The organism is Metasolibacillus sp. FSL H7-0170 (genome assembly GCF_038593115.1).
GTDB lineage: Bacteria > Bacillota > Bacilli > Bacillales_A > Planococcaceae > Metasolibacillus > Metasolibacillus fluoroglycofenilyticus.
Genome location: NZ_CP151964.1, coordinates 1,095,758 through 1,326,443 on the forward strand (window position 1 = coordinate 1,095,758; position 230,686 = coordinate 1,326,443).

220 protein-coding genes, 2 pseudogenes and 1 riboswitch (2 of these 223 cut by a window edge) are annotated in these 230,686 nt (G+C 39.2%); of the genes and pseudogenes, 28 read left to right on the forward strand and 194 right to left on the reverse strand.

The annotated features are described in order from the left end of the window. The 7 genes from MHH70_RS05205 to MHH70_RS05235 all read right to left on the reverse strand — a co-directional run. Positions 1-1,085, reverse strand: the beginning of a protein-coding gene (locus tag MHH70_RS05205; protein WP_342472729.1) for an S-layer homology domain-containing protein. It extends 2,128 nt beyond the left edge of the window; only the first 1,085 of its 3,213 coding nucleotides appear in the window; it begins with the start codon at positions 1,083-1,085; its stop codon lies off the left edge, out of view. 151 nt (positions 1,086-1,236) lie between these two features. Further along, positions 1,237-2,307, reverse strand: coding sequence for an ABC transporter permease (locus MHH70_RS05210; RefSeq protein ID WP_342472730.1), 1,071 nt, complete (start codon positions 2,305-2,307; stop codon positions 1,237-1,239). Positions 2,308-2,422: 115 nt separating this feature from the next. Next, positions 2,423-3,649 (reverse strand): ABC transporter permease, encoded by a 1,227-nt coding sequence (locus MHH70_RS05215; protein ID WP_342472731.1) that lies wholly within the window; start codon positions 3,647-3,649, stop codon positions 2,423-2,425. Positions 3,650-3,659: 10 nt separating this feature from the next. Next, complete coding sequence (locus MHH70_RS05220) at positions 3,660-4,592, reverse strand: ABC transporter ATP-binding protein (RefSeq protein WP_342472732.1); 933 nt, start codon at positions 4,590-4,592, stop codon at positions 3,660-3,662. An 89-nt stretch (positions 4,593-4,681) separates the two neighbouring features. Then, positions 4,682-5,320 carry a response regulator transcription factor gene (locus tag MHH70_RS05225; RefSeq protein ID WP_342472733.1) on the reverse strand — a complete coding sequence of 213 codons (639 nt, stop codon included), beginning with the start codon at positions 5,318-5,320 and terminating at the stop codon, positions 4,682-4,684. Beyond that, complete coding sequence (locus MHH70_RS05230; protein ID WP_342472734.1) at positions 5,320-6,390, reverse strand: histidine kinase; 1,071 nt, start codon at positions 6,388-6,390, stop codon at positions 5,320-5,322. The genes MHH70_RS05225 and MHH70_RS05230 overlap by 1 nt, the downstream gene beginning before the upstream one ends. A 308-nt stretch (positions 6,391-6,698) precedes the next feature. Further along, positions 6,699-7,235, reverse strand: a complete 537-nt coding sequence (locus MHH70_RS05235) for a DUF2179 domain-containing protein (protein ID WP_066171543.1) — start codon at positions 7,233-7,235, stop codon at positions 6,699-6,701. 154 nt (positions 7,236-7,389) lie between these two features. On the opposite strand from MHH70_RS05235, the gene MHH70_RS05240 reads away from it, so the two are divergent. Together MHH70_RS05240 and MHH70_RS05245 are read left to right on the forward strand one after the other, a co-directional pair. Continuing rightward, complete coding sequence (locus tag MHH70_RS05240) at positions 7,390-8,808, forward strand: SulP family inorganic anion transporter (RefSeq protein WP_342472735.1); 1,419 nt, start codon at positions 7,390-7,392, stop codon at positions 8,806-8,808. A 13-nt stretch (positions 8,809-8,821) separates the two neighbouring features. Next, entirely contained in the window at positions 8,822-9,241 is a 420-nt protein-coding gene (locus MHH70_RS05245) for a universal stress protein (protein ID WP_066171552.1), read from the forward strand. 32 nt (positions 9,242-9,273) lie between these two features. Here the strand turns inward: MHH70_RS05245 and MHH70_RS05250 are convergent, their stop codons facing one another. Both MHH70_RS05250 and MHH70_RS05255 read right to left on the reverse strand, forming a co-directional pair. Then, complete coding sequence (locus tag MHH70_RS05250; protein WP_066171555.1) at positions 9,274-9,627, reverse strand: DUF4260 domain-containing protein; 354 nt, start codon at positions 9,625-9,627, stop codon at positions 9,274-9,276. After that, positions 9,614-10,054: a MerR family transcriptional regulator gene (locus MHH70_RS05255; protein ID WP_107942421.1), complete on the reverse strand. Its 441-nt coding sequence runs from the start codon at positions 10,052-10,054 to the stop codon at positions 9,614-9,616. Before MHH70_RS05255 ends, MHH70_RS05250 begins: the two co-directional genes overlap by 14 nt. Before the next feature lie 126 nt (positions 10,055-10,180). On the opposite strand from MHH70_RS05255, the gene MHH70_RS05260 reads away from it, so the two are divergent. Both MHH70_RS05260 and MHH70_RS05265 read left to right on the forward strand, forming a co-directional pair. Further along, positions 10,181-10,837, forward strand: coding sequence for a hypothetical protein (locus MHH70_RS05260; RefSeq protein WP_342472736.1), 657 nt, complete (start codon positions 10,181-10,183; stop codon positions 10,835-10,837). Between the two features lie 78 nt (positions 10,838-10,915). Continuing rightward, positions 10,916-11,608, forward strand: a complete 693-nt coding sequence (locus MHH70_RS05265; RefSeq protein WP_342472737.1) for an AIM24 family protein — start codon at positions 10,916-10,918, stop codon at positions 11,606-11,608. 194 nt (positions 11,609-11,802) lie between these two features. Here the strand turns inward: MHH70_RS05265 and MHH70_RS05270 are convergent, their stop codons facing one another. From MHH70_RS05270 to prsW, 50 genes are all read right to left on the reverse strand, one after another. Beyond that, positions 11,803-12,258: an NUDIX hydrolase gene (locus tag MHH70_RS05270; RefSeq protein WP_107942419.1), complete on the reverse strand. Its 456-nt coding sequence runs from the start codon at positions 12,256-12,258 to the stop codon at positions 11,803-11,805. A 296-nt stretch (positions 12,259-12,554) separates the two neighbouring features. Next, entirely contained in the window at positions 12,555-14,009 is a 1,455-nt protein-coding gene (abc-f, locus tag MHH70_RS05275) for an ABC-F type ribosomal protection protein (protein ID WP_107942418.1), read from the reverse strand. Positions 14,010-14,121: 112 nt separating this feature from the next. Next, positions 14,122-15,909, reverse strand: coding sequence for an ABC-F type ribosomal protection protein (gene abc-f / locus MHH70_RS05280; protein ID WP_235616010.1), 1,788 nt, complete (start codon positions 15,907-15,909; stop codon positions 14,122-14,124). Positions 15,910-16,005: 96 nt separating this feature from the next. Continuing rightward, a complete protein-coding gene (locus MHH70_RS05285; protein WP_201261889.1) occupies positions 16,006-16,146 on the reverse strand; it encodes an RAxF-45 family protein in 141 nt (46 codons plus the stop codon). Positions 16,147-16,262: 116 nt separating this feature from the next. Further along, a complete protein-coding gene (gene panD, locus MHH70_RS05290; RefSeq protein WP_042478024.1) occupies positions 16,263-16,646 on the reverse strand; it encodes an aspartate 1-decarboxylase in 384 nt (127 codons plus the stop codon). A gap of 3 nt (positions 16,647-16,649) precedes the next feature. Continuing rightward, a complete protein-coding gene (panC, locus tag MHH70_RS05295; RefSeq protein ID WP_342472738.1) occupies positions 16,650-17,501 on the reverse strand; it encodes a pantoate--beta-alanine ligase in 852 nt (283 codons plus the stop codon). Beyond that, positions 17,502-18,338 (reverse strand): 3-methyl-2-oxobutanoate hydroxymethyltransferase, encoded by an 837-nt coding sequence (gene panB, locus MHH70_RS05300; RefSeq protein ID WP_342472739.1) that lies wholly within the window; start codon positions 18,336-18,338, stop codon positions 17,502-17,504. Between the two features lie 629 nt (positions 18,339-18,967). Beyond that, positions 18,968-19,948, reverse strand: a complete 981-nt coding sequence (locus MHH70_RS05305; RefSeq protein ID WP_342472740.1) for a biotin--[acetyl-CoA-carboxylase] ligase — start codon at positions 19,946-19,948, stop codon at positions 18,968-18,970. Beyond that, on the reverse strand, positions 19,929-21,083 hold the full coding sequence (locus MHH70_RS05310; protein WP_342472741.1) for a CCA tRNA nucleotidyltransferase: 1,155 nt from the start codon (positions 21,081-21,083) through the stop codon (positions 19,929-19,931). Before MHH70_RS05310 ends, MHH70_RS05305 begins: the two co-directional genes overlap by 20 nt. Further along, the gene (gene bshA / locus MHH70_RS05315; RefSeq protein WP_342472742.1) at positions 21,080-22,216 is read right to left on the reverse strand and encodes an N-acetyl-alpha-D-glucosaminyl L-malate synthase BshA; all 1,137 of its coding nucleotides are present in this window, start codon (positions 22,214-22,216) and stop codon (positions 21,080-21,082) included. Before bshA ends, MHH70_RS05310 begins: the two co-directional genes overlap by 4 nt. 20 nt (positions 22,217-22,236) lie before the next feature. Further along, the gene (gene mgsA / locus MHH70_RS05320; RefSeq protein WP_342472743.1) at positions 22,237-22,641 is read right to left on the reverse strand and encodes a methylglyoxal synthase; all 405 of its coding nucleotides are present in this window, start codon (positions 22,639-22,641) and stop codon (positions 22,237-22,239) included. A gap of 16 nt (positions 22,642-22,657) precedes the next feature. After that, positions 22,658-23,452: a 4-hydroxy-tetrahydrodipicolinate reductase gene (dapB, locus tag MHH70_RS05325; protein ID WP_107942411.1), complete on the reverse strand. Its 795-nt coding sequence runs from the start codon at positions 23,450-23,452 to the stop codon at positions 22,658-22,660. Continuing rightward, on the reverse strand, positions 23,449-23,787 hold the full coding sequence (locus MHH70_RS05330) for a nucleotide pyrophosphohydrolase (protein WP_066171598.1): 339 nt from the start codon (positions 23,785-23,787) through the stop codon (positions 23,449-23,451). Before MHH70_RS05330 ends, dapB begins: the two co-directional genes overlap by 4 nt. 123 nt (positions 23,788-23,910) lie before the next feature. After that, positions 23,911-24,591: a zinc metallopeptidase gene (locus MHH70_RS05335; RefSeq protein ID WP_066171601.1), complete on the reverse strand. Its 681-nt coding sequence runs from the start codon at positions 24,589-24,591 to the stop codon at positions 23,911-23,913. 55 nt (positions 24,592-24,646) lie between these two features. Further along, positions 24,647-25,246 carry a DUF1405 domain-containing protein gene (locus tag MHH70_RS05340; RefSeq protein WP_342472744.1) on the reverse strand — a complete coding sequence of 200 codons (600 nt, stop codon included), beginning with the start codon at positions 25,244-25,246 and terminating at the stop codon, positions 24,647-24,649. Positions 25,247-25,696: 450 nt separating this feature from the next. Next, positions 25,697-26,494, reverse strand: coding sequence for a menaquinol-cytochrome c reductase cytochrome b/c subunit (locus tag MHH70_RS05345; RefSeq protein WP_066171607.1), 798 nt, complete (start codon positions 26,492-26,494; stop codon positions 25,697-25,699). A gap of 39 nt (positions 26,495-26,533) precedes the next feature. Then, positions 26,534-27,208, reverse strand: coding sequence for a cytochrome b6 (locus MHH70_RS05350; protein WP_066171610.1), 675 nt, complete (start codon positions 27,206-27,208; stop codon positions 26,534-26,536). Positions 27,209-27,230: 22 nt separating this feature from the next. After that, positions 27,231-27,734: a ubiquinol-cytochrome c reductase iron-sulfur subunit gene (locus tag MHH70_RS05355; protein ID WP_066171613.1), complete on the reverse strand. Its 504-nt coding sequence runs from the start codon at positions 27,732-27,734 to the stop codon at positions 27,231-27,233. 269 nt (positions 27,735-28,003) lie between these two features. Continuing rightward, positions 28,004-28,453, reverse strand: a complete 450-nt coding sequence (locus tag MHH70_RS05360; protein WP_342472745.1) for a DUF2487 family protein — start codon at positions 28,451-28,453, stop codon at positions 28,004-28,006. Positions 28,454-28,612: 159 nt separating this feature from the next. Further along, positions 28,613-29,164 (reverse strand): ReoY family proteolytic degradation factor, encoded by a 552-nt coding sequence (locus MHH70_RS05365; protein ID WP_066171618.1) that lies wholly within the window; start codon positions 29,162-29,164, stop codon positions 28,613-28,615. A gap of 15 nt (positions 29,165-29,179) precedes the next feature. Beyond that, positions 29,180-30,433, reverse strand: coding sequence for a tetratricopeptide repeat protein (locus tag MHH70_RS05370; protein WP_066171621.1), 1,254 nt, complete (start codon positions 30,431-30,433; stop codon positions 29,180-29,182). A gap of 325 nt (positions 30,434-30,758) precedes the next feature. Further along, on the reverse strand, positions 30,759-32,051 hold the full coding sequence (gene aroA, locus MHH70_RS05375; RefSeq protein WP_342472746.1) for a 3-phosphoshikimate 1-carboxyvinyltransferase: 1,293 nt from the start codon (positions 32,049-32,051) through the stop codon (positions 30,759-30,761). A gap of 11 nt (positions 32,052-32,062) precedes the next feature. Then, positions 32,063-32,740 carry an HAD family hydrolase gene (locus MHH70_RS05380; protein WP_066171628.1) on the reverse strand — a complete coding sequence of 226 codons (678 nt, stop codon included), beginning with the start codon at positions 32,738-32,740 and terminating at the stop codon, positions 32,063-32,065. A 348-nt stretch (positions 32,741-33,088) separates the two neighbouring features. Further along, the gene (locus MHH70_RS05385) at positions 33,089-34,186 is read right to left on the reverse strand and encodes a prephenate dehydrogenase (RefSeq protein ID WP_342472748.1); all 1,098 of its coding nucleotides are present in this window, start codon (positions 34,184-34,186) and stop codon (positions 33,089-33,091) included. Next, entirely contained in the window at positions 34,183-35,283 is a 1,101-nt protein-coding gene (gene hisC / locus MHH70_RS05390) for a histidinol-phosphate transaminase (RefSeq protein WP_342473166.1), read from the reverse strand. The genes MHH70_RS05385 and hisC overlap by 4 nt, the downstream gene beginning before the upstream one ends. A 19-nt stretch (positions 35,284-35,302) precedes the next feature. Beyond that, the gene (gene aroH / locus MHH70_RS05395) at positions 35,303-35,665 is read right to left on the reverse strand and encodes a chorismate mutase (RefSeq protein ID WP_066171634.1); all 363 of its coding nucleotides are present in this window, start codon (positions 35,663-35,665) and stop codon (positions 35,303-35,305) included. Beyond that, the gene (aroB, locus tag MHH70_RS05400; RefSeq protein ID WP_342472750.1) at positions 35,662-36,750 is read right to left on the reverse strand and encodes a 3-dehydroquinate synthase; all 1,089 of its coding nucleotides are present in this window, start codon (positions 36,748-36,750) and stop codon (positions 35,662-35,664) included. Before aroB ends, aroH begins: the two co-directional genes overlap by 4 nt. Position 36,751: 1 nt before the next feature. After that, a complete protein-coding gene (gene aroC, locus MHH70_RS05405; protein ID WP_342472752.1) occupies positions 36,752-37,933 on the reverse strand; it encodes a chorismate synthase in 1,182 nt (393 codons plus the stop codon). A 365-nt stretch (positions 37,934-38,298) separates the two neighbouring features. Continuing rightward, positions 38,299-39,069 (reverse strand): protein-glutamate O-methyltransferase CheR, encoded by a 771-nt coding sequence (locus MHH70_RS05410; protein WP_107942404.1) that lies wholly within the window; start codon positions 39,067-39,069, stop codon positions 38,299-38,301. Between the two features lie 77 nt (positions 39,070-39,146). Continuing rightward, a complete protein-coding gene (locus tag MHH70_RS05415; protein ID WP_066171644.1) occupies positions 39,147-39,404 on the reverse strand; it encodes a hypothetical protein in 258 nt (85 codons plus the stop codon). Positions 39,405-39,414: 10 nt separating this feature from the next. Beyond that, on the reverse strand, positions 39,415-39,660 hold the full coding sequence (locus MHH70_RS05420) for a hypothetical protein (protein ID WP_342472755.1): 246 nt from the start codon (positions 39,658-39,660) through the stop codon (positions 39,415-39,417). Positions 39,661-39,672: 12 nt separating this feature from the next. Next, the gene (locus tag MHH70_RS05425; protein ID WP_066171647.1) at positions 39,673-39,879 is read right to left on the reverse strand and encodes a hypothetical protein; all 207 of its coding nucleotides are present in this window, start codon (positions 39,877-39,879) and stop codon (positions 39,673-39,675) included. Positions 39,880-40,427: 548 nt separating this feature from the next. Then, on the reverse strand, positions 40,428-40,844 hold the full coding sequence (ndk, locus tag MHH70_RS05430; protein WP_066171651.1) for a nucleoside-diphosphate kinase: 417 nt from the start codon (positions 40,842-40,844) through the stop codon (positions 40,428-40,430). An 85-nt stretch (positions 40,845-40,929) separates the two neighbouring features. Next, complete coding sequence (gene hepT / locus MHH70_RS05435; RefSeq protein ID WP_342472757.1) at positions 40,930-41,904, reverse strand: heptaprenyl diphosphate synthase component II; 975 nt, start codon at positions 41,902-41,904, stop codon at positions 40,930-40,932. A 19-nt stretch (positions 41,905-41,923) separates the two neighbouring features. After that, the gene (locus MHH70_RS05440; RefSeq protein WP_066171656.1) at positions 41,924-42,628 is read right to left on the reverse strand and encodes a demethylmenaquinone methyltransferase; all 705 of its coding nucleotides are present in this window, start codon (positions 42,626-42,628) and stop codon (positions 41,924-41,926) included. 15 nt (positions 42,629-42,643) lie between these two features. After that, the gene (locus MHH70_RS05445) at positions 42,644-43,390 is read right to left on the reverse strand and encodes a heptaprenyl diphosphate synthase component 1 (RefSeq protein WP_066171659.1); all 747 of its coding nucleotides are present in this window, start codon (positions 43,388-43,390) and stop codon (positions 42,644-42,646) included. 51 nt (positions 43,391-43,441) lie between these two features. Next, entirely contained in the window at positions 43,442-43,666 is a 225-nt protein-coding gene (gene mtrB / locus MHH70_RS05450) for a trp RNA-binding attenuation protein MtrB (protein WP_066171662.1), read from the reverse strand. 56 nt (positions 43,667-43,722) lie between these two features. Then, complete coding sequence (folE, locus tag MHH70_RS05455; protein WP_066171665.1) at positions 43,723-44,292, reverse strand: GTP cyclohydrolase I FolE; 570 nt, start codon at positions 44,290-44,292, stop codon at positions 43,723-43,725. 559 nt (positions 44,293-44,851) lie between these two features. Next, on the reverse strand, positions 44,852-45,124 hold the full coding sequence (locus MHH70_RS05460) for an HU family DNA-binding protein (RefSeq protein WP_042477970.1): 273 nt from the start codon (positions 45,122-45,124) through the stop codon (positions 44,852-44,854). Positions 45,125-45,314: 190 nt separating this feature from the next. After that, a complete protein-coding gene (gene spoIVA / locus MHH70_RS05465) occupies positions 45,315-46,793 on the reverse strand; it encodes a stage IV sporulation protein A (protein WP_342473168.1) in 1,479 nt (492 codons plus the stop codon). 282 nt (positions 46,794-47,075) lie between these two features. Next, entirely contained in the window at positions 47,076-47,792 is a 717-nt protein-coding gene (locus MHH70_RS05470) for a hypothetical protein (RefSeq protein ID WP_107942401.1), read from the reverse strand. A 25-nt stretch (positions 47,793-47,817) separates the two neighbouring features. Beyond that, positions 47,818-48,078 (reverse strand): DUF2768 domain-containing protein, encoded by a 261-nt coding sequence (locus MHH70_RS05475; protein WP_235616008.1) that lies wholly within the window; start codon positions 48,076-48,078, stop codon positions 47,818-47,820. Positions 48,079-48,389: 311 nt separating this feature from the next. Further along, entirely contained in the window at positions 48,390-49,403 is a 1,014-nt protein-coding gene (locus MHH70_RS05480) for an NAD(P)H-dependent glycerol-3-phosphate dehydrogenase (protein WP_342472765.1), read from the reverse strand. A 16-nt stretch (positions 49,404-49,419) separates the two neighbouring features. Then, positions 49,420-50,730, reverse strand: coding sequence for a ribosome biogenesis GTPase Der (gene der / locus MHH70_RS05485; RefSeq protein WP_066171679.1), 1,311 nt, complete (start codon positions 50,728-50,730; stop codon positions 49,420-49,422). Positions 50,731-51,120: 390 nt separating this feature from the next. Continuing rightward, positions 51,121-52,266 carry a 30S ribosomal protein S1 gene (gene rpsA / locus MHH70_RS05490; protein WP_066171682.1) on the reverse strand — a complete coding sequence of 382 codons (1,146 nt, stop codon included), beginning with the start codon at positions 52,264-52,266 and terminating at the stop codon, positions 51,121-51,123. A 99-nt stretch (positions 52,267-52,365) separates the two neighbouring features. Further along, positions 52,366-53,037 carry a (d)CMP kinase gene (gene cmk / locus MHH70_RS05495; RefSeq protein ID WP_066171685.1) on the reverse strand — a complete coding sequence of 224 codons (672 nt, stop codon included), beginning with the start codon at positions 53,035-53,037 and terminating at the stop codon, positions 52,366-52,368. A 260-nt stretch (positions 53,038-53,297) separates the two neighbouring features. Next, positions 53,298-53,948: a flagellar brake domain-containing protein gene (locus MHH70_RS05500; RefSeq protein ID WP_107942397.1), complete on the reverse strand. Its 651-nt coding sequence runs from the start codon at positions 53,946-53,948 to the stop codon at positions 53,298-53,300. Positions 53,949-54,035: 87 nt separating this feature from the next. Continuing rightward, complete coding sequence (locus MHH70_RS05505) at positions 54,036-55,313, reverse strand: PepSY1/2 domain-containing protein (protein WP_066171690.1); 1,278 nt, start codon at positions 55,311-55,313, stop codon at positions 54,036-54,038. A gap of 9 nt (positions 55,314-55,322) precedes the next feature. Beyond that, positions 55,323-56,120, reverse strand: coding sequence for a spore cortex-lytic enzyme (gene sleB, locus MHH70_RS05510; RefSeq protein ID WP_066171693.1), 798 nt, complete (start codon positions 56,118-56,120; stop codon positions 55,323-55,325). Positions 56,121-56,266: 146 nt separating this feature from the next. Further along, the gene (gene prsW / locus MHH70_RS05515; protein WP_066171696.1) at positions 56,267-56,941 is read right to left on the reverse strand and encodes a glutamic-type intramembrane protease PrsW; all 675 of its coding nucleotides are present in this window, start codon (positions 56,939-56,941) and stop codon (positions 56,267-56,269) included. 245 nt (positions 56,942-57,186) lie between these two features. Between prsW and MHH70_RS05520 the strand changes: the two genes are divergently transcribed. Beyond that, positions 57,187-58,158 (forward strand): asparaginase, encoded by a 972-nt coding sequence (locus MHH70_RS05520; RefSeq protein ID WP_066171699.1) that lies wholly within the window; start codon positions 57,187-57,189, stop codon positions 58,156-58,158. A 285-nt stretch (positions 58,159-58,443) separates the two neighbouring features. Here the strand turns inward: MHH70_RS05520 and MHH70_RS05525 are convergent, their stop codons facing one another. From MHH70_RS05525 to MHH70_RS05560, 8 genes are all read right to left on the reverse strand, one after another. Beyond that, the gene (locus MHH70_RS05525; protein WP_066171701.1) at positions 58,444-59,424 is read right to left on the reverse strand and encodes a YpdA family putative bacillithiol disulfide reductase; all 981 of its coding nucleotides are present in this window, start codon (positions 59,422-59,424) and stop codon (positions 58,444-58,446) included. Positions 59,425-59,436: 12 nt separating this feature from the next. Beyond that, positions 59,437-60,192: a metallophosphoesterase gene (locus MHH70_RS05530; protein ID WP_235616007.1), complete on the reverse strand. Its 756-nt coding sequence runs from the start codon at positions 60,190-60,192 to the stop codon at positions 59,437-59,439. A gap of 136 nt (positions 60,193-60,328) precedes the next feature. Next, positions 60,329-60,994 (reverse strand): LysM peptidoglycan-binding domain-containing protein, encoded by a 666-nt coding sequence (locus MHH70_RS05535; protein WP_066171705.1) that lies wholly within the window; start codon positions 60,992-60,994, stop codon positions 60,329-60,331. Positions 60,995-61,066: 72 nt separating this feature from the next. Next, complete coding sequence (locus MHH70_RS05540; RefSeq protein ID WP_342472769.1) at positions 61,067-62,503, reverse strand: ATP-dependent DNA helicase RecQ; 1,437 nt, start codon at positions 62,501-62,503, stop codon at positions 61,067-61,069. Continuing rightward, a complete protein-coding gene (locus MHH70_RS05545) occupies positions 62,504-63,526 on the reverse strand; it encodes a helix-turn-helix domain-containing protein (protein WP_107942393.1) in 1,023 nt (340 codons plus the stop codon). Between the two features lie 256 nt (positions 63,527-63,782). Next, positions 63,783-64,817 carry an HD domain-containing phosphohydrolase gene (locus tag MHH70_RS05550; protein ID WP_107942392.1) on the reverse strand — a complete coding sequence of 345 codons (1,035 nt, stop codon included), beginning with the start codon at positions 64,815-64,817 and terminating at the stop codon, positions 63,783-63,785. A gap of 14 nt (positions 64,818-64,831) precedes the next feature. Next, a complete protein-coding gene (locus MHH70_RS05555) occupies positions 64,832-65,200 on the reverse strand; it encodes a response regulator (RefSeq protein WP_342472770.1) in 369 nt (122 codons plus the stop codon). Positions 65,201-65,214: 14 nt separating this feature from the next. Then, positions 65,215-67,572 carry a response regulator gene (locus MHH70_RS05560; protein ID WP_342472771.1) on the reverse strand — a complete coding sequence of 786 codons (2,358 nt, stop codon included), beginning with the start codon at positions 67,570-67,572 and terminating at the stop codon, positions 65,215-65,217. A 340-nt stretch (positions 67,573-67,912) separates the two neighbouring features. Between MHH70_RS05560 and MHH70_RS05565 the strand changes: the two genes are divergently transcribed. Further along, a complete protein-coding gene (locus MHH70_RS05565) occupies positions 67,913-68,161 on the forward strand; it encodes a ferredoxin (protein WP_066171718.1) in 249 nt (82 codons plus the stop codon). A 171-nt stretch (positions 68,162-68,332) separates the two neighbouring features. Next, complete coding sequence (locus MHH70_RS05570) at positions 68,333-69,112, forward strand: SDR family oxidoreductase (protein ID WP_283234858.1); 780 nt, start codon at positions 68,333-68,335, stop codon at positions 69,110-69,112. Positions 69,113-69,467: 355 nt separating this feature from the next. On the opposite strand, the gene MHH70_RS05575 is transcribed toward MHH70_RS05570, so the two are convergent. Further along, entirely contained in the window at positions 69,468-70,085 is a 618-nt protein-coding gene (locus MHH70_RS05575) for a nitroreductase family protein (protein ID WP_342472772.1), read from the reverse strand. 13 nt (positions 70,086-70,098) lie between these two features. After that, a complete protein-coding gene (locus tag MHH70_RS05580; protein WP_107942387.1) occupies positions 70,099-71,082 on the reverse strand; it encodes a ring-cleaving dioxygenase in 984 nt (327 codons plus the stop codon). Positions 71,083-71,334: 252 nt separating this feature from the next. Between MHH70_RS05580 and MHH70_RS05585 the strand changes: the two genes are divergently transcribed. Together MHH70_RS05585 and MHH70_RS05590 are read left to right on the forward strand one after the other, a co-directional pair. Then, positions 71,335-72,279: a ring-cleaving dioxygenase gene (locus MHH70_RS05585; RefSeq protein ID WP_107942386.1), complete on the forward strand. Its 945-nt coding sequence runs from the start codon at positions 71,335-71,337 to the stop codon at positions 72,277-72,279. Between the two features lie 2 nt (positions 72,280-72,281). Further along, positions 72,282-73,337: an LLM class flavin-dependent oxidoreductase gene (locus MHH70_RS05590; protein WP_107942385.1), complete on the forward strand. Its 1,056-nt coding sequence runs from the start codon at positions 72,282-72,284 to the stop codon at positions 73,335-73,337. A 339-nt stretch (positions 73,338-73,676) separates the two neighbouring features. Here MHH70_RS05590 and MHH70_RS05595 read toward each other — a convergent pair whose 3' ends face one another. After that, the gene (locus MHH70_RS05595; RefSeq protein ID WP_107942384.1) at positions 73,677-74,537 is read right to left on the reverse strand and encodes a YitT family protein; all 861 of its coding nucleotides are present in this window, start codon (positions 74,535-74,537) and stop codon (positions 73,677-73,679) included. A 115-nt stretch (positions 74,538-74,652) separates the two neighbouring features. Further along, a complete protein-coding gene (locus MHH70_RS05600) occupies positions 74,653-75,387 on the reverse strand; it encodes a polysaccharide deacetylase family protein (protein WP_107942383.1) in 735 nt (244 codons plus the stop codon). Positions 75,388-75,902: 515 nt separating this feature from the next. Between MHH70_RS05600 and MHH70_RS05605 the strand changes: the two genes are divergently transcribed. Then, positions 75,903-76,676 carry a glucosaminidase domain-containing protein gene (locus MHH70_RS05605; protein ID WP_342472773.1) on the forward strand — a complete coding sequence of 258 codons (774 nt, stop codon included), beginning with the start codon at positions 75,903-75,905 and terminating at the stop codon, positions 76,674-76,676. A 264-nt stretch (positions 76,677-76,940) separates the two neighbouring features. On the opposite strand, the gene MHH70_RS05610 is transcribed toward MHH70_RS05605, so the two are convergent. The 8 genes from MHH70_RS05610 to MHH70_RS05645 form a co-directional block, all read right to left on the reverse strand. Further along, positions 76,941-77,723 (reverse strand): ABC transporter permease subunit, encoded by a 783-nt coding sequence (locus tag MHH70_RS05610; protein WP_342472774.1) that lies wholly within the window; start codon positions 77,721-77,723, stop codon positions 76,941-76,943. 262 nt (positions 77,724-77,985) lie between these two features. Next, on the reverse strand, positions 77,986-78,879 hold the full coding sequence (locus MHH70_RS05615) for an ABC transporter ATP-binding protein (RefSeq protein WP_342472775.1): 894 nt from the start codon (positions 78,877-78,879) through the stop codon (positions 77,986-77,988). Next, positions 78,876-79,076 (reverse strand): PLDc N-terminal domain-containing protein, encoded by a 201-nt coding sequence (locus tag MHH70_RS05620; protein WP_066170990.1) that lies wholly within the window; start codon positions 79,074-79,076, stop codon positions 78,876-78,878. Before MHH70_RS05620 ends, MHH70_RS05615 begins: the two co-directional genes overlap by 4 nt. Further along, positions 79,073-80,194 carry a helix-turn-helix transcriptional regulator gene (locus tag MHH70_RS05625; protein ID WP_066170993.1) on the reverse strand — a complete coding sequence of 374 codons (1,122 nt, stop codon included), beginning with the start codon at positions 80,192-80,194 and terminating at the stop codon, positions 79,073-79,075. Before MHH70_RS05625 ends, MHH70_RS05620 begins: the two co-directional genes overlap by 4 nt. Positions 80,195-80,285: 91 nt before the next feature. Next, positions 80,286-80,633, reverse strand: coding sequence for an aconitate hydratase (locus tag MHH70_RS05630; RefSeq protein ID WP_342472776.1), 348 nt, complete (start codon positions 80,631-80,633; stop codon positions 80,286-80,288). Continuing rightward, positions 80,608-80,958 (reverse strand): YolD-like family protein, encoded by a 351-nt coding sequence (locus MHH70_RS05635; protein ID WP_342472777.1) that lies wholly within the window; start codon positions 80,956-80,958, stop codon positions 80,608-80,610. Before MHH70_RS05635 ends, MHH70_RS05630 begins: the two co-directional genes overlap by 26 nt. A 74-nt stretch (positions 80,959-81,032) precedes the next feature. After that, the gene (locus tag MHH70_RS05640) at positions 81,033-82,286 is read right to left on the reverse strand and encodes a UV damage repair protein UvrX (RefSeq protein WP_342472778.1); all 1,254 of its coding nucleotides are present in this window, start codon (positions 82,284-82,286) and stop codon (positions 81,033-81,035) included. A gap of 114 nt (positions 82,287-82,400) precedes the next feature. Then, positions 82,401-83,591: an MFS transporter gene (locus tag MHH70_RS05645; RefSeq protein ID WP_107942377.1), complete on the reverse strand. Its 1,191-nt coding sequence runs from the start codon at positions 83,589-83,591 to the stop codon at positions 82,401-82,403. Positions 83,592-83,683: 92 nt separating this feature from the next. Between MHH70_RS05645 and MHH70_RS05650 the strand changes: the two genes are divergently transcribed. After that, entirely contained in the window at positions 83,684-85,351 is a 1,668-nt protein-coding gene (locus tag MHH70_RS05650; protein WP_066171006.1) for an ABC transporter substrate-binding protein, read from the forward strand. Positions 85,352-85,578: 227 nt separating this feature from the next. On the opposite strand, the gene MHH70_RS05655 is transcribed toward MHH70_RS05650, so the two are convergent. The 17 genes from MHH70_RS05655 to MHH70_RS05735 all read right to left on the reverse strand — a co-directional run bounded on the left by MHH70_RS05655 (position 85,579) and on the right by MHH70_RS05735 (position 103,695). Continuing rightward, entirely contained in the window at positions 85,579-86,028 is a 450-nt protein-coding gene (locus MHH70_RS05655; RefSeq protein ID WP_107942376.1) for a GNAT family N-acetyltransferase, read from the reverse strand. Positions 86,029-86,081: 53 nt separating this feature from the next. Then, the gene (locus MHH70_RS05660; protein WP_066171012.1) at positions 86,082-86,666 is read right to left on the reverse strand and encodes an ECF transporter S component; all 585 of its coding nucleotides are present in this window, start codon (positions 86,664-86,666) and stop codon (positions 86,082-86,084) included. Positions 86,667-86,924: 258 nt separating this feature from the next. Then, a riboswitch (FMN riboswitch) is annotated at positions 86,925-87,101 on the reverse strand. A 764-nt stretch (positions 87,102-87,865) separates the two neighbouring features. Beyond that, positions 87,866-89,083, reverse strand: a complete 1,218-nt coding sequence (locus tag MHH70_RS05665) for a hypothetical protein (protein ID WP_342472779.1) — start codon at positions 89,081-89,083, stop codon at positions 87,866-87,868. Then, positions 89,083-89,610 (reverse strand): RNA polymerase sigma factor SigX, encoded by a 528-nt coding sequence (locus MHH70_RS05670; protein ID WP_342472780.1) that lies wholly within the window; start codon positions 89,608-89,610, stop codon positions 89,083-89,085. The genes MHH70_RS05665 and MHH70_RS05670 overlap by 1 nt, the downstream gene beginning before the upstream one ends. Positions 89,611-89,775: 165 nt before the next feature. Next, a complete protein-coding gene (locus tag MHH70_RS05675) occupies positions 89,776-91,548 on the reverse strand; it encodes an ATP-binding protein (protein WP_342472781.1) in 1,773 nt (590 codons plus the stop codon). Then, a complete protein-coding gene (locus MHH70_RS05680; protein WP_066171025.1) occupies positions 91,541-92,257 on the reverse strand; it encodes a response regulator transcription factor in 717 nt (238 codons plus the stop codon). Before MHH70_RS05680 ends, MHH70_RS05675 begins: the two co-directional genes overlap by 8 nt. Before the next feature lie 681 nt (positions 92,258-92,938). Then, complete coding sequence (ccsB, locus tag MHH70_RS05685) at positions 92,939-94,171, reverse strand: c-type cytochrome biogenesis protein CcsB (protein ID WP_107942374.1); 1,233 nt, start codon at positions 94,169-94,171, stop codon at positions 92,939-92,941. Continuing rightward, positions 94,168-95,820, reverse strand: coding sequence for a cytochrome c biogenesis protein ResB (locus MHH70_RS05690; protein ID WP_342472782.1), 1,653 nt, complete (start codon positions 95,818-95,820; stop codon positions 94,168-94,170). The genes ccsB and MHH70_RS05690 overlap by 4 nt, the downstream gene beginning before the upstream one ends. Positions 95,821-95,831: 11 nt before the next feature. Continuing rightward, entirely contained in the window at positions 95,832-96,368 is a 537-nt protein-coding gene (resA, locus tag MHH70_RS05695; protein ID WP_066171039.1) for a thiol-disulfide oxidoreductase ResA, read from the reverse strand. 96 nt (positions 96,369-96,464) lie between these two features. Further along, the gene (locus MHH70_RS05700; RefSeq protein WP_342472783.1) at positions 96,465-97,199 is read right to left on the reverse strand and encodes a pseudouridine synthase; all 735 of its coding nucleotides are present in this window, start codon (positions 97,197-97,199) and stop codon (positions 96,465-96,467) included. Positions 97,200-97,483: 284 nt separating this feature from the next. Further along, the gene (locus MHH70_RS05705; protein ID WP_107942372.1) at positions 97,484-98,215 is read right to left on the reverse strand and encodes a sulfite exporter TauE/SafE family protein; all 732 of its coding nucleotides are present in this window, start codon (positions 98,213-98,215) and stop codon (positions 97,484-97,486) included. Between the two features lie 17 nt (positions 98,216-98,232). Beyond that, complete coding sequence (locus MHH70_RS05710; protein ID WP_342472784.1) at positions 98,233-98,757, reverse strand: CueP family metal-binding protein; 525 nt, start codon at positions 98,755-98,757, stop codon at positions 98,233-98,235. Positions 98,758-98,782: 25 nt separating this feature from the next. Beyond that, positions 98,783-99,463, reverse strand: a complete 681-nt coding sequence (locus MHH70_RS05715; protein ID WP_107942370.1) for a response regulator transcription factor — start codon at positions 99,461-99,463, stop codon at positions 98,783-98,785. 18 nt (positions 99,464-99,481) lie between these two features. Next, the gene (locus tag MHH70_RS05720) at positions 99,482-100,843 is read right to left on the reverse strand and encodes a HAMP domain-containing sensor histidine kinase (protein ID WP_342472785.1); all 1,362 of its coding nucleotides are present in this window, start codon (positions 100,841-100,843) and stop codon (positions 99,482-99,484) included. Between the two features lie 538 nt (positions 100,844-101,381). Then, positions 101,382-102,347 (reverse strand): D-alanyl-D-alanine carboxypeptidase family protein, encoded by a 966-nt coding sequence (locus tag MHH70_RS05725; RefSeq protein ID WP_066171048.1) that lies wholly within the window; start codon positions 102,345-102,347, stop codon positions 101,382-101,384. 12 nt (positions 102,348-102,359) lie between these two features. After that, a complete protein-coding gene (gene scpB, locus MHH70_RS05730) occupies positions 102,360-102,947 on the reverse strand; it encodes an SMC-Scp complex subunit ScpB (RefSeq protein WP_066171051.1) in 588 nt (195 codons plus the stop codon). Continuing rightward, positions 102,913-103,695 (reverse strand): segregation/condensation protein A, encoded by a 783-nt coding sequence (locus MHH70_RS05735; RefSeq protein ID WP_107942366.1) that lies wholly within the window; start codon positions 103,693-103,695, stop codon positions 102,913-102,915. Before MHH70_RS05735 ends, scpB begins: the two co-directional genes overlap by 35 nt. A gap of 129 nt (positions 103,696-103,824) precedes the next feature. Between MHH70_RS05735 and MHH70_RS05740 the strand changes: the two genes are divergently transcribed. Further along, positions 103,825-104,364: a DUF309 domain-containing protein gene (locus tag MHH70_RS05740; RefSeq protein ID WP_342473169.1), complete on the forward strand. Its 540-nt coding sequence runs from the start codon at positions 103,825-103,827 to the stop codon at positions 104,362-104,364. A 353-nt stretch (positions 104,365-104,717) separates the two neighbouring features. On the opposite strand, the gene MHH70_RS05745 is transcribed toward MHH70_RS05740, so the two are convergent. The 12 genes from MHH70_RS05745 to MHH70_RS05800 all read right to left on the reverse strand — a co-directional run bounded on the left by MHH70_RS05745 (position 104,718) and on the right by MHH70_RS05800 (position 115,539). Next, positions 104,718-105,071 (reverse strand): GNAT family N-acetyltransferase, encoded by a 354-nt coding sequence (locus tag MHH70_RS05745; RefSeq protein ID WP_107942364.1) that lies wholly within the window; start codon positions 105,069-105,071, stop codon positions 104,718-104,720. A gap of 149 nt (positions 105,072-105,220) precedes the next feature. Continuing rightward, the gene (gene lysA, locus MHH70_RS05750) at positions 105,221-106,540 is read right to left on the reverse strand and encodes a diaminopimelate decarboxylase (protein WP_342472786.1); all 1,320 of its coding nucleotides are present in this window, start codon (positions 106,538-106,540) and stop codon (positions 105,221-105,223) included. Between the two features lie 76 nt (positions 106,541-106,616). Beyond that, positions 106,617-108,059 carry a spore germination protein gene (locus MHH70_RS05755; protein WP_107942362.1) on the reverse strand — a complete coding sequence of 481 codons (1,443 nt, stop codon included), beginning with the start codon at positions 108,057-108,059 and terminating at the stop codon, positions 106,617-106,619. After that, on the reverse strand, positions 108,056-108,835 hold the full coding sequence (locus tag MHH70_RS05760) for a SigF/SigG family RNA polymerase sporulation sigma factor (RefSeq protein WP_154098246.1): 780 nt from the start codon (positions 108,833-108,835) through the stop codon (positions 108,056-108,058). Before MHH70_RS05760 ends, MHH70_RS05755 begins: the two co-directional genes overlap by 4 nt. Positions 108,836-108,839: 4 nt before the next feature. Further along, positions 108,840-109,280: an anti-sigma F factor gene (gene spoIIAB, locus MHH70_RS05765; RefSeq protein ID WP_066171071.1), complete on the reverse strand. Its 441-nt coding sequence runs from the start codon at positions 109,278-109,280 to the stop codon at positions 108,840-108,842. Next, positions 109,273-109,626, reverse strand: a complete 354-nt coding sequence (locus tag MHH70_RS05770) for an anti-sigma factor antagonist (RefSeq protein ID WP_107942360.1) — start codon at positions 109,624-109,626, stop codon at positions 109,273-109,275. The genes spoIIAB and MHH70_RS05770 overlap by 8 nt, the downstream gene beginning before the upstream one ends. A 300-nt stretch (positions 109,627-109,926) precedes the next feature. Next, positions 109,927-111,231, reverse strand: a complete 1,305-nt coding sequence (locus MHH70_RS05775; RefSeq protein WP_342472787.1) for a pyrimidine-nucleoside phosphorylase — start codon at positions 111,229-111,231, stop codon at positions 109,927-109,929. Between the two features lie 13 nt (positions 111,232-111,244). Then, a complete protein-coding gene (gene deoB, locus MHH70_RS05780; RefSeq protein WP_342472788.1) occupies positions 111,245-112,423 on the reverse strand; it encodes a phosphopentomutase in 1,179 nt (392 codons plus the stop codon). Between the two features lie 125 nt (positions 112,424-112,548). Then, positions 112,549-113,451, reverse strand: coding sequence for a site-specific tyrosine recombinase XerD (gene xerD, locus MHH70_RS05785; RefSeq protein WP_066171083.1), 903 nt, complete (start codon positions 113,449-113,451; stop codon positions 112,549-112,551). Positions 113,452-113,745: 294 nt separating this feature from the next. Then, positions 113,746-114,201 carry a Fur family transcriptional regulator gene (locus tag MHH70_RS05790; protein ID WP_066171088.1) on the reverse strand — a complete coding sequence of 152 codons (456 nt, stop codon included), beginning with the start codon at positions 114,199-114,201 and terminating at the stop codon, positions 113,746-113,748. A gap of 209 nt (positions 114,202-114,410) precedes the next feature. Then, a complete protein-coding gene (locus MHH70_RS05795) occupies positions 114,411-114,923 on the reverse strand; it encodes a hypothetical protein (RefSeq protein ID WP_107942358.1) in 513 nt (170 codons plus the stop codon). Between the two features lie 76 nt (positions 114,924-114,999). Next, entirely contained in the window at positions 115,000-115,539 is a 540-nt protein-coding gene (locus MHH70_RS05800; protein ID WP_342472789.1) for an NUDIX hydrolase, read from the reverse strand. 69 nt (positions 115,540-115,608) lie between these two features. Here MHH70_RS05800 and MHH70_RS05805 point away from each other — a divergent pair, with 69 nt between their 5' ends. Both MHH70_RS05805 and MHH70_RS05810 read left to right on the forward strand, forming a co-directional pair. Continuing rightward, complete coding sequence (locus tag MHH70_RS05805) at positions 115,609-116,499, forward strand: aldo/keto reductase (protein WP_342472790.1); 891 nt, start codon at positions 115,609-115,611, stop codon at positions 116,497-116,499. Beyond that, on the forward strand, positions 116,496-116,963 hold the full coding sequence (locus MHH70_RS05810; RefSeq protein WP_066171100.1) for a VanZ family protein: 468 nt from the start codon (positions 116,496-116,498) through the stop codon (positions 116,961-116,963). Before MHH70_RS05805 ends, MHH70_RS05810 begins: the two co-directional genes overlap by 4 nt. A 164-nt stretch (positions 116,964-117,127) precedes the next feature. Here the strand turns inward: MHH70_RS05810 and MHH70_RS05815 are convergent, their stop codons facing one another. The 3 genes from MHH70_RS05815 to MHH70_RS05825 all read right to left on the reverse strand — a co-directional run bounded on the left by MHH70_RS05815 (position 117,128) and on the right by MHH70_RS05825 (position 119,391). Continuing rightward, positions 117,128-117,385: a YqkE family protein gene (locus MHH70_RS05815; RefSeq protein WP_066171103.1), complete on the reverse strand. Its 258-nt coding sequence runs from the start codon at positions 117,383-117,385 to the stop codon at positions 117,128-117,130. Positions 117,386-117,394: 9 nt separating this feature from the next. Next, positions 117,395-118,576, reverse strand: coding sequence for an acetyl-CoA C-acetyltransferase (locus MHH70_RS05820; protein ID WP_342472791.1), 1,182 nt, complete (start codon positions 118,574-118,576; stop codon positions 117,395-117,397). A 596-nt stretch (positions 118,577-119,172) separates the two neighbouring features. Continuing rightward, positions 119,173-119,391 carry a YneF family protein gene (locus MHH70_RS05825; RefSeq protein ID WP_066171109.1) on the reverse strand — a complete coding sequence of 73 codons (219 nt, stop codon included), beginning with the start codon at positions 119,389-119,391 and terminating at the stop codon, positions 119,173-119,175. A 484-nt stretch (positions 119,392-119,875) separates the two neighbouring features. On the opposite strand from MHH70_RS05825, the gene MHH70_RS05830 reads away from it, so the two are divergent. The 5 genes from MHH70_RS05830 (at position 119,876) to MHH70_RS05850 (ending at position 123,327) form a co-directional block, all read left to right on the forward strand. After that, positions 119,876-120,217 carry an ABC transporter permease gene (locus MHH70_RS05830; RefSeq protein WP_066171112.1) on the forward strand — a complete coding sequence of 114 codons (342 nt, stop codon included), beginning with the start codon at positions 119,876-119,878 and terminating at the stop codon, positions 120,215-120,217. A gap of 20 nt (positions 120,218-120,237) precedes the next feature. Beyond that, on the forward strand, positions 120,238-120,891 hold the full coding sequence (locus MHH70_RS05835) for a PspA/IM30 family protein (protein ID WP_107942354.1): 654 nt from the start codon (positions 120,238-120,240) through the stop codon (positions 120,889-120,891). Between the two features lie 111 nt (positions 120,892-121,002). Then, positions 121,003-121,680, forward strand: a complete 678-nt coding sequence (gene liaF, locus MHH70_RS05840) for a cell wall-active antibiotics response protein LiaF (protein WP_342472792.1) — start codon at positions 121,003-121,005, stop codon at positions 121,678-121,680. Further along, a complete protein-coding gene (locus MHH70_RS05845; protein WP_107942353.1) occupies positions 121,677-122,702 on the forward strand; it encodes a sensor histidine kinase in 1,026 nt (341 codons plus the stop codon). The genes liaF and MHH70_RS05845 overlap by 4 nt, the downstream gene beginning before the upstream one ends. Further along, complete coding sequence (locus MHH70_RS05850) at positions 122,695-123,327, forward strand: response regulator transcription factor (RefSeq protein ID WP_107942352.1); 633 nt, start codon at positions 122,695-122,697, stop codon at positions 123,325-123,327. Before MHH70_RS05845 ends, MHH70_RS05850 begins: the two co-directional genes overlap by 8 nt. Before the next feature lie 291 nt (positions 123,328-123,618). On the opposite strand, the gene tkt is transcribed toward MHH70_RS05850, so the two are convergent. The 4 genes from tkt to MHH70_RS05870 form a co-directional block, all read right to left on the reverse strand. Further along, positions 123,619-125,613 (reverse strand): transketolase, encoded by a 1,995-nt coding sequence (gene tkt, locus MHH70_RS05855; protein WP_342472793.1) that lies wholly within the window; start codon positions 125,611-125,613, stop codon positions 123,619-123,621. Between the two features lie 143 nt (positions 125,614-125,756). After that, positions 125,757-125,993 carry a DUF896 domain-containing protein gene (locus MHH70_RS05860; protein ID WP_066171129.1) on the reverse strand — a complete coding sequence of 79 codons (237 nt, stop codon included), beginning with the start codon at positions 125,991-125,993 and terminating at the stop codon, positions 125,757-125,759. Positions 125,994-126,092: 99 nt separating this feature from the next. Beyond that, positions 126,093-126,749 (reverse strand): recombinase family protein, encoded by a 657-nt coding sequence (locus MHH70_RS05865; protein ID WP_066171130.1) that lies wholly within the window; start codon positions 126,747-126,749, stop codon positions 126,093-126,095. Then, positions 126,749-127,078 carry a LysM peptidoglycan-binding domain-containing protein gene (locus MHH70_RS05870; protein WP_107942350.1) on the reverse strand — a complete coding sequence of 110 codons (330 nt, stop codon included), beginning with the start codon at positions 127,076-127,078 and terminating at the stop codon, positions 126,749-126,751. The genes MHH70_RS05865 and MHH70_RS05870 overlap by 1 nt, the downstream gene beginning before the upstream one ends. A gap of 349 nt (positions 127,079-127,427) precedes the next feature. On the opposite strand from MHH70_RS05870, the gene lexA reads away from it, so the two are divergent. Beyond that, positions 127,428-128,051, forward strand: a complete 624-nt coding sequence (gene lexA / locus MHH70_RS05875) for a transcriptional repressor LexA (RefSeq protein WP_066171139.1) — start codon at positions 127,428-127,430, stop codon at positions 128,049-128,051. Positions 128,052-128,406: 355 nt separating this feature from the next. On the opposite strand, the gene MHH70_RS05880 is transcribed toward lexA, so the two are convergent. The 5 genes from MHH70_RS05880 to MHH70_RS05900 form a co-directional block, all read right to left on the reverse strand. Next, complete coding sequence (locus MHH70_RS05880) at positions 128,407-128,931, reverse strand: DUF2179 domain-containing protein (RefSeq protein WP_342472794.1); 525 nt, start codon at positions 128,929-128,931, stop codon at positions 128,407-128,409. Positions 128,932-129,282: 351 nt separating this feature from the next. Continuing rightward, positions 129,283-130,683 (reverse strand): aspartate ammonia-lyase, encoded by a 1,401-nt coding sequence (locus tag MHH70_RS05885; RefSeq protein WP_342472795.1) that lies wholly within the window; start codon positions 130,681-130,683, stop codon positions 129,283-129,285. 34 nt (positions 130,684-130,717) lie between these two features. Continuing rightward, complete coding sequence (locus tag MHH70_RS05890; protein WP_342472796.1) at positions 130,718-131,830, reverse strand: Zn-dependent alcohol dehydrogenase; 1,113 nt, start codon at positions 131,828-131,830, stop codon at positions 130,718-130,720. 25 nt (positions 131,831-131,855) lie between these two features. Continuing rightward, entirely contained in the window at positions 131,856-133,364 is a 1,509-nt protein-coding gene (locus MHH70_RS05895) for an aldehyde dehydrogenase family protein (RefSeq protein WP_342472797.1), read from the reverse strand. Next, the gene (locus MHH70_RS05900) at positions 133,361-134,656 is read right to left on the reverse strand and encodes a lyase family protein (RefSeq protein WP_342472799.1); all 1,296 of its coding nucleotides are present in this window, start codon (positions 134,654-134,656) and stop codon (positions 133,361-133,363) included. The genes MHH70_RS05895 and MHH70_RS05900 overlap by 4 nt, the downstream gene beginning before the upstream one ends. Positions 134,657-135,049: 393 nt before the next feature. On the opposite strand from MHH70_RS05900, the gene MHH70_RS05905 reads away from it, so the two are divergent. Continuing rightward, a complete protein-coding gene (locus tag MHH70_RS05905; RefSeq protein WP_342472800.1) occupies positions 135,050-135,853 on the forward strand; it encodes an IclR family transcriptional regulator in 804 nt (267 codons plus the stop codon). 573 nt (positions 135,854-136,426) lie between these two features. Then, entirely contained in the window at positions 136,427-137,764 is a 1,338-nt protein-coding gene (locus tag MHH70_RS05910) for an MFS transporter (RefSeq protein ID WP_066171158.1), read from the forward strand. A gap of 226 nt (positions 137,765-137,990) precedes the next feature. On the opposite strand, the gene MHH70_RS05915 is transcribed toward MHH70_RS05910, so the two are convergent. The 10 genes from MHH70_RS05915 to MHH70_RS05960 form a co-directional block, all read right to left on the reverse strand. Beyond that, a complete protein-coding gene (locus MHH70_RS05915; protein WP_107942343.1) occupies positions 137,991-138,683 on the reverse strand; it encodes a gamma-glutamyl-gamma-aminobutyrate hydrolase family protein in 693 nt (230 codons plus the stop codon). 64 nt (positions 138,684-138,747) lie between these two features. Beyond that, positions 138,748-139,503, reverse strand: a complete 756-nt coding sequence (locus MHH70_RS05920) for a prepilin peptidase (protein WP_342472802.1) — start codon at positions 139,501-139,503, stop codon at positions 138,748-138,750. A 169-nt stretch (positions 139,504-139,672) separates the two neighbouring features. Beyond that, positions 139,673-140,359: a potassium transporter gene (locus tag MHH70_RS05925; RefSeq protein WP_342472803.1), complete on the reverse strand. Its 687-nt coding sequence runs from the start codon at positions 140,357-140,359 to the stop codon at positions 139,673-139,675. Further along, positions 140,359-140,958 (reverse strand): hypothetical protein, encoded by a 600-nt coding sequence (locus MHH70_RS05930; RefSeq protein WP_342472804.1) that lies wholly within the window; start codon positions 140,956-140,958, stop codon positions 140,359-140,361. Before MHH70_RS05930 ends, MHH70_RS05925 begins: the two co-directional genes overlap by 1 nt. Next, positions 140,955-141,932, reverse strand: a complete 978-nt coding sequence (gene pilM / locus MHH70_RS05935; protein ID WP_342472805.1) for a pilus assembly protein PilM — start codon at positions 141,930-141,932, stop codon at positions 140,955-140,957. Before pilM ends, MHH70_RS05930 begins: the two co-directional genes overlap by 4 nt. Before the next feature lie 451 nt (positions 141,933-142,383). Then, positions 142,384-142,821 carry a prepilin-type N-terminal cleavage/methylation domain-containing protein gene (locus tag MHH70_RS05940; protein ID WP_342472806.1) on the reverse strand — a complete coding sequence of 146 codons (438 nt, stop codon included), beginning with the start codon at positions 142,819-142,821 and terminating at the stop codon, positions 142,384-142,386. A gap of 100 nt (positions 142,822-142,921) precedes the next feature. Then, complete coding sequence (locus tag MHH70_RS05945; RefSeq protein ID WP_342472807.1) at positions 142,922-144,127, reverse strand: type II secretion system F family protein; 1,206 nt, start codon at positions 144,125-144,127, stop codon at positions 142,922-142,924. After that, on the reverse strand, positions 144,124-145,167 hold the full coding sequence (locus tag MHH70_RS05950) for a type IV pilus twitching motility protein PilT (RefSeq protein ID WP_107942337.1): 1,044 nt from the start codon (positions 145,165-145,167) through the stop codon (positions 144,124-144,126). Before MHH70_RS05950 ends, MHH70_RS05945 begins: the two co-directional genes overlap by 4 nt. A gap of 12 nt (positions 145,168-145,179) precedes the next feature. After that, entirely contained in the window at positions 145,180-146,850 is a 1,671-nt protein-coding gene (locus MHH70_RS05955) for an ATPase, T2SS/T4P/T4SS family (RefSeq protein ID WP_066171180.1), read from the reverse strand. 18 nt (positions 146,851-146,868) lie between these two features. Then, positions 146,869-148,161: a VanW family protein gene (locus MHH70_RS05960; RefSeq protein ID WP_342472808.1), complete on the reverse strand. Its 1,293-nt coding sequence runs from the start codon at positions 148,159-148,161 to the stop codon at positions 146,869-146,871. A 517-nt stretch (positions 148,162-148,678) separates the two neighbouring features. Here MHH70_RS05960 and MHH70_RS05965 point away from each other — a divergent pair. The 3 genes from MHH70_RS05965 to MHH70_RS05975 are packed head-to-tail and all read left to right on the forward strand — an operon-like array spanning position 148,679 to position 151,670. Then, positions 148,679-149,158, forward strand: a complete 480-nt coding sequence (locus MHH70_RS05965) for a hypothetical protein (protein WP_342472809.1) — start codon at positions 148,679-148,681, stop codon at positions 149,156-149,158. Then, positions 149,155-149,574 (forward strand): hypothetical protein, encoded by a 420-nt coding sequence (locus tag MHH70_RS05970; RefSeq protein ID WP_342472810.1) that lies wholly within the window; start codon positions 149,155-149,157, stop codon positions 149,572-149,574. Before MHH70_RS05965 ends, MHH70_RS05970 begins: the two co-directional genes overlap by 4 nt. Positions 149,575-149,588: 14 nt before the next feature. Beyond that, positions 149,589-151,670 (forward strand): hypothetical protein, encoded by a 2,082-nt coding sequence (locus MHH70_RS05975; RefSeq protein ID WP_342472811.1) that lies wholly within the window; start codon positions 149,589-149,591, stop codon positions 151,668-151,670. Positions 151,671-152,331: 661 nt separating this feature from the next. Here the strand turns inward: MHH70_RS05975 and MHH70_RS05980 are convergent. The 5 genes from MHH70_RS05980 to MHH70_RS06000 form a co-directional block, all read right to left on the reverse strand. Next, positions 152,332-153,375, reverse strand: a complete 1,044-nt coding sequence (locus MHH70_RS05980; RefSeq protein ID WP_342472812.1) for an Rpn family recombination-promoting nuclease/putative transposase — start codon at positions 153,373-153,375, stop codon at positions 152,332-152,334. A gap of 176 nt (positions 153,376-153,551) precedes the next feature. Then, positions 153,552-155,660: a DUF2339 domain-containing protein gene (locus tag MHH70_RS05985; protein WP_342472813.1), complete on the reverse strand. Its 2,109-nt coding sequence runs from the start codon at positions 155,658-155,660 to the stop codon at positions 153,552-153,554. A 422-nt stretch (positions 155,661-156,082) separates the two neighbouring features. Then, positions 156,083-156,625 carry a 5'-3'-deoxyribonucleotidase gene (locus tag MHH70_RS05990; protein WP_066171198.1) on the reverse strand — a complete coding sequence of 181 codons (543 nt, stop codon included), beginning with the start codon at positions 156,623-156,625 and terminating at the stop codon, positions 156,083-156,085. A gap of 91 nt (positions 156,626-156,716) precedes the next feature. Beyond that, positions 156,717-157,424: a DNA alkylation repair protein gene (locus MHH70_RS05995; RefSeq protein ID WP_342472814.1), complete on the reverse strand. Its 708-nt coding sequence runs from the start codon at positions 157,422-157,424 to the stop codon at positions 156,717-156,719. A gap of 12 nt (positions 157,425-157,436) precedes the next feature. Further along, the gene (locus tag MHH70_RS06000; RefSeq protein WP_342472815.1) at positions 157,437-157,847 is read right to left on the reverse strand and encodes a helix-turn-helix transcriptional regulator; all 411 of its coding nucleotides are present in this window, start codon (positions 157,845-157,847) and stop codon (positions 157,437-157,439) included. Between the two features lie 473 nt (positions 157,848-158,320). On the opposite strand from MHH70_RS06000, the gene MHH70_RS06005 reads away from it, so the two are divergent. Next, positions 158,321-159,040, forward strand: a complete 720-nt coding sequence (locus tag MHH70_RS06005; RefSeq protein WP_342472816.1) for a sulfite exporter TauE/SafE family protein — start codon at positions 158,321-158,323, stop codon at positions 159,038-159,040. 55 nt (positions 159,041-159,095) lie between these two features. Here MHH70_RS06005 and glnA read toward each other — a convergent pair whose 3' ends face one another. The 3 genes from glnA to MHH70_RS06020 all read right to left on the reverse strand — a co-directional run bounded on the left by glnA (position 159,096) and on the right by MHH70_RS06020 (position 162,264). Further along, positions 159,096-160,430 (reverse strand): type I glutamate--ammonia ligase, encoded by a 1,335-nt coding sequence (gene glnA, locus MHH70_RS06010; RefSeq protein ID WP_342472817.1) that lies wholly within the window; start codon positions 160,428-160,430, stop codon positions 159,096-159,098. 33 nt (positions 160,431-160,463) lie between these two features. Further along, the gene (locus tag MHH70_RS06015; RefSeq protein WP_107942326.1) at positions 160,464-160,838 is read right to left on the reverse strand and encodes a MerR family transcriptional regulator; all 375 of its coding nucleotides are present in this window, start codon (positions 160,836-160,838) and stop codon (positions 160,464-160,466) included. Positions 160,839-161,019: 181 nt separating this feature from the next. Next, positions 161,020-162,264 carry a methionine gamma-lyase family protein gene (locus tag MHH70_RS06020; RefSeq protein ID WP_342472819.1) on the reverse strand — a complete coding sequence of 415 codons (1,245 nt, stop codon included), beginning with the start codon at positions 162,262-162,264 and terminating at the stop codon, positions 161,020-161,022. Between the two features lie 161 nt (positions 162,265-162,425). Here MHH70_RS06020 and MHH70_RS06025 point away from each other — a divergent pair, with 161 nt between their 5' ends. Next, a complete protein-coding gene (locus MHH70_RS06025) occupies positions 162,426-163,031 on the forward strand; it encodes a trimeric intracellular cation channel family protein (protein WP_066171219.1) in 606 nt (201 codons plus the stop codon). A gap of 628 nt (positions 163,032-163,659) precedes the next feature. Here the strand turns inward: MHH70_RS06025 and MHH70_RS06030 are convergent. The 17 genes from MHH70_RS06030 to MHH70_RS06110 form a co-directional block, all read right to left on the reverse strand. Beyond that, the gene (locus MHH70_RS06030; RefSeq protein WP_107942324.1) at positions 163,660-163,962 is read right to left on the reverse strand and encodes a rhodanese-like domain-containing protein; all 303 of its coding nucleotides are present in this window, start codon (positions 163,960-163,962) and stop codon (positions 163,660-163,662) included. Between the two features lie 56 nt (positions 163,963-164,018). Then, the gene (gene hfq, locus MHH70_RS06035) at positions 164,019-164,246 is read right to left on the reverse strand and encodes an RNA chaperone Hfq (RefSeq protein WP_066171225.1); all 228 of its coding nucleotides are present in this window, start codon (positions 164,244-164,246) and stop codon (positions 164,019-164,021) included. 126 nt (positions 164,247-164,372) lie between these two features. Then, positions 164,373-165,287 carry a tRNA (adenosine(37)-N6)-dimethylallyltransferase MiaA gene (gene miaA, locus MHH70_RS06040; RefSeq protein WP_342472820.1) on the reverse strand — a complete coding sequence of 305 codons (915 nt, stop codon included), beginning with the start codon at positions 165,285-165,287 and terminating at the stop codon, positions 164,373-164,375. Then, positions 165,268-166,185: an alpha/beta hydrolase gene (locus MHH70_RS06045; RefSeq protein ID WP_342472821.1), complete on the reverse strand. Its 918-nt coding sequence runs from the start codon at positions 166,183-166,185 to the stop codon at positions 165,268-165,270. The genes miaA and MHH70_RS06045 overlap by 20 nt, the downstream gene beginning before the upstream one ends. Positions 166,186-166,206: 21 nt before the next feature. Further along, on the reverse strand, positions 166,207-168,057 hold the full coding sequence (gene mutL / locus MHH70_RS06050; protein WP_342472822.1) for a DNA mismatch repair endonuclease MutL: 1,851 nt from the start codon (positions 168,055-168,057) through the stop codon (positions 166,207-166,209). Between the two features lie 12 nt (positions 168,058-168,069). Next, complete coding sequence (mutS, locus tag MHH70_RS06055; protein ID WP_342472823.1) at positions 168,070-170,622, reverse strand: DNA mismatch repair protein MutS; 2,553 nt, start codon at positions 170,620-170,622, stop codon at positions 168,070-168,072. A gap of 270 nt (positions 170,623-170,892) precedes the next feature. After that, entirely contained in the window at positions 170,893-171,468 is a 576-nt protein-coding gene (cotE, locus tag MHH70_RS06060; protein ID WP_066171240.1) for an outer spore coat protein CotE, read from the reverse strand. A 97-nt stretch (positions 171,469-171,565) separates the two neighbouring features. Beyond that, positions 171,566-172,987: an aspartate ammonia-lyase gene (gene aspA / locus MHH70_RS06065; RefSeq protein ID WP_066171243.1), complete on the reverse strand. Its 1,422-nt coding sequence runs from the start codon at positions 172,985-172,987 to the stop codon at positions 171,566-171,568. A 363-nt stretch (positions 172,988-173,350) separates the two neighbouring features. Beyond that, positions 173,351-175,528, reverse strand: coding sequence for an EAL domain-containing protein (locus MHH70_RS06070; RefSeq protein ID WP_066171246.1), 2,178 nt, complete (start codon positions 175,526-175,528; stop codon positions 173,351-173,353). Positions 175,529-175,839: 311 nt separating this feature from the next. After that, a complete protein-coding gene (locus tag MHH70_RS06075; RefSeq protein WP_066170257.1) occupies positions 175,840-176,274 on the reverse strand; it encodes a RicAFT regulatory complex protein RicA family protein in 435 nt (144 codons plus the stop codon). Next, complete coding sequence (miaB, locus tag MHH70_RS06080) at positions 176,274-177,812, reverse strand: tRNA (N6-isopentenyl adenosine(37)-C2)-methylthiotransferase MiaB (RefSeq protein WP_066170255.1); 1,539 nt, start codon at positions 177,810-177,812, stop codon at positions 176,274-176,276. Before miaB ends, MHH70_RS06075 begins: the two co-directional genes overlap by 1 nt. 507 nt (positions 177,813-178,319) lie before the next feature. Further along, positions 178,320-178,673: a hypothetical protein gene (locus tag MHH70_RS06085; RefSeq protein WP_066170253.1), complete on the reverse strand. Its 354-nt coding sequence runs from the start codon at positions 178,671-178,673 to the stop codon at positions 178,320-178,322. Positions 178,674-178,708: 35 nt separating this feature from the next. Beyond that, a complete protein-coding gene (locus MHH70_RS06090; protein ID WP_342472824.1) occupies positions 178,709-180,229 on the reverse strand; it encodes a methyl-accepting chemotaxis protein in 1,521 nt (506 codons plus the stop codon). 146 nt (positions 180,230-180,375) lie between these two features. Next, positions 180,376-181,242, reverse strand: a complete 867-nt coding sequence (locus MHH70_RS06095) for a 2-oxoacid:ferredoxin oxidoreductase subunit beta (RefSeq protein WP_066170244.1) — start codon at positions 181,240-181,242, stop codon at positions 180,376-180,378. A gap of 2 nt (positions 181,243-181,244) precedes the next feature. Further along, the gene (locus MHH70_RS06100; protein WP_066170241.1) at positions 181,245-182,978 is read right to left on the reverse strand and encodes a 2-oxoacid:acceptor oxidoreductase subunit alpha; all 1,734 of its coding nucleotides are present in this window, start codon (positions 182,976-182,978) and stop codon (positions 181,245-181,247) included. 172 nt (positions 182,979-183,150) lie between these two features. Next, the gene (locus MHH70_RS06105) at positions 183,151-183,564 is read right to left on the reverse strand and encodes a hypothetical protein (protein ID WP_342472825.1); all 414 of its coding nucleotides are present in this window, start codon (positions 183,562-183,564) and stop codon (positions 183,151-183,153) included. Positions 183,565-183,666: 102 nt separating this feature from the next. Beyond that, a complete protein-coding gene (locus MHH70_RS06110) occupies positions 183,667-183,933 on the reverse strand; it encodes a stage V sporulation protein S (RefSeq protein WP_042472077.1) in 267 nt (88 codons plus the stop codon). 136 nt (positions 183,934-184,069) lie between these two features. Here MHH70_RS06110 and MHH70_RS06115 point away from each other — a divergent pair, with 136 nt between their 5' ends. Then, positions 184,070-184,357 (forward strand): RNA polymerase alpha subunit C-terminal domain-containing protein, encoded by a 288-nt coding sequence (locus MHH70_RS06115; protein ID WP_066170234.1) that lies wholly within the window; start codon positions 184,070-184,072, stop codon positions 184,355-184,357. 27 nt (positions 184,358-184,384) lie between these two features. Here MHH70_RS06115 and MHH70_RS06120 read toward each other — a convergent pair whose 3' ends face one another. From MHH70_RS06120 to MHH70_RS06310, 39 genes and pseudogenes are all read right to left on the reverse strand, one after another. Then, the gene (locus tag MHH70_RS06120; protein WP_342472828.1) at positions 184,385-185,182 is read right to left on the reverse strand and encodes a TIGR00282 family metallophosphoesterase; all 798 of its coding nucleotides are present in this window, start codon (positions 185,180-185,182) and stop codon (positions 184,385-184,387) included. Between the two features lie 336 nt (positions 185,183-185,518). Next, positions 185,519-187,081 (reverse strand): ribonuclease Y, encoded by a 1,563-nt coding sequence (gene rny, locus MHH70_RS06125; protein ID WP_066170328.1) that lies wholly within the window; start codon positions 187,079-187,081, stop codon positions 185,519-185,521. Between the two features lie 264 nt (positions 187,082-187,345). Beyond that, complete coding sequence (recA, locus tag MHH70_RS06130; protein WP_107942314.1) at positions 187,346-188,413, reverse strand: recombinase RecA; 1,068 nt, start codon at positions 188,411-188,413, stop codon at positions 187,346-187,348. 308 nt (positions 188,414-188,721) lie between these two features. After that, on the reverse strand, positions 188,722-189,963 hold the full coding sequence (locus MHH70_RS06135) for a competence/damage-inducible protein A (RefSeq protein ID WP_342472829.1): 1,242 nt from the start codon (positions 189,961-189,963) through the stop codon (positions 188,722-188,724). A 15-nt stretch (positions 189,964-189,978) separates the two neighbouring features. Beyond that, positions 189,979-190,557: a CDP-diacylglycerol--glycerol-3-phosphate 3-phosphatidyltransferase gene (gene pgsA / locus MHH70_RS06140; RefSeq protein ID WP_066170224.1), complete on the reverse strand. Its 579-nt coding sequence runs from the start codon at positions 190,555-190,557 to the stop codon at positions 189,979-189,981. 59 nt (positions 190,558-190,616) lie between these two features. Beyond that, positions 190,617-191,495: a helix-turn-helix domain-containing protein gene (locus MHH70_RS06145; protein WP_342472830.1), complete on the reverse strand. Its 879-nt coding sequence runs from the start codon at positions 191,493-191,495 to the stop codon at positions 190,617-190,619. A 17-nt stretch (positions 191,496-191,512) separates the two neighbouring features. Continuing rightward, positions 191,513-192,298, reverse strand: coding sequence for a DUF3388 domain-containing protein (locus MHH70_RS06150; protein ID WP_066170218.1), 786 nt, complete (start codon positions 192,296-192,298; stop codon positions 191,513-191,515). 702 nt (positions 192,299-193,000) lie between these two features. Continuing rightward, positions 193,001-193,258 carry a DUF3243 domain-containing protein gene (locus MHH70_RS06155; protein ID WP_066170215.1) on the reverse strand — a complete coding sequence of 86 codons (258 nt, stop codon included), beginning with the start codon at positions 193,256-193,258 and terminating at the stop codon, positions 193,001-193,003. Between the two features lie 56 nt (positions 193,259-193,314). Next, positions 193,315-194,037 carry an SDR family oxidoreductase gene (locus MHH70_RS06160; protein WP_066170213.1) on the reverse strand — a complete coding sequence of 241 codons (723 nt, stop codon included), beginning with the start codon at positions 194,035-194,037 and terminating at the stop codon, positions 193,315-193,317. Then, positions 194,034-195,335 carry a pitrilysin family protein gene (locus MHH70_RS06165; protein WP_066170211.1) on the reverse strand — a complete coding sequence of 434 codons (1,302 nt, stop codon included), beginning with the start codon at positions 195,333-195,335 and terminating at the stop codon, positions 194,034-194,036. The genes MHH70_RS06160 and MHH70_RS06165 overlap by 4 nt, the downstream gene beginning before the upstream one ends. Next, positions 195,322-196,602: a pitrilysin family protein gene (locus MHH70_RS06170; protein ID WP_066170209.1), complete on the reverse strand. Its 1,281-nt coding sequence runs from the start codon at positions 196,600-196,602 to the stop codon at positions 195,322-195,324. Before MHH70_RS06170 ends, MHH70_RS06165 begins: the two co-directional genes overlap by 14 nt. A gap of 272 nt (positions 196,603-196,874) precedes the next feature. Further along, the gene (locus tag MHH70_RS06175; RefSeq protein WP_107942308.1) at positions 196,875-197,837 is read right to left on the reverse strand and encodes an ABC transporter permease; all 963 of its coding nucleotides are present in this window, start codon (positions 197,835-197,837) and stop codon (positions 196,875-196,877) included. Position 197,838: 1 nt separating this feature from the next. Next, positions 197,839-198,885 carry an ABC transporter permease gene (locus MHH70_RS06180; RefSeq protein WP_066170197.1) on the reverse strand — a complete coding sequence of 349 codons (1,047 nt, stop codon included), beginning with the start codon at positions 198,883-198,885 and terminating at the stop codon, positions 197,839-197,841. Between the two features lies 1 nt (position 198,886). Further along, positions 198,887-200,425 carry an ABC transporter ATP-binding protein gene (locus MHH70_RS06185; RefSeq protein ID WP_342472831.1) on the reverse strand — a complete coding sequence of 513 codons (1,539 nt, stop codon included), beginning with the start codon at positions 200,423-200,425 and terminating at the stop codon, positions 198,887-198,889. 477 nt (positions 200,426-200,902) lie between these two features. After that, on the reverse strand, positions 200,903-202,000 hold the full coding sequence (locus MHH70_RS06190) for a BMP family protein (RefSeq protein ID WP_342472832.1): 1,098 nt from the start codon (positions 201,998-202,000) through the stop codon (positions 200,903-200,905). A 54-nt stretch (positions 202,001-202,054) separates the two neighbouring features. Continuing rightward, positions 202,055-202,783 carry a GntR family transcriptional regulator gene (locus MHH70_RS06195; RefSeq protein ID WP_066170326.1) on the reverse strand — a complete coding sequence of 243 codons (729 nt, stop codon included), beginning with the start codon at positions 202,781-202,783 and terminating at the stop codon, positions 202,055-202,057. Between the two features lie 180 nt (positions 202,784-202,963). Continuing rightward, positions 202,964-205,189, reverse strand: coding sequence for a DNA translocase FtsK (locus MHH70_RS06200; RefSeq protein WP_342472833.1), 2,226 nt, complete (start codon positions 205,187-205,189; stop codon positions 202,964-202,966). Positions 205,190-205,284: 95 nt separating this feature from the next. Beyond that, positions 205,285-206,952, reverse strand: coding sequence for a ribonuclease J (locus MHH70_RS06205; protein WP_107942306.1), 1,668 nt, complete (start codon positions 206,950-206,952; stop codon positions 205,285-205,287). Positions 206,953-207,087: 135 nt separating this feature from the next. Beyond that, a complete protein-coding gene (gene dapA, locus MHH70_RS06210) occupies positions 207,088-208,002 on the reverse strand; it encodes a 4-hydroxy-tetrahydrodipicolinate synthase (protein ID WP_066170183.1) in 915 nt (304 codons plus the stop codon). Between the two features lie 202 nt (positions 208,003-208,204). After that, a complete protein-coding gene (locus MHH70_RS06215; protein ID WP_342472835.1) occupies positions 208,205-209,245 on the reverse strand; it encodes an aspartate-semialdehyde dehydrogenase in 1,041 nt (346 codons plus the stop codon). Between the two features lie 84 nt (positions 209,246-209,329). Beyond that, positions 209,330-209,917: a dipicolinate synthase subunit B gene (locus MHH70_RS06220; RefSeq protein WP_066170177.1), complete on the reverse strand. Its 588-nt coding sequence runs from the start codon at positions 209,915-209,917 to the stop codon at positions 209,330-209,332. After that, complete coding sequence (locus MHH70_RS06225) at positions 209,890-210,678, reverse strand: dipicolinate synthase subunit A (protein ID WP_107942305.1); 789 nt, start codon at positions 210,676-210,678, stop codon at positions 209,890-209,892. The genes MHH70_RS06220 and MHH70_RS06225 overlap by 28 nt, the downstream gene beginning before the upstream one ends. After that, a complete protein-coding gene (locus MHH70_RS06230) occupies positions 210,675-210,938 on the reverse strand; it encodes a YlmC/YmxH family sporulation protein (RefSeq protein ID WP_066170172.1) in 264 nt (87 codons plus the stop codon). Before MHH70_RS06230 ends, MHH70_RS06225 begins: the two co-directional genes overlap by 4 nt. 341 nt (positions 210,939-211,279) lie before the next feature. Further along, positions 211,280-212,506: a pitrilysin family protein gene (locus MHH70_RS06235; protein ID WP_342472836.1), complete on the reverse strand. Its 1,227-nt coding sequence runs from the start codon at positions 212,504-212,506 to the stop codon at positions 211,280-211,282. A 148-nt stretch (positions 212,507-212,654) separates the two neighbouring features. Then, positions 212,655-214,769 (reverse strand): polyribonucleotide nucleotidyltransferase, encoded by a 2,115-nt coding sequence (gene pnp, locus MHH70_RS06240; protein WP_107942303.1) that lies wholly within the window; start codon positions 214,767-214,769, stop codon positions 212,655-212,657. Between the two features lie 161 nt (positions 214,770-214,930). Beyond that, a complete protein-coding gene (rpsO, locus tag MHH70_RS06245) occupies positions 214,931-215,200 on the reverse strand; it encodes a 30S ribosomal protein S15 (RefSeq protein WP_042472014.1) in 270 nt (89 codons plus the stop codon). Between the two features lie 219 nt (positions 215,201-215,419). Then, positions 215,420-216,364, reverse strand: coding sequence for a bifunctional riboflavin kinase/FAD synthetase (locus MHH70_RS06250; protein ID WP_107942302.1), 945 nt, complete (start codon positions 216,362-216,364; stop codon positions 215,420-215,422). A gap of 6 nt (positions 216,365-216,370) precedes the next feature. Then, positions 216,371-217,291, reverse strand: coding sequence for a tRNA pseudouridine(55) synthase TruB (gene truB, locus MHH70_RS06255; protein WP_342472838.1), 921 nt, complete (start codon positions 217,289-217,291; stop codon positions 216,371-216,373). A gap of 751 nt (positions 217,292-218,042) precedes the next feature. Further along, on the reverse strand, positions 218,043-218,387 hold the full coding sequence (gene rbfA / locus MHH70_RS06260) for a 30S ribosome-binding factor RbfA (RefSeq protein ID WP_066170157.1): 345 nt from the start codon (positions 218,385-218,387) through the stop codon (positions 218,043-218,045). Between the two features lie 27 nt (positions 218,388-218,414). Continuing rightward, on the reverse strand, positions 218,415-218,693 hold the full coding sequence (locus MHH70_RS06265) for a DUF503 domain-containing protein (RefSeq protein ID WP_066170154.1): 279 nt from the start codon (positions 218,691-218,693) through the stop codon (positions 218,415-218,417). Continuing rightward, a complete protein-coding gene (gene infB / locus MHH70_RS06270) occupies positions 218,693-220,963 on the reverse strand; it encodes a translation initiation factor IF-2 (RefSeq protein WP_066170151.1) in 2,271 nt (756 codons plus the stop codon). The genes MHH70_RS06265 and infB overlap by 1 nt, the downstream gene beginning before the upstream one ends. Positions 220,964-220,977: 14 nt before the next feature. Next, positions 220,978-221,286 (reverse strand): YlxQ family RNA-binding protein, encoded by a 309-nt coding sequence (locus MHH70_RS06275; protein WP_066170148.1) that lies wholly within the window; start codon positions 221,284-221,286, stop codon positions 220,978-220,980. Continuing rightward, the gene (locus MHH70_RS06280; protein WP_066170145.1) at positions 221,283-221,561 is read right to left on the reverse strand and encodes a YlxR family protein; all 279 of its coding nucleotides are present in this window, start codon (positions 221,559-221,561) and stop codon (positions 221,283-221,285) included. Before MHH70_RS06280 ends, MHH70_RS06275 begins: the two co-directional genes overlap by 4 nt. Positions 221,562-221,676: 115 nt before the next feature. After that, positions 221,677-222,816 carry a transcription termination factor NusA gene (gene nusA / locus MHH70_RS06285; protein ID WP_066170142.1) on the reverse strand — a complete coding sequence of 380 codons (1,140 nt, stop codon included), beginning with the start codon at positions 222,814-222,816 and terminating at the stop codon, positions 221,677-221,679. Between the two features lie 12 nt (positions 222,817-222,828). Continuing rightward, a complete protein-coding gene (gene rimP, locus MHH70_RS06290) occupies positions 222,829-223,314 on the reverse strand; it encodes a ribosome maturation factor RimP (RefSeq protein WP_066170139.1) in 486 nt (161 codons plus the stop codon). A gap of 270 nt (positions 223,315-223,584) precedes the next feature. Continuing rightward, a pseudogene (locus MHH70_RS06295) lies at positions 223,585-224,988 on the reverse strand (PolC-type DNA polymerase III); the annotation flags it as partial. Between the two features lie 109 nt (positions 224,989-225,097). Beyond that, entirely contained in the window at positions 225,098-226,924 is a 1,827-nt protein-coding gene (gene ltrA, locus MHH70_RS06300) for a group II intron reverse transcriptase/maturase (protein ID WP_342472839.1), read from the reverse strand. 718 nt (positions 226,925-227,642) lie between these two features. Further along, positions 227,643-230,567: pseudogene (locus MHH70_RS06305) on the reverse strand (PolC-type DNA polymerase III); the annotation flags it as partial. An 82-nt stretch (positions 230,568-230,649) separates the two neighbouring features. After that, on the reverse strand, positions 230,650-230,686 hold the final stretch of the coding sequence (locus MHH70_RS06310) for a proline--tRNA ligase (protein ID WP_066170136.1). 1,673 nt of this gene lie beyond the right edge of the window; the window shows 37 of its 1,710 coding nt (coding positions 1,674-1,710); its start codon lies beyond the right edge, outside the window; it ends in the stop codon at positions 230,650-230,652.

Consider the following 230,686-nt stretch of genomic DNA (forward strand, 5'->3'; position numbering starts at 1 on the left):
GCCACTTTGCGCACTTTGTGATTACCCGAATCGGCAATATAGACATTGCCAGATGCATCTACCGCTACACCCTGTGGAGATCTCAGTTGGGCTGCTGTTGCTAGACCGCCATCCCCTCCATTTCCTTGTGTTCCAGTCCCTGCAAAAGTTGTGATTTTTCCATCTGTGTCTACTTTGCGCACTTTGTTATTATCCGTATCGGCAATATAGACATTGCCTGCTGCATCTACTGCTACACCTCTTGGATAGTACAGTTGGGCTGCTGTTGCTAGACCGCCATCCCCTTTATTTCCGAACATTCCAGTACCTGCAAAAGTTGTGATATTTCCTTCTGTGTCTACTTTGCGCACTTTGTGATTATGCATATCGGCAATATAGACATTGCCATCTGCATCTACTACTACACCACTTGGATTCCTCAGTTGGGCTGCTGTTGCTGGACCGTCATCCCCTCCATTTTCGTATTCTCCAGTCCCTGCAAAAGTTGTGATATTTCCTTCTGTGTCTACTTTGCGCACTTTGTGATTACTACTATCGGCAATATAGACATTGCCTGCTGCATCTACTGCTACATCCCCTGGATAGCTCAGTTTGGCTGCTGTTGCTGAAACTCCTTCAGCTGTACTAGCGCCACCTCCTGCTATCGTTTTGATGTTTCCTGCTGTGTCTACTTTGCGCACTTTGTGATTACTACTATCGGCAATATAGACATTGCCTGCTGCATCTACTGCTACACCTCTTGGATAGTTCAGTTGGGTTGTTGTTGCTAGACCGTCATCCCCTCCATTTCCTCGTGTTCCAGTCCCTGCAAAAGTTGTGATGATTCCTTCTGTGTCTACTTTGCGCACTTTGTGATTTTCCCTATCGGCAATATAGACATTGCCATCTGCATCTACTGCTACACCACTTGGAAATTTCAGTTCGGCTGCTGTTGCTTGATCTCCATCCCCTGCACTTCCTTCCGTCCCATTGCCCGCTATCGTGGTAATCACCCAGTCCGAGCTAGTCGCCAGCGCATGGGTAGGTAAACACATACTGACGACGAGCATTGCAATCAGTAGAAGTTTACTACTTTTTGATTTCATTGATTTTACTCCTTTCTCTATTAGATTCGTATTTACTGTAGCAAAAAGAGAGCGGGTGAAAATAGTGACTGGTGTCATCTTTTTGTCATATGACAAGTTTTTAAGGAGGGGGGAGTCGTTCAGAATCTATTAGAAAAATAACAGCGAGCAATCAAGTATTTGCTTTCTTCTCCATTATATTAATGCCGATGCCCATTAAGACAACCGCGATAAATAATAAAATGCCGATTGGCTGTAATAGCTCGCTCCAAGTACTGTTGTTAAATGTTACAGCATTCAATATTTCTAGACCATATCTTATTGGTGAAATATAGGACATCCCGTAAATAAAGGGCGAGCTGACAGCCTCAAGCGACCAGTATGCACCTCCTAACATTGCCGAGGACACTGCAATCACCATAATAATTGTATTAAATTGACTAATTGTATTAGTAATCGACGCAATAAAAATAGTCAATGCAACAACACATAATAAATAAGGGATGATTACTAATAAAGCTGCGATAAAATTGCCAGCAAAATCAATGCCCAATAAATAGCGGAAAATGCTAAATACGATGACCATTTGTGCATAGCTAATACAAAATGCATAGGCTAAATTAGCGGTGTAGGCTTGCCATTTATGAATACTCGATACGATTAATCGGTTCCATACACCATTATTTCTTTCTACTAAAATATAGCTAACTCCCGATGCAGTCGTATAAATAATCATAAATAATGAAAAGGAGAACAAAGCGGATAGCTGGCGCCTAGGAAGCTTTACCTCTTTCTCATTTTGATATTTTATTTGAAAGGCAGGGTTGCTTTCTACCTCCAGTTGCTGTACTGGAAACACTTGTAAAATCGCTCTTTGTTGCAGTCTATCATGATAGAACGTCGCAAGCTCATTTTGCAAAAGCGCGAAATCCGTAAAATCATTAGCCACGACAAACTTAAACTGCTCTTCAAATAATAAAATAGCGGCCTTTACGTCCCCTTGTTCGACAAGTTGCAATGCCTGTTGTTCTGTATATAATGCATATTCATAAATAGGGATTTTCCCTAGCGCCTCCATTGCTTGCGCTGTCGTCTGCGTATTGAGTGAGGATGCGATTGCGATGGACTCCTTTTGTTGATGCCCCATTAAATAGACGAATACACAAATAATTATTGTTGAAACAATATAATTGATAGGATTCCTTAACAGTAACAAGCATTTTGTTTTAAAAATGGTCGTCATGTTAGGAGGGCACTGAAAAAGTCGATTTGTCACAAGTTTTGTGATATAAATCGACTTTTTTAATGGTCAAATTGAATAAAGAAGCAAGATTTGTATTGTAAAAAAATGATTCTTTCTAGTTTTTCAGTGCCCTCCATGTTAGCCCTCCTTTTTTAGGGAAAATACGAACAGCCGCACTAAAGAACAAAATAGCTAGCATAAGCAATGTCACCAAATAGGGAATGATGTGCACAAATTCTACCCCTTGCTGTAATAATAAATAACTTTGCAATGCTGCGCCATTCGGAGTAAAATGCCCTAATTTAGCAAGCTGTGGCACGGTAGCACTTACATCAAAAAATGAGCCCCCTAGCAATGCGAGAACTGCTATAAAAGTTGTATTAAATATGGAGGATGCCTCATAAGAATTATTGCGATAATTAAGCGCCGAATAAAATGCTGCCATACCACCCACTGCAATCGCTATGCATAGCGTCGTTACTGCATAGCCAAGTAGCCCTTCAAAAACGACATCGAAGGCAATATGTACAATGACAAATAAAATAAACATTTGCGCTATTGCCAATACAATCGTGGATAAGGCAATCGTCAGTAAATAGAGTGCAGGCTGTATATTCGCCAGTATGATGCGATTAAAAATATGGCGTTCTCTTTCAAACAGCGCCTGCCCTGCCATAATACCGACCCAATACAATATAAACATGACACTTATACCAAAAGAATAATACGCACTCAGTGTTAGAGGTGTGCGCTGGTGCACAGTCTCCATTGTCGAGGTAAATGACGCCTGCGGGATTGCCATATTTTCCGTAATTATCCCTTGCTGCATAAGAGTGCTATGCAATGTAAACTGCTGCTGATAGCGATTCATAATACTTTGCACAATTAACGGTGTGAACTCCCTTTTATCATTCAAATAAATAGCGAGTGTGGGTGCTTCAGCTTTGGAAAAAAGGGAGGCTAAATACTGTGCCGTAAACCCCTCACCTATAACAATGATTGCGCTATAATCATTGGACTTTTTCGCCTCTTCTAGTAATTTTGCATCAATTGTTGTGACCTTTATTAATTGCTCATTAGCAAGTAGCTCTTGCTTTAAATATGTAATGGGCAAAATTGGAACAGCTACATTATGCTTTTCTAGAAATGTTTGTACAGCAAGTTGTTCATCCTCCTGTTCTACAAGTGCTACCTGCACCTGAGCAGGTCCACCTCCCGTAAAACCACCGAAGGCAAAATGAATAATCATCATCATTATAATGGGCATACCAAGTAAAAGTTGTAGCTCTGCGGGGCTACGCCAAACGAGTGTTAATTGCTTGCGAATAAATGCTGTAAACATAGGCAATGCCCTAATCACGCAAGGCGCGACCTGTCAAATGCAAAAACACATCCTCCAATGTCGGCTCCTTTACCTGAAAGCCTTTCAATACAATTTGATGCAGCTCACATAGCGGTAAAATGATCGCTAAAAAATCGAGATTTTTATCTACTGTAAAGGTCATTTGTGCCTCCGCAATTTGTACATTTGCAAGCATTGCATGTGTCAGCAAAGCCTCCGCAAAGGCTTTCGAATGCTTTTGCAATTTAATTTCTACCGTCTTTTCTGAAGCTAAAATTGCCTTAATTTCTTCCTTCGTGCCTGTCGCAATGATTTTTCCACGGTCCATAATGTAAAGGCGGTCACATAAAAACTCCACTTCCTCCATATAGTGGCTCGTATAAATAATCGCTGTATTTTCCTCTTGATTCAGCCGCTTGATTGCTTGTAAAATATAACTTCTTGATTGTGGGTCAATGCCGACTGTCGGCTCATCTAAAATTAAATAGGCAGGCTTATGCAATAAAGCTACCCCAATATTCAAGCGCCTTCTCATCCCACCTGAATAATATTTGACAAGCTTTTTCTTATCATCCTCTAAACCAATCTGCTGTAAAATTGTATCGATTCGCTCCTTAAGTTCGCCTTTACCGATCTTTTGAATCGTACCGAAAAACTGCAAATTTTCCCGTGCTGTCAAGTCCCCATATAAAGCAATTTCCTGTGGCACAACCCCTAATTTATTGCGTAGCAGCTTAGGATTATCTATAATGCTTTGCTGCTGAAAAAGCACCTCACCTGCTGTCGGCTCAATCAATGTCGAGATAAGTGCAATCGTTGTCGACTTGCCCGCCCCATTCGGTCCAAGTAAGCCAACAATCTCCCCCTGTTCAATATATAAATTTATATTCTCTACAGCTTTCGTGTTTTTAAACGTTTTCGTTAAATTTACCGCTTCAATCATTAAATTCCCTCCCTGCCCCATACTATAGCAAGCAGTTCATTGCACGACCACTAGCGCATGTCATCTATTGACATGACCAAAGTCACTTTTTATACTAATCCGTTGCGTACTGCATAAATAGCGAGCTGTGTACGATCTCTTAGCTGCAATTCATTTAAAATATGTGTTAGATGATTTTTGACTGTCCCAACAGATAAAAAAAGAGCTGCCGCTATTTCTTTATTCGTCTTGCCTTCTCCAACTAATTTCGTAATTTCTAGCTCTCTTGCTGTTAATGTTGTAGATTGTTCTTCTCGCTGGATTGTTTGCTGCAGTAATTTGGGCACTAATTTTGCCGCTACCTCTTCCTGCAACACCATCCCCCCAGCTACTACACTATGAATGCTTGCGATTAATTTTTGCGGCTCCGACGATTTTACTAAAAAGCCATTTGCCCCATCCTTTAATGTTTGATAAGCATATTCATCATCATCAAATGTCGTTAAAATTAATATTTTAAGCGGCGGAAAGCGAGTACGAATATGCTGAGTTGCTTCAATTCCATTCATTTCAGGCATACGAATATCCAACAGCACGAGATCAATAGGCTGTTGCTCTAATAAAGCGAGTGCCTCCACCCCGTTACTAGCCTCAGCCACAACGGACAATGCAGCATCTTGTTCAATAATCATCTTCAAGCCATTACGTACAATTGCTTGATCTTCCACGAGTAAAATGCGTACTTTCACTACATATCCTCCTTTGCTGGTAATGCTCCTTCAACGACAAAATACTGTGCAGTTCTGTAAATATGTATTGTTCCCCCTGCCTGTTGCACGCGCTCTTTCATATTTTCTAGCCCAAAACCTTCAACAATCGCTGTCTCGTCAATGGATTTATTTTTCACTGCAAACTGAATTTGCGCCAATGGATTTATGCCTAACAATATTTCTACTTCCTTTGAATGACTATACTTCATCGCATTCGTCAAACATTCTTGTAATATTCGGTATAATACAATGCCTTGCTGATTGGATAGCGGCAAAGATAATACTCCTTTTTCAATGGTAAAACGAATATGTAAACGACTTTCCATTTCAAGCTTACGAATAAGCTGTAACACAGATTGCATGCCATACAAATCGCTTGTCTTTAGCTGGCGCACTGCATAGCGTGTTTCTTCAAGGCTTGTCCGAGCAAGATGCTTTATTTCCAGCAATGCCTCGCTATTCTGTTGCATTGACAGCATTTCGGCGTGCATTAGCAATGCGGTGAGCTGATGCCCAACCGAGTCATGCATATCCCGTGCAATATTTGTCCGCTCCTCCTCCCGCACAAGCTGCTCCTGTGCAGCAGAATGTCTCTTCAACAAGCGATATTGGCTTAAAAGCTCATCATATAATCCTTGCTTGTCTTCAGTTGCTTGCACATAATAGCGCAATAAAAGGGCACTACATATGAGTGTGAATAATAATAAAAGTGTAAACAGAGATAGCGATTGCATAATAGCAAGCCCTATTAAAAGCAGTAATGTAACAGCTAGCAGCGACAAATAGCCCTTTGTTTCCAATAATAAGGCACTATCAATTAATAAATAAGCGATTATTGGCAATGCATAGGCTATATCTAATGACAGAAATGGACTGCTACATAGCAGCAAAATGCTAAAAATGTAACAGATGCATCGCCATTTTTTCAATACCGGAACTAAAAAATAAAAAGCAAGCACAGCCGCGCTTAGTAAAAAGGCTTTTGTCTGTATAAGAAAAAGCGCCATTAATAGCAATAAAATCACTATGCGCCATGTGAAATAAGGCATCCTTTTTGTCCTTTCTTTTGATAAATATATAACAAATAATACGGTACATTGTATGAATAAATCAGAACAAAGTATTTACTCGAAGTTAGTAGGTCGAAAGTGCTGATTCGCTCATAAACTAAACGAATTCGCTCATAAGTCTGCCAAATTCGCTCGTAAATTACTCAAATTCGCTCATTAATCTGAAAATCGAATTGAATGAAAGAACTATTTTAACAGTGTATCAGAATCACCCGCTGTTTTCCTAGCTCATCCATCAACTAACATTTCATTACAACAAAAAAGCCGTCTAAAACTTTAGACAGCCTTCACGAATATTTATTTTTATTATCCCTTCGCTTCATACGCGCTACTAAAAAGCCGCCTTTAAAGGATTTTGGCTCATAGGAAATAATGAAGGCATTGGGTTCAAATTGCTCCACAATCTGAAAGAGCTCTGGCTCCCGATTGCGCTTCGTTAAAATTTCGTATTTATAGCGCTCACTATCGCGTCCTTCGCCGACATAAATCGTCACTGCAAAGCCTGCATTTCTAAGAAAAGCAACGAGCTCATCGTTTTTCTTCTGTGTATTGATTGTTGCATAAACATAGCCAATCGCTAGCTTTCGCTCAATCTTTGCGCCTAAAAAAATACCTAGGCCAAAGCCTACAGCGTAGACAACCATCGCTAAAATACTTTGGTCGCCACTAAAAACTAGTGAAAGTCCGAATACGTAAATTAACATTTCAATCATACCGAAAATAGCCGCTAGGAAGGTGACGTTTTTCACTAAAAATATGGTACGCAATGTTAAAAAAGGTACGTAAATCAATTGCAAAATAATAATTAAGACAATATTGCTCATAGACACAGTCCTTTCACTAGAAAACTTTCTGCTATTGTATGGCTGAAAACAAGGAAAGTCAATTTCTTTTTCCCGTTGCATTTATTCATCATTCAAAAGGTGACATTTCGTGATATGATGTTAGGCGTACTTATTAGTAGAAAGGAAGTGCAATATGCACACTGTAAAACAGCAATGGCTTGGCAATATTCGTGCGGATATTTTATCAGGAATCGTTGTTGCACTTGCACTAATTCCTGAGGCCATCGCCTTTTCGATTATGGCAGGTGTTGACCCAATGGTCGGCTTGTATGCCTCGTTTACGATTGCTACAGTTATCGCATTTGTCGGCGGACGTCCTGCGATGATTTCTGCTGCGACTGGCGCAATGGCGATTGTTGTTGTCGATTTAGTCGCAGACCATGGTTTGCAGTATTTACTTGCGGCAACTATTTTAACAGGCATTATTCAAATTTTCTTTGGCGTTTTTGGGATTGCCAAGCTTATGCGCTTTATTCCGAACGCTGTCATGATTGGTTTCGTCAATTCTTTAGCCATTTTAGTATTTATGGCACAGCTACCCCATTTTATTGGCGGCAATAGTATGACATACTTATTTTTATTTATTACGATTGGGCTTGTTTATTTTATTCCGAAGGTTTTCAAAACGGTTCCTGCACCTCTCATCGCTGTTGTGTTATTAACAGCCGCAGCCTTTGTGTTTCAGCTTGATTTGAAAACGGTCGGCGATTTAGGGGCTGTACCAACGAGCTTACCTGTATTTTTATTACCTGATATTCCGTTGTCACTCGAAACCTTGCAAATTATTTTACCTTATTCATTGGCACTTGCTGTTGTAGGCTTGTTAGAATCGCTATTAACTGCACAAATTTTAGATGATATGACAGATTCGAAATCGAATAAAAATATGGAGGCACGTGGTCAAGGTATTGCCAATATCGTCAACGGCTTTTTCGGTGGCATGGCGGGCTGTGCGATGATTGGACAATCGATGATTAATGTCAAATCAGGTGGACGCGGACGTTTATCGACACTTGTTTCTGGTATCTTTCTCATGTTTTTAATTGTTGTGCTTGGTGACATTGTTGTAGATATTCCGATGCCTGTGCTGGCAGGTATTATGGTGATGGTCGCGATAACAGCCTTTGATTGGGGCTCCTTGAAATATTCGATAACTGCTCCAAAAGGAGAGGTTTTCGTCATGCTCATTACGATTGTCATTGTACTTTATACGGGTAATTTAGCTATCGGTGTTGTAACAGGCATTATTATTAGTGCTCTACTGTTCGTTGCAAAAATTTCAAAGGTCAATATTACACAAAATAATGGCATATATATGATTGAGGGTCCGCTCTTCTTCGCTTCAACAAAAGCCTTTGTCGAACAGCTAGAGCAAGCTCGTGAGCCACATATTACAATCGATTTAACGAGCAGTCATCTGTGGGATGAATCGAGCGTCGGCGCACTTGTCAAGGTGATTAGCAAGCTAGAGGAAAAGGGACAAACTGTTACAGTAATCGGCATGAACCCAGCGAGTCAGGCACTTTATCAAAAATTAACGAGTTTTTCATAGGGGGGGATTTTTTATGTATCAGCACATCGTTTTAGCAGCAGACGGCTCGGATAATGCGTTACGGGCAGCGAAGGAAGCTGTAAAAATTGCGCGACTCTCAGCAAACACAGTTGTTAATATCGTCTATGTCGCAAGCTTTGACAATGCAAGGGCTGAGCATTTACACAGCGCATCGTCCGAAAGCCTTTTATTGGAACGCCGCCGTAAAGTAGCAACAGTTGAACAGCTATTGAAGGAACATCATATTTCTTATAAGGTAACCATTTTAAAAGGAGAGCCCGCACCTAAGATTATTCAATATGCGAACGACAATCAAGTTGACCTTGTTATTATCGGTAGTCGTGGTTTAAATGGCTTACAGGAGATGGTACTAGGCAGCGTTAGCCATAAAGTAATGAAACGTGTCAACTGCCCTGCATTAATTGTAAAATAGTGCTTACACAAAGAATTTTATGAAAATGCTTTTCATAAAATTCTTTGTATATGTGTGTCCTTAAATCCTGTCGTATATTTCAAGCCATAGCCTAAAGCGCGATCCATGAAAATATGCGCTAGCCAAATCAGTGCGATTGGGAGCAAAAATGAGAAGCTTGTTAGTAGCGCTATCGTCAATAAAGTAGAGGGCAATATAAAGCTATGTCCAACATTGTATAGGATTGCACCGATTCTCTCATTCATGACATAGCCTAAAGCGCATATATCGGGCACAAGCAAACAGAGGAAAAACCATAGCACAGAAAAATCGAGATAAATATAAATTGCGAGTAGCAGTAAAAAATTGATTCCATACTCCCACTTTATTAAGCTACGTAAAGTCATCGTTCCTTTTGCCCTCCCCTAATTCTCGATACATTTGTTCGATTGTCTCATTCACTTTTTGTTTATTTGATTCATATTTTCCTTCTTGCACTAAGCCTTCTGCCATTTTTAATGCTTGCAAGGCAATTGTAAAAAATGCAAGCTGTCTTTCCACAGCATTTATTTTATTTACAAATAAATTAGAGGACGCTTGATTGCACTCCTCACTCATCGGCTGCCCATCTAAAATGAGCAATAGCTTGATTTCCTGTAAGGAAAAGCCTATTTTTTTCATCACCTGAATGAATTTAATATTTCTTTCGCATGATGCATCATAAAAGCGATAGCCATTTTCTAAGCGCTTCGGGCTTAATAAACCTTCCTTTTCATAATAGCGAATCGTATCTTGTGATAGATAATATTTTGCTGCAAATTGTTTTATTAACACCGTTGCTCCCCCCTCTATACCCACACTATCATTGGAGCATACTCTAAGGTCAAGTATTTTTTTGAAACTTGTCACAGCATTGTACGTATATGTTAAGCAAGACGAATTATTGAAAGGATGTTCATCATGCAGACATTTTTACTGTCCTACCAATGGGCATTATTTATAAGTGCAGAAGTAATCTCCATTGTCTCACTAGTGTTATTCGGTATTACAAGATATTTCTTTAATAAGCGCAAAACAAGCAATTTCTTTATCCTATTATTTATTGCGGTAACGGCTTTTGAAGCGGCAATTGCGTGGATAGTTTATAACCATACTGGTGAAATTTCTAACTTTACAATTCTCATTACTATATTTGTACTTTATGCTGTCACTTTCGGCTTAAATGATTTCAAAAAATTAGATAGATGGATGCGTGTAAAAATAGGAAATTATCGCGGTATTGATTTATTAACAGCAAAGGACCATCAAATAATTGCAAAAGAGAAGAACCCTCATTATAAGAAGCGTAAAGATATTATTATGACAACGGTACATGTAATTATTTTTGTTATCGCACAGCTTATTTTTTGGGCAATTGGCATGGAATCGTTTTCGCAATTTGGTTATTATATTTCCACGATAAGTGAATGGTTTACAACAGACCAGTTCAAAAATTCCCCTTATCCAAGCGAATTTTTATACCATGCTTCTATGATTTGGGCAATTATTGTAGTCATTGATATATTGTATTCTGCAAGCCATTTATCTATATTTAATGGAAAACGTTCCTCACGATGATGGCATGAACCGTAATCTATTTTTGAAACTTCTCATATGATTTATACGTATATGTAAAAAACGGAAGGGTGTGGCATTATGAATAAATATTCAATTTCACAATTTATTAAGGAAACAGAGCAGCTAGATCGTGGAGAAGGTTTTTTTGAGCTAGAAACTCCGCGCATGCTAGAAGTCAATTTAGAAAATCTTGTTTGGGCAAAAGCAGGCTCAATGGTTGCCTACAATGGGAAAATAAAATTTGAGCGTGAGGGTATTTTAGAGCATGGGCTTGGAACTTTATTTAAAAAAGCTTTTACAGGCGAGGGCGCTTCTCTTATGAAGGCAACAGGTAAAGGCAAGCTTTATTTAGCCGATAGCGGGAAGAAAATTATTATTTTGCATTTGCAAAATGAAGCTATTTACGTAAATGGTAATGATCTCCTTGCCTTTGAACCAACAATTAAGCATGAGATTAAATTAATGAAAAGAGTTGCTGGTATGATGGCTGGTGGTTTATTTAATATTCGCTGTGAAGGCACAGGGCTTATTGCGATTACGACACATTACGAGCCTCTAACTTTGCGCGTAACGCCCGGTAAACGCGTTATTACCGACCCAAATGCAACAGTAGCATGGTCAGGCAATTTACAACCTGAATTCCAAACAGATATTTCCTTTAAAACATTTATCGGTCGAGGCAGCGGGGAATCCTTCCAAATGCGTTTCGAAGGGGACGGCTTCGTCATCGTCCAGCCGTATGAGGAAGTGTATATGCAAGCACAGGGTTAAAAATGAAGAGCGTCCCAAAAGTAGGCAATGCACTGCTTATGGGACGCTTCGGTGATATTTCATCAAAGAAATCATTAAATAAAATGGAGTAGTATTTCTTTGAAAATGGGAGAAACACTAGATTTAGCCATCTCCTTTTGAATTTAAAATAAAGGTAAAGTTAGTTTTCACTGCGCTGAGGAGAAGTTTGACTTCTAGGATAGCCCTCTTTTTAAATATTCCATCCATATTGGTTGGTCTGCTGGATTAAACTTCGATGGCAATTGATTTAATGGGAAAAATCGCACTTCAAACGCTTCTTTCTTATCATGTCGTAACATTCCTGTATAGCTCTTGCACTCATAAGCTGCTACAACTAAGTAAACTTCATCTCCATGCGGATACTGATAATAGAAGTCTTCACCTGAATATATTTTAAACAAAGTAAGTTGTTTCGCATTCAAACCTGTTTCTTCTAACATCTCTCTATAAGCGACTTGCTCTAAAGATTCTCCAAGTTCCATAGAACCTCCAATCAATCCCCAGCAATCATTATCTTTACGATGTTGTAAAAGAATTTCATTCTGTTCATTCATAATAATAATACAAGCACCGACCATAATCAGTGGGCGACTGCCTACTATTTTTCGTAATTCTTTAATATATCCCAATCTACTTCATCTCCTATTGTAACAACAATATTAAACAGTGCTCCCTTTAACATGTGTAACTACTGAGTTGTTCAAGAATTTGTTCTATATTTGTTAAATATTTCAAAAATTCTCTTATAAAAGCGAAAGTATTATATAAAGCATACTCAAAAAAGAAATAACTGTCTAAAAAGTTATTTTAAGGGTTCTCCTTTGCATTGAGCATAAAGGCAATTTCTCGTGAACAATGGCAGTTCTCTACAAACAAAAGCGCCCAAAAGCCGGTAAATGCATGGCCTTTTGGACGCCCTTTTCATTTATTGCAAAATTAATTTTTGCTTTGCTAAATGGTAACGCACTGTTGTTGTTTGCTTTAAAAAGCTTGCGTCATGCGACACAATAAGCACAGTGCCTTGATAGCCTAAAATAAATTGCTCCAACGCTTCCAGTAATGTAATATCTAAAAAATTAGTTGGCTCATCGAGCAATAATACATTGTAATCCCCAACAAATAACAAAGCAAGCTGTAGGCGCATCGCTTCACCACCACTTAAATCGCGAACACTTTTGCGCAAATCAGTTTGTGTAAAATGCATGGCAGCTAATACCTTTCTTAAAAAGCCTTCATCGTAGACAGCATGCGACTTCGCAAATTGCAGCAATGTTTCAGAAGCTTCGAATTGATAGCTCATTTGCCTAAAATAACCGATTTTCACTTTTGGCGATATATCAATACCTTCTGCCCCTTCTGCAATGGCCTTCAGCAATGTACTTTTACCGCTACCATTAGCGCCTGTAATAGCGATTTTTTGACCTTGGCGAATTTGAAAAGAGACGCGTTGTAATAGCAGCTTATCACCAGCCATTAGCGTAAAATCATTTGCCAAAATTGGCACTTTATTATGCAATTCCGTAATTGCCTGATGGGCAAAATGAAATATGCGCTCAGCTTCAGGTTTTTCAACTGCCTGTAACTGCTGCACGCGCTCCTCCATCGCCTTTGCTGCTCTGTGCAAAGCCTTCTGTCCAGAGGCTTTCGACTTTGTTTCAAACATGCGATTTGGCTTTGCCTTCGCCTCTTTGCGTGACATACTTTTTGCCTGCGCCATTTGCTCCGCGCGCTTCATTTTATCTGCGGCGGCTGCCTCTAATCGACCTTTCTCTTTGATATAAGTCTCATGAGCTTGTTGCTGCATTTGACGCTCTAGTTCCTTTTGCTCTTTATAGGCGCTGTAATTGCCTGTATAAACATGTACTGCGCCGTTCTTCACTTCCCAAATTGTATCGACAACAGCATCTAACAATGCTCTATCATGACTGACAATAATAAGTGTCCCATAATAGTAAGTCAATTCATCAATCAAAAACTGAATGCCATCTTGGTCTAAATGCGAAGTCGGCTCATCTAATAAATAACAAGGAGCATATGTCGACAAAAGCTCCGCTAGCTTCAATCGAGTTTGCTCACCTCCACTCAAATGGGCATGCTGTGCACCAACATTCAGCTTCCCTTGCAATGCATAATCAATATGATTTCCCACTTGCAAATCAATTTGGTCCATATAGAGTGCATCAACAAAGCTATTTATATGTCCTATTGTCGGGGAAATCCTTCCTGCCAGCAGCTTAAGCAATGTACTTTTGCCAGCACCGTTATTCCCTACGATGCCAATACGCTGTAGTTGATGCACTGCTAAATAAGGAATCTTTAAAATTTCTTTATCTAAATAATTATGTGTTAATTGTTTTATTTCAAATTGCAATTGTTCCATTTTGCACTACCTCCGAAAAAATATTTTTTCGTACCGATAGTGACTATCGATACGAGCTGTTTACAACTCGTATCGGCTTATAAATATAATAACCACATCTGGTTTTCACCTCCTATTCTTCTAATAACCACTTCTCATACGATGCCTCTAGCTGTTGCTCTAATTTTGTGCGCTGAGTGGTAGGAAGTGTTGGCTCTTTTAATTTCATTTCTAATTTTTCAATTTGCTCTAAAATAGAGAATTGCTTTTTTCGTTGAACTTTCTCTACATGGACTTTTTCAATAACTTGGCAAGTGGTTTCACGTTTTGCCTTTGCCCATTCATAGTCTCCTTCATAGACAGTGAGCTGTTGCTGCTCAATCCAGGCTATTTTCGTAAATAGCTTTTGCAAAAAATAGCGGTCATGTGAGACAGCGATAATCGTACCTTCAAAGGCTTCTAATGTATCCTCTAGCACCTCACGTGATTCAATATCAAGGTGATTCGTTGGCTCATCTAGCAATAATAAATTAATTTGCTGATGCATGAGCTGCGCGAGACGTAAGCGCATTTTCTCGCCACCGCTTAAATCCTTTATTTTTTTGAAAACATCATAGCCGTAAAATAAAAACTGCGCTAAATTATGTCTTGCCTCTGCCTCAGATACAGCTACTATATCTCGAAAGGCATCAACTACCCGTATTTCTATATTACTGTAATCGAATTGTTGTGACAGATAGCCTATTTTAACATTGCTACCGAGCTTACAAAGTCCTTGCTGTGGAACGACCTGACCTGTTACCATTTTTAATAAAGTTGATTTGCCACAGCCATTTTGACCAACAATCGCTAGCCTATCTTGAAAATAAACCGCTAAATGACTATTTAAAAATAATGTACGTCCATAGCTATGTGTAATATTTTCAAGGGACAGCACCTCTTTGCCACTACGCTCGGACATCGTTAATGCTAGGTTCATTTTTTTCGTGCTTGTCGGTTTTTTTACACGCTCTATACGTGCCAATGCCTTTTCCATGCTTTTCGCTCGACGATGTAAGCTATCACTCGGTGGGTTAGCCTCATTTGCCCATTGCTTTAAACGCTTAATCGTTTCCTGCATTTTTTTGATTTTTTTCTGCTGTTCCTCATATTGGGCAAATTGTTGTTCAATTTTCTCCTGCTTTTGCTTAACAAAGGCATCGTAATTGCCATGATAAGTAAATGCTTGCCCATCCTCAATCTCGATAATTTTATGTGCAAATTGATTCATAAATTGGCGGTCATGTGAGACAGCGATAACAATGCCTTCAAAGTTTTGCACATAGTTTTCAAGCCATTCAATGGCATCCATATCTAAATGATTGGTCGGCTCATCTAATAACAGAATAGATGGGCTTTGCAATAGTAATTGACCTAGCATCACCTTCGTCTTTTCACCGCCACTCAACGCCTCAAATGGCTGTGTTAAAAGAGTAGCAATTCCTAATCCGTTCGCAATTGCTGCTAGTTGTGAATCTATTTCATAGCCACCCTGCTGGATAAATTGCTCCTGCACTTGCCCATATTGTTGTAAAAGCTTTGGCGTAACTTCCTCATTATGCATTTGCTGCTCTAGCTTCTCCATCTTTTCTTTCAGTTCGAAAATTGGCCCAAAGGCTTGCGCTAATACGCCTCTCACTGTATCGTTCGGGTAATTTGATATTTGATATAAATAGCCAATTGTTGCGTCTTTACTTTTAATAATATGACCTACATCCGCTGTATCTTCGCCTGCTAATATATGTAGCAAGGTTGTTTTACCACAGCCATTTGGTCCTACAATGGCAATATGTTCTCCCGCATTAACTTCTAACTGTAAACCTACGAAAATTTCATTGCTACCAATTGTTTTGTGGATTTTCTCTGCTTTTATTTGCATCATTATGCCTCCAAGAACGTGCGGAAAAAGCATTTTAAACAACAAAAAAGACTGCACATTAACATGCAGTCTTTTCCTCACTATAGTGAAAAAGAATGGTTAATCCGCTACGTTTCGTATTTTGATTTGCTTAAAAAAGGACACACTTGTCCCGTTAGACGCAAAATCAAAAGTAATTACACGTGCAAAGTACATTGCAGTATCCACTTTTACACCTGTAGTCATAGCGTTTTGAATCATTCTTTTTCACCCCCGTTCTAGTAGAATTGCTTATAGTGTAACATAAATGAATGAATTGTGGAAGAAAATATGATGAAAAAAAGTGAAACCATAATGCGATTTCACTTTTTTATTTCCTACATCACCGTTGCTTCTGGCTCGTAGCTAATCATTTGTTTAATTGTATTGTTTTCTCCCATAATTGCCACAGTCGGCTTATGGTCACGAGCCTCGTTGGCGTCTACATAGACGTATGAAATGATAATTACGATATCGCCTTTTTGCACGAGTCGTGCTGCTGCACCATTCACACAAATAACGCCACTTCCTCGCTCACCTGCGATAATATACGTTTCAAAGCGTGCACCATTATTGTTGTTGACGATATGCACTTTTTCGTTCGGTAACATTCCTACCGCATCTAAAATATCCTCATCAATCGTAATAGAGCCAACATAATTTAAATCTGCCTGTGTTACTTGTGCGCGATGTATTTTACTATTCATCATCATGCGAAACATTGTTTATTCCCCTTTTAGTGAAAAAATTAAATTATCAATTAATCTTGTTTTACCAATATAAACAGCTACTGCTAGTAAAAATTTTTCCGTTTGTGGTGTGACGATTGCTAAATCAGGATAGCTTAAAAGCTGTAAATAATCAATGCGACCTGCTGTATTTTTTGTAATATGCTGCTTTGCAATACCAATTGCTTCCCCAGCATTTTTCGTTTGTAAAAAATGCTGCTGCGCTAAATTTAATGCCGCAAAAATCGCTGGTGCTTGCGCTCGTTCTTGCTCCGACAAATAAACATTGCGGCTCGATTTTGCAAGTCCATCCTCCTCACGAACAATGGGAATTGTTTGAATTTCTAGCGGAAAATTAAAATCACGTACCATCGTTTCAATAATCGCAACTTGCTGTGCATCTTTTTGTCCGAAATAAGCACGCGTCGGCTCAGCTAAATGAAATAGCTTTGCAACGACTTGTATGACACCATCAAAATGTCCCGGACGACTTGCACCGCATAAAATTGTCGCTTGGCGTCCTGCCAGTAACTGTATACCGCCATCCGCTGGGTACATCTCCTCTACGCTCGGAGCAAAAACTAAATCGACACCTGCTGACCCAGCTAACGCTGTATCACGCGGTAAATCACGCGGATAGGATTCAAAGTCTTCATTCGGTCCAAACTGGGTAGGATTAACAAATATGCTCATAATGACTACATCATTGTCTGCCTTTGCTGTGCGAGCTAGCGTTAAATGTCCATCATGTAAATAACCCATCGTCGGAACTAAGCCAATTGACTTTTGCTCTTTCTTTGCCTGATGAACATATTGCTTTAATTCCGCAATTGTTGTTACAACTTTCATTTATTTGACGCCTCCGTAAAGCTGGGTAAGCTCTTCATCCTTCATTGTAAATTGATGCTCCACTGCTGGGAATGTTCCCGTCTTCACTTCACGCACATAGCTTGTAATGCCATGCTCTACTTCATCTCCTACATGCGCAAAAGCTTTAACAAATTTCGGGATATGATGTTTGCCATACTGCACTAAATCATGGAAAACAAGCACTTGCCCATCTGCCTCCGCGCCTGCCCCAATACCGATTGTCGGGATTGTTAAAGCTTGTGAAATCGCCTCTGTTAGCTGATGTGGGATACATTCTAAAACAACTGCCGCTGCACCTGCTGCCTCAACAGCCTTCGCATCGGCGATTAATTGCTGCGCTTGCTCCGCTGTTTTTCCTTGCACTTTGTAGCCGCCAAGCACACCTGCTGATTGTGGCAATAAGCCTAAATGCGCTACGACAGGAATGCCTGCATCTGTTAGCTTTTTAATAACAGGAATTACATCGCCCGCGCCTTCAAGCTTCAGTGCATTCGCATTTGTTTCTTGCATCATACGCACAGCCGTTTTCAATGTGTCATTCATATCGCCATGATAAGAACCGAATGGCATATCAACGACGATAAATGTGTTTGGTGCGCCACGTCGCACAGCTTTACTATGATGAATCATATCATCGACTGTGACACGCATCGTTGACTCATAGCCAAGCACAACCATCCCTAAAGAATCACCAACTAAAATCATATCCACTGCTGCATCCTCTGAAAATTTAGCATTCGAATAATCGTATGCTGTAATCATTACGATTTTTTCACCTTGCTGCTTCATTTTCAAAAATTCACTTGTTGTTTTCATATGAATCCTCCTTCTAGTGTGAGAAGAAAACATAAAAAACCCTTCTATCCAAAATTGGACAGAAGGGTTGCGTTGTACTGTAAAAATTATGAACGCTCCGTTTTCTTCCGTCCCTGTCTAATTAGATCAAGGCAGACTGTTATTCAATCAATTACGCCCCGACGTAATTGTGTCCAGATTTTTTCGAGTTAACACGAAAACTCCCCTTCAAAATCTGTGACATCCGCCGGAGGCTTAACTTGAATCAGCTAGGGTTTAAGCACTCCTCTGGCTTAGTTACTTTTCCAGCATTCATCCCGCTATTTTTAAAAGTAAGGGACTTTTGCTGAATCAAGTTAAATTGCACTATCGGTACAGTTCTATACAGATACTGTCCTTAGCCATACTATAACAAGTTTTGTCGAAAACGTACAGTACAATGTTTTATTAATTTTAATTATTATTTTGAAGATATTCGCACTTTTCTTACGGAATATCTGCAAATTTCATTGATTTATTTGCGCTTTTTTATAAGTTATTTGCGTTTTCTAAAATATATTTGCGACTTGCCTTTGTTTATTTGCGGCTTCTCTCAATTTATTTGCAGCTTCTCAAATATATTTGCCAATTCCGCTCATCCATCTGCCGCTTCATTGAATTTCGATATCTGCTGAGTAAACGCTTTTGATTTCGCCATTTGCTGTGCGAATTTCAAGAACACCCGCTTCTGTAATGCCGATTGCTTGACCTTCAATAATTTCGCGTAATGTCGTTGCACGCACATGCTTGCCAATTGTGTTTGATGCTGCTTCCCAAAGTGTTTTAATTGGAGCAAAGCCTTCTTTTACATAGATATCACTCAACTGTTCCAAATGGCCGAGATATTTTGCAACAAAAAGGGCTCGATCAATTTTTCTGCCTTCTTCAATGGCTAACGATGTTGCAACGCCACGTACCTCCTGTGAAAAATCCTCTGGCTGTTGATTGACATTAATACCTGTACCGATTAAGAGGGCTTGTATTCGGTCAGCTTCCGCCACCATTTCCGTTAAAATGCCGACACACTTTTTGCCGTCAATTAAAATATCATTCGGCCACTTAATTGCTGGCTTAAAGTTTTGGCATACTTCGCTTATCGCATGTGTAAGAGCAACAGCAGCGACAAGTGTAAACTGCGGTGCTTGATGCGGTAAAATATTCGGGCGGATGATTGTTGTCATCCAAACACCTTGACCTTCAGCCGAATCCCACGGGCGCTGCATTCGACCACGTCCCGCTGTTTGCTTTTCTGCAATGACTACCGTGCCATCTGCCGCGCCATTACGAATCAATTCGTGCGCTACAATTTGCGTTGACTCTACCTCATCAAAATGATAAATTTTTTGACCATAGCAAGCCGTCTTCAAATGGGCAGCAATTTGCATCTCATCAAGCCTATTTGATTTAGCAATTAATTTATAGCCCTTTTTCTTAATGACTTCAAATGTATAACCATCCTGTTGGAGCGCTTGCATATGCTTCCAAATAGCCGTTCTTGACACGAGTAGCTCGTCGGCTAACTGCTGGCCGCTTATTGGTTCACCAGCCGCTGCTAAAAAGCGCTGCAATATTTTATCCTTTATAGATGTCATAAAACCATTCCTTTAATTGCTCTTTGTTATTTTCTACTTGCCTTGTTAATACAGCGTATAGTGCTGCATCTAACGCTGTTTTTAGCCATGGACCGCCCTTTTTTTGCGCCCATTCAATTACATCACGTCCACTAATTGCGAGCTGCTGCGCTGTCGCAATTGGCAGTTGTGCTTTTTTCAGCGCAATTTCATGCTTGGATAAAGCTATTTCATGTTCACGCCAGAGCGCAATATCGAAAGCCGTGTTTAGCACTTCGATATCATAATAAAAATAATCAAGCACTTGCCAGCCAGCCTGCAATTTTCCATAGGCCTCTGCTACTTGCTTGGCAAATTCTTTTTCCTTATTCGAGCATTTATAGTAGGAGAAAAATGCCTCCTGTTCATTTAATACGTAAAAATAGGCCCAGCCGACGAGTGGATTTTCTGTTTGAAAGCTCTTCCAATCAGCTACTACAAATGTGCCTTGCAAAAATTGATTTAATGTAGTTTGTCGGAGCATCGCAATTCCTTGTACAGGGAAACGGCTTGTCCATATTTTATTTAATTCAGCATGAATACGCTCTCTCGCTACATATTGAATTTGCTCAGCCAATGATTGAATTGCTGACAATGTAGTAGATTCAATTGTAAAGCCGAGCTGTGCGCTAAAACGAATTGCCCGCATCATACGTAGAGCATCTTCCTTGAAACGCTGCTCAGCTTGCCCAACTGCACGAATCACTTTATGTTGAATATCCTCTTGCCCATTATACAAATCAATAATTACACCATCTCGCGTCATTGCCATCGCATTCATCGTAAAATCACGCCGCGCTAAATCATCCTCTAAGTTACGGACAAATGTAACTGTATCTGGCCTGCGATGGTCTGTGTAAAGCCCATCCGTACGATAAGTCGTTACCTCAATTGGTTCACCCTCATCTAACACTAATACGGTCCCGTGCTCAATACCAACATCAATTGTTTCACTAAAAATGGCTTTAATTTCTGCTGGCAAAGCACTTGTAGCAATATCGACATCGTTATTTGGCTGCCCAATAATGAAATCTCGAACTGCTCCTCCGACAAAAACCGCTTCAAAGCCCGCCTGCTCTATTTTTTCAATTACTCGTTTTGCTGCTTTCCACATCATTGCATCATTCCTAATAGGCGCTCATATAAGCTTTCATATTGCTCAATAATTTTTGTCGATTGAAATTTTTCCTGTGCTGTTCGGGTAGCGGCATCACGAAATTGTTGAAGCTTTGTTTCATCCTGTAGCAACGAAATTGCATAGTCTGCTACCGCATTCGTATCGTGTAGTGCAACAAGATAACCATTTCGACCATGCTCAATTACTTCTGGGATCCCCCCAATTGTTGTTCCAATGCCAGGGACTCCACAAGCCATCGCTTCTAATAAAACTAAGCCAAATGACTCTTTTTCAGATAATAGCAGCTTCAAATCGCTAATCGCATATAGCTCCGCAATATTTTCCTGCTTCCCTAAAAACAACACGTCTCCACTATACGGCGTGTTTTTTACTTGCTCCATTACGCGATGCTTTTCAGGACCATCTCCTACTAGGATGAGCTTTGCGTCCATTTGCATCCGCACTTTCATAAACGATTCAATTACATCCGGCAAATTTTTAATTTTTCTGAAGTTTGAGACATGAATTAACACCTTTTCATATGGCTTAATGCCAAACTGTTCCTTCAAATATTCCGCATTGAAGGGCTTAAAAATATTTTCATCAACAAAATTATAAACTGTTTCGATTGGCTTTTTCGTGTCGATTAGCTCATATGTTTGCTCCTTTAAAGCGTTGGAAACAGCCGTGACAATGTCCGACTGTTCTATGCCATATTTAATTGCCTGCGTCAGACCTGAATCTTGCCCTAAAACAGTAATATCTGTCCCATGCAATGTTGTAATAATGCGCACATCTTTTTTCGACATTGCTTTTGCTAGTACGGCACATACAGCATGCGGCACGGCATAATGTACATGCAAAATATCGAGCTCCTCATTCTGTATTACATCTGCCATTTTGCTTGCTAATGCAATATCGTACGGTGAATATTGAAAAACAGAATAATTGTTTACTTCAACCTCGTGAAAAAAAATATTTGAATAAATTTTATTTAAACGAAAAGGTACGCTCGATGTAATAAAATGAATTTCATGGCCACGCTCCGCAAGCATTTTGCCAAGCTCTGTTGCGATAACACCCGAACCACCAACTGTTGGGTAGCATGTAATACCAATTTTCAGCTTTTTCATTGTACCCCTCCATATCAAACTTATTTTCTACGCTCTGCAATTAGACGCCAATCCACTAGCCCTTCCTGCAAGCCTTTTAATAAAATTTCTGCAGTTCCCATATTTGTTGCAAGGGGGATATGATACACATCGCATAAACGAACGAGCGCTGTTACATCTGGCTCATGTGGCTGCGCTGTTAATGGATCACGGAAGAAAAACACCATATCCATATCGTTATTGGCGATCATTGCACCTATTTGCTGGTCACCACCGAGTGGTCCAGAACGAAATAGCTGAATGGCTAATCCTGTCGCCTCTTGAATGCGCGTACCTGTTGTTCCTGTAGCATATAAATCATGCTGTGCTAATATATCACTATATGCAATAGCAAATTGGACTAAATCATCCTTTTTTCGATCATGTGCAATTAATGCGATTTTCATTTTTTGTCAGTCCATTCTATAGTATATTTTCAAGCCCATATACAAGGTGCTCAATACCTACTACGGTTTCAACACAAAAGACAATACCGTTCATAAAAGATTGGCGATTTAAAGAATCATGGCGAATTGTTAGCAATTGCCCCTCCCCACCAAATAAAACTTGCTGATGTGCAACAAGACCCGGTAATCGTACAGAATGGATGCGCATGCCATCAAAATCGCCCCCACGTGCACCTGTAATTGTTTCATGTTCCTCAGGATGTCCCTGTACTTTTCCTTGGCGTACCTCAGCAATCATTTGTGCTGTTTTTACACCTGTGCCACTTGGCGCATCTAGCTTTTTATCATGATGCATTTCAATAATTTCAACATCATCGAAATATTTAGCTGCCTCTCTTGCAAATTTCATCATTAAGACTGCCCCTAAAGCAAAATTAGGTGCGATAATACAGCCTATTTTTTGTTCTCGCGCCAGCTGTGTTAATTCCTCTAATTGCTCATCTGTAAACCCTGTTGTTCCAATAACAGGTCGTACTTTATGTAATAAAGCTTGCTTCGTATGCTCGTAGACTGATTGTGGATTTGTTAAATCAATGAATACATCTGGCCTCGTTTGTTCAACAAGCTCCTCAAAACTTGTGAATATTGGCACTGTATAGTCTGCCGGAAACTGTTCGAGCTCTCCCAGTGTTGCGCCTATTTCCTTATAATCAAGTGCCGCTACAAGCATCAAGCCTTTATGCTTCATTACTGTATGTACAGCCTCTATGCCCATTTTTCCACGTGCACCTGCAATAGCTACTTTTATCATGCTTGCTCTTCCTTTCTCGTCCATCGATCTTTATCGCGTGTTTCAAATTTATGGAGAACGCGTAAAAGTGCTTCATCGAGCTTGATTCCTTGTGCATTAGCAAAGCATACAAGGACGAAAAAAAAGTCCCCAAGCTCTTCTTCAATGCTCCCTCTATCCTCTGTTGCCTTTTTCTTTTTTTGACCATACACATCCTGTACCTCGCGCGACAATTCGCCTAACTCTTCCGTTAATCGTGCTAATAGCTCAAAAGGTGGAAAATAGCCTTCCTTGAACTGTCCAATATAATCATCCACACGTTGTTGTAAATGCTGCATCGTTATTTCTGTTGTCATCGTATCACTCCCTACTCTTTAATTTATAGATTTCGCCTCATCTTGTCAAAACATCGAAAATAGAAAAGCTGTCTGAAAAGCAGTGCTTTCGCACGCTTTTCAGACAGCCTCGTTTCCTTTTATTTAATCATCTGAGCGCATGCCTGTATAAATTAATATTAAACGTAATAGCTCTAATACAGCTACAGCTGCAGCCGCTACATATGTCATTGCTGCTGCATTTAAAACCTTTTTCGCAGGGCGTTCTTCGTTATTTCCAATGATGCCAAGTGCAACGACCTCGTTCATCGCCCGTTTCGATGCATCGAATTCTACTGGAAGTGTAACAATTTGGAATAGTACACCAGCCCCTAATAATGCAATACCTAGTAATAATAAACCTGATTGTTGTGCCACAATACCTATTAATACAAATATCCAAGAAGCATTTGATGAAATATTTGCTACAGGTACTAATTTTGCACGCATTGTTAGGAATGAATACGCCTCTTTATGTTGAATTGCGTGCCCTACTTCGTGTGCTGCAACTGCTGTACCAGCGAGAGAAGTATTGTAGTAGTTATCCTCAGATAGTGCTACCGTTTTTGTCGCCGGATTATAGTGGTCAGATAAAAAACCTTGCGTTGGAACAACACGCACATCTGTCAAGCCATGTTGGTCTAAAATCATGCGTGCTACTTGAGCACCAGTCATTCCTTTAGCAGCAGGCACTTGTGCAAATTTTCTATACGTGCTTTTTACTTTCATTTGTGCATAAATTGGTAAAATTAACACAATCGCAAAATAAACAATATACATTGCCATATTTTTTATTCTCTTCCCCTCTAACTTTATTTCCACGTACTATTCTAAATAGTTTTTACAGTTCATGCAAATAATTGCCCCTTTTATATGTAAAGTAAGCAATTATGATACAAACAATGGATAACCAAAATGTGAAATAACCAATTTGATTTGCGAACTGATCTATTACTCGATAATACGGCATCTGCCCAAATACATAGTCAATTACATCATTATGCAATGTCCAAATGGCAGCTACCGCAATATGCCAAAATTGAAAACGATATTTCGGCAAATAAAGCATCGCTTGTACAGCCATCATAAAATGTGAAAATACAAGCATCCAACCTGCTGGTCCAATAGAGCCTGTTTCTGCTAAGGTTAATAAATTCATAACAACAGCCCAAATACCGTATTTTATTAAAGTGATAAGTGCAAGCACTTCCATCAATTTAAAATTTTTCCCTAATAACCAGCCGATAATAGCAAAACAGAAAAACAAGCTTGCTGTCGGACTATCAGGAACAAAAATATAAAAAATGGGCTCAGTCGATGCTAATTGATAACCATACCAATAATAGCCATAAATGGTGCCTGCAATATTAATGATAAGCAATAAAATTAAAAATGCTTTATTTGTCAGTATGTGCCAACAATGAAAAAATAGTTGCTGCATAGGTGGCTCCTTTCATTTTAAACGAGGCGTGTTGAAATAGAGAGCTAAAAACACGCAGACTTATATAATGAACAGATATAGCTTTAAGTTATACTATGTATTATTTTAAACGAAAAAAGATAATTTTAAAAAACAATTTTGATATGTCCTTTACGCTAATGATTTCAGTATTAAAGAACAGCAATATAAAGTGAACCTTCAATCAGTGGGGGTTTTCTTCATCCCCCACTGATTGGTAGTTTCACCAATCGGGTTTTTACAGGCTGTTGGATCCCCCACTTAAACATCTTGATTTTATCTGTTGTTTTGAAGTGGGGGTCTTACAGCCTGTTAATACGGGATAAAAACTCTGCGCTATACTTTAGTATAACACTAACAACCATTTTTATTTTATATAGAAAATTAAGGCTGTCCCGAAAGAGTTTTCTTTCTGGACAGCCTTTTCTCGAATTATTTTGCTTCTTTTAAGCTTGCAATAAATTCTGCTAATTGGTCTAGTTCTTCGTCAGTACCATCAAATGTGCCGCCTGGCATACCACCACGACCATTTGTTACGATTTCCTTTACTTCTTCAGCAGTTAATTCATTACCTAAAAGCATTGGTGCACCTGTTCCACCAGCTAAGTCACCACCGTGACAGCCGATACAAGATGCTTGCGCTTGGAAAATTTCGTAACCTGGAGAGGTTTCATCAATCTCTACATCAGGCAATAATCCTAAATCTTTATCTGTAATTACACCTTGAGCTTTAGCAGCTTCCCAGTCATGGTTTGCTACAGATTCCCAAGTTAAATAAATCATTGACGCAACAGCTAATAACATAAATGCTGTTGGTAATGGACGTTTAGATGGACGACGCTCTGGCGTTGTATCTAAGAATGGTACAAGCGCTAAAGCACCGAATGCTAAACCTGGAATAATAATTGCTCCAATCACATTGTATGGACCTGAAGCATAAGTGTATTTTAATAATTGGTACATAAATAAGAAGTACCAGTCCGGTAACGGAATATAAGAAGCGTTAGTTGGATCTGCCGGACCTTCAAGTGGTGAAGGGTGAGCGACAGTTAATAATAGGTAACCGATTAAGAATACAGCCCCTACCATCCATTCTTTTAATAAGAAATCAGGCCAGAAAGCTTCTGTTTTCCCTGGATACTCGGAATAATCTTTAGGCTTGTTCGGCATACGGTTATTCGACTTAATTCGCGAATCACCAACGAACTTCATACCTTTTCCGCGTTGCATAGTGTCCCCTCCTTAAAAAATCATCAAAACATTGTTAAATCAAAGTGGTCCTGAAATACCTTGACGACGAATCATGATAAAGTGTGCCGCAAGTAAAGCAAATAACGCAGCAGGTAAGAAGAATACATGAATCGCGAAGAAACGTGTTAACGTTTGCGCTCCTAGAATTTCAGCGTCACCTGCTAATAAAATCTTAATTATTTCACCAATAAACGGTACAGATGCTGCGATTTCAATACCTACCTTTGTTGCAAACAATGCTTTCATGTCCCAAGGAAGTAAATAACCCGTGAAACCTAATCCAAGCATTACACCAAAAATACCTACACCAACAATCCAGTTTAATTCACGAGGCTTTTTATATGAGCCTGTGAAGAATACACGAAGCGTATGTAAGAACATCATTACGATAACTAATGAAGCTCCCCAGTGGTGCATACCACGAACGATTTCACCAAACGCTACTTCGTTTTGTAAATAATAAACTGACTTCCAAGCATTTTCTACGTCCGGTACATAATACATTGTTAAGAACATACCAGATAAAACTTGAATTACTGTAATGAAGAATGTTAATCCACCGAAACAGTAAACGAATGCTGAAAAGTGATGGGCAGGGTTTACGTGCTCTGGCACTTCGTGGTCGGCAATATCACGCCAAATAGGTGTAATATCTAAGCGCTCATCGACCCAATCATAAATTTTGTTTAGCACTGATATCGTACCCCCTAACTAATTAGCCTAAATTATTTGCGATTTTTTTCCCAAGCATTAAGAAACCATCTTTTTCTGCCACTTCATATTGATCAAGTGGGCCAAGAGGTGGTGTACCTGCTACGTTTTTACCGCTCTTCTCATAGCGACCAGCGTGGCAAGGACAGTAGAATTGGTCTGGATGTGCACTATCGCCAGCCCAGTTAACTGTACAACCTAAATGCTTACACACAGGTGAAAGTGCGACAATTTGATCACCGCTCTTATATACCCAAGCTGCCTCCGTTACATCCGATTTATACCAAGCATCTACCTGTTCGAATGTAAAGTTTACACTAATAGGCTCTTCCGTAATATCTGCAACTTTTTGACTCGTTAAAATAAAGTCTCCATCTGCTTTTGTTTGTAACACCGGGTCAATAGCAAAACGTACCATTGGCATTAACATTCCCGCCGCCATAAATCCACCAACACCAGTTAAAGTGTAGTTTAAAAATTGACGTCGCGTTACTCGATTATTACTCACTCTTTTCCCCCCTCTAACTAAAAGGTCAATACTTTTACAAATAGTAATACTAGGACATATCTATGATATATCAATAAAATAAGTTGGTCAATACAGCATTCGGTTGATTTCGACACTTTGTGAACATTTCATGAAGCAAAACATTTATACCCTTGTTAACGCAATTTTTGATTCTTTCACCACTTAGCCAAAAAACATCCTACAAAATTTGCAATATCCACTAAAGACTTTCTTTTGAATGAGTAGATAGTCTATTTCTAATAAAATAACTACTGTCTTGTCCACTCAGCGGTTAAGTTCGGAATGACGAGCTTTAGCTGATCCTCTAGAATTTTTTTCTTCATACTTGCATCCATTGATTCTAAAGGGATAGCCGGTAACCAAATAATATTATAGTCGTCTTGCATGCTCGTCCACCCGTGGTCACATGTAGCGAAGAAAATATGCTTAAAGCCCACATTTTCGAGCGCTTCCTTCCAAACAGCAAGATTTACCTGTTGCTTTGTTTGCTCCAAATAAGTAATTGGTGGAATAAGCATCAATCTTCCTCTAAACTGCTGTTCAATAAATGAGGTTAAGGACATTAGGAATTCCGCCTGCGAACTGCTATGTCTTATTGTCTGTGGCTCTAAGCCCATATTTAATAGTGGTACAACCGCTGTATCGATAAATTGCTTTTGCGCTTGAAATTGTTCTACATCTTTCGCATTAAAAAACACTTTATTTCCCCCTAAATGAAGCATGGAGATTATCTGAAAAGGTGATGCCTTTTCAGATAATCCAAATTGCCCTTGCTAAATTATTTCGATAAAATCTTATGCTTCTGTGGTGGTCACATTGACATGCCACCATCCTCGGCGCAAAGAGTTCGTCTGCGCTTACTTTTGCACATGTTGTAATGCTTGTAATAAGCTTGATAGTTCAAAAAAGCGATTTTTGTCTCCTTTGTCAAGCGCTTCGTCAATTTCCTTTAAAAGCTTCTCCTCTTGAAAGGCACGCATACTGTCCTTTAATAATTGTTCTGCTAAAATGCGATCTTTTTCACTAATATGCAAATACTTTGGCATATAAGGATTTTCCTCTAACACAGCTAAATATACTTGGTGAGGTGGAATATTTGGAAAATTAATTTGAATATACATCATCTCATCTGGATTTAACCGTAAGTCATGAAATGATTTTTCCGCATCTGCTGTCATAATATTGCCTTTATAAAAGCGAAAAGGTACGCCGTTACTTTCAACAGAGGACATCACAATCGCGCGTGGGCAGTAATGTGCTTCTTCTACAAAGCAAACATTTTCCAACAATTTCTCATCACTTAATAAGTAATTTAAAATCCACACACATTCCCTGCGCTTCAATTGATAATTTTTTAAAAACCATCGCACAAATATCTTTTTATCTGCAATTGGGACGGATGATACCATGCTGCAATGCCCCCTTTACTCAAAGCTATCGTATAAATCTACCCACTGTTGTTCTGTAGGCTGTAACGTCATTAATCTCATCACAACTTCTTTGGCTTCATCACGCTTGCCATCTTCAATTAGAAAATAACTATACGCTTCTAAAAATGCTTCATCATCCTTAAAATCATTATATGCTTTCTTGTAAATAACGTATGCTTTTTCGAACTGTTCCTCTTGATTGTATGCTTCCGCCACAAAGGGCGCTAAAGCCGTCCAATCAAATTGCTCCTGCTCCAGCTGCTCATACAAATCGATAATCGCCTCATACTGCTCTTCTGTACTATAAATCGACATCAGTACTAAAATCGCTTCCATATATTCAGGGTCTAAAGCGATTGCCTGCTGTAAATGCTCAATCGCTTCATTAGGTAGATGATTTTTCAAAGCCATCTTCCCCGCAAATAAAAAGAGTGTCTTATCATACTCGTCACGCGCTAGTCCCTCTTGAATTGCTTTATATGCGCGCTTATTATCCTCTAACATAGCATAGCTTTCTGCCAACAATAAATACGCAGAAAAATAATCTGGATCAAGCTCCTTTAAATCTTCAAGCTGCTTTGTGGCTAGTTCATATTTTTCTGTTTGGAATGCAGCATAAGCTGAGCCAAATAGCATATCTGGTGAAACTTCGTCCTCAAGCGCCTCCATATAATAATCAAGTGCTCTTTCATAGCCTGCACCCGCACGATACACTTCCGCTAGACGTGCAGCAAGTTTTACGCCGGCAAATTCCTTGTCCGCGGCATACAATTCTTCATAAATACGAGCTGCCTCTGTAAAGCGCCCTGTCTCAAATAGGAGCTCTGCCTTTGCAAATTGTAGCAATGGCTCATTTGGAAGCAACTCAATTGCTTCATTTATACGCTTCTCTGCAACTTCAAATAGCCCCTGCATTTGATAATAGTCTGCTAAAGTAAGTAGCACTTGAGGATATTCAGTTGCCTCTGTATCAATTGATAAAAGCAAGTCGAGCGCCTGATCCTCCTCGCCAATTTCCATCATCACATTGGCTCTGTCGATTGTGAGCTGTGCTTCTTCAGGAAATAAAAATTGTAAATGCTCTAATGCTCTGTTTGCCTGCTGTAAATAGCCATACTGCATAAACAATTCAGTCATTTCATATTGCTCATTTGGCTCCGCATTCATTAAAAATGGCTCTAGCAGTTGATCAATTGTCTGCAAATCTCCCTCTTGCATTGCTTGTTGTAATTGATTGATGTTTGCCACAGTACTTCACCTTTTCTTTCTTAAGTCATTCCCTATGCTACATGACAAGCAGCTATCAAACAAGAAAAAATACTTAGCTAAACTTTTTCATAGTATTTCCATACATCGTCACTTCTAATATACTGGTATATTTTTCAAAGCAATCCTTTTCCCCTTCTTAATAATAAGTTATATTCACAAATTTATAATTGCTTTGGGTGTGAAAGAAATCGCGGCGATACTAGTGTTTTCAACCATTAGTTGTTTTTTAATGGTTCGTATTTCGCAAAAAAGAAAAGGTTGTATGAAAGCTGTGTGCTAGCCTGCTTTCATACAACCCTCTTCTTTATTTTTGACGTAAGGCATCTATATGCTCAAAAAATGTTGGGTATGATACGGCAATACAATCGGCATCATCTAATAGTACTTCTCCCTCTGTAATCAGCGCAGCAATTGCTGCCATCATGCCGATACGATGATCACCATAAGATTTTAGGGCAGCACCATGAAGCGGTGTTGGTCCATGAATAATCATGCCATCCTCCGTCGCTTCAATAGTAGCTCCAAGCTTTTTCAGCTCTGTAACAACCGCGCTAATACGGTCGGTTTCTTTTACTTTTAGCTCTTCAGCATCTTTAATAACTGTTGTCCCCTGTGCCTGTGTCGCAAGCAAGGCAATAATCGGAATTTCATCAATTAAACGAGGGATTAATTGTCCTTCAATTGTCATCCCTTTAAGCGCTGAGCTTTCAATTAGCACCTCCGCAGTTGGCTCTGCTGCTAACTCATCCTCCACTTTGATAGTCATATTCGCACCCATTTCGGCTAGCACGCTAATAATGCCATCTCGTGTTGGATTGATGCCGACATTTTGCAATAGAATACGACTGTCTTTAGCAATTGCACCTGCTGCAAGGAAAAAGGCAGCTGAGGAAATATCACCAGGTACTTTTACATGTGTTGCCGTAAGCGTTTGACCACCCTCAAATGAGACAACACCATCCTCCACATCTACCTGTGCACCAAATTGGCGTAACATGCGCTCTGTATGGTCACGTGAAACCTCGCTTTCACGCACAATCGTCGTTCCTTGTGCGCGCAATCCAGCTAATAAAATAGCTGACTTTACTTGCGCGCTTGCAACAGGCATTGTGTAATCAATCGCTGTAAGCTCCTTGCCTTGAATTGCAACAGGTGTAAATTGCCCATTTTCACGTCCAGTAATATGCGCCCCCATTAAACGAAGCGGGTCTGCGACGCGGCGCATTGGACGTTTGGCAATTGAAGCATCACCTGTCATTATTGTATGTAACTTTGCCCCTGCAAGGAGGCCTAACATTAGACGTGTTGTCGTACCCGAATTACCCGTATAAAGCACTTCTGTTGGCTCTTGCCATGCGTCAATACCCTCACTAATTATCGTCACATTTGTGCCTTCCACAGCAATTTCTACACCAAGCTTTCGGAAGCAGTCAATTGTTCGTAAACAATCTTCTCCTAATAAAAAGCCTTCAACTGTCGTTGTTCCTTGTGCAATTGCCCCAAACATCACCGAGCGATGCGATACCGACTTATCACCAGGCACCGTAATTGTCCCTTGTAGGCTTGGCTTTTCATAATTTAATTTTTTCGCTTCCATTGAGAGCCCTCCTAAGTATTTTGATTTAGCCTATTTATAATGTCTGTCACTTCTGATAAATTTTCAACAACAAAATCAGCACTTACCTCATCAGACCAATGTGCATCTTTTTTCCAAATGCCTAGCATCCCAATTGCCTGAGCTGCTGCTATATCATTTACAGGATGGTCCCCAATAAATATGCTATTCTTAGCTGCCACATCTAATTTTTGTAATGCCCTTAAAAAGATTTCTGCAGATGGCTTTTTAATACCTTCCCATTCAGAAATTAATATCGCATCAAAATATTGCTCAATTTCAAGTTCCCGTATATTATTTAGCTGAAATTGACCTATTCCATTTGTAATAATCCCCAATTTATAATATCGCTCTCTCAACCATTGCAGTATTTTATGAACCGCGGGAAATGGCACACAATAATTACTAAAGTTTGTCACATAATCATTTAAAAGTTGTTCAGCCTTAATATTTGTTATAGCAAACTCAACAATTAGCTCCTCATACACCTTATCTTTCCAAGTGTACCCTCGATTGTCCAATGTTATAAAACGTTCTATGTATTTCTGCTTTGGAATATGTCCTAAAGCCTGAAGATAGCGCTCGTATTGCGCATCAACAAAATGCAATAATGAAGCATCACGGTCTAGCAATGTACCATCTAAATCAAACAGCACAGATTTGATTGTCATAACTCCTCCTTATTTAAAAATGGTCGTTCAACAAGCCGACTTCAGCGCTTCTCTTTCACTCAGGAAAAAACACCGCCAAATCCATTTTTCACAAATTTTCAAGGTGCTAATTCCACAGTAAAACACCACCAATAGGAGTTGTCCGAAAAGTCCAATTTGTTTTGACACTGCATTGAAATCAATGTTTTCGTTGCTTCCCTTTTACGGGAGAGGTAACGCTACTAAAGTCAATGTTCATCCCATCTTTAAAAGAGGCGTTCTTTTGTTTATAGGAATCAACATTTTATGAAACATCATCGCTACTGTCCAAAATGCCGGCTATGCACAGCTTTTTGGACAGTCCCCACTCTAAGAAATAAATGTCTCAAAATTAGCATGGCGTGCAATGCATTTCACTGCGCGTTCTCGATCCTCTGCATTTTGGAAGCTAATGACTAAAATACCGAATAAATCTTCACGTGCCTCAACAATACGAATATTCGTAATGCTAATATTATCCTCTGCTAAATAACCTGTTATTTCCGAAATAACCCCCGGATAATCAGGAACATCGATGTACAAATCAAAGGTTGTATAGAAAGCACCAGCTGAAATCGGTAGCTCATCACGTACTTCCTTGGCCATTGCAAAATATTGCTCGATTAGGGAAACGTCGCCCTCTTCTAATAAATTTTTAACAGCATCCATTTCCTTCAGCCATTGATTCAACTGTCCGATGAGCTCATCGCGATTTTGCACTGTAATATCTCGCCAAAGTAAAGGATTACTTGAAGCGATGCGAGTAATATCGCGAAATCCCCCAGCCGCAATGGAGCTCGTCATAGGAAACTGTGCATTTTCTTGATAGAGCTGATGCACAAGAGAAGCCGCCACAATATGCGGGAAATGACTGACAACTGCTGTCATATGGTCATGCTCCTTAGCATCCACTCGTACTAATTTGCCATGTGTATATTTTAACAAAGCTTCGAGCTTTTCTATATTCGTCTCTAACTCATTCGCTTGTGGTGTAAGCATATAATAAGCATTTTCAAATAAATGCGGCTTTGCTGCTGTAATACCGCTTTTATGTGAGCCTGCCATTGGATGTCCGCCGATAAATGTAACTCCATTGGCTTGTAATGCTTGGGCTTTTTCCATAATCAAGCTTTTTGTGCTTCCTGTATCCGTCACAATCACATTTTTTTTCAATGTCCATGCTTGCATTTTGTCCATCCAATCAAGCGTTGCATTGACCGGCGTGCCGAAAATGATAAAATCAGCCCTTTCAGCCGCCTGCTGTAAGTCGTCCACCACTTCATGTACAACTTGCAGCGTTTTAGCCATCGCACGTGTTTGAATAAAAGCATCATAGCCAAACACTTTCACTTGCGGAGCCTTTTGTAAGGCAAGGGCAACAGAACCTCCAATTAGCCCTAGTCCAATAACTAATACATTTTTCGTCACACTAAAACACCTTGCTCCTGCAACACTTCTTCAAGTAATGCTAAAAACTTGGCATTTTGCTGCTCTGTGCCAATTGTTACACGAATATAACCAGGCACACCAAGCGCCGCACCGCTACGAATGATAAAGCCGCGTTTCATCATTTCTTGGAACACCAGATTGCTATCTGCTTTTACTTCAAATAAAATGAAATTCGTTTGTGACGGGTAATAGTTTAAGCGATGACGCTGACAAAAATCGACATATTGTGCTTTCCCTTTTTCATTTGCCAAACGACAGTTTTCAATAAATGCTTGATCCTGCAGCGCAAGTATCGCCACCTCTTGGCTTAACACCGTATTATTAAATGGACCACGAATCGCATCAAGCTTCGCGATAATATCCTCCTGCGCAATACCGTAACCAACACGGAATGCTGCTAAACCATATGCTTTAGAAAATGTACGCAGTAAAATCAAATTATTATATTGACGATAGTACGGCAGTGTATTCTTATGGGCAGGGTCATTAATATACTCAATATATGCCTCATCTAATACAACGAGCACATGTGCTGGTACTTGTGCTAAAAATTGCTGTAATTCAGCATCTGTAACTACTGTTCCTGTTGGGTTATTTGGGCTACAAATCCAGACGACAGAAGTTTGCTCATCAATTTGGGCAAGCATCGCTGGTAAATCGTGGCGTCCGTCAACTGTAGGTACTTTTCGGATTTCCGCCCCTTCAATATCAGCATTGTGCCAGTATTGGGAGAATGATGGATCAGCCATAACTGTATTGACCCCAGGATATAAAAGTGCACGTGTAATAATTGCAATTAAATCATCCGAGCCATTGCCAAAAATAAGCTCGCTTTCTTTTACTTCTAAATGATTCGCGACAGCTGTACGTAATTTTTGCGCATAGCCGTCTGGATAAATGGCATGATTCGTTTCGTTTGTCTTTAAAAATTCAGCTACTTTTGGTGAGCTGCCGAATGGGTTTTCATTAGAGGCTAATTTTACTACTTCTTCTAGCCCATATTCTCTTTTCACTTCTTCAATTGGCTTACCTGGTTGGTATGGCTTCATATCAAATATTTGTTGTTTCCACTTCATCATCGTTTCATTCTCCTCTCTAACGTACTAAGTCAGGACGCAGGCTAACTGCCTCATTCAAATAAATATGTTGGACGTCCTTTTGAGCCACTGTTGTATTGACAAGCATTAACACTCTGATACAAAGCGGTAATGCACCAGCTACATCCATTTCATGCATACACATAATCGGCACATATTGCCAACCTTCTAATGTGCGTACTGCCTTCGCAGGAAATGCCGATGTAATATCAGTCGTTGTTGAAACCGTTACAGAGGCAATATGTTCTACATCAATATTATTTACTTTGACCATTTCTTGCACTAATTGCGCCGTCGCTTCCCATACAAGCTCTTGTTTATCTGCTACAATCGTTGTTGCTCCTCTTACCCCACGAATCATGAAACTACCTCCGCTATTAAATTTCTCAGCTCATTGTCTACCTCTTGGCAGACAGCTAACTCTATTTTTTGCACGAATGGCTCACCGATTGCCTGTAACAAGACAAATTGTAGCTCACCATATTCTGCCTTTTTATCCTTTACTAAATACGTTGTCAGTTCGTCAAACGAATAATCCTTTACTGCCGCAAACGGATAACCGCTCGCTACAGCAAAATGGAAAAATTGTTTCGTAAAATTACGCGTTATTTGACCGTAGCGCTCACTCAATAATAAGCAATACACTAAGCCAATCATCACAGCTTCTCCATGTGCTAGTCGACCATAGCCTGCTGCCGCTTCAAGCGCATGCCCATACGTATGCCCTAAATTCAAATATTTACGAACAGATTGCTCCGTTTCATCTTGCTCAACGATATTCGCTTTCACACGAATACCTAAAGCTAAATACTCGGCTAGTAGCTGCTCTGGAAGCTCAATTAAATCGCCTTGTAGCATTTCCTCTAGCCACTTTGCATCCGAAATCATCGCATGCTTCACCACTTCAGCCATACCCGACAACACTTCGCGCTCAGGTAAGCTTGAAAGAAGTGCTGTATCATATAAGACTGCCTGCGGCTGATAAAATGCACCAATCATATTTTTCCCTAGTGGATGATTGATTGCAGTTTTGCCACCGACAGCCGAATCATGCGCTAAAATAGTTGTTGGTACTTGAATAAATGCAATTCCTCGCATATAAGTTGCCGCGACGAAGCCTGCTAAATCCCCGACAGCCCCGCCACCAAATGCGATGATAAGCGATTTTCTCGTGCATCTTTGCTCAAGTAAAAATGTTTGCACAGCCTCATAGTTGTCAAAGCTTTTACAGCTTTCGCCTGCTGGCATAATAAACGACTTAAAAGCGAATGAGCTACTTTCTGTAAAATACTTTTCCTGCGCCTGCCAAACATGTTGATCCGTTAACACAATAATCTGGTCTGCTTCAGCAAATAATTGCTGATATTTAGCGAATGCCTCTGCTAAAATACGATGACCTATCATCACTTCATACGTATGCGACGTCGTTTTGACAGAAATATTCATATTAAAACTCCTTCGTATAGCGTCTCATTTCATCTAACTGTACCTTCAGCTGTGGCAACTGGTCGCTGTGGAATTGTTCAACAACAGCTTTAGCTATTTCCCAGGCAATAACATGCTCTGCAACAATAGATGCTGCTGGTACTGCACAGCTATCGGAGCGCTCTACACTCGCTTTAAATGGCTCTTTTGTTTCAATATCAACACTTTGTAATGGCTTATATAAAGTTGGGATTGGCTTCATAACACCGCGTACAACGATTGGCATGCCTGTTGTCATACCGCCCTCTAAGCCACCTAAACGATTCGTTACACGTGTATAGCCGTTATTCTCACCCCAAACAATCTCATCATGCACTTGCGAGCCCGGTAGTCTTGCAGCCTCAAAGCCAATGCCAAACTCGACACCTTTAAAGGCATTGATTGACAACATTGCAGCCGCTAATTTCCCATCTAGCTTACGGTCATAATGCACATACGAGCCGATACCTGCTGGTAATCCTTCAACAATAACCTCTACAACGCCACCAATTGAATCGCCTGCTTTTTTCGTTGCATCGATTGTTTCAACCATTTTTGCTGAAGCTACAGGGTCAATACAATAACAAGCATCCGCTTCAACAATTGCTCGAATTTCATCGGCTGTTTTGCCTTCAAGTAAAGAGGGGTCCGCCTTAATCCCTGCAATTTCTGTTACATGTGCAACAATTGAAATGCCTAACTCCTTTAATAATGCTTTTGCAACAGAGCCTGCTGCTACACGTACAGTTGTTTCACGCGCACTCGAACGCTCTAAAACATTGCGTAAATCGCGGTGTCCGTATTTCATCCCACCAACTAAATCTGCATGACCTGGTCGGGGACGTGAAATTTGGCGCTTCACTTCATCCGGGTCTATATCCTCTGGTAACGGCTCCGCCCCCATAATTTTCGTCCAATGCTTCCAATCATCGTTTGTAACGACTAACGCAACAGGTGAGCCAAGTGTTTTTCCATGGCGTACGCCTGCTACGATTTCAACTGTATCCGTTTCAATCTGCATACGACGACCGCGACCATGTCCACCTTGACGACGCTTTAAATCATGATTAATTTGCTCTGCTGTTAATGGTAATAGGGATGGTAACCCTTCAATAATAGTTGTTAATTGTGGTCCATGTGACTCTCCTGCTGTTAAGTAACGCATAAAACACTTTCTCCCTTCAACTCGCTAAAGTATATGTATTTTTCACTATAACATATTTTCGATAAAAAAAAAGCATGTTTTCCAAAATCGATGACGCCACCGTGTAATTATAGCCAAATTTAGCTAAAAATAATTTGCTTGTACCGTCCCATCATTTGGATTTGATAAGTATTTTGAAATCAAGCCTTTTGCATGTTTTTTATTGATTCGCTCAACCTTACTTAATGAAATACTTCGATAATATACGGATGGGTGTCGAGAAATGGAGGCATTAGCCTACTTTCCCGACACCCCTCGTGATTACACAATTGCTGATGTTAATCTATTGTCAAGCTACACCCAAAATATGTACTTTCGCTTGATTATTATTTTTTACGATAGAAAAATGTATCCTCTACCTCGAAATCATAACGTGCTGGATTGAAAATTTGCTCTGTTGAACCAACAAATAAAATTCCACCAGGGCGTAGCGCCTTACTAAAATTCGCATAAATTTCATCCTTCGCTTCCTCGGTAAAATAAATCATCACATTACGACAAACAATCAAATCAAAATTTGATTCGTATGAATCTTTTAGCAAATTATGCTTCTTAAACGTTACAGTACGTTTAATCTCATCCTTCACCTTATAAAATTGCCCTTCTTTTTCAAAGTACTTTGCTTGTACATCTTTTGGCACTTCCGCTAGTGAACGCTCTGGATATAAGCCAAGCTTTGCCTTCTGGATAACATTTTCATCTAAATCCGTAGCCAATATACCAATTTGTGCTAATGGAATATGATGCGACAATACCATTGCCAGACTATAAGGCTCCTCCCCAGTAGAACAAGCTGCACTCCAAATTTTCGGACGTTTGTTATTGCGTAAAAGCAGCGGGAAAATTTTGTTTTGCAATACTTCCCAGCGTTTGCCGTTGCGGTAAAATTCAGAAACATTTATCGTCATACGATCTAAAAATTCATTCATTAAATCGCGATCCTTTTCTAATGCTGCTAAAAAGTCTACAAAATTACGGAACCCTTTTTTCTCATATAAAGACGTTAAACGACGCTTCATTTGCGCTTCTTTATATAACGCTAAATCGATGCCTGTTTTTCGTTTTATCCCCTCTATAAACTGCTCATAATCCGTCATAGCTACATCGCCCTCCAACAAACCTTTGTGCTCTATTATAGCTGAATTTTTATGCAACTGAAATAGAAATTGTGAAACTATTTAGAATCATTATGTGACAGGCGATTACTTTGCTCCATTTCAAGTAAGGCTTGTTTTTCTTGTGCAAGCTCTAGGCGCAATTTTTCTGTTTCAATTGCATAGCTTTCCATTTTTAATTTTTCAAGCTCTGCTTCTTGTTCCATCATTTTAAGTTGCAATTTCATCGATGAACGTTTATGTGCTGTCATAATTGCTACTAATGGTATCGATGTCAGCAATCCCATAGTTCCTAACGTGATAATAATAGCTATCATAAAATCACCCCTACCTTTCCTTATCCTGCATTTCTAATAAAGTTTGCTTTTCTTGCTGTAGCTCTAAACGTAGCTTTTCCGTTTCAATCTCATAGCTTTCCATCTTCAATCTTTCAAGCTCCGTCTCTTTTTCAATCATTTGAATTTTCAGATTCATAGCATTCCGTTTATGGGTCGTTAAAATAGCTATTATTGGTATCGCAAGACCTCCACAAACTGCAAAAAAGCCAATTAGTAATCGCATTTCTTCAACCAAGCTATCCCTCCTCTACTTTTCATGCTGCATTTCTAATAAAGCCTGCTTCTCACTTTGTAATTCTAATTTTAGCTTTTCTGTTTCTTTTTCAAATGTTTCAAGACGCAGCTTTTCTAGTTCAATTTCCTTTTCAATTCTTTTTAAGTTCATTTTTTTATTTTTTAGAAATGTATCAGTCAACATACCTGCAACAACAATGACGACAATTCCAAGCCACATATTTTTTCTCTTCCTTTCTATCAATCGGATAATGTAATTAAGAAAATGTTCTTAATTGATTATACGTTATTTTCGTAATAACGTTTCATTTTAGTGTAAATTTGTTGGAAAGTTTTTTCAGGCTAAAGGTATTTCGTCTTAAGTTGAATAAAGTAGAATGGGGCTATTATTGTGGTTTAGAAAGTGTAAATGGCTGACGAGGAATTGACCGAAAAGTCCATTTTGTTTTGACACCGCATTGAAATAAATGTTTTTATCGCTTCCCTTTTACTGAAGGATAGCGCTGCTAAAGCCAATGTTCATCACATTTTTAAAAGAGGCGTTCTCTGTTTATAGGAATCAACATTTTGCGAAACATCATCGCTACTATCCAAAATGCCGGCTATGCAGGGCTTGTGGCACAGCCCCTTCCCTTTCACTTTAGATAACCACTGTTAAACTCCGTGTTCATCACGGCTTCAAAGGAAGCTCGCATTTTATAACACCAAGTAAAAGCGTCCAAAAAGCCGGCTATGCACAGCTTTTTGGACGCTCTTCTTGTATTTGTATTAAACTAACTCGCCTTCGAACCAAAGTGAGATTTCACGCTCTGCAGAAGCCAATGAATCTGAACCGTGAATTACGTTGTGTGATACTGTTACAGCGTAGTCACCACGGATTGTACCTGGTTGAGATTCAGATGGTTTTGTCGCACCAATCATAATACGAGCTAAAGAAATTACAGACTCGCCTTCCCATACCATTGCAAATACTGGACCAGAAGTGATGAAGTCTACTAACTCGCCAAAGAATGGACGCTCTGAATGCTCCGCATAGTGCTTCTCAGCTAATTCGCGAGATACGTTCATTAATTTAGCGCCTTTCATTTCGAAGCCGCGACGCTCAAAACGGTCAATGATATCGCCAATTACTTGACGCTCAACGCCGTCTGGTTTAACCATTAAAAAAGTTCTTTCGATTGCCATCATAAAACACTCCTTAGTTTTGACTAAAACAGGCTTACACCTACCGATAAATAGTACCAAAATAAGCTTGTAAACGCAACTATTTCTAAAATTTCCGCTTGCCAATAAAGAGCGCTACGTCACGCAGCTTTTTTTTCATCGGATTGTTTGGCAATGCTTCTACTTCCTTTAAAGCTTTTTGCAAATATTTATCGCTAATTGCTGTTGCTTGCTTGATTGCATCAGAGTGACGAACGTACTGTAGCATTTTCATACGCTCTCCTTCTGTTAACGTACCTGCAATAATCTTTTGCAAGTAAGGTTGCATTGTTACATCATCTTTTAAAAGCAACATCGGCAGTGTAATATTGCCTTGTAATAAATCGCTACCAGCGGGCTTGCCGAGCTCTTTATCCGTTGCTGTGAAATCCAATATATCATCAATAATTTGAAAGCTCATCCCAACAAAATAGCCGTAGCGCTTTAAACGGCGTGTATTTTGTTCATCTACTCCACCTACGACCGCCCCAAGCTCACAGCTCGATTCGATAAGCAATGCCGTTTTTCGTTTAATCCGTCTGAAATAATCTTTTATATGTTGATCCATCCGGAATTTATCTTCGATTTGAATGATTTCCCCATTACAAAGCTCTACCATCGTACGTGCCAATATTTGATGTGCACGTGGGTCATCAATTACTGTGACATACTCTAAAGCACGCGCAAAAATAAAGTCGCCAGTAAACATCGCGACACGATTGTTCCACTGCGCCTTAACAGTGCTTCTGCCTCTTCTCATATTTGAATCATCAATGACATCATCATGTACGAGTGAAGCCATATGGATTAACTCCAAAGGAACAGCGATATACTTCATCCGCTCAATTTGATAATCGCCAAATTTCGCACTAAGCAAGACAAATACTGGGCGGATGCGCTTCCCTCCCGCCTGCAGCAAATGTAGTGAAGCCTCGTTTAGCAAGTGTGAAGACGAGTTCAACGCTTTTTCTAATTCTGTTTCGATGATTTCTATATCTGATTTTAAGTCAGCATAGAGTAATTTTAACTTCATCTTTTCCACTTGAACAAACCTTCTCCCACTAAATTTCTTTTTTAAAGCCCTGATGCATTGCCGCTGCTCCACCACTGTATCCTTTGTAGCCAATTCGCTCAAACCCTGCGCTCTTAAACATAAACGCAAGCTGTCTCATACCGGGAAAATCATTTGCAGATTCTTGTAGCCATGAATATTCTTTGTAGCTTTTGGCAAATAGCTTGCCAAAAAACGGCATAATATATTTGAAATAGAAACGGAAAAGTTGACGATAACCTGGAATTTCAGATTGTGAGGTTTCTAAACAAACGGCCATGCCACCTGGCTTTAATACACGGTTCATCTCTCGCAGTACCTGCATATAGTCAGGTACATTGCGAAGTCCAAAGCCTATCGTTACATAATCAAATGTATTGTCTTCAAATGGCAGCTTCATTGCATTCCCCTGCAAAAGCTCTACCTGTGGATAAGGCTTCACTTTTTCCGCACCGACCTTTAGCATATTTTCGCTAAAGTCCAAGCCTTTTACAACACCTGTTTCTCCGACAGCTTCTGCGAGTGCAATCGTCCAATCTGCTGTACCACAGCAAACATCTAAACATTTTGCCCCGCGTTGTACATTCATTCGCTTCATCGTGTCTTTACGCCATTTCACATGCAGTTGAAAGCTAATTACGGAATTCATTTTATCATAGCCTTCTGAAATGCTTTCAAATACTTCGTGCACACGTTCCTCTTTCGATTTCGTCATCTTTTCAAAACCTTTCTATCTCGTTTCAACTTTTACGATTTGCCAAATAAATTGCTGTACTGCCTCTGATAATTGTAAAGTAGCAAGCTCATCTGTTAATAATTTTTGCTGTGTTTCGATTGCAACTGTCAATAAATGTGTTAGCTCTTGTTGTCCGAAACAGTTTTCCATCGCTCGTCCCACGGCTGTTGGGGCATGCCCACGTAAAGTGTACATTTCGTTTTGTAAACGCTGTATTGTTAATGCATGCATCATAACAGCACTATATTTACTAAAGGAATGCGCTTCATAAAATTTACGTATTATCGCCGTTTCAATCAAGCATAAACTGTCAACCCACTGCTCCATCGTTCGATATGTATCCTCATATGCAACAATTTCCTGCTCACAACGCTCAACAATACCTTGCGCTAATTTTTGAATGAGTGCTATATTTCCCGCACGAGCTAATATTTCATAGTAGCGCCCACTATAGTAATCGCCGGACAATACAGTTAATTGCTGCTCCTTTGATGTAGCATCCTTTTCTTTAATTTTATCATGTTCAAACAAAGAGGCTTGAACGATTCCTACAGTTGTTGCACTCTCCTGTAAATCGTCATGCCATAATTCTCCGTTTAAAGATGGTAAAAGTAAGAAAAACAGCTGAGTTTCATCAACGCTTGGGGCCTCTATGTATTGCAGTAAAGCTCTATGACGAACACGCACGAAAATAGACTCTTTTAATTGTTGTATTGCTTGTTGGATAGTTGTTGCATGCATAGATCTCTTACTCCATTTCGTTAAAGTAACTAAGCCCCCAATATACGGTGCCTATTGTTTTTTCGAGCCACTCTCAATCGTTCCATGCGCAGAGTGGATTTTTGCCTTGCCACGAATTTTCATTGCAGATGTATGCTCTGTAAATTGAGCAATCATCACTTCCCCTGCATCAAGCTTTTCTGAATGATGAAATTTTGTATCCGAACCACGTGTCAAACCAATTACATGAACACCGTCTTCTTGCGCCTCAATAACAATATATTCTGGTTGTGTCATTTGCTTTTCCCCCACCCGAGATTTTCTTTATCTATCATATCACAAAATGACAGAAATTAAGACATTTGAATAAACGAAATAACCTCTCTACGCTTTACCTCGTCTTCTTCGTAAATTCCACGCGCTACAGATGTCACTGTTTTTGAGCCTGGCTTTTTTAAGCCGCGCATCGTCATGCACATATGCTCTGCCTCAATTACAACATAAACGCCTTTTGGCTGTAGCATTTCCATCATCGTATCTGCTACCGTTGAAGTGATGCGCTCCTGCAACTGCGGTCTGCGTGCTACAGCTTCGACACAACGCCCTAATTTGCTTAAACCAGCTACTTTGCCATCTTTCGGTATGTATGCGATATGTGCCTTACCATAAAACGGTACAAGATGGTGCTCACACATCGAGTAAAATGGAATATCCTTTACAAGCACAAGCTCCTCATGCTCCTCATGAAATACAGTGCTAAAATACTCGCGCGGATCTTGCGCTAAGCCGCTAAACATTTCAGCATACATTTTGGCTACACGCTTTGGTGTATCAAGAAGTCCCTCACGCTGGGCATCTTCCCCTACCGCCTCTAAAATCATTTTTACTGCTTCTTCAATTTTTGCTAAATCAACATTCGACATATATGGCCTCCATCATTAAGTTACATTGACGTTTCTAACAAATGAATCGTAGCATATCCTCACAATAAGTTCAAAGAACACTTATCGAAAGATAGCAATTATACTTGTGCTCGCTTTTCGCTCTGATTATCCCCCGAAAGTTTTAGACTGTGCTATCTTGTAAAGAACAACTGTGCGACAGGGATTCACCTTTGTATCAATTACGCCTCGTCGTAATTGCGTCCAGACTTTTTCAACCTGTTTGGTGGAAGTTAACCTAAAACCGTCACATCCTATGGCATCCGCCTGAGCTTGGGGCAACATGATATTGGCCACCCCGTCATTATCTTAAATGCTTCCGTTCATCTCGCCACGTATACAGGTGGGATACTTCTGTACCTGTCGTCTTGCTTTCAGTACAAAAATCATTCACCCCTGCGATTATTTGTCGAAAAAACATGCGCTCAAAGAAGTTAAACGTTATCAGCAATGCAAAGTTTTATAATCTTTTTACGAACGAAAAAGAGCAGCCTTCAGTATAAGCTGAAGGCTGCTCTATGTAACTGCACAGACGCGGAAATTACTTCACTGCGTCTTTAAGCGCTTTACCCGGTTTGAACGCAGGCACTTTGCTTGCAGCGATTTCGATTTCTTTACCAGTTTGTGGGTTACGACCTTTACGAGCCGCACGCTCACGTACTTCAAAGTTACCAAAACCGATTAATTGTACTTTGTCACCCTTTGCAAGAGCACCTTGAATTGTATCAAATACAGCTTCAACCGCTTTAGAAGCGTCTTTCTTAGAAAGACCTGCAGCTTCAGCAACAGAGTTTACTAATTCTGTTTTATTCACACCATTCACCTCCTCTCAAAGGGTCCTGAACCTAAATCATGTAAAAAGAGTAACACATAGAAAACCGCTACGCAACTTAATTTAGCTATGTTTGTCCGAATATTAGCGTTTTTTTTTAAGAAAATGCAAATAACAGGACAAAACGCCTAAAAATAGCGTCGTCCTGTTATTGAAAAGGAACTTTTTACTACTAGATAATAAATGTAATTAACCCTCTATCGCCTTCGTTTACCATACGCTCAATTGTTTGTCGCATTCTCTTTTTAGCAGTTTTTGGTACAGTATTCATTTTATAACGAATACTTTCCTTTAATACTTCATGCAATGGCGTACCAAATAATTGGGTTTGCCATAAAGATTCTCGGTCATGCTCGAACGCATATTGTAAATCTTTTAACAATTGCTGACTGTGAAATTCTGAACCAATTAACGGCGCAAACTCCGACTCCATGTCGACACGAATAATATGATAAGACGGCGCTGTCGCTTTCATACGAACACCATAAAAATTATTTTGCTTAATTAATTCGGGTTCATTTGGTTCAAACTCATCTAATGTCGGTAATGTCACACCATAGCCCTCTACACGTGATTGCTCAATCGCATCTCGGAAGCGAGCTTGTGCCTTCTTCGCCTCGGACGCCTCTTTAATAAATAATAGCCAATCTTTTTTCGTGTCGATTGGATGCTCTAGCCATTCATTACAGATTGCTTTATAAATATCATTTTGTATCGTTAAACGTACCGTTACAACCCCAAGCCCTGCATCGACACGCTCCACTTCACAATTTTCTACGAAATCTAAGGCCTTCAAAAAATTTGTCGCCTTTTCAACATCGCGAATTTTTTCTACATGCCCTACCATCTCATTTGCTGCTACGGCTAATGATTCATTAATATAATGTGTACTATCAAGCACATCTACCCAGTCAGGCTTTTCAACCTCAATATATTCAATTGGAAACTCATATAAAGCCTCCTGTAAAATATAAGCAATATCAGAGGTTGTTAGCTGGTCAATTGATGTTGCAATGACCGGTACTTCGTATGTCTCAAATAATTCATTGCGTAAATTGCGTGTTTCCTCTCTCGCTGGCATCGAGCTGTTTATAACAATGACAAAAGGTTTTCCAATTTCCTTTAATTGCTCAATAATCGCTCTTTCTGCTACGACAGCAGCTTGACGCTCTATCCCGTTAACCGTACCATCAGTTGTTACGACTACTCCAATATTGGCATGGTCACGTATTACTTTATCTGTACCGATTTTAGCAGCATCCTGAAACGGAATTGCTTCTGTATGCCATGGTGTATGCACATATTTTGGACCATTTTCATCCTCATAGCCTTTTGCCCCATCAATAATATAACCGACGCAATCTGCAAGGCGAATACGGAAGCTTAAACCATTGTCACCGATAGCAATCGGTGCTGCATTTGCAGGAACAAACTTTGGCTCTGCTGTCATAATGACAGGTCCCGGTGAGCTTTGTGGTAGCTCGTCCAAGGCGCGTTTACGATCATCTTCACTCATAATATTCGGTAAAACAAGAGATTCCATTACCTTTTTTACAAATGTTGATTTTCCTACACGGACGGGACCAACAACCCCGATATACACATCCCCATTTGTTCGTGCTGCAAGCTGCTGAAAAATTTGTTCGCTAATAGGCGCTCCTCCTTTACTTGTATAAACTTATGCCTATCTAGCTGCAAATATGAAAAAGACCTTATAACGTGTTATTAAATGATTTCTTGTAATCTCTTTTAAAGTTGTTTATTTGCAAGGTTTTTAGGGATATTTTATTAACAGGCTTGTCAAAATTGTTGAAGGGGCTGTCTGAAAAATGTATATCTTTTCGGACAGCCCCTTGCTTCTATATTAAATATTCGCTAAAAACACTACTTTTGCGGTGGTCACAATAAATTGTTACTATCCCCCTTGATAATATTATTTTTGGGGCTCATACATAAAGATTGGCTCATTGTTTTCATCAACTGTATATGGCAAAGAATAGGCAGGTACAACAGGATAATGCTCTACTAATAGCATTCGAATATCGTCCCCTTGCTGCGGTGTCAGTCCTTGCTCCTTAATAAATTGATATAAATCGATTGAATAATCGACATATAGTTCTCCTTGTGTAGAAACAATTACTGGTAATTGATTATTAGAATATGGACTAGCCACTGTCACATCTTCCTTATAACCTATTTTTTTGAAATCAATTGTATAAATATACGGCGTTATACTATCTTTATATTGCGGGTATTTCGTACCAATAAAACGTATTTTTACTTCTCGAAGTCTTTCTGGGACACGTAAATCGACAAGTTTAATTGTTGGGTTTTCTTCTGGATTCCAAATGATATATTGAAAAATCCCACCTTTTTCAAATGAATTAGCTGGCGGAGATGATAAATATTTTGGAACAAGCTTGTCAAAATCAACTAAATATTTAATAAAAATATCTGTATCCATATCACGTGTTTTTATTGGTAAAACACCTGTATCTGCTTGATACTCGGTAATTGCACGTTGTACTGATGCTAATTGATCCACGTCAGGTACTTGATTTTCTACTTTACGTTCTTCTGGGTACGCACAAGCTGTCAGTAGAAGCGTGGATAAAAATACGGTAGCAAGCATTATCCATCTTGTTTTCATTCTAAAAATTCCCCTCTACAATCTTTTAATTCGGCCATGTCGCTATAATTAATACCATTAAAAAAGAGCCAATAGCTAGCATAACATAAGCGATTAATTTTAATATAAACGATAATACGATATTATTGACCCATTTACGAGTGGCTGAAATAATTAAAAGAGAAAGAAACAATAAGCCAATCGAATAAAATGATATCCACATAACATCAAGCGCAGGTATATGTCCTAATGGACCACGTGCTGTATTTAATAATAAGTAGGATGCGTCCATAATTTGATGATTCACTACTAAAACCGCCTTTCTATTTAACTCCGTCCTATCTCTACACCATTGTAAATTATATAGTGCTGCTAAACAAAATAATAGGGCTGTCCTTAAAGTTGATAAACAAACTTTTCAGAACAACCCTTTATTATTAAAAGCCCAAGCCATTTATGGATAATTTATGACACTTTGTTTCGTATTAACGGGCTGTACAAAATCGTTAGCGAAACTTGGAGTGAATAGCCTGTAAAAAGCTACTTTCGGTCAATACTACAAGGCATGAGGTTTTCCCCCTATTGCCAATTTAGTCGGCGTTGAGGAAAAGTCCCCCTTTATTGGAACTCGTCTATTTCAGGCTTTTTCATACGAATCATTAATTCATCCACTGCCTCTTTCGGCGTTTTGTCGCTAAATAACACATCATAAAGGGCAGCAGTAATCGGCATTGCAACATCGTATTTCAAAGCAAGCTGATGTGCGGCCTTCGTTGTTCGAATTCCTTCCACAACCATACCCATTTGCTCTAAAACTTCAGCGAGCGGCATTCCCTTTCCAAGCATATTACCTGCGCGCCAATTGCGTGAATGCACACTCGTACATGTCACAATTAAGTCGCCCATACCGGTTAGGCCAGCAAAGGTAAACGGATTCCCACCCATTTTTACACCTAGTCGAGTTATTTCTGCCAAGCCACGCGTAATAAGTGCTGCTTTGGCATTGTCGCCATAATTTAAGCCATCTGTAATTCCTGCTGCTAATGCAATGACATTTTTTAAGGCCCCACCAATCTCAACACCTGTTATATCCTCGCTCGTGTAAACGCGGAAGTAACCGTTCATAAATAAGTCCTGTATTTTTTCGGCTGAAAAAGAATTTTCACATGCGGCGGTTACTGTCGTTGGATGTTGTAAAACAACTTCCTCCGCATGGCTCGGCCCTGATAAGACAACAATATCCTCAATCAAATTGTCCCCGATGCTTTCTTGCATCAATTCAGAAATGCGCAGTAAAGTATCCGGTTCAATGCCCTTTGACACATGAACAAATAGCGTCTTTTTTTGTAGCAAATGAGCTAGATTGCCGCACACTTCTCGAATCGCCTTTGTTGGTACAGCAACAACAATTGTTGATGCGTGCTCTGCAGCTTGTGCAAGATTAGCCGTCGCTACTAAGTTTTGCGGCAATATCGTATTTGGTAAATATTTTTTATTTGTATGCTGTTTATTAATTTCTTGTGCTTGGTCTTCTCGGTGCGTCCAAAGAAGCGTGTTATGCCCGTTTTCTGCAAGTACAATGGCAAGCGCCGTCCCCCAAGAGCCAGCTCCTAAAACCGTTATTCGCTCCATCTTTTCCCCTCCAAAACTAATCGCGTGCGCGAGTAATTAAGCGAATTGGCGTTCCTTCAAAATCAAATGTTTCACGTATACGATTTTCAAGGAAACGTTCATATGAAAAGTGCATTAATTCCGGCTCATTTACAAATACAACAAAAGTCGGTGGCTGAATCGCCACTTGTGTTGCATAATAAATGCGCAAACGACGTCCTTTATCAGCAGGTGCTGGATTACGAGCAACAGAATCCTCAATCACTTCATTTAGAATAGATGACTGGATACGCATTGAATGATTCTCACTTACCCGCTGCACAACAGGTAAAATTTGATGTACCCGCTGCTTCGTTTTCGCAGATACGAAAACAATCGGTGCATAATCTAAAAATAAGAAATGCTCACGAATTTGCTGTGTATAGAAATTCATTGTTTTTTCATCTTTTTCAATCGCGTCCCATTTATTCACAACGATAATTACTGCTTTCCCAGCCTCATGCGCATAGCCCGCGATTTTTTTATCTTGCTCTTGAATGCCTTCATCCGCATTCAATACGACTAAAACAACGTCGGAGCGCTCAATAGCTCTAAGTGCACGCAATACGGAATATTTTTCAGTAGACTCGTACACCTTCCCTTTTTTCCGCATACCCGCAGTGTCAATAATAACGTATTCTTGACCATCATACGTATACGGTGTATCAATGGCATCACGTGTTGTCCCTGCAATATTGCTCACGATTACTCGGTCATGTCCTAAAAAAGCGTTTACTAAAGAGGATTTTCCTACATTCGGGCGGCCAATTAATGAAAACTTAATAACATCATCATCATATTGCGCCTCATCCTCTTGCGGGAAATGCTTTGCACACTCATCAAGCAAATCACCTAAACCTAAGCCATGTGAGCCTGAAATTGGCCAAGGCTCACCAAAACCTAATGAATAAAAATCATAAATCATTTCACGCATATCTGGATTGTCAATTTTATTTACAGCGAGTACAATTGGCTTTTTTGTTTTGTATAAAATTTTCGCTACTTGCTCATCGGCAGCCGTTACACCTTCGCGACCATTCGTCATAAAAATAATAACATCTGCCTCGTCGATAGCGATTTCTGCTTGTTGGCGAATTTGCTCTAAAAACGGCTCATCCCCAATTTCAATTCCACCTGTATCAATAATATTAAAATCATGTGTTAACCATTCTGCCGAACTATAAATACGGTCACGCGTGACACCTGGAATATCTTCCACAATGGAAACACGCTCTCCAACAATGCGATTAAATATTGTTGATTTTCCCACGTTCGGACGACCTACGATGGCGATTACTGGTTTTGTCATCTGTACTTCATCCTTCCAACTTTCGAATCTCTACGTAATTATACACGAATTTTTCTATTATAGCATGTAATGCGGTAAAGTAAAAAGGAGAAGTGAGGCTAGATGAAAACACGTAGATAGTGCAAGAAAATCAAATAAAGTGAACCTTCAATCAGTGGGGGTTTTCTTCATCCCCCACTGATTGGTAGTTTCACCAATCGGGTTTTTACAGGCTGTTGGATCCCCCACTTAAACATCTTGATTTTATCTGTTGTTTTGAAGTGGGGGTCTTACAGCCTGTTAATACGGGATAAAATCCGCTGCCCTTAAATTTCTGTAGTTGCTTAACTTTTCTTTGATTTAAAAAGACAAATAGACTGCTGGAAGATTCCAACAGTCTATAAACATTTATTATTCTTTCGTAAAACCTTTTAATTGGTCACCGATTACATCGCTAAACGAGAAGCCTGTGTTTTCTTCTGGTAATTCGTAATCGAACTCTTCCTCTTTATCTGGGTTTTCAAGAAGCTCTTTAATGCTAAGTGATAAGCGCTTTTCTGCTGCATTCACATCTAGCACTTTCACTTGTACCTCTTGCCCTTCCTTTAATACCTCGTGTGGCGTATTAATATGCTTATGTGAAATTTGTGAAATATGCACAAGTCCTTCTACATTCGAAAATACTTCCACGAAAGCACCAAACGACACAAGACGGCGGACTGTACCTGTTAAAATAGAGCCTTTTGCTGCGCGCTCCTCGATATTTTCCCAAGGTCCAGGTAATGTATCTTTAATCGATAATGAAATACGTTCATTGTCTGCATCAACAGAAAGAACCTTTACTTTAACAGCTTGCCCTTCTGTTAAAACAGTTGAAACATCGTCTATATGGTCATGAGAGACTTGTGAAATGTGTACAAGCCCATCTACACCGCCAAGATCAATGAATGCGCCAAATGCCGCTAAACGCTGTACCTTGCCTTCTAGCACGTCACCCTGTTTTATATTTTCAATTACTTGCTTTTTCTGTTCGGCTTTTTCTTGCTCCACAACAGCTCGGTGAGATAAGATTAAGCGACCTTTCTCCTTATCAAGCTCAGTAATTTTAAAGCGCATCGTTTTGCCACGATAATCTTCAAAATCCTCTACAAAATAATCCTCTACTAACGATGCTGGGACAAAGCCTCGAACGCCTAAATCAACGACTAGACCGCCCTTTACAACATCCTTTACTTCAGCTTCAAATGTTTCACCTGATTCAAATTTCGCGATTAAATCATCCCATGCTTTCAATGCGTCTACTTTACGCTTAGATAACACATATGCTTCGTCTTCCACTTTCGTAATCATCAATTCAAGCACATCGCCTACTGAAACTGCATCAGATGCCTTTTCAATGTGTAAGCTTGAAAGCTCGCTAATTGGAATAATCCCTTCAAACGGGGCACCCTCAATCGAAACCGTAACAGATTTATCGTCCACCTGCTCCGCAGTACCTTTCACAATATCTCCTTCATGAAATTCCTTTTCTAATCCTAAGTTCATTTCTTCAGACATATGTAACCCTCCTTCGCATGTTCCACTTTTATTTTATTCGAAATAATGAATAAAAACAAAAAAATCCCCTTTTGTCATAAAAAAATCTTACAATTATGCTTACATAACGTCATGCGCTAACTTCAAAATTGCCTCTGCCGCTTCATCAATTGTTAAGTCGGTCGTATCTAAATACACTGCGTCAGCAGCTTGAATTAACGGTGAAGCTTCCCTTTCGCTATCCAACTTATCACGAAGGGCAATTTCTTCTTGTAAACGCTCAATAGATGATTGAATCCCGCGACGCTCATTATCAAGGTGACGACGACGAGCACGCTCTTCTACCGAGGCAGACATAAATACTTTTAGCTCCGCTTCTTTTAAAACATGTGTAGCAATATCTCGCCCGTCCATTACAACACCGCCACTTGCAGCTAATTGCTGCTGCATCGCAACTAAAACTTCACGTATATTAGCATGTGCAGCTAGCTGCGAAACATTCGCTGTTACCTCATTCGTACGAATAACATCCGATACATCAATACCATCTACGTAAACAAGTTGACCATTATTAGACGGTGCCAACTCGATTTTTGTTGCACTTAACATCTTCTCTAGCGCGTCGCTATCATCTAATTGTATGTTTTGTTGTAGCGCTTTATGCGTTACAGCACGATACATCGCTCCTGTATCGATGTATGTAAAATTTAATTTTTCCGCTACAATTTTCGCAATCGTACTTTTCCCTGCACCTGCTGGGCCATCAATTGCAATTTGAATTTGTTTTGTCATTCATATATCCCTACTTTCCTTACCATTCCATTATATATGAAATAAGAGACGATCGTTAGCCAAATAACTTGAAAATAGGCTGTAAGGAACAGGAGCTGTCCAAAAAGTATTTCTTTTAAGACACGCCCCTCCTTACAGCCTCTGTGTTACCCCGCATTAACGGGCAGTATGACTCTCCGTTCTAAGATTCACTGCCCGTAAATGCCCGATTAGTTCAACTAACAATCCGTGGAAATGCTTCCACTGATTGAAGTTTCACTTTATAATTCGTTTAATTCTTTTTTGCGCTGAAGCAATTGGCGCTCAAAGCATAAACGCACAATATGCTGCTTATCAACATCATCCGTATCTGTCAGTTGCATTGAGGCAATTTGCATCCCGTTTTCCTCATAAATACGAACAACGCGTGCATCTGTTTGTACATACTTTATCTCACCGTTGACAAAAGGAAGTACAACTGTTAATTGAACCGTATCATTTTCCTTAAAGTTGGTCGGTTGAGTTAAACGCAGAGATAACCCTCCGGCGCTAATATCTTGCGCGATAAATTGATAGAAAGTCCCATCATATTCTACCGCTACATCAATTGGTGTTTCAATCCGTACAAACTCTCTTCGTTGAATTTTTGTAAATTCATTGGCTGGCGGACATGAAAGCATCACCATCGGTATACGATCGTTTTTCCGCCCCATCACTTTCGTTGTAAAGCTATAGCTATTACCCTCCGTATAAAATACGGCATGGAACTGTGCTCCATCCAGTAAAAATGCTGTTTTTTTCGTGAAATCATTGATTGGATAATCCACGTAAATAAGATCGTCATCCTTTTCCACCACTTTACACCTAAATTTCTCCATTCTTTCTGTATACATTGGCTCTAACATTAACATCGTTCCAATTTTTAATTCCATGATTTTCTCCTCGTGCATTTACATTTTCTATGTCTATTATCGCACGCGGTTTCCAAATTATCTATATTATTATTCTTCAATGCCAACTTAGGTTAATGTATCAATTTGAATGACTTCATGTGTTGTGCCATCTACAACAACACGGAATGTATCATACTGTTTATCCGGTAGTCGTGCAATAACTTCATAGCATAGACGTAGTTCATATGCATCATTTTCTGTGTAAATTTTCTTTTCATCCTCTATTACAACGCCTTCACCAAAAAATGCCGACCAATCAATTGGCTTTAGCTCCTGCTCTTTAATCGTTTCCTTTTGGATATACTCCATAGCATTAATACCGAGCACTTCGCCGCTATCCTTTGCAATTTTCACTTGCACACTATCAGGGTAGACGAGCGCATCATTTACTTTACGTGTGAAAACAAAATGCCATGCTATATGATTTTCTCTCATTTCTGTGATGACTGTATCTTCAAACCCTGCATCTGCCATTATTTTTTCTGCTGCTTGTACAATTTCCTCATGCGACAAAGCAGTATTTTTCATTGGGCGCTCTAGTAAAAATGATAAAACATGGCCACCCTTTTCTGTAATATCGGCATAACCTATACGCGAGCCTCTAACAAATTGAATATGATAAAACGGATACGGGGCATCATCGCGACTTTTTGTAACAGTCATTGTTGCATCACTAATTAAAGGGAATACTGTTTGCAATCTTTCAAGTGCTTGTGCCTTCGTTAACGGCTCATCCATTAAATGCTGTAGCTCACGCTTTTTCTGATAATCACTTTCGCTTGCCGTTAAAGGAAAGTCGGTTTCATTAAAACTTTTCAAATCAGCTGATACTTTCGCAAAGTTTGAATTTCCTACTTCATCAGATGTAATTTTCGACCATTTTCTATAGTCGCCATCTTGCTGAAAGTAATTTGCTGTAGCAACAGTCCATTCTTCAGTTAAGGCATGTAAATTGCCATTCACTGCTTCCATCTTTTTTCGCCATTCTGTTGCATCTTTCGTTGCCGCAGTACGTTTTGCTTCATCTCCAATACGGCCTAAATAACGCATCCAATCATTTGCTACATCCTGATGTAAGGGCAGGCGTGAAACTGCATTACGCATATCACTACTTACACGCCAAATCGTATCAAGCTCTTTGTGTAATGCCTTTTCATCTTGAAAAAGCATTGATTTGGCAATAGAAGAATGCAATAAAGAGAGCTTTTCTGACGCATTCGTTAACTCATTCGTATAATGGGCATGTACAGCCCTTTCCAATGAACGCTGCTTTGTCGTTACATCGTACGCATAAACAGCTAAAATCAATACAACAATACCTAATAAATAAACTGCATTTCTCATACTTCACCTCTAATAGCAAAAGATATGTTGACCTATTTGCTTAATTTGTGGACGTGTCCAAATCCATTTGCTCGTCGCTGTTTTCGGGTTGAAATAGTATAGTGCATTTTCCGTTGGGTCCCAACCATTCATTGCATCAAGCACAGCTTGTTTTGCTCGTTCATTTGGCGTCAACCAAATTTGACCGTCTGCCACTGCTGTAAAAGCAAGCGGCTGAAAAATAATATCGGAAATACTGTTTGGGAAATCGGGGGATTCAAGTCGGTTTAAAATAACTGCTGCCACTGCTACTTGTCCTTCATATGGCTCGCCGCGTGCTTCTCCAAAAACGGCATTTGCCATCAGTTGCAAATCACGTTCTGTATAGTTAGGGGGAAGCTGCATAGAACCACTATTGGAATTATTTTTACTACTTTCCGTACTACTACTGCCTCCTTTTACTTGATGTTCAAGTGGCATACCACCATAGTGTGTAAAATGGCTACCTTTCGCAATTTGCTCTTTAACAAAACTCTCGTTATAGTTCGACTGTCCAACTAGCTTTTGTTTTGTTGTGCTACCCGCAATACCATCTACCTCTAAGCCATAGTCCTGTTGAAATTCACGCAATGCCCAATACGTGCCATAACCAAATTTGCCATCAATCTTGCCATGATAATAACCTATATACTGCAAACGGGCTTGCAGCTCAATAACATCATCTCCAAAAGCACCGCGCTGAATCACTTGTGCCGAAAAGGCATCGGATTGCTGCGGCTGCAAAAAGAGTATACTTAGCAAGAAAATAATGAATAATTTTTTTCTCATGCACACCTCTCCTTTTTTCATAGCATGCGAAGTGCGCCTTGATTTATACATCTGATATTTATTTTTCTAATTGGAGCAGAGCTTTCCTAACAAAAAAGCAAAAGGTATCTGGAAAGTGGCGTGTCTGCCTACTTTTCAAATACCTTCTAATGTCGATTGTTTTCAATTAAATGTTCAATTAAATGTTGATGGGCAAGCTTTACTTTACGTAAGCCAAACCACCATAAAAACAGCATAAACGGCACCATTAAGTAAATAAAATTGCCACCTAGCGTCCAAATCAAATTATAGCTAAAATGCAACGCAATCGGAATAAATAACGATAAAAATAAATATTCCTTTTCTTTATCATTATTGGAAAACTTATTTTTCCCAAAATAATAGCCCATTACAACACCAAACAATGCATGGCTTGAAACAGGAAGTAATGCTCTCACAAAGGCTGTATCTAAGCCAAACGATAATAAATATAACACATTCTCAACAGTAGCAAAGCCGAGTGATACAGCCGCACCGTATAAAATGCCATCATATGGATCATCAAACTCAATATGTCTAAAAATGAGAATAAAAATAATAAGCCACTTAAAAAATTCCTCAATCGTACTTGTAAACACAACATTGGTCATAAATGGAGAGGTAAGCGCTCGTTCTTCTTCCACCACATATTGAATAAATAAAATAGGAAATGTCACCACTGCCCCGTATAAAAATGCTTGAATAAGCGTTCTACGTGGCTCTGTAGCCATTTGATTGCGCATATAAAAATAGCCTAAAAGAGCTAGTGCTGGAGCTATCGCTGCTGATAATAGTATGAACATATTGTAAGCTCCTTTTCTATATAGATAAAGTGAAACTTCAATCCGTGGAGGTTTTCCTCCTCCCCACTGATTGTTAGTTGAACCAATCGGGCTTTTACGGGCCTCCCACTTATCATTTGCGTATTTTCACTTAAGTTTGTCTTACTGCCCGTTAATGCGGGGTAAAACATTCCTTAACAATTTATTTAGATATTGTTATTATAACATTAAATGCATTCATACTGATTTCAAAAGGGGATTTTTTTATGTCAAAAAAAACGATTTTATTAATTCATACGGGTGGTACGATTTCAATGAAAATGAGCGCGGACACAGGCGCAGTTATGCTAAACGAGCAAAACCCGCTAAGGGCAGAGAAGCATATGCTCTCGACCTACGCTAATATTATCGAAGTAGAGGCGTTTAATTTGCCGTCACCACATATTACGCCAAACGAAATGCTACTGCTGCGCAATTGTATTGCTGAGCATGTTGATAAATATGCAATTGACGGAGTAGTGATTACACATGGTACAGATACATTAGAGGAAACAGCCTACTTTTTAGATTTGACAACACGCTATAATTTCCCCATCGTTCTAACTGGGGCAATGCGTTCTTCCAATGAACTTGGAGCAGATGGCGTATATAATTTATTAGAGGCAGTGCGTGTAGCCTGCTCAAAGGAAGCACGTGAAAAAGGGGTACTTGTTGTTATGAATGATGAAATTCATCATGCATTTAATATTACAAAAACATCGACTTCTAGCGTCAATACCTTCCAAAGCCCGCAATATGGCCCTATTGGCTTAATTACAAAAAAGACAGTACATATCCATCATATGCCTGTAAAGCGCCAATTTGTAGAAGTTGAAAAAATAGAAAAGCGCGTCGCTCTCCTAAAAGCTTATGCAGGGATGGAAGCCGATTTAATTGATGCGGTGGCTACATTACAATACGACGGACTTGTGTTAGAGGGCTTTGGACAAGGTAATGTCACACCTGCCGTGGCAAAACGTATCAAAACACTTGTAGCAAACGGTATGCCTGTCATTCTTGTATCACGTTGCTTTAACGGTATTGCAGAAGGGGTTTACGGTTATGAGGGGGGAGGCAAGCAACTAGAAGATGCAGGTGTTATTTTCGCTACAGGCATCAATGGTCAAAAAGCTCGCCTAAAGCTATTAATCGGCTTAAACCAAGTGCATCATCCTGTCGAGCTGAAGGACTTTTTCTAACTATAAAAGCGCCCAAAAAACCTTGCGGTTGCCGGTATTTTGGACAGTAGCGAGGATGTTTCACAAAATGTTGATTCATATAAACAGAAAACGCCTCTTTTAAAAATGGGATGAACATTGGCTTTAGCAGTGTTATCCTTCAAGCGATGAAAACATTTATTTCAATGCGGCATCAAAACAAAATGAACTTTTCGGACAACTACTTTATAAATAATTATAACAAAAAGCAAGCTCCTAATAAGATGAATGAAAAATTCCTCACATCAAATTAGGAGCTTACTATATTTAAGGACGTCGTGGTGCTTTAAATTTCTCCTGAACCGCCTTCGCAATCATCCCACCATGGAAGCGTCCATTCTCTATAAAGATTTCATTGGCATTATTACCTGCCGCAATAACACCTGCGATAAATAGATTTGCAACATTCGTTTCCATTGTCTCCTCATTAAAATGCGGGCGACCAGTTGCCGCGTCAATTTCGACACCCATTGCGTGAATAAAGTCATGGTCAGGGTGATAGCCTGTCATTGCAAAGACGAAATCATTTGCAATTTGCAAATGCTTGCCTGCTTTAGAAATAACGACTTCATCTTCATAAATCGCTTTTACTTCGCTATCAAAATGCATCACAATTTCACCTGAGCGAACTAAAGCATCAAACTCTGGTAGCACCCATGGCTTGACACTCGGCGAATATTCACTCCCACGATAAACGACTGTAACATGTGCCCCAGCCTTTTGTAGCTCTAACGCGGCATCTACAGCCGAGTTTTTACCACCAATAACCAATACCTTAGTATCGAAAAATGGGTGTGCCTCTTTAAAATAATGATAGACCTTTGGCAAATCCTCACCTGTAATGCCCATAAAATTTGGGTTATCATAATAGCCTGTTGCAATGATGACATATGGTGTTTCATATAGTGCTTTACTCGTTGTAACTTTGAAGTTGTCGCCACTTTTTTCTACCTTTTCAACCTTCTCGAAGCGGTGAATATTAATTTTTTTTGCACGCACAACCTCACGATAATAAACGAGTGCTTGATTGCGCCTCGGCTTTCGTTCCTCCACAATAAACGGTACATCACCAATCGCTAATTTTTCACTCGTGCTGAAAAATGTTTGGTGTGTTGGGTAATTATACAGCGAATTAACGATATTGCCTTTTTCAATCACAACAGGACGTAAACCAATCGCCTGTAACTCAATTGCCGCTGCCAAGCCACAAGGACCACCACCGACAATTAAAGCGTCTACTTTATGCATACTTCATTCTCCTTACTTTTCTTCAATTGTCACATCGATTACGTGACACTCTGGCTTCGCACCTAAGCGCAATGGCAATAATGTCGTACCATAGCCATTGCTTATAAGCGTCGGCACTCCATTTCGCACAGAATAAGAGCCTTTCGGATGCACACCGAATTTCCAAAAACGAATTTGTCCGCCATGCAAATGTCCACCCATCATTAGCTGCGGTGTAAAATAACGCTCTACACGATAAAAAACTTGCGGATTATGTGAAATAAAAAATGTAATATCATCCGTTTGGCATTTCGCAAATGCCTGCTCAAAGCTATATTTTTTTGTGGATGTATCTTGAATGGCGCTAAGCCATATGCGATTTTGCCCTGCGAGTAATTGCGCATCATTTTCAAGTATTGTCACATCCATTTCAGCAAATAACTGACGTAAGCGTTGCTCTCCTACTTCATGGTCATTATTTCCCCAGACAAAGTAAATAGGACCGAGTTGCTGCAACTGTTCAATATTGCTGCGCACCCGCTCAAATGGTGTACGCCTATCGCATAAATCACCGCCGATAATGACCGCCTCTACTTTTCCGATTGCTTTTAGCATTTGTTGGTTAATGAGACGCAAATGAATATCTGAAATAAAAAAAATACGCAAGCTTTGAGGGGTTTGACCTTGCAGTTGTAAAGGATGATGACGCACATTATTTTCAAATGCTTGACGCCACATATACCAAATACATACGCAAATAATTCCTACTCCTATTAATATGAATTTCACACTTTAAAACCCCTATTCGATGGCATTTCTTACGGAAACAGGGCTACCTAGAAAGGTTAAATCCCTCTAGGTAGCCCTCTTAGTATATTACAAAAAACACGTCATTCGTTAATATTTGCTTTATTATTTTTTCATCTTATTGCGGAATAATAAGTGTTTGTCCAACGACAATATTTTCTGAGCTTAAATTATTCGCTTGCATAATTTTTTGCACGCCGTTTCCATTATTATAATATTTTAAAGAAATACGATACAGGTTTTCATTTGGCTGAACGACATGTGTTTGAGATGAGGCTAGCTTTTCTGCATCTTCCTTCGCCTGTTTTTCAGCTTGTGCTTTTGCTGCTGCCTCTTTTTCGGCTTGCGCCTTTGCCTGTGCTTCTTTTTCAGCCTGTGCTTTCGCCGCCGCTTCCTTTTCGGCTTGCGCCTTTGCTTGTGCCTCTTGTTCAGCCTGCGCTTTCGCTGCCGCTTCCTTTTCAGCCTGTGCCGCTGCCTCTTGCTCAGCCTTCTCTTTTTCGGCTGCCGCTATTTGCTGTTCATTATTTTCAATAGATGGCTTGTTCGGCTCCACCGTAACCGAACCATCCTTTTCCACTGCTAAACTTTTCGGCTCATAAAAGAAATGTACATAGCCTAATACAAGTAAAGGTATAAATATAAACAATATCGTCATATTTCGAATAAGTGGGCTTTTTCGTTTTTTAGGTTTTTTACTTGTGCGTGACTTTCTTTCTAATCGACCATCAAATTCGATTTCTTGACGGTGCTCTTCAATTTTTTCTCTATAATTTTCTTGTGTCACAACACACCCCTCCTTACACTACTATTCTATAAACATATTATGACTAAATTCTACAAAAAAATCAATCGCGCTTCATCCTAGCAGTATTCGCTGCAAACGCTCCTGCCATGTTAATTGCTGGTCTGGCTCTTCAATAATTAATTGTGCAGTAAGTATTTCTTCAAAAATAAGACCACAATTTTGGCAGCAATTCGCCGTTTTTTCAGTTAGTTGTTGACCGAAATAATGAACAATTTGCTCGCGCATACAATTAGTCGAGTGTACGACTTGCAGCATTTCCTGTACCGCTTTATATTTATCTAGCTCCATTTGCTGCAAGCGTATTTGCACAGCTTCACTACTTTCCTGCTGCATCCAATAGTGCAAAACACGAAAAGCCGTTTCAGAAATCCCGCCAGCCTCAAGCATGCGCATCGGATTATGTCCGCTTGCCAAGCAGCTCATATATTGTTCAATATGCTGCGTTTTGGGCAAATCCTCCGTCACGATAAATTGAGAAAATTGCTCATCTCCATCTGCATAGAGCAATGTCGCTACTGCCGGCTGTCCGTCCCTACCTGCACGACCAATTTCCTGCATATAATTCGCAATATTTGATGGCATAAATTCATGAATCACCTGACGAATATTACCTTTATGTACACCCATGCCAAATGCATTTGTTGCCACAATCCAATCTAACTTGCCGCCTAAAAATTGCTGCTGAATAAATTGGCGGTCCTCCGCCTCCTTGCCTGCATGATATGCCGCCGCTGCAATCCCACGCTCGAGAAGCGCTAAGCTAAGCGCCTCTGTTTTACCGCGCGATTGCGTATAAATAATGCCTGGTCCCTCTGTCGTTTTAACATGCTCAAGTATCCATTTGATTTTTTCATCCTTCTGTTGAAAAAAACGCTTTGCTAAGTGAATATTCGGGCGATTCACTGAATGTAAAAAATAAAAAGGAGACTGTATTGATAAATAGGTTTCAATATCTTGCAATACCGTTTTAGTTGCCGTTGCAGACAACGCTAAAATGGGCGGTTTATTATTAGTTGGAATGATTTCACTTAAACGCAAATAATCAGGACGAAAGTCAAAGCCCCATTGCGAAATACAATGTGCCTCATCCGCTACGATAAGCCCAAGCCTCATCTCCTTAAGCCGCTCCTTTACTTGAGGTTGCATCAGCATTTCTGGGGATGCGAAAATAAAGCGATATTCATGTAAGAAATGTAGAGCATAGCGCTTTTGCTGTGCTGTTAAAAATGAATTTAGAGCTATAACACGCTTTTCGCCAAATTGCTTCAATTGGTCCACTTGGTCTTGCATTAAAGATAATAGCGGGGAAACAATAAGGACTGGTGCATCTAATAAATAGGCTGGGAGCTGGTAGCATATGGATTTCCCCATACCTGTTGGTAATAGCGCAATGACATCTTGTCCGGCTAAAAGCTGCTCAATTACTTCTTTTTGCCCCGGTCGAAAGCTCGTATAACCAAAATGCTTTTGCAATGCTTGCTCCAACATTTAATTGCCCCCTCTCGCTAATACTAAACGCAATTGGAAATAAGTAAGATGCGGTAAAGCCTCACGCAATACTTTTAATTTTTTCGTAGCCCGTGATGAAATCTCATGTTGCACCTGTAGAAGCTCCTCCTGCTTAACAAAATGCTCAATTGGAAAAGTGGCATCGTGCATCGCTAGCTCAACTAAATGGTCCTCTATCGTGCTTTGCTTGAGATTTCTTGTATGGGCTATTTGCTGGAGCGAAAAGCCTTGCTCAAAAAGCCTTGCTGTTTGAAAGGCCGAGTCTGTTAGTGGCATGCGAATGCGGAGCTGCTGCGCAATATCAGCTAAATACGGATACTGTGTAATATGCTGAAGCCAATTATGTAAAGCGGAAATATAAAGGAGCTGGACATCCATTTCCGTACGCTCTGCATGATAGGCAAGCTGCTGCCATGTAAAGCCGGGCATACCGACACCTGTTAAACGATTGATTAATAGCTCTCGCTGCTCTTCTGTTACAGCCAATGATTCCAAGCTATCTGTAATTTCCTGCAACAGCAACACTTGTAAAGCCCCAGCTTGATATTGGTGACGTCTTAAAAATTGACGTGCAAAATACTGTATTTTTTCATCGCGTTGAATGGGGATAAACGCTTTTATCTTCGCTGATTGATGAGATAATGCTTGCACAATAAGAGAAAGACGCGCATAAAAAATATGCTCGTTGCCTCGATAATGCCAACCGTCAAAGGTGCAAGGAACGCCCTTTTTCGCCTGCTCTATCCCACTAGCTGTCAATGTATAATAACCAGCTTCATCCATATGTAAATAGTCTGCTTCCACAAAAAGTTGAACAGATTCATTAAACTTTTGTCTTGAAAGTTTTGGCAGTAGACTAAAATAAGCATGCAAGGAAAAAATGCCAGCATCCTGTATTGTTTGCCCTGACTTTTTACCACGCAGCAAATGATAAGCAGAGGCTACGGTTCTTTCATTATTTAATTTTAAGAAAATTGCTAGTAAAATTTGTTGAAAAATCAACGCTGCCTCCCACCTTCATTCGACAATTTACTTCCAGTATAGCGCAGCTAACAGAAAAAACCTATTAAGTGCTAATTCTCTATTTTACATTTTAAATTGTGACAAAGCACATTGCATTAGATGAAGTAGTAACAGAAGGCTTTGAAGCGTTAATGAAGGAAAAAAATCATATTAAAATTCTTGTAAATTCACAAGCTTAATTTAAGGCTGTAGAGAAATACAGGCTAGCGCCCAATTTTCCTACAGCCCTTTTCTTTTATACGCATTCGACGATTAACTTCTCATTGTAAAGCTCCACAAACACATCGACAACGGCTGGGTCAAAATGCTTGCCCCTTTGCGCTTGAATTTCCACCATTGTTTCTTCAGGTGTCCATGCCCTTTTATATGGACGCTCATGTGTTAGTGCATCATAGAAATCTGCTAATGCAACGATTCGCGCCTCAATTGGAATAGCCTCACCTGAAATTCCGTTTGGATAGCCTGTCCCGTCCCAGCGCTCATGATGCGCTATCGCAATTTTGCGTGCCATTTTCAGCGTTGAAAACACGCTATTCGCTAAAATATCTGCACCAATTGTCGTATGTGTTTTCATCCGTTCAAATTCATCCGCCTCAAAGCGCCCAGGCTTTAGCAATATATGATCTGGAATGCCGATTTTCCCAATGTCGTGTAAAGGGGCTGCTAAACGAATAAGCTCTATCTCAGCTTTTGGTAAATTTAAACGCTCTGCAATCAAGCCAGATAAATGACCGACACGCTCTGTATGCTCGCCCGTTTCATCGTCACGATACTCTGATGCCTTCGCCAATAAATTTAAAATTTCGTATTTTGCCTGCTGTAGCTCCTGCGTTCTTTGCTGTACTTTCTCTTCCAATAATTGATTTTGCATACGTAACTGACCGTAGAGTACACGTGTTTGTAATAAATTTGTTATGCGTAAAACAAGATCAATTCGATCAATAGGCTTCGTTAAAAAATCGCTAATCCCCTCTTGAAAAGCTTGCTTCTTAGCCTCTGGTGTTAAGTCTGCCGTCAGCATTAATACCGGCAAAACCGCATCTTTACTACGAATCGATTGAAGTATTTGAAGACCATCTAAACCTGGCATATGCAAATCAAGTAAAACAATATCGGGATTTTTCTCCTCAAAGAGAGGTCCTGCTTGAAAAGGGTCCATTGTGCTATATATATGCTCAAATCCTGCACGACGTAAAATGCGCTCTAATAGGCTGACATTATATTCTTGATCATCAACGACTAAAATTTTTGCTTGTTTTATTTCTTCCATTCTTCCCGCTCCATTCATCTACCTGCTAACGCTTTCGTCATTTTTTCAAGTAAACGCTCTAGTACTATCGGCTTCGTATCATAGTCATCACAGCCTGCTTGATAGGCCTTTTCCTCATCCTCTTTCATTGCGTGTGCTGTTAAAACAATGATGGGAATATGCTTCGTCATTTCGTTCGCCTTCAATTGCCTCGTTGCCTCCCAGCCATCAACTACTGGCAAGCTTAAATCCATTAAAATCAATGCTGGCTGCTCCGCTATCGCATAGTCAATTCCTTGTTGTCCATCCTCTGCCGCCACTACAAAAAAACCTTTTCGAGTTAATCTTCTTGCCAGCATATCACGATTCATATCGTTATCCTCTACAAGCAAAATAGTTTGCATTTCATCAAATCCTTTTATTCTTTAATTAAAATTTCCTCGATTTTCTCCAGCAGCATTTTATGTTTAATCATCCCTTTTTGCACGATGCTCTCAACATAGCTACTCAGTTTCAAATGCTCTTCTCCGGTCAATGTTTTAGCAGTTACGACAACAACAGGTATATCACGCCATTCCGTTATTTTCCTTAATTCATCAATAAATTGGAAGCCATCCATTTCAGGCATCATTAAATCAAGTAAAATCAGTTGTGGCTTTTCATTTTTCACACAATCAATTGCATGCTGACCGTTGCGTGCCTGCGTAACAGCATAACCTTCTTTATTTAATAATTTAGTCATCAATTCACTTGTCATTATGTCGTCTTCTACAACAAGCACCTGCAATTGCTGCTTCTCTGTAACATAACGCTCTAACGCACTTACTAGCGACTCTTTATTAATTGGTTTTGTTAAATATTCAGATGCGCCAAGGGAATAGCCTAAAGACTCATCCTTCACCATCGACCAAATAATGACGGGTATATGCTGTAACTCCTCATCATTTTTCAAAGCCGTTAGCACACTCCAACCGTCCATGCTCGGCATTAAAATATCTAGGCAAATCACTTCAGGCTGTAGCTTTCTCGCCATTTCCAGCCCTTCCTGACCATTTGGGGCATAAGCTAACGTCCAGTCCTCCTTTGCTAAATAATGCTTCATTAATTGGTGATTCAATGGCTCATCATCAATATGCAAAACATTTACCTTGCTTTTCTTTTCAAGCTTATGCACATCTGCCTTATCGACTATCATGGATTCTTCTACTTTTGACATCGGTAGCCAGCACGTAAACGTACTGCCAACACCCACTTCACTTTCAACGCTAATTGCTCCGCCTAATATTTCACTAAAGCTTTGGCTAATTGCTAAACCAAGCCCTGTGCCACCATACTTTCGCGTTGTGGAAGCATCTGCCTGAGTGAATGGTTGAAATAGCTTGTCTACTTGCTCAGCAGTCATACCAATTCCCGTATCCTGAATACAGAAGCTATAGCCTGCTTGCGCTTTGCGCGTTTCTTCTTCAACCGTAATTGTAACTATGCCATCTTTCGTAAATTTACTTGCATTGCTAATCAAATTAATTAAAATTTGCCTTAGCTTCGTCACGTCTGTTGTCATTTCGCCATCGCTTATTCGCGCTACTAATTCATTATTATTTTGGTCTACAAGTGGCTTAACTGTAGCAATAACATCTTGTACAAGCTGCTGAATCGCAACTTTCTCGAAATATACCTCCATTTTGCCTGCCTCAATTTTTGAAATATCTAATATATCGTTTATTAATGAAAGCAAGTGGCTTCCTGCATTTCGGATTTTAGTTAAATCATCAACAAATAATGTTTCCCCTATATCTTCCGCTTCCTCTGCCAGCATCTCACTATAACCAATAATAGCGTTAAGAGGCGTGCGTAACTCATGGCTCATATTCGCTAAAAATTTACTTTTTACCATATTTGCCTTAATCGCTTCATCATGAGCCTGTTCAAGCTGCGCTGTGCGTTCTTTTACTAATTGCTCCAAATTGCTATTTAGCTCCTTCAGCTCTTCATTCATCTTATATATCTCTTTTGTTTTCTCTTCAATTTCGGAATCCTTAAACGAGATTTTATTCGATAAATAAATACCAAGCAAAGAGATAATTAATGAAAACAATGTACCAGTTGAAATGAAATAGCCTAGAAACTGTTGATTAAAAACGACTCCTGCACTAGATTTCATATTTTCATCTATGTAAAAATGCGCTGCGTGCATCCCAACATAATGCATACCAGCAATAGCTGCCCCCATAATTAATCCACTTCCGAGCTTGGCAAATGTTTTCGGATTCCCCTCTCCATTTCTAAAAAAGAATGCCAATAAAAGAGCAACAAAAGATGCTAAAAGTGCAATTATTATAGATAAAGCAACAAAAGATAAATCGTAAGAAATACCAATTTGCATCGCTTCCATACCAATATAATGCATTGCAACAATTCCAGTAGCTAATGAAGCACTAGCGCTTAATAAGCGCGGCAATGTTAACCGGCTATTACGACTGACTAAATGCAGTGCTATAAACGAGCCAATAATTGCAGCGATTACCGAAATAATGACAATAATAATATTATAGGCAACAGGTACTGGTAGTGAAAATGCCAGCATCCCTACAAAATGCATCGACCAAATACCTAGCCCCATAGCACTCGCTCCAAATAGCAGCCACAGTAGTCTAGATCTCCCTTTTAAATTACTAATTCTTCCAACCAAATCTAATACCGTATATGCTGCTGCAACAGCAACAATATATGAGAAAATGACTAATATTGTATCATGAGATCCGTGTATATGTTCCATAAAAAAACCCCCCTATTTTTAGGTCAACACGAAAATTAATTGCCTAAACTTTTTTCTGTATTTGTATCGGATTAATTCCAACAATATTTAAAGCAAAATAGAATTGAACGCTTTCTCTCCACAGCTTTCGCTACATTTGTACTAATTAAAATACCTTCTAAATTCTCATTTCACTCCATATTATAATCATTTCTCCAAGTCCCTGTCATGCCTGACACAATTGCTACGCACTTAGACATTTCTATGACAATCAAGTATTGCCTGTTGAAAAGTATAGTGAACCACTATAGAATAAGAAAGAAGCTTATCAGAAAGCGAACGGAAAAAAGGAGAGAATCTAATGCCAAAATATACAATTGTCGATAAAGATACATGTATTGCTTGTGGCGCATGTGGCGCTGCGGCACCAGATATTTATGATTACGATGATGAAGGGATTGCCTTCGTTATTTTAGACGATAATATGGGAACATGTGCTGTTCCAGAAGATTTATTAGAAGATATGCAAGACGCATTTGAAGGTTGCCCAACAGATTCTATTAAAGTAGCTGACGAAACATTTGACGGTGACTCATTAAAATTTGAATAATATTTGGTGAATCTCTCAAACTTCATAGAGATTTGCAAAATAATGATGACAAGTGTTATTACAGAGCATGCAAGTAGAAGAAAAATCTATTGCGTGCTTTTTTTTATCGTGTTATAGTTATTTTTAGTAGTTGGTACTAATAACAGATATTATTGTACTAAAGGAGTGCAAATGATGGATATTTTACAATTAAAGAATAAGAATGTTGTTGTGATGGGTGTTGCGAATGAGCGTAGCATCGCTTGGGGCATTGCAAAAAAATTATTTGAAGTAGGCGCAAACGTTATTTTCACGTACCGAAAAGAACGTTCAAAAGGAAAAATTGAAAAAATGCTAGCTGATTATACAGATTATAAAACGGCTGTTATCGAGTGTGATGTAAATAGCGATGACAGCATTGCACAAGCTTTCAAGCAAATTAGCACACAGTTTGGCGACATTCATGGCATCGTCCATTCAGTTGCCTTCGCACATGCAGAGGATTTAAAAAATCGCTTCCATGAAACTTCACGTGAAGGCTATGCTTTCGCGCAAGATACAAGCGCATATTCATTAGTTGCTGTTAGTAAAGCAGCGAAGCCTTATTTAGCGGATGGTGCTTCCATCGTTACGATGAGCTACTTAGGAGCAGAGCGCGTATTAGACGGCTACAATGTAATGGGCGTCGCAAAGGCAGCTTTAGAGGCAGCTATGCGTTATTTAGCGGCTGACTTAGGCACAGATAATATTCGCGTCAATGCAATTTCTGCTGGTGCCATTCGTACACTAGCAGCAAAGGGCGTACCAAGCTTCAACCAAATTTTACACAAAATCGAAGAGCAATCGCCACTAAAGCGCAACACAAACCAAGAGGAAGTTGCAGACATGACAATTGTAATGCTCAGCACACTATCGCGTGGCGTAACAGGCGAAACGATATATGTAGACTCTGGCTACAATATTATGGGATAAAAAAGCGTCCAACAAGCCATGCGGTTGCCAGCTTGTTGGACGCTTTTATTGGTCTTTGGATAAATTGTTTGCTCAGCAAAACAGAGAGGGGTTTCCTTACATTAAAGTGAAAACATCAAAAAGATATCTCATTTTGCACGTGGGGCTGTCTTAAAAGATTAAATTCCCCCCAGCGCAGTGAAAAATCCACTTTACGCTCATTTTATTTTAAATTCAAAAAAATGCTGCTAAATTCAGTGTTTCTCTCGTTTTCAAAGAACCTTCTTGCTATTTTAACGAGTGAATTTTTTAAAATAGCACTATCAAAAGCGTCGAAAGAGCAGGCCACCACACTGCTCTTTCGAAGCCTTTCCCCTTAAATAAATTGCACGAACTCGTTTACTGGCTTGCGATAGCCTCTTAAACGGCGACTTTTTTCCTTTTCCTTGCCAATTGTAATCATTAATACAACTTCTTGATTAGCAGGAATTTGCAGAAGCTCACGCACTTTCTCTTGGTCAAAGCCAATCATCGGGCATGTATCCCAACCTCGATTTTTAGCTGCCAGCATAAACATCATCCCAGATAACGAGGCGTTACGGATAGCCTCCTCCTTCATAAACTGCTCTCCTCGACCTTCGTAAAAGACCGTATTTTCCTTAATGAGGTCTTGTAGCTCTCCTTCTGTAATGATGCCTAAGTCACGCATCCCTTGATTCAAGCACTCTGTCTGCCGATAGGCATAGCGATCACCTGTTACGATAAGAACAGCGGAGGCACTATGCACCTTGTATTGACCGTTAGCTGCTTCCCGTATTTGCTCCTTCTTCTCCTTATCCATCACAGCGTAATAATGCGCATGCTGTAAATTAAAAGCTGTTGGCGTATATTTCACGTCATCAAAAATTTCTTTTAAATCAGCCTCAGTAATCAGGACATCTAATAAAAAGTTATTAGCTGAACGACGCTGCTCAATTAGTTGTTGAAATTCCATATGATTAGCTCCCTTATTCATACTCTTTTTCGATATTTTTCGTGCTACGTATAGTATCAATTGGTCGTACTAAGCGTTCAATTTGCTCACGCTTTGGCTCTAAAAATGGCGGTAAGGAAAGCTTTTCCCCTAGCGTTTCATACGGCTCATCCCCCATAAAGCCTGGACCATCTGTTGCTAGCTCAAATAAAATTTGTGGTGCAACACGAGTATATAACGACTCAAAGAAATGGCGATTGACATAGCCTGATGTATGCAAACCAAAGCTTTCAAAATGCGTCTGCCATTCATCTAGCATTGCACGATCCTCCACACGAAATGCTGCGTGGTGTACCGTTCCAAAACCTTGACGTGCATTCGGCAGTACCGTATTATGCTCTACGATAATTTGAGCGCCATTCCCGCCTTCGCCCACTTCAAATAAATGGAACGAATCTTCCTGTGCAACTTCTTTAAATAGCATTACTTTTTCTAACATTTGCTTGAAGAAAGAAAAATCACTAATGCGAATAAATATTGGACCTAATCCTGTAATTGCATATTCTAATGGAATCGGTCCCTTTTCCCACGGAGTACCTGAAGCAACACCATTATTTGTTTCATCGGAAATGAGCTGATAATGCTGTTCATCAAAGTCGACAAAAGATAATATTTTTTTACCAAATTGCTCTTTTATACCTGTATGCTTTACTTGTAAACGATTAAAACGCTTTGCCCAATAATTAAGTGCCTCATCTGTTGGTACACGGAATGATGTTTTTGAAATTTCATTTGTACCATGTACCCCCTTTGGAATACCTGGGAAATCAAAAAACGTCATATCTGTTCCTGCTGAACCTTTATCATCAGCAAAAAATAAATGATATGTTTGAATATCATCTTGATTGACCGTTTTTTTTACTAAACGCATCCCTAATACGTATGTGAAAAATTCATAGTTCTTTTCTGCACTGCTTGTAATTGCTGTTACGTGATGGATTCCTTTTAAATGATTCATTTGTCATTCCTCCGATATCGTATTTGTTCATAATCCGTTTTGTCGATTATTGTTAACTTTCCACTAATATGCTGAAAAATCCCGCTAACCAATCCTAAAACTCAAATTACCTCGAATTCGAGATAAATTTACCATACATATTTAACGCTGTCAATCACTTAGAAGAAAATATCTTGAATTCGAGATATTTTTCTTGCATATTCAATTTTCAAGTAGTAAAGTGGAAGCAACAACATACAAGGAGCGATTGATATGTATACGATTCCAGGACATCATCATATTTCTATGCTAACAAAAGATGCGAAGCAAAATAATCATTTTTATCGTCATATTTTAGGGTTGCGCCGTGTAAAACTAACTGTGAATCAAGATGACCCATCGATGTACCATCTCTTTTATGGGGACACAACAGGTAGCCCAGGTACAGAATTATCATTTTTTGAAATGCCTTTTATTGGACGAACACACCGTGGCACAAATGCTATCACACAAATTGGTTTACTTGTCCCTACAGAAGACAGCTTAGTTTATTGGCAACAACGCTTGGCGAACTACAATGTAAAACATGGTGAAATTACGACATATGCCAACCGCCCTGCCCTCCATTTTGAGGACGAGGAAGGTTTACGCATAGTACTCCTTGCCGCAAATGGCGAAGTGATTGATTACTGGCAAACATGGGCTAAATCGCCTGTCCCTGCAGAGCATCAAATTTTAGGTATGGGTACTGTAGAAATAACAGTGAAACGCCTTGATAAAATCGCAAGCACATTGCAAATGCTTAATTACAAAGAAATAAGTTGCACAGAAGATGAAGCAGTTTTTCAATCAATTAAAGGGCAAGCCTTTGGTGAAATCGTCATTAAAGAGCTGGATGGTCCTAGTGAAAAGCCCGGTCGTGGCAGCATTCATCATTTAGCCATTCGCGTGCGCAATCATGAAGAGCTCGCTTATTGGGATGAGCGTGTTAAAGAGCTCGGCTTTCCCACATCAGGCATTATCGACCGTTATTATTTTGAAAGCTTATATTTCCGCGAGTCAAATGGTATTCTTTTCGAAATTGCAACTGACGGCCCAGGCTTTACAATTGACGGAGATATAGCAACACTAGGCGAAAAATTAGATTTGCCACCATTTTTAGAAGGGCGTCGTACAGAAATTGAAGCGCACTTAAAGCCAATCGAAGGAGACGAATAATTATGCAAAATTACCGCATCGACCCAACTAAAGGGATAGAATTTGGACTTTATTCTCTAGGTGACCATATGGCTAACCCATTAACTGGAGAGCGCATTTCAGCACAGCAGCGTATTCAAGAATTAATCGAAGCGAGTACACTAGCAGAACAGGCTGGTATTGACGTATTTGCTGTTGGTGAAAGTCATCAAACACATTTTACCTCACAGGCACATACGGTTATTTTAGGAGCAATCGCACAGGCTACAAAGCATATTAAAATCGCGAGCTCTGCTACTGTTTTAAGTGTAGCTGACCCTGTACGTGTATACGAAGATTTTGCAACAATTGACTTAATCTCAAATGGGCGTGCTGAAATTGTCGCAGGGCGTGGCTCTCGCGTTGGCGCTTATGAGCTATTCGGCTATGACTTAGCTTATTACGAGGATTTATTCGAAGAAAAACTAGAACTATTAATGAAACTTAACGAAAAAGAAAAAATTACATGGGAAGGACAATTCCGTCCACCTTTAATTAATGCGGTGATTTATCCACAGCCAAAGGAAGGCTCATTGCCGATTTGGCGGGCAGTTGGTGGTCCGCCAGCAAGCGCAATTAAAGCGGGACATATGGGTGTGCCAATGATGCTCACAACATTAGGCGGACCAGCTGCAAACTTTAAAGTTTCCGTCGATGCATATCGTGACGCTGCAACTGAAAGCGGCTTCGACCCAGCCAACCTACCAATCGCAACAACAAGCTTATTTTATGTGGCAGAAACAACACAACAAGCAATCGACGAAATGTATCCGCATTTACACAGCGGCTTTCTAGCGATTCGGGGTAGTGGCTATCCTCGCCACCAAGTTGAGCTTGGTAGCAATACAAAGGATGCTCTCATGGTCGGCAGCCCACAGCAAATTATTGAAAAAATGCTCTACCAGTATGAATTATTCGGTCAACAACGCTTCATGGCACAAATTGACTTCGGCGGTGTTCCTTTCAATCAAATAATGAAAAATATCGAATTAATTGGGGACGAAATTATTCCTGCGATTAAAAAGTACACAAAGCAATAACAAAACTTTGCTGAAACATCACCGTAGGGTCGTCTGAAAAGCCATTTTGCGATGAGGATAGTGACAAATAAAGTAGAAGCAGATGTTTTTAGCGAATATTTTATCTAGAAACAAAGGGCTGGAGTTGTCCGAAAGGTCCATTTTGTTTTAGCACCGCATTGAAATCAATGCTTTCATCGCTTCATTTTTACTGAAGGATAACGCTGCTAAAGCCAATGTTCATCACATTTTTAAAAGAGGCGTTCTCTGCTTATAGGAATCAACATTTTGCGAAACATCACCGCTACTGTCCAAAATGCCGGCTATGCACGGCTTTTTGGACAGCCCCAGCCCCTATTTTTAGTGAATATTTCTCTTCTTAAAGCTACCGCCGCGCACTTCGGCTACGTCTGTAATAACAATGAAGGCATTCGGGTCATGTTCTTTGACAATTGTTAAAACTTTACTTTCCTCCATTCGAGTAATGATACAATGAATCAACTCTACTGGTTCATTTGAAAATCCACCAGTACCTGACGTGTATGTGATACCACGTCCTAGTCGGTCTTGAAGTGCTTGTCCAATATTTCGTGCATTTTTACTAATAATTTGTACTGACTTTGAGCTTTCAAGCCCTACTTGAATCACATCAATAACAATTTTTGCAATATAGTATGTAGCTGCAGAGTATAATGCACTTTCCAAGCCATAAATAAAGCTTGCGCCTGTAAAAATAAAGGCATTAATAAATAAAATAACATCCCCTACCGAAAAAGGTATATTACGTGATATAAGTACAGCAAGTACCTCCGAGCCATCTAGTGCGCCACCATTACGTAAGACGATACCAATTCCAACACCGAGCAAAACCCCTCCTGATAATACGATAAGCAAAGGGTCTTTTTCACCTAAAATAGGCGCCATGCCAGACATTAATACTGCTGAAATCGATAAAGTTACAATCCCAATCGAGCTAAGTATCGCAAAAGTTTTCCCTACTTGCTTGTAGCCTAAATATATAAAAGGTAAATTTAAGACGAACAGTAAAACACCTAGTGGAACACCAAAAAGATAGTTCCCCATAATGCCGACACCTGTTACGCCACCATCAATCACCGCATTTGGAATTAATACTGCCTCTAGCCCATAAGCAGCAATCGCTGCTCCAATAATAATGAATATTGCACGGCGAATAAATTCACCTTTCGTACCTATGTCCATCCATAAACCAACTCCTCTTTCATTTTTACTTTTCTATTATTACGCAATTTGGTTATTGAGAAAAGTAAAAACGCCCCACATTAAAAATTTCTTTTGTCCATGTGGGGCTTCCTTTTTATTTTTGAATAGTAGATTGCTGTATTGCTAATAATTCTGAAATCGTTACAAATGTATAGCCTTGCTCCTGTAGTTTTGGTAAAACCTGCCTCAACGCCTCAACCGTTTGCTCGCGATTGCCTCCTCCATCATGAAATAGGATGACATCACCTTCTTTGGCACTATTCACTATACGAACGATTTTTTCTACTCCTGGCTCCTTCCAATCCTCCGTATCCAAATGCCATGACCACATCACAACTTTATAGCCTGAATCTGCAATGGCATCAATCATCGCATCCGTATACTGCCCACCAACAGGACGGAATAGCTTAGGTCTGTTCCCCGTAATTTGATATAGAAGTTCCGAAGTTTGTTCGATTTCTTTCAGTAACTTAGGTACTGTCGTCTTTAAAGGATGCGTATACGTATGATTGGCAATTTCGTGTCCATCTGTGTCTATACGCTCTATAAGCTCGGGATTTTTCTTGGCATTTTCACCAATAATAAAAAATGTAGCCTTCGCCTTATGCAATGCAAGCAAATCTAAAATCTCAGATGTATATTCTTTATGGGGACCATCATCAAATGTAAGCGCCAAAACTTTTTGATCTGTATGAATATCCCAAACAACTTGCCCCGCTTCTTCATAATATTGCCTACTGCGATTAGCGGCCGCCTCTTCCTTTGTTGTTAAAAAACTAATGATAGCCAGCAAAAGCACTAGTGATATGAATACGTATATTTTTTTCAACACGTCACATCCTATATAATATTTTATTAATAGTATTTGTAGGATGCGACAAAAAAATGCCCTTATTTTTAAAGCACTATGTAGTATTTTTTAGCAAGTGGATACGACAGATTTATCCCGTATTAACAGGCTGTAAGACCCTCACTTCAAATCAGCAGGTAAAACCAAGATGTTTAGGTGGGGGATCAAACAGCCTGTAAAAACCCGAATGGTGAAACTACCAATCAGTGGGGGATGTAGGAAAACCCCCACTGATTGAAGGTTCACTTTATCAAGCTACTTGGTAGAAGTTCATTGAGGTGCGAGACTTCTGTACCTATATCTGTCGCCTTGCTATCGGTACAAATCAGATTTGTCGCTACGCTTTCGGTATAAAAACATACGCTTCTGCGATTACTCGTCGCAAATAAATATACTGAAAGAAGTTAAAAATTTCCCTCCTCCCTTTTTTTGCATGATAAAGTTTATCATGCTAAACTTTTAATAGTAATAAAAAAGAGAGGGCGCTCGTACGTATGAAACTATTAAAAAGACTATTATTCACGCTTGGCATTGTTATTATGCTATTTGTGCTTGGAATATATGCATTACTTACTATTTTTTCTTCTAATCAATATGAACAGTCCATTCCTAAGACGATTGAGGAGGATTTAAGCGTTGAGCTGTTTATTGGCACAATCGGAGAGACTGCACGTAAGCTAGCTGCTGAAAATGATTTATATGCATCCGTTATGCTTGCACAGGCAATTTTAGAAAGTAATAAAGGACAAAGTGGGCTTGCTACTGAGCCGAATTACAATTTATTTGGTATTAAGGGCAAATATAAAAATAACTCTGTAACGTTGGAAACACAAGAGGACGATGGAAATGGTAATCTAACAACGATTTTAGATGAATTTCGGAAATACCCCTCCTATGAGGCTTCCTTGCGAGATTATGCTAATTTATTACGCAATGGTGTGTCATGGGATAAAGCATTCTATCACGCTACCTTTAAAAGTAATACTTCCTCTTATCGTGATGTGACAAGCTATTTAACAGGTACTTATGCTACAGATACAAATTATGAACAGAAGTTAAATCAATTAATTGAACAATATGACCTCGCTCAATATGATTATCCAATTGAAAATAAAACAACAGTCACTGTATCAGCAGATGATTCTTTAAACAGTATTGCAGAAAGCTATAATGTGAGCATCACATCGCTGAAACAGTGGAATAAGCTCCAATCAAGCTCTTTACAGGAAGGGCAAACATTGATGATTTATGAAACGCCTATCCAATAATAAAAGTTATCTAAAAAAGCTGGCTCCAGTGGTTGTCACACTAAAGTGAAACTTCAATCAGTGGATGCTTTTCTCCACGGATTGTTAGTTAAACCAATCGGGCTTTTACGGGCAGTTGTTCTCCCACTTATCCTTTAGCATATTTTCACTCAAGCCTTAAAGTGGTCGCCTTACTGCCAGTTAATGCGGGATAAATGGTCACTATTTTCGTCGCGAAGGCGTGTCTCAAAACATTTTTTCAGACATGCCCTCTCAGACATTTCTTCATACCTTTGTTAAACGCCAGTTACGCTTTGTTGCTAAAATGCCGAGTCCACTAAAACTAATAATTGCAATTACTGTAAAGAGCAATGTCATTTGAAAATCAGCGATAATAATTGTGTCAGTCACAAAGCTTAACCCATGGTTCACTAGTTTCCAAGGTGTCCAAGTCCAAAATCCTCCAATTGCCGAGTCAACAAATAGACCGACTGGTATAAGTATAATAGCAATTGCTGCTGCCACACCTGTTTGAAATGCTGCGCTCATTGCAATTGTAATGGCCATTACAAGCACTAACCAGACACAATAGGTTAATAGCATTTTTACAAAATCATCAACGGCAACCGAGCCAAATAAAATGACTGTATAATACATACTTGCCAAATAGCCTAGTACTGCACTTACTATACTAACGATGGAAGCCATCACCCATTTACTCATAAAAATAACTGCTGCTGAAATTGGGCGAACATATAATAATGTCGCGGTTCCATTATGGCGCTCCCGACTTACAGAGCCAATAAATGCACTAATTAAAACAAGTAGCCCAATCAATTGATATTGTCCCGTTGTTGATAATAAAATATCAGCCGCAGTCAACTCAGGAAAAAGCATTTCAAAGCCTTCCGGCATATTGCCAACTGCTGCTAAAATATCTTCAATATAATAATTAGTTAATGGCTCTGTAACACCTAAAAATATAAAAACGAGTGGTATCCATAAAAATTTAAAGCTACGCCAGCTTTCTAAAAACTCTTTTTTCAGCAATACCGAAAATTGTGTCATTGCTACGCCACCTTTCTCATCAATTATGCCTCTACCGACACTTTCAGCAAGCTCTTTGCAACAGTCGTCGAGGACTCTATTTTTATCCCACAGTAACGGGCAGTAACCCCCTTACATCATGACTTCAGTGATAATCAGCTTCAGGATAGATGGGAATTCAACTGCCCGTAAAAGCTCGATTGGTTCAACTAACATTCAGTGGAAAAAGCGCCTACTGATTGAAGTTTCACTTTATAGTCAGTTAACTATTCGATACTTGTTGTTACGCCTTTGGGGTATCCGACATTTGCTGAATCAAAATAAAAATTTCATCTAAGCTTGCTGTTACACGCTCCACTTTAACAATCTCTAATTGTTCTGTAGCCAATAATTGTAGTACTTGCTGCATCGTCTGCTGTATTGGTAAATAAACAGAAAGACCATCAAGCTGTCCAGCGTAACGCACTGCGAAATTCGCAGCCTCCTGCTCCCGGACAAATTGTATATGATATCTTGGGTCAGCATACTTTTGCTGAATTGATACTAATGAACCTTGCTCTACTAACTGTCCATTTTTCATAAATAGCACCTGATCCGTCATTTTTTCGGCATCATGCAAAATATGCGTTGAGTATAAAATCGTTGTCTGCTGCTGCAATTCTTTTAATAAATTCATTATTTCCTGTCGTCCAATAGGGTCCAGCGCTGATACAGGCTCATCTAATAGCAACAGCTTTGGCTCGTGAATAATTGCCTGGGCAATACCGAGACGCTGCTTCATTCCCCCAGAAAAAGTTGCTGTTTTTTTATGTAGTGCATCACCTAACCCTACATACTCTAGCATTTTGATACTTTTCTCTCGCAAGCCCCTTGCAGGCACGCCACTCAATTTTCCAACCATTTCTACATATTCTAAAGCCGATAGCCAAGGATAAAATTGTGGATACTGTGGTAGAAAGCCGACGCTCCCCCGTATATCCTGTACTCCTTGCATCGTAACCGTACCGCTCGTTTGCTGTAACAACCCTACAATCATTGACATCGTCGTCGTTTTCCCTGCACCATTTGGACCGATAAGTGCTGTGGCGGTTAGCGGTTCTAATTCAAAGCTTACGCCGTCCACCACATTTTTCCCCACAAAGTTTTTTGTCAATTGCTCAACTTGTAATAATGTCATGCCTGTCGTCTCCCAACAATGAAATAAGCAATGGAACCTAATATACCACTAATTAAAATAAGTATTAGCCATATCCATTTCGGTCCATTAGTTGCATAAATACGCTTTAAATCAATCAATGCAACAATCATTAAAATGAACTGCACGACTAAAATTGGCGCTACTAATGCCCAAGGTATTTGTTGAAGCTCACTCACACAATCTCCTCCTCAATTTGTAAATATTGCGCTACTCTATATAGCATCTTTTGTAATCTTACATGCTGCACAACACTTGCAAAAACAGGCTGCTTTGTAATACTTGCAAGTAAATCACGCTTAATGGACTGCTCATCGCGTGGCGCTTGTGCACCGAGATGAATATTGTTGGCAATCCAATTATCTAGCAGGTAAAAATAGCTATCTCCACGTAGCTCGATTGGAAATTTAATATTTAAGCATATTTGACAATACTTCTCTAACATTTCGATTGCCTGTTGCTCACGCTGTTGCTGTATATAACCTGCCGCCGCCTGTAAATAAAAGACAAGCCCAGCATTCATATTTAATCTTTGAATTGTAAATAACTGCAACATTGCCTCAACTCGTTGAACAGTTTCATCAAAATGACTTGGATTCTCTACTTCATATTGCAATAAATTTGTAGCACTGCTAATTGTGCCAAGCATATGCTGATACATGCTCACCTGCAATATTTCCTTTGCCTTCTCTTGATTGCCACGCATCGATAGTGCCATAGCAATAAGATGCTCCGAGCCATATTGCATACGCGCCTCTTCACCTAAAATTTCTAGCACTTGCTCAAATTGCCCCTGCTCCAGTTTGACATAGGCTAACAGCATCTCTGCTTCATAAATAACCTTCACATCACTACAATGCTCCATAATGCGCTGACATAGCTCATCTACTCGCTGTAAAATCGCTACAGAATCATCTGCCTGCTTATAATAATTCAAATATAGCTGTGCCATTTGTAGAAGAAAAGGAAAACAAGCATAATATTCCGCAAGCAATTCCTCCATCTCTTGTTGTACTTCAGCAAAGCTATGCTTGTTAAATTTTTCGGCTAATGTTGCATACACTTTTCGCATATGTGCCTTTGTCATTTGTGGTTCATAGCCTAACAATGCATCAATCGTCATATTAAAATAAGTTGCGAGCTTCGGCAACAATGTAATATCTGGATAGCTCTGCCCCTTTTCCCATTTCGATACTGCTGCCTTTGACACACCTACATACTGTGCCACCTGCTCCTGTGTCACGCCTAATTCTTTTCGTTTCGTAGCTAGCTTTATAGCAAATTGAAAATGCTCCATCCTCCCGCCTCCTTACTTTCATTATAAAAAACCCTCGCCCAATTACCTAGCGAGAGTTTGTTTATTTTCGTAGAACAAGTCAACCGTTAGTTTACTCAAAATAAAGTAAAATCAACCGCTCTACCTCTTTTTTTAATGTTTGATTGGCATAGCGTATTGTTAAATCCTCACCTGATGTTGCCAGTATCACATCACAAAAATATTCATTTACTTTCACAAGTTGCACAAAGCGTATGCCTTGTTTCTTCAATAATTGCTTATGTTTCTCGTATTCTAAGCGCAATTTTTTGACGAGTTTCTCCATAATATGTGTATAAAATCTATGCATTTTTAATGTAGACAGCAGTGAAAAATCATACTGTAATGTGCGCATTGTCAGCTCTAAAATAATAAACTTATGGACCAACTGACGCTCATTGCAGTGAATCATCATACTCATCCATTAATTGTGCTGAATAAAGTGAGGAAATAGCAATTCGCTTCGTTTGCGTAGATGTTGTAACAACTAGCTCCTGCATTTCCTGCTGGTGCGCTGTAATAACACCGATGACTTCATGAAAAGACGACCCCCGCCATAAAATAAGGCAAATTATTGCCTTTGTTTGAAGAGCGTATTGCACAGTTTGTTGCAAATGCTCTAACTCCCATTCCGCACGTTCTAAAGGATACTCTTTCATCTGCTCCTTATCTAAATTGCGCAGCATTTCCATATGCTCGCTCAGCATCATGGCAGACCATTTTTTATTCCCTCGGTCACGCAACATCACGTTCACTCCTTTATCCTATATTAACAACCTGATGAATTAAGCCTCGGCATAATTGAATTTAACAATTTACTTTATTTGAAATGTCCACCGACAAGTTGCTCACGCTGCATGGCTGTGCCACTTGTCGTAAATGATACAGCTCGCAGTAATGAGGTAGCGCCAAAACGCTCGCGAATCGCATCCATGGTATAGCCAAGCATTTGCCGTTGCTCTTTTTGCTTATCAAACAAATCGAGCTGAATACTGCCATGTGGCTGTAAATTAGATAAACGTACAGAAAGCTGACGCACAGGCTGTTCTGCAAAATGAATGTTAAATAGCTCTTTACAAGTTTCATACATTTTCATTGTTTCATTCGTCGGCTCAATCATTGTTTTAGAGCGATAAAAGTTTTTTTCCAGCGCCGAGCGGCTATAAGAAACGCCAAGCGAAACAGTTGCTCCAATATAGCCAGCCATCCTTGCTCTTTTTGCGATATCCTCGCACATCTCCAGTAAAACAATTAAAATCTCCTCATGCGTATGGTAGTCACGCATAAGCATTTGCCCTTTGCCAAAGCTCATCGGCTCCTTCATATCTGGCTCCTCAAATGTCGATAAATCAATGCCCCACGCATGATAATACAATTGGTTTCCTATAATGCCAAACTCATCTTCAAGCATTTTAAGATTCGCATGTGCTAAATCATAAACACTAAAAATCCCTTTTTTATTTAGAGCATACTCCATACGTCGTCCAATCCCCCACATTTCCGATAGTGGAGCAATGGGCCAAAGCTTTTGTGGCACGTCCTTATAAGTCCATTTCGCAAAGCCTGTTGCTTTCGCCTCTAAATCGAGCGCTAGTTTTGCCATTAACATATTTGGACCCATGCCAACAGAGGACGGAATACCAAATTGATTGTATATTGCTTGCCGAATCGTCATCGCTGTTTCTTCTGGTGCACCCCATAGCTTCTCAGTACCTGTTAAATCAATAAAGCTTTCATCGACACTGTACACATGAATGGCTTCACGCGGAACAAATTGCATGATTAACTTCGTAATTTCTATCGACATTTGTAAAAAGAAATCCATTTTCGGCTCAAATAGCTTAATGCTCGGATGATTTGGTATGTCATAACGTCTATTGCCCGTTTTAATATGGAAATGCTGCTTCATCGGTGGTGAGGCAGCGAGTACAATACTGCCTGCTTGATGAAGATTTCCAACAATCGCAATCGGCTCCTGCTCCACATCAAGTCCTTCCAACATTGCGATACAGCTTGCATAAAAGCATTTCATATCGATACAGACAATTACGCGGTCTGGACAATTAGCATACAAATTAACCACTCCTCCAAAGAACGTTTGTTCTTATTTTACGAACATTCGTTTGTTTTTACAAGTGGTATATATAGGAAATAGGATTGTCAGAGCATATACCCGACAATCCTAAAATTACTGTATTGTACTAAATTGCTGTTTTGTCAGCACAATATAAATAGCAAAGACGATACAAGCTGAAAGAAGGAAAATATACGGAATTGGTAGCGTCTCCGCCCATACTCCTCCAATAAATAAACCAGCAGGTAGTGCAAGCTTCATAAACATAGAGGAGGTGCCTGCAACACGTCCCAATAAATGATTCGGTGTTGATTCTTGACGAATGGCTAAATAAATAATATTGATAATGATTGTTGTACATGTACGAATAGCTAATAACATACCAAGCTGCCACCAGGTTGTCGCAAAAAAGAATAACAGCAGCACGAAACTATCGATTAAATAAATTGTCGTAAAAATTTTGCCGCGTGTCCATTTTCTGCGTAGAGGCTGAATAAATTTAGCACCTATAAGACCTCCTATAGCAGCAATTGAATACATAAATCCAAGCTGCTCCTTCGTTTCCTGTAGCACATCAACTACGTAAAAAACTTGCACCCCAATGACAAAGCTCGTCGCTAAATTGCTAAATAAAATAGCTATCGTCGGATAAAATAATGTTTTATTACCGAATAGCTCGATAAATCCCTCTTTCATATCGGCTAAAATAGATTGCTTATGCGCTCTTTCCGGTGTTGGTGTCGCGTCTAATAAAAAAACACTCAACCAAATAACAACTAACGAGAATGCATAAACAATAAATAAATAATCATAGGCAATAAAAACGAGCAACATCCCTGCAATTGCTGGACCTACTATTGAAAACAGCGTATTAATAAACGAAAATTTAGCCTGAATTTCAGTCATCAACGACTTCTCAAAGAGTTGTGGCACAATCGCATGTTGCGCATTCCCAAATGTATAGCTAACAGTTGCCATGAAAAAACCTAAAATATACATATGCCAAAGCTGCACGGTATCTAACAAAATAATGACAGTTAACAATGTCGCAAGCACCGCTTTAATAAAACCTGTATATTTAAGCATCCTATTGCGATTTATACGGTCAACAAGCACCCCTGCAAGCATGCCTAGCAAAATATTCGGTAAAAAATCAATCATACGCATCGTACTCATTGCCAGTGCCGATTTTGTTAAATCATATATAAAAAGTGGCAAAATAAAATTATAAAGCTGGTAGCCTATCGTTGATGCGATTGTCCCTATGTACAACAATAAAAAATTACGATTATGATATAAATTCATCTAAGCACCTCCTGCAATTTAGTGTAAAATAAAAATAGAGGAACAAAAAGTGAGTACTTTATTTTTATTGTTCACCTTTTAAAGGAGGAGCTATGTTTCAATACATTTTAAAACTATATGGGCGTTTTGAAGTCGGACAAAGTAGCACAACATCTATTGCAGAGTTAGCGCAAATATGGAGCTGCTCTGCACGCTATGCGAAGGTGCTTATAAAAAAATGTGAGGAACGTGGATGGCTAAAATGGCATACTACACAAGGTCGTGGGAAAAAGCCTACAGTGCTTTTACAGCTAACAAAGCTAGAAGCTATTTATTTAGCATTCGACCATTATTGGGAGCAGCAACAATTTAAAGAGGCCTATGCACTATTACAAGAGCACGATGTAATTTCACATCCACAAGTAGAAAATTGGCTACAGCAACGTTACGGCTTTTCAAATGAGGAGGAACGCGATGTTTTTCGCTATCCTTATCCAAATATTCAGCTTCATTATGACCCGTTAAACGGCAACTCTCGGCACGATATGCATTTTTACAATCAAATACATGAGCCTTTATTTGTTTATTGTATAGAAACAGAGCGTGTGCAACCTAATTTAGTCTACGGCTATCACACAAGCGACGCAAAAAAATGGACTTTTACATTGCGTAAAAATATTTACTTTCACAATGGAACAAAGCTCACAAGCGAGGATGTCATTGCTTCCTTAAAGCGCGCTTGTATGAGAAAACTATTACCAGAGGCGCGATTGACTGTGACAAGCCCATATCATTTTACAATAGAGCTTGCACAGCCAACAATGCTATTCCCTCGTATACTATGTAGTTATCGCTTTTCTATTATACCTGTAAAATGGATTGAAGAAGGTGCAAAAGGCATCCCGCCTGGTTGCGGTGCATTTTATATCGCTGAGAAAAATGAGCAACATATGCGACTCTCCGTATTTCCGAAATATTTTAAGCAGCGACCATGGATTGATGATGTGGATATTCTTTTTACAGAAAACATTCAACAGTTTGGCATCAGTGCACTTCCTTTTGCTGCACATATAGCACAACAAAAAATCGTTTTTCAAGAGCAGGGAGCCGATTTTATTATATTCAATGCGGCACGTGGGCCATTGCAGGATGAAAAGTATCGACGTGCATTATTTGAGGCAATTGATGCGGCAAGCTACTGCTTAACAGAAGAAGGTGAAATAATAGCCACTAGCTTTTTAACGACAAATAACAGACAACAGCAATCACCGCTTCCGCTACCGACACTTGATTTTCCTTATTTACGTATCGGTGTACAGCAAATTCGGCCACATGCCAACCATTTGCGGGAAGCACAAATTTTAAGCTCATTTTTAACAGCCCATCACATCCCACACGAATTAACACTTATGCCTTTCCATGCATCGGCAGACTATTGTGTACAGCATTACGATATTTTTGTTGGTGGTATTGCAATTGGGGATGACAAGCTACTTGGCTGGTTATATGGATTAGACAGCGAGCGCTCTCCTATTAGTGCTTTTTCTAGCAATGCGGAAGTGCAAGCATTGCTCCAGCAAGCAACTATGTGCCAAGATGACAGCCAAGCAATGAATCTGTTATATAAAATAGAAGAACACTTAATTAACACCTTTACGCTAAAATTTTTAGCACATCGCCAACACGTATTTTATATAAGAAAAGACCGTCCATTTTATAATATTCAATTCGATACACATGGCAAAATTGACTATCGCAAAATTTATCAAAAACAAATGTAGCGTCGCAATAACGAGCTTTGCCTCTTTTTGTGTATAAAATATCGAAAATAGCCTATAAATAATCCGATGACAGCCTCCCGCTATATAATTAAATATAGCGGGAGGCTGTCAACAAATATTTTAATAACAAATATTTTAATTATTGTAGCTACCGTCATCGCTCAAAGTCCAAGCCATACGACTAGATAAACGGAAAATGAAAACACCTCTAGACAGCTTGTTCAAACTTAAAGTACAATTTCTAACCGCATCATGTCTACACATTGAATTCCGTTTTCAAAAATCGGCTCATCATAATGCTGGATAAAGAAATCGCGATCTACGCCAACTATGCGAAAGCCACATTTTTGATAAAGCGCAAGCTGGTTAATGCTAGAATTACCTGTGCCTAGCTGAATTGTCTTATATTGTGCCATTTTTGCACTTTCAATCGCATGTAGCACAAGCTGCTTACCTATTCCCTGCCCTTGCCATTGTTCATCTACTGCTACATTGACAAGCTCTACGGTATGTGGTCTTGTTGGTAGCAACACATAAACACCAACTATTTGTCCATCACGCTCTGCCACATAACAGTATCCACGTTTTATATAATCAATTACAATTTCTTCTGATGGATCCGCTAATAAAAGCAAGTCCATCGGTAGTTGTTCATTTGCTGTGAGCATTCGAATCATTTTTATTCACTTCCTTATAAAAAGCCGAGCTTATAGAGCAGCTCGGCTTTTGATTATTTTAATGATAAATAGGTGGACTGCTGCTTGTCAATCCATGTTTTCATCGTGCGGAATAGGAGCAGCGCAACAGTTAATATAATAATCCCTTTAATAATATTGAACGGTAAAATACCAAGTACAATTGTCTCATACATATCAAATGAGCCCCAGCCTAAGAAATAAGTATACATTGGTAAAAACACAAAATAGTTCAGTATACTCATACCAATAGACATCACAAACGTTCCTACTGCTAAACCTACTGCTAAGCCAGGAATCGTCTTGAATTTTTTATAAAAATAATAAGTTGGCAAAATGAATAAAATACCTGTTACAAAATTCGCCATATGTCCTACTGGAACACCTGTTGGGGCTCCTTTAAACAGCCAATCTAAAATATTTTTAATCAATTCTACTACAATACCAGCAACTGGTCCCATTGTAATCGCTGCAATCAACGCTGGTACATCGCTAAAATCAATTTTTAGAAATACTGGAAACCACGGCAGTGGAAAATCGAGCATCATTAATAAAAATGAGATGCTACTTAGCATTGCGATTGTTACAGTTGAACGTAACTTCAAGTTTTGCTTACGCATAAAAAATCTCTCCTCTTTGCTGATTCACTCTTGCAAGAAGAAAGGACAGTCCTATGCCATTCACGAAAAAACCCTTATACAATAAATTGTATAAGGGAGAAATAGGCAAGCTTAAAAAAGTCGTATTACTAATTTCGACCATGCTTAAAAAGCATGTTGCCAAAGCGTTTTTGTCATAAATTTCCGCATTTAAACAAGCCTATATTACCAGACTTTTTTAAAGCAAAATACGACATTTCCGAGAAATGACGACTGCGCCTTCACCTTCTCCCATCCAGACTATACTGTCGGCTTTGGAATCTCACCAAATCCTGCACCGCAAAAGCGGGCTCGCGGGCTTATGAAATACGAAAGCAATGACCTCCAAGTGAATGGTCGGAGATTGCAATTTCAATTACCGCCGGTCGGGAATTACACCCTGCCCCGAAGATGAATCAATATTAAATTTGTTGTTACACCCTCTATTATAAAAGAAACTTTTTAAAAGTAAACCCTTTTGCTTGGAATTCTTTTTATACATACCCTTACCGTTAGAAAAATCTGCGACATCCGCCGCAAATCTAACCAACACGATGTTAGTCACTCCGTCGTTATTTTAATATGGTCTTTTCTTAGATCGAGTTTCAATAATTCAGCAGGTGTTTGGACACCTGCTGAAAGAAGTTAAAAAGATTGAAATAGCCTTTTATAAAGTGAAACTTCAATCAGTAGGGCTTTCCCACAGATTGTTAGTTGAACCAGTCGGGCTTTTACGGGTAGTTGACCTCCCACTTATCCTTCAGCCGATTTTTCACTTAAGTCTGGAAGTGGGCGGTTTACTGCCCGTTAATGCGGGATAAAGTGAAACTTCAATCTGTGGAGGCTTTTCTCCACGGATTGTTAGTTGAACCGGTCGGGCTTTTACGGGCAGTTGACCTCCCACTTATCCTTCAGCCGATTTTTCACTTAAGTCTGGAAGTGGGCGGTTTACTGCCCGTTAATGCGGGATAAAGTGAAACTTCAATCTGTGGAGGCTTTTCTCCACGGATTGTTAGTTGAACCAATCGGGCTTTTACGGGCAGTTGACCTCCCACTTATCCTTCAGCCAATTTTCACTTAAGTCTGGAAGTCGGAGGTTTACTGCTCGTTAATGCGGGATAAATAGTGAACACTTCATCCAAAGCAAGAAGGTGCCTGAAAGCGGCGTATTCGCATGCTATTCAGGTACCTTCTATTATATCGAGTGGTAATTCATTTGGCGCTACAGGGATTGGCTGTGGCTTTGTAAAATCAAAGGTATCCCATGCTGCTTGTATAATATTTTCAAAAACGACTTGTTGATGGAATGCGGCAGCTGTTAGCATAATAGCTTCTAGCATTTGCTTTGCTCGCCTATAATCTAGCACCTCTAAGTCCAATGGCTCTTCAAATTTTACATGGACATTATCTGTGACAGTTACGGTAAAGTTAATCCCCTCAATAATAGCGGATTCATACTGCTCTGTGCTGAATCCAACCATGCCGTAAATCGCCTCGTCTACATGTTCATATATCGCAAGGGGCTGCTGTACATAATATTTTTTCCCTTGTTGTGTAAATAAATAATAGCTATAGTTTTGATTTAAAGGCACTGTTGCTGTTTCTATATTATCAGCATGGGCATTTTGCTCCAAAAGCACTTCCTCGTATTGAGGAAATGTTTCTCTTAATGTTTTGATGCTTTTTTTAGTTGAATAGTCCTCTTGATTTTCAAGTGCAATTATCAGCTCTTGTCCGCTTTCAGTAATTTCCCCTTCAATCGGATGAGTGTCCTCAAATCCGTACGCCTCTTCATCGAGCTTTGGTGCATATAAATTATACATATCAACTTGTGTAGGCTCCTCTGTACCAAAATCCTCAACAAGTTTTTCTTTTGGAATAATAATTGCAGATGGGATACTTACATCCTCGTCCCCTGCCAGACTAACAGTAAATACTTCCCCTTCACCTACTGCATCATCATAAATAGCAGTGGAATCAATCGGAGTCATTGCACGTGCTTCGGACATATCCTCCGTTGTTGAAAAAGTAGTTGCTGCCTCTTCCTTAGCTGTCTCCTTTGCAGCATCAGCTTCACTGGTATGATTGTCAACATTTGCACGATCGCTAGCGTAATTTTCCATCTCCTGTAGCGCAACATCGCTTCCCTTGTCAGTTTCTTCTCCAGTCATCGTTAAAAACATAGGAATACCAATTGCACACGTAACAGCAGCTGCTGCTACAAAGCTTGTAATACGTTTATATGAACGACGCACAGTTTTTTGAACTGGCTGCTGCTCTTCAAAAGCACCTGCAGCTTGGAGTTTTGCAAAAACATCCTCTTTGGAACGGTGGTCTTGGATTTTTGGTGCCTGCATCAAAAGCTTTTCAATATTTTCTTCATCCCATTTCGTCTTCATCACGAATTTACCTCCCTTCCATCCTGCTCTAAAATACCCCGCAATGTTTTAATTGCGCGATGCTGTGTCGTTTTCACTTTGCTCTCCGTCCAGCTTAAAATTTCAGCCGTCTCTCCAATCGACAAATCTTGAAAATAACGCATAACGATGACCATCTTTTGATCACCAGTGCATAGCTCTAATGCCTCTAGTAGCTGACGCATATCCTCACTCATTTCTAAAAATTGCTCTGGTGTACGAGCTGGAGAAACGAGCTGTTCACTTTCCCATTCAAAGGCATCAAACGTATGCCTTTCTCGCACATTATTTTTGCGAAAATAGTCGATAGCAACATTTTTAGCGATAGAAAAGAGCCATGTTTTTTCCGAGCTTTTTCCTTCAAATTTGTCATAAGCTCTCAACACACGAATATATACTTCCTGTGAAAGATCCTCTGCTATAGATCTGTTTTTCACTAAATAGATTAGGAATTGGAATACATCTTGGTGATATTCATCATATAATCGATGGAAAATGGACTCTTTCATCCATTCCACCTCCATCCTCATAAAATTAGTCGTACATCCAGTAAAAAAGTTTCATTTTATATATTGGGAATTTCTTCTTATTTTAAACTTTAAAAATTCATAGTTCACCTTCTTAAATAGATAAAGGGTGTGGGAAAATCCGATTTCCCACACCCTCTTATTCTATTACAATGGCAAATAAAAAGTAAATGCAGTTCCTTCTTTTTCAACGCTTGTTACCGCAATATTTCCATTATGTGCCTCAACGATATTGCGGGCAATCGCTAAACCTAGCCCTGTACCGCCTTTGGAGCGTGTTCGCGCTTTATCTGCTTTATAAAAACGCTCAAAAACATATGGTAAATCATCTTTTGGAATACCAATTCCTGTATCCCGCACTTCGATTTTTGCATAGGATTTTTCATAAGTTGCGGACACTGTTACAGCACCATCAACAGGTGTATGGCGCAGTGCATTGTCAACCAAGTTTGTCAACACTTGCTCAATGCGGTCTTCGTCAATATTAATCACTACATCCTCTTCGATATTCGTGATGAAGCTCAAATCTACATGCTTTTCCTTTGCTACTTGTGCGAATTTTTGCGTCATGCGCTCAAGCACAGGTACAAGTGGAATGAGATTTTTATATAAGCGCATATGTCCTGATTCCATTCGTGCTAAATCAAGTAAATCTGTGACAAGTCGTCCCATTCGCTGTGACTCATCATAAATAATTTTAATCATTTCATTGCGCTCATCTTCATCGATAACTACGCCATCTAAAATAGCTTCAGAATAGCCTTGTAGCATTGCAATGGGCGTGCGCAATTCATGTGAAACATTGGCAATAAAATCAGAGCGTAGCTTTTCCAAACGATGCTGCTCTGTTTGGTCGCGAATTACAGCTACTGCACCACGCACAAGCTCCCCACTATAAAGCGGGCTAATGGCAATGCTATAGTAGGAGCCATCCATTTCAATTTCTTCTTCAATTTTATCCTCAAAATCGAGCACATGGTCCAGCATATGATAAATTTCAGCAGGAATAGGCTTTGTGCTTTGTGCCCCTTTCGCAACAAACCATTTTTGCAAAAGTCGCTCTGCTGGCGGGTTGCTAACTAAAATCGTCCTGTCACGATTAAACGTAATTACAGCATCTGTCATCGATGTTAAAATACTCGATAGCTGCTCTTTTTCTTGGTTAATTACTTCTAAATGATGCTTCAACTGACGCCCCATTTGGTTGAAAGCAACAGCTAACTGTCCAATTTCATCATTTTGTGTTGTCGGCACTTGTGAATCGAAGCGGCCTTTTGCAATTTCAAAGGCATACTCACGCATCTTTCTTAAAGGATAAGTAATACGACTTGATAAGAAAAAGGCAAAAAACGTCGTTAAGACAAAAGCAATAAGCGCTGAAATAAAGACAATTTTTGTCGTTTCCTTACTTGTTTCATGCATCGCATCTGGATTTTGATAAATAAACACTGCACCATGTAAAGCCGCATCACCCTTTAATGGAAACGCGAGTACAACGTATGTTTCCATCTTATCTTCATTCTTTTGTGATGGTAAAATCATTTCCTGCAAAATTGGCTGGCTACTTGCATAAATATTTTCGAACGCTTTATCCTGTAAAATTTGCGCTTGTATACCCTCTTGATTAATTCCTTCTTGAATGGCATAAACAGCACCATCAGGATTTTCTACAATGAGCGCATTTGTCCCCTCGTGTAATACACTGCGAATAATTTCATAGGGTGAATTATCTGTTAAATCACCATCAACAATGTTCGCAATTGTCGAGGCAGTTTGGCGCAATGTCTCTTCGGCCCTGGCACTATGATAATTTTCTAAAAACTCCAGCATGAACACCGTGAAGATAAATAATACAAAGGAAACGAGAAGCAATATGGTTCCCCACAGCTTCCCGACAATACTATTCCATATTCTATTCATTCACAACCTCAAATTTATAGCCTACGCCCCAAACCGTTACAATCATTTTCGCTGCGCTTTCAGACACGCGATTTAACTTTTCACGTAAACGCTTTACATGCGTATCTACAGTACGTAAATCACCAAAGAAGTCGTAATGCCATACTTCTTTCAATAATTGCTCACGGTCAAATACTTTATCAGGTGATTTAGCTAGAAAATAAAGAAGTTCATATTCCTTCGGCGTCAAATTTACTTCTACACCGTCTGCAGTAACACGATGGGCATCATGGTCAATCGTTAGATGTGGAAATACAACTAAATCTTTGGAAGTCGAGCCATTTGAAACAGGTGCAAATGCTGCTGAACGTCGTAAAATAGCTTTTAAGCGTAGCACCACTTCGCGCGGGCTAAATGGTTTCACGATATAATCGTCAGCGCCAAGCTCAAAGCCTTGTACACGGTTTGCTTCCTCACCTTTTGCTGTCAGTAAAATAATTGGTGTTGTTTTCTTTTCACGAATTTCTTCACATACTTGTAGACCATCTTTTTCAGGCATCATGATATCTAAAAGAATGCAATGGTAATCATGTTCAAATGCCTTTGTAACTGCCTCTTCCCCATTTTCAGCCTCATCTACAATATATCCTTCACGCTCTAAGTACATTTTTAATAGACGGCGAATACGATCTTCATCATCTACTACTAATACAGAAATATTTTCAGACACTGGTGTATCCCCTTTCCTACTTTCTACATCTTCTATTGTAACGTTTCAACACCAAATTGAAAAGGAAAGGAATGTCCTAATACGACATAATATCACATATTTAGCGAAACGCTTTATGATTATTTTTTCTGGTGATACTTCAGAAATAGCGAGTTGGTTAGCTTTTCTAGGGAAAGTATCTCAGGCGTGTTAATTAGCCTTTATTTCACAGAGATCACCTAGTAATTCATTGATTTCCATTACGGAGGGTGCGGCTTCCATTAATTTATTTCGGTGAATGCCGAAATAAATAGATTTTCAGCTCGAGGTCAACACGATGTTGGTCATGGAGGCGTTGCCACAGTGCGTGACGACCTTAGCCTCCTTACCTTTGATTCCAATGGAGTCGCCCCTTCACTCCAATCAACAAGTGTATGCCTATTGAAAAGCATTTCCCCCTATAAACACGCTAATAAATAGACAATATTTACATAATCAACAGGTTTGAAAATATATATTCCTCAAATACCAAAAAAGGCGAGATTTGAACAGCACCCCCTTTACTTAGAGGAACTACTGCTAGCCTCTATGTTTTCATATTCCCAAAAGTACTCTCTGCCTCACCGAACTAACATTTTATCTAAACAGCAAACAAAAGCGTCTAAACAGCCGGCAACTGCACGGCTGTTTAGGCGCTCCTTACTATGCATATGAATGTAAGCCAGCGATAATTAGGTTAACGAACACCAAATTAAACATGATTATCGTAAAACCAATTAAAGCAAGCCATGCTGATTTTTTACCTTCCCAGCCTTTTGATAGGCGTAAATGTAAAAATGCCGCATAGAATAGCCATGTAATTAAAGCCCATACCTCTTTAGGGTCCCAACCCCAGTAGCGTCCCCATGCTTCTTGAGCCCAAATCATGGCAAATACTAATGCGCCTAATGTAAACATTGGGAAGCCAATTAAAATCGAGCGATATCCGATTTCATCCATAAGTGGCGAATTTGCCTTTTTCACTAATGGTTGAAGTATTGCCGAAATTGAGCGACGTGTAATTAAGCGAATAAGCAAGTAAATAACAGTACCAAATATTAGAGAGAAAAAGACTGTTGTCAATTTTTTAGCATTCACAAGTGGAGGCATCTCTACTAATGGTTGGAATGATTGATTTTCTTTAGCCACAGGCTCATATATTTTATTCTCTGCATCAACTAGCTCTACTTCTACATATTTATTCATCCCAAAGATAGCGGGCTTATGATATTCAACTCGGCTTGTGTTACCCTCTTTATCGACATATTGATATGTTGCACTATAGCCCATTGCACCAAATGTAACAGAAGACACAACGAAGCCAATGACAAGCACTAAAGAAAACATAACTGCTTCTAAGAAAAAGCGTTCCTTTGAAGCTCTTTTCACATCTACATGCTTTAATAAATAAACTAATCCTGCAACGGCGCTAATCGCTAATACAGCTTGAGAAAGAGCAGCCGTAATAACATGAATTGTTAGCCAATGACTTTGTAATGAAGGAACTAATGGACTAACCTCTCTTGGGAACATCGCAGCATAGGCAATAATTATAATAGCAATTGGCAATGCTACAACCCCGATTACAGCTACTCTGTACATAAAGTAGCTTCCGATAAATGCCCCAACAATAAACATACCTAATGCTGTCGTAAATTCAAACATATTACTTACAGGTGCATGTCCTGTATACATCCAGCGTGTAATAAAGTAGCCAATATTTGAAACAAAGCCAATAATAGTTATCGTAATGGCTAGCTTGCCCCATTTCTCAGCAGAGGCTGGTGCATTTTTTACTTTTGATGGTTTAATTGCACCACCAAACAAGATTGTAGCGATTAAATAACAAATGAATGCAGCATATAATAGATAGCCGCTTAACTGAAGTAAACTCATAAGGAGTTGTCACCTTCCTTTTCCTTTTGTTCTTGTTCTTTTTCTACTTGGTCCAGGTATTGTGGTAAATAAGCGTGTGTTGTAACAGCGTCTAAGTCTTTTTTCATGCTGAACCAGTTTTTATTTGTATGTGCAGCAAGACGCACTGTCCCATCCTCTAACTGCTCCACCCATAAACGACGGTGGCTCCAATATGAACCGATGACAACACCTAGCATAAAGATGAAGCCCCCAACAAATAAAATTGGAATCGATTTATCTTTGCGAATCGTCAAGCCGGACATATTGCGTGTTTCCACACTAGCAAACTTCATTTTATATTGATTATCTCCTAATGGCTCTAATGTTTCGCGAATCGCCACAAAGCTCGTTTCACCCTCTGGCGTTTCAGGTGTAAACATACGGAAAATAAATGCCGGATTATTTGGATATGGTGTAGCCGTTTGTGGCACACCATCCTTAAAGCCTGAGAAATCCGGCAAATAAGAAACAAGCTCTACTTTTGTTTGCTCATCGATAATATATTCTTTTTGCGGATTCGTTAAATCGATACTTACTTCACCTAACGATGCTTCAGTTGCTTTATTTTGCAATTCAAAATTCATAACTTTTAATTCGTTTAGGCGATAGTCCATTTGATAGATAGCATAGTCATCATGCTTTAATGGATGATTGACACGGATTTCATAGGATTTCACTTCCTCTAAATCCGCTGTTTGTCCAGGAATGGCACCTTCTTGTTGCTTATAGAGCGTTACGTTTGTTTGGAAGTTTTTCGCAACAACATTGACGCCTTGACGCAACTGTTCGCCTTGCGGGTCGTTATCATACGTTTCTAAAATAAATTTATCGCTGTATAAAAGATAGCCGTCCATTCCATCAATAGCACGTGTCTCACCCTCGCGTAGCCACATCGACTCATCAACATAAAAGCCTGGCAATAAGCGTAGCATAACGGCACCTAGAAAAATAATTAATCCAAGATGATTAATATACGGACCATAACGTGCAAAGCGTCCTCTTTCTGCAAATAATGCATTGTCCTCACGACGCACCTTGTATTTTAATTGCTGCATTTGCTGTTCAATTAAATCAAGCGTTTTATCCGCTTGCTTAGCAGGCTGTCCTTCTGCTACGACGCGCTGACGTTTCATAAAGCTCGTATGACGCTTTACTCTCTGATTTGTTAAAGAGCGATGTAACGGAATACCTCGGTCAATACTTGCTACAATAATCGAAATAGCTAGCATTCCAACAATTACTTGGAACCACCAAGATGAATATAAATCGGACAGACCTAAGCTATAATAAAGCGTTCCGATTGTTCCATAGACATCTTTGTAATATGCTGCTTTTTCAGCATCTGTTGCAACATTCACATAAAATTCCTGTGGGAAAATCGTTCCGATTGACGCTGCAATAAGCGTAATAATAATTAAAGTAACTCCTACTTTAACGCTAGAGAAAAAGTTCCAAATTTTATCGATAAGCGATTTATTACGCGTTTTAGAGCGAATTGCAATACCGTCATAACGCATATCAACTACTTGTTTTTCCTGCTCCTCTACCGTTAACGGTCGTCCACATTTTTCACAAAGCTTTGTGCCAATTGGATTTTCATGCTTACAAGTACAAATGATTTTTTCCATCTGTCAAACTCCTATTCCGGTTTAATGGATTCCATATATGAAGCGATATCTGCCTCACTCATTTCACCGGTAATAATTTTTTTCACTTTCCCGTCTGGTGTCACTAAAATCGTCGCAGGCAAAGCTGCTCCTACGTTATATGCTTTTTGCACACTTCTCGTTTTATCAATAACAACAGGGAAATCGACCCCTAAATTAGAAATGAACCTTTGCACTTCAAAATCAGATTGCGCAATATTAACTGCTAACATTTCAACACCCTGACTTTTATATGCATCGTATTGGCGGTCCATCGCTGGCATTTCACGCTCACATGGAGGGCACCAAGTACCCCAGAAGTTTAAAAACACACCTTTTCCTTCATAATCTGATAAGCGATGTGTTTCACCGTTTAAATCAACAAGCTCGAAGTCAGGCGCTTTCGACCCTTCCTTTAGCATTTCCACTTTATCTTTTGTCGCTGTCGTATAAACCGTATAAACAATTGCAGCGAGTAATACACCTAAAATAATACCGCGCATAATTGAACGCTTTTTCTTTTTTTCCATTTGCGTATAACCCTCCTCACACAGTCTACTCCCGCCTATTATTATAACAAATAACAAATTTTTAATATAAAGCACTTTTGAATGAATTATGAACGTTTACTCAATCTTCCCTGTTTCAGCCAATACACGCAGCAATTTTACTTCATGCTTTGTCAGTTCCCGGTACTCTCCTGGGCTTAAACCTGTTAAATCTAAAAAAGCAAAGCGCTCTCGCTTCAGCTTTACAACGGGCGTTCCTATTGCTTCAAACATTCTACGCACTTGGCGGTTTTTCCCCTCATGAATAGTGATTTCACAAATCGCTTTGCTCGCCTGCTCATCAAATGATGTCATGCTTACTTTTGCTGGAGCCGTCTTGCCGTCCTCCAATTTAATGCCGCGCTGTAGCTTTTTTAAGCCTTCGATTGTCGGCACACCTTTCACACGCGCAATATATGTTTTATCAATTTTAAACTTAGGGTGTGTTAACAAATAAGAAAACTCCCCATCATTTGTTAACAACAATAAGCCCGTTGTATCGTAATCTAAGCGACCTACTGGGAATATGCGTTGATGCACATGTTTTTTAAAAATATCCGTTACCGTTTTACGTCCTTTATCGTCTGTTACTGCCGAAATATAGCCTCTTGGCTTGTATAATAGGAAATACACTTTATCTTCCTTCTCAAGCCTTACACCTTCTACCTCAATTGTATCAGAGTTAGATACTTTCGTACCCAGCTCCTTGACAACTTTACCGTTTACCTTTACTTTTCCTTCTACAATTAGTTGCTCTGCTTTACGACGGGATGCCACACCCGCATAAGCAATCACTTTTTGTAATCGTTCCATAAGATCACCTCATTGATTGATTGTTCGAAAACCCTTTCATTTGCGCCTGAACCTGTTGAAAATTATGTCACACTTTGCGCCATTATTAAAGAAAAATAGCTTTATTTCACATTTAGACGTGACAAATTTGTCACATGATAAAGCTCCAAGTAAAAAATCAGCACCTTTTATGTGGTGGTGATGCTGATTTTCTATATTTGGCTAACGCTTTTTCAATTAATTTATCCTTACTTATAGTTAACTTGGAGATTTCGCAATTTATCTATGCCTTTGATTGAGTACCTTTAGCCCCAATAAGTAATCGTATCGAAAAGACCAACAATAATGAGCAATACCCCTGCTATTTGTTGAAGTAGTCTTCCGATTTTCATGCTTTTTTTCATTACTAAGCCCTTTACATCAAAATACCAGATGAGATATAAAACAATTAATAATGGAATTGTTGTTGCAATACCAAAAACGGCTGGCAATGCTAAGCCGTAAGAGCTTGAAGCAACGATGGGCATAAGCCAGACAAAAAAGATGACGAACATTGTTGGACAAAATGCAATCGCAAAACTAGCGCCTAATAAAAATGAGCCGAATTTCCCCTGCATTAGTTTCAATGGCATATGACTTGTTATGCGATTTAAAAACTTTAATTTTAAAACGCCCATCAGCACGAGTCCAGTAAAAATTAACAATGGACCAATGCCCTTTCGAAACAACGGAAAATATGTTGTTAATGCTGTTTCAAATGCTTGACCAAATAGCCAAGCAAATAATCCAATTATACTGTACACAACTACTTTACCAGCAATAAATGAAGTAATAATGCCTAAGCTAGCATTCTTTTGAATCGTGCGGTTACCATACAATGTAATGGCACTAATATTCCCCGTAAGTTGGCACGGAGCGACTGCACCAATTAGCCCTAGTAACAGTGCAGCAATAATTGGCGAATGATTATATGAATTTAAAAATAAAGATAACGGCTCACTCAACATTTGACCTATTTGAGACAAAAAACTCGACATTTCATCCCCCTAATTCTTTAAGTTAATTGTAGTGTAGTAATGCAAGTACCATCCTTATCAAAAGTAGAAAATTCAGATTCAACCAGTTTACTACCATGCTGTATTTTAATTTGATATGTTTGATTACGCAGCAACCATAAGTCAATAAATCCATTTACTCCCGTCTGCAATGTTTCATTTACAACAACATTGCCCTTTTCGTCTTCAATATAAATATCAAATTCTTCCTTGACTAACTCTCCTTGACAACCTGTTAAGCTATGGTTATGACAAGGATGTGTTTCATTTATGTAAGGTGCGATGGACACAAAAAACTCCTCTTTTGGTAACTCATAAACTTCCTTTTCTTCGTTATCGTTTGTCACAACTAACTGTGTAGCGGTAATAGACGCGGACTTTGCAGTGATATTGCGTGCCGTATAATATTGCACCATTTCTTTTATTTCTGTTGCTTCAATTTTCTTCACTGCCTCCTCCTCTTGCGCGCACGCCGTTAATAAACTCCCACTCATTACTAGAGCTAAAATTAGCTTATGCTTCATTTTATTTCCCTCCATTTTCAACATCTTAATTCCATTTATACCCTATTCCCCACGCTGTTTTTAAAAACGTATCTGCTGGAAAACCAGCTTTTTTTAACTTCTCTCTTAAATTTCGAATATGGGAATCCACTGTTCGGATATCTATTTCAGTCTCATATTCCCATGCAACATTTAATAATTCTTCGCGTGCGAAGGTTTTAAAAGGTCTAGAAATAAGTGCTTTTAAGATATCAAACTCCTTGTATGTGAGCTGTGTCGTTAAATGCTCGTAGTGTAGGGCGTACATTTCCGTATCTAAAATAAACTTTTCAAAGCGAATAACAGCTTTTGAGGATTTGCTATTTTCTGAAGCACGGCGTAGTTGTGCATTCACTCTTGCTATTAATTCCCTTTCATCAAAAGGCTTAGCAATATAATCATCAGCACCTAAATTCAACCCTTTTACTAAATCAATTTTATCGGCACGTGCTGTTAGCATAATAATTGGGACATTTGAAAATTCGCGAATTTTTGCACATACTTGCCAACCATCCATATAAGGCATCATCACGTCTAAAAGGACAAGGTCAACCTCTTTTTCTTTCAGTATTTCGAGTCCTATTTCACCACTTGTTTCCTTCAAGCATCTCATACCCTGTGGTAGTAGGAAGAGTTCCACTAAATCTAACATCCTCTGCTCATCATCAATTAAAAGAACAGTATGCATTGTACTTCAATACCACCTTTAAATTGTAATTGTAAACGTACTTCCTTTTCCTTCTTTACTCTTCACTTCAATCGTTCCGCCAAGTGCTACAACGAGTTCCTTCACTACCGCTAAGCCTATTCCAGAACCTCCATTTGAACGAGAACGTGACTTCTCCACTCGATAAAGTTTTTCAAAAATATATTCAACCTCTTCAACTGGAATGCCAATCCCTGTATCCTTTACAGCAATAACTATTTTCCCATTTTTTTCTTCAGCCTGTAAAACAACAATTGAATCTTTATTTGAATACTTCAATGCATTATCCAATAGGTTTAGAACAATCTGCTCTAAGCGTGTTTGATCAGAATAAACTTGAAGCCGCTCCTCACAAGCTAGCTCTAGTTTTATTTCTTTTAAATTGTAAGAGGATGCAACAAGTTTACAAACATTTTCTAAAAATGGTCTGACAAAAAAAGTTTCTTTATATATATCAAATGTCGTCTCATTCATGCGAGCCAAATCCAATAAATTTTTCACTAAATCCTTCATACGATTTGCTTCTTCACCAATAATTTCAATATAGCGTTGACGTTCATTTACGCTAATTTCCTCTCTCATCGCAATTCTTGAGTAACCTATTAAATAAGTAAGTGGTGTACTTAATTCATGTGCAATCGTTGCTAAAAACTCATTTCTATCGTTTTGCAAGTGTTCAAGGTCGTTCGCTAGCTTATGAATGGAGTGCGATAATTCACCAAGCTCATCCTTTCCCAAATTAGGCAAGCTCACTTTAAAATTTCCCTTACTTAATTTTTCTGTTGCTTCCTTCATGCGCATTAAAGGTCTCGTAATAATTTTTGATAGCATGACATAGATGATAAATAGTACAATAAAGCCTACAATGCCTGATAAAACAAAATGCATATTCATTTTATCTACCATTTGATTAAGCGAGTTTGTGTTTTGCAGCATAATCACAAAGCCCGAACGCTCTTCATCCACTTTATACGGGTGAACACTGACGATATAGGCAGAACTTCTCCAATCAGAGATAATGATGTCGTCTTTTTCAGTGTGAAGATTCTTAATAAAGAATTGATCGTCCTCCTGTACCATGTGTGAAGGGTTTGAGCTGCTTATAATATCACCATGTTTATTCGTAATCATCACTTCTCGATTGCCATTCTTCTCCATTAAAGAAATGTGCCTCAAAGTAGTTTCTGAATAATACCCAACAAGCACATCACGATGATTTGAACCATTTGCTAATAGTAAAGAAAACTCCTCCTCCACCCTTGTATTAATCGTGCTTTTATGAAGGAAGTACATCAGAATGGATTCCATTATTAGCACAACTAAAAAGAAGCTAATTGCTAATTTTGTAGATAATTTATTCACAACTGCTCCCTCCCAGCTAATCATGTAAAGACAAGTATAATCAATAAATATGAAAAAATTATGCAGAAATAAGAAAATTATTTCATAAGTAAAATACTTTCATGCTGAAGGTGTCTTACCTCATAATTTTTGATTAGTCTAGAGCCCTCTCCTTTATACTTCTGCCTGCCCCTTCTTCCTATTACCTGTAAAACAGCTGTAAAGAATTATAAATCCTTTTATTATTAAATTTTACAACGTGCTTAACCATTTGATTCGGTTCAACTGAAATTGTATCCTTCCCCCTGAAAGTTAGCAGGTGGCTCTTTACCATCTATCGAAACAGTTTTAAATGGCTAAACTAATTATAATTTTCTCAGGTTCCTATCCATATTAAAGAGGCTGTCCGAAAAGTATATATCTTTTCGGACAGCCCCATCTCTCATATTAAATATTTGCTAAAAACACTCACTCATACGGCATTCACAATCAATTGTCACTGCTCTCACCGCAAAGAGGTTTTCTCAAAATGACTTTTCAGACAGCCCTTGTCTTTTTCTTATTCTCTTTGTACAGCTACAGCGTGTACAGGGCGCCCCTTATCATATACATACCATATCGCTTCCTTTTTATGGGGGTCTGTTGGCAAATAGACAACATGCTGCATATCACGCACTTCCGCTTTCGTCACAAGCATTTTTATCGGCTCATTAACCGTTATTTTTTCGCCTGCTACTGTATATATTCCTTTTTTCGCTAAGGTGCGCTCGGCGTAATTGCTAGCGATATGGTCAGCAAGCGCAGTGTGCACGCGCCAGTCATTTGATTCATTTAATGTCACAACAATAAAGTGTTTTTGCTCTTTTTGAAAATAGGTGGCAAGCGTGCGACCCGCTACTTTTGTATAGCCTGTTTTGCCTGCAACTGCGCCGTTATTTTCTGATAAAAGGCGATGCTTATTTTTCCAGCTTTGCTCGCCATTAAAAATAACGGTTGAGGCGATTTTTTTAAACTGTTCGTTGCGCATCGCGATTTGGAGCATACGCGCGGTATCATAAGCTGAGGAAAGATGCTCCTCATTGTGTAAGCCAGATGGATTGCTAAACTTTGTAGCCGACAAGCCCGCTAGCTGTGCGCGCTCATTCATTAAATAAACGAAGCCCTCCACAGAGCCTCCCACATGCTCGGCAAGCGCATATGCCGCATCATTGCCAGAGCGCAACATAAGACCATAAAGCAATGTTTCAATTGAATACGTCTGCCCTTTTTCCAAATAAATAGAAGAGCCTTCACTTAGTGCAGCGCGCTCTGAAATTGTCACCTTATCATGCAGCTCGCTGTTTTCAAGAACAATTAAAGCTGTCCATATTTTCGTTAAGCTTGCAATCGGTAATCTCACATGCTCATTCGCCCCCATTAGCATCCTACCTGTTTGTGCATCAATTACCGCATATGCGTGTCCTGCTGCCTGTGCTGAAGGCTGCAATAAAACGAAAAGCAATACGACACATAGCCACTTTTTCAAATATCCACTCCTTTAGTCATTAAATGCTTCTTGGAATTTCGTTAAAAATAAATCGGCTTCCTGCTCCTCTTCCATATCATGTCCCTCTGGTAAAGGTGGTAGCTCTCCTATGTCCTTCAAGCCGAAATAATTTAAAAATTCCTTCGTTGTACCATATAAAATGGCGCGTCCTGTTCCTTCTACACGTCCGACATCTTGAATAAGCCCCCTTGAAACAAGTGTTTGAATTGGTTTTTCACTTTTAACTCCTCGCAAATCTTCCACTTCTATTCTTGTAATTGGCTGCTTGTACGCAATAATTGCTAGCACTTCGACTGATGCCGCTGTTAATAGCTGGCTTGTTGGGTTATCCACAAGCTTTTTAATCGTTTCTGCCATTTCTGGTTTTGTTGTTAATTGATATGTACCCGCCAATTGTTTCAATGTTATAGCAGATGTCTTTGATTCATTATATTGCGTTGCAAGCTCACTTAGTCCTGCTTCAACATCCATAACTTCTACATCTAAATAATTAGCTAACTGACGTACCGTCATCCCCTCATCTCCAACAACGAAAAGGAGTGCCTCAATTTTGCTCATCAACGTCTCCCGATTCATCATCGATTTCCTCCTTCTGTAAGAGCACTGTCAAATCCTCAAAATTACGCTGCTGTTCCACTAATACGACTTGGCGCTTCATTAATTCTAACAACGATAAAAACGTAACAATTAAGGTTGACTTATCCTCATAAGGGAATAGCTCTGAAAATAGCGCACGTCCACCTGTTTTCTTTAAAGAGGCAACAACCGCATGCATTTTTTCCCGTATAGAAATTTCTTGCCTTGCTACTCTCGTTTGTAAAGGTTTTCTTAATTGTTTACGACGCAGTAGCTTTTGGAATGCTGCGAGCATATCATAAACATTCACATTCGAATCGAATAATGCCAGTTGCTCATCCGGCATAAATACAGATAAATCTGCAGGTGGACGCGTATACACCTGTGCCCGCTCTCCTTCGAGCACTTGTAGCTGGGTTGCCGCTTCTTTATATTTTTTATACTCAATTAAGCGTGCCACAAGCTCGTCACGCGGGTCCGCGCTGTCAAGCTCAAACTCCGCATCCTCCATCTCCCCTTCATGAATAGGCAACAGCATTCTACTTTTAATTGCGAGCAACGTTGCTGCCATAACTAAATATTCACTTGCCTCATTTAACTCTAACACTTGCATTGCATGGATATGGTCAATATATTGCGCTGTTAATTCGGCCATCGGAATATCATATATATCAATTTCCAAACGATTAATTAAATGCAATAATAAATCGAGTGGGCCTGAAAATGCTTCAAGCTTTACTTCATAAGACATTTAATTACCACCTGTCGTTATATGTCGAGGTATTCTCCCTAGTCGTAAGCATATATTTGAGCTTCGCCAAGGCATAATTGTTATGATACTATTTTAATATGTATTTCGTAAAGAGGAAAGGTGAGTGTTATGCATCCATTATTCGTGCAATATTGCGCTTATTTCAATGGCAATGAAGATTACTTTGAATGCCATGAAGTGTTAGAGGAATACTGGAAGGAAATTGCACCAGGCGATAGACAGCATATTCTTGTAGGCTTCGTCCAACTAGCAACAGGCTTATATCATTGGCGTCGTGGCAATACAAATGGGGCATTGCGCACATTGCAAAAGGCAAAAAAATGCCTGCAAAGCAATTCACCTTTTTTTGACATGGTAAATCAAGCTGATGTCTTACAGAAGCTTTCAAAGTCAATTTATGCAATTCAAGCAGGCGAGACTTTTCAAGCATTTCAACTAACAATTATAAATGAACAATTCGCTCAGCTAGTTAAGGTGCAAATCGCTCAGTTAGAGCCAGTTCCCCTCACGTTTTTACGTGATAAACATAAGCTACGCGACCGCTCCGATATCGTTGCAGAGCGCTTGGAGAAGCTGAGCGCTAAACATAAAATGAAAGCAAACGGGGCTGTCCAAAAAGCCGTGCATAGCCGTCATTTTGGACAGTAGCGATGATTTTTCGTAAAATGTTGACTCCTAAAAATAGAAAACGCCTCTTTTAAAAATGTGATGAACATTGGCTTTAGCAGTGTATTCCTTCAGTAAAAGGGAAGTGATGGAAACATTTATTTCCATGCCGGGGGAAAAACAGGGCGACCAAAAAGCCGTGCATAGCTGGCTTTTTGGTCGCTGTCTGTGGTGCTCCTTCTAAGTGTTCGTCGATTAAAATAACAGGAGGGTTCTTTGAAGATGGGAGAAGTGCTGTGTCTAGCAGGTTTTCCTCCGAATGAAAGTGAAATTTTCACTGCATCGCAAGAAAAAGCTACCTTTTTCGACAGCCCTTATTCACACCCTCTCTGTCATTATTCCTCATCTAATAAATGGCGTTGCAAAAATGGCGCAGTTTCATCATTATACTGCAAGCTATCATAACAGCCTAAAGCACGCAATTCATCAAGCATCTCAGCAGTAATTCCTTCACCGTGATAAGAAGGGATAATGGAAATATGCTGAATTGTAGCTATCCCATTTTCTACAGCTACACCAATTGTACCAACAAATTCATCGTCCTGTTTCCATAAATAAAGCTGCCAATCTGGCGTCTGCTCATAATGCTGAACAATTTCCATTAATTGCTTTGAATCTTTGCAGTTCGGCATTAACGAAATTAAACCCATTGCAATTTTTTCAAACGCTTTTTTATATTTTACTAACATTTTTATATTTCCTCATTTTCTGCTATACGAAACGATTATGCTCATTAACTAAAGAAAAGTGGAATGATTACAAAAATATAAATCAAACCCCAAAATAGTATAAATGATACTAATCCAATTAATAGTTTCCACTTTGATATTCTCAACGACTACTCACCCTTTTTCAATACTAACGGGAGATCGTTTTGCACAATATTATCATAGCTTTCACGTTGAATCGCTAGCTGGTGTTCACCCGCCTCTACAAAAACAACGGCTGGACGCGGCACACGGTTATAGTTTGAAGCCATTGAAAAACCGTAGGCACCTGTACAAAACATAGCTAAAATATCACCAGACTCCGCCTTTTGTAGTGCAGCATCGACCATCAATTTATCCCCAGATTCACAAAGTTTCCCAGCCACTGTATAAGTGCTGCTTTTCGGCGCATTTGCTTTATTTGCAATAACGGCCTCATACTTCGCGTCGTATAGTGCTGGGCGAATATTATCGCTCATGCCACCATCTACCGCGATATATTCACGAATATTTGGCACTGTTTTTTGTGAACCAACCGTATAAAGTGATGTTCCTGCATCACCGACAAGCGAGCGACCTGGCTCAATCCAAATCTCCGGCATCGCTAATTTTAACGCAGCTGCCTCTGCTTGTACAGTGTCAATCATTTCAGCTACATAAATATGTGGCGCAAGTGGCTTATCTTCCTCAGTATAACGAATGCCAAAGCCTCCGCCCAAATTTAATACCGTGCATTCAAAGCCATGCTGCTCTTTCCATTCACCAATTTTTTTCATTAGCTTGCCAGCAGCCAGGCTAAAGCCATCTGTTTCAAAAATTTGTGAGCCTATATGACAATGTAAGCCTAGAAGCTGTAAAAACTTGTGCTCACGTACTTCTTCAAAGGCGCGGTCTGCTTGCCCATTATTCAAATCAAAGCCAAATTTCGAGTCGGATTGACCTGTCGTAATAAAGTCATGCGTATGTGCTTCTACACCTGGCGTTACACGTAATAAAATGCGCATCGGCTGCTGCTTTACCTCTGAAATTTCTTTGAGCAAGCTAATTTCATAAAAATTATCGACAACGATGCAACCAATTTTCGTATCAAATGCAAGTTCTAACTCTGTATACGATTTATTATTGCCATGGAAATGAATGCGTTCTGCTGGGAATCCAGCTTTAATGGCAGTATATAATTCACCACCTGATACAACGTCCAACGATAAATTCTCCTGTGCCGCTAGCTGATATGCCGCAATGCAAGAAAACGCTTTTGAAGCATAGGCGACCTCCGCCTTGATACCTAATTGCTTAAATGTATCAATAAAGCCTCTAGCACGCTCACGAATTAGTGCCGTATCATAAACGAATAGCGGTGTCCCGTATTCCTTTGCTAACGTTACTGTATCTACGCCACCAATCGTTAAATGCCCATCACTTGAAATGTCCTGTGTCCCATATAAATGCACTCTGCTCTCCTCCATTACCGCTCAAAAATAGTATATGAGAACTTTACCATAGGAGGGAACAAAAGTGCAATGTACATTATGCTCGTTTTCGCTGCTGTGCACCAACAATATACGGTCTAAGCGCATCATCAGACATTGGAAAACGAATAAAAACACGCATAAAGGCCTTTGGGAAAAAGGGAATGAGTGGCCACATATATGGTACTTTCATCGGACGCAATGCACATAAATACGAAAATATAATAAATAGTGCAATAAAAAACCCATTAGCCTCAAACAATGCTGTCATAATGAGTAAAAAAATACGGAAAACTTTAATTGAAATACTTAACTCATAATTCGGTATGGCGAATGTGAAAATTGCAGCAATCGCTGTATATAATACTACCTCGCTTGAAAAAAGCCCTACATCAATTGCAATTTGTCCAATAACAATTCCCGCAATTAACCCCATTGCGGTCGAAAGAGGCGTCGGTGTATGAATGGCCGCAATACGCAAATATTCAATTCCAAAATCTGCAATTAAAATTTGCAAAAACAGCGGTACTTCAGATGGCTCCGATATACCTAAAAAGGAAAGTGTCTCAGGTAATAAATGACTTTCCTTCGCAAATAAATACCACATTGGAAGTAATACTAAGCTGAGCAATGCTGCAAAGTAACGTAGAAGCCGCATCATCGAGCCAATTAGCGGTGCTTGTCGATATTCCTCTGCATGTTGTAAGAAATGGAACATCGTCACTGGCATCAACATAACAGAAGGTGATGTATCAACAACAATCGCAATATGCCCTTCTAATACATGCGCTGCCACAATATCCGGTCGCTCCGAATAACGGACGAATGGTAACGGATGAAATTTTTGCTTAAACAGCCACTCCTCTAAAGATTTATCCGCCATCGTTAAACCATCATGCTCGATTAATTGAAAGCGTTCCCGTAACCAGTGAAGATGTTCTTCATTTACTAAATCCTTCATATAGCAGAGCGCAACATCGGTTTTTCCTAGCTTAGAAATTTGTGAAAGCTCAAAGCGCAAATCTCCACTTCGAATTCTGCGTCGAATCAATCCTGTATTTTGCATAATATTTTCCGCAAAGCCGTCCCGCGACCCACGAATGACCTTCTCGTTATCAGGCTCCTCTGGATTGCGCCCCGGATAATTACGAAACTCTGCACAATAACAATAACCATGTGATGTTACTAGACCAACTCGACCGCTTAATACTCCTAGCAAAAAGTCCTCAAGTGTTTCTACAGGCTCTTTTCCATGATGGTTAAAATGCGCATCGAAATATGCGGGCTCATCCTCAATATGCTCCCGCTCCTCAAATTGCAATTCCGCTAGTAAATTTGATAATGTTTCACTATCAACTAGCCCGGAAATATAAACTGAGAGCACTTCCATATTTCGTACAAAAATCGGCTTTATACAAACATCAAACGATTCGCCCTCCCCTAAAACCTCCTTTAAATGTTGCTGTGCCTGCTCTAAAGATGTAAAAAGCTGATTCGTCATTTTTTCACTGCCTTTTTCGTAGTTGTCACGTCCATCCATTGCTTCAGCTGTGCTAATATTTTTTTCTCTAAACGTGATACTTGCACTTGCGAAATGCCAAGACGCTCTGCTATTTCAGTTTGTGTTAAATCTGCAAAATAGCGTAAATAAATAATCGATTGCTCTCGTTTATCTAACTTTGTAAGCATTTCCTTCAGCGGAATATACTCAAACGGAAGCTGCGACTTTTCGTCATACATTTGGTCCATTAATGTAATGGAGTCCCCATCATTTTCAAATAGCTGCTCATGTAAAGAGGCTGGGTCACGCATCGCATCCGCTGCAATTAAAATGTCATCCTGCGTCACACCTAAGCGCTCTGCTAGTTCCGAAATGGAGGGCGGCTTTTCATTCGTCTTCATATATTCCTCTGTCGCATGGCGAATTTTATAATTTAATTCACGAATGGAACGACTAACCTTTACCATACCATCATCGCGTAAAAAGCGTTGAATTTCGCCAATAATCATTGGCACTGCATATGTGGAAAACTTTACTTCATAGGATAAATCGAATTTATCAATAGATTTCATTAAGCCAATACAGCCAATTTGAAATAAATCCTCTAGTTCAACACCTCGCGAGGAAAAACGTTGCACAATCGACCAAACAAGTCGTGTATTACCTTCAATCATCCGCTTTCTCGCTTCAATATCCCCTTGCTGCGAGCGTTCAATTAATGCTCGCATCTCCGCCTGCGTCAACAACACTTCTGAAGACTGTTCGATTGTCCCCACCCCTTTACATGACTGACGCATGTGCTGATGATATTTTTTTTGTAAAAACGACGCTTGTCCCCTCGCCTACAACAGACTGCACAACAAGTTCGTCCGCGAAGCTTTCCATAATTGTAAAGCCCATGCCGGAACGCTCCAAAGCCGCCTTTGTCGTAAATAAAGGTTCCATCGCCTGCGCAACATCACTAATTCCTTTACCATAATCTTGAATGCTCACTTGCACGGTATCACCTGTCAATGTTGCCCGCACTGTGACAACACTTTTTCCATCCTCCTCGTAGCCATGAATAATCGCATTCGAAACAGCTTCTGAAATAATGGTTTTTAATTCAGACAGCTCGTCTACCGTCGGATCAAGCTGTGCAATAAAGCTCATAATTGCCATTCTTGCTAAACTTTCATTCTCACTTTTTGCAATAAATGATAATGTCATTTCGTTATCCATGAACAATCCCCCTTATATGTGAAATCGCTGCCTGTTCATCTGCATGCATAATATATGGCGCAAGTCCAGAAAATTGGAATATTTTCTGCATTGTCGATGAAGGGTTTAAAATGATAATTTGACCACCCACGATGCTAAGCTCCCGCATTCTTCCCAATATTAGGCCAACACCTGAGCTATCCATAAATTGCAGACCAGCCAAATTCCAAATGAGTGTTGTCACATGTCCCTGCAGTATCGTTCTCGAAATTTGAGCCCGCACCTTTTCAGTTTCATGATGACCAAGCTCTCCGTATAATCGAATAATGGCAATCTGCTCCGGGTACACCGTAATTTCATAATTCATAATACTCGCCTCCTCGTCTAATCGCTAATTCTACGACGAGCAACTTTTCCCTTCACATCTGACAAAACTAGTGCCACTTCGCTAAAACTAGTGCCTATACGTCAAAGTATGGGAAAGCTGCATGATTTTTAAACATTAAATTTGATTTTTATCACATATAAAAGAGCTTTTTTAGAGAGCTTTTCAATCTTTGATGTTTTCTTTATTTTTAGGGGGTTATGTTACTAGGGTTATTCCACGTTTGCATATAAAAAGCCTATAAAATCGGATTTGCTCCGATTTTATAGGCTAGATTATCTACTATTTTGTAATAATCGCTTCAATCAACTTTGGGGCAGCGACTGGCTCCTGTGTCAAATGAATATGCGCATAAATTTTTTCGATGACATCGTCGATTTGCTCACGGTTTGCGTGGATTGTCACAAGTGATTCGCCCGCTTCTACATAATCACTAACTTTTTTGCGTAGCACTAATCCTACTGCTAAATCGATTTCCGATTCCTTTGTTGCACGCCCTGCGCCAAGTAGCATCGCTGCTGTGCCAATATCATCTGCTTCGATTTTTGCTACGTAGCCTGCTTCCTTCGCCACAAGCTCCGTTACATAAGCAGCCTTTGGGAGCTGCGCTGGTTCATCAACAACAGTGGCATCTCCACCCTGTGCTGTGATAAATTTTTTCAATACTTCAAGTGCTGCGCCATTTGCCACAACTTCCTCCAGCATTGCACGCGCTTCCTTGATTGTTGCTGCTTTACCACCAAGCACGACCATTTGCGAGCCAAGCGTATAACAAAGCTCGTTCAAATCTGCTGGTCCATGCCCTTTTAGCGTATCAATTGCCTCTTGAATTTCAAGCGCATTGCCAATAGCATATCCAAGCGGCTGGCTCATATCTGAAATAATGGCCATCGTATTACGACCAACATTGTTGCCGATACGTACCATCGCTTCAGCAAGCATTTTCGCATCATCGGCTGTTTTCATAAAAGCACCATCACCTGTTTTTACATCAAGTACGATGGCATCTGCACCTGCTGCGATTTTTTTCGACATAATCGAGCTTGCAATTAATGGAATGCTTGATACCGTTGCTGTTACATCACGCAATGCGTAAAGCTTTTTATCAGCAGGTGTTAAATTGCCACTTTGCCCAATAACAGCCATCTTAATATCATTTACTTGCTGCGCAAATTGTTCATTCGTTAGCTCAACATGAAAGCCAGCAATCGCCTCTAATTTATCAATTGTACCACCTGTATGTCCTAAGCCTCGACCACTCATTTTAGCAACAGGAACACCTACAGCAGCTACCATCGCTGCTAATGGCAATGTCGTCGTATCCCCTACGCCACCTGTCGAATGCTTGTCTACTTTAATGCCATCGATTTCTGTTAGCTTGATTTGTTCGCCAGACTCAACCATTGCCATCGTTAAATCAGCTAATTCATGATCAGCCATTCCTTGGAAATAAATCGCCATTAACAATGCACTCGCCTGATAGTCTGGTACGTCACCATTCGTATAGCCGTTAATGAAAAAACGAATTTCTTCTGTCGTTAATGTTTGACCATCCCGTTTTTTCTCTATAATATCTACCATTCTCATTAGTCAAGCCCCCCTATTTCAATCGTTGCAAAAAACTTGTGCCAAATTCAGGTGTAGCGATTTTAAAATTGTCAGCAATTGTTGCTGCAATATCTGCAAATGTTTCGCGTAATGGTAGCTCTGCCCCACCATTAAAGCGCGGTGAATAAACGATTAAAGGTACGTATTCACGCGTGTGGTCTGTGCCTGGGAATGTTGGGTCATTGCCGTGGTCGGCTGTAATAAGCAATAAATCATCTTCACCTAATTTAGATAATACCTCCGGCAAGCGACGGTCGAATTCCTCTAGTGCCTCACCATAACCGATTGGGTCGCGACGATGACCAAAATTGGCATCGAAATCGACTAAATTTAAAAAGCTCATACCGTGGAAATCACGCTGTGCTACTTCTACCATTTTATCCATGCCATCTGTGTTATTTTTCGTACGAATTGACTCTGTCACACCATCGCCGTTGAAAATATCAGAAATTTTGCCAATTGCAATGACATCCAATCCTGCATCCTTCATTTCCGCCATCGTTGTGCGACCAAACGGTGTCAATGCGTAGTCGTGTCGATTAGCCGTACGTGTAAAGTTACCTGGTTGACCAACAAACGGACGTGCAATGACACGCCCTACTAAATATTCAGGCTGCAATGTTAATTCGCGAGCAATTTCACAAATTTTATAAAGCTCCTCTAAAGGGATTATTTCCTCGTGTGCTGCAATTTGTAACACAGGGTCAGCAGATGTATAGACGATTATTGCGCCTGTTTCCATATGCTCTTGTCCAAAGTCGTCAATGACCGCCGTACCACTCGCAGGCTTGTTACACAATACTTTACGTCCTATACGCGCCTCTAATTGTGCAATTAACTCCTGTGGAAAGCCGTCTGGGTACACTTTAAATGGCTTGTCAATGTTAAGCCCCATGATTTCCCAATGACCAGTCATTGTATCTTTCCCTACGGACGCCTCTTGCATCATGCCATAATATGCTTTCGGCTCGTCTACCTTCGCAATACCTTGTAGCTCCCGAATATTTGATAAGCCTAAACTTTCCATCGTAGGCATCTTTAAACCATTCATTTCTTCTGCAATATGACCTAAAGTATTTGAACCAACATCGCCAAATTTATGTGCATCCGGTGCTTCCCCGATGCCTACTGAATCCATTACAATTACATGTATCTTTTTAAACGCTTTCATTAATTGCACGACCTCCTTCTTACTATTATATATTTTACCAAAAATAATTTAAAAATAAAGGTCAGACATCCGACTGTGTGAAATTTTTTAATTTTCCAAGCTATTTCACTTAGAGTTATAGGCAATTACGCCCGAGGATGAAATTGCTTATATACTTCTGATAATCTTGTTTTGCTCACATGTGTGTAAATTTGTGTTGTCGAAATATCTGAATGACCTAACATTTCCTGCACCGCCCGTAAATCTGCTCCATTTTCAATTAAATGTGTTGCAAAGGAATGGCGCAGCACATGCGGCGTAATTTCATGTTGAATATTTGCCTGCCGTGCATGCTCTTTCAATAGCTTCCAGCAGCCTTGTCTAGTTAATCTTTTCCCTCTACGATTAATAAATAACGCGTCAGTTTTTGGATATTTGCCCTGTAGCTCATAACGTGCTCGCCCTAAATAATTTTCACAAGCAGCAATCGCACCGCGACCGAGTGGAATAATTCTTTCCTTCCCGCCTTTACCAAATACACGCACAAAGCCCATCGTTAAATGAATATCGGTAATATCAAGCTCAATGAGCTCACTAATGCGCATCCCTGTTGCATATAACAGCTCTAACATGGCGACATCGCGAACTCCCTGTGCCTTTGAAAGGTCTGGGGCCGCAATCAGTGCATCAATCTCTTGTGTTGAGAGAACTTTTGGTAGCTTTTGCTCCAATTGTGGCATTTCAAGATGCACAGTTGGGTCAGTTGTCGTTACTTTTTCCCTTAATAAAAATTGATGAAACGACCTGATTGATGAAATATGACGCGCAATTGTACGCGGTGTTTTACCTGCTGCACGCAGCGCCTCTAAATGCAATAAAATAATTGCACGCGTTACTTCGTTGAAGGATGGTAGCTGCTGTGCCTGAATAAATGCAGCATAGCTTGCTAAATCTCGCTCATATGAGACGAGCGTATTGTCAGATAATTGACGCTCTACGCGAATGAAATGAATATAATCTGCAATCGCATCTTGAAATACATTCGTCATTAAATCCCTCCTAAAATTTAGGTAGAAATGAAAAAGGGCTGTCAGGAAAGGCAAAACCTTTTCCAACACCCTCCGCTTCTATAATCAATTATGCCCCGGCTAGTTTTAGTCCAAAATCCCCTAAAATCTATATCATTCGCCTGAGGTTGGTTACTCAGTCGTTACTACAGGACATGGTGTTCTAAGACTGAGTTCCTCTTTGTCAGCAGGTGTCCTGCCACACACTGAAAAAAGTTAAACATTTACTTCTGTGCAAAAAGCTGTCTTAAAATAACTTTTTAGACAGCTTTCTTTCTACTCACTTGAATCTTCATTGTCTTGGCATCGCCAACAAATACCATGAAATGTTAGTCGATGATCTTTAATGATAAAATTCCATCGTTTTTCTACTACTGCTTCTACATCTTCTAATAAGTCTTCTTGAATTTCATCAACTGCACCACATTCAATACAAACTAAATGATGGTGAAAATGTGCTGCTCCTTCTTGTCTCAGGTCATAACGAGATACACCGTCACCAAAATTGATTTTATCAACAATTTTTAGCTCAGTTAATAATTCTAACGTACGGTATACAGTCGCTAAGCCTATTTCAGGAGCTTTTTCCTTTACTAGCAAAAAAACATCTTCTGCGCTTAAATGATCTTCTTCATGTTCAAGCAGAACGGCCACTGTCGCTTCACGCTGTGGCGTCAACTTATAGCTAGCACTATGCAGTTGTTTTTTAATACGATCAATACGGCTCTCCATGTGACGCCCTCCTAAACTCCTCTTATTATACCAAATGAGTAAAACGACTGACAAGTTAATGATGCTTTATCTAAATAATTCATTTGCTATCAGTATAAAATGACCTTTCAGCCCATGGATTGTTAGCTTCATCAATCGAGTTTTTTTACAGGCTGTTATTCCCAATATGGCGACTCTAGCTTTGATATGGAAATCTTATAGCCTGCAATCTATTTAAACACATACGATATAACAAGCATTTCTAATAATGCAAGTATGCAAAATAATAGTATAATTGCTAGCATTCGTCTATATGTCGCAGTACCTTTTTTCGCAAAACGCATCGGTCTTTTCGTCGAAATACCTAAACAAATCATTAATAGTAAAATACAATAAATGAACTGAAAAGGAAACCACCATATACCGTATGCAAGTAAAGATTTTTGTTGCGTCAATAAATACATGGAGCTAAACCCTAGAAACGTCGCTCGTAACGCAATTAACCATTTTGCCACAAATGCGCAAAAAGGATGTGTTGCAAATAATAGTACAACCGCAATTGCGAAACCCACTGGTAATATCGTTTGCATGACGCTAGGTGCCTCTTCTTGCAATATACGCCCGTCCATTAGCTGAATGAGTGCAATTGCTTGCTCTAAGCTAAATATATAAAAACAAGCAACCCCACTTAAAAAACCAACGACAATCATACTTGTTAATTGTATTATAATGCTTGTCCGCAAATTTCAGCCTCCTTTACAACCAACTTATGCTAGTCCAAGGCTGATATGCAAATATGTTAAAATCGTTTTCTATGCATTATTTTTGATTTTTTAACCACATTACAGCATAGGCGGTTTTCGCATCATAAATAGCGCCACTCGTCATCATTTCCTCTGCTTCCTCTAACGTTACTTCCATTAATTCCACAAATTCATCATCATCAAGAGCAGCCTTTTCCTTTAATGGAATAAGCTTACGTGCTACAAATAAATGAATTATCTCATCCGCAAAGCCAGGCGAGGTTGCGAATGTTTGTAAATATGTAAGTTCCCCGCATGTGTAGCCCGTTTCTTCTTCAAGCTCTCTCTTCGCTGTCACTTCCGGCTTTTCCCCTGGTTCTAGCTTACCAGCAGGAATTTCTATAATTGAGCGCTCTAATGCCTTGCGATATTGCTCAACAACTAATAATTTGCCCGCATCCGTCAGCGCAATAATTGCGACTGCCCCAGGATGATTCACCACTTCCCTTTTTGCTATCTCACCATTTGGTAACAGCACATCATCTACTTTCAGCGAAATCACTCGCCCTTTAAAAATAGGCTGTGATAAAACTGTTTTTTCTTCAAATTTATTCAAATTGATTCGCCCCACTTGTCGCACAAGATAAATCCATTGTAACATTATATATAGAAAGGTGTGTATTCCATGAAAAAAAGAATTGTGGGAACGAGTAATATTGAAATTTCTGAGCTTAGCTTAGGCTGTATGTCCTTGCCAGCAAATATCGGTGAAGCCCAGCCTATTATAGAGGCGGCACTTGATGCAGGCATCAATTATTTTGATACAGCAGATTTATATTTGCAAGGCGAAAATGAGCGCATTGTTGGCGAAATTTTAAAGCCTCATCGCCGTAACGTCATTCTCGCTACGAAAGTTGGCAATCGTTTTGAAAAAGGGCAAGAGGGCTGGTCATGGGACGCTTCCGCAAGCTATATAAAAAGTGCTGTAAAAGATAGCTTAAAGCGGCTACAAACAGACTATATTGATATTTATCAGCTACATGGTGGAACAATAACAGATGATTTAGATGCAGTGATTGATACATTTGAAGAATTAAAGAAAGAAGGCTTCATTCGTGCTTATGGTATTTCCTCGATTCGACCAAATGTCTTTATGCCATTCGCCGAAAAAGGGTATGCACTTAGTAATATGATGCAATATAGCCTGCTTGATCGAAGGGCAGAAGAATGGTTTTCAGCGCTTACAGCAAGCGGCATTTCTGTTGTTACACGCGGCTCTATTGCCAAAGGCCTATTAACAAAAGAGTGGCGCTCTCGCTTGCAAGATTATATGAGTTATTCACAACAGGAGCTTGCAACACTACTAGCAGATTTAGAAGCTAGGTATGGTTCATTACATAGCTTAGCACTAGCTTTTAACTTACAGCATAAAGCCATCGCTTCAACCGTTATTGGAGCAAGCACAAAGCAACAATTGCTGGAAAATATCGCTGCTTACTATGCAATAAAAGATTTACCTGCAATTGATGGGATAACAGAACAGATAAAGAAGGATATTTACACAGAGCATCGATGAAAAAATATATTTTCCTTCTAGTTGCTGCGCTCGTCATCGTTGCATTGTCATCCAATATGAGCTATCAGCAACAAACAATTGTACCTGAGCTTCGCGTGTTATTAGCGAATAAGCCCTTTGAAGAAACGCTAAGTCTATTTAAAATTCCTTATTGGGGCACTATTATTTCCGTGGAATCAAGAGGTTATTTTTATTTTGTAGAATTTTTAATTCGAAAAGCCACACATTTTATTGGCTTCGGTATTGTTGGAGTTATTCTTTATTTACTTTATCGCAAGCTTACATGGTTCTTCCCCGCTATGATGGCAGTGGCGACGGTATTTTTAATCGCCTCACTCGACGAACTTAGACAAGCCTTTTCTCCTGGACGTACAGGTGTCTTTTCAGATGTTTTGCTCGATAGCTTTGGTGCATTATTTTTCGTCGTTATAACGGCTATTATTGTACGCCTCTTAAAAAAATAAGGAGAGGAGCGTCCCAAAAGCAGTACTTCTCCTGCTTTTGGGACGTTTCGTTTGTCTTTAATAAAAAAGTAGGTAACTCATTTTAAAATAAAATAATGAAAACCCATTTTTCGCTGTAACAAAGAATAACTCAACTTTTTAAATGCCCCCGCTCCGCCTTTTATTTAATATTTCGAGCCTTTATCGCCGTACTGCTCTAGCAGCTCCTCAAAGCTCATATTTTTCTCACGTTGCTTGCGCTCAAAAGCAAGCCTTGCTTGACGCTCTTCCTCAGCAGCCTGCTCTTTATCTACAAGCGCCTGCTTCGTTGCCTTTAGCTTTGCAAGCACATCGCCACCTAGCTGCTCCTGCAATGTCGGTGCTTTTTCTTGCTCAAGCCTCGGCTGTGCTGCCTGCTTTTGACCAAATTTCTTTTTAGCCATTTTTTTCACCTACCGTTGTACAATCGTCGCAACACCTTGCCCGCCACCGATACATAATGTAGCAAGTCCGAGTGTAACATCTCGTTTTTGCATTTCATGTAATAATGTTACTAATATACGCGCACCACTTGCACCAATTGGATGCCCCAATGCGATTGCGCCCCCATTCACATTGAGTTTATCATGGTCAAATTGCAGCTCGCGGTCAACAGCAATTGCCTGTGCTGCAAAAGCTTCATTCGCTTCAATCAAATCCATGTCTGGCAATGATTTATTAGCTTTCGCTAACGCCTTTTGCACCGCTTTAATTGGGCCTGTGCCCATCACTTGTGGGTCAACCCCTACGCTCGCATTAGAAATAATTGTTGCCATCGGCGTTAAACCTAGCTCAAGCGCGCGCTTCTTAGACATTAATACGAGTGCAGCCGCACCGTCATTAATACCCGATGCATTACCTGCTGTAACCGAGCCTTCCTTTTTAAATGCTGGGCGGAGCGCTGCAAGCTTTTCCACTGTCGAGTTAGCTTTAACATATTCATCCTGTGCGAAAACAATCGGCTCACCTTTACGCTGTGGTATTTCTACAGGCACAATTTCAGCCTCAAATTTGCCAGCAGCAATCGCCTGTGCAGCTCTCGCCTGTGAACGCGCTGCAAAAGCATCCTGCTCCCCGCGTGTAATTTCGTATTTATCACATAAGTTTTCTGCGGTAATTCCCATATGGTAATCATTTTGTGCACACCATAGTCCATCATGAATCATCGTATCAACAATCTTCTGGTCGCCCATATGGAAGCCTTCACGTGCATTTTTCAAAACATATGGTGCTTGGCTCATATTTTCAAAGCCACCCGCAACAACGATTTCCGCATCCCCAAGCGCGATTGCTTGCGCTGCTAAATGCACTGCCTTTAGCCCTGAGCCACACACTTTATTAATCGTCATTGCTGGCACTGCATAAGGCAAACCAGCCTTTAACGCAGCCTGACGCGCTGGGTTTTGCCCAAGCCCCGCTGCAAGAACATTGCCCATTATAACCTCATCCACGAATTGCGGCTCAATATTCGCTCGCTTAATCGCTTCCTTTATAACAATACTCCCCAACTGCTGTGCCTGTATATCCTTTAAAGTCCCCTGAAAAGCTCCAATCGCCGTTCGCACAGCACTTACAATTACTACTTCATTTGTCATCACATTTCCCCCTTAAATTCATCAGACCTTTTGTTTGCACATAATTATTTTACCAAATTCCCTCTCAAATTTATATGCGAAACATAGGGGTTTAAAAATAGAGGGCACAAGCAAATCTGAAGTATTTGCGAATTTCTTTGACTATCTGCGTTTTTTTAATTAGGGCTTATTTGTATTTCCCTTTACTTTAATAAAATACTTTCTTCCTCTGTTGCAAATTTATAAGTTCATCCTTAAATTCTGAAAACCCTCTGCGAATCGCAGCTATAAGCAAATCTTCTTTCATAAAGTGAACCTTCAATCAGTGGGGGTTTTCTTCATCCCCCACTGATTGGTAGTTTCACCAATCGGGTTTTTACAGGCTGTTGGATCCCCCACTTAAACATCTTGATTTTATCTGTTGTTTTGAAGTGGGGGGCTTACAGCCTGTTAATACGGGATAAAATTCTCACGTGGCAAAACAATCATCCTATCCTCTCTTTCTTGTATTATTCCCCCAATTACAACAAATAACTATATTTTATCTGCATTTTTAATTAGTAATTTCAGCAATAAAAAAAGATGCCCGCTTATTTTACAGACATCTTCTCTCTTACTTATTTAGTTTGAATTTTATTCATCTGTGCCATCATTTGACGAACTTGCTTTTCAGACGGTGTACGTCCCATTTGAGCCATCATAACACGAATCATTTGTTCATTTATCGGTGGATTTTCTTTCAAGTACTTCATCATATATTGACGCGCAAGGAAGAAGCCCAATGCAACCCCAGCAATTAAAGCAACAATAATTCCAAGAATCCATGCCCATGTCATCGTTAAACCTACCTCCTCCATTACCTATCTCACGAGAAAACTCTCCACAAAGCATTATACACTACTTTATTTGCGCTTTCTATTGTTATTTCTCTTGATTTCTATCACAAGTATATTCTAAATACTCCTATATTGCATTATGAAAAATAAATACAAATGAGGCTGTCCAAAAAGCCGTGCATAGCCGGCATTTTGGACAGTAGCAATGATGTTTCACAAAATGTTGGTTCATATAAATAGAAAGCGCCTCTTTTAAAAATGGGATGAACATTGGCTTTAGCGGTGTTAGCTTTCAGTAAAAGTGAAGCGATGAAAACATTGATTTCAATGCGGTGGCAAAACAAAATGTACTTTTCGGATAGCCCCTTAAATAGGTCTCATCTCACCTCAGCCTCCAGACCTAGAAAAAGATACATTTACAGGTCGTTATGCAAAAAACAAACTTCCTTTAACATAAAGGTATCAACAAAAGGAGGTCAACAAAATGAAAAAATTTCTTTACTTTATCGGAGGCTCCATTGCTTTTCTAATTGCCTTAGCGTTACTTGGACCAATGCTCGGCTTACTATTCTCAGGACTACTTGTGGCAGCAGGTTTACACTACTACACAAAATGTACATCGGTATTTGGAAAAATTATGAGTGCGACAGTTGCATTAGTAGGTGTCCTTAGCGCTGCATCAAACATCCCAGCATTTATCGGATTAATTGCGATTATTGCACTTTATTATATCGCTAAAAATTGGAAAAAAGAAGCAAATGTTGTGGAAGCAAGTGATGACCCATTCAATAACTTTGAAAAAGAATGGGCAAAAATCTCTAAATAATAAGAAGGAGCGGATTTATAATGACAAACTTATTCACACGTTTTAAACATCAATTACAGGCAGATTTACATGATTTCTTTGATAAAAAGGAGCGCAAAAATCCAATCGCCCTTTTAAATCAATATATCCGTGAGGCAGAGCAGCAAACCGAGCAAACAGGTAAATTATTAGCGCGTCAAGGGCAACTAAAACAAGAGCTAGAAGCACAATTAAAAGAAGCAGAAACAATGCTAGCAAAACGTGAGCAACAATTAAACCTTGCTATCTTGAGCAACGAGAACGACTTAATCGCCTTTGCACAAGGTGAAGTGGAAGCATACACAGCGCGTAAAGTTGGGTTACTTTCTAGCATCGATGCATGCACAACTGAATACTTTGAATTAGAGCGTAAGTTTGAAACAATGAAACATAAAATTAAAGATATGAAGGTGCGTCAGTTGCAATTAATGGGCAAAGAAAATGTTGTACGAGCACACCATCAAATGGATAAAGTTCTTAACACTCAAGATGCAGGCAGCTTCGAGGAACTATCTAGCTATTTTGATGATATCGCAGCAAAAATTGACCATAAATATGAAGTAACAACATTTGAATCACGACTCGCAAAGCTGGAGAAAGAACAAAAAGCAATTGCAGCTAACGAACAACAGCAAAATCATGCTATAGTAGAATAGCCATAGTCGGAGAGGGTACACATCCTCTCCCTTTTATCTTGATTCAACAGATGTTTGTACATCTGTTGAATCAAGATAAAAGAGTTTACATTTTGAAAGGAGACCACTTCTATGAAACGGCTAACAACCGATCAATTTACTTATTTTCTTCTAGGTTTATTATTAATCATGCTAATTGAGCTTTCGCTATTTCATAATGGAGCGGTTTTTGTACTATTTTTCGGTATAATCTCTCTGTATTTTGGCATGAAAAAACAGCGCAAATTTTTACTATGGACAGGTGCATTATTTATTATTATCGCTCTTTTCACATTATGGAGCTTAAAGCTTTATTTCATTGTTCTCATTGGTTATTTGCTTTATAAACAGCTTACAAAAGAGGAGGTAACTGTAGAAATAACAAATCAAGGCTGGACTTCCTCTACAACTAAAAATCAATTAATTGGAGCAACGAATGGAGCTTTAGAACCGTATAAATGGGAGGACATACTGCTAAAGCGTTTTATTGGCGATATTGTTGTCGATGCGACACAGACGATACTTCCAGCGGGCAAATCAGTTATTACAATTCAGCAGGCTATCGGTAAAGTTCATATAATTGTACCTTATGAAGTCTCGCTTCGCCTGCACTATACGACATTTTATGGGCAAGCTTGTTGCTTGCATGAGCCTCCTAAACAGTTAATAAACGAAACCCTAAAATTTGAGGATGGTCAGCCCGATGAAAAACGCCTCCTCGTAATCAATGTTTCAACATGGTTTGGCGATGTGGAGGTGACGCGTGCATGATTGGATTTATTTTTCGTATTATTGTACTTTTCACCCTTTTATCATCAACAACCTTTAGTTTTTTAGTTTTTATTTTAGGTGAGCCTACAGAGGAAAAATGGCGCTTCTTTATCGATGAGAAGCTTGGCGAGTTACCCCTTGTTTTCACGATTGTAAGTGCCATATTTACAATTTCGTTTTTTATTAGTCTATGGATGTCCGTCTTAACAAAAACACGTGAAATTTCCACGACACGCACAATTAATAAATTAATTGACCCAGAATTTAAGCCGCTAAAAAAACGCGGCATCTCACGCCCAATGAAAAAGGCAATCAATGAGGCAGGAGCTTTAATCGAATCTCAGCGCGCAGCATTACAGCGTTTATCAAATGAAAAAGCCGAAACAAACGATAAAATTGTGCAGGAAAGATTAATTGAAGAGCGCCAGCGTTTAGCACGTGAGCTGCACGACTCTGTATCGCAGCAGCTTTTCGCAGCCTCTATGCTGCTCTCTGCTTTAACTGAACAAGAAGAAAATCCGCAATCCAAGCTACAGATTGGGCAAATTGAAAAAATTGTCCAACAAACACAGCTTGAGATGCGTGCACTTCTTTTACATCTGCGCCCTATCGCATTGCGCAACAAAACATTGGCAGAAGGGCTAAACGATTTAATTCAAGAATTACAGCAAAAGGTGTACTTTCATATAGATTATAAATTAGAAGAAATTGAGCTTACAAAAGCAGAGGAAGACCATCTATTCCGCATTGCACAGGAGGCACTTTCCAACACATTGCGCCATGCGAAAGCAACGGAAGTCGAGCTATTATTTGTAGCAAGAGATGATTATGCGATTTTACGTATTCAAGATAACGGTATTGGCTTTGATAACCAATCCGGTAAAAGTACCTCATATGGCTTAAATAATATTGCAGAGCGCGCAGTTGAAATTGGCTGCCTATATAAAATTGTTTCCGTTCCAAATGAAGGGACAATTGTCGAAGTAAAAGTTCCGAGAAAGAAAGGTGAACAGCTTGATTAAAGTATTACTTGTAGATGACCATGAAATGGTGCGTATCGGTGTAGCAGCCTATTTATCTGCGCAGCCTGATATCGAAGTTATTGGCGAGGCAGAAAACGGCTTAGATGCAATCGAAAAAGCATTATCTTTACGACCCGACTTAATTTTAATGGATAATGTAATGCCTGTTATGACAGGCGCAGAAGCAACAGAAAAAATTTTACAACAATGGCCTGCTGCCAAGGTCATGATGGTAACAAGTTTTTTAGACGATGACAAAGTATATCCTGCCCTTGAAGCAGGCGCTGTAAGCTATATTTTGAAAACATCAAATGCCAAGCAAATCGCAGACGCTATTCGCAAAACGATAAATGGCGAAACGGTTTTAGAACCTGAAGTGACGACAAAAATGATTTCAAGAATGCGCGGTGGCACTGCTATCCCATTACATGAAAGCTTAACTGAGCGCGAAATGGAAGTCCTTCTTTTAATGGCACAAGGCAAGGCAAACCAAGAAATCGCAGATGAACTTTTTATCGCATTAAAAACAGTGAAAACACATGTTAGCAATATTTTAAGTAAACTCGACGTACAAGACCGTACACAAGCAGTCGTTTACGCCTTCCAAAATGGGCTAGCAAAATAAGAAGACTGCATTTATATAATTTATAAACTAACTAAATAGAACCCCCGAACTATCACGAATCACTAAAAAGTTAGCGTTTCATTAGATGGTTCGGGGTTTTTTGTGTGGCTATCTAATCCTTACCATAGCTACTTACTCAATTTAAAGTTGAAAAGAAGTAGCTGTAAATTTAGTACTCTCAACAATTTATAAAATGTAGCTATTTATAGTGATTATCTCAACAAAATAGAAAGAAGGTGTCTAAAAAGCAATGCAATCGCATGCTTTCAGACACCTTCTTTTATGCAAAGCTTATAGTGCTTTTACTTTATTGACTACATTCTCAACTGTGAAGCCGAATTTTTCGATTACTAGGTCACCAGGTGCTGATGCGCCGAATGTGTCGATACCTAATACATCACCGTCTAGGCCAACATATTTATACCAGCTTTGTGTAGCTCCCATTTCAATTGCCAAACGCTTTGTAACAGCCCTTGGTAATACAGTTTCTCTATATGCTGCATCCTGTTGATCAAATGCAAATGTTGATGGCATTGATACAACTGATACGTCAATACCATCAGCAAGTAAAGCTTTTTGCGCATCCACTGCTAAAGCAACCTCAGAGCCTGCAGCAATTAAAATTGCATCTGGCGTTGCTTTTGTTGCTGATGAAATTACATAACCACCACGAGCTACACCTTCAGCTGCTAACTCCGCTGTTGTGTCTAACACTGGTAAGTTTTGACGTGATAATACTAAAGCAGTTGGTGTACTCGGTGATAATATTGCTTGCTTCCATGCCTCTGCCGACTCATTTGCATCTGCTGGACGAATCACATTTAAGTTTGGCATTGCGCGTAATGATGCTAAATGTTCAATTGGCTCATGTGTTGGACCATCTTCACCAACAGCAATTGAATCATGTGTAAAGACGTATGTTACGGGTAAGCCCATTAATGCAGATAGACGCACCGCCGGACGAACATAGTCGGAGAAGACGAAGAATGTCGCACCGAATACATTTAACCCACCGTGTAATGCCATACCATTTAATGCTGCACCCATTGCAAACTCGCGTACGCCAAACCAAATATTGCGACCTGCATAGTTTTCTGCTGAGAAATCGCCTGCGCCTTTAATTGTCGTTTTATTTGAGCTTGCTAAGTCAGCACTACCTCCGAAGAATGATGGTAATTTTTTCGCTAAAGCGTTAATTACATCACCTGAAGATGAGCGTGTTGCGACAGACTTACCTGCTTCATATACTGGTACTTCCGCTGCAAAGTCTGCTGGTAAATCGCCTTCCATAGCATTTTCAAATTCCGCAGCTAACTCTGGATATGCAGTTCGGTAAGCCTCGAATTGTTCGTTCCAAGCATTTTCCGCTGCAACACCTTGACGTTCTGCTGCTTCTTTAAATGTTTCATATACTTCTTGTGGGATGCTGAATGGCTCGTGCTCCCAACCGTAATGCGTTTTTGTTAATACTACCTCATCTGCTCCAAGAGGTGCACCATGCGAATCTGATTTACCTGATTTATTCGGTGAACCATAGCCGATGACAGTTTTCACTTCGATTAATGTTGGCTTGCCTTTTAGTTGCTTCGCCTCTTCGATTTTAGCACTTAAATCCGCTACATCGTTCCCATCATCAACGCGTAAATAGTTCCAACCATATGATTCAAAGCGCTTTTGAACGTTTTCAGAGAATGACATGCCTAGCTCGCCATCTAGTGAAATATCATTACTGTCGTAAAGCACAATTAATTTTTCTAATTGCAGATGACCTGCTAATGAAATTGCTTCTGCAGCTACACCTTCCATTAAATCGCCATCACCACATAGAGCATATGTGTAATGATCTACAATTTTATGCCCATCTTTATTATATTTAGCCGCAAGATGCGCCTCAGCCATCGCCATACCGACAGTCATGGCGATACCTTGTCCAAGAGGTCCTGTTGTTGCTTCAACACCAGCAGTATGACCGTACTCTGGGTGACCAGGCGTTAATGAATCCCATTGACGGAAGTTTTTAATTTCTTCCATTGGTAAATCATAGCCTCCTAAATGTAATAAGCTATAAAGTAGCATAGAGCCATGACCAGCAGATAACACAAAACGATCACGGTTATACCAATTTGGATTTTGTGGGTTATGGCGTAAATGCTTTGTCCATAGCGTATAAGCCATTGGAGCTGCCCCCATTGGTAAACCAGGGTGGCCAGAATTTGCTTTTTCAATTGCATCAATTGACAATGTACGGATTGCATTAATTGCAAGTTGATCCGGAGTTTGAGTCATTTTTGACATCCTTTCTCGTGCTATATAGTCTACCTTTATAGTGTAGTCAAGAATGTTAAAGAAAACAATGGTTAGCAGGTGTTTTCTTTGAAATTCCACATACTAAATGCTAAATGTGTCACATTGTATAAAATTGTGTAAATTTAGTTTAGAAAGCCCTTCTGTCTTTTTATATCTTTTAGTTTTTCTGGCGTTACATCATTGCCTTCCGGATCTACTATTTTCACATGCTCAATCGTATCGCGCATCGTTGCGCGGAATGTGTCTAAGTATTCTTTACGAAGTGCTGTACGTTCTTTCGCTTCCGCCTCTGTCAGCGTACCTTCCTTCGCTTTTTTTGCTAGTGCATTAATTCGAGCTAATTTTTGTTTGGATAACATATTTTTCTCACCTTTCTAAAACTCCATAATACAAAGGTATGAGAAAAAAACGTAAAGCGCAAGTGATTTATCTTGTACTTTACGTTTTGAATAGACTGCTTACATACTACTCTCTTTTTGATATTCTACAAAGCGGCGGTGAACTGTTGCTTTGCTAATATTGAATCCTAAGCCTCTTAATGTAGTGGCAATTTCTTCAAAGGTAAAGCCCTTCGCCCGCAACTTTAAAATTTCTTCGATAGGCACGTCAATTCGCTCGCGCCCCTCTGGATTGCCACGGTTTTTCAAATTGTATTCTGGACGATATCCGTTATTTACTGCGCGTCGCATTCCGCGTCGTATTTTAGCATTGTGCAGCTTGCGCTGATACTCCTCTACTATTGCTAAAATTTCTAAAAGCATTGTATCCATCTCATTTAATGCTAGTGGACCAGCATCATTTAAAGATATGACCGAGATACCCTGCTTTTGTAAAAGATGTAACACTGCTACGCGTGCATTGCCTCGTCCTAATCGTGTTTCATCTTGGACGAACAAAGTTGTCATATTATTTTCCTTCATATAATCTAACATATCTAACAAGCCATCTCTTTCCACATCGAAGCCGCTCTGTTGGTCCTCAAATATTTCAACTATATGAAAATGCAAGCTGCTTGCATATGCTTTTAGCTCTTCTTTTTGCCTTGCAAGAGATGTATATTGGGTTGATTTCTCGGTGCTTACCCTCACATATATGACCGCAGTTTGTGTAACCATTAATTGTTATTCGCCACTTCACGCGAATGGCTATCCTCTGTCATTTGCTTGGCAATAATAGAGCGTTTTTCAATTGGCACTAGCAACTGTTGTCCAATCACTATTTTTTCGTCAGAAAGGTAATTTGATTTTTTCACAAAGCCAATCCATTGCTCCGTTGACATTTTACCTCGGTACTGTTCGGCTAAAGACCAAAGCGTATCCCCATGTTCAATGATTATTTCTTCATATTGTTCAATATCCTCATCAGTAATAACTAACACTGAAATGACAAATACCGTAAATGCTACAAAAACTGCAATATAACTATTTTTTTTCAACCAATTCATAGTAACGCCTCCTGAAATAGAATGTTCGTTCGGAATGTATGTTCTCATATTAAAACGAACAAACGTTTTTGTCAACAATTATTTTCGAACTAATGTTTGCATTTATTTTTCTCTTTTGTTATACTGAAAATAAGAAAATTTGTTCTATCAATTACGCCTCGGCGTAATTACATTCAGTTTTTTGAAGCGCCTTCAAACTCGTTTTAAAAATCTGTGATTATCGTCGGAGGCTTATCTTTGTTTAGCGAGCAACTTTACATATGCTGAACAAGGTCCAATATAGCGTCCCTCCCATCATCTATGAATGGTGAGAGTAGTTTACTAAAACAAGATAAAAGAGGTGAATGAGTTGACAAAAGTATCAAAACGCCAAGAAGCAATTTTAGCTTTTATTAAAGAAGAAGTTAAAACAAAAGGTTATCCACCGTCAGTTCGTGAAATCGGTGAAGCGGTTGGTTTAGCATCTAGTTCTACTGTACATGGCCATTTAGCTCGTTTAGAAAGCAAGGGACTTATTCGTCGAGACCCAACAAAGCCACGCGCTATTGAAATTTTAGACAACAATAATGATAGTGAGATAGAACAACAAGGTGTTATCCATGTTCCTTTGATTGGCAAAGTAACGGCAGGACTTCCTATTTCAGCCATCGAGAATATCGAGGAATACTTTCCTCTTCCAAACTCATATGGCACTTCTGAGGATCAGCTATTTATGTTAGAAATTATGGGAGAATCAATGATTGAAGCTGGAATTTTAGATGGAGACTATGTAATTGTTAAGCAAAAATCAACTGCAAACAATGGTGAAATTGTCGTTGCGATGACAGAAGATGATGAGGCAACAGTAAAGCGTTTTTATAAAGAAAAAACACATTTTCGTTTACAGCCTGAAAACTCTTCAATGGACCCTATTTTAGTAAATCAAGTAACGATTTTAGGGCAGGTTGTCGGTCTATATCGTAAAATACAATAATACAAAAACTGAGCACCGGATTTTTGGGACAGCTCAGTTTTTTACTTTGAATATACTATTCATTTTTTAAAAGCTAGCATGATTTTCACATCATTAATTGTGGAGAAAAACGAGGAATATTATTGGAAATTTTCGTGATGTCCTATGAGGTTCATTCATATGTAAAAGCATGCTAGCGGGGTATTAGTGCTATTTTACATCCGCTTTGAAAAATTGTGAATGTTTATAAATGACGTATAATTTTCGTAAAAAGCCGTATTTTGATGATTTCCAGCGTTGTTTGCAACAAAATTATGCTTTTTATATAAGAAATCTCAGAAAATTGCCTGCCTATAAATACCTGTTATTTGACACTTCATCTATTTTTCTTTTGTTTCATACGTGTAACTAAAAAACCGCCTTTAAACGACTTCGGCTCATATGACATAATAAAGGCATTTGGCTCAAATCGCTCGACAATTTGAAACAGTTCGTGCTCACGATTACGCTTCGTTAAAATTTCATATTTATAGCGCTCACTATCGCGTCCTTCGCCCTTGTAAATTGTAACTGCAAAACCTTCATTCCTTAAAAACTCCACTAGTTCATTGTTTTTATTTTGCGTATTAATCGCAGCAAAAACATAGCCTACTGCTAATTTCCGCTCAATCATCGTACCTAAAAAAATACCTAGCCCAAAGCCAACTGCATAAACAACCATCGCTAATACGCTCTGAGTTCCACTGAATACGAGGGACAAACCAAACACATAAATCAGTACTTCAACCATACCTATAATTGATGCTAAAACCGTAATATTTTTTACTAAAAAGATTGTACGAAGCGTTAATAAAGGCACATAAATAAGTTGTAAAATAATAATTAATAAAATATTATTCATACGCAGGACCTTTCATAATCTTTTATAATGGTATTTTTCTGCTATCGTATAACTATATAATAGTACTCGATTATCAAGTTATTATTTCACGTTTAATCAATTACGCCTTGACGTAATTGTGTCCAGATTCTTTCAAGCTATTTGGTGGAAGTTAACCTGAAACCGTCACGTCCTGTGACAACGGTTAACTGATTTGCATCATGCAAGCCTCCCTTCAAAATCTGTGACATCCGGATGTTGGTCACTCAGTCATTATCGCAAGATGCGATGTTCTTAGACTGAGTTCCTCTTTATCAGCAAGTGTTTGAAAACCCGCTGAAATCGGTCTAATGCTTGCATTTATTTTGCCACCTATAGAGATGGAAGACTTCTGCTTAAAGAGGTTAAATGGATTGGATCGAGTAATTTTTCAGCTTCGTCCACACTTAATAAACCTTTTTCAACAACAATCTGTTTTACCGTTGTTTTTTTGCTTTGCGCTTCCGCTACTATTTCATTAGCAATTTCGTAACTAAATTGTTTTGAAATTGCGACCGATAGAGCGTAGGTGCTTTCCGCGCGAAGCTGATTAATTTCTTTTTTCACTTGAACTCCTGCTACACACTTCTCTCGAAACACTGGAATGCTTGCTATTAACAATGAAAATTGCTCAAACAGATTTTTCATAATAATGGCTTCCCAAATATTCAATTCAAGCTCGCCTCTATCTGCCGCAAATGTAATTGCCTGATCTTTGCCATAAATATCAAAGCAAACTTGCATCATCATTTCAGGAATACATGGATTGATTTTTCCAGGCATAATAGATGAACCCGATTGAACTGCTGGAAGCTCAATTTCACCTAATCCCGCTATTGGTCCCGAAGAGAGTATTCTAAAATCACTTGCCATTTTGGAAAGTCCTGTACATAACCCCTTTAAGCAGCTAGAAATTCTAACATACTCGTCCGCGTGCTGTAGACCATCAAAATAATTTTCTACTTTTCGCACTGTCAGCCCTGTTACATCATATAAATTTCGATACATCCCCTCGACATAGTCTGTCGAAGCACCTAAGCCCGTACCTACTGCTGTTGCCCCAATAACAAGCTGTAAGCAACCTTCCTGTAACCTCTTCAACTCATTTATTTGTCTGGCAATAAATGAACGGTATGCGCTAAATTGCTGACCAAATGTAATCGGCAATGCGTCTTGTAAACACGTTCTGGAAACTTTAACGAGCAGTTGAAATTCATCTTCCTTGTGCTGAAGGGTTTTCTCAAACTGCGTTAAACAGTTAATTAAATCCTGCATATAAAAAAAGCATGCTAGCTTCATCGCACTTGGTAGCACATCATTTGTAGATTGAGACATATTGACATGTTCATTTGGATGCACATGCGTATAGCCCTTATTTCCTGTTATAATTTCATTAGCGCGATTGGCGAGCACTTCGTTGACATTCATATTAATTGAAAGACCCCCGCCACCTTGATAAATATCTACTGGAAATTGATTTTTAAACTTTCCATCAATCATTTCATCCGCCGCAGTAATAATCGCATCTTTAAGAGAAGCAGCGAGCTCTCCAACTTCGAAATTGGAAAGCGCCGCTGCTTTTTTAATGTATGCTAATGATTTCATTAAATAAGGATAACCTTCGATTGTTTTTCCTGAAATAGGAAAATTAATTATTGACCGCATCGTTTGAATACCGTAATATACATCAGAGCTAAGCTTCATTTCACCTAGGAAATCTTTTTCTATTCTCATCTCGTATCCCGTTCCTTCGTTTCATTAGTCACTGTTATTCAAATTCAATTACTGCACGACCTACGTTGATACAGCAAGCATCATGGAATGAATCGAATGCCTTATTAATATCCTCCAATTTAATACGTTCTAATATGAGCTCATCCAACTTGAATTTGCCGTCTAAATAAAGCTGTGCAATCATTGGGAAATCACGGAACGGCTGTGTATCGCCATAGAAGCTCCCTTTTAAAACCTTCCCAACACGGTGGAATCCGCCAGCTGGTAAGCTTAATTTTTGCTCTGGGTTAAATGCACCAACAACAACGATTGTGCCACCTTTACGTGTAATTTCCCAAGCGCTTTCCGTACAAATTGTATGACCTGAGCAATCAATTGCATAATGTACACCTACGCCGTTTGTAATCTCTTTAATAATTTCCTTTAAATCTTCCGTTCTAGAGTTTACTGTATGTGTTGCACCGAATTTCTTCGCGATTTCTAGGTTTGCATCCTTAACATCAATTGCAATGATTTTCGCTGCACCGGCAATTGCTGCACCTTGAATTGCGTTTACACCTACACCGCCGATACCGAAAATAGCTACTGTTGAACCAGGCTTTACACCTGCCGCATTTACTGCAGCACCGTAACCTGTTGCCACCCCACAGCCAATTAACGACGCTTGTGCTAATGGCATTTCATCTGGAATTTTTACACATGACATTTCAGGAACAACCGCATATTCAGCAAATGTTGATAGCAATGAATTGTGGTATACTCTATCGCCATCAATGCTGAGGCGAGATGTACCGTCTAATAAAGTACCATCAAACATTGGACCGAAAGCTGATTCACATAAATGAACTTTACCTGTCACGCAAAATTCACAAGTACCACAATATGGAACCCAGCTCAATGCTACTTTATCGCCCACTTTAACATTCGTTACGTTTGAGCCTACTTTTACAACAATGCCTGCACCTTCATGCCCTAAAATTGTTGGTGTTGGCGTCGTTTTATCGCCTAATGCATTTAAGTCACTGTGGCATACGCCTGTAGCAGCAATTTTGACAAGCACCTCGTTATGTCTTGGCTCTGCTAATTCCACATTTAAAATTGATAGTGGTTTGTTGATTTCTGTCATTACAGCAGCTTTCATTTTCATAAATAATTCCCCTTATTTTATCAGATTAATAAGCAAACCAAATTGCTCGTTGTTTTGTAAACGCAGCTAAAGAATGGATGGCGTACTCTCTACCCCAGCCACTTTGCTTCACCCCACCGAATGGGCTTGCAAAATCGTAGCAGCCATAACGATTCACAAAGACCATGCCTGCATCTAATTGATTTGCTACGCGATGAGCACGTGACGTATCTCCCGTCCATAAACCAGCAGCTAAGCCGTAAATTGTATCGTTAGCCATTTCGATAACCTCTTCCTCTGTTTCGAATGGAATGACACAAAGCACTGGACCAAAAATTTCTTCCTGCGCAATTTTCATATCATTTGTCACATCAGCAAAAATAGTTGGTTTTACAAAATAGCCGTTAGCATTTGTACCTGTTACATCGCGCTCACCACCTGCAACGATACGTGCTCCTTGCTCCTTACCGCTTTTAATGTAAGCTAAAATGGATTCCATATGCTCTTTTGATACTTGTGCTCCTTGGTCGCTTTCCGGGTCAAATGGGTCTCCACATTTGTAATTTTCCGCCATCTCAGCGATTTTCTTCACCACTATATCGTAAATTGATTTTTGAACGAATAAACGAGTTGGAGATGAGCATTTTTCTGCCTTATGTGTGAATAAACCAATAAACGAACGGTCGATTGCAGCATCTAAATCCTTTACATCATCAAAAATAATATTTGGCGATTTACCACCAAGCTCTAGCGTTACTGGCTTTAAATTGCTATCTGCAGAATCACGCACTAATTGCTTTCCAATTTTTGTGCTTCCAGTAAACGACAGCTTATCAATCCCCATATGCTTGCTAATATAAGCCCCTACTTCTCCATTACCTAGAACTAAATTAATAACACCCTTTGGTAATAAGCCTGATTCATCAATAATTTCAAATAAACGAATAGCTGAAAAAGATGTTTTATCAGCAGGCTTTAAAATAACTGTGTTACCAGTTGCCAATGCTGGAGCCATTTTTAGTACAGCCATTTGTAATGGGAAATTAAATGGCACTATTTGCCCACAAACGCCAATTGGATCACGCGTCGTTATACTTAAAAAATTGCCATCAACAGGGTTGTTTTCCCCGTAATACTTGTCTGTCCAACCGGAATAATATTCAAATAAATCATGCGCTTCTTGTACATCATCGCTGTATGCCTCTGTATAAAGCTTGCCGTTATCGAGTGCCTCTAAAGTAGCAAGTTCAGCATGATGCTTTGCAATTAAGTCAGCAATTTTACGCAGTACGCGACCACGCTCTTTATTGCTCATATTTTTCCAAGTCACATTTTTCAAGCCTACTTTTGCTGCTACTACGGCCTCATCAACATCTTCTTTACTAGCGCAGAAAAATTGCCCTAATACTCTTCCATTGGCTGGGTTAATTGATTCAATTGTTTTTTCACTGCTTACCCATTTTCCATTGATGTAGCTTTTTTTCGTTTCCTCAAGCCATTTTTCAGCCCACTGTAATTGCGGTTGTTGAATACCCTCGAAAATTTTTTGTGTCATCTATTTTCATCCTCCTTAATAGTTGCTTGCCCTTTCAGCAATCGCATCGTTTCACTATAGCCAAATTTTTCTTTCAAGTCGCAAATTTGAGGTATACGTGAATTCGCAAGCTCCTTACATCTATCTTCATTTGCCATTATTCCTTGGAAGCAAAGCTCAGTAAAACTACGAACACAGTTGACCATCATATATATCCCATCTAATAGATGAATCCCTGCAAAGTTTTCGAATACGTTTAAATCTAAATCACCATGCTCAAATGTAACTTGAATAATTCGCTCTATACCGATTATTTCCGCGCAGCATTGGATGACGGTTTCAGGGATAACAGGATTAACCTTCCCCGGGAAAAACGATGAGCCTGCTTGAATAGCTGGTAATGATATTTCTGAAAAGCCAGCCTTGGGACCAGAAGATAGCAATCGTAAATCCTTTGCGATTTTTAATAAAGCACTCGCAAATAAACTAAATTGCTTCGAAACCTCTACTAAATCATCAATATTTTGAGCTGCATCAAATAAATTCTCTCTTCTTTTAACAGGTAGATTGGTCACTTCCTGTAATTTCTGCATAATAATCCGCCTGTAGAGCTCATTTGCCCCCTCACCTTTTCCGATAACAGTGCCACCTAGATTGACTGTTAATAGCTCGTCGACTGCATGACATAGCTTTATATGCCTTCTTTTTATTACCGCTTCAAAGCCGCTAAACTTTTCGCCTAATTGCATACGTGATGCATCTTGTAAGCAAGTACGTGAAATCGTTGCAACAGGCATGAATTCATTCGTCTTTTGGTTCATTACAGCTATCAGCTCGACAATTTCACCATGCAATTGCTGATATGCCTCGTAAATCGCTAAACGAATTGCGGTATGACACACATCGGCTGTCGATTGTGATGCATTAACATGGTCAATTGGGTGAACCGCTGAATAAACGCCTTTTTCCTTATTGCATAAATTTGCAATGACCTCATTGACGTTCATATTAATCCCTATTCCGCCCCCACCGTGATACACATCGACGACGAAATGCTCTAAATATTTTCCCTGCAATAATTCGTTACAGGCTCCCAAGATTTTTTCCTTCACTATTTCAGAAATTGTCTTAGCATCAAAATTGGCTAGCGCCGCTGCTTTTTTCACATGCGCTAAGCTTGTAATATACTCTTTGTACTCTTTTAGTACATTTTTAGAAAAGGATAAATTCTCCTTTGTTCGAACAGTTTGTATTCCGTACAAAGCGGCATCAGGAATCTCAACTGTTCCAAAACTGTCCTTCTCTACTCGCATAAACGTTCGCCTCCTTTTCATAACAATTGATGACCTCTACACCACCAAAAGTTCATATAACGAACACTTTATTCACATAAAGAACTTTAAAGCAAGTATATATTTCTGTTTTTTGAAAGTCAATATTAAATTTTCTGATTTTTTAACTTCTTTCAGCAGAAGTCTCCCACCTCTATAGGTGGTGAGATGAATGCAGACGTTAAACCAGTTTCAGAGGGTGTCCAAACACCCTCTGGAAGAAGTTAAAGCCTCTGGCGGATGTCACAGATTTTGAAGGGGGGTTTTCAAGCAAGCTTGAAAAAATCTGGACCAATTACGCCGAGGCGTAATTGATATTGACTCTACTCTTTTCAATTGCTAGATGTTTTAAATTGAAATAGGTATAATAAAGTTATGAATACAAATACTTTATCGACAAACAAAAATAGTAGGGATGGTTCAACTGTTCAAGCAGTTGACCGAGCATTGATGCTATTAAAGCTTATAGGAGAAAGTAAGAGTCCAATATCTTTAAAGGACTTAGTAGCGAGCTGCGGATTAAATCGAACAACTGTATGGCGCTTGATTGGAAGCTTAGAAAATGAGGGCTTAGTTGAAAAAGACCCTATGACAAATGGCTATCGTCTTGGCTTTTTATTTTACCGACTAGCGATGCAAAATAATCCGTATAATTCATTAATTCATCGAGCAAAAAACACTTTAGAAGCATTGCGAGATACCATTGATGAAACAGTGATTTTAAGCGTCCCTAAAATGGATGGGATATACACAATCAATCAGCTCGACCCATCACAAAGCGTTCGACTAGTGGACTACACAAATACAATCACCCCGCTCCATCATTGCACGTCAAACGGCAAAGTACTGCTGAGTACATTTTCAGAAAATGAGTTAGAACAATATTTAAGTAAGGAGTTAATTGCAAAAACCACGCACACCATTACAGACAAAGCGCAACTGATAGAACAAATTAATTGGACACGCCATAACAAAGTAGGTCTTTCAATTGGTGAATATGGTGAAAATGAAAATGCCATGTCTGCTCCAATATTCGACACGCATCAAAACTTAGTAGCATTTATTACGATTGGAGGCCCTGGCTTTAGATTAACGAAGGAGGATTTATTGAATTTAAAGGGGACTTTACTTCAAGCGGCAAAGGAAATAGAGCAAAATTTAACTTCTTTCGGCAAATGATTTTTGTGCCGATAGCAAGGCAAAAGGTATATGGACAGTAGTCCCCCACCTTTATTGGTGGCAAAATGGATGCGTTTATTAAACTGAGTGATTAACATTATGTTAATCTAAAAGCTTTGACTGCCCAGAAAGATTAACTTTCTGGGTGGTTTTTTATTTTTCTGAATATTCCTCATTTAGAGAACGTTTTCAAAAAACAATTGACAATGACGTGAACATCAAATATATTTTAAATATTCGCATTATGAATTATTTGTTCACAATAAGAACGAAATTAATATCTTTCCTCTACGTTTAAATCAATTTCACCCCGGTGTAATGGCATTCAGATTTTTTCAAGCTTGCTTAGTGCAAGTTAACTCAAGCCGTCACGTCCTGTGACAACGGTTAACTGACCTACATTATGCAGGCCTCTTTTCAAAATCTGTGACATTCGTCGGAGGCTAACTTCTTTCTGTAGGTGTCAGTTTAATACTAGTATTCATCTCGTCACCTATAGAGATGAAAGACCTTTGCTGAAAAAGGTTAAACATTACAGACAAAATGACAAAAGAGATGGGGGATTACCGTTCTATGGGTACGACAACTATAAACAACACAAAGCAGATTAAGCTCGATGATGTACCATTAAATAAATTTCATATTAAAATTGCAGGATTAACTTTTGGTGCTCACTTTACAGATGGATACATTTTAGGGATTGTTGGATTTGCACTTACACTTTTAGCACCTCAAATGGAGTTATCTTCTTTTTGGATTGGCTTAATTGGTAGTTCAGCTTTATTCGGCCTTTTTTTAGGGAGTCTTATTTTAGGCTGGATTTCTGACCATATCGGAAGACAAAAAATATTTGTGCTTAGCTTTATTTTAATTACAGTTGCATCGGTCTTACAATTTTTCGCTGAAACTCCAACAGAATTAGTAATTTACCGCATTTTAATCGGTATTGGCCTAGGCGGTGATTACAGTGTAGGACATACATTATTAGCTGAAATTTCACCGCGTAAATATCGCGGTCCTTTATTAGGTTCGTTTAGTGTTATTTGGACATTCGGTTACGTAGCAGCAAATATTGTCGGTATTTATGCGACAAGCGCTTCTCCAGATGCTTGGAAATGGATGCTTGCTTCTTCTGCTATTCCAGCATTAATTATTTTATTTGCACGTATGGGTACACCAGAATCTCCGAGATGGCTAGCAAGTAAGGGGCGACATGAAGAGGCTTTACAAATTGTTCAAAAGCATTTTGGTCCAAACGTTATTTTAGATGACCAAACAGAGCATGTCGGAGAGAAAAAAGGTTTTATGGCATTATTCCATAAAGATATGATAAAACGTACATTATTTAATAGTATTTTTTGGGTATGTTTAGTAATGCCTTACTTTGCTATTTATACATTCTTACCAATTATTTTAGATGAAATTGGCTTGCAGCAAGGCTTTGGCGTTGACTTATTATTAAATGGTTTACTAATTATTGGTGCATTATTAGGTATTTGGTTCACAATTAAATTTACTAGACGTGGATTCTTAATTTCTTCGTTCGTTGTACTAATTATTGCACTTGGCTTATTAAGTATTTTACCGAGTAATTTAACTGTTTTAATGATTATCGCCTTCTCTATATTTACTTTAATTTTATCAGCGGTAAGTAATTTAGTAGGGGTATTCCCTGCGGAAAGCTTCCCTACGGATATTCGCTCTTCTGGGGTAGGCTTTGCTACTTCTATTAGTCGACTTGGCTCAGCAGCAAGTACTTTCTTACTTCCAATGAGCATGGCAAATATAGGTGTACAAAATACAATGCTTTGCTTAACGGTTATTTTAGTTATCGGTCTAGTTGTTTCTGTAGCGTGGGCTCCTGAAACAAAAACTTTATCATTAACTGAGGCTGGTAATACTGACGAATAATTGAATTAAACGATAAATAGGGGCTGTTCGAAAAGTATATATTTTTTCGACAGCCCCTTACTTCTATATTAAATCTTCTCTAAATATGCTTATACCTGACACTCCGCTTTCGGCAAAAAACATTTACTTCTGCGGTAGCCACAATAAATTGTCACTATCCTCATCACAAAACGAGCCGTCTCAAAATGATTTTTCAGACGACCCATTTGATGATTTATAAATTCTATTATTTACATGCTTCAATGAAAGCTTTAAAAAGTTTAATGGAGTGCGCATCTCCAGATGGAGCCATTGCCTCTGGATGCCATTGTACACCGATGCAAAATGGGTGCTCACTATGTTCGACTGCCTCATTGACACCATCCAGTGCCGTACCAGCAGCTACTAACCCCTCACCTAGTTGGTCGATTGCTTGATGATGGAAGGAGTTTGTTCGAATTTGTTCTGCCCCAAAAATTCCACGCAATTGCTCACCCTGAATTTTGACGGTGTGTGTTGCCTCATCTCTTATAGAAGTTTGCACATGGGCAATAGGCTGCTCCCATTGTGATGGAATATCTTGAATCAACGTACCACCAAATGCCACATTCAATACTTGATGTCCACGACAAATCGCAAGTATTGGCATTTTTCTAGTTAAGGCACTTTGTAAAATCGCTAAATCACTATTATCTCGCTTCGTATGGAACATACCTAGCTTTTCATGAGGCTCCTGTGCGTATAAGTAAGGATTCACATCATGTCCTCCAATTAATAGCAAGCCATCTACTTTATTTAATACTGCCTCTACATCCTGTGCGGCAAGATGTGGGATGCATAAAGGTATTCCCCCAGCTAGCTCTACCGATTGTATGTATGTTTCATTAATTTCGAGCTTCTTATCTCCTGTATGCATTGTCAGTGCAATAATTGGCTTCATAAATATTCCCTCCACTTCTAAGTAATTAGTATTATAGTATGCTAATTATTTATTGTTAGCAACGCTAGAGGAATAAATTTATATACCAATCCATCATGCTATCACCAAAAAAGTAGACGATAATAGCTGCCAATGCAATAGATGGCCCAAATGGAATGGGGGTTTTGCGACCTTTATTTTGTCTTTTAAGAATGACAAGACCGACAATCATGCCGATAACTGCTGCTAAAAATAATGTTAATAATGTATTAACTGTACCAAGAACAAGCCCTATAACGAAAAATAGCTTTATATCGCCCCCGCCCATGCCTCCTTTGGAAACAACTGCAATGAGTAGCAAAACTCCAAAGCCAATTGCTGCACCGAGCAAGCTATCCCACCAAGGCTCTAAAGATGAAAGAACTCGTCCTAATACTAATAAAGGTAAAAAGAACAATAATATTTTGTTTGGTATTAACATATAAGCAATATCTGACACTGTAATAATAATGAGTAACGAAATAAAAAGCCAAGCAACAATAAGCTCTAACGAAAGCCCAAGCTGCCAATAGGACAAGGCAAAAAAGAGCCCTGTTAGAAGCTCCATAATCATATATATTGGGGAAATGCGCACTTTACATGTACGACATTTCCCGCGCAATAAAATATAAGAAAGTACTGGCACTAAATCTATAGCAGTTAATGAGCGGTGACAATTTGTACAATGAGAGCCTGGATAAACAATGGATTCATTTTTTGGAATACGTAAGCCTACAACATTATAAAAAGAGCCGAGTATAAGCCCTAGTAAAAAAGAAAATATGGTATATGTGATTGTCATTATTTACTCACCTACATAACCAATTACGCCTTGGTATAATTGGTCCAGATTTTTTCGAGCTTGCTCGAAAACTCCTCCTCAAAATCTGTGACATCCGCCGGAGGCTTTATTTTGATACAGCAAGAGTACAACCGCTCGCTGTATCAAAAACAATGAAGCATTCATCAAATTATTTATAGTGGTAGGAGTTTTCTGCTGAATCATAATAGAATGTTGTTGCTTGTATTGTAGCAGAAACTGTTTTAGGTGTACCATCTTCTACTAAATCCGCTTCTCCGGGAACCTGTAAATCAATTTGATCAACCCGAATAACACGCTGCAAGGACTCTAATTCTTTCAAAAATATAGTCAAATCCGCCTCATTCTTCGATTCTAATTCAATATTAAATGTGACCATTTGCAGCTCTGGTGGCAATGTTTCTTTAGCAATTGAAGAGGTTGGTAACTCCTCAGTCGCTTGTTCTTCTGTTGCTGAGTCAGCTTCTGTATCAATTGGGTCCTGTAGCTCAGACTCACTTACTAAAGCATCATAATTATTAAATTGCATTCCTGTAATTTTAGATGTGGATAGCAATTCGATTTCTTCCATATTTAATAATAAATTCACAATATCTTTATGCGCTGGCACTTTCTTTTGCAGTGCAAAAAGGTTTTCTGGAGCTTTTCTCTCTTCATTTTGCTTCAGCGCAATTTGCGATTGTAAGCTTGTAATTTCCTGCTGAAGACTAGATACAGAGCTGTTCAAACGCTCTGCCTCCTGCTTTTTTGGTAAAACAAAATAATAATAGCTTGCGAACAAAATCAGTGCGATAAGCGCTGTCAACAAAATTGGGGCTGAATTTTTATTGCTAAACATTACTGAACACCCCCGTTAGCTAAATATATTTTATCAATATATAGCTCGATTTGAACAGAGTAGCGAGATACGCTGCCAAAATCCACTTCATTTTCATTAATCGTATCATTAGCACCACTTGGATTCACTTCGAAATCTGCAATCGTACCTAGCTGAACATCATTAAAATATTCGCTTTGCTCTAGTAGTGCCACATATTTTGAAATGTCTGTAAATGTTTCAAAATCAGCTCTAACAGTTACTTTCTCCTCACCAAACATGTAGTTACGTAAATAGCTGTTCGGTAGCAGTAATGCACGCACCTCATCAACTAAAGGCGATACAGGGTAAGATACTTTTTCAACAAATATAACCGCCTGTTCTATAGAGCCAGTATTCGCATTTAGCAGCGCATTATAATCATTTTGAAGCTGGTCTCTTTGCGCTTGCAGTGCTTGCTGCTCGTTCGTAAGCTTTGTAACTTCTGCCTGTGTCGCAAAAGACTGCCATACAATTAAACTTAATAGAAGCAACGTAGCGATTGCTAAAATGCTATAAAAAATTTTAAAATTTGATTCGGTTCTACTAACGTGAGGTAACAGATTTATATCTGGTATCATGTCTGTACCTCCTTCAAAGCAAGTCCCATAAGCGCCGTATATTTGCCTTTCATATTCGGATAATGTTGCTGAATCGCTTTATCATCAACTATTTTAAGCGCTATCGGCAAGCTTTCAGCAATTAGCTCACTGATAACAGGAAGCCATGGATTATCGCCCATAACTATAATTTCATCAATCATTTTTTCACCTTTATGCAGAGAGAACCTAAAGAAATTCATAATTCGGTCAAGCTCCATTACACGGTCGATAAGGAGCATTCGATAGTCATCTTCCTCCCCTGTATAGGAGAACGTCACTTCATTTTGACTATCAACTACCCCATGCCATTTTGTCAAATCTGTGTCGATTGTTTGGAAGCGTAAAAAATCAACATGTCCATTCGAATAAATACAAACCGTTAATTCGTTAATCAACCAATTCGTAATCATATATGTTTTATTATTTTGTAATTGCTCCATTTTTTCTAGTAATCTCAAATGACATAGTGCCCGAATATCAATAGCCTCTGGCGTGAGTGGTGCATCTAACAATAAATTAACAAGCTTCGTCACTTCCTCTGAAGGCGCTGCAAACAATGTCGCCTGCCCGTCCCCTTCAATCGGGTCATAAACATCAATTAATGGCTCATGAAACGGCAAATGCACTGTACGCCCTAGCTCCATTTGTACATAAGGCTTCAGCTTACTACCAGCCACATCGTCCGGATGCTCGAACGTCTTTAATAAAACAGATGTATCCGGCACAAATGTGCGTACAAGCTGCTTCTTCCCACCAAACAATGCTAGATTCTCTTTAATAATTTTGTAGAGCGCTACCTCATCTACGATAACGCCCTCCTGAACAATTCCTTGTGCAAGCAAAATATCATATGTTTCCCATTGCGTTACCTGCTCACCTTTTTTTACGAGCACACGCAATATGTAATCATTTAGTTCCATTGCTACATGTGACTTCTTTTTAAATTTGAACATATGGTGCAGCTCCTTTTTGTGCGTTCTATGCTAAGATGACAAGCGTGTTGATTAGCCTTTATTTTATAGAGAATGCCTAGCAATTCGTTGATTTCCGTTACGTGTGACGCTTTCCTCGAGGTGCGGCTTCAACTAATTTATTTCGGCGAATGCCGAAATAAATGGATTTTCAGCTCGAGGCCAACACGAAGTTGGTCATGGAGGCGTTGCCGCAGGACGCGGCGATTTTAGCCTCCCTACCTCTGATCCGATGGAGTCGCCCCCTTCACTACAATCAACGAGTGTATGGCTAGTAGAAAAGCATTTCCCCCTATAGAACACGATAATTAATATATATTATTTACATAATCAACAGACTTGCTCTAATGATTCAATTTCAATAAATGCATCAATTAATCCTTCAATGGAACACCTAAACTATTGCTAGGTTAGGTGTTCGATGAGGGGTTAATTATGGTGTTGTCACTGAACCACCTGCATTTTTCAATGCTGTATTAATTGCTGTTTCTGTAGCTGGACTACCTACCTGATAGTCAGTTAGTTTAATTTCTGTTAATTTTGCATAAGTGATTGACCAATCTGTATTATCATAACTTACTGATACACCTGTTAAATCAATCCCGTCTACAAAACCTTTTAGATCATCTGCATCACAAGTTACTGTACCACTAGTATCTTCACATACACCATCTGTATGAGCAATTTTTGCACCTGATAAAATATTTGATGCTTCTGCTAAAATAGCACGGTCCTGTGACTTAGCAATAATATTCCCAATCGCCGGAACAGCAATTGCAGCAACAATCGCTAAAATAACAATTACTGCTAATAGCTCAATTAGTGTTAAACCTTTCTCGTTTTTAATACGTTTTTTTAGTGTTTGAAACATATTATTTCCTCCTTGTTTTTCAATATATTGGGTAGTGTTTTGCTTTTGCTCGGACGTTTGTTGCACCTTAGTTCACCTCCTTGCAAAACGTCCATTGCCTTTACATTTGTTCGTAAAGGCTAAACATTGGCATAAAGATGGCTGCCACTATAATGCCTACCGCGGCGGCTAAAAAAACAATCATTAATGGTTCAATCAATGATTTTAATGTGTCGACTGAACGGTCAACCTCTTCCTCGTAAAAGTCGGCAATTTTCTCAAGCATAAAGTCAAGTGAGCCTGTCGTTTCACCGATTTGCGTCATACTCGTGACCATCGGTGGGAAAATCCAGCTTTGCTCAAGCGGCTCTGATAGTGTACTTCCGCGCTCGAGGCTAGCTCTTGCATCAAGCATCACTTTTCCGACGACGGGGTTACCACTTACCTTTTCAGAAATCGTTAATGCTTGTAAGATAGGCACTGCTGCGCTAAAAAGTGATGCCAGTGTACGCATTAAACGCGCGATAGCTGTTTTTTGAAGCAATGGCCCGAAAAGTGGCATTTTCAATAGCATGTAATGAACAGTAAAATGAAATTGCTTATTATTTTTGAATAAATAAGCGAATACAGCAATTGCTACAATGACGACAAGTAAAACAAGCCACCAAAACTTTTGGAGCCATGCACTAAAGGCGACAGTAATCACTGTAATTGTCGGTAGCTCTGCACCCATTTCTTCAAAGGATGTAACAAAGCTTGGGACAATGACAATAAGTAGAAATGCGACAACGACGATAATTAAAACAGTTAAAACGGCTGGGTAAGCTAACGTCGATTGCACTTTTTTCTTCAAATTGTATTGCTTTTCAAACATATTAGCTAAGCGTTCAAGCGTGCTATCAATATTCCCTGTTGCTTCCCCAGAGCGCATCATATTGATGAATAGCTCTGGAAATACTTTCGGATGCTTGCTCACAGCCCCTGAGAAGGCGATACCTGAGCGCACATCATCCTCCACTTGCTCTAGCGCTCTTTTTAACGGCTTTGAAGTGGATTGACGAGCCAAAATATTTGTTGCCTCTACAATTGAAACACCCGCGCGTATTAATGTCGCAAATTGCCTACAGTAAATAACAAAATCTTGGTTTTTTACTTTAGCACCAATATTAATCTCCATATGCATGATACTTGAAGATTCGCTAATCTCACGTGGATTAATGCCACGCTCACGCAGTTTGGCAATGGCTGCATTTTGATTTGCCGCCTCAATTGTGCCCTTTTTCGTGACACCTGCTGAGGTGCGACCTGTATACTTAAAAACAGTCAAATGTATTCACCTACATTCATAAATGGACGCGCATCCTCCAACGCAATTTGCCCAGCGGACACAAGCCCTTGGATTGACGTTTCCAGCGTATGCATGCCAAGTGCTCGATTCGTTTGCATCACACTTGGAATTTGATGAATTTTCTCATTGCGAATTAAATTTGTCACAGCGGGAATTGCAACAAGTATTTCCGTTGCTGCCACACGCCCCTTTTTACCTTTGCGCACAAATAGACGTTGGGAAATAATACCTTGTAAAACATTAGCTAGCTGAATGCGTATTTGTCCCTGCTGATGCGGTGGAAATACGTCAATAATACGGTCAATCGTCGTTGGAGCACTTGATGTATGCAATGTGCCAAAAACGAGATGCCCAGTTTCTGCTGCTGTAATGGCTGTTGAAATCGTTTCTAAGTCACGCATCTCCCCGACTAAAATAATATCAGGGTCTTGACGTAATGATGCACGTAAGCCGTTTGCGAAGCTTTCCGTATCCACACCGACTTCGCGTTGATTGACGACTGATTTTTTATGTGTATGCAAATACTCAATCGGGTCTTCAAGCGTAATAATATGCTTCGCTTTATTCGTATTAATATAGTCAATCATTGCTGCTAAAGTTGTTGATTTCCCGGAGCCTGTAGGACCTGTTACTAAAATCAAACCTTGAGGCTTGTCCGCCAAATCGAACAGTACACTCGGCATATTTAAAGAGTCGATTGTTGGGATTTCACTTGAAATTAAACGAGCTGCAACAGCACTTGTATTGCGTTGATGATATGCATTCACACGAAATCGGCAGAGGCTTTCTAACGAATAATTAAAATCCGTTTCCCCCTTATCCTTATATTCCTGCGCCTTATGGTTTGGAATTAGTTCCTGAACCATCGTATTTAATTGCTCATGTGTAATCATGTCATTACCGTAAGGAGCTAGCTTGCCGTCAATACGATACATTGGTGGAATACCGACAGTTAAATGTAAATCGGATGCCTTTTGCTCATAAGCATGCATTAATAATTCTCGAATTGAGTGTGTCATCGTCTCACTCCCCTACTCTACAGTTGCTACTCGTAGCACTTCCTCAGTTGTTGTTACACCTTCCAGCACCTTTAGTAAGCCGTCCTTCAGCAATGTGTTATAGCCCTTTTCCTTCATATAATTTGCTATGACACTTACATTTTGACTGTTTAAAATATGCTCCTTTAGTTGACGGTCTACTAAAAGTAGCTCATGAATCGCCATACGCCCCCTGTAGCCTGTATTGCTACAAGATGGGCAGCCGCGTCCACGTGCAACTGTTTCTACAGTTAAACCGTTTTCTGCAAAAATGGCTTTTTCACGCGCTGTTGCTTCAACCGTCTGCTTGCAATCACGACACACTCTGCGCACTAAACGCTGTGCCATCACACCAACTAATGAGGAAGAGATTAAAAACGGCTCAATCCCCATATCCTTCAAGCGTGAAATAGACTCAACTGCGCTATTTGTGTGCAATGTGCTAAGCACCAAGTGACCTGTTAAAGAAGCACGTACCGCAATTTGTGCTGTTTCAAAATCTCGTATTTCCCCAATCATCACGATATCGGGATCTTGACGTAAAATCGAACGAAGACCTGTTGCAAAAGTGAGTCCTACTTCCTCTTTCACTTGCACTTGGTTAATACCTGCAAGCTGATATTCCACTGGGTCTTCCACTGTAATAATATTGACTGCCTCATCATTCAAATTAGAAAGAGCAGCATATAATGTGCTGGATTTCCCTGAACCTGTAGGACCAGTAATTAAAACAATACCATTTGGACGTTGTATCATTGAGCGGAAAAGCGCTTCGTTTTGCTCTGTAAAACCAATTTGATCAATATCAGTTGGTGCATTGCTTAAATCAAGCAAACGCATCACGATTTTTTCACCGTAAATTCCCGGAAGCGTTGATAAACGAATATCAACGGGCTTAAAATTCACTTGAATTTTAATGCGACCATCCTGCGGTATACGGTTTTCTGTAATATTTAAGTTGCCCATGATTTTAATACGAGCAGTAATAATATTTTGCATATGCTTTGGTAAAGAGCGCTCTGTCCGTAATACGCCGTCTACACGATAGCGCACGCGAAATTCCGTTTCATGTGGGTCAAAATGAATATCTGAGGCGCGCTGTGCAACACCGTTAGCAATAATTTGGTTAACGAGACGTACGATAGGCGAATCATCATCTGTAATTTCCTGCTGCGCCTCCGCGCGTGTCGTTGCATCTCCTAAGTCAGATAATGCTGCTTCCATCGACTCCTGCAAATCATAATATTTTGTAATTGTGCGATACAAATCGTCTTTTGCGGCAATACTCACTTCAATTTGACAGCCTGTCGCCATGCGCACTTCTTCGATTGCAAAATAATCCATCGGGTCTGCCATCGCGATAAACAATTTATTTTTATCACGTCGAATTGGCATAATGCTCGCGCGCTTTGCTAATTCAGCAGGCACAAGCTTGATTAATTCCGGCTCTATAGCATACTGATTTAGATGAATATGCGGAATACCTAATTGAAATTCAAGCACTTCAATTAATTGCTGCTCTGTCAAAAAGTTTTCTTTAATAAGGAAGTCGCCAAGCTTCTCATCACGATTTTTCGTTTCGAGTGCATGATTCAATTGTTCATCTGTAATAACCCCTGCTTCGACAAGTAAATCTCCAAGACGTTTTCTAGCTGTTCCCTTCACGCTATACTCTTCCTCCCTCTAAGGCGTAACTAAATTGCCTCCTTTATCGTAATAGCTACCTGCTGGTAAATCCTTTTCATCCTGTGGCAATGTGGGGAGTTGCCCTATCCCATTATCATAATCAGCTAAACCATCGCCATTCAAATCAAGCTTCGGCTTTTCTCTCAAAGATTGCCCCGGGCTCTGCTCTGAATAGTCCACCGAAGTTGATGTAGCTTCCGGCTGCTTTGTCGACTTTAAAATAACGCGATGTGCTGGTGCATAATAATCTTTACTAATAAGCTCCCCCTCTGGCTCATCCGCGCTATAGCGCATTACGGAAACACGCAAGCCTGCTCGTCCTTCCTCGATAAGCTGCTCCTGTCCTACAGGTAAATTTTTGGAATAGCGTGTAATAACACGTGGAGAAATTTCGTAATCTCTCGTTACTTGCACACCAACATTTTGACTATTTTTAGGACCGTAAGCCTCTGCTTTTAAATTGTCGCCTTCAAGCGTCATTTTTAACTCTATTGCATAATCCGTTGTATTTAAAAATTTCAAATCCTTTGAACCGTTACGTGTTATAGCCGCCTCTATGCCCGGTTCCAAATAGGAGGGTATGCTATTTTGGGATGCTCTTTCATAAATCTCACTATTCGTTTTTAACGCAATGCTATAAAGCATCGATGCAATGAAATTTAACGCTTCACCATTAGCACGGTCTTTCTCTTCTCCTAATGCTTCCACTAAAGAAAAGGGTTGTCCTGGTATAACCATCTGCTCATTTATTGCTTGTACTAAATCAGATAGACCCGCCGCCGCTTCTGGAATTGGTTGAATTTCTAATGCGATACGCTCAATGTCATATGCGTTTAAATTTTTAACGTCCGCTTCTATTTCATGAGAGGCCAAATTAGTGGCCTGTGCCAATACCTTATGATAGGTAGAATCAGCTTCCCAAACTTTCACTTTTTCAATTTCTGCCATCAACGCTTCATTTACCGTAATTTGTAGCGGTAGCTGTACGATGCGCTTTGGCTTCCAAAATGAAAACCACGATTTTTTCGTCATTTGCTCGAATGTGACAATTGTGCTGTCAACATCAAAATGAATGGCTGCCGCATTGAAGCTAAGCGTTGTACCAGCACCCGACACGATAATCGGCTCACTCGTCCATTGATTGACCGCTTCCTGCACCTTTTCTCTAATATCATCCGTTTTCAAATCATCTACTACTATTCCACCGATTGTGGATTGTCCACTATTTGAATCAGCGTAGGATAAATTAGTAGGATAAATCATATAGATAAGAAGAACTACTGAAGTCACGAGAAGGCATACTTTTAAACTAATCCTCACACATAACACCTCACTTATTTTTCAAAGACAATTTTCTCCTACCATCTATTGCCTTTAGAATACACTAGTAATAGCCCCTTTGTATATACTATTCGACCTATTTTCAATAAATTAAAATACTTTTCATGACTTTTACATTATTTTTTTCAAAAAAATAATATCAACACTTCACTTTTCTATTAAAAAGACGAAAATATACCTATATAATAGATTCAAATAAATTAATTGAAACCTAATTTATTCGGAATAAATAGTCACATCTTGTCTAGCGATAACGAATAAAGTAGCTAATATATTTATTATAAAGCTTTTTTTCATTTAATTTCTAGGTTAAAATAAGCATAATAACCTATTTCAATTTACTTCTAATAAAAAAGAATTAAATTATATCCCTAATTATTAAATACCCTTTTTTTATATGAAAGCAACTAGGGCTAAATTAGTAAATTGTAATTGAAAAGTGATAAAGTTGAAAGGCTGTGATCAAATGCTAAAAAAAGTTATAAATAACGAGCAAGGCTTATCATTAGTAGAGGTAGTCGCTTCTATCATTATTTTAACAATCATTCTACTAAGCTTTTTCGCATTTTTTATCAACACAGCAAAAACAACAAAAACATCAAGTACAATGTTTGATGCGACGTATTATGCACAAAGAGAAATGGAATTATTTTACAATATAACTCAAAACAATATATTGAATAAAAATGAGGAGCCTGCAGTTAAATCTGAGAAAATTTATAATGCAATCCTTAATCATGATTATGAAGCGATTAACCAAACTAACTTCACTAAAATCATAGATGATGAACCCTTTGATTATAATCTTGTTATTCACAATGACTTAGGTAAAAACTTAACTCACTTTACAATATCCGTTTGTAAAAAAGGGGAAGTAAATTCATGCACCGGTTCAAATTTAAAAGCAACAATGTTTAATATTTACGAATGGAGGACTACTCCATGAAAAATGAAAGAGAAGCAGGCTTAACATTGGTTGAGATTTTGGCAGCAATAATACTTATTTCAATAATTTCTATTATATTAATGACTATTTTCTCGCGTAGCTCTGATATTTATCAAAAACAATCGAGTACAAATATGGAAATTAACGATGCCGCGTATGCACTAAAAGTTTTAACAAAAGAAATTCGGAAAACTACTGAACCTGACAGTGTAAAAACTCCTTCTGAAACCGAACTATTTATTGGAATTTTGCATTATACATTTGATGAAACAAATAATCAAATTACCGAAAACGGGATACCCAAATTTACTAATATTCAAAACTTCTACGCTAATAGAGAAGAGGATATTGTAAAAATCAAAATTATGAATGAACATGGAAAAGATTTTGTTGCAGAACTATCTATTAGAAAATAAAAAGGAGAATTAATATGAAAAGTGAAAAATATGCAGTTAACGAAAAGGGTTATGTATTCGTTGTTGCATTATTACTAATTGTTCTCATATCTGTGTTAGGCTTATCATTAATGACCATTACTTCAAATACATTTAAAACTACTCAACATGAACGCACTGACCAATCTGTTTACTATATTGCGGAGGCTGGATTGAATGAAAAGAGGGTTGAAATATCACAAAAACTAAATAACTTACTGAATGAAATAATAGATGAAAAAGATAACAAAACACTTGAATTCGAAGAAAGAATAGAAATTATTATCGGTGCTTATGAAGACAAATTAGATTCGATTTCCTTAGAGGAAGAGAAATCATTCTACAAAAATTATGCCAGAATAAACAATGAAGCTGAAGAGCCAGAAGTGTATATTAGTATTAAAATGGATGGAGATAACGCCTATATTATCGAATCTACCGGGGTAATTGATAATATTTCTAGAACAGTTTCCCAAAGATTTGAACTAGCTATTCCTAATTTAGTACCGGATGATTCTAGTGGTGATGCGGAAGAAGACCTACCTAATTTTTGCTACGGTATTTTAGCGGAATCTATCACTACCGGGAATGACTATAATTCAAGTAACTCCAATTCTCCTGATATCGTTTCTTTAAAGGATGATATAATTGTAAAAACAGGGCAATTTACTAATATCTATACACCAAAGTCTATAACTTTCGACAGCACCCATCACATTCGTGGAAATGTGATAGCTGGAGGAAATATACAAGTTAACACTAACGGTTATTTTTATAAAAATATAATTTCAGGGAATAATATTACTTTTAATAATACAACTCAAGGTGTACAAGGTGATATTATAGCTATCGGAAATATCGAATTTAAAAGTGGCGGAACATATAATAAGGATGTTGTTGCGGGAAATAATATCCTAGCCAACAGTGGTGGTAGACTTACAATCAGAGGAAATACGCTTTCCAATGGAAATATTACATTAAACACGGCTTCAAGCATCTCCGGCTTTTTATACTCTGATAATAAGTTTTCAAATAACCAAACTGCAAATATTTCCGGCTCAGTTTTTTCTAGAAATGAAATCACAAGTGTAAATTGGGGAGATGTACGTCTAGGTAGTGCAAGATATTCAACTAGGAATATTTCCTATAATAATAACAGCGATAATAAAAATAATAACCCTAACATCTCAAATGAACAATTTAACTCTTTAAGGGATACGATATTATCACCGAATTATAGTAATTACAACAATATATTATCTGATTTATTTCAAAATAAAATAAATTCACCTGAATATCAAGGTGCAAATTGTAATGGACAAACCTATACAAATGCATCTCTCCCATCTGTGCCAAACTTTTTAACAGTAGACCCATCTTCATATAATCAAATTAGTGATATTAATTTAAGCGGTGGAACTAATGGAAGCATTGATATTACTGATAGTACTTATATTCATAATATTACACTTACTAGTAATCGAACTTTAACAATTAACCTTGGAAATGATGAAACAAAAACAAAAACACTAGTTATTGATAATCTACTAGCTTCTGGTAATTATAACGGCCATCTTTACATTCAAGGAGAAGGAAAACTTAATATACTTGTCCGTGACCAATTGCAATTAAATAATGTAAAAATTTCAAATGAACGAAATCCCTACGATACTACAATTTATTTTGCAGGGGCAAATAAATTGTTAATTGGCGGCTCTTCAGAAATCCAGAGCAATATCTTTACCAAGCAAGCAGATATTGAATTAACAGGCTCAGGTAAAATATTCGGAAATATTATTATGGGGGGAAATCAAAAGCTTATTTCTTCTGGTGGTTCTCAACTAGGAACTTTAGAACGGCAAGTAGTAATTCTAGGTCCAAATGCAAATCTTGAATATTCTGGGGGTATTACTATACATGGTGCCGTTGCTCTAAAAAGCTTCAAGGTTACTAACGGCAATATCATACATCATTTCGACAAATCTAAATTGAATTTAGATGGCTTCGGTAAAATATCAAATGCCAACTTTAAAGTTGATAATAATTTGATTATTCCTGGGACACAAAAAGAAATTTAAGCATATAAATTATACATTGAGAGGCTGGGACAAAAAGAAAAAATGTTAGACCAAGTAGGTTGCGGTCTGACATTTTTTTGATTTAAAAAGGACTATTTAACTCTTTGAAGCGAAAAAGTTGTTATCTATTTTCGACATTTTTAGAAATAATAGAGTTATGTCCCAGCCTCTATGTTTTGTATTATTTGATTTCCAGCCCTATTTTAAATATATTTTTCTCCTATTAAGCAAGCTACATTTTCTAGATGAATCAACTTGTACTACTGAGATAACAAAACAATGTAATCTGTTTAAGTCGAACTGAAAAAGCAAATGAAAATGATTTTTTTACCATATCCAGTGAAACTCTCTATGGATCTACTAAACTTACCAATCTACATGTTGAACGACAAAACAGCACAAAAGCCAGCTTTCTAAAAAATCTTCTGAAAACTGACTATTTACCGTGTATGTCGTGCAATAGTAGGTTTTTTTGAATTTGTACCTATTGCCCTTCCCTCTCATCCGCATAACTTAACTTAAGCAATGGTTGCAGCTTCATCTAAAATTAGTTTTATGTTCCCTTTATAAACAAAGTATCGCCGATTCGTTAAACGAAGTTTTCCCCACTAGGCTAACATAGCACATAATTACCACAATCATTTCGCTCAAATAAGGTGCTTCACAACGATTTAAGGTATTGCTCAACATCCTCAATACTAGTAAATGTAGTACTATTTATAATCAATAGCTGCAAATTTTCAGCATTCATCCGTCCAATACTCTCCACTACTTCAGTTGGGATTGCTGCAAAACGATTTTGAAGTAGCTGTAGCGCTGTCTCAAAGAGGGCATTTGTCGCTCCTTCTTCTTTGCCTATTTCCATACCTTCTTCTCTACCTATTTCAATACCTTTTTCCATCGCCTCTTGTTCGCGCATTTTCGCCTCTTCTATTGCAGCTTCCTCATCTAAAATATGTTTTAAGCGTCCCTCGTAGGCATGGTATTGCGCATCTGTTAAGCTTAGTTCTCTCCACTGAGTTAGTGCATCAAATAATTGCTCATCTCTCATTGCAATCACCTCCAGCTCTTTATAAATGTCCTCATATATTTCCTTCTCTTTCCGATGATTGACTACCCCTAATAGAAGTAACCATCTTGCTAGTACATCATTCCATGGGTCAAGTTTTTGCTCTTTCCAGTCTCTCAGTAGTTTGGGTATCTCAATGAAATGAAATTCCATGACATCCGTTAATAATGTTTTTTCGGTATCTTCATATAAATGGTATGTCGTATGAAATTGTTCCGTTTCATTGAATAAATCAAAATTCATAATATTAATTGCAATGACAGGCGTTAGTCGTTTATATGCCATTTTTTTCTTTAGTGGTTTCGTATATACTTTTGACCAATAATAGATAGAACGTTTCACCATATCGTATTGGTTCGTAAATTGAATTTCGACGTTAATCCACTCATTGTTATTTGTTTTAACTAATAAGTCTAGCCGTGACTGCTTATCTTCCTCATATTCACCTGCAAGTTCTACATTTTGAAAGGTAAGATCTTGCACAACATCTCGACCTGTACGCTTAAGTATTGCGTTTAAAAACACAACGGTGATTTCTTTATTTTTTTCATTGCCAAACAATTGTTTAAACGCATAGTCAATCTTTAAATCCATTAACTTCATCAACGGAATTTTCAAAAGTGCTCGTTTATTCATTGCTGGCCTCCTTTGTTTTTTATTATTATAGCATATTTCCAACCAAGCCATGCACAGCATACATATTGGACAGCGTGCTAACGTTTGACAAAAGAGTGTTTACTTTCAATAAAAATGGAGCGATGAAAGCCTTTATTTCAATGCGCCGTCAAAATAAAATGGACTTTTCCCCATGTCTATTTCCTCAACAATCTCCCCGACAACAGCATTCCTGCTGCACCAACGACGATAAAGAGAATTGCACGAATTAGTAGATTTAATGTTGCTAAGTCGAAGAAAATAAGCTTTAATATCGCAATGAGCAATAGGATGAAGCCTGCTGCCGCAACCTTTTTCCATTGTTTCCTTCGGCCAATAATGATTGTGAGGCTTGCGATAGTGAAGAGTGTTAGTGTTTTTAGCATAATTGCAATACCCCACGTGAATCCATCAATCATTTCTAAATAAGAAATAAGGTTGATGAAATAAAGTGTGATGATGAAAATACCAGAAATCATGTATATTTCAATATATTTTTCAATGAACTTTTGCCATTTTTGATAAATGCGCCCTTCTTCATATAAATCTGCAAGTAGTGCGAGCAGTGTTAAAATAAAGATGCCGCGCGTTACAAGCTGCAAGAAAATATGCGTATCATCTACAAGCCCTGTTGATAGCAATGTAATGCCTTGCGTTAAATAGCAAACAATTAAAATAATTGGTACGAAATTGCCTATCCAGCAGTGATTCACAATGAAAGCTATAAGCATAGAAATAGCAGTTACACTAAAGACGATATACGGAATGTACTGTGCTGTTGAAATATAAGCATAGTCCAGTTTCGTCATATAAAGCATTAAAAACAGTACAATAGCTGCTGCAATACTATCAATTATATAATATTTATCTATCAATTGTTCAAAGTGCGTTGGCTCTTCCTTCGGCATTTTCGCATAAATATAAGCTGAAACAATGCTGATAATTAAAACAAGCAATGCGATATTTTCTACATGCCAAAAAGGTCGAACATCAGTTGTGAAGTATAACGCAAAAGCCATCAGAAATAGCAATGCAGTATAGGTAACTTTCATTAATGGCGCACGCAAGCGAATCGCTAGCATTATGCCTGCCACAGCAGATAAAACAAGAGCTACCCTGCTATAGCCAACTGCGAAATCGAATGTAAGTACGATGTTAAATGTTAATAGCATTGCGATAGTCGCGCTAATATCGAAAACTTGACGCTCATTATTTTTGTATACGACAAAAGCCATTAAAGCATAGAGGGCAAACACAATGAATAAATAAATAATTTGATACGGCTCATCAAAAATAATGAGGTTAAGTAGTAATAGAGTAAAGCTACTTATACTAAACAACGCGCCTTGCTGCAGGAGCTTCCACTTCTCGCTTCGTTTAAATAACTGCCACCAGCTCTTTAAAAATAGCGCCAATACAACGATATAGCTCATTGCGAAATACGGCGTTTGCTTGAATTGTGTAAACCAAAGAATTTGTATTGCAAGCAATGAGAAAAACATCCCGATATAGAGGGCAATATGTTGATTATGCTTCATTATAACAAGCTGCATTGCCATAAAAATAAGGACAACATAAATTAAAATAAATAGCTTACTAAAATCCATAAACTCCAATAAATATGGTAATAATAAAGATGTGAATACAACGAAGCTTGATAATGCCTCGCTTCCTTTCACATAGCTAATCGCAATACCGTATGCAACGTATAGTACAGCAATAATAAGTGCAAATGTTAAAGTGAATATTTCGTATAAAATGGCACCTGCTGCCGTCGCTAAAATCCCGATTATAAAGGAGCCACCATATAATGCGACAAGCATTGGGCTAAGTGTTACTTTGTTCTTTTCAGAGCGCCATGCATAAATGCCAATTGCAATTGACACGATATATGCTGCAAATACTTTCAAAGTGTCCGATAAAAGCCCAAAATCACTCGCTAATTTTAATCCCCATAATATACCAAGCACTAAAATAATCATAAAAACTTTCGGTAAAATAGTCGTTATTCTTTCCTCAAAGGAACGTTTCGGCTTCGGTGTCACCGCCTGTTTTTCCTGCACAGCCTTTGTTTCTAGCCCACTAATCACTTCAGGCGCTGGCTTCTCTACAGCATTGCGTTCAAACTGTGGCACTAGCTGGCGTATTGCAGAAGGCTGCTCCTTCGGCTGCTGCCTATTTTGCTGCTTTAGCTCAGCTAGTTCCTTTGTTAATTGCTGTACTTCCCGCTCTAGCTTTTCCACCCTTTCTTGCCACTCTCGCTCCATCCATCCCACCTACCTTTTGCCTTTTTTCCATTTTAGCATAGTCGTACAGAATGGTGACATCTGGTATTACAATCATTTTGCCTTGCTTTAATTAGGTATAAAGTATTGATTTTCAGGATGAGGCTGTCCAAAAAGCCGTGCATAGCCGGCTTTTTGGACAGTAGCAATGATGTTTCACAAAATGTTGATTCATATAAACAGAAAGCGCCTCTTTTAAAAATGGGATGAACATTGGCTTTAGCAGTGTTAGCTTTCAGTAAAAGTGAAGCGATGAAAACATTGATTTCAATGCGGTGGCAAAACAAAATGTACTTTTCGGACAGCCCCGCTTGCCACCTTTATCAATTACACCGAGGTATAATTAATTAAAAAAATTGCCTGGAAGCGGCGCACTAGCCCACTTTCAGACAACCTTTTCTTCTCTATTTTACTAATTGTTTTTGGAAATATGCCTCAATCTCTTTCCAATTATTTACGCGAATAAAGCCTTCTGTTGACAAATTGTATGGCATTGAATATAAAATGCCTGTTCCTTTAAATGCCTCTAGCTGATAAGGGCTATCGTCAATTAAATAATCTGTATGAATAACTGCCTTTGTCCCACAAAATACGATGTTTTGCTTATTTATAAATGGGAAATGACGCTCTAGCCATTCATATTTTGCATTAAAGGAGCCCGGTACTTCCATTGCTGCTGTCGCAATAAAAATATCGTAATCCTCCTGCAATTTTTGTACAACTTCAATAGCATCTGTATCCAGCACTTCTAAGTCGCCAAAGAAATGTGGCTCATTCATGCACTCATATAACTTTCTAGTCTGTTCCTCAGGTAAGTCACGTCGTGTCCCTGCAATAAATTCTTCATCAGTATAATTTGTATTGAAATTTTCATTCACTGTTTTACACAGTTTTTTATAAAAATTTGCTAACACTTGATCCATATCAATCGCGATACTTTTTCTCATTATATGCCCTCCCTCTAGTTCCTAACTTTAGTGTAATCAACTTGTGAACTAGAAACAAGCACATCCAAGGAACTTAACAAATTTTACAAAGTCAACACCTTACATATTTACGTTTAAAACCGATGCGGTCTTTCTCTATCTCCTTTTCAATGTTTTGTAATGCGTTTAACATACTGCTTTTTTTATTGTCCCTCTTCATCTCAACAACACCAATTTGTTTTGCAATAGCAAGTGCCTCCTCGTGCAACGGCTTAAAAGACACGCCGACAGTTGTTACAAAATTATTCATGGCAGATTTTGCTCGCTCTGGTGCATGATGAATCGTCTCCTTTACGACTTCTAACATCGTTAAAAGCTTACTTTTCGAAAATTCCTCATCCTTACGATTGCCAAGTAGCCAGCAATAACAGCTATAGCCCGCGGACATTTTCAGCTCCTCATCACTTGCAATCCATTTATCTGCTACTTGCTGTGCAATAGTGGCCTCCGCTAATGTGACAGCGACAACATAATCAGACAGCATGTAAAAATAGGCCTTCTCAATCCAACGGTCATAATCAGCCTCAGTCATCGTATTTGGCTCTGCAATCACACCTGCAAAATACATCGCATCATAATTGCCTGTCGCATATAACTGCTCTGCAAGTTCTTGATTCGTTTTAATTTTTTTCGCCATTGGCTTCATTGCACCAGTCGCCACGCCAAAAACAGGCTCAGTTGCACCATTCGAGCAATAAATTTTTTTCGTACGCTCTTTTCCTAATGCCTCTAGTTCCTGCATCACTGCTTGATAATCCATCAAATCGCCTCCTTAATTGTCCTCTATTGTTGGATTTTTATCGCCCATTGCCTCAAAAAGTAGCATATCAATCCGCTCTTCCAACCTCCCTTTTTGTCTTTCGTTTAACAAAAGTAGCTTTTGAATCATTGCCTTATCTTCCACATTGATTACTTCAAATTGTGCGGTATCTTCTACACCTATTAAATTTTCTGATTTGGTCGGGTAATATTCTTTTCCTACTAACAACCATTCAATCGACACGGAGAAAAAGCTAGCTAGCTTATAGATTGCCTCTGTATCAGGAATTCGATTGCCGCTAATATAATTGCTAATTGCATTTTTGGAAATACCAGTTGCCCTTGCAACATCTACTTGCTTTAAATTTCTCTCCCGGAGTTTTGCTATAATTCTTTCACCAACGCCTTGAAAGTTAACGTCCAAGTTTTATTACACCCCTTCCTAACAAAATGACAACAAACGAGAACTAACTCTCTTTACTTAAGTACCCTTTCATTGTACAATAAATTATAGATTAAGTGAAACTTCAATCAGTGGGAATGTTCACTCAAGTCTTGAAGCGGGCGTCTTACTGCTCGTTAATGCGGGATAAACGTATATATTAAATAGTTTATCATTTTCATTTCCCACCAATGAAGAAATGTCGCCTTCAATTACACTAAGGCTAACACCGCTTTAAATTTTTGAGCAAGCGTGAGTAATTTCTTCAAAACCCGTGAAGCCTTATGCCCACACGATGTTGGTCACTCAGTCGTTATCTTAGCATGCGATATTTTTGGACTGAGTTCCTATGATTCAGTGGGTGTTTGGATAAATTAAATCCGTTATAGATGATTTGACAAAAGGACAATATAGGGTACAGCGAATGAATGCAATAGCTTCATAAGGAGGACAATTTGGAAACAATCATATTTTTTGTATGTATTATATTAGTAGCTTCTATTTTACAAACAAGCACTGGGTTTGGATTTTCTATCATGGCAACACCTTTTTTATTGATGTTATTTCTTCCACAAGAAGCAATACAAATAAACATCATCATATCTCTATTTATTTCAATTTCCTTAATACGGAAAATAAGAGAAAACGTTGATTTTGATATTTTAAAAAGACTTGTTATTGGAAGTATAGTTGGTGTACCTTTTGGTATTTTATTTTTTATTACGATTGACATTGATACTTTTAAAATAGGAATTGCTATACTGCTATTACTGTTAACATTATTATTAATATTTAATTTTACGGTAAAGCCAACCCCCCTTAGAGATTTCTTCGTTGGTGGATTATCAGGTCTTTTAACAACAAGTATCGGGATGCCTGGTCCACCGTTATTATTGTACTTTACAGGCACTAATACGAAAAAGGAAAAATTAAGAGCAACTACGTTAGCTTTTTATCTATTTATATATTTTATTAGTCTCATTACGCAAATACTCTTTACCGGCACTAGTAAATTAATATGGCAATTGAGCATTTACGCTATTCCTGTTGTATTTTTAGGTCTGTTTATTGGACAAATTATTTTCAAACGGCTTAATCAAAAGGCTTTCAAACTACTTACATATATCCTTCTGAGTTTTACAGGTATTTATCTTCTTATCAACAGTTTGAATTAGCTAAAATATAAAAACTGTAGGGATTGCATCTATTTCCCTACAGTCATAATTATATTTAGTAAGACTTCAAATAATGGTCCAACTCCCATTGGTGCACAGTGGAGCGATACATTTCAAATTCGATTTCTTTCGCTTCTTTGAAGTTTGCATAAATATGCTCGCCTAATGCTTTTTGTACAACTGTATCTTTTGCTAGTAATGTGAGTGCATCGTCTAATGCAGCCGGTAGGTTTACAATGCCATTTGCTTGGCGCTCTTCCTCCGTCATCACATAAATATTGCGATTCACCGCTGCTGGTGGTGTCATTTTTTTACGGATGCCTTCTAAACCAGCTTCTAAAATAACAGCCATTGCTAAGTATGGATTCGCTGATGGATCGACAGAGCGTACTTCTATACGTGTTGAAATGCCACGTGATGATGGAATACGAATTAATGGTGAACGGTTTTGCGCTGACCATGCAACATAGCAAGGGGCTTCATAGCCTGGTACTAGACGTTTATAAGAGTTAACAGTTGGGTTTGTTATCGCTGTGAAGCCTTGTACATGCTCTAACACACCTGCCATAAATTGCATTGCTGTTTCGGATAAGCCAAGCGTCGTCGCTTCATCATAAAAGGCATTCTCATTTCCTTTAAATAAAGAAACATTAAAGTGCATGCCTGAACCCGCTTCACCAAATAGTGGCTTTGGCATAAACGTTGCATGTAAGCCATGCTTTCGGGCAATGGTTTTAACTACTAATTTAAACGTTTGGATATTATCACATGCTTTTATAGCATCAGCATATTTAAAATCGATTTCATGCTGGCCCGGTGCTACTTCGTGGTGGGATGCTTCAACTTCAAAGCCCATTCCCTCAAGTTCAAGCACGATGTCACGACGACAATTTTCACCTAAATCGGTTGGTGCTAAATCAAAATAACCTCCATGGTCATTTACCTCTAAAGTAGGCTCGCCTCTTTGATCAAGCTTAAATAAGAAAAACTCTGGCTCTGGTCCTAAGTTAAAATTAGTGAAGCCCATTTCTTCCATTTCTTTTAATACACGTTTTAAATTTGAGCGTGGGTCGCCAGCAAAAGGTGTACCATCTGGGTTTGCGATATCACAAATAAAGCGTGCTACTTTCCCTTTTTCAGCAGTCCATGGGAAAATCATAAACGAATCATAGTCAGGGAATAAATACATATCTGACTCCTCGATGCGCACGAAGCCTTCTATTGAAGAGCCATCAAACATCATCTTATTGTCTAACGCCTTATCTAATTGACTAACTGGAATTTCAACATTTTTAATTGTTCCTAAAATATCAGTGAACTGTAATCTTATAAATTTTACTTCTTGCTCATGTACCAGTTTTTTAATGTCTTCTTTTGTGTACTTACCCAAATGTACCACTCTCCTAAATTAGTTTATCCCCACCTATTGATAAAAACGCGAAAAATTCCCTTGACGAATAGATGTTTTTTGCATGCTACGTGCTTGGAGCATCTCCTCTCGCATAATACGGCGTAATTCACGATCTGAAATTTCCTTTTGCTCTAAAGTAAGCTGGTTTTTTCTCTCGAATACTTTTTTTATACCTGCCATATTCGTGCCTCGCTCAAGCAATTCTTTTATTTCTAACAATACATCAACATCATTTAATGAAAACATTCGTCTATTTCCCTCTGTGCGATGTGGTTGAATTAAATTGTGCTCTTCATAATAGCGGATTTGGCGCGCTGTTAAGTCGGTTAGCTGCATCACAATGCTAATTGGTAACACTGGCATAGTTCGTCGAATTTCACTACCCATTTAATTCACCTCCGTTTTTTATAATACGCCTCCCTTTTTTTCATGTCAACGCTCATGTAAGGAAACCTCACATGGTTTTTTTCTAAAAAAACTGCCCGAAAACAATACTTTTTCGGGCAGTTTTATGGGGTATTGTAACGAACCTTGGCTCGAAATGTTTTTTCAGACGCCTCTTTCTTGCTTATACTAATTTTTGAACAGCACTGCATATCGCATATTTCACGTGCTCATATGTTAAACCGCCTTGCACAAAGGCTGTAAATGGTGGACGAATCGGACCATCCGCCGTTAATTCAATACTCGAACCTTGAACAAACGTCCCTGCTGCCATAATTACATCATCCTCATAGCCCGGCATATAAGCCGGCTCTGGAGCAAAGTGGGCATTAATTGGAGATGCCGCTTGAATTTCACGACAAAATGCCACCATTTGCTCGGCTGTTTGGAATGAAACGGATTGAATTAAATCTGTACGTGGTTCGTTATAATGCGGCGATGTTGTCATGCCGATTTCCTCTAGCATAGCGGAAGTGAAAATGGCTCCTTTTAATGCTTGGGCAACAGTATGTGGCGCTAGGAAAAAGCCTTGGTAAAAGTCTGCTAACGTATTTAGTGTTGCACCCGCCTCTGCACCGATACCCGGAGATGTCATGCGATACGCGCATTTTTCTACTAAGTCAGCACGCCCTGCAATGTAACCACCAATTTTCGCAAGCCCAGCACCAGGATTTTTTATTAAGGAACCCGCCATTAAATCAACACCAACCTCTGTCGGTTCAAGCTGTTCAACAAATTCCCCATAGCAATTATCTACAAAAATGACTGCATGAGGTGCAACTAGACGAATTTGCTCCACCATTGCGCCAATTTCAGCAACTGTGAACGATGGACGGCTTGCATATCCCTTTGAACGCTGAATCGCAATCATTTTTGTTTTTTCATTTACTGCTTGGCGCACACCATGCCAATCAATATCTTTATTATCAATTAAATCAATATGACTATATTTAATGCCAAAATCCTTCAATGAGCCCGTATCCTTATCGCCACCATCAACAATGGATTGAAGCGTGTCATACGGCTTACCTGTAATATACAGAAGTTCGTCACCCGGACGCAAAACGCCGAATAAGCTAAGTGTAATGGCATGAGTCCCTGAAATAATTTGCGGTCGTACAATCGCCGCCTCTGCTCCGAATACTTGAGCATATACACGCTCTAAATTATCACGCCCTTCATCATCATAGCCGTAACCGTTTGAGGGCTGTAAATGATAATCAGATACTTGATTTTCTTTAAAGGCCGCTAATACCTTTTGTTGATTAAAAAAAGCATTTTCGTCTGCGTGTTTATGAAATGCTGCTACTTTATTTTCAATTTGCGCAGCAAGCGTTAATGTTTGTTCTGTTAAATTTGACGTAAACATAGGTATCTCCTTATTTTTCATTGATAGTTTTTAGTCCTCTCCCATCTTATCAACTATATTTATCACGTCAACTATTTACCCTTTACTATTGTTTCATTAATTGTTATGCTCGATTTTGCTAACTAAAAATATTTATTACATACGTTTAAAGGAGTTTGAAAATGGCTTGGGAAGTTTTTAGTATTATCGGGACAATCGCCTTTGCATTGTCTGGCGCCATTGTTGCAATGGAAGAGGAGTATGATTTGTTCGGGGTTTATTTACTCGGCGTTGTAACGGCATTCGGCGGTGGAGCTATCCGCAATTTATTAATTGGCTTACCGGTAACTACTTTATGGAGTCAAGAAATGATGTTTCAAATTGCGCTTGCAGCAATTACATTGTTTTTCTTAGTGCCCTATCGATTTATGAAACATTGGAATCGCTGGGGCAATTTATCTGATGCGATTGGTCTCGCTGCCTTTGCAGTACAAGGGGCGATGTTTGCAGTTAAATTAGAGCTCCCTCTTAGCGCAGTTATTGTTGCCGCGGTGCTAACTGGTTCTGGTGGTGGCATCGTGCGAGATTTGCTCGCACGTCGTAAACCAACCGTATTGCGCGATGAAATTTACGCGATGTGGGCAGCTAGTGCTGGCTTAATTATTGGGCTTCAAATTTTTACAGGCGATTTGTTTTTATATGTAATGTTCGCAGCAGTTACTGCTTTGCGGATTTTATCTTATTTACGCGGCTGGCGCTTACCACGTAAAAAATTATCAGTGAAATAAATAGACATCCGAGAGTTTTTATTTACGGTTTCTGCGAGGTCATCTGTGATTTTCGCTGAGGTATTTGCGGTTTCCACTTTTGAGCTATCAATTTCATTTATAATGAATGATAAAAAAATGACACTGAAAAAATCAATTTCCTACAAAACGAGTTACAAATCGATTTTTTTGTAGCTAAATTCGATGGAAAGAAAGGATTTATATTGCGAAAAATACTTTTCTTATAGTTTTTCAGTGCTCTCGCCAGATAAAACCATTTTGTTTTGGCAACGCAGAGTAAGAGTTTCGTATCTTCTATTCTACTTAGGAAGGGTTTGTCCAAAAAGCCGTGCATAGCCGGCATTTTGGACAGTAGCGACAACATTTCACAAAAGTGTTGACTCATATAAATAGAGAAAGTTTCTTTTGAAAGTGTGACGAACACTGGCTTTAGCAGTGTTACCCTTCAGTAAAAGAGAAGAGATGAAAACTTTTATTTCAATGCGTCGTCAAAGCAAAATATACTTTTCAGACAGCCTCCTCCTTTTCAAAGAAAGCCTTCTCTATTTTAATCGGCAAACATTTTACCAAAATAACACCAAAAGCGTCCAAAAAGCCGGCAACTGCACGGCCTTTTGGACGCCTCTACTTAGTTAAATTCTAATTCTCCATCATAGGCTAGCATGCCGCCCTCTAGATTTGTTACGTCGTAGCCCTGCTCTGCTAAGTATTCACAGGCATTTGCACTGCGCACACCGCCTTTACATACAACGATGTATTGTACTGATTGGTCAAGCTGCTCTAGGCTGTTTGGAATTTCCCCAAGTGGAATATGCACCGCACCGGGGATTACTCCTTCTGCCACTTCAAAGTCTTCACGTACATCAAGGATGTGTAAATCTTCGTTTGCATCTAGTAAATTAATTAGTTCTTCTGTTGTCATTGTTTTCATTGCAGTAAACCTCCGATTTATCCATTCATTCGCTATTATATATGATTAATAGCGAATTATGCATCTTCTTTCGTAATATCTACAGTACTTGCTGGAGCAAATGTGGAAATCGCATGTTTATAAATCAAATGCTGCTTACCTTCTACTTCTAACAATACGGTAAAATTATCATATGATTTTATTAAACCTTTGAGTTGAAAGCCGTTTAATAAAAAGACCGTTACAAATATATTATTTTTGCGTAGTTGGTTTAAAAACGTATCTTGCAAATTAATTGGTTTCACGTAAGCACCCGCCCTTGTCATTTATATGGTATTTGCTTTTATCTTAACATAGCATTGACCAATACCAAGTTATTTTATAACCATTAATAAGTATTCGGTATATCTTCTAAATTCCCTTCTATTTTTTCAAAAACCTTCAGTAAAATATGCTTTGACTTGCTCCCAGTCCGTACCAATCCAATGTACTTCCATCTTATTGCGGAAATACGTGAGTTGACGTTTAGCATAGCGGCGCGAGTTTTGTTTAATTTGCTGCACTGCGTCCTCATATGAAAGGAGCCCGTCAAAATAAGCACATAGCTCCTTGTAACCGATTGCTTTCATCGCCTGCACATCACGAATACCCGCGTCATATAAACCTCTCACCTCTTGCTCTAAGCCTTGTTGAATCATCAAATCGACGCGCAAATTAATGCGCTCATATAATTTTTCGCGCTCCATATCTAAACCGATAATTAAATGATTGTATAATGGGATATGCCCCCTGTTATGCTCCTCAGCCGCCTTTGATGTACCACTTAGCTCTAGCATTTCTAATGCCCTAATGACCCTTCTTGTATTGTTCGGATGAATCATACTGGCTGTTTCTGCATCTAAGGCTGCTAGCTTGGCATGCATCGCATCAGGGCCGTTTTTTTCTAGTTCCTTGTAGTAGGAGGTGCGAGCCTCTTCATTTACTTCCTCTTTTATAAATTGAAAATCATAGAGCACAGATTGCACATATAAGCCTGTCCCACCTACAATAATTGGCACTTTGCCGCGCGTTGCAATTTCTGCAATTTTAGCGCGCACGAGCTGCTGATATTCCGCAACTGAAAAACTATCTGTCGGCTCCTTTATATCGAGTAAATGATGGGGGATTCCCTCCATTTCAGCCGCTGTAATTTTAGCTGTTCCTATATCTAGCCCTTTATAAACTTGCATGGAGTCACCATTAATAATTTCTCCATCTATTAACTTAGCTAATCGAATACTTAATGCTGTCTTGCCCGATGCTGTCGGACCAATAATTGCGACAACATCATAGTTTGTTTTCAACATTTTTTAACCACCGTAAAACAACATCGTGTACATGCTGTTTATTTTTTTCATTTAAAATTTCATGACGCATTCCTTCGAATAGGTGCACCGTTACATTTTCCATTCCGACCTCTACCATTCTTTTAGCAACTTTGAATACACCTTTACCGAAATTACCAACTGGGTCATCGCTGCCGCTAATAAATAGCATAGGTAAATCTGTACGTGTGCGTGCCATCTCATCTTTGCGATGAATAAGTAATAGACCTTCTGTTAAATCAGCATAAAATTGATGTGATGGGATAAAGCCACACATTTCATCCTCGATATATTTTTGCACTTCGTCTATGTCACGAGAAAGCCAGTCGAACTCCGTTGTCGTATCCGAAAATGCTTTATTAAAGCTACCAAAGCTAAGGCTATTCATTAAAGGGCTAGCTATTTGCTTTCCTTGTGCCTTCGCTAGCGTGTTAGCAAGCTGATTGCCTGCTAAATGTGTTGCTGATGTAACACCTGTTCCACAAATAATACAAGCTGTAATTTGGTCGCTATATAGCTGAATAAAACGGCGTGCAATAAACGAGCCCATGCTATGCCCAAATAGCGTAAGTGGCGCTGTAACTGTTTTGCGTAAGATTAGTAGCACCTCTAGTACATCTACAACAACATGGTGAAAGCCACGTTCATCCGCAAAATGCCCGTAAGTTCCTTGTGCGGTGTGCCCATGCCCCCTGTGGTCATGCATTGACACATAATAACCTTCTGCACAAAGCATCTTGGCAAACTCCTCATAGCGTCCTGAATGTTCACCCATCCCATGTAAAATATGGACATGTCCAATGACATGCTCTGGCTCAAATGTACGAACGAAAATTTGTTGCCCATCTCGCATCGTTAAAAATCGCTGTTGCTGTTCCATAAAATTCCCCCTTGTTGATTATTACATTACACGCTTGAACATTTTTTCTAGCTCATATGTTGAAAAGTGAATTAAGACAGGACGTCCATGTGGGCATGTAAATGGATTTTCCGCCTCTCTTAAATCATGCAACAGCTGGACCATCTGTTCATTTGTTAAATAATAGTTTGCTTTAATCGACTTTTTGCAGCTCATCATAATGGCTGCTTCCTCACGCAATTTTTTAATATCTGCCTTACGTGTCGTAAGCACTTGCTCGATTAATTCCTCGATAATTTCTTGCTCAAAGCCTTGAGGGAACCAAGTCGGATGCTCACGCACTACGAAGGAATTTTGCCCAAACGGCTCTAAATAAATACCGATTTCCTGTAAGCCTTGCTGATGCTCCATTAAACGTAGCGCCTCATCCGCTGAATAATGAAAGGTTAATGGTAGAAGTAGTGCTTGACGCTCATTAGCATTGACCTCGCCTACTTTCTCGCGATAATATTCATATTTTATTCGCTCTTGAGCAGCATGCTGGTCAATTAAATAAAAGCCGTCCTCCATTTGTGCAACAATATATGTGCCATGGATTTGCCCGATAACATCAAGCTGCGGAAACGGTGTCTTTTCCTCTTTAGGTAGCTGCAGTTCCACTACAGGCTCTTCAATCGTTAACTCTGTTATATGCTCCTCTATAACTGGCTCTATTGTTAAGGGCTCCTGACTTTCCTTCAATTGAATAGGTTCGCCTTTTAATGGAGCCTGCTCCAATCTATTGTCATTTAATTGACCTACTATTGCTGCCATCTTTTCTTCATTAAATGACGGAGCTGGCTTCCACATATTCAACTGCTCACTTGGTAATTTTTCAAGTTTTTTCGGCTTTGTTGCCAATGGGACACGAACAACCTCACGCACTGCTTCACGGATTGTTTGCTCCACTAATTGTAAAAGCTCAGCTTCCTTACTTAAACGAATTTGATGCTTTGCTGGGTGAACATTGACATCTGTTAGCTGCGGATCACCTTCAATGAATAATACTGCAATCGGGTAGCGTTCGATAGGTAAATACGTGTGAAATGCATCAACGACTGCCTTCTGTACTAAATAATGCTTAACCCAGCGCCCGTTTACAAATACTGAAATATAGTTTTTCGAAGCGCGTGTCAGCTCTGGCAATGTAGCAAAGCCATAAATTTTATAATCATTTGTTTCTCCTTTGAACGCAAACATTTTCTTCGCATTATGCGCCCCGTAAATTGCCGCTAACACCTGTTGAACATGCCCTCGTCCATTTGTTTGTAGCTGTACTTGCCCATTATGCACAAGCTTAAAGGCGATATGTGGATTACCTAAGGCCAAGCGATTTAACAAATCAAGCGAATGACCAAGCTCCGTTTGCACAGTTTTTAAATATTTTAATCGTGCTGGTGTATTGTAAAATAATTGCGCTACTGTAATATCAGTTCCTTGTCGTAATGCCGCAGGCTGTTGACTTTTAATATGTCCACCTTCAATATATAATTGTGCCCCGTTCTGACCGTCAGATGTGTTCATCGTCATTTTGCAAACAGATGAAATAGAGGCCAATGCCTCACCACGGAAACCAAGTGTGCGAATGCGGAATAAATCCTGCTCCTTTTCGATTTTTGAGGTAGCATGTCGCTGGAAGGATTTCAACGCGTCCTCCTCATTCATCCCACTGCCATTATCGACGACTTGGATTGACGTTAATCCAGCCTCCTCTAAAAACACTTCAATCGTTGTTGCACCCGCATCAATCGCATTTTCTACAAGCTCTTTGACAACAGATGCAGGACGCTCCACTACTTCCCCCGCCGCAATTTTATTGGACAGCCATTCATCCATAATATGGATTTTCCCCATTCGCGCTCACCTCTACTTATTCAATAATTTTTGTTGTAATTCATGCAGTAATGTCATTGCTTGTAGCGGGGTTGTCCCCATTATATTTACTTTAGCTAACGTTTCTAGCACTTCCTGTTCTTCCTGCTGCTCTATGAAAAGCGATAACTGCTCTGCTACTACTGGTGGCGTAGCAGCTTCCTCCTTCACCGCGTTTATTTCCTGTGCCTCAAATTGTGTTAGTAGCACTCTTGCGCGTTCAATAATAGGCTTAGGCATTTCTGCTAATTCTGCGACATGCACACCATAACTTTTATCTGCCGCTCCTTCTTTAACTTTATGCAAAAAGACCACTTTACCATCGCGCTCCGTCGCACTTACATGGACATTTTGTAGACGCTCTAAGTCACGCTCGAGCTCTGTTAATTCATGATAATGTGTCGAGAATAGTGTATTTGCGCCGATTTCCCGATGAATATATTCCATCATTGCCTGTGCTAAGCTCATACCATCATATGTTGATGTCCCACGCCCTATCTCATCAAATAATAGCAAGCTATTTTTTGTTGCATGGGTAATGGCATATTGAGATTCTAGCATTTCTACCATAAAGGTCGATTGTCCTGCTGCTAAATCATCCGCTGCACCGATACGCGTGAAAATTTGGTCAGTAATCGGTAAATATGCCTCTTTTGCTGGTACGTAACAGCCCATTTGCGCCAAAATAACGGTTATGGCAACTTGCCTCATATACGTACTTTTACCAGACATATTCGGCCCTGTAATAAGCATCATATTTCGTGCATCTGGCAATACACAATCATTCGGCACGTATAATTGCTTATTCAACATTTTTTCAACAACCGGATGACGTCCCTCTTTAATTGTCAATGCGCGCCCGTCATGGAATGTCGGACGAGTAAAATGGTATTTTTCAGAAATAAGGGCGAAGCTGATAAATACATCTAATTCACTTATTTCAGCCGCCAGTGCTTGTACACGTGGAATATATGCCTTTAATTCGTCGCGCAATGCAACGAATAAATCATATTCGAGCGCTAAGCTTTGCTCTTCAGCATTTAAAATCAAAGCCTCTTTTTCTTTCAGCTCCTGCGTAATATAACGTTCTGCATTCGCTAATGTTTGCTTGCGCTCATAGCGCGTTAAATCAACATTGCTGTAATTCGATTTCGTAATTTCAATATAATAGCCAAAAATGCGGTTATAGCCGATTTTTAAGTTTTTAATCCCTGTTAGCTCACGTTCCTTTTGCTCAAGCTGAGCAATCCAATCCTTGCCATTGCGTGAAGCATAGCGCAACTCATCTAACTTTTCATTGTAGCCATCCCGAATAACATCCCCCTCTTTAATGGCAATCGGTGGATGGTCAGTAATCGCTTCTCCTAGTAACTGCTCCACTTCCTCGCATAAATCAAGCGCTTCACCTAGCTGACGTAACGGCTCCTTTGTACTTACCAATAGCTGCTCACGAATGGCGGGTACTTGGCGCAATGATTCACGTAGCTGTGCTAAATCTCGTCCACCAACATTACCAAATGCGACGCGCCCCGCTAAACGCTCTAAATCATACACTAGCTTTAAACGCTCACGCAGCTCCTCACGGATGAAAAAATCTTCTAATAAATGCTCTACAATTGTTAAACGCTTCTCAATTTTAGCCCGCTGAATAAGGGGCTGATGCAGCCATTGCTTTAATTTCCGCCCCCCCATCGCAGTGACAGTTTCATCAAGCAACCATAAAAGTGTACCCTTTTGGTCGCCCCCACGGATTGATTGCATAAGCTCTAAATTACGCTTTGAATTCGCATCAATCGATAAATAATGATTCATTTCAGTAAATTGGAATGATTGAATATGTGTAAGCGAACGCATTTGTGTGCGTTCAATATAGCGTAAAAGCTTGCTGGCAATAGGCTTCACATTTTGCGGTAAACCTGCGGTAAATTGCTCCGCCTGTTGCATTTCCTCATGCTCAACGGATAACACAATATTTAAAGTTTGCGCCATTTCATCAGCCTCTAAATTCAAAGCCTCTCCGACAATTAATTCACGAATCGCGTAGGATTGCAGTTGCTGAAATAATGCTTTAATATCGCCTTCAATAACTGTCGCTGTCGACTCACCTGTTGAAATATCTAATGTCGCAAAAGCAATTTGCTGCTCCGTTATATATTCTGCTGCCGCAATAAAATGATTCGTTTTACCATCAATCGTTTTTCCCTCTGTAATTGTCCCCGGTGTAATAAGCTGGACAACCTCTCGCTTCACGACACCTTTAGCTACTTTGGGGTCTTCTGTCTGTTCGCAAATCGCTACTTTATAACCTTTTGAAACAAGTGTTTCAATATAGTTTTTAGCAGAATGGTGGGGCACACCACACATTGGAATTCGCTCCTTACTCCCCGCATCACGGCTCGTCAACGTAATTTCCAACAATTGTGATGCCTTCTCTGCATCCTCAAAAAACAGCTCATAAAAATCGCCTAAGCGAAAAAATAAAAACGCGTCCTTATAATCTTCTTTTATCATTAAATATTGTTGCATCATCGGCGTGTATGTAGTCATGTAAAAAACCCTCTTTTAATCAATTTCTATAGTCATTACTTCTATTATATAAAAAAAACATCTGTTGTGCATGCTCACCCCTTTATTAAGAAGAAAAATGCACGATTATCTATTGAGGTTGGAGTATAGAGGGAAGGGGTTTTTATATGGTTTTTGCAAACTTTGATGACTTATCTGCGATTTTCCACAACTAAATGCTCCAAAAAACAAACAATGGCTGTTTGAAAAGTGGCATATTCGCCTACTTTTCAAACAGCCTCCCTACTTCGTTTATTGGAAAGATGATGATTCTTTTATGTGACGGATGTGTGAGGAGCTTGAGCTTCCTAGTAATGATGATGAACTTGAGGAGGATGAGCTAGAGGAGGATGATTCTGCAATCTCCCATTCATCCTCAAACTCTAATGGATGAACATGGATGCAGACAGTCGTTTCACCAATTAGCTCGACTAAAAACTCCCGTTCAATTGTTACTTGGAACTTATCACCACTTACAATAATTGCCTCAACACAGTTTGGTTGCTGTAACACATGTGTATGAACATCATTCGTGTCCTGCACCTTTTCATCGCGATAATGTAATTTAATGCGGTCACGATATGTTATTGTTTCTGTGTAAACAGCCGTTTTCGAATGTTGATTGTAAGCATACCATACATTAATATCAAATTTCCCTGACACCTCAACAAAATTTCCATTCTTTTTCGCTTGGTAATGGTGATTGATTACCCAGCATCCTAAAATACTCGTTGGAACATTTGGCGGACATAGCGTTTCAACACTCTCAGTACGCTTCTTTCCCTTCGCTACAACAGCCTTTGTCACAATTTGACGTAATCGTTTCAACGAAAAATCCCCCTTCCTATGTGGCTCGCCATAGTTTATGCGGCACTCGCCTAAATGGTGCTAGGAAGGGGGGAAATGTTCATTTTGAAAATTCTCTTTAGCGATGTTTCAAAATACTTGAGCCCGCTATACCTGGATGTGTCATTTCATACGGGTCTAAAATAAGGTCGAGTTGCTCAGCCGTTAATACACCTGCTTCAATACATAGCTCGCGAATAGAACGTCCTGTTAAAATTGCTTCATTCGCTAGGCGGGCTGCTGTTTCATAACCGATATGTGGATTCACCGCTGTTAAAATACCGACGCTTTTTTCTACATATTCTTTCATGCGCTCTTCATTGGCTTTAATATCTTTTAAGCAATGCTCCGTGAATGCTTCGAATACATTATTCATAATGCTTAATGATTGAATTAAATTGAATACTAATACTGGCTCCATTACGTTTAATTCTAATTGTCCAGCTTCTGAAGCCATTGAAATTGTATGGTCGTTACCAATGACTTGGAAAGCTACTTGGTTTAATACTTCCGGCATAACTGGATTCACTTTACCCGGCATAATCGAAGAGCCTGGCTGGCGTGCTGGCAAAAAGATTTCGCCAAGCCCTGCACGTGGTCCAGAAGCCATTAAACGTAAATCATTTGAGATTTTTGACATATTAACCATACAAATTTTTAATGCGCTTGATACTTCTGTATATGCATCTGTATTTTGTGTTGCATCAACTAAATGTGTTGCACCTGTTAATGGGAAGCTAGAAAGCTCTGCTAGATGGCGGTCTACGGCTAAAATGTAATTAGGCACAGCATTTAAGCCTGTTCCTACTGCTGTTGCTCCCATATTCACTTCATATAAATGCTCACGTGTTGCAGCAATACGTTTAATATCGCGGCTAATCACACGGCTATATGCTTCAAACTCTTGTCCAAGTCGAATTGGAACGGCGTCTTGTAAATGTGTACGCCCCATTTTAATGACATGTGCGAATTGCTCAGCCTTCATTTCAAATGTATTTTGCATATGCTGCATTGTTGCAAGTAATTCTTCAATTAGGCTTAAAATTGCGATATGAATGGCTGTTGGGAAGGCATCATTTGTCGATTGTGACATATTGACATGGCTGTTCGGACTAATCGTTGCATAATCGCCTTTTTCCTTACCTAAAATCTCCAATGCACGGTTCGCAATTACTTCGTTGGCATTCATATTAATCGACGTTCCGGCTCCACCTTGAATTGGGTCTACAATAAATTGCTTATCCCATTTTCCTTCGATAACCTCATCTGCAGCCACAACGATGGCTACACCTAGTTCCTTTGGTAATAATTCAACTTCCATATTACCTAAAGCTGCTGCTTTTTTGACAATCCCCATTGCACGAATTAACGAAGTATGTAGTGATAAACCTGTAATAGGAAAGTTTTCGGTTGCACGTAATGTTTGGATGCCATAGTACGCATCTCTCGGTAATTCACGTTCTCCTAGAAAATCTTTCTCTACACGCATTTGCTGTTCCATAAAGTATCCCCTTTATCTAATTTCGATATCTGTTTCATCTAATTTTGATATCTATTTAACATGATAGTAGCCAATTTTTATTACGTTGTAAACAGTATTTCGCTTTAATTCGTAATTTTTTGTACGCATTAACAATTACACCGAGGTATAATTGCGTCTAGATTTTTTTGAGCTGTTCGGTGGAACCGTCACGCCCTACTAACCTGCATTACACTGGTCCTCCTTCAAAACCAGTGATCTTATAGGCAGCCACAACTGAAATTGTCGTTTTAAATCAGTGTTCGCAAAATTTCAAAGATGAGTCTTTTCAAAAAAATTGCCTGAAAAGCAATGCATTCGCACGCCCTTCAGACACCTCTTCTCTTAGTTTTCCTGTGAATCTAGCAGTTGCTCTACCTCTGCTAAAGTCATCGGCTTGTAGTAATAATAGCCTTGTCCTACTTGGCAACCTATTTTTTGTAGCTCTAAATGTTGCTCCTCTGTTTCAATCCCTTCAGCAACAGATTTCATATATAAATTTGCTGATAATTGAATGATTGTACGCACAACTGCATTCATTCTTTCATCTGATAAATGATCGATAAAGCTTTTATCGATTTTTATTTCATCAAACGGCAGTTCTTTTAAATAGCCTAAAGATGAATAGCCTACACCAAAATCATCAATTGACATCGCAATACCAAAAGATTTCAGCTCGTTAATAATCTTCTTCGCCCGCATCATATTTTCAAGCTCTACACTTTCGGTAATTTCAAATTTAATGTAGCGTGGCTCGACGCCATATTCAGTAATAAGTTGCTTCATGTTTTCTACAAAATACGGATCATAAAAATGGCTTGGTGATATATTAACTGCAATTTGATACATTTTTTTACCTGCATCTTGTCTCGCTTTTTGCCAAGCTAAAATCCTTCTTAAAATTAGGCGGTCGACTTTATGAATATTACCGGTGTTTTCTGCAACAGGAATAAATATTGCAGGCGATACAAAGCCAAGGCTTTCTGAAAACCATCGAGCTAATGCTTCAAAGCCTTCAATTTGCCCTGTTTGAATATTTATCTTTGGCTGAAGTACAGGCATAAATTCTTGATTTTTTAATGCATATGAAAAAGATGAAAGAACGTCCATTTCAAGTTGTAGCGTTTGCACGCGAGATTCATCATACACTTTCATCGTTGTACCTGCACTTTTTAAAGCAACAGATAAAGCCGTATCCGCGTGCTTTACCGCCTCGGTGCTTAAAATAGTTTTACCATAGTTGGATGTGCCAATTTTCAATGTAATATAAACGCTTTTCCCTTCAATTGTAAAAGGTTCCACAATGATTTCCTGTAAAAGCTTGTCTAGCTCATCATCAATTGCATATTTGCTTGCTAAAATAACGGAAGAGTTCGTGTATCGGGCAATGAGTGCATTTTCAAATGCGGGTATTAGCATTGCTCGTTGCGCCAGTTGCAATAATAGCGCATCGCCCCCTTGTCTTCCGTATAAATCTACAACTCTCTGATACTCCCCCGGCTCAATGATACAAATAACCCCATTGTAGTCTTCATGATAAAATTGATTCAACTCGTTTTGAAACAGTGTAAAATTTGGTAATCCTGTCTTTTCATCATAATAGGCTAGCTGTAAAATTTCCTTTTTTTGATTGAAATATTTCAATGCAAGTGTAACAATTGGTGCCACTCTATCTAAAAATTTAAGCTCATTTGGACGCGGAAACTTTATAGGCTCGATAAAAAATAACGAGAATATGCCTGCAAGCTCTCCTTCAGGCGTTTTGATTGCCTGATGCCAAATTGCTTCTACCCCATTTTGTCGTAATATATTTACCCAGTCACCCGATTGCTTCGTTAAATCTTGAATAACATAACGCTCTGTCATAATATTTTGCAGAAAATGACTATAGTCTAAATTCATTTGATCGACCGAATTAAAAATTTTCCTTATTTTTTTCGGCAATGTATTTGTAGCCACTAAGTTCAAACGGTTATCCTCAATTAAAAATATACATGTATAACTTTTCTTTTGTAATGTTGTAGAAATATGTCGGCAAAGATGCTCAAAAACCTCAGCAATATTCGCCCCCTGCTCTAGCTCTGAATAAGCCTCACGCTCAACAGCAATTAAAGCCTCCACATTAATAGAATCTGTAATATCTCTAGTAGCAACTATGTAAAATTGTACAACACTTTCATTATCTCTTATAGGGAGAATGGATAATTCATTCCAAAAGGCCGTTTGATCCTTGCGATAATGGAATATTGATAATTTCAGCGATAAACCTAGTTGGAGACTTTCTAAAATAAGTGCCTCACTGTTTGCATCTGTTAATGGACCTTTCAGTATTGTTAATGTAGAGCCAATGAGCTCATCATGACTATATTCAGTCATACTCACAAAAATATTATTGGCAAATATAATCCGATGTTGCTGCTGTGCATCTAAAATAACTAATCCTGATTCAAATTGCTTTGCTACTTGGCATAACCCAAAATACAATTGTCCTCTATCAACTGTGTTATTGTTATTTATATACATTGGCTACCCTTCTTTTCGTTTAATCAATTATGCCTCTACATAATTATGATTAGATTTTTTCCGAGCTCGAAAAGCTTCCCAGCGAGCATCCATTTTTCGCTGAATCAAGATAAATGTATCAGACTTCCACAAATTTCATTAGTCCATTTTACTTATTTATAACATGTTCCACTCTGTTCGACAAACCATTTGGAATTAATTATGTACTATCCTGCATTATTGATGACAATTTATGAATAAAAACAAAGGGATACGATAAAAACAGATTTTCCTCTGCCTTTCTCGTATCCCTTTACACATATACTATATTTTTATGAGCAGCTACCCGGCACGCTATTTTCAACCTTTGAGCCTGTTTCACCGCGCAGTAAATCGCCGCCTGTTGAGGCAATAATTTCGTTTGTTACCTCATTGGCAATAGCATTGGAAACTAATTGAAGCAAATCATTTACATCCATTTGTGACTGCTTAAATTGTTGCACTACAGGGATTTCGTCGATTTCCTGCTCAATGCCCTCAATTTTACCTTCAATCATATTTAGCGCCTTTTCTTTACCTAAATGTTGGAAATTTACAGCTTGCTTTTGTAATGTTTTTAATGAAGCGATTTTTTCTCGCACAAATTGGTTTTCATTGATTTGTGCCTCTGCTTTTTTGAAAAACTCTACTTCCTCTGTATTGGCAATCATATTGGCAATCTCTTTTGCCTTTGCGACGATTTCATCTTTTGTATAATATGTTGTCATTAACTATGCACCTCATGTCGTTTTACAATTTCTACAAACTCTCCGCGTAATGAATAGCTTTTTGCTTCCATAATTTTCACTTTTACTAACTGCCCTACTAAATCCATAGGACCTTCAAAGTTTACGAGTTTATTTTTACGTGTATAACCAGCTAACACATCATCGCGTTTTTTACTGCTACCTTCTACAAGCACCTCAACAAATTCACCTTCAAGCTTTTGCAATGCTGCACTCGAAAACTCTTCAACAACTGCATTTAAACGCTGCAAACGTTGTTTTTTTACTTCCATAGGTACATTGTCAACCATTTTCGCAGCAGGTGTTCCTTCACGTGGCGAATAAATATACGTGTAGGCCATTTCAAAGCCTACTTCGCGATATAAGTCTAGCGTCTCTTGGAACTGCTCCTCCGTTTCATTCGGATAGCCAACAATAATATCTGTGGATAAAGCAACATCTGGCATCGCTTCTTTAATTTTACGTACTAAATCAAGGAAATGCTCTCGTGTATATTTGCGTGCCATAATTTTCAAAATTTCATTCGAACCTGATTGTACAGGTAAGTGAATATGTTCTACTAAATTGCCACCTTTCGCTAAAACTTCGATTAAATAATCATCGAAATCACGTGGATGGCTTGTCGTAAAGCGAATGCGTGGAATATCAATTTTCCGCAGCTCGTCCATCAAATCACCTAGACGGTAGTCAATATCTGTGAAATCTTTACCGTAGGCATTGACATTTTGACCGAGTAGCATAATTTCTTTATAGCCACTTGCTGCTAATTCACGCACTTCTGCAATAATTTCTTCTGGTCGACGAGAGCGCTCTTTCCCGCGTGTGTATGGTACGATACAGTACGTACAAAATTTATCACAGCCATACATAATATTAACCCATGCTTTAATCGAACCAAGGCGCTGCTTCGGTAAGTTTTCGATTACATCGCCTTCCTTTGACCAAACTTCAATGACCATTTCCTTCGACATATACGCTTCTGTTAAAATATTTGGTAGTCGATGGATATTATGCGTACCGAATACCATATCCACATGTTGATACGTCGTTAAAATTTTATTAACAACCGATTCCTCCTGTGACATACAGCCACACACGCCGATTAGCATTTCTGGATTGCGGCGCTTGTATTTCATTAAGAAGCCAAGCTCACCAAACACTTTATTTTCTGCATTTTCACGAATCGCACAAGTGTTTAATAATACGACATCAGCTTCTTCAATGTTCTCTGTCGGCTCGTAGCCAAGTTGCATGAAAATACCTGCCATTACTTCTGTATCGTGCTCGTTCATTTGACAGCCATATGTGCGAATATAAAATTTGCGCCCATGACCCATATTTAAAAACTGCTCGTCAATCGTAAAATCCTTATGATATTTTATCTCTTCTTTACCACGCTTTTTCGCATCTTTTAAAGAAGGAGCTGTGAATACTTTTTCAAAATATTTGCTATAATCCTTTTCAGCAGCAGGCTTTGGTTGATTTACTTGTTTGCCTGCTAATCGTTGTTCCTCATTCATCGAGCCCATATACTCCTTTCAATTGATTTCGTGCATACGAATATCCATTACACTATTATAGCGAATTTCCTAAGAAAGAACACTATTCAGGCTTCAATTGTTAAGGACTTTGTGTGAATTTTTTGGTTTATACACTACGCATAATGTATTAAAACAGTGCATTTTACAGTGTCTTTTCCATTATTCCTATATATATGTTGGCTAGCTCCGTCAAAAATAATCGAATCTTCACTTTTCACTTTAAAATATTCGTTGCTATTTAGTAGAATCCGATTCCGCAGCGTTTTATTCTGGCAGGCCATTAACGAATCAAAATCACAAAATCCAAGGCGGTGGCTATTTAATGGACTTGCCACTATTAGATAAAAATTTAATTGCAGACTTCATATTACTGACTAGGAAGCTACACAAACGGCAAGAGATTCAGTAAAGGTGAAGCGATGAAAACATTTATTTCAATGCGGTGTCAAAACAAAATGGACCTTTTCACAACTCCGTTTCTTGGGTTTATTCCTCGTTCCCCCAAAAACGCTTGTATTCCTGTGGTTTGTTGTCCTTTAAAATCGCTAAAAATGTAAAGCCGAGTTGGGCAACTGACCACCATTTCATATTATAATGATGCTCAAATTTGTAGCGTGACATTGAAAAGACATCTTTAAAAATGGTTAGTGCATCAATGCCCCGCTCCTGCAAGTAAACTAAAAAGCCTAAAAATAATGTGTGGTCCTTGACTTGGAGCTGCTGCTTATTGATTAAACGTTCTAATTGCTGTGCCTTATAATAGCTGCCTTCCACTGAACGCTGTAATTGGGTCAATTCCTTTTGCTCGTACCTTGTAATAAAATCTATAACGTTCGTCAATTCCATCACACCTCAATTCATTGCTATAGCTTTTATTATACAATGAATTTGTTTAGTGCATGCGATAAGGAGCGTGTATTTCTAGAAATTTGCTTAATTTGCTCATTCATATTTGTTGTAATTTCTAGCTGTTGTGCTGTTTGTTGGGCAATTTGTTCCACTTGCGCACTATTTTCTTCAGATATTTGCGTTAGCTCCCTTGATTGGTCTGCTACGTTTTGAGCATATTGTGACATTTTTTCAATTGTGGCAGAGACATCTGCGATATGTGGCTCAATATGCTCGATACGCGCTGCGATTGTTCGGAAATTATTAGCCGTTTGTGTTGTTACTTGAATTCCTGAATGAACTGCTTCATTTGCCACTTCCATCATTCCTACAGCATCTTTTGTATCTTCCTGTATCGTTTTAACAATTGCTGTAATTATTTTTGTTGAATCAAGTGATTGCTGCGCCAGTTTTTTAACTTCATTTGCAACAACAGAAAAGCCTTTTCCTTCCTCGCCTGCTCGTGCTGCTTCAATTGCGGCATTGAGAGCAAGCAAGCTCGTATTATTAGCAATTGCTTGAATAATATCGACAGCCTGTGAAATTTCCTGTGATTGCAGCTCAAGCTTGCGCATTTTCGCATCTGTTTCAACCATTGCCTGTTCAATTACTTGCATTTGTGACATATTCATTGCGATTTCTTGCTCACCTTGTCTCGCCTGCTTAACCGTCTCGACAATATTTTCCTTCATTGTTTGCACGCGATTAGTAATTGTCGTAATATTGCTTGCTACCTCTTGTATCATCGCCGTGTTTGATGTTAAATGTGTTGTTGATTCCATAATGCTGTGCGTTATGCCATCTGTATTTTCGGTCATTTGCTGAGTAGATTCAGTCATCGTTTGCGAGCTTGTACGAATATTTTCGTTTGCTTTTTCGACAGAGCTTGCGCTGCTGTTAACTACTTCTAATAAGCCCTTCACTTCTTCGACCATCTGATTATAGCAAAGTAGCAGCTCCCCAAGCTCATCACGCGATGTATATACTGCCTTTTGTGTAAAATCGCCTTGCTCCGCACGCTTTAATAAATCTTTTAATTGTGATGTTGGCTTACGTACAGACCTTGAAGCAGTAAAGCTTAAAATAAGTACGAGCACCACCATCATTAGTGAAATAAATATAATAATGAAATAACCTCTATGTATGTCCTTTTCATAATTCGTGATTTGCTGCTCTGTACGAGTAAGTACATAATCAATTACCTCTTGTACAGTGGCTTCATCTATTTCCGTTTTCATCTGCTTTAAATAAAAATCCATTTTTGAATCAAATGCTAAATAAGGGGCCTCATTTATTAGTGCCTGCGCTTCCTTTGTTTGACCTGCTATAGTGAGTGCTTCTGCCGACTTTAACACATACATTCCTTGCACCTTTTGCTCATATACTTGCTGAGCATGCCATTCCATTTTCCGCAAATAATCAATACAAAAAATAGCAATAATAATATTTGAAACAACGCAAACAAGCATTAATAACATTAGCTTGTCCTTTACTTTAACATATTTCATTTTATATGCTCCTTTTTTACTATCTAAAACAAGCATATACGAATTGTATAAATTCGATGTAAAGGCAATGTTAAGTGTTTGTATAGAAGTAACATCAAAAAAGTGTCCCACAAGCCGGCTATTGCACGACTTGTGGGACACCTCCCTTACATAAATTCTTTTACTAGCTTATTGAATTGCTCCTCTGACAAGCTAATATCAATATCCGTCAACGGTAGCTCTGAATAGCCTGTTACTTTTTCTTGATAAGAAGTTGTTTCTTGGTCATGGTAAATAATACCTGTCACAAGTCCCTCTTTTTCCATAACTGTTTGCATTGCTAATGAACGGTTTGTGTAGTCATAGTCTTCAATATCAGAAAGCTTTGTTAAATTTTCTTTAAACCAATCATATGTGTTTACTTTATTATAAGTCACACATGGTGAGAAAACGTTAATAAATGAGAAACCTTTATGATTTAAGCCCGCTTCAATTAACGCTGTTAGCTCTTTAATATCTGTTGAGAAGCCTTGTGCTACAAATGTCGCACCGCTCGTTAAAGCAACTTCCAACGGCTTTAATGATGGCTCAATCGCTCCACCTGGCGTTGATTTCGTTACAAATCCTGCCGCTGAACGTGGAGATGTTTGACCTTTCGTTAAACCATAAATTTGGTTATCCATAACGATATACGTTATATCAATATTGCGGCGAATTGCATGAATTGTGTGTCCCATACCAATTGCAAAGCCGTCACCGTCACCACCTGATGCGATAACTTTTAAATCTTTGTTTGCCATTTTTAAGCCTTGTGCAATTGGTAAAGCACGACCATGAATACCGTGGAAGCCGTATGAATTAATATAGCCTGAAATACGTCCAGAGCAACCGATACCAGATATAACCGCTAATTCGTGTGGCTCATAGCCTACATTTGCAGCCGCGCGTTGAATTGCCGCTTGTACTGAGAAGTCACCACAGCCTGGACACCAGTTAGGCTTTACTGAGTTACGAAAATCTTTAAATGTTGCCATGATTAAATCTTCTCCTTTACTAAGTTTGTTAGCTCACGCGGTAAAAATGGTGTACCATCATATTTTAAAACAGTCGTTGTTTTTCCATGTGCGCCAATATTCATTTTCATAATATTTGCAAGCTGACCTGTCGCATTATTTTCTACAACGATAATTTTTTTTGCCTTATCAGCTAATGCTGCCATTTCTTCCGCTGGGAATGGGAATAATAGACGAACATGTGCATGGTTTGTTTTAATTCCTTCTGCATTTAAAACTTCTTGTACTTCTTCTATTGCACCACGTGTCGAGTTAAAGCCTACAAGTAGCACATCTGCCTCCTCATGTGGAGCATTGACATAAATTGGTGTATCAAATTGTAAATAATTGAGCTTGCGCATACGCTTATCCATTTGTGTGCGACGGTTACCCGTAGCTTCAGATGGCTTCCCTGTTTCATCATGCTCTACACCTGTTACATGGTGAATGCCGCCCTTTGTCCCCGGTAAAATACGCGGTGAAACACCGTCCTCTGTATTTTCATAGCGCTTAAAATAGTCTTTGGACTCCACGTCTTCTACTGCTTCAACAATTTTACCGCGCTTAATTTTAATTTTGCTGTAATCAAATGGCGCTACTGTTTGCTTACCTAATGATAGCTGTAAATCCGTCATTAAAATAACAGGTAACTGCAATTGCTCCGCGATATTAAACGCTTGAATTGTGTCAAAGAATGCCTCTTCCATTGTTGATGGCGCAATGACCACTTTCGGAATCTCACCATGTGTGCCGTATAGCATCGCCATTAAATCGGATTGTTCCTGCTTCGTCGGTAAGCCTGTTGATGGGCCTCCACGTTGTGTGTCAATAATAACAAGCGGCTGCTCTGTCATGCCAGATAAACCGATTGCCTCTACCATTAGTGAAAGACCTGGCCCTGCAGATGCTGTAAATGAACGCACACCACCGTAGTTTGCACCAATAGCCATCGTTGCTGCTGCAATTTCATCTTCTGTTTGAATGACTGCACCGCCAACTGTCGGTAGCTTTTTAATCATATATTCCATAATTTCAGATGCTGGCGTTATTGGATATGCCGCCATGAAACGAGAGCCTGCAGCAATTGCGCCAAGTGCGATAGCATCGTTACCAATCATAAATAAACGACGCTTGCCGTCTGCTGGTGCTAAAGCCCATTCGCCAACGCGATCGCCGATTTGTTCCGTGATTGCTTCACGGCCCTTTTGAATCGCTTCAATGTTTTTTGCTACAACTTCCTCACCTTTGCGTCCGAAAATTTCCTCTACAACGCCTTGGAATACCGTTTCCTCCAAATTCAATAATGCCGTTGTTGCACCAATTGCTACCATGTTTTTCATGAGAGATGTACCAAGCTCTGTTGCAATTTCTGTAAATGGTACAGCAAATAATGGCGCTACACAATCTTCAGGAGCGACTGGCTCAAAGCGAGCATCCGCTAAAATAATACTTGATGCTGTTAGTTCCTTGTAGTTGACATCAATTGTTTCTTGGTCAAATGCCACTAAAATATCTAAATCGTCCGCAATTGAACGTACCTCTGTTGGACGCACTGTAATTTTATTATTCGTATGGCCACCTTTAATACGAGAAGAGAAATGACGGTAACCGTATAAGTGATAGCCTAAACGGTTCATCGCAGTTGCGAAAATTTCACCTGTGCTTTCAATACCTTCCCCTTGTTGCCCACCGACTTTCCATGAAAGCTGATGTAACATATAAACATCTCCTTAGCTTACGTAATTTATATATGAATTTCCTACATTAGTTTAACACGAAGATGGTGTATGTACTATTGTAAATATGTAATTCATCAAAAATTCAGTCCTTTGGCGGAAAAAACGGATTGCAGAAGCAGGCGCTCTTATATTTCTTCATATAATACTGCTTTTAGTAAAAATTGAATGTTTTTGAACGCCCTGTTATCTTACAGTATATTGCTAGTACACCATATAAACTAATAAGACCAATAGGCACAAAACTTACCATTAGATGTTTTACGATTTCAATTGGAAAGTGTACTCTCAAAAAGTGGACACTAATTAAAAAGCAGGTCATACCAAAACTAAACAAAATATTAATAATAAAAAAATAAATAGCAAGCTTTTTCCTTTTGAAATGCAAAAATATAATTGTTAGAAAGTAACAAGGTATGACTAAAATGAAAAATAATATGACTCCCATAGGTATTGCTACCGCTTCTTGAATAGGTAATTCGTATACATTTCCAACTACAAAATAAAAAAGGATAGCCATTATAATCGCTATTATAGGACTAATTACAATAAAAAATGGTGTATTCATTAGTAGCTTCCTTTCTTTTATACTTCGAGGCTATTAAGTAAGTAAATTTCCATACGTAAAAAGCCGTCAATTTAGCTTTCACTAAATTGACGGCTTTGTGCATTATCGGTTTCTTTTTTCTACAACTAACTTGAGTGCCGTTCGATCTTCCCCTGCAATCGTAATATCTGCAAATGCTGGTGCGCAAATTAAATCAGTTCCGCTCGGTGCTACAAAGCCTCTAGCTATTGCAACAGCTTTCACGGCCTGGTTGAGTGCTCCCGCTCCCACTGCTTGCATTTCCACAAAGCCTTGCTCACGAATGACGGCAACAAGTGCACCTGCAACAGAATTTGGATTTGAGCGAGATGATACTTTTAATGAATCCACAACTATTCCTCCCCATTTTGCATGATCGAGACAACTTTTTATTTATTGTCTGTAGGTCATTGTATGCTTGAACCAAATGGAACATGACAAATAGAATAAATTTACTGTATATTTTATATAAGGGCGGTGAAAAGCTTTGACAAAAAAAACGTTAAGAATTTGTGAGAAAGGACATCGTTATTATAAAAGTAGCGATTGTAATACTTGCCCAAAATGTGAACAGGACAATAAACCAACTGAGGGATTTTTAGCGAGGCTATCTTCTCCAGCTAGGAATGCACTTGTACATGAGGGTATCACAACTTTAGAGCAGCTCGCGCAATATACAGAAAAAGAAGTTTTGAAGCTACATGGCATTGGGCGCGCATCTTTACCAATAATGCGCACAGCATTAGAAGAAAAAGGGTTAAGCTTCCGCTCTTAACCGAGTGGAAAGCTTAACCCTTTTTGATTATGGTTTAAATGGATAATCCTCATTAATATAAATACGTTCTTGACGCAGTGCTTTACCTGTTGTGTTATCAACTTCAACAAAGAACGCACTTAGTACTTCACGCCCTTTTTTTGGTACTTCAAAGCGTGATGGCATATTTGTTTGGAATTTGTATATAACGCTTTCCTTTGTCATCCCCAAAATTTCATCATAAGGTCCTGTCATTCCGACATCAGTAATATATGCTGTACCATTTGGGTAAATACGTGAGTCCGCCGTTTGTACATGCGTGTGCGTACCGACAACTACTGATGCTTTTCCGTCTAAATGCCATCCTAATGCAATTTTTTCGCTCGTTGCTTCTGCATGGAAGTCAACAAATATAAGCGGCGATATATTTCGCGCCTCTGCTACTAGCTCATTCGCCATTGCAAATGGATCTTCGTGCGGCGGTAAAAATACACGCCCGTGTAAATTAATAACTGACAATGTCACATCATTTTTCGTAATTTGCATTATCCCTTTACCAGGTGCTTCCTTTGAAAAATTAGCTGGGCGAATTAAATAATCGGCATCATCAATGAAGTCAAAAATCTCCTTATTATCCCATGTATGATTCCCCATAGTGATAACGTCGATACCCATTTGCAGAAGCTCATTATAAATATTTCGTGTAATACCACGCCCTGCTGCTGCATTTTCTCCATTTGCAATGACAACATCCACCGCATATTTATTTTTCAAACGCGGTAAGTATTTGGCTACTGCATCTCGTCCAATTGAGCCAACAATATCGCCAATAAATAAAATTTTCATGATACATCAATCCGTTTCTAAAGTGTAGACAAAGTGAAAAATATTTTGTCACACATATTTTTTGCATCCTTCCCATGAAAAAGGGCTGTGCGATAAGTATTGTACTTATGACACAGCCTTTATCTCGCTTTAACATGCAGTTAAAGTCCTCTTCATGAAGATTCATTTTACCCCGCATTAACGGGCTGTAAACCTACCACTTCAAGACTTAAGTGAAAATACGCTAAAGGATAAGTGGGAGTTCAATTGCCCGTAAAAGCCCGATTGGTTCAACTAACATTCAGTGGGGGATAAGGAAAATCCCCCACTGATTGAAGCTTCACTTTATATAATCTGCTATTTCGCGTACTCTACTGCGCGTGTTTCTCGAATTACTGTTACTTTAATATGTCCTGGATAATCAAGCTCTTCCTCGATGCGCTTGCGAATATCACGCGCTAAGCGATGCGATGTAAGATCGTCGATTTTATCTGGCTGAACAATAATACGTACTTCGCGACCAGCTTGAATAGCATATGATTTTTCAACACCATCGTAGCTTTCTGAAATTTCTTCTAGCTTTTCTAAGCGGCGAATATAATTTTCAAGTGTTTCGCTACGTGCACCCGGGCGTGCTGCAGATAAAGCATCTGCTGCTGCAACAAGCACTGCAATGACAGAAGTGGCTTCTGTATCTCCATGATGGGAAGCAATACTATTGATTACTACTGGGTGCTCTTTATATTTTGTCGCAAGCTCTACGCCAATTTCTACGTGGCTACCTTCAACCTCATGGTCAATCGCCTTCCCAATATCATGTAGAAGCCCTGCGCGTTTCGCTAATGTTACATCCTCTCCAAGCTCTGCTGCTAATAAGCCTGCAAGATGTGCAACTTCTATAGAGTGTTTTAAAACGTTTTGTCCATAACTTGTACGATATTTCATACGACCTAAAATTTTCATTAAATCTGGATGTAGGTTGTGAATACCAACCTCAAATGTTGTTTGTTCTCCTGTTTCACGAATCTGTTCGTCCACTTCACGACGCGATTTTTCAACCATTTCTTCAATTCGTGCAGGGTGAATACGTCCATCTTGAACAAGCTTTTCTAGTGCAAGACGAGCTGTTTCGCGTCGAATCGGATCAAATCCCGATAAGATTACAGCTTCCGGTGTATCATCAATAATTAAATCGATACCTGTCAACGTCTCAAGCGTACGAATATTACGCCCTTCTCGTCCAATAATGCGTCCCTTCATTTCATCATTCGGCAAGTTAACAACAGATACCGTTGTTTCTGCCACATGATCAGCTGCAAAGCGTTGTAGTGCTAATGATAAAACTTCACGTGCCTTTTTATCAGATTCCTCTTTTGCACGTGTTTCGGATTCTTTCGTCATTACAGCAATATCCGTCGCTAATTCCTTTTCTACCTCGCTTAAAATAATCGCTTTCGCTTCTTCTCGCGTTAATGCAGAAATACGTTCTAGCTCTGTTTTTTGCGCTGCAACGAGCTCTTCCACTTTGCCTTCCATCTGTTCAATATGCTGTTGTCTGTCCGATAGAGCTTCCTCTTTACGCTCTAGACCGGCTTCTCTTTTATTGAGAGCATCATCTTTGCGATCAAGATTTTCTTCTCTTTGCAATAAACGGTTCTCTTGTTTTTGAAGTTCTAAACGACGTTCACGAATGTCATTCTCTGCTTCATTTCGAAATTTGTGAGTTTCATCTTTTGCTTCAAGTAGTGCTTCTTTTTTCAATGCATCTGCTTCACGTTTCGCTTCTTCAACGATAGATTTGGCAGTATGCGTAGCACCCGTGATTTTTGAGTCATTCACTTTTTTCATGTAGAAATAGCTAACAGCGGCACCAACGATGAGTCCAACAAGCAAAGCGGAGATGCTTATAATTACTTCCATCATACTAAACACCTCCAAGTGCCAATTTCATGTTGTTTTTATTGATTAATTGTATAGACAGTTAATCATTTTTCATTTCAAATTTTAGAAATTATACATTTTTAATTGTATAGTTCTGTTATTGTGCTGTCAAGGATTGCCGCCATATGTAGAGTATATTATTTACAGACATTTCAAACTCACTACTTGCAAATAACCGTAAAATTAAAACGAGCTGTCAAGAAATACGAAGTTCGTTTACATTTCTTGACAGCTCTAGTTGTTTTATTTTTCTTCACCTAATAATAAAGATAATTCTTCGTCCATTTCCTCGTCTTCTTCATGACCGCCAATTGTATAGTTGGCAGCAGCTATGCCGTAAGATTGACGAATTTTATCAGCGATTTCTTCACGAACAGCAACGTTTTCTTTTAGGAATTGTTTGGCGTTTTCACGCCCTTGCCCTAATCGCTCATCGCCATATGCGTACCAAGAGCCACTCTTTTGGACGATATCTAGTTCAACACCTAAGTCGACAATTTCGCCTTCCTTGGAAATACCTTCACCGTACATAATATCCACTTCAGCCGTACGGAATGGTGGCGCTACTTTGTTTTTAACAATTTTAATTTTCGTTTTGTTACCAACCATATCATTGCCTTGCTTAATTGTTTCTGCACGACGCACTTCCAATCGAACGGAAGAGTAGAATTTTAATGCGCGTCCACCCGGAGTCGTTTCAGGGTTACCAAACATAACACCGATTTTCTCACGTATTTGGTTGATAAAAATAGCCAATGTTTTGGATTTATTAATCGCACCAGAGAGCTTACGTAATGCTTGTGACATTAAACGAGCTTGTAAACCTACGTGTGAATCTCCCATCTCTCCTTCGATTTCTGCTTTTGGTACAAGTGCTGCAACAGAGTCTATTACTAATATATCAATTGCTCCACTGCGTACTAATGCTTCAGCAATTTCTAATGCCTGCTCACCAGTATCTGGCTGTGATAATAGTAGCTCATCAATATTTACGCCTAACTTTTGTGCGTATACCGGGTCAAGCGCATGCTCTGCGTCAATAAATGCTGCTTGTCCCCCCGCTGCTTGTACTTCAGCAATAGCATGTAATGCAACCGTTGTTTTACCTGATGATTCAGGTCCATAAATTTCGATAATACGACCACGTGGATAGCCACCTACTCCTAGCGCTGCATCCAATGCTAACGAGCCGCTTGATGATGTCGCAATTTCACGATCTGTCGTTTCACCTAGCTTCATAATAGAACCTTTACCGAATTGCTTTTCAATTTGTTTTAACGCCTGTTCTAAGGCCGCTTTACGATCACTCACTATAGTTCCTCCTCTAAAAAAGGTTAGATTTATTTATCCCGCATTAACGTGCAGTAAGCCTTCCACTTCAAGACTTAAGTAAAAAATAAGCGAAGGTTAAGTGGGAAATCCACTGCTGTAAATGCCCGATTGGTTCAACTAACATTCAGTGGAGGATGGGGAAAACCTGCACTGATTGAAGTTTCACTTTATAATCCTACTATACTTGTTCTTTGAGAAAATAGCAATAAAAAAGCGAACGTATTTTCGATTTTGTTTGAAAATAAAAATTTGGGCATTAAAATACGCCCAAATTTTATTTTTCGCTATTATTTTTCATTAAGTAGGCGTAATAAATAACTACATGTGAATTTAACTGCTCTTAGACGATTTGTGTTGCGCATACCTGAAAGCTGAAGCTTGTATGTTTGCACATCTCGCCCTTCCATACTAATGCCTATCCAAACGGTGCCCGCAGGCTGTTTACCATGACCATCAGGACCAGCAGCACCTGTTAAGCCTACACCAATATTTGTTCCGAATTTTGCCCGCACGCTTTCTGCCATTGCTGCCGCACATTCGCTACTTACCACACCGTATTCGGCGAATAGCTCAGGAGCAATACCGAGCTGCTCCGTTTTTGTATGCTCATTATATGTTACAACCCCGCCTGCTAAAGTTCCACTTACACCTGGAATTTCAGCTAATTCAGCTTGAAATAACCCAGCGGTTAAGCTTTCAGCCGCAGCAATTGTTAAATTATTAGCAAGCAATGCCTCCACTGTTTTCGAAGCAAGTGAATCATCATTTATACCATATTGGAACTGACCAACAATCGCTTGAATTTCTGCTGCTTTTGCTTCAATAAGCCTGCGTGCCTCCTGCTCATTGTCAGCCTTTGCCGTAATGCGTAATGTTACTTCTCCATCAGAGGCTAATGGTGCGACAGTTGGATTTGTTTGATTGTCTAAAATATGTTGCACCGCTACTTCTAACTCCGCCTCACCGATACCGTAAAAGCGCATGACATGCGAAAGGATAATCGCTCCGTCTGTTAAGCGAGCCGCAAGCTTTGGCTTTGCTTCAAACTGGAACATCGGCTCTAGCTCCTTTGGTGGGCCGGGTAGTAAAATATATATTTTATCATTGCGCTCAAAAATCATACCGGGTGCCATCCCGTGATGATTTGCCAAGACATCGCTTCCAGCTAATACAAGCGCTTGCTTCTTATTGTTGTCTGTCATCGGGCGTCCTAAGCGCTCAAAAAACGCTTCAATATACGTTAGTGCAGTTTCATCAAATGCTAACTCCACACCTAATTGACGCGCAATCGTTTCCTTTGTTAAATCATCCTTTGTCGGACCTAAGCCACCCGAAAAAACAATAATATTCGCACGTTTCTCAGCAACTGCAATTACTTCTTCAAGTCTAGCAGCATTGTCACCAACTACTGTATGATAATAAACATTGACACCTAATTCAGATAGCTGGCTCGAAATAAATTTTGCATTCGTATTGGCAATTTGCCCAAGTAAGAGCTCTGAGCCAACTGCAATAATTTCTGCATTCATAGGGATAACCTCTCTTTATTTTGAATCTAGTAGTACGCGGCGGTTTAAGTAGAAATAATCCCAACCAGACCAAATTGTAAAAAATAATGCAACATAAAGCGCAAGCGTATCGAATGGGATGCCTATAAGTGTGAAAATCGTATTGTGCAGAAGCAATGCTGAAATCGCCACAATCTGTGCCCATGTTTTAATTTTTCCTAGTTGGTTTGCTGCAACGACTTCCCCTTCTCCTGCTAAAATTAAACGCAAGCCTGTAACTGCAAATTCACGGCTAATAATAATAATGACAATCCATGCAGGCGCTAGCTGTAGCTCTACAAGCAAAATAAGCGCTGCTGACACGAGCAACTTATCTGCTAAAGGGTCTAAAAATTTCCCGAAATTTGTAACTAGATTATACTTTCTCGCATAATAGCCATCCACCCAATCTGTTGCTGAGGCAAAAATAAAAATCAGCGCCCCAACAAAATGATGAATAGGCATTTCAGCACCAAAAAGCTTCATATTTCCCCATCCGAAGTCAAACATTACGATAATCATAAAGAAGGGGATTAAACAAATACGTGAAATTGTAATCTTATTTGGAATATTCATGATTAAGCACCTTTCATTTTAAAACAAAGAAGCCATATACATCGACATGGCTACTTTGTTTATTGTTGTTGAGCTAATTGAATAATGTAGTTTTGTGTTGTTAAATCAGATGTCGATGTAACAAGCTCATCATTGACATAAACTTCAACAAAGGCATTACGTCCTAAGCGAATTCTTACATAACCATCCTCTGTTGCATCATACTCTACAGATTCACCTTGAGAATACTCTTTTCCCAAATGGTCTATACCCTGTGTATTTCGAAATGCTACCCAACTACGTTGTTCAACAATTTCCGTGCGAATTTTTAATTCTGTTGTACCAGTCACTTCAAATAGTACATCTTCACCATTAATGGCTGTTTGTGTAACAACTTGCTTTGCTTCATTAGCAGGCTCTTCTTCCTGTTCTTCCTGCTGTTGCTCTTCAGCTTGTTCTTCATTGTCTATGTCGTCCTGCTCTTTATTGCCAGTAACGCCCTGATTATTATCCATTTGTACTGCATTTGGATTCTCATTTTCAGGCGGTAAAGAGTTGTTCGCCTTTTGTTGGAATAAGAACCAGCTCACTACGATAATAACGACAATGAATAGGGCCGCAATTAACATTGGCATCATTTCAAGCACCCTGTTTGATGAGCTCGATGCTATTTTACGTCGTCTCGTATTTTGCGTATAGGCTTGTACAACTTCCTCCTGCTGTACACCGGGAATATCCTGTTTATAATCCGCAAGTACTTCTTCAGGATCAAGCCCTACTGCCTCTGCATATTGTTTAATAAATGCCCGCACATAAAATGAGCCCGGCATAATTGAATAGTTGCCCTCTTCTATACCAACTAAATAGCGCTTTTGAATTTTCGTTACTTCTTGTAAATCATCTAAGCTAAGTCCTTTAGCTAATCTCGCTTCTTTTAAGCGAGCTCCTAATTCTGTCAACAATAACACCTACTTTACTAAAAATTAAATCCTCCGAAATCATTGCTTGACATCATATCGTTTTTCTCAATAATTTCATATGTGATTTCTTCATCTGGGTGAGTTCGGAGCTCAATGATATAATCGAAATCTTCAATCGTATATTGTGAATGCTGAACGAAAATATCCGGGTGCTCAATTACTTTTATCGTCGGCATACTCATCATTTCACGCACAAGCTGCTGATGTCTTTCATCCGTCGACTTTCGTGTCACAACGCCATCTAAAATAAATATATTATTACCGCCAAACTCATCGCCGATAAGGGAATTGCGAATTGTTTGCTTAATCATTGTCGATGAAATGAAAATCCATTTTTTATTTGCACAAACACTTGCGGCAACAACAGATTCTGTTTTACCGACACGTGGCATACCCCGAATACCGATTAATTTATGACCATCCTGCTTAAACAGCTCAGCCATAAAATCAACTAAAATTCCAAGCTCATCACGCACAAATTGGAAAGTATTTTTTTCATCTCCGCCTCGAGTAATATATTGCCCATGGCGCATCGCTAAGCGGTCACGCAATTTTGGTAAACGGAATCTCGTAACATTAATATTTTCCATTGTCGTCACAATGGATTTAAAGCGCTGAATCGCTTCGTCATTGGCAGATTCCAGTAGCATTCCTCGTCGTTCTTGCGCCACGCCATTAATCGCTACAATATTCACGCGCAACATGCCAAGCAAAGATGAAATATCGCCTAATAAACCCGGGCGATTCACTTGAATTTCATATTCAAAATACCATTCGCTCATCAAAATCCGTCCCTTTCATTATAGAAACGTAAAATTACTCTATAAGTTCCATCATAGCTGATTTTACAACGTATGAAAAGTTAGAAACTATGCTTTTCTTTCTATATTTCACTTTTTTATTTTAATTCAGCATTATTTTCTACGACAATTAATCGCAGGAGCACTATTTTTGCGATGAATAATAATAATTTTTACGACGGGGGACAGTGACAATTCATTGTGACTACCGCAGTAGCAATGTTTCCTGCGACGAGGATAATGACAATTTATTTGGCATTACCGTAGAAGTAAATCTTTATGTAAAATCAATTACGTAGAGGTGTAATTACGTCCAGATTTTTCCAACTGTTTAGTGGAAGTTAAGTTAAAATCCTCACGCCCTGTGACATCCAACGCAAGTATGGCTAACATAGACGTTGGTCACTCAGTCGTTATCGCAGGATACGAGGTTCTTAAACTGAGTCCCTCATTATCAACGAAGTGATTAAACACTCGCTGAAATAGGTCTAATGTATAGTTAATTTCGCCAACTATTGAGATGGGAAAGTTCTGTACCTAGCGCCTTGCTTTCGGTACAAAAATAATTCACCGCGTTAAGTTAAATATAGGAAAATCAACAAATAAAGGCTATCTAAAAAAACAAGAAAAGTTATCTGAAAAGCGGTGCATATGCATGCTTTTCAGACAACCCCAAATTTCGCCTTATTGCACTCTGTTATTTTGTACGAGCTTAATGAGACAGCTAGCTAACGCCTTTTTTTCATCGGATTCTGCTACTGACCATAAATCCGAAAGAACACGCTCTTGCTCGTTTTTCGGATCTACATTTTCCGCTAAGTAATTGCCAATTTGTACAGCAGCTTTTTCAATTATTTTATTTGGCATACCGCTGTCCTTTGCATCGTCCACTTGAGCGCCTAAAAATGATGTCCATTGCTGCCAGTTTTCTAAAATACTCATTCATTTTCGCCTCCTTTGCACAATTAGTATTTGCAAAGGAGCATTTTATTATACAGTCAGATATACCAGCCGCCATTCAAATGTATAATTTGACCTGTTACATAATCGGCTTGCCCGCTGACATAAAAAGCACAGAGACGCGCAACATCTTCTACTGTGCCAAGTTGCTGCAATGGTATTTCACTAATAATTTGCTTACGCTCTAATTCATCGATATGACTATTCATTTTTGTCGCGATAAAGCCTGGAGCAAGCGCATTTACTCGAATACCATTATAAGCTACCTCCTGTGCATATGCCTTGACAAAGCTATGTTGTGCACCTTTGACAGCCGAATAAACGACTTCGCCTGCCGCACCTGCCGTACCCCAAATTGAGCCGATAAAAATTACATAGCTCACAGAATGAGTGCGTAATTTTGCAGCAAGTTGCTGTAAAATTAGCATCGGTGTTTGCATATGAACTTGCCATAATGTCTGCATGTCAGTGGCTGCTATATCTTCAAGCAAGCCGTAGGACGCATGCCCATTCGCAAAAACAATTGCCTGTAGCGCAAATATTTGTTTTGCTAAGCGGCTTGCAGCTTCTGGACAAGTAAAATCTGCCTGTACACTAAAAAATTCCTGCTGCGGGAAGGCTGCTGATAATTTTCCCACTAATTCCGTCGTTGGTTTAGAGGCGTAATGCACGTATAACGACCAGCCTTGCTGCGCTAGATGCTGGCAAATTGCTGTACCAATTTCACCCGAGGCACCGCAAACTAACGCGTATTTTTTCATTCTTTGCGCTCGCTCATCGGTAAAATTTTAAATACGGTTTGCTGCTCCTCACCCTGAATTGTTTTGAAGGCTTCGACAATGTCCTCTACCGTAATCGTTTCAAGCATTGGTACAACGTCAAATAAATTCATCTCGTTAAATTTATAGCGTGTAAATTGATTCGCAATAAATTCAACAGAGTTTAACGCACGTAGGAAAAAGCCTATTTTTTTACGTTTAATGCGCTCGACATCCGTCGTAGTAAATAATACTTGCTGCTCTGCTTCTGCGAGGCGTTCTTTAATTACATTAACAAGCGCCTCATGCTTTGGCGTATCTGAACCAATTAAAGCAAAGCCATAGCCCTTTTCTAGCATGAAATCATAAGAATAAGTTTCATCAATCAAGCCCTCCTCATAAATTTTTGTATAAAAATCAGAGGCGCGGCCAAATAAGCATTCTAAACCAATTTGTACAGCAAGCTCATGCTTTAGCATTTGTTCACCTGACAAATCCGTTTGCTTTGCTTTTAAGCCGAAATATACTTTTGGCTTTTGCACATCCATCTGAAGTACCCGCTCTTGCACTGCCACAGTTGTCGGTTCCTCCTCGAAAATGCGTGTTAAAGGTGTCGGTTCTGGGAACGTTTTGCGACTTTGATTTTCTTCAATTACCGCCAGCATTTCTTGCGGGTCCACAGCACCAATGACAAATAACAGCATATTTGATGGATGGTAAAACGTATTATAACAAGTGTATAAATGCTCTGCTGTAATATCGTTAATCGATTCAATTGTACCGGCAATATCTATTTTCACAGGGTGTTGATGATACATATTTTCAATCGTTCCGAAATATAGGCGCCAATCAGGTAAATCATCGTACATCGTAATTTCTTGACCGATAATGCCTTTTTCTTTATTAACCGTTTCCTCTGTAAAATAGGGCTCCTGCACAAAATCAAGCAATGTTTCAGTGCTTTTATGGATATGCTCAGTTGCAGAAAACAAATAAGATGTACGTGTAAACGAAGTAAAGGCATTCGCCTGTGCGCCTACTTCGCTAAACTTCTGAAAAACATCACCATCTTCTTTTTCAAACATTTTATGCTCTAAAAAATGAGCAATACCATCTGGCACAATAATCGGCTCCGTTTCACCAATCGGTACGAACGAGCGATCAATAGAGCCGTATTTTGTTGTAAACGTCACAAAAGCCTTTGAAAAGCCCTTTTTCGGCAAAATATAAACATCTAAGCCATTATGGAGCTGCTTATAATAAAGTGTCTCATCTAACTGTTTAAATTCAATTGCTTGCATCTCTCTGCTCCTCCTTACCACACAAGAAATAAATGGACTCGCGTTTTACTTTTAAGGACATTTGCTGCACATCTTCCTTCGTTACTTGCTGCCAGTTTTTAGTCCATTCTTCTACTGAAAATGCCGTAGCTAAATTTTTGTACTGATCGTAAATTTCAATTTGACCACGTGCAGAATCTAATGCTTCTTTTAATTGGTTAATGAGCATTGCTTTTGTCTGTGCCAATTCCAAATCCGTTATTTCGCCTTTTTGTAGGGCTACTAGCTGCTCATCAATTACTTCAATAGCCTTTTGCTCATTGCTTGGTTCAATGCCTGAAACGACAAAAATCAAGCCATAATGAGAGGCATAAGAGCTTGAAGCATAGTATGCAAGGCTTTCACGCTCACGTACATTCATAAATAGCTTCGAATGTGCATAACCGCCGAAAATACCATTAAAAATCTGCATTTTTGGAAAATCTGCATCACCGAATAGGACAGGTGTGCTATAACCAATATGCAGCTTACCTTGCTTCATTTCCTGCTGCTCTTTCGTATAGCTATCCCCCGGCTGGTTGATTGGAACGAGCATTTCTTTCTCGTAATGCTCACGACTCGCAAATGGTAGCATTTGACGTAGTTTTTCAATTATCGCATTTTCATCTACATCTCCTACAACATAAATATCAATCATATCGTGATTAATCATATGTGTATACGCTTCCATCAAGGATTGTGGCGTTACCGCGGCAACAGTTTCAATCGTTCCATTTGCAGAAATAGATGCGGCATGATTAGGTCGCATAATTTGCGTTATTCTTTGCTGTGCATAGCGTGTTTTATCATCAAAAACAGAATGAATACGTTGCATGACCATATCTTTTTCACGCTCTACAATGGATGCTACAAATGCACCATTTTCGAGATTTGGCTTAAAAATAGCTGTGTGCAATAGCTCAAGCACTTCATTTAACACATTGCTCTTTGCTAAATATTGGTCGTTTACCGTTTCAACATTCATTAACACCGTATGCTCATTACCACGTTTTGACGTGTCGAAATAGAGCACCGTACCGAATAAATCATCCAAATAGCTACGATAAGCTGCCGATGTTGTAAATTTCTCATTGCTATGTTGCAAAACATTCGTTAATACAGTGCGGTGAGCTGCATCTTTTTCCGTTAATGCGGCACGCCATTTTATTGAAAAATTCACTGTTTTGAACTGTGTTGTTTGTCGAATATGTAGCGAAACGCCCTTCGCTAGTTGTGTAGTTGAAAACAAAAAAAACCCTCCCTAAAGTAATGCTTTATTCCTACTATAACACGCTTATACTGCTGCGATACAAACTTATTATTTAGTATGGTATTATTGCGGGAAAAATATGCTAAATCAATTACGCCTCGACTAATATTTGATGTAACATCATCGAATGCGTCTTCAAAGCAGGCAATGCACTGCTTTTGGGCACCTCTTTTAAACAGTTAGCACTTTACATGAAACATACTCGAAACGTCCAAAAAGCAGTGCCTCAGCACTGCTTTTTGACGCCTCTCTCATCGCTTACCTTTAATATATGGTTGACCGCTTGCTTTCGGTGCACTCGCTTTACCGATAAATCCTGCCAGCGCTAAAATTGTTAACACATAAGGTAAAATCGTTAAAAATACTGGTGGAATTTCTTTTACATATGGAATCGAGCCACCCGCAATAGATAACGCCTGAGCTAAACCGAAGAATAGCGCTGCGCCCATTGCACCAATTGGATGCCATTTTCCGAAAATCATTGCGGCAATTGCCATGAAGCCTTGTCCATTAATCGTTGCATGTCCAAAGTCATTAGTAATCGTCTGTGCATAAATCGCACCGCCAATACCAGCAAGTCCACCTGAAATCATTACGGCAATGTAGCGCATTTTTGTTACATTAATCCCCATTGTGTCGGCTGCCATTGGATGCTCACCAACTGCGCGTAAACGCAATCCAAATGGTGTTTTAAAAATAACAAACCAGGCAAATATGGCTACTGCAATTGCTAAAATAGATGTGCCATATACATCATGGAATAAAAGTCGTCCTATAAAAGGAATGTCTGATAACACTGGTATATCAAAACGAGCAAAACGCTTTGAAATGAAATCTGTTTGTCCTCTTCCTTCAAAAATCATTTTTACAGAGAATAATGCAACCGCAATTCCAAGTAAGTTTAATGCTACCCCAGTTACCGTTTGGTCAGCGCGGAATGAAATCGCTGCTACCGCTAATAATAACGAGAAAATCGCACCGACTACCATCGCCATTAAAAGGGCTGCCCATGGTGTAAAATTACCTAATGTTTCGTAAGTAAATAAGTTAAAAACAATCCCTACAAAAGCACCGATAACCATAATACCTTCAATACCGATATTAACAACACCAGATCGCTCAGAGAAAACGCCGCCAATAGCCGCTAAAATTAAAGGTGCTGCGTAAAATATAGCAGAAGGGACGATAAAATATAAGACGTCTAAAAAGCTCATATTATTTGCCCTCCTTTTTCTTTCCGAATTTTTCTAACGCAATGCGAATTACATAGCCTGAAGCTACGAAGAAAATAATTAATGCAATAATAATCGATACGATTTCTAAAGGAATCCCTGCAGCACTCGGCATATTTAATGCACCGAATTTTAACGAACCGAATAAAGAAGCACCGAAAACTACTCCAAGTGGTGTATTTGCACCAAGTAATGCAACCGCGATGCCATCAAAACCGATACCTGTAAAGCCACCTTTCACCGATACATAACCAAATGTACCGAGTGCCTCCATCGCTCCACCTAAACCTGCAAATACGCCTGAAATTGTCATTGCTAAAATAACATTTTTCTTTACACTCATCCCTGCATATTCAGCCGCATTTTGGTTAAAGCCAACTGCCTTTAACTCAAAGCCACGTGTCGTACGCTCTAATAAGAACCACATGACAAATACCATGATTAACGCAACAATAATACCCCAGTGTAAACGCGAGTAGTCTGTTAAGCCCTCTAACCAAGGCGAACGCAATGATGCTGAATCAGCAATACGCTCTGTACGGTCACTACCTGACCAATATTTAATTAATGCATTCGTAATATGAAGTGCTGTATAGTTCAGCATAATCGTTACGATAACTTCATGCACACTAAAGCGCGCTTTTAGGTAACCTGCAATAAATGCCCAAAAAGCTCCTGCTGCTGCTGCTGCAAGTAGTGCTAACGGCAAATGAATAATTTTAGGTAAACCTTGCACTGCATAGCCGACATAAGCTGCTGCAGTCCATCCCATAATTAACTGACCTTCAACACCGATATTAAATAAACCTGTACGGAATGCGAAGGCAACCGCTAATCCAGCTAATAAATACGGTGTAATTTGCCGAATTGTTTCACCTATCGTATAGGCATCTCCAAAAATACCATTCCATAACGCAGTATATCCCTTAACAGGATCATAGCCGGAGACAACCATTACAATTGCACCGACGATTAGTCCTAAAATAACTGAAATTATAGGAACGAGAATATTCATTGCGCGATTGCTCATATTATTCGTCCCCTTTCATCGTTGCTTTTCTTTTCGACTGACCAGCCATTAATAAGCCAAGCTCTTGCTCAGTCGTTTCATTAGCATTTAATGTATCAACAATTTGTCCATCATAAATAACAGCAATGCGGTCAGATACATTCATTACCTCGTCTAATTCAAAGGAAATAAGCAATACAGCTTTGCCTTTATCGCGCTGCTCAATTAAACGACGATGAATAAACTCGATGGCCCCTACGTCTAAGCCACGTGTTGGCAATGCTGCAATAAGCAATTCTGGGTCGCGGTCAACTTCACGACCGATAATAGCTTTTTGCTGGTTACCACCTGATAAAGCACGTGCTAATGTCGCCTCACCATGACCTGTACGAACGTCGAATTCTTCAATTACTTGATTTGCCTTTTGCGTAATTTTTTTATAATCAATAATGCCGAATTTTGAAATTGGCTCCGTGTAATACGTTTGTAAAGCGATGTTATGACCTACTGTGAAATCAAGCACTAATCCATGCTTATGACGATCTTGCGGAATATGCCCCAAACCAGTTTCTGTAATTTCTCGTGGCTTTTTATTCGTTACATCTTGACCATTCATAACCACTTTACCGCTTTTAATTTTACGTAAACCTGTAATTGCTTCAATCAACTCAGACTGACCATTTCCATCAATCCCTGCAATACCAACAATCTCACCTTTACGAACAGATAAATTTAACTGCTTAACTTTTTCAATACCGCGATAATCTAATACAACTAAATCTTGTATACTTAATACCTCATCTGTCGGGTTGGCAGCAATTTTTTCCGTTTTAAACTCAACTTGACGACCAACCATTAATTCAGCCAATTGGTCTGGATTTGTTTCAGATGTAACAACTGTACCAATTCCTTCACCTTTACGTATAACCGTAACGCGGTCTGATACTTCCATGATTTCTTTTAATTTATGCGTAATTAAAATAATCGATTTTCCTTCTGAAATTAAGCGTCTCATAATTTGGATTAGCTCATGAATTTCCTGTGGTGTTAATGAAGCTGTCGGTTCATCGAAAATTAAAATTTCCGCACCACGATACAATGTTTTTAAGATTTCTACACGTTGCTGCATCCCAACAGAAATATCTTCAATTTTCGCATATGGATCAACATCTAATCCATATTTTTCAGAAAGTGCCTGAATGTTCTTTGCTGCATCTTTAATATTGACAATACCGCCTTTTGTAGGCTCACTTCCTAATATAATATTTTCAGTTACAGTAAAGTTTTCAACTAACATAAAATGCTGGTGAACCATTCCAATTCCTAAATCGTTCGCCACATTTGGATCTGTAATTTTAACTGATTTTCCACGTACTTTAATCTCGCCAGCTTCCGGCTGATAAAGTCCAAAAAGTACGTTCATTAAAGTCGATTTACCTGCACCATTCTCACCAAGTAATGCATGAATCTCGCCTTTTTGTAATTGGAGGGTGATATTATTGTTCGCTACGAAGCCACCGAATTCTTTTCGGATGCCAAGCATTTCGATCACGTATTCCAAGCGTTTCACTCCTTTAGGCACATTTTAAATTTAGAAAAATTAACACATGGGGCTGTCGGGAAAGCAGATGGGTATCCTGCGTTTCCCGACAGCAGTTCGCACTTTTGTCGAAGTATCCGTCTTTTTAACACTTGGATTGATTCGACAGCCCCATCTATTAACTTTCATCTAATAAACAATGTAATTCAATTTATTTCTCTTAAACTCCTGCTAGCTTTAGTAAAACACAAAACGAATTAGCCTTATGTATTACAATAAATGCATTCAGCTTGCCACTTATAAAGTGAAACTTCAATCAGTGGCGTGTTTCCTCATCCCCCAATATCCTTAAGCCGATTTTCACTCAAGTCTCGAAGTGGGCGTCTTACTGCCCGCTAATACGGGATAAAGACTACTAAAAGAAGTTAAAACTTCCATTACAGTGAGAAAATCATCATAGGAATCTGTAGACTCCTATGATGATTAATTATAACTGAATTATTTTACATCATTTGGATGTTCAGGTACTACGATTTCACCTGAAGCAATTTTCCCTTTGAATTCTTCAATTGATGCTAAAACATCATCTGTAATCGCACCACGTGAATCAGCAAGACCTACACCATCTTCAGCTAAGCCATAAACAATTGTTTCTCCACCTGGGAAGTTACCGTCTTGTGTACGGTTAGAAATATCTACTACTGCATGCGCTACACCTTTTAACATAGATGTTAATGTAATATTATGGTCGCCCACTTGACCTTCTGCATATTGGTCAGCGTCTACACCGATTACCCATACGTTTGCATTAGCATCTTTTTCTTTACGCTCTTTTGCTTCTGTAAATACGCCATTTCCTGTACCACCAGCAGCGTGGAAGATAATGTCTACACCTGAAGAGTACATGCGGTTAGCAGCCGTTTTACCTAATTCAGCTTTATCGAATGCTTCTGCATAATATTCTTCGATTACGATATCAGGGTTTGCAGCTTTTGCACCTGCTAAGAAGCCTGCGTGGAAGCGCTCGATTACAGGAATTGATTGTCCACCGATAAAGCCGATTTTGCCTGTTTGAGACATTTCAGCTGCAGCTACACCAGCAAGGAAAGCACCTTCTTGCTCTTTAAATAATACCGATACTACGTTTGGTGCATCTACTACTGCATCGATAATTGCTAATTGTGCATCTTTTTGTTGGTTAGCAATTTCAAGAACTGCATCTTGCATTAAGAAACCTACACCAAATACTAAGTCGAAATCACGACGTAATAAGCTGTTTAAGTTCGTGTTATAGTCAGCATCTGAAGCCGATTGTAAGTAATCAAAACCACCATCGCCTTTTGTTAAACCATTTTCGTTACCAAATTGTTGGATACCTTCCCAAGCAGATTGGTTGAATGATTTATCATCAACGCCACCTACGTCTGTTACCATCGCTACTGAAATGCCGCCTGTTGAAGTTTCAGTACCATTATCGTTTGAGCCTTCGTTTGTTGATGCGTTGTCATTTTTGTCCTCATCTGTACCACATGCACCTAAAATTGCACCTGTAGCTACAACTGATGAGATTAATAAACCAAATTTACGTTTTTTCATTAGTGAATCCTCCTAGAAAGGTTTTTTAGTCATTAGCAGGAAATAAAATTTGTTCTACACCCTTTTTCGTACTACATGGAAGCTGAATTTATCAGCTCTAAAATAATTTTTAGAATATAAAACTACCCGATCATTATCATCGTAATGAAGTTGCTTCAAGACGAGTAACGCCGTTTCAGGACCGCAGTCTAAAATAGGCGAAACCTCCTCATGAAAACCTATAGGATCGATGTATGTGATCGCATAGTTGACATGGATAGCACCTGATTTTTCAAGTGCTGAAAAAAGAGATACATCCTGATTATTAACAAATTGCTGCGGTAAATAGTTAGCTGGTACTTTATCAATACAATAAACAACCGGCTCCCCATCCGCTGTTCTTACACGTTCAATCGTGATCACATTGTCATCAATGTCGGTTTGAAAACGCTTTATATCATCCTCAGTCGATTTTTCTTCTGTCGCTTTTATAAAAATCGTGCCCGGTGTCATTCCTGCTTGCTCAATCATTGATGAAATACTCGACAATTGTTCAATTCCCGAAGTAAATACTGGCTTAGGGTTGATGAATGTCCCCACACCGTGTCGACGGATGATAACGTTTTCTTCCTCCAACAATCGTAGCGCCTCGCGTAAAGTGGCACGACTTACTCCAAGTGATTTGGATAACTCAAATTCAGAGGGTAATTTTTCATTTTCTTGATAAATCCCCTTCTCTATATCTGATTTTAAGCGATCAATCACTTGTAAGTATAGATGACGGTGATCTGTTTTAATTGTCACTTTTTCACCACCACCAACAAAGAGATCAGACATCTGATGTACAACATTCCTACTAATTAGTTTTCAATATAACATTTTTACTTGCTGTTGCAAATACATTTATTTAAAAAGTGTTACTGAATCATAAAATTTATATTAATTTTTGAACGAAGAAATAACATTCTGAAAAGTCTGTTATCACTATTCGCTTGAAATGCTAGATTTTGCTAGCAATACTTGGCGTGGTCGACTACCATCAGGCGGCCCAACAACCCCACGCATTTCCATTTGATCAACAATGCGTGCAGCTCTTGCATAGCCTATACGAAAACGACGTTGTAACATTGATACCGAGGCACTTTGCTGCTCAACCACAAGCATTACAGCTTCATCGTATAAATCATCCGTTTCCTCAGCAATATCTGTTTGCGGCACTTCAGTTGGAATCATTGACTCCTCATATTGTGCTTTTTGCTGCTGTATAACAAAATCAACAACTGCTTCTACTTCCTTATCCGATACAAAGGCTCCTTGTACACGTACAGGTTTGGAGGCTCCCGCTGGTAAAAATAGCATATCACCGCGTCCAAGCAATCTTTCTGCGCCACCCATATCTAAAATTGTGCGTGAATCAACAGCAGAGGATACAGCAAAGGCAATGCGCGATGGAATATTGGCTTTAATAATTCCTGTAATAACATCTACGGATGGACGCTGTGTTGCGATGATTAAATGAATACCTGCTGCACGTGCCATTTGCGCTAAACGCGTTATCGCATCCTCAACCTCATTTGAGGCAACCATCATTAAATCTGCAAGCTCATCTACAATGACAACGATATATGGTAATTTAGCTTGTTGCTCCATATTTTGTGCATTGTGCTGCTCAATATGCTCATTATATCCTTCAATGTTGCGCGTTCCTGTATGTGAAAAGAGGTCATAGCGCCGTTCCATTTCAGAAACAATTTTTTGCAATGCTTGCGCGGCTTTACGTGGATCTGTTACAACAGGTGCAAGTAAATGCGGAATACCATTGTATACTGTTAGCTCAACCATTTTCGGATCAATCATCATCATTCGTACTTCATGTGGCGCCGCTCGTAGTAAAATAGAAATAATTATCCCATTAATACATACACTTTTACCACTGCCTGTTGAGCCAGCAACGAGTAAATGTGGCATTTTATTAAGCTCCGCCAGCATTGCTTGTCCTGTGACATCGCGACCAAAGCTAATCAATAATTTACTCGATGCCTTGTTTTCAGGCACTTCAATTACTTCTCTTAATGTTACAATTGCAACTTCATTATTAGGTACTTCAATTCCGATAGCAGATTTCCCTGGAATTGGCGCCTCTAAACGAATATCCTTCGCAGCTAGCGCTAATGCCAAGTCATCTTGCAAGCTAACTATTTTACTTACCTTTACTCCTACATCTGGAAGCACCTCATATTTTGTTACAGCAGGTCCTAAATGCACTTGAACCACCTTTGCCTTTACCCCAAAACTTAGCAATGTTTGCTCTAGTTTTTTAGCGTTTGCTTGAATAATGCTATACTCTCCACTTTGATCATGCGCGGGCGGTAATTGTAGCAATAGAGTTGATGGTAATGTGTACGGACTTTCCGATTCATTCATTTGCACAGGCTCTTCCAGTATTTCTTCAATTTCGATTTCAATCACTTCCGACTCTTCTTCGCGAATTTGCGGCTGCGTAAAGGCTGAAATAATTGGCTCTTCATGCACAATCGTTTCCTCTGTTGCAAGCATCTCCGTTTCGGAAGTTACGGATTTGGGCGAACGGCGTTTTTTCTCTTTTTTTGGGCGTGTAAGCTTTCTTTTCAGCGCAGGCGTTTTTTCCATCATAATCGGAACAAGCGCTTTGCCTGTTACTAATATGATGCCTATAAATAGTAGAACCCATGCTGCTACCTTTGCCCCAGTCGAGTCAAATAAAACATGTAGTACACTAAAAAGCAATGCGCCCACTATACCACCACCAAGCGCTTGGCCTCTATTAGCAACGCCATCCATTTCAATTAAAAGGCGCCAAGTTTCACGTAACACTGAATTGGATAGTAGTGCGTTCGCCTTATGCAATTCCTCAAAAAGCAGGCTATGGCTAAACACAGTAAGACTACATATCATAAGAAAAACACCAATGACAACACGGTTTTTCATCGTCACACCACGTCGTCTTACCATCATCATTGATGCTACTAAAACGAGTAAAAACGGGATGACGAAATGCAAATTGCCAAATAAAAATAAAGCAATTGATTGTGTAAAGCGTCCAACTATACCATATTCAAAATAAATAATAATTGCATAAGCAATACATAAAATACCAACAATTTCATAGGTAAGTGGATGCCATTCTTTTTTATTTGCCTTCAATTGTTTTTTCTTTCCTTTGTTCGCCATTACACCTGTTCCTTTCTTACGAGTTTAATAAAACGCAAACGAAGCGTCTGAACAGCAGTGCCTCGCACGCTTTTCAGACGCTCCCCCTTTATCGCTTAATATTCCATAATAATTGGGATAATCATTGGGCGACGCTTCGTTTTTTGGAATAAATATTGATTAAGTGTATCACGTATTTCTTGTTTAATATTTGTCCATTCAAACGTATCCTTATTCACGTATTTTTCAATAACCTCACGTGCAATATCAGATGCTTCGACCATTAACTCCTCTGATTCCCGTACATAAACAAATCCGCGCGACAATATTTCAGGGCCCGATGCAATTTTCTTTTGTGCTCGGTTTAGCGTAACAACAACAATAAAAATCCCATCCTGTGATAGCAGTTTGCGATCGCGCAAGACGATATTACCAACATCGCCTACACCAATACCGTCGATTAATACATTGCCTGCCTGAACACGACCACTCATGCGCATTTTACCGTTTTTATATTCTACAATATCGCCTTTATCCGCAATAAAAATTTGTGATTTTTGCATCCCTAAAGACTGTGCTAATTTGGAATGGGCAATTAACATGCGGTATTCCCCTTGAATTGGCACAAAATACTTTGGTTGCATCAGATTTAACATTAATTTCAAATCTTCTTGGCTACCATGTCCAGAAACATGAACCTTTTTATCTGCTGATAGCACCTTAGCCCCAGCTTTTGCAAGCTGGTTCATCGTTTTATACATTTGCACTTCCATTCCTGGAGATGGCGTAAATGTAATTAACACAGTATCTGTTTGTTTAATTTTAATATCACGATGATGCTTACGCACAATTTTATCAAGAGCTTCAAGTGGTTCGCCTTGGTTACCTGTTGCGATAATAATAATTTCATCATCTTCATATTTATGAATATCACTTACTGGAATTAGCGTATCTTCATCAATATCTAAATAGCCAAGCGATGTTCCTAACTCTACTACTTTTTCTAGTGATTTACCGACAATCGCAACTTTACGGAAAGAGCTTTGTGCCTGTGTAAATACTTGTTGCACACGAATAAAGTTTGAAGCATATACCGCTACTAAAATTCGTCCCTGTGCTGAATGGAATGTTTTGGCTAGCTGCTCACTAACAACTGCCTCACTTGTCGTATAGCCTGGACGCTCCGCCTCAGTTGATTCAGATAATAAAATAAATACCCCTTCTTCACCAAGCTTGGCCATCGTTGCTATATCAGGTCTAAATTTGCCCTGTGCCGCTTGGTCAAATTTGAATTCTCCTGTATGCACAATCGCGCCTTCTGACGTATGGAACACAATCCCTAGCGAATCGGGGATACTATGTGTTGTATGGAAAAATGTTACATACGTCGAATTGAAATTCATACGACTTTTATTTGTCACTTCAAAAAATTTCACTGGATGCGGTGCAGGCATCTCTTTTAAATGCTCTTTTGCAAGCGCAACTGTTAGTTTCGAGCCATATACGGGTGCTTTTATTTTATTCAATACGTAGGCAATTGAACCGATTGCATCCTCATGTCCGTGCGTTAAAAATATCCCTTTTACACGCTCTTTATTTTCTTCTAAATACGTAATATCCGGTATGACGATATCAATCCCGAGCATCTCATCTTCTGGGAACATAAGCCCACTGTCGACAACAAATAGCTCCTCGTCAATTTCTATTACATACATTGATTTTCCGATTTCACTAACCCCACCTAGAGGGATGATACGGATTACTTCATTTTTTACTTTCGTCACTTGATTTCCTCCTAAAAATTATCCCGAACAGCAACCACTTATCCATCATTATACGTGTAGTTTTCTTTTAGCACAAATTAAAAATTCATAAAAAATGAATTTGAATAAAGCGAACGAAAAAACCAGTGTGATGCATCACACTGGTAAAGTTTGACGAATTGCTTCAATTTTTGCTTGGTACGTATCCCAAATTTTATCAAAATCAGCTTTTTCTTCATCTGTCATTTCCATCATCGGCAGTCGCACTGCCAATGTATCAAAACCTAATTTTGTCATTGCATATTTAACTGGGGATGGGTTTGGTTGTGCAAATAACGCGCGTACTAATGGCAATAATGCACGGTGAATTTTTGCAGCTAGCTCATGCTTTCCTTCTTCAAATGCACGCATCATTAATTGCATATCATTGCCAACAACATGCGCAGCAACTGAAATAATGCCTGCTCCACCAATTGCTAAAAGCGGTAATGTTAAACCATCATCTCCACTATAAACTAAGAAATTATCCTTGCTATCCACATTTTCAATAATATCACCCATTTGATCTAAGTTACCGCTCGCTTCTTTAATCCATAAAATATTCGGAATTCTGCTTAAAGCAACTGACGTTTCATAGGTAACATTGACAGCCGTACGCCCAGGTACATTGTATAACATAACTGGTAGCTTTGTTTCACGCGCAATTGTTTCAAAGTGCGCATAAATACCACGTTGATTTGGCTTATTATAATATGGAGCAACGAGCATAATACCATCCGCTCCATTTTCCTCCGCTTTATGTGTCATCATGATGGAGTATGCTGTTTCATTATCCCCTGTTCCAGCAATAACCGGCACACGTCCAGCTACTTTTTCCACAGTGAAGCGTACAACCTCTATCTTTTCCTCTGTCGACATCGTTGGGTTTTCAGATGTCGTTCCACATGCGATAATGCTATCTGTCCCATTATCGATTAAATGATTAATAATTCGTTCAAGCTCCGGATAGTTAATCGTACCATCCTCTTTGAACGGTGTAATCATCGCCGTTCCAATTCGACCTAAATTCATCCTTCTACACCTCTTATCATCAATTACACCTCAGCTATAGATTTTCTTAGAAGGACTTCTGCTTCCTTTGAAAATCTATCATATGCCCGAGGGCTTTATTTTGATTCAGCAGATATGCTGCTTCCAAACTGAACTAAGTATTTTTCTGAAATTAATACGCTATTATATTTGCTGAATAAATTGTTTCCTTCAAATAGCTGAATCAAAATAAGTTTTCCTCTATCATTGCTTCAACAATTTGAATCGAATTTAGTGCCGCTCCTTTTAATAAATTGTCCGATACAATCCATAAATGGAAACCTTTTTTATTGTCTAAATCTTGGCGAACTCGCCCTACAAATACAGGGTCTTCTCCTTCAGCAAAAATCGGCATCGGATATTGTTGATTAGCAATATCATCTTGTAATACGATACCCGGTGCATTTTTCAGTACTTCGAAAATATCTTGCACTGTCGCTTCTTGCTCAAGTTCAATATATACAGATTCTGAATGTCCTGATACTACCGGCACACGCACACAAGTTGCTGCCACCTGTAATTCAGGCATTTCTAGAATTTTTTTTGTTTCATTAATCATTTTCATTTCTTCATACGTATAGCCGTTGTCTGTGAATTTATCAATTTGCGGAATGACATTGCGCGCAATTGGATAATGCTTTTTATCTGCTTTCGCAGGCAAAATATGCGCTTCAACATTTTTTCCAGCATCCCACTGTGCGCTTTGTGTCTGTAGCTCTTCAATTGCTGCAATACCAGAGCCTGATACAGCTTGGTATGTAGAAACAACTACTTTTGTTAAGCCAAATTTTTCACGAATTGGTTGTAATGCTGCGACCATTTGAATCGTTGAACAGTTCGGGTTGGCAATAATGCCCTTCGGAATATCCTTTAATGCTTGTCGATTGACCTCAGGTACAACTAACGGTACTTCTGGATCCATGCGGAAATGACTTGTATTGTCTACAACGATTGCTCCGCGCTTCGCTGCTTCAGGTGCTAGTACTGCTGATACGGAGCCACCTGCTGAAAATAATGCAATATCTACCCCTTCAAAGCTTTCAGGTGTTGCTTCTTCGATTGTATATGACTGTTTATTAAATTCAATTTTCTTCCCTGCTGAACGTGCAGATGCTAGAAATTTTATTTGCTTAATTGGAAAATTACGCTTCGTTAAAAGTTCCATCATTGTTGAACCTACTGCTCCTGTCGCGCCTACGACAGCTACTGTCAATTGCTTCGTCATAATCTCATCTCTCCTCAAAACTAGTTACATAATGTTGGCTATTGTAACATAAAACCTTGCAGTTGTGTAGGATTAATTTGATTATTAAAAAAATTGTATAAATATTGGTTGTAATTGTTTTTTATAAAAAATGGCCGCATGCACAGTTTCGACCATTTTTGAAAAATCCGCGATGAGAGATGTTGGTTTTTGGATTGGATCATCTTGCCCGAACGGAATAAAATAAATATTTTTTGCATTTAGCAACTTCATAATATTTTGACCATTTAAACCGAGGGCGTCATTCGTTGAAACACCTATCACAACAGGAGAGCCGTTGCGTAAAGTTGCCTTTGCTGCCATTAAAACGGCACTATCGGTCGCGGCATTAGCGAACTTACTTATTGAATTCCCTGTCATTGGCGCTATAACCATACAGTCCAATGGATTTTTCGGTCCAAAGGGCTCCGCTTCCACAATGGATGAAATAACTTTTTGCCCTGTTGCTGCTTCTATTTTTGCTATCCATTCCTCCCCAGTGCCAAAGCGTGTCGCGGCATGTAAAACAGATGGGGTAATAATTGGTACAACTTCTGCACCTGCTTGCTTTAAATCTTCAATCTTAGGTACTACATCGGCGTATGTGCAATGCGATGCTGTAATACCTAATCCAATACGTTTACCTTCAAGCATTGCTGCGCCCTCCAATCTAATATTGCTGTCTTTAATAAATGCGCTGCATCTGTACTGAAATATTTCCCAGGTAATCCTGCAAGTAATGTATAATGCTCTACATTATCCGTTACACAACCAGGTGCAGAAGCTAAATCATAAATTGGCATCTCAAATTGCTTACGCATTGTTGGCGTCAGCCATTTTGCTGGAATCGTATTAATTAGTGCTACGCCTTCAATATGCGGAAAATCGTCTAATAAGTATGATTCGTAGCCAAGTGCTAACGCCTCACAATGCTGGGCAACAGAGCGCACTAAAATAATGACGTTTGCCTGCATATTTTTTAGCATATGTGCCGTCATTTTAGCAACGCGCCCAAAGCCAGTAATTATAAAGCATTTATGACGCACAGCCTGTTTATGCTCATAAAAATAAGCTAGAAATGCCTCTGCTGTTAGTGCTGCATTTTGCCAAATAAATGCCTCCTGCTGCAAATAACGATGCACCGTATGTTCCTTTAAAATCACTTCCCATTCTGGCGCTAGCTTTCCAACATGCATAACTGCTTTTTGAATTCCAAGTACAATCTGCACATCAATTTGTAGCGGTTGAATAGGTAACACTACAACATCTGGATGAAACTCCAAAGCGGTTGCGTTGAGCTCCGCATCCCAACTCGTTTTATTTTTGTAAAAAATAGTTCGTTCCTCACTTGCTAAATTTTTAGCTAATACCTTCATTCTTTCGTCTGCACCAATAACTAACCAGCGCTCCGTCATTGGTCATAGCTTCTAAATGCGGTTGTAGTTTGATTAAATAAAATGCGGTCCTCTCCGATTAAAACGATTTCCTCCCAAGGAATAAATGCCGCTCCTGTTTTTCGCTTTTGAAACATCAGCCTCGATTGCGGCATAAGCTCAAAGCCGATAATTTTTCCTGTTGTCGGCTCAAATAAGCATTCTGTATCCGCCAAATAACCATAGCGAACACCATTTTGCATTTCAATTAACTCTTTGTCAGCAAGCTCTGATAAAAGCATATTCTCCCTCCTCTTCAGCGCTTCACCATACTATATGCATCGCGCAATTTGAACGTTCGCCTAAAATAGAATTTTCAACATACCTCACTGGACAATTTTAACTTCTTTCAACAATGTTTTTTGCGACGAGTAACCGCAGGAGCACATGTTTTTTGCGACGAGTAACCGTAGGAGCACATATTTTTTGCAACGAGTAATCGTTGACACGCCTCGTGACAGTTTCAGAGTAACTTCTATCTTAAGTAGCTCCAAAAAAATCTGGACTAGAGTTAGCCAAGGCGTAATTGATAAGTAAAAAGCACTTGAAAGCAAGTGAAAAACCTTGCTTTCAAGTGCTTTTTTTAGTTTTCTGGTCCAATTATTGCAATCGCTGGTTCCTGCAATAAAATATCTGTAATTAACTCATTGATTGTTTCCATTGAAATAGCATCAATTGAAGTAAGCACTTCATCAACTGAACGGTGACGTTGATGGATTAGTTCATTTAAGCCATTTCGGCTCATATGGTCTTCTGTGCCTTCAAGCCCTAAAACAAAGCTGCCTTTGAGTTGCTCCTTCGCATTTTCTAGCTCTAGTTCAGTAATACCACCTGCTACAACATCAAGTAATGTCGCATCTATCGTATGCTGCATCTGACTTAGCTGCTGTTTGCTTGTGCTACCATAAACCGTTAATGAGCCAACATCTTCGTAGGATGTCTGATAAGAGTAGATTGTATAGGCTAAACCACGCTCTTCACGCACTTCTTGAAATAGTCTAGAGCTCATATTGCCGCCAATAATATTATTTAGTGCAATTAAACTATAAATATCAGGATTTTTCACACCAATTGCAGGGAATGAAATCGCCACATGTGCTTGCTCAATATCGCGCTCCTTAATGATTTCACCTGCTGAAAATACGGGATATGACAATGTTCGCTCCACTACACTAGCACTTGCCTGAAATTGCCCAAACAATTGCTCAATCGTTGCTAAAAGTCCATCTGAAATATTCCCCGCTACCGATATAACAATATTTTGTGGACAGTAATGCTTCGCCATATATTGACGAATCATTGCCTCATCAAAGGTTGCCAGCGTTTCGGCTGTTCCTAAAATTGGGCGGCCAAGGGCATCTGTTGGATACATAACAGCCCATAGCTTTTCATGCACATCATCATCTGGCGCGTCCTCACTCATATAAATTTCCTCTAACACGACTTGACGCTCTCGCTCAATATCTTCCGCTGTAAATGTTGAATTGAAAAACATATCTGCCAAAACGGTTACAGCTAGTTCGGCATGATGATCTAACACCTTCGCATAATAACATGTATTTTCCTTCGAGGTGAAGGCATTAATTTCGCCACCAATACGGTCGAATATTTCAGCAATTTGCTTTGCCGACTTCGTCTTCGTTCCTTTAAAAAGCATATGCTCTATAAAGTGTGTAATGCCATTTTCCTCCGGTAGCTCATAGCGAGAACCTACATTGACCCATATGCCAACAGAAAGTGAACGCACATGTGGCAGTTGCTCCGATACAATACGTACACCATTTTGACATGTCGATACTTGCACTGTCATTGCTCTCCATTTCCCCCTTGCAAAAAAGCCGTCAAGAAAGTAGGCTAACGCACCACTTTCCAGACAGCCATTAATGTTTTTTTATTATCTGTCATGGGGAAACCGTCCCCAAATGATATTTTAGACGGTTCCACATTGGAGTTTTACTTTATTGCTGTTGTTCAGCTCGTTCTTTTTCTTCTTTAATCACTACTTTACGTGATAAATTCACGCGACCTTGGTTATCGATTTCGATACATTTCACTAGTAATTGATCGCCAAGCTTTAATACATCCTCCACAGCTTTCGTACGTTCTTCTTGAATTTCTGAAATGTGTAGTAAACCGTCTTTGCCTGGGAAAATTTCACAGAATGCACCGAATTTTTCGATACGTTTCACAGTCGCTAAGTAGTATTCGCCTACTTTTGCTTCACGTACGATGGATTCAATAATTTCTTTCGCGCGATTGTTCATTTCTTCGTTTGCTGAAGAAATATAAATTGTACCGTCTTGCTCAGTATCAATTTTCACGCCTGTTTCATCAATAATTTTATTAATTTGCTTACCACCTGGTCCGATTACATCGCGGATTTTATCAGGATTAATTTTAATCGTAATAATTTTTGGTGCATATTTTGATAATGATTTACGTGGCTCGTTTAACGTTGTCATCATATGCTCTAAAATATGCATACGACCAATTTTTGCCTGTGCTAATGCTTCCTCTAAAATATTACGTGATAAACCATCAATTTTAATATCCATTTGCAATGCTGTTACACCTTTAGCTGTACCGGCTACTTTAAAGTCCATATCACCAAGATGGTCTTCCATCCCTTGAATATCCGTTAAAATGGAATAGTGCTCGTCCTTTTTAATAAGACCCATCGCAATACCCGCTACCGGTGCTTTTAATGGCACACCTGCATCCATCATTGCTAATGTCGATGCACAGATTGAAGCTTGTGAAGTCGAACCATTTGATTCTAATACTTCAGATACGCAACGAATTGTATATGGGAACTCTACTTCATTAGGAATAACTGCTAATAATGCGCGTTCACCTAGTGCACCATGACCAATTTCTCGACGCCCCGGACCACGTATAGGTCCTGTTTCTCCAACAGAGAATTGTGGGAAATTATAGTGATGCATAAAACGTTTTGATTCCTCAATACCTAAGCCATCAATAATTTGTACATCGCCTAATGCGCCTAACGTACAAATTGATAATGCTTGTGTTTGACCACGTGTGAATAAAGCTGAACCGTGTGTACGGTCAAGCAAGCCCGCTTCAGAGGATAGTGCGCGAATTTCATCAAGCTTACGGCCATCTGGACGCACTTTATCCTCAGTAATTAAACGGCGCACTTCATCCTTCACCATTTGATCTAAAATGCCTTTCACTTGCTTAATTGTTTCCTCATCAGCTTCCTGCTCTACGTAAGAAGCTAATACACGCTCTTTGACAGCTGTAATGGCATCTTCACGCGCATGCTTTTCAACTGTTTGAATTGCAGCATTCATATCTGCCTCGCAAACTGCTTTTACCGCTGCTGTTAATTCAGGGTCTAACTCGTAAAGTTCGACCTCTATTTTTGCTTTCCCTACTTCAGCTACAATTTGCTCTTGGAAAGCGATTAATTTTTTAATTTCCTCATGACCAAACATAATTGCTTCTAACATAATTTCCTCTGGTACTTCTAAAGCACCTGCTTCTACCATGTTAATTGCATCTTTATTACCAGCAACAGATAAATGGATTGTGCTTTCTTCCATTTGCTCTGTTGTTGGGTTCAATACGAATTCATTATTAATATAACCAACATGTACACCTGCGATTGGTCCATCGAATGGGATATCTGAAATCGCTAATGCTAACGAAGAGCCAAACATTGCTGCTACATCTGACGGACAATTTGAATCATTTGACATAACCATTGAAATTACTTGTACTTCGTTTCGGAAACCATCTGGGAACATCGGACGAATTGGACGGTCAATTAAACGAGATGCTAAAATCGCGTTTTCTGATGGACGCCCTTCACGTTTAATGAAACCACCTGGAATTTTACCTGCCGCGTATAGACGTTCTTCATAGTTCACTGTTAATGGGAAGAAATCTAATGGCTTTGGTGATTTTGACATTGTGGCTGTTGCTAAAACTGCCGTTTCGCCGTAGCGAATTAATGCAGCGCCATTTGCTTGTTTTGCTAACTGTCCTACTTCTATTACGAGTGGACGGCCAGCCCATTCATAAGAATAGACTTTTTTGTCGTTCATCTGATGAACCCCTTTCTACTTTTACACCCTACTTCAGCTTTTTTTGTATGTACTATAGTTAGTGTATCAAAAATGTAGTTTCTATGCTAAATTTTTTTATTTTCATTGAAAGTTTTTATACATAAATAAAAAGCGGGAAGTTTCCCGCTTTTTATATGAGATTAGCGACGTAAGCCTAAACGTGTAATTAATTCACGGTAGCGTTGTACGTCTGTTTCACGAAGATATTTTAATAAGTGACGACGACGACCTACCATTTTGAAAAGACCACGCTCTGAGTGGAAATCTTTTTTGTGTGTACGTAAGTGCGTGTTTAATGCATTAATTTCTGCAGTTAACACAGCGATTTGTACTTCTGGAGAACCAGTGTCGCCTTCGTGAGTACGGTACTCAGCGATAATTTCGTTTTTACGTTCTTTTGTAATTGCCATTTGAAATGACCTCCTATAATTGAATTATCCCCTGTAGCACAGCAATCGTCAGGAGTAACGGAAAGCCGAGCTAAGGTTTAGTGCATATTGAACACTTTAGGAATTATATCATACTAGATAACAGCAAGCAACTATTTCAATCACACCTCTCGGCATCTATAGACTCTGTACCTTTACCTGTCGCCCTGTTATCGGTACAAAATTAATTTGCTGAAAGTGTTATACTTTACTCGCAAAGTAATTGATTGCTTCTTGCTTATCTAGCTCAATTTGTGTAATTAGCTCATCAATGCCAGCAAATTTTCGTTCGCTACGAATACGTTTATACCATCCAACAACTACTTCTTCACCGTAAATATTTTTATCGAAATCAAAAATATGCACTTCAATCGATAGCTGTTTTTCTTCTGGATTTTTAAATGTGGGTTTATAACCGACATTACAAACACCATTATACCACTTGTTTTGCACTAAAATTTGTACGGCATAAACACCTGTTGCTGGAATAAAGCAGCCCGCCATCGATTGTACATTAGCAGTTGGAAAACCGAGTGTACGTCCACGTTTATCCCCATGTACAACGATGCCCGGCACTTCAAATGCGCGACCAAGCAGCATGCACACTTCCTCCATATCGCCTTCTTTTAACAATTTACGAATGCGAGTGGAGCTAATTTTTTCATCACAGTCGCTCAGTTTGTCAATCGTTGTCACCCCAAAATCGCCGTTTGACAGCTCTTCCATTAAGCGCATATCGCCTTTACCGAAAGCTCCGAATGAATAATCAAAGCCTGCCGTTACATGCTGTACATATAAATCACGAATGAAATACTGCACAAATTCTTCCGGTGATAATTTCGCAAAATCAGATGTAAAATTGACAACAAATACCGTATCTACACCTAATCCTTTTAATGTATCTAGCTTTTGCTGAAGTGGTGTAATATAAAATACTTGCTCATTGCGAGCACCTAATACAATAGTAGGATGCGGGTCAAATGTCATTACAGCACTTTTAATGCCTAATTCTTGTGCCTTGCGCACTGCATGCTCGATAACAGCTTGATGCCCTTTATGGACACCATCGAAAAAGCCAACTGCTAATGAGTAAGCCGCTTCTGGTCGCTCTAACTGATGAGGGTATTTTAAATAAATGACTTCCATTAGTATTTATACCTCCTGCTCTATTTCAGGGAACATTTTTTCTGGTTTCATCATGTTTTCCTTTGTTGGATGTGCGATATAAATCGCCCTCGCAAATCCATTTTTTGCATAGACAATTTTCTGATGCTGCTTTAATAATGCATGCATTTCTAGCACTTGTCCATTAAAAATTTGCTTGGCATTCGTTTCATCTATTTCAATAAAAGGATAGCTTGTTAATGCATATTCAACAGGCAAAATTTTCTCAGAAATTCGCTCCTGCTTCATCAATTCCTGTACTTCAGCTAACGTTAAACAATTTTCCTTTGTAAATGTACCAGAGGCTGTGCGCACAAGCGCCTGCATATGTGCAGGATAGCCTAGCATCTCACCTATTTGCACAGCAAGTGTACGAATATATGTACCTTTGCTACATCTAATACGTATTGAAAACTGCACTTGCTCTCCTTCAAATACGTCAGCCTCATCTAACAATGTTAAATCATAAATCGTCACTTGTCGTGTCGGACGCTCAACCACTTGTCCTGCTCTCGCATATTCATAAAGTTTTTTACCATTCACTTTCACCGCTGAATACATGGGAGGTGTCTGCACAATTAATCCCGTTAATCGCTCTAATGCCCCCAAAATTTCCGTACGGCTAAATGATTTATATGTAGTATTTTGTTCAACTGTTTCCCCTTCAGCATCTTCAGTTGTCGTTGTTCGTCCAATACTAATAATGGCCTCGTACGTTTTTCCTGCATCTGTAATGTATTCGGCAATTCTTGTCGCCTGACCAATACAAATAGGCAATACCCCTTCTACATTCGGATCTAACGTACCTGTATGACCTACTTTTTTAGTTTTTAAAATTTTTCGTAGCTTAAATACACAATCATGGCTCGTCATACCACGTTCTTTCCATAATGGTAAAATACCGTTCATTGTAAAATCCCTCCTCAAAAGGAAAAGTCGCTAAATTCATTGTTTTAATAAAAAGGGGCTGTCCAAAAAGCCGTGCATAGCCTGCATTTTGGACAGTAGCGATGATGTTTCGCAAAATGTTGATTCCTATAAAGTGAACCTTCAATCAGTGGGGGGGCTTATCCCCACTGATTGGTAGTTTCACCATTCGGGTTTTTACAGACTGTTTGACCCCCTCTTAAACATTTTGATTTCACCTGCTGTTTTGAGATGGGGGTCTTACAGCCTGTTAATACGGGATAAAGTGAACCTTCAATCAGTGGGGGGCTTCGCACACCCCCACTGATTGGTGATAGAGGAACACAAGCTAGAATCTTCGCATCCTGCGAAAACGCTTGTGTGACCAACATCGTGTTGGCCTCATTCTTAGTTTTTACAGGCTGTTTGATCCCCCACTTAAACATCTTGTTTTTATCTGCTGTTTTGAAGTGGGGGTCTGTGCTCCTGCGGTTACTCGTCGCAAAAGTACAGCCTGCTCCTGCGGTTACTCGTCGCAAACAAATTTGTTAATACGGGATAAACAGAGAACACCTCTTTTAAAAATGGGATGAACATTGGCTTTAGCAGCGTTATCCTTCAGTAAAAGGGAAGCGATGAAAACATTTATTTTAATGCGGTGTCAAAACAAAATAGACTTTTCGGACAACCCCTGAAACACAAACGAAACGTCCAAAAAGCAGTGCTTTCGCACACTTTTTGGACGCCCCCTACTCTATTTATCTTCATGCAATGAACGCAATAAAGCATCAATTTTATTACCATATTCTACAGAAGAATCGAATTCAAATAAAATTTCTGGTGTACGACGTAGGCGGATACGTGAGCCGATTTCAGAACGAATAAAGCCAGCTGCTTTTTCTAATGCTTTTAACGTTTCTTCTCTTTCACGTTCGTTGCCTAATGATGTAATATAAACAGTTGCCTGCTGTAAATCACCTGTTACTGCAACATCCGTTACTGTGACAAAGCCTACACGAGGATCCTTTATTTTACGTCCAAGAATGTCACCAAGCTCTTTTTTCATTTGCTCGGCAATTCGGTTTGATCGTAGAGACATAGAAAGTCACCACCTTAACAAATTTCCTTATAAATATTGGCGAAGTAATTCTAGTTGTTCCCACTCAGGGTTGGATTCTAAATAACGGAGTGCATGCATCATTTCACGCTCAGCCGCCTCCTTAGAGGAGGCAACTGTTACAAGTGCGAGTCGCGTACGTTGCCAAACATTTTGATGGTCAATTTCTGCAACCGATACATTGAACTTTTGTTTTGTCCGCGTTACCATCCTTTGTAATACGGAGCGCTTTTCCTTTAGCGAATGGGCAGTATGAATAATGAATTCAACTTCTGCGTAGACAATCATTATGCACGTTTAATTTCTTCCATTATAAATGCTTCAATTACGTCGCCTTCTTTAAGGTCGTTGTAGTTTTTAATCGTCATACCGCATTCATAGCCTCTTGCTACTTCTTTCGCATCATCTTTGAAGCGTTTTAATGAGTCTAGCTCTCCTTCAAAAATAACGATTCCTTCACGGATAACACGTACACCTGCATCGCGCACCATTTTACCTTCAGTTACGTAAGAACCTGCAATTGTACCAACCTTCGATACGCGAATCGTTTGACGAACTTCCGCCTGACCAACGATTTTTTCTTCGTATTCTGGATCAAGCATCCCTTTCATCGCTTGTTCGATTTCTTCAATTACTTTATAAATAATGCGGTGTAGACGGATATCTACTCCCTCTTCCTCAGCCGCGCGTTTAGCATTCGCATCAGGGCGAACGTTGAAACCAATCACAATTGCATTTGAAGCTGCTGCTAATGAAATATCTGACTCAGTAATTGCACCAGCACCCGTGTGGATAATTTTCACATTAACGCCTTCTACATCAATTTTCATTAATGATGCAGCCATCGCCTCTACTGTACCTTGTACATCGGCTTTAACGATTAAGTTTAACTCCTTCATTTCACCTTGGCTCATTTGCTCAAACAAGTTGTCTAATGTTACGCGTTGTTTTTCAGAGCGTTGTGCTTGAATCGCAGTCATTGCACGTGATTCACCAACTGAACGAGCTGTTTTCTCGTCTTCGAATACAACAAATCGGTCACCAGCTTGTGGTACATCATTTAAACCTGTAATTTCCACTGGTGTAGATGGGCCTGCTTCCTTCACACGGCGACCTATATCATTTACCATCGCACGTACACGACCATATGCATGACCTACTACGATTGGGTCACCGACACGCAATGTTCCATCTTGTACTAATAATGTCGCAACAGAACCGCGACCTTTATCTAATTGAGCCTCAATTACTGTACCGATTGCAGAGCGAGCTGGGCTTGCTTTTAGTTCGCCAACTTCAGAAACAAGTAAAATCATTTCTAATAATTGGTCGATTCCTTCACCTTTCAGTGCAGAAATTGGTACGAAAATCGTATCGCCGCCCCAATCTTCTGGAACTAAGCCATGCTCAGTTAATTCTTGCATTACACGGTCTGGATTAGCAGTTGGTTTATCCATTTTGTTAATTGCGACAATAATTGGAACCTCTGCTGCCTTCGCGTGGTTAATTGCTTCTACCGTTTGAGGCATTACACCGTCATCTGCTGCAACAACGATAATAGCTAAGTCTGTTACTTTCGCACCGCGTGCACGCATCGTTGTAAACGCAGCGTGACCTGGTGTATCAAGGAATGTAATTTTCTTACCATCCGCATCAACTTGGTATGCACCGATATGCTGTGTAATACCACCTGCTTCGCCAGCAGTAACCTTCGTATTACGAATTGAGTCTAAAAGCGATGTTTTCCCGTGGTCAACGTGCCCCATAATCGTTACAACTGGTGGGCGCTCGCGTTGTTCTTCTTCACTCACTTCTTGCTCAAAATGTGTTTCAAGGTCTGTAATATCTACACGTATTTCTTCCTCTACTTCCACACCATAATCAGCACAAATTAGCTCAATCGCATCTTTATCAAGCTCTTGGTTAATTGTTGCCATAACGCCTAGCATAAATAACTTTTTAATAATTTCAGATGGCTCACGATGCAATTTTTTTGCTAGCTCTGCAACTGATAATGATTCATAAAATGTGATTTTTTCTGGTAATTCCTTCTGTACAGTTTGTACAGGCTGTTGAGGTCCTCTATTTGGACGACGTTTACCACCGTGGATACCTGGCTTCTTGCGCTGTTGATAGCCGCCTTGATTATTATTCTTATTACCGCCGCTTTTACCACGACTATTTTGATTGTTATTTTGTGTCATATTTCGATTTTGGTTACCCTTTGTATTATTAGATTTGTCACTCTGTGACGCTTTGTTTTGTTCTACATTCGGAGCTTTATCCGCTTTTTTCATTTGTTGCTGCTTGGATTGTGAACGTGCTTCTGTTTGCACGTGCTGCGATAAGCCTTCTTTTTTAGCAGCTGGCTTTGCAGGTGTTGCTTTTTTCGGTTCTGCTACTTGCTGAAAGACAGAATCAAGCTTTGTAATAGTTACAGCATCAAGCATCGACATATGGTTTTTCACTTCTATATTAAGCTTTGTGAGCTGTCCCATTACTTCTTTACTCGTTTTATTTACCTTTTTCGCATATTCATGAACTCTAATTTTGCTCATCTGCTCACCCCCGATTAATTTTCGTTGAGTAGACTAGACATTTTTTTCGCAAACCCACTATCGGTTATAGCTAATGCTACACGCGCTTCCTTTCCTGTAGCATGTCCTAGATCATAGCGATCTCCAAAAACATAAAACTCAACGTTGTAATACGTACATTTATCTTTAATCTTTTTTGCCGTATTGGCAGAAGCATCGTTTGCGAGGAAAACTAATTTCGCTCCTCCTGTGCGCACTTCCTTTACGACTAATTCTTCTCCAGAAACAACTTTTCTCGCTCTGGCAGCTAGCCCTAATAATTGCAGTATTGCACTGTTCATCATAAAATAGACTCCCTGCGAATAAGCTTTAATAGCTCCTCGTATACATCTTCTGGAATTGCTACTTCAAGTTGTTTTCCTAAGCTATTTTTTTTACGTGCCTCTTCAACAGCCTGCTCCGTTTTAGAAACATAAGCTCCGCGTCCTGACTTTTTACCTGTTGTATCAACAGATACTTCGCCTTCTTTCGAACGTACAACACGAATCATTTCTTTTTTCGGATGCATTTCGCCCGTTGCTACGCATTTGCGTAAAGGCACTTTTCTTTGCATAGCCATCCTCGCTCACCTTCCCTCCAAAACTTCAGCACTTTCTGCTTGCTTACTCACAAGCACTTTTCCCGTCATGCTAGAAGAGTTGCTTGTGAGAAGCTAAACTATTTTCTTCATATGATTATTCTTCATCATCCTGATATAAATCATATTCGATATCATCATATGCTGCCGTATTGTTATTTTGTGGAACGAATGTGCTCGTTTCAGAAGGATAAATTCCTAATTCACGTGCATCTGTTTCACTTTTGATATCGATTTTCCAGCCTGTTAGCTTCGCTGCAAGTCGCGCATTTTGACCACGTTTTCCTATTGCTAGTGAAAGTTGATAGTCTGGTACAACAACTGTTGTAGACTTTTCTTCTTCATTTACTTGCACATCTAATACTTTTGATGGGCTTAAAGCATTTGCTACGAACACAATCGGGTCTTCAGACCATTCAACAATATCGATTTTTTCACCGCTTAATTCATTCACAATTGTCTGTACACGCGCACCTTTAGCACCGACACATGAGCCCACTGGGTCTACCTCTGGATTGTGTGCGAATACAGAGATTTTTGAACGGTCTCCAGCTTCACGCGCAATCGATTTGATTTCTACTGTACCGTCAAATATTTCAGGCACTTCCATTTCAAATAAGCGACGTAACAAACCTGGGTGTGTACGTGAAACAATTACTTGTGGACCACGTGTTGTACGCTCTACTTTTGTAATATAAACACGAATGCGTGATTGCGGTTTATAGACCTCACCTTGAATTTGCTCGTTTACTGGTAATGCCGCCTCTACTTTACCTAGTGATACGTAGATATTACGTGCATCCTGGCGCTCAATTGTACCGACTACGATATCATCTTCGCGGTCTACATACTCTTCATAAATTAAGCCGCGCTCTGCTTCACGAACACGCTGTGTAACAACTTGTTTCGCTGTTTGAGCTGCAATACGACCAAAATTACGTGGTGTTACTTCTTGTTCCAATACATCGCCAATTTCATATGCAGGATTAATCATTTTTGCATCTTCTACTGAGATTTCTAAACGATCATCTTCCACTTCTTCTACAACGTCTTTACGAGAATAGACGAGCATCGTTCCTTTATCTAGGTTTAAATCTACTCGCACATTTTGCGCTTGGTTAAAATTGCGTTTATACGCTGTTACTAATGCCGCCTCAATTGCTTCAATTAATACTTCTCTTGAAATCCCTTTTTGCACCTCAAGGGCCGTTAAAGCATCTAGTAAATCACTACTCATTTTTGTTCACTCCTAAATTTGCTTATCTGAAAAGTCAATCGCAAGCCTAGCCTGCGCTACTTTTTCTTTATCGATTTGTACATTGATTTTGCGTGTCTTAATGCGAATTTCCATTTCCAAACCTTGTTCAGTATATGCAGTTAAATAACCATGAAATTCTTTCATATCCTTCACTGGCTCGTATGTTTTCACATAAATATATTTACCAACTGCTTGAACAAAGTCTTGTTCTTTCTTTAACGGGCGTTCTGCACCTGGTGAAGATACTTCTAAATAATAATTTTGCTCAATCGGGTCCTTTTCATCCAAAATGACACTTAAACGTTCACTTACTTGTGCACATTGATCAATGTCAATCCCACCCTCTGGCGTATCGATATAAATACGCAGAAAATAGTTGCGACCTTCCTTCACAAACTCGACATCCACTAATTCAAGATTTAATTCAGCAATAATAGGCGTTACGAGCGCTTCAATAGTTGAAGTAACTTTGCTCATCATATCCTCCTCATATGTTGTTGTACTTTAAATTTATTTGCTTTATTGTTTGTTATTCACATTGCGTTATGAGAAATTGGTGTAACTCGCTGTCTGTACCATCTCAAAAACTTATGCTTCTGTAGCAATACCACTAATTTTAGCTTTTTTGTTGTTGTAAACAACAGAAAAGAGCGGGAGAAACCCACTCTTTTGCTGCGAACTATCAACAAATTGTTACACTTACAATAGCATACCTCGAAAACAATTGCAAATATCCCCACTTACTAGCTAGAACAACGAAAGCTGGTTGGCGTCGGGCAATCCTTCTAAACAGCCTAACTGGTCCATATACTCAATTAGCGTTTTCGATACGCGACCACGTCGTTGTAAATCTTCCTTCGATAAAAATTCGCCTTCCTCACGTGCAATAACAATTTGCTTCGCTACGTTTGTTCCAAGACCTGGTATAGCATCGAATGGCGGGATTAAAGCATTGCCATCAATAATAAACTCACTTGCTGTTGAACGATACAAGTCAACCGATTTAAAGTACATTCCTCGCTCACACATTTCTAGTGCAATTTCAAGCACTGTCATTAAGTTTTTTTCTTTCGGGCTCGCATCTAAGCCCTTCGCATTGATTTCATCAATTTTTGTCCGAATGACAGCAGGTCCCTGCTTCATGGCAATTAAATCGAAATCATCTGCACGAACTGTGAAATATGCCGCGTAGTACAATATTGGATGATGCACTTTAAACCATGCGATGCGCACTGCCATTAATACGTAGGCAGCCGCATGGGCTTTCGGGAACATATATTTAATCTTTTTACAGGAGTCGATATACCATTCCGGCACTTTGTTTTTACGCATTTCCTCTTCCATTTCATCCGTCAAACCTTTCCCTTTACGAACAGACTCCATGATTTTAAAGGCAAACGCGGGCTCCAATCCTTGATAAATTAAATACACCATAATATCATCACGACAGCCGATTACTTCCGCTAATACACATGTGCCATTTTTAATTAATTCCTGTGCATTGCCAAGCCATACATCCGTTCCATGAGATAAACCTGAAATTTGTACTAATTCACTAAACGTGGATGGCTTCGTTTCCTCTAACATTTGGCGCACAAAGCGTGTACCGAATTCTGGAATACCGAGTGTTCCTGTTTTTGTTCCGATTTGCTCAGTCGTAACACCAAGCGATTCCGTCGTACTGAAAATTTTCATTACTTCTGGGTCGTCTGTCGGAATTGTTTTCGGGTCAATGCCCGATAAATCTTGCAGCATACGAATGACTGTTGGGTCATCGTGCCCTAATATATCAAGCTTTAAAATATTGTCATGGATTGAGTGGAAATCGAAGTGTGTCGTTTTCCATTCAGCATCCTGTGCGTCAGCCGGAAATTGCACTGGCGAGAAATCATAAATATCCATATAATCAGGCACTACAATAATGCCTCCTGGATGCTGCCCTGTCGTTCGCTTTACCCCTGTACACCCTTGCACAAGCCGGTCTACTTCTGCCCCGCGGAATGTTAAATTATTATCACTTGCATAGCCTTTAACATAGCCGTATGCTGTTTTTTCTGCTACCGTACCAATCGTTCCTGCACGGAAAACATAGTCCTCACCGAATAAAACCTTTGTATAGTTATGAGCCTGTGGCTGATATTCACCCGAGAAGTATGACGATAGGTAAGCCTTTGAAGTTATCACCAACTTTTCCCCCGTCCCACACCGTGCATGAGGCTTTCACACTCACACGGCGTTCCATCGTTAGTTTTGTTGAATGTTATAGACTAAGCTTTGGATTTCCTACTTCCGTTCTTAGCCTGTTTAATTTGTTAATTGCTTTTGCTTCGAATTTACTTAATAACTTTTGATACTCTTTATTCCTTAAAGGGTCTGAATTGTGAATGAGCCTATGATACTTTCTATTGATAATAATCAAATTATCGTATTCATCTGTACCACCTTGTGCTGTTGGTTTTATATGATGACATAGTGCCTGATGAGGTGTTAATCTCTCACCCGTAATTCCACAGCAACCTTTTTGTGCTACATATTTACTCAATCGGTTATTTTCATACAGAACACTTTTTGATTTATATATTCCTTTACGAAACATTTCGATCTCTCGAATGGACACTTGTTTTAAATCTCTATGAATTACTTTCCTATCAGCTTCATTGTAAATTGTGAATTCAGGCTTTCGCTGTCCTCGTATATCATGTCGAACAGATTCAATAGGATATACCAGCAATCCATTGCTTTTGAAACGTGGATAATTGTAATCTCCATAAAATTTATCAATCACTCCGTTTGTTTCTTTTGTTTTCACAAAGATATTTCTTATCATGAGTGATTTAATATTTGGATGAATGTTATGCCTTATCTCATTAAACTCCTGAGAAATTCGAGTTGCAATCTTATAATAATTTTGCAACCCTAAAATATTTGCATTAAAGTTCATCACTTTTTGTGGAGTAGGACTTTTTCTTAGTTTTACTAGCTGATGCCTTATAACGCCTTGTACCTTTTCTTTTGCTTTTGGGTCCATCTTAGAGTTGACGATGTATCCTGTTTTCGCATTGCCTTTTTGTACCGCTCTAAATCGAATCCCTAAAAAGTCTGTACCGTTTTTACGCAAATTTGTGATTTTACTTTTTTCTTCACTAATTTCTAGCCCTAATCGTTCTTTTAACCATTTCTCAACAGCCATTTTAATCTTTCGAGCATTTTCATATGAGTTCGTGAATATTTTAAAATCATCTGCGTATCGAACTAGATACATTGGTTTTAACCTTGTCTTTTTAAGTGCGTCCGTTTTATTGCGTTTTAGCTTATAAGGTACTCGTGTCGGTTTCGTTTCCCATTGATTTGAAATCCACCAATCCAACTCGTTTAATACTACATTGGCAAGTAGCGGAGATAAAATTCCTCCTTGTGGGGTTCCTTTTGTTGGTACTCCTTCACCTGTAATTTCGACTTTCAACATCTTCTTTAGTATCGCTAATACTTTTTTGTCTCTAATACCAATTGTCCATAATTGTCTCATTAGCTTTTTATGATTTACATTGTCGAAGAAACCTTTAATATCGATATCAACTACAAAATGTTGATGACTATGATTCACCATATGATAGCATCTTGCGAGTGCATCATGTGTGCTTCGCTTCGGTCTAAAGCCATAACTTTGCGGATGAAATTTCGCCTCTGTAATCGGTTCTAATACTTGTAAAAACATTTGCTGTATTAGTCTATCCTCAATTGTTGGGATACCTAGAGGTCGCATCTTTCCGTTTGGTTTTGGTATAAATAGCCTTCTTACTGCATGTGGTGAATAATTTTCTAGCCTTCTTCGAGCAAGTTTGATTAGTTTATTAGCATTCATTTTATTCAAGTGTTTAATTGTGTGTCCGTTAACACCTTTCGTTTTACTACCTGTATTGCTTTTTAGATTTCGAAAGGCGAGCAATATGTTTTCTTCGGAAATAATCGATTCATAAAGATCTGTAAAATAACGACGACTTTTACTTTCGTTATAAAGGTTATCAAAAGTTGTTTGCAATCCAAAATACTCGTTGTTTCTTAACTTTTGAATCATTAAGTCAGCCAACTAATCACTCCCTTTGAGCTTTCGTTCTCTTTAGTCATACTAGAATCTGACTTGTGTAGGTTTAATTTCAACACTAACGACTCGTGCCCTTCCCTCTGAAATGTTTTGTCCTCCGACCTATTGGTTATTCAGTCATCACAGGCATTTCTTCAACGGTACTACGGCACTACTGCCACTCCATCAAAGTACGTTATAACTTGTTCAGCATTTCCGTACACCGTCTTCATCGACATGCAACTGTCTCTTACGTTAGGAGCTTCACACGTTCCACTATTTCTATCTGTACATCTTCCCTTAGGTTCCCCCTAAATTCCGCTAGGCTTGCATGTGCCTGTAACACAAGATGGATTTTCATAACCAAACGCTTACTCATCCACACCTAGAAGCCCTAATTTGGACCCCGCAGCATTTCTACTACGTGACATTCACGAAAAGTCAATCGAGGGTTCGTCCCAGTGAGTCTACTGATTCTAACCATAGAAAGTTTATAGACGCCAGACCTATCATTCACAGGATTACCCCTTTTCCACAGCCGTACTGTTTGGGTGAACTTCAGCCTACTTTAACGAGCTTCATACAAGTTTCAGTTTTGCAGTCATCCGCTTGCATGTCGTAGCTTCAGCGAGTGTGTTTCGGGGCGTTACTCCGTCATTCCACACCTCGAAATAGCAGTTCTACCAATAATGGTGGCTAGTCTTTTCAACTAGCAACGTGTCGCACTCAAGTCAATATCTGGAACTTTATCCCCTTTAAATCCTAAAAAGGTTTCAAACGGAATATCTTGACCGTCTTTTTTATAAGGTGTGCCACATTGAACACAATCTTTGTTCGGTAAGTCAAAGCCTGAGGCAACAGACCCGTCAGCGATAAACTCCGAATGCTTACAGCTCGGGCAAATATAATGTGGTGGTAATGGATTAACCTCTGTAATTTCCATAAAGGTGGCAACTAAAGAGGAACCTACTGAGCCACGTGACCCTACTAAATAACCATCTGCTAACGATTTTTTTACAAGCTTTGCAGAAATTAAATAAATAACCCCAAAGCCGTGACCTAAAATCGATTTTAACTCTTTGTCAATGCGTGCCTGCACGATTTCGGGTAATTCTTCTCCGTAAATGTGATGCGCCATTTCGTATGTTAAGTTTGTTACTTCATCATCAGAGCCTTCAATTTTAGGTGTATATAAATCATCTTTAATCGGCTTTACATCGCCAATCATGTCTGCTATTAATTGCGTATTCGTAACGACAACTTCCTCTGCCAAATCAGGACCTAAAAAATCAAATTGTGCAAGCATCTCATCAGTTGTTCTAAAATGCACCTTTGGCAAAGGATAACGATTAAGCGGATTAGCACCGCCCATCGAGCCAATTAAAATTTGTCTAAACTTCCCATCTGTTTCATCTAAATAATGGACATTGCCCGTCGCTGCAACGGGGATATTTAATTTCTTCCCGAGCTTCACGAGCCTGCGAATAATATCCTCTAAATTCCATTCGTCATGAATTGTTCCGCGATCAATCAGTTGCGAATAAACAGGTTTTGGATGTACTTCAATATAATCATAAAACTTTGCCACTCGCTCAGCTTCTTCAGGCGTTTTATTCATAATCGTTTCAAAAAGCTCACCATTCGAGCATCCTGAGCCAATAATCAAACCTTCACGGTATTTTTGTAAATCGCTCTTTTTCAATCTCGGTACACGATAAAACGTCTCTGTATGGGCAATCGAAATAAGCTTAAATAAATTTTTCAAGCCAATTTCATTAACCGCTAAAATAGTGCAATGTGAAGGTCTAGCCTGTTTATAGCTGTCATCTCCACCAACATAACGGTTAAAGTCATCATGATACTTAATGCCTTTATCATGCGCTTCTTTTAAAAGATGGAGCATTAGCTCACCTGTTGCCTCCGTATCATAAATAGCGCGGTGGTGCTGTGTTAGCTCCACACCATAGCGTTTACACAGCGTGTTTAGACGATGGTTTTTCAATGTTGGATTTAACATACGTGATAGCTCTAACGTATCAATAACAGGATGCTTATCATTACTAATGCCGTATTTTTGGTAGGCAACGTATAAAAAGCCAATATCGAATGAAGCGTTATGTGCCACAACAATGCTATCGCCAATAAATTCATGAAACTCACGTACAACATCTTCTACCTCTGGTGCGTCTCTTAACATATCATCGGTAATATGAGTTAAGTCAATAATATTTGCTGTTAGCGGCTTATGCGGGTTCGCAAAGCGTTCAAAGCGGCCAATCACTTGCCCATTTTGAATTTTGACTGCTGCGAGCTCAATAATCGTGTCATACACAGTAGATAAACCTGTCGTTTCGACGTCAAACACAACGAATGTGGCATTTTCTAGATTAATATGCTGTTCTTCATAGGCAATGAGCGCCGCTGAGTCGACTAAATTCGCCTCTACACCATAAATAATTTTAATGCCATGTTTTTTACCAGCAGCATAAGCCTCCGGAAATGCTTGCACGACAGCATGGTCTGTAATTGCTACAGCAGGATGCCCCCATTTAGCAGCCTGTCCAACTAATTTATCTACAGGTGTTACTGCATCCATTTGACTCATCGGTGTATGCATATGCAATTCAACGCGCTTGCGTCCTTCTGGTGCAAGGTCTTTTCTCGTTTCCTTCTTTATTTCTACAATATCACGTGCCATCACTACTAAATCGCGTGCGAATGTATCCATTTGTACAGAACCACGAACTTTTACCCACATACCTTTTGAAAGTTGTGCCATTAATTCCGCATCACTATCATCTCGTGAAAACATTTTGACTAAAATTGAGTCCGTATAGTCGGTCATTTTGAACTCTAATAAGGAGCGACCACTTTTTAGCACCTTGACTTCCGAAATGAAGACAAAGCCCTCTAATACGATTGAGCGTTCTTCTTCAAGCACCGTTCGAATTTCCACCGTTTCACTATCTTTAATTTGTGCCCCTAGCTGGAATGGTCTGTCACCTAGCACTGCATTTGGCGAATCTGCCTTGTCCTTCTCGCGCTTAGCAAAATCCTCCAATGCCTGCTGTGCTAATATAGCTTCTTCTTGTCTACGCTGCTCCAAAAACGCCTCGTGTGCCTGCTTCATTTCGTCTGATTGCTCTACTAATTGAAATTCAAGCGGTATAGACGGGAAGCCAAATTGCTGATAGCTTTCCGATAACTTATCCGTATATTTCGATTTTAATGACATTTGCTCTATTTCATGCATTGTTGTAGCAATCAATTTATGCCCTGTCCATTGCGGTTTTTGCCCCATCAATTGATTTTTCAATGGCGGCGACATATCTTCTAGCTGCCTGATTGTCGGCAGCCAATAATCTAGCACTAGCTCCTCTGTCACAACAGGTGCAGTCGCCTCAATCGTTAATGTAATCGTTGCAATATGTGAAAACTTCTCTGTTAAACGTGCAATAAGTAGCTGGTATACTTTATATGGCAGTATGTTTTGCAACTTAATGACGAAGTACCATATGCGATTTTTTTTATGAACAGATAATCTCGTTAGCTCGCCCTCTTCAAATAACGACATATAAATATCATCCGTTAGTTCTAGTTGCTGTAAGAGCATTAAAAACCTCGTTCTTGCCTCTTGTTCGTTGGTCATCATCGTCACCTTCCTCTAGCAAAAAAGAGCAGTCTAGAAAGGTCAAAAACTTTCTAGACAGCTCGTTCTTCTTTATATCATATCATTCGTGTGTGCGGAAAAATTCGCTTAAGCGATCA

Coding starts and splice junctions, on each gene's coding strand:
- MHH70_RS06265 (WP_066170154.1), bottom strand. CDS start 218,693: ATGATTGTCTACGCAGAAGTTGAATTCATTATTCATACTGCCCATTCG.
- MHH70_RS05240 (WP_342472735.1), top strand. CDS start 7,390: ATGCACACTGTAAAACAGCAATGGCTTGGCAATATTCGTGCGGATATT.
- mutS (WP_342472823.1), bottom strand. CDS start 170,622: ATGACTACATACACGCCGATGATGCAACAATATTTAATGATAAAAGAA.
- MHH70_RS05650 (WP_066171006.1), top strand. CDS start 83,684: ATGTTTCAATACATTTTAAAACTATATGGGCGTTTTGAAGTCGGACAA.
- MHH70_RS05220 (WP_342472732.1), bottom strand. CDS start 4,592: ATGATTGAAGCGGTAAATTTAACGAAAACGTTTAAAAACACGAAAGCT.
- panB (WP_342472739.1), bottom strand. CDS start 18,338: ATGAAAACAACAAGTGAATTTTTGAAAATGAAGCAGCAAGGTGAAAAA.
- MHH70_RS05700 (WP_342472783.1), bottom strand. CDS start 97,199: ATGGAACGATTACAAAAAGTGATTGCTTATGCGGGTGTGGCATCCCGT.
- MHH70_RS05705 (WP_107942372.1), bottom strand. CDS start 98,215: ATGTCGAGTTTTTTGTCTCAAATAGGTCAAATGTTGAGTGAGCCGTTA.
- MHH70_RS05835 (WP_107942354.1), top strand. CDS start 120,238: ATGACAAACTTATTCACACGTTTTAAACATCAATTACAGGCAGATTTA.
- nusA (WP_066170142.1), bottom strand. CDS start 222,816: ATGAGTAGTGATTTACTAGATGCTTTAACGGCCCTTGAGGTGCAAAAA.
- MHH70_RS05630 (WP_342472776.1), bottom strand. CDS start 80,633: ATGAGTATGATGATTCACTGCAATGAGCGTCAGTTGGTCCATAAGTTT.
- mgsA (WP_342472743.1), bottom strand. CDS start 22,641: ATGAAAATCGCATTAATTGCACATGATCGAAAAAAGGATGATTTAGTC.
- MHH70_RS05525 (WP_066171701.1), bottom strand. CDS start 59,424: ATGCATAAAGTAGACGCTTTAATTGTCGGTGGTGGTCCTTGTGGCTTG.
- MHH70_RS06160 (WP_066170213.1), bottom strand. CDS start 194,037: ATGAAAAAATACGCGTTAGTTTGCGGTGCCTCGGGTGAAATTGGTACA.
- aspA (WP_066171243.1), bottom strand. CDS start 172,987: ATGGAACAGCAAATGCGTGTAGAGAAAGATTTTCTAGGAGAACGTGAA.
- liaF (WP_342472792.1), top strand. CDS start 121,003: ATGAAACGGCTAACAACCGATCAATTTACTTATTTTCTTCTAGGTTTA.
- MHH70_RS06100 (WP_066170241.1), bottom strand. CDS start 182,978: ATGTTACATCAGCTTTCATGGAAAGTCGGTGGGCAACAAGGGGAAGGT.
- MHH70_RS05570 (WP_283234858.1), top strand. CDS start 68,333: ATGATGGATATTTTACAATTAAAGAATAAGAATGTTGTTGTGATGGGT.
- MHH70_RS05915 (WP_107942343.1), bottom strand. CDS start 138,683: ATGAAGCCAATTATTGCACTGACAATGCATACAGGAGATAAGAAGCTC.
- ccsB (WP_107942374.1), bottom strand. CDS start 94,171: ATGAGTTTACTTCAGTTAAGCGGCTATCTATTATATGCTGCATTCATT.
- pilM (WP_342472805.1), bottom strand. CDS start 141,932: ATGTTCAAATTTAAAAAGAAGTCACATGTAGCAATGGAACTAAATGAT.
- miaB (WP_066170255.1), bottom strand. CDS start 177,812: ATGAATGAGGAACAACGATTAGCAGGCAAACAAGTAAATCAACCAAAG.
- MHH70_RS05970 (WP_342472810.1), top strand. CDS start 149,155: ATGAAAAATGAAAGAGAAGCAGGCTTAACATTGGTTGAGATTTTGGCA.
- MHH70_RS05425 (WP_066171647.1), bottom strand. CDS start 39,879: ATGTGGCTTGGAATTGTCGTCATTGTTGTTGCAGGTATGTTGACTGAT.
- MHH70_RS05990 (WP_066171198.1), bottom strand. CDS start 156,625: ATGAGAAAAAGTATCGCGATTGATATGGATCAAGTGTTAGCAAATTTT.
- MHH70_RS05410 (WP_107942404.1), bottom strand. CDS start 39,069: ATGACGGATTATGAGCAGTTTATAGAGGGGATAAAACGAAAAACAGGC.
- MHH70_RS06105 (WP_342472825.1), bottom strand. CDS start 183,564: ATGAATACACCATTTTTTATTGTAATTAGTCCTATAATAGCGATTATA.
- MHH70_RS05895 (WP_342472797.1), bottom strand. CDS start 133,364: ATGACACAAAAAATTTTCGAGGGTATTCAACAACCGCAATTACAGTGG.
- der (WP_066171679.1), bottom strand. CDS start 50,730: ATGACAAAACCAGTAATCGCCATCGTAGGTCGTCCGAACGTGGGAAAA.
- cmk (WP_066171685.1), bottom strand. CDS start 53,037: ATGACAAAACAAATTCAAATTGCAATTGATGGCCCAGCAGGTGCAGGG.
- MHH70_RS05610 (WP_342472774.1), bottom strand. CDS start 77,723: ATGACACAATTTTCGGTATTGCTGAAAAAAGAGTTTTTAGAAAGCTGG.
- MHH70_RS05505 (WP_066171690.1), bottom strand. CDS start 55,313: ATGAGAAATGCAGTTTATTTATTAGGTATTGTTGTATTGATTTTAGCT.
- MHH70_RS05655 (WP_107942376.1), bottom strand. CDS start 86,028: ATGATTCGAATGCTCACAGCAAATGAACAACTACCGATGGACTTGCTT.
- MHH70_RS05665 (WP_342472779.1), bottom strand. CDS start 89,083: ATGAAGACGAAATGGGATGAAGAAAATATTGAAAAGCTTTTGATGCAG.
- MHH70_RS05885 (WP_342472795.1), bottom strand. CDS start 130,683: ATGAGAATAGAAAAAGATTTCCTAGGTGAAATGAAGCTTAGCTCTGAT.
- dapB (WP_107942411.1), bottom strand. CDS start 23,452: ATGATAAAAGTAGCTATTGCAGGTGCACGTGGAAAAATGGGCATAGAG.
- abc-f (WP_235616010.1), bottom strand. CDS start 15,909: ATGATGCAAATAAAAGCAGAGAAAATCCACAAAACAATTGGTAGCAAT.
- MHH70_RS05950 (WP_107942337.1), bottom strand. CDS start 145,167: ATGACACACTCAATTCGAGAATTATTAATGCATGCTTATGAGCAAAAG.
- tkt (WP_342472793.1), bottom strand. CDS start 125,613: ATGACTCAAACTCCGGATCAACTTGCAATTAATGCAATCCGTACATTG.
- MHH70_RS05870 (WP_107942350.1), bottom strand. CDS start 127,078: ATGAATTGGTTGAAAAAAAATAGTTATATTGCAGTTTTTGTAGCATTT.
- MHH70_RS05740 (WP_342473169.1), top strand. CDS start 103,825: ATGCATCCATTATTCGTGCAATATTGCGCTTATTTCAATGGCAATGAA.
- MHH70_RS05305 (WP_342472740.1), bottom strand. CDS start 19,948: ATGACATCTATAAAGGATAAAATATTGCAGCGCTTTTTAGCAGCGGCT.
- MHH70_RS05830 (WP_066171112.1), top strand. CDS start 119,876: ATGAAAAAATTTCTTTACTTTATCGGAGGCTCCATTGCTTTTCTAATT.
- MHH70_RS05815 (WP_066171103.1), bottom strand. CDS start 117,385: ATGGCTAAAAAGAAATTTGGTCAAAAGCAGGCAGCACAGCCGAGGCTT.
- aroB (WP_342472750.1), bottom strand. CDS start 36,750: ATGAATATTTCTGTCAAAACGACGTCGCATACGTATGAAGTGATGATA.
- MHH70_RS05670 (WP_342472780.1), bottom strand. CDS start 89,610: ATGAAAGAGTCCATTTTCCATCGATTATATGATGAATATCACCAAGAT.
- MHH70_RS06215 (WP_342472835.1), bottom strand. CDS start 209,245: ATGACGAAGCAATTGACAGTAGCTGTCGTAGGCGCGACAGGAGCAGTA.
- MHH70_RS05965 (WP_342472809.1), top strand. CDS start 148,679: ATGCTAAAAAAAGTTATAAATAACGAGCAAGGCTTATCATTAGTAGAG.
- MHH70_RS06135 (WP_342472829.1), bottom strand. CDS start 189,963: ATGAATGCAGAAATTATTGCAGTTGGCTCAGAGCTCTTACTTGGGCAA.
- MHH70_RS05310 (WP_342472741.1), bottom strand. CDS start 21,083: ATGATGTGGAAAGCAGCAAAACGAGTAATTGAAAAAATAGAGCAGGCG.
- deoB (WP_342472788.1), bottom strand. CDS start 112,423: ATGAAAGCGTTTAAAAAGATACATGTAATTGTAATGGATTCAGTAGGC.
- MHH70_RS05735 (WP_107942366.1), bottom strand. CDS start 103,695: ATGTCTTATGAAGTAAAGCTTGAAGCATTTTCAGGCCCACTCGATTTA.
- ndk (WP_066171651.1), bottom strand. CDS start 40,844: ATGGCAATCGAAAGAACTTTTTTAATGGTTAAACCAGACGGCGTTGAG.
- MHH70_RS05230 (WP_342472734.1), bottom strand. CDS start 6,390: ATGCCTTATTTCACATGGCGCATAGTGATTTTATTGCTATTAATGGCG.
- MHH70_RS06280 (WP_066170145.1), bottom strand. CDS start 221,561: ATGGCTATGCAAAGAAAAGTGCCTTTACGCAAATGCGTAGCAACGGGC.
- MHH70_RS05210 (WP_342472730.1), bottom strand. CDS start 2,307: ATGACGACCATTTTTAAAACAAAATGCTTGTTACTGTTAAGGAATCCT.
- MHH70_RS05500 (WP_107942397.1), bottom strand. CDS start 53,948: ATGGAATTAAAAATTGGAACGATGTTAATGTTAGAGCCAATGTATACA.
- MHH70_RS05480 (WP_342472765.1), bottom strand. CDS start 49,403: ATGGAGCGAATAACGGTTTTAGGAGCTGGCTCTTGGGGGACGGCGCTT.
- MHH70_RS05660 (WP_066171012.1), bottom strand. CDS start 86,666: ATGCGTAAGCAAAACTTGAAGTTACGTTCAACTGTAACAATCGCAATG.
- MHH70_RS05595 (WP_107942384.1), bottom strand. CDS start 74,537: ATGGACATAGGTACGAAAGGTGAATTTATTCGCCGTGCAATATTCATT.
- MHH70_RS05810 (WP_066171100.1), top strand. CDS start 116,496: ATGAAAAAATATATTTTCCTTCTAGTTGCTGCGCTCGTCATCGTTGCA.
- MHH70_RS05615 (WP_342472775.1), bottom strand. CDS start 78,879: ATGACATTATTACAAGTTGAGCAATTGACAAAAAACTTTGTGGGGAAA.
- folE (WP_066171665.1), bottom strand. CDS start 44,292: ATGTCGAATGTTGATTTAGCAAAAATTGAAGAAGCAGTAAAAATGATT.
- MHH70_RS05635 (WP_342472777.1), bottom strand. CDS start 80,958: ATGTTGCGTGACCGAGGGAATAAAAAATGGTCTGCCATGATGCTGAGC.
- MHH70_RS06075 (WP_066170257.1), bottom strand. CDS start 176,274: ATGACAACATATTATACAAAAGATGAAATCGTCGCAAAGGCAAAAGAG.
- MHH70_RS05565 (WP_066171718.1), top strand. CDS start 67,913: ATGCCAAAATATACAATTGTCGATAAAGATACATGTATTGCTTGTGGC.
- MHH70_RS05880 (WP_342472794.1), bottom strand. CDS start 128,931: ATGAATAATATTTTATTAATTATTATTTTACAACTTATTTATGTGCCT.
- MHH70_RS05365 (WP_066171618.1), bottom strand. CDS start 29,164: ATGGTATCATCCGTCCCAATTGCAGATAAAAAGATATTTGTGCGATGG.
- truB (WP_342472838.1), bottom strand. CDS start 217,291: ATGAACGGTATTTTACCATTATGGAAAGAACGTGGTATGACGAGCCAT.
- miaA (WP_342472820.1), bottom strand. CDS start 165,287: ATGTTGAAAACAAACTATGATGTTGTCGCAATTATTGGTCCGACAGCA.
- MHH70_RS05905 (WP_342472800.1), top strand. CDS start 135,050: ATGAATACAAATACTTTATCGACAAACAAAAATAGTAGGGATGGTTCA.
- MHH70_RS05645 (WP_107942377.1), bottom strand. CDS start 83,591: ATGAATTTATATCATAATCGTAATTTTTTATTGTTGTACATAGGGACA.
- MHH70_RS05985 (WP_342472813.1), bottom strand. CDS start 155,660: ATGGAGCGAGAGTGGCAAGAAAGGGTGGAAAAGCTAGAGCGGGAAGTA.
- xerD (WP_066171083.1), bottom strand. CDS start 113,451: ATGACGAATGTATTTCAAGATGCGATTGCAGATTATATTCATTTCATT.
- MHH70_RS06275 (WP_066170148.1), bottom strand. CDS start 221,286: ATGATGAACAGTGCAATACTGCAATTATTAGGGCTAGCTGCCAGAGCG.
- MHH70_RS06015 (WP_107942326.1), bottom strand. CDS start 160,838: ATGGGTAGTGAAATTCGACGAACTATGCCAGTGTTACCAATTAGCATT.
- MHH70_RS05330 (WP_066171598.1), bottom strand. CDS start 23,787: ATGACAACAGAAATAACGATGCAGCATTTACAACAACGTGTGGATGAT.
- MHH70_RS05710 (WP_342472784.1), bottom strand. CDS start 98,757: ATGAAGCATAAGCTAATTTTAGCTCTAGTAATGAGTGGGAGTTTATTA.
- scpB (WP_066171051.1), bottom strand. CDS start 102,947: ATGATGAATCGGGAGACGTTGATGAGCAAAATTGAGGCACTCCTTTTC.
- MHH70_RS05920 (WP_342472802.1), bottom strand. CDS start 139,503: ATGACAATCACATATACCATATTTTCTTTTTTACTAGGGCTTATACTC.
- aroC (WP_342472752.1), bottom strand. CDS start 37,933: ATGCGTTACTTAACAGCAGGAGAGTCACATGGACCACAATTAACAACT.
- MHH70_RS06030 (WP_107942324.1), bottom strand. CDS start 163,962: ATGAAAACAATGACAACAGAAGAACTAATTAATTTACTAGATGCAAAC.
- panD (WP_042478024.1), bottom strand. CDS start 16,646: ATGTTTCGCATGATGATGAATAGTAAAATACATCGCGCACAAGTAACA.
- MHH70_RS05900 (WP_342472799.1), bottom strand. CDS start 134,656: ATGCGAGTAGAGAAGGACAGTTTTGGAACAGTTGAGATTCCTGATGCC.
- MHH70_RS05975 (WP_342472811.1), top strand. CDS start 149,589: ATGAAAAGTGAAAAATATGCAGTTAACGAAAAGGGTTATGTATTCGTT.
- MHH70_RS05940 (WP_342472806.1), bottom strand. CDS start 142,821: ATGTTTCAAACACTAAAAAAACGTATTAAAAACGAGAAAGGTTTAACA.
- MHH70_RS06150 (WP_066170218.1), bottom strand. CDS start 192,298: ATGAGCGAATGGTATTTTGAATATGAAATTCAAGTGAATCGCCCGGGT.
- prsW (WP_066171696.1), bottom strand. CDS start 56,941: ATGTTCATACTATTATCAGCAGCGATAGCTCCAGCACTAGCTCTTTTA.
- MHH70_RS05980 (WP_342472812.1), bottom strand. CDS start 153,375: ATGAATAAACGAGCACTTTTGAAAATTCCGTTGATGAAGTTAATGGAT.
- MHH70_RS05245 (WP_066171552.1), top strand. CDS start 8,822: ATGTATCAGCACATCGTTTTAGCAGCAGACGGCTCGGATAATGCGTTA.
- MHH70_RS06025 (WP_066171219.1), top strand. CDS start 162,426: ATGGCTTGGGAAGTTTTTAGTATTATCGGGACAATCGCCTTTGCATTG.
- MHH70_RS05625 (WP_066170993.1), bottom strand. CDS start 80,194: ATGGAGCATTTTCAATTTGCTATAAAGCTAGCTACGAAACGAAAAGAA.
- aroA (WP_342472746.1), bottom strand. CDS start 32,051: ATGGAAGCGAAAAAATTAAATTATGAAAAGCCAAGCCTACAAGGGACA.
- MHH70_RS05690 (WP_342472782.1), bottom strand. CDS start 95,820: ATGGAAAAAATCATTTGTACTTGTAAGCATGAAAATCCAATTGGCACA.
- MHH70_RS05265 (WP_342472737.1), top strand. CDS start 10,916: ATGAATAAATATTCAATTTCACAATTTATTAAGGAAACAGAGCAGCTA.
- MHH70_RS05820 (WP_342472791.1), bottom strand. CDS start 118,576: ATGACAAATGAAGTAGTAATTGTAAGTGCTGTGCGAACGGCGATTGGA.
- MHH70_RS05825 (WP_066171109.1), bottom strand. CDS start 119,391: ATGACATGGGCATGGATTCTTGGAATTATTGTTGCTTTAATTGCTGGG.
- MHH70_RS05440 (WP_066171656.1), bottom strand. CDS start 42,628: ATGACGAAATCGAAAGAGGAACGTGTGCACGAAGTATTTGAAAGCATT.
- MHH70_RS06250 (WP_107942302.1), bottom strand. CDS start 216,364: ATGGAAGTCATTTATTTAAAATACCCTCATCAGTTAGAGCGACCAGAA.
- MHH70_RS05910 (WP_066171158.1), top strand. CDS start 136,427: ATGGGTACGACAACTATAAACAACACAAAGCAGATTAAGCTCGATGAT.
- MHH70_RS06070 (WP_066171246.1), bottom strand. CDS start 175,528: ATGTATATAAATAACAATAACACAGTTGATAGAGGACAATTGTATTTT.
- MHH70_RS05250 (WP_066171555.1), bottom strand. CDS start 9,627: ATGACTTTACGTAGCTTAATAAAGTGGGAGTATGGAATCAATTTTTTA.
- MHH70_RS05540 (WP_342472769.1), bottom strand. CDS start 62,503: ATGTTGGAGCAAGCATTGCAAAAGCATTTTGGTTATACGAGCTTTCGA.
- sleB (WP_066171693.1), bottom strand. CDS start 56,120: ATGAGAAAAAAATTATTCATTATTTTCTTGCTAAGTATACTCTTTTTG.
- rbfA (WP_066170157.1), bottom strand. CDS start 218,387: ATGTCTCTACGATCAAACCGAATTGCCGAGCAAATGAAAAAAGAGCTT.
- MHH70_RS05845 (WP_107942353.1), top strand. CDS start 121,677: ATGATTGGATTTATTTTTCGTATTATTGTACTTTTCACCCTTTTATCA.
- MHH70_RS06200 (WP_342472833.1), bottom strand. CDS start 205,189: ATGGCGAACAAAGGAAAGAAAAAACAATTGAAGGCAAATAAAAAAGAA.
- MHH70_RS05555 (WP_342472770.1), bottom strand. CDS start 65,200: ATGCAAACTATTTTGCTTGTAGAGGATAACGATATGAATCGTGATATG.
- resA (WP_066171039.1), bottom strand. CDS start 96,368: ATGGAAAAAAAGAAAAAGCGTTCAATTATGCGCGGTATTATTTTAGGT.
- rimP (WP_066170139.1), bottom strand. CDS start 223,314: ATGAGCAAAGTTACTTCAACTATTGAAGCGCTCGTAACGCCTATTATT.
- abc-f (WP_107942418.1), bottom strand. CDS start 14,009: ATGGAACAATTGCAATTTGAAATAAAACAATTAACACATAATTATTTA.
- hisC (WP_342473166.1), bottom strand. CDS start 35,283: ATGAAGTGGAAACAACAAATATTTGATATGAAGCCATACCAACCAGGT.
- MHH70_RS06165 (WP_066170211.1), bottom strand. CDS start 195,335: ATGCAAGCAATTGAATTTAAACAGTTAGATGAGACACTTTATTATAAG.
- MHH70_RS05550 (WP_107942392.1), bottom strand. CDS start 64,817: ATGGAAGAAATAAAACAAGCAAAAATTTTAGTCGTTGATGATCAAGAA.
- MHH70_RS06175 (WP_107942308.1), bottom strand. CDS start 197,837: ATGAGCTTTTTAGACGTCTTATATTTTATCGTCCCTTCTGCTATATTT.
- MHH70_RS05890 (WP_342472796.1), bottom strand. CDS start 131,830: ATGAAAATGAAAGCTGCTGTAATGACAGAAATCAACAAACCACTATCA.
- mutL (WP_342472822.1), bottom strand. CDS start 168,057: ATGGGGAAAATCCATATTATGGATGAATGGCTGTCCAATAAAATTGCG.
- infB (WP_066170151.1), bottom strand. CDS start 220,963: ATGAGCAAAATTAGAGTTCATGAATATGCGAAAAAGGTAAATAAAACG.
- MHH70_RS05865 (WP_066171130.1), bottom strand. CDS start 126,749: ATGGTTACACAAACTGCGGTCATATATGTGAGGGTAAGCACCGAGAAA.
- MHH70_RS05790 (WP_066171088.1), bottom strand. CDS start 114,201: ATGGAGAGCCGTATTGATCGTATTAAAAAACAACTGCATAGTGCTAGC.
- MHH70_RS05380 (WP_066171628.1), bottom strand. CDS start 32,740: ATGACAATCAAATCTGTGCTGTTTGATTTAGATGGTACATTGCTAGAC.
- MHH70_RS05445 (WP_066171659.1), bottom strand. CDS start 43,390: ATGCATGCAACAACTATCCAACAAGCAATACAACAATTAAAAGAGTCT.
- MHH70_RS05560 (WP_342472771.1), bottom strand. CDS start 67,572: ATGGAACATATACACGGATCTCATGATACAATATTAGTCATTTTCTCA.
- MHH70_RS05755 (WP_107942362.1), bottom strand. CDS start 108,059: ATGACGAATCAGCTTTTTACATCTTTAGAGCAGGCACAGCAACATTTA.
- spoIIAB (WP_066171071.1), bottom strand. CDS start 109,280: ATGGATAACGAAATGACATTATCATTTATTGCAAAAAGTGAGAATGAA.
- MHH70_RS06155 (WP_066170215.1), bottom strand. CDS start 193,258: ATGAGTATTTTAGAAAACTGGCAGCAATGGACATCATTTTTAGGCGCT.
- MHH70_RS06220 (WP_066170177.1), bottom strand. CDS start 209,917: ATGCTTGAAGGTAAACGTATTGGATTAGGTATTACAGCATCGCATTGC.
- rny (WP_066170328.1), bottom strand. CDS start 187,081: ATGGAAGTAATTATAAGCATCTCCGCTTTGCTTGTTGGACTCATCGTT.
- MHH70_RS05415 (WP_066171644.1), bottom strand. CDS start 39,404: ATGATAGCTATTATTATCACGTTAGGAACTATGGGATTGCTGACATCG.
- MHH70_RS06095 (WP_066170244.1), bottom strand. CDS start 181,242: ATGGCAACATTTAAAGATTTTCGTAACTCAGTAAAGCCTAACTGGTGT.
- MHH70_RS06180 (WP_066170197.1), bottom strand. CDS start 198,885: ATGAGCAATCGCGCAATGAATATTCTCGTTCCTATAATTTCAGTTATT.
- MHH70_RS05260 (WP_342472736.1), top strand. CDS start 10,181: ATGCAGACATTTTTACTGTCCTACCAATGGGCATTATTTATAAGTGCA.
- pgsA (WP_066170224.1), bottom strand. CDS start 190,557: ATGAATATTCCAAATAAGATTACAATTTCACGTATTTGTTTAATCCCC.
- MHH70_RS05605 (WP_342472773.1), top strand. CDS start 75,903: ATGAAACTATTAAAAAGACTATTATTCACGCTTGGCATTGTTATTATG.
- MHH70_RS06090 (WP_342472824.1), bottom strand. CDS start 180,229: ATGAAATATGTTAAAGTAAAGGACAAGCTAATGTTATTAATGCTTGTT.
- MHH70_RS05995 (WP_342472814.1), bottom strand. CDS start 157,424: ATGGATTATCAAGCAGTGATGCAGGAACTAGAGGCATTAGGAAAAGAG.
- MHH70_RS05590 (WP_107942385.1), top strand. CDS start 72,282: ATGCAAAATTACCGCATCGACCCAACTAAAGGGATAGAATTTGGACTT.
- MHH70_RS05345 (WP_066171607.1), bottom strand. CDS start 26,494: ATGCAACGCGGAAAAGGTATGAAGTTCGTTGGTGATTCGCGAATTAAG.
- MHH70_RS05775 (WP_342472787.1), bottom strand. CDS start 111,231: ATGAGAATGGTAGATATTATAGAGAAAAAACGGGATGGTCAAACATTA.
- MHH70_RS05715 (WP_107942370.1), bottom strand. CDS start 99,463: ATGCATACTGTTCTTTTAATTGATGATGAGCAGAGGATGTTAGATTTA.
- mtrB (WP_066171662.1), bottom strand. CDS start 43,666: ATGACACAACCAGAATATATTGTTATTGAGGCGCAAGAAGACGGTGTT.
- MHH70_RS06190 (WP_342472832.1), bottom strand. CDS start 202,000: ATGAAAAAACGTAAATTTGGTTTATTAATCTCATCAGTTGTAGCTACA.
- MHH70_RS06020 (WP_342472819.1), bottom strand. CDS start 162,264: ATGTTTACGTCAAATTTAACAGAACAAACATTAACGCTTGCTGCGCAA.
- MHH70_RS05925 (WP_342472803.1), bottom strand. CDS start 140,359: ATGTTTAGCAATAAAAATTCAGCCCCAATTTTGTTGACAGCGCTTATC.
- MHH70_RS06120 (WP_342472828.1), bottom strand. CDS start 185,182: ATGAAAATTTTATTTATTGGCGATATTGTTGGCTCAATTGGACGAGAT.
- MHH70_RS05745 (WP_107942364.1), bottom strand. CDS start 105,071: ATGTTAGTAAAATATAAAAAAGCGTTTGAAAAAATTGCAATGGGTTTA.
- MHH70_RS06225 (WP_107942305.1), bottom strand. CDS start 210,678: ATGACGGAGCGCTGGTTAGTTATTGGTGCAGACGAAAGAATGAAGGTA.
- MHH70_RS05215 (WP_342472731.1), bottom strand. CDS start 3,649: ATGTTTACAGCATTTATTCGCAAGCAATTAACACTCGTTTGGCGTAGC.
- MHH70_RS05520 (WP_066171699.1), top strand. CDS start 57,187: ATGTCAAAAAAAACGATTTTATTAATTCATACGGGTGGTACGATTTCA.
- MHH70_RS05770 (WP_107942360.1), bottom strand. CDS start 109,626: ATGAATTATGAAATTACGGTGTACCCGGAGCAGATTGCCATTATTCGA.
- MHH70_RS05335 (WP_066171601.1), bottom strand. CDS start 24,591: ATGGCAATGTATATTGTTTATTTTGCGATTGTGTTAATTTTACCAATT.
- MHH70_RS05340 (WP_342472744.1), bottom strand. CDS start 25,246: ATGCAGCAACTATTTTTTCATTGTTGGCACATACTGACAAATAAAGCA.
- MHH70_RS05675 (WP_342472781.1), bottom strand. CDS start 91,548: ATGAATAGAATATGGAATAGTATTGTCGGGAAGCTGTGGGGAACCATA.
- MHH70_RS05580 (WP_107942387.1), bottom strand. CDS start 71,082: ATGAATCATTTAAAAGGAATCCATCACGTAACAGCAATTACAAGCAGT.
- MHH70_RS05235 (WP_066171543.1), bottom strand. CDS start 7,235: ATGAGCAATATTGTCTTAATTATTATTTTGCAATTGATTTACGTACCT.
- MHH70_RS05860 (WP_066171129.1), bottom strand. CDS start 125,993: ATGTTATCCAAACAAAAATTAGCTCGAATTAATGCACTAGCAAAAAAA.
- MHH70_RS05585 (WP_107942386.1), top strand. CDS start 71,335: ATGTATACGATTCCAGGACATCATCATATTTCTATGCTAACAAAAGAT.
- MHH70_RS05470 (WP_107942401.1), bottom strand. CDS start 47,792: ATGAAAACAAGATGGATAATGCTTGCTACCGTATTTTTATCCACGCTT.
- MHH70_RS05930 (WP_342472804.1), bottom strand. CDS start 140,958: ATGATACCAGATATAAATCTGTTACCTCACGTTAGTAGAACCGAATCA.
- rpsO (WP_042472014.1), bottom strand. CDS start 215,200: ATGGCAATTACAAAAGAACGTAAAAACGAAATTATCGCTGAGTACCGT.
- aroH (WP_066171634.1), bottom strand. CDS start 35,665: ATGATTCGTGGGGTAAGAGGAGCAACAACGATTGTAGCAGATAAACAA.
- MHH70_RS06045 (WP_342472821.1), bottom strand. CDS start 166,185: ATGGAACAGCAACAGCGATTTTTAACGATGCGAGATGGGCAACAAATT.
- MHH70_RS06230 (WP_066170172.1), bottom strand. CDS start 210,938: ATGCTTTTATCAGAGCTTGCTGACAAAGAGTTAATTGAAATGCAAAAT.
- dapA (WP_066170183.1), bottom strand. CDS start 208,002: ATGAATTTAGGTCGAATTGGAACGGCGATGATTACACCGTTCAAAGAG.
- MHH70_RS05575 (WP_342472772.1), bottom strand. CDS start 70,085: ATGGAATTTCAACAACTAATTGAGCAGCGTCGTTCAGCTAATAACTTT.
- MHH70_RS05805 (WP_342472790.1), top strand. CDS start 115,609: ATGAAAAAAAGAATTGTGGGAACGAGTAATATTGAAATTTCTGAGCTT.
- pnp (WP_107942303.1), bottom strand. CDS start 214,769: ATGAACGACAAAAAAGTCTATTCTTATGAATGGGCTGGCCGTCCACTC.
- bshA (WP_342472742.1), bottom strand. CDS start 22,216: ATGAAAAAGCTGAAAATTGGTATTACATGCTACCCAACAGTTGGTGGT.
- MHH70_RS06235 (WP_342472836.1), bottom strand. CDS start 212,506: ATGACAGTGCAAGTATCGACATGTCAAAATGGTGTACGTATTGTATCG.
- MHH70_RS05285 (WP_201261889.1), bottom strand. CDS start 16,146: ATGATTCAAAACGCTATGACTACAGGTGTAAAAGTGGATACTGCAATG.
- panC (WP_342472738.1), bottom strand. CDS start 17,501: ATGAAAGTTGTAACAACAATTGCGGAATTAAAGCAATATGTTCATCAG.
- rpsA (WP_066171682.1), bottom strand. CDS start 52,266: ATGTCTGAAGAAATGAACTTAGGATTAGAAAAGGAATTTCATGAAGGA.